We start from the raw sequence: 224,762 nt of genomic DNA, 5'->3' as shown, positions 1-224,762 counted from the left end.
CGGGCCCCCGGAGGTCATGATGAAGGGGAGGTCGAACACCTTGAGGGCGATCACGAGCCGGATGAAGAACACCGCGGCGACCGTCGCGGCGATCGCGGGCCAGGTGATGTGCCCGAACAGTCGGAGCCCGTGGGCTCCGTCGAGTGCAGCGGCCTCGCGCACCGCAGGGTCCTGCGTGAGCAGCGCCGCGTAGACCAGCAGCGCCACGAGCGGGGTCCATTGCCAGACATCGGCGAGGCCGATGGCGGGGAGCGCCCACACGGTCGATGACAGCGGGGCGACGGAGGCGGCGTCGGCGCCGGTCCCCTGCAGCAGGGTGTCGAGCAGCCCACCACCCGGGTTGAACACGAGCTTCCAGAGGGTGCCGACGACGACAGGGGGCGTGATGAGGGGCAGCAGCAGCACCGTCCGCACGACCGAGCCCGCATGCGTCGCCCGCTCGAGTGCCACGGCGACCAGCACCCCCGCCACGACGCTCACGAATGACACCGCGACCGCGTAGGCGACGGTCCGCCAGAACGAGGCGACGACATCCGCGTCGGCGAGGATCGTCTCGAAGTTGCTCGTGCCCACCCACTCGCGGAACGGCTTGCCGAGGCTCGAATCGCTGAATGCCGCCGCGAGGATGAACAGCAGGGGGTAGACGCCGAGCACGACGATCGCGAGCACGATCGGCGACACGAAGAGGCGGTGCGCCCACGCCTCCCGCCGGCGGTGGCCGGACGGTCGGCGCGGGCGCACCAGGGCGGCATCAGCCAAGGATCTTCTCCCACTCGGCCTGCACCCGGTCGAGCGTCTCCTGAGCCGTTCCGCCCTCGCCGGCGAGAAGCTTCGCGAGCTCGTCGGTGAGGATCTGGGCGGCCTGGGACGCGTTCTCGCCGGTCGGCCAGGCGAGCGATCCGGACAGCGTCGCGCGGTTGACCTCCTGCAGCGCCGGGTACTTCTCGCCGTAGGCCGCGCTCTCGAGCGACGACTTCCGGTTGGGATCGATGCCGGTCTGCGGGTCGGCGACCAGGAGCTGCGAGTTGACGTCGCTCGAGGTGGCGAACTCGATGAAGGCCTTCGCGAGATCGGTCTTCTCGGTGTTCGCCGCGATGACCCAGGTGAAGCCGGCGACGAGGGATGCGCGCGAGGTGGTGTTGTCGCCGCCGACCGGCAGCGTCGTCACGCCCCACTGATCCGCGACCGTCGAGTCGGGGTTGGTCTGCGAGCCGACGCCGAGGTCGGTCCAGTTCTCGATGAAGCCGACCTTGCCGTCGTACCAGGCCCCGTTGCCGACCCCGAAGTCCGTCTCGGCCGGGGTCGGGAACGCGTAGTCGTTGACGTCGACGAGCGCCTGCGCGGCGGCGACCGCCTCGGGCGAGTTGATCGTGGGCTTGCCGTCGGCGTCCACGAACTCACCGCCGTAGCCCGCGAGCCGGTTCGCGAACGCGGCCCCCAGGATGAGCGGCGACTTCTGACCGAAGATCGCGGCGCCGTAGACACCGTCGGCCCCCTCGTTCGCCGTGATCGTCTTGACGTCGGCGAGGTACTCCTCCCACGTGGTGGGCGGCTCGGTGATGCCGTTCCGCTCGAGGATGGTCTTGTTGTAGAAGAGCACGTGGGTGTCGCCGTCGAACGGCAGCCCGTAGCGCTTGCCGTCGATCAGCGTGTACGGGTCGTAGATCGACGGGATGAAGTCGTCGGTCTCGAGCGACGGGGTGGAGTCGATCCAGTCGGTGAGGTCCTGGATGGAGCCGCCCGCGGCGAGGTCGCCGAGCGACACGTACCAGGGGGCGGCGACGTCGATCGTGTTCGCCCCGGACTGCTGGTCGAGCGCGAGCGTCGAGCCGATCTCGTCGTAGGGCACGATCGTGAGGTTGACGGTCGCGCCGGTCTCCTCCTCGAAGTGCTCCTTGAGCCAGTTGGCGGCCCCCTCGTGCGAGCTGATGAGGAGGGCGTTGAGCGTCTGCCCGGAGAAGTCGCCGTCTGCGGAGGCGGGCGCGGCGTCGTCGCTCGGCGCGCACGCTGCCAGCGTGAGGGTGGCAGCGGCGATGCCTGCGGTGGCGGTGAGGATCCGCCGGCGGTTCGGGCCGCGGGTCGGGATCGAGGTCATGAGGTGCTCCTGTTCGTAGCAGCTGTGGTGCGGGACGCCGTCATGGTAGGGACGCTCGACCGGTGCGGCGCCAATCGCGCGTAACGCTCTTACGGAGTGCGACAGTCCGTAACAGACGGCGACGCACGGTTACGGAGCGCGACGCGGCGGGCCGGGCGTGTCGGTACCGTCGCACGCATCCCACCCGCCGAAGGAGACCTCCGCGTGTCACAGCGCATCATCTTCAACGCGTTCGACATGTCGTGCGTCACCCACCAGGCACCCGGTCTGTGGCGCCATCCCGACAATCAGGCGCATCGCTATCACGAGCTCGACTACTGGGTCGAGCTTGCGGTGCTGCTCGAGCGCGGCACCTTCGACGCCGTGTTCATCGCGGATGTCGTGGGCGTCTACGACGTGTACCGCGACTCGGCGGCCGCCGCACTCACCGACGCCTCCCAGATCCCGCTCGGCGACCCGATCGCCCAGATCTCGGCCATGGCGCACGCGACAGAGCACCTCGGCTTCGGGGTCACCGTCGCCCTCACCTACGAGCTGCCCTACGCGCTCGCCCGACGCTTCTCGACGCTCGACCACTTCACCCGGGGGCGGATCGGCTGGAACGTCGTCACCTCGTACCTCGACTCGGCCGCCCGCAACCTCGGCCTCGACCAGCAGATCGCACACGACGACCGCTACGAGATCGCCGAAGAGTTCCTCGACGTGAGCTACAAGCTGTGGGAGGGGTCCTGGGAGGACGACGCGGTGCGGCGAGACCGTGAGGCGGGCGTGTTCACCGACCCCGCCCGTGTGCACCCCATCGGTCACCGCGGTGAGCACTTCCGCGTGCCCGGCATCCACCTCTCCGAGCCGTCCCCGCAGCGCACGCCGACGATCTTCCAGGCGGGCGCCTCGCCACGAGGACGCGAGTTCGCGGCGAAGCACGGCGAGGCGATCTTCATCAACGGCCTGCGTCCCGAGATCACCCGCCGGATCACGGACGACATCCGCGATCGTGCCGAGCGCCTCGGCCGCCCCCGCGAGTCCGTGAAGATCCTGACCCTCGCGACGGTCATCGTCGCGCCCACCGACCAGGAGGCGCAGGAGAAGTACGCGGGCTACCGCGAGTACGTGAGTCTCGAGGGGGCGCTGGCGCTCTACGGCGGCTGGTCGGGGCTCGACCTCTCCCAGTTCGACCCGGATCTGCCGCTCAAGTACGTGGACACCGACGCGGCCCGTTCGGCGCTGTCGATCTTCACCCTCGCCGATCCCGAGCGGGAGTGGACGCCGCGCGACATCGCCCACTACGTGGGGATCGGCGGCATCGGCCCCGTCATCGTCGGCAGCCCGGAGACGGTCGCCGACGAGCTCGAACGCTGGGTCGAGGTCGGGGGAGTCGACGGATTCAACCTCGCGTACGTGATCACGCCCGGCACCTTCGAGGACTTCATCGAGTTGGCCGTCCCGGAACTGCGCCGACGCGGTCGCATCTGGGACGACTACCCCGAGGGCACCTTGCGTGGACGGCTCCGCGGGGACGGTTCCCCCGTCGTCCCGGAGTGGCATCCCGCGCACGCCTACCGCGGTGCCTTCGTCGGCGGCCCGAGCGCCCTCGACGGGACTCGGCCATCGCCCCTTCAGCACCCCACCCGCGCATCCGACAAGGAGATCGCCTCATGAGCACCACCTCCATCGCCCCCTCCCGGAGCTTCTGGTCGGGCACCGCCGATCCGTCCGAACTCGCCCACTGGCGGGAGGTCGCGGAAGGGGTCGCCGGGCAGCTCGGCCGCGACGCGCTCGAGCGCGACCGCCGCGGAGAGGACCCCACCGTCGAGCTCGAGCTGCTGCGTGACTCGGGGCTCGTGAACCTGCTCGACCCGGTCGAGTTCGGCGGAGGCGGCGGACACTGGGAGTCCGCGTTCCTCGCGGTGCGCATCCTCTCGCGCACCGACGCCTCGGTCGCGCAGGTGCTCGCCTATCACTACATCAACTCCTCGAACATCGGATTCGCGGCCGCCCCCGAGCAGCAGGCCGAGTGGCACCGTCGCACGGTCGAGGGTCGTTGGGTGTGGGGGGACTCGGTGAATCCCGTCGATCCCGAGCTCGTCCTGACCGCCGACGGGGACGGCTACCGTCTCGACGGCCTCAAGCGGTTCTCGACGGGGGCGTCGGCCGGTGACATCGTGCTCGCAGCCGGACTCGTGAAGGGAGGCGACCGCGACGGCCAGGTGCTCTTCGTCGCGCTCGACCACGATCGCGACGGCATCGCCTACCTCGGAGACTGGGATGCGCTGGGCCAGCGGCTCTCGGCGAGCGGCTCGGTGCGCTTCACGGGGGTGGCGGTCGGCGAGGAGGACGTGGTGGGCGCGCTCGGCGAGGAGCCGTTCTCGACCCTCATCACCCCCGGCATCCAGCTCGCCTTCGGCAACCTGTACCTCGGCATCGCCGAGGGCGCGCTGGCTCGCGGGGCCGAGCTCGTGCGTGCCCGCCCTAACGCCTGGTTCCTGAGCGCGGCCGAGCGGTACCGCGACGACCCGTTCGTGCAGCGCGTGATCGGGGAGTTCGCGTCGCGCATCGCGGCGGTCGAGGCCCTCGCCGACCGCATCGGTCGGCGGTTCGACGAGGTCGTGGATCTCGGGGCGACGGTGACCGCGCAGGCTCGCGGGGAGCTGGAGATCGAGATCGCCAAGCTCAAGGTCGTGGCCACCGAGGTGGGTCTCGAGGTAGCGGGGCGCATCTTCGAGGTGACCGGCTCGAGCTCGGCGAAGACCGCGGTCGGGCTCGACCTGTTCTGGAGGAATGTGCGTACGCACTCGCTCCACGATCCGGTGGACTACAAGAAGCTCGAGGTGGGTGCCTGGGTGCTCAACGGCGAGCTCCAGCCGATCTCGCTCTACACCTGATGGTCACCGTGACACAGGCACCCGATCGACTCGCGACGGTGCGCGCGCGACTCGCCCCGGTGCTCGAGGAGGCCGCGGAAGGTGTGGTGGCGCGGGAGCGGGACCGCCGGCTCCCGCACCGTCAGGTGCGGGCCCTCCTGGACGCCGGACTCGGCCGGGCGCGCATCCCCGTCGAGTTCGGCGGGGACGGGCTGGCATGGCCGGAGTTCGCTGCGCTGCTCGTCGAGTTGGCGACGGCGGACTCGAACCTGCCGCAGGTCTTCCGCGGCCACATCGCGTACGTCGAGGATCTCCTCGCGTCACCGCCCACGCCGCGGCGCGACGCGTGGCTGACGCGTCTGGCGGCCGGCGAGTTCGTCGGCAACGCATGGAGCGAGGTGGGATCGGGCGCGCTCGGCAGCACCGGAACCCGACTCAGCCGCGACGATCGGGGCTGGCGCGTGGACGGACGCAAGTTCTATACGACGGGAAGCATCTTCGCCGACTGGATCGACGCCACCGTCGATCGGGACGGCGAGACCGTGACCGCCCTCATCCCCACCGCGCAGGACGGCGTGCGGATCAGCGACGACTGGGACGGGTTCGGCCAGCCCGTGACGGGCACCGGGGCGGCGACCTTCGACGGGGCGCGTGTCGACGACGCCGACGTCGCCGACTTCGGTGCACGCTTCCGATTCCAGACCGCGGTCTACCAGCTCGTGCTGCTCACGGTGCTCGCCGGCATCGCCGCCGCGATCGAACGGGACGCCGGAACACAGTTGCGCGCGCGTTCTCGCGTCTACAGTCACGGCTCCGCCGACCGCGCACAGGATGACCCGCAGGTGCTGCAGATCGTCGGGGAGCTGGGTTCCACGGCTTTCGCCGCCCGCGCCGTCGTGGCGGAGGTGGCGCGTGCGGTCCAACTCGCAGCCGACACGGCCGCCGACCGCGACTCGACGACGCACGCGGAGGCCGTCGTGGCAGCGGAGTTCGCGTCCGCGCAAGGGCAGGTCGTGCTCACCGAGCTCGTGCCCCGCGCCGCGACCCGGATCTTCGACACGCTCGGTGCGTCCGGCGTCAGCGTGACCCGGGCCCTCGATCGCCATTGGCGGAACGCACGCACGGTCTCCTCGCACAACCCGTGGATCTTCAAGGCCCGTCAACTCGGCGACCACAGCGTCAACGGGGTGGTGCCCGACTTCGTCTGGAGTGTCGGAGTCGCACCCCTCGCGGCCCGATCCGTCGAGGGGGCCGACGCATGAGCGACTTCCGGGTGCCCGAGACCGTGGCCCGCTTCGACACGAGCGTGCCCGACATCCACGAGCCGTACCGTGCGGCCGCCGACCGTTACACCCACCTGGGCTACCGGCGCGTGGGACGCTCCGGACTGTTCCTGCCGCCGATCTCCCTCGGGCTCTGGTACAACTTCGGCGACAACCGCCCGTTCCAGACCCAGCGTGACATCCTGCGGCACGCCTTCGACCGCGGCGTCATCCACTTCGACCTCGCCGACAACTACGGGCCGCCGAACGGATCCGCCGAGGAGAACTTCGGGCGCGTGCTCCGGAAGGACCTGCGGCGGTACCGATCGGAACTCGTCGTCTCGACGAAGGCCGGCTGGCCGCATTGGCCAGGTCCGCACGGCGACTTCGGCTCGCGGAACCATCTGCTCTCGGGTCTCGAGGAGTCGCTCACCCGTCTGGAGACCGACTACGTCGACATCTTCTACTCGCACCGGGTCGACCCCGTGACGCCCATCGAGGAGACGGTCGGCGCGCTCGACACGGCCGTACGGCAGGGGAAGGCCCGCTACGTCGGACTCTCCTCCTACTCGGCCGAGCGCACGCGCGAGGCGCTCGCGGTCGCGCGTTCCCTCGGCACGCCGCTCGTCATCCACCAACCCTCGTACTCGCTCGTCAACCGCTGGATCGAGGGGGGCCTGCTGCAGCTGCTGGCCGAGGAAGGGATCGGGTCGATCGCCTTCACCCCGCTCGCGCAGGGGCTGCTCACCGACCGCTTCCTCGCGGATCCGGATGCCGCCCACGCCACGCCCCGACCCTCTTTCCGGGAGGGCACCGTCAACGAGGAGAACCTCGCGCGGCTGCGGGGCCTCGACGCGATCGCGCGGCGCCGCGGGCAGACCCTCGCGCAGCTCGCGATCGCGTGGGTGCTGCGCCCGGGCGGTGCGACGTCGACCGTCGTCGGGGTCTCCTCGATCGCCCAGCTCGACGAGAACCTCGCGGCGCTCGACGGCCCCGACTTCACCTCGGAGGAACTCGCCGAGATCGACTCCGTGACAGGCGAGGCGGACGTCAACATCTGGTCGGTCTCGTCCGAGCTGTGAGCCGTCGGGTGGCACGATGAGGGCATGCGCCACACGCCCCACTACCTGCTGACCGATCCCCGCGAGGTCAAGCGCCTCATCCGCGAGAACCCGTGGACCAGCTACGTCTCGCACACCGCGAACGGGCTCGTGGCATCCCACTACGCCACCCTGCTCGAGGAGACCGACGACGACAGCATCTCGATCGTGTCGCACTTCGGGCGGCCCGACGAGGTGGCGCACGAGCTCGGGCAGCACGAGATGCTCGTGATCGTGCAGGGCCCGCACGGCTACATCTCGCCCGGCTGGTACGCGGAGGGCGACTTCATCCCCACCTGGAACCACGTCACGGCGCACCTGTACGGGGTGCCGGAGATCCTCTCGGCGGAGGAGAACTTCCGCATCCTGCACCGCCTCGTCGACCATTTCGAGGAGCGGATGCCGCATCCGCGCTCGCTGCACATCGACGAGCCGTACGCCGAGCGGGTCGCGAAGGGCACCGTGGGGCTGCGCATCCGGGTCACCCGCTTCGACGCGCGCGCGAAGCTCAGCCAGAACAAGGCGGACGAGGTGCGGGCGACGATCGTGCGCGAACTCGACGGCGACGGCCCGTACGCCGACCCCGCCCTCGCGCGCGAGATGCGGCGCGCCGAGGAGCGCCGCGGGTGAGCCGCTTCGCCGAGCCGCCGTCCGCCCCGGGAGCTCTCCCGTTTCAAGGAGCTCTCCCGTTTCAAGGAGTCGGGCAACCCATCTCACGGAGTCGCCGTGCTCGGGGGGCCTCAGCAACCCCATCCGGCCACATCCGCCACACCGGTTCCTTGAGATGGGATGCCCGACTCCTTGAGATGGGAGCGGGCGTGGAGGGGCTCGGCGGATGACGGGGCTCGGCGGATGACGGGGCTGCTGCTCGCGGGAGCGCGGGTCGTCGGGGCCGAGGGTACGGCGCGCGAACCCGTCGAGGTGCTGCTGGAGGGCGGACGGATCGCGGAGATCGGGCCGCGCGTCGAGGCGCCCGGGGCGGAACGCGTCGAGCTCGACGGGCGCTACCTCATGCCCGGCATGTGGGACGGCCACGTGCACCTGGGGCAGTGGGCCGCCGTCTCGCGGCGGCTCGACCTCTCGGCTGCCCGCTCCGCGGCGGAGGCGGCCGCCCTCGTGCGGGCGCGCGTCGACGCGGGTTGGGACGCGTCCGAGGTGCTGCTCGGCTACGGCTTCCGTGACGCGCTCTGGCCCGACGCCCCGAGCGCGGAGCTGCTCGCGGCGGGCGACGTCGCGGTCGCCCTCGTGTCGGGCGACGTGCACACCGTGTGGTCGAACACGGCGCTGCTCGCGCGGCTCGGCCTGCCGGACGACGCGTGGTGGCTCAACGAGCAGGCGGCCTTCGACCTCAACGTGCGGCTCTCGGCGACCGACGAGGCGACGCTCGACCGCTGGGTCGCGGATGCCGTGCGCGCGGCATCCGCCCGCGGCGTCACCGGCATCGTCGACCTCGAGATGAGCGACGCGGTCGCCGCCTGGGAACGCCGGATCTCCGGCGGCCTGCGCGGGGTGCGCGTGCGCGCGGGCGTCTACCCCGTCGACCTCGCGGCGGTGCGCGCGCGGGGGCTGCGCACGGGCGACGCGATCCCCGGCACCGGCGGCCTCGCGACCGTCGGCTGGTTCAAGCTCTTCACCGACGGGGCGCTCAACTCGCGCACCGCGTGGTGCGTCGACGAGTACCCCGGCGGCGGCCGCGGCCTGCCGAGCTACGCGGATGCCGAGCTCCTCGCCGTCGCGCGCGAGGCGCTCGCGGCGGGACTCGTTCCGACGATCCACGCGATCGGCGACCGGGCGGTGACCCAGGCGCTCGACACCTTCGCGGCGCTCGCCGTGCCGGCATCCGCGGCCCTGCCGCCGCGCATCGAGCACGCGCAGCTGCTGCAGCCGGCGGATGCGCCGCGCTTCGCCGCGCTCGGCGTGCACGCGAGCGTGCAGCCGGAGCACGCGATGGACGACCGCGACGTCGCCGACCACCACTGGGCGGGCCGCACCGGGCGGGCCTTCGCCTACCGGGCGCTGCTCGAGGCGGGCGCGGTGCTCGAGCTCGGCTCCGACGCCCCCGTCGCACCGCTCGACCCGTGGGCGACGCTCGCCGCCGCCGTCACCCGCAGCCGCGACGGGCGACCGCCGTGGCATCCGGAGCAGGCGCTGCCCCTCGCGGATGCGTTGCGCGCCTCGTGGGGCGGCGTCACGGGTGTCGCGGTGGGCGGCCCGGCCGACCTCGCGGTGCTCGACGCCGACCCGCACGCGGCGGAGCTGCGCACCCTGCCGGTGCACGGCACCCTGGTGGCGGGGGAGTGGGTGAGTATCCCGCCGCGCGCGCCCACTCCCGCCGGTTGAGTAGCCCGCGCAGCGGGCGTATCGAAACCCCTGCAGACGTGGATGCAGAGGCCTCACCGAGAAAAGGCGCCCCATCGAGGGGCGCCTTTCCTGGTTTCGATACACCGCCTTCGGCGGCACTCAACCCGCGGGAGGGTGACACCGCCTTCGGCGGCACTCAACCCGCGAGGGGGTGACACCGCCTCCGGCGGCATTCGACCAGCGGGAGGGTGGCGGGGGCGGTGGAGCCGGGCTCAGCTCGCGAGGTGCGAGAAGAGGAACCAGCGGTCCTTGTCGAGCCCGTTCGCGATCTCGATGGCGATGTCCTGCGACGGCAGGTCGATCTCGTCGAGCTCCTCCACGGCGGTGCGCACGAGCTCGAGCGTGGCGTCGATCTGCGCGATGACGGCCGCGATGGTCGCATCCGACTGCTGGAAGCCGTCGGCGAGCGCCGGGGTGGTCGTCTTCGCCGCGATCGTCTGCACGCGCGCGTCGACCGGCAGGCCGAGGGCCACGATCCGCTCGGCGGCGAGGTCGGCCCAGGCGTGCGCGTGGTCGATGAACACGTCGAGGAACTCGTGCACGCCGATGAAGTTGGCGCCGCGCACGTGCCAGTGGGCCTGCTTGCCGTCGACGGCGAGGGCCTGGAGGTTGACGACGAGGGGGCTCAGGAACTGCGCGACGCCCGAGGCGACGTCGGGGTCCAGCGAGCTCGTGGGGATGGTCTTGGTCTTGGCGTCGGTCATCTTCTCGTCTCCTCTCGGCCGGACGCATCCGGCCTTCGTCTGATTCAACGGTACTCAGCTCTCAGCATTCCGCAACGAAGACAAGGCTGCCCTGACCGGGGGTTGACGAGCTAGCGGCGATGCTCCAGCCCGTAGACGACAGCCTGCGTGCGCCGCTCCATGCCGAGTTTGGCGAGCAGCCCCGAGACGTAGTTCTTGACGGTCTTCTCGGCGAGCCCGAGCCGCTCGCCGATCTGCCGGTTGGTGAGCCCCTCGGTGATGTGCTCGAGCACCTGGCGTTCCCGCAGCGTCAGCTCGGGCTCGTCGGCGCGACCGGCGGCGAACGAGGCGGTCACGCTCTCGGTGACCCGCGCCGACAGCAGCGTGCCGCCCGCGGCCACCTTGCGCACGCCGTCGACGAGCCCGCGCGCGCGGATGTCCTTCAGCACGTAGCCGGACGCCCCCGCGAGCACGGCCGAACGGCTCGCCTCGTCGTCGTCGTAGGCGGTCAGGATGAGGCAGCGGATGTCGGGGTGCGCCGAGCGGATGGCGCGGCACAGCTCGATGCCGTCGCCGTCGGGCAGGCGCACGTCGAGCACGACCACGTCGGGCCCCGTCACCTCGATCTTGGCGAGGGTGCCGCGCACGGCGCCCGACTCGCCCACCACCTCGAGGTCGCGTTCGGCGTCGATGAGGTCGGCGATGCCGCGCCGCACGATCTCGTGGTCGTCGACGAGGAAGACGCGGGTCACGGGGTGCTCCTCTCGGCGACGGGCGCGGTCCAGCGGGCGCGGGTGCCGCCGGAGGCGTTGCCGCCCACCTCGAAGCTACCGCCCCGGCGGTGCGCCCGTTCCTCGAGGTTGCGGGTGCCGGATGCGCGGCGCGCCCCGTCGGGCATCCCCACGCCGTCGTCGTCGACCGTCACGACGACCGCGTCGTCGTCGACCGTCACCGCGACCTCGACGCGGGTGGCGCGGGCGTGCCGGGCGGCGTTGGCGAGGCACTCCCGCACGACGGCGACGACGTCGTCGGCGAGCGAGCCGCCGACGAGCAGGTCGACCGGGCCCGCGAAGGTCACGAGCGGGGGGTTCGCGAGGCCGGGGGCGGCATCCGTCGCGACGTCGAGCACACGGTGCCGCAGCGAGCTGCCGGAGCCGGGCCGCGGGGCGAGCGCGAAGATCGCGGTGCGGATCTCGCCGATGGCCGCGTCGATCGCGTCCACCTGCTCACCGATCGCCTCGGCGGCCTCGGGGCTGCGCGCGCCGACCGCCTGCAGGGCGAGACCGGTGCCGAACAGCCGCTGGATGACGTGGTCGTGCAGGTCGCGCGCGATGCGGGCGCGCTCCTCGACGAGGGCGAGGCGCGCACGGTCGGCGCGTCCGCGGGTGAGCTCGATCGCGATGCCCGCCTGCTGGGCGAACTCGGCCGCCATGGCGCGTTCGGCATCCGTGAACCGGGGGGCCTCGGCGCGACGGTAGACGCTGAGGGCGCCGAGCACGAGCTCGCCCGCGCGCACGGGCAGCGCGATCGCGGCGCTCGGGCCGTCGCGCAGCACCGACTCGCCCGGCGAGTCGGTCTCGGTGGAGGCGAGGGCGCCGCTCTCGATGGCGCGGCCCGAGAGGGTGTCGGCGGCGGGGTAGCGGCGGCCGACGAGCTCCTCCGCGCCCGCGCCGCGCGCGGTGTCGACGCGCAGCATGGGCTCGCCGTCGTCGTCGCCGTCCGGCACGATGACGCACACGAGCTCGCTGTCGATGACGGATGCCACGCGCTCGGCGAGCACGGCCAGCACGTCGACGGTGTCCTCCGAGAGCAGGGCCGCCGTCACCTCGGCGAGCGCCGTCGACCAGCGCTCGCGACGCACCTGCTCCTCGAAGAGGCGCGCGTTCTCGATCGCGATGGCGGCGACGGCCGCGAGCGAGCCGACGAGGCGCTGGTCCTCCTCCGAGAACTCGGGGCCGCCGTCGTGGTTGGTGAGGTAGAGGTTGCCGAACACCGTGTCGCGCACCCGGATCGGCACGCCGAGGAAGGCATCCATGTGCGGGTGGTGGGCGGGGAAGCCGACCGAGCGCGGGTCGTCGGCGAGGTGCGGGAGGCGGATGGCCTCGCCCGTGTCGATGACCGCGCCGAGCAGCCCGTGCCCCTCGGGCAGGTGGCCGATCGCGACGACCTCGGGCGGCGCCATGCCGACGTGCACGAAACGCTCGAGCGTGCCGTCGGGCGCGATGACGCCGAGCGCCCCCCAGCGCGCCGACACGAGGTCGACGGCCGCCTCGATGATGCGCTCGAGCACGTGGTCGAGCTCGAGCTCGCCGATCACCTGCGGCACGACGTCGAGCAGGCGGCGCAGGCGCGGTTCGCGCGCGTCGGGGTCGGGCATGCCCCCAGTCTCGCAGGCCCGGCGCCCCGCGGGACCTTGGGCCCGTGCCCCGCCGGCATCCGGGTGCGACTCTCGAGGGATGACCCCGCGCTACATCGTCGGCGTCGACGGTTCGGCACCCGCGGAGGCCGCGCTCGCCTGGGCGGTGCGGCACGCCCGCCGGGATGGCGTGCCCCTGCTGCTCGTGCACGTCGCCGACCCCGAGCAGACGATGCACGGCCTCGCGCTGCTCGACGAGGCGGAGGCGGCCGGCGAGCGGCTGCTCGCGGATGCCGAGCGCGGCATCCGCTCCCGGCATCCGGAGCTCGCGGTGTCGACGCGGCTGCTGAGCGGCGTTCCGGTGTGGACGATCGCCGAGCAGGCCGATGCCGTCGACACGGTCGTCGTGGGCACCGGCAAGACGGGCTACGTGTCGGGGCGCGTGCTCGGGTCGCGCAGCGTGCAGTTCGCGCTCGCGGCGCCCGGGGATGTCGCGGTCGTGCCGGCGATCGACCCGCGCTTCCGCGAGGGCGTCGTGGCCGGCGTCGACCGCGTGGAGACGGCCGCGTTCATCGGGGCGCGCGCGGCGCGCGAGGCGGCGGAGCGCGGGATGCGGCTGACGCTCGTGCAGGCGGTGCCGGCCGAGCTCGCGCAGCTGTCGCGCGCCGACGCGGAGAGCCCGCTCGCCCTCGCGGCGGAGGCGGCGCTCGCGGTGGAGGGGATGCTCGAGCTGCGCTCGCGGCTGTCGACCCGCCCGGCCGCCGACGCCCTGCTCGACGCCTCCCGTGGGAGCGCCCTGCTCGTGGTGGGCCCGGGCGCCGCGACCCGCTCCCCGCTCGGCACGACGCTGCACGCCGTGCTGCTGAACGCGAACTCCCCCGTGCTCGTGGTTCGCCCGGGGCGCTGATCGGTCGGTTTTTGGCCCCAAACCGCCGGTTTGGGGCCAAAAAACCGACCGATCAGCGAGTGGGTGGAGGCGCGGCGGCGCGGGTCTCGCGGGCGATCTCGAGCTCCTCGTTGGTGGGCACGACGAGCACCGCGGTGGTGCATCCCTCGGGGGAGATGAACCGCGGCTCGGGGGAGCGGACGGCGTTGCGCGCCGGGTCGACCGCGAGGCCCAGGAACTCGAGGCCCGCGACCGCCCGGCGGCGCACGACCTCCGAGTTCTCGCCGACCCCGGCCGTGAAGACGAGCGCGTCGATGCCTCCGAGCACGGCCGCGTAGGCGCCGATGTAGTGCCGCAGCCGGTGCACGTACACGTCGAGGGCGTGCGCCGCGGGCAGGTCGCCCGCCTCGGCCGCGGCGACCAGCTCGCGCATGTCGGAGCGCCCCGCGAGCCCCAGCAGCCCCGAGCGCTTGTTGAGCAGTTCGTCGAGCTGGGCGATCGTGAAGCCGTGCTCGCGCGCCAGGTACAGCGGGATGGCGGGGTCGATGTCGCCCGAGCGGGTGCCCATGACAAGCCCCTCGAGCGGCGTCATCCCCATCGAGGTGTCGACCGAGCGCCCGCCCTGGATCGCGGTCGCCGACGCCCCGTTGCCGAGGTGCAGCGCGACGAGCTTGAGCTCGGGGTCGCCGACGCGTCCGAGCGTCTCCGCCGCGATCCGCGAGACGTAGCGGTACGAGGTGCCGTGGAAGCCGAAGCGGCGGATGCGGGTGCGCGCCGCCACCTCGGCGTCGATCGCGTAGTCGCGGGCGGCGGGCGTGATGGTCGCGTGGAAGGCCGTGTCGAACACGGCCACGTGGGTGAGCTCGGGCAGCGCCGCGCGGGCGGCGCGGATGCCGGCGAGGCCGGGCGGGTTGTGCAGCGGTGCGAGGTCGGCGAGCGCCTCGATCTCGCGCTCGACGTCGTCGTCGATGACGGTGGCCTGCACGAACCGGGTGCCTCCGTGCACGATGCGGTGCCCGACGGCGTCGATCCGCACGCCCGCGAGCTCGGCGAGCACGACCGCGAGGGCGGCCTCGTGGTCGGTGACGCCCGAGCCGGGCACCCCGATCCGCTCGACGAGCCCCGCCGCGAACACCTCGCCCGTGTCGACGTCGAGCACCTGGTACTTGATGGAGCTCGAGCCGACGTTGAGCACGAACACGTTGCGGATCACGACTGCGCCTCCGCCTGGATCGCGGTGATGGCGATGGTGTTGACGATGTCGCGCACGAGCGCGCCCCGCGAGAGGTCGTTGATGGGCTTCGCGAGCCCCTGCAGCACGGGGCCGATGGCGACGGCGCCGGCCGAGCGCTGCACGGCCTTGTAGGTGTTGTTGCCCGTGTTGAGGTCGGGGAAGACGAACACCGTCGCACGCCCCGCGACCTCCGAGCCGGGGAGCTTGGAGGCGCCGACGGTCGGGTCGGCGGCGGCGTCGTACTGGATGGGGCCCGCGACCGGCAGCTCCGGCGCCCGCTCCTGCACGAGCACGGTGGCGGCGCGCACCCGGTCGACCTCGGCGCCGGAGCCCGACTCGCCCGTCGAGTACGACAGCATCGCGACGCGCGGGTCGATGCCGAACTGCCGCGCGGTCGCCGCAGACGAGATCGCGATGTCGGCGAGCTGCTCGACGGTGGGCTCCGGGATGACGGCGCAGTCGCCGTAGACGAGCACGCGATCCGCGAGCGCCATGAGGAACACGCTCGAGACGACCGAGACGCCGGGCGCCGTCTTCACGATCTCGAAGGCGGGGCGGATGGTGTGCGCCGTCGTGTGCTTCGCGCCCGAGACCATGCCGTCAGCGAGGCCGAGGTGCACCATCATCGTGCCGAAGTACGAGACGTCGGTCACGGTGTCGGCGGCGAGCTCGGGCGAGACGCCCTTGTGGGCGCGCAACCGCGCGTACTCCTCGGCGAAGCGGGCGTGCAGCTCGGGGTCGGTCGTGGAGACGATGTGCGTGCCGCCCAGGTCGAGCCCGAGCGCCGCCGCCCGCTGGCGCACGGCATCCGGGTCGCCGAGGATGGTGAGCTCGGCGATCCGCCGCGCCACGACGATCGCCGCGGCCTGCAGGATGCGGTCGTCGTCGCCCTCGGGCAGCACGATGCGCCGCCCGGCCGCCCGCGCCCGCTCGACGAGCAGGTGCTCGAAGCGGATGGGCGTCATGACGCCCGTCGAGGGCAGGCTCAGCAGCCGCACGAGCTCGGCCGCGTCGACGTGCTCGGCGAAGAGCGCCACGGCGCGCGCGTGCTTGGCGGGGGAGTCGGCGGCGAGCCGGCTGCGGGCGTTCTGGATGCGCACCGCCGTGTCGTAGGTGCCGTGCTCGGTGCGGGCGATCGGCAGCGGGATGCCGAGGCCGTCGATGAGGCGCTCGACGGCCGGCTCGATGGGGAAGCCGCCGTTGAGGATGATGCCCGTGAGGGCCGGGAAGGTCTGCGAGAGCTGCGCCGCGAGGGTGCCGATGAGCACGTCGGAGCGGTCGCCCGGCACCACGACGATCCCGCCCGGAATGAGGCGCGGCAGCACGTTGGCGAGGCTCATGGCGGCGATCGTGGTGCCCATGACGGGGCGCTCGAGTGCCGCGGCGTCGCCGCGCAGCAGCTCGGCGTCGGCCGCCTCGAGCACGGTGCGCAGCAGCGGGGCGGCGAGCTCGGCGTCCTCGGCGATCGCCCACGCGGGCAGGCCCGTGGCGCCCGAGACCTTGACGGCGATCGGGTCGACGCGGGCCGGGTCGGCGCGGTTCACGATAACGGCGAGCACCTCAGCGTGCTCCTGGCGCAGCTCGCCGAGGGCGATCTGCGCGATCTCGGCGCACTGCTTGGGGGTGCGCGCGTCGTCGGACTCGGGCTGGCGGCCGCCCGTCACGAGCACGACGGGCGCGGCCAGGTTGGCGGCGATCCGGCCGTTCGTCGACAGCTCGGTGGGGGTGCCGACGTCGGTGTAGTCGGAGCCGAGGATGAGCACGGCGTCGCAGCGCTCCTCCACCTCGGCGAAGCGCTCCACGATCGTGGCGAGCGCGGCATCCGGGTCCTCGTGCAGCTCGTCGTAGCCGACGCCCACGCAATCCTGGTAGCTCTGGCCCGCGCTCGCGTGCTCGACGAGCAGCTCGAGGATGAAGTCGCGTTCGGCATCCGCCCGCACGATGGGGCGGAACACGCCCACCCGTTCGACGCTCGCCCGGAGGGTCTCGAGGAGGCCGACGGCGACCGTCGACTTGCCGGTGCGCCCCTCGGCGCTCGTCACGTAGATGCGGGTGGCCACGTGTCAACACGCTACGCGAGCGGCGCGCGCCGCGGGGCGGGTCTTTCGGCCCGCCCCGCATCCGCTCAGGGGATGACGACGGTGCGCTCGCCGGGTGCGTCCTGGTGCGTCCACGCCTCGGCGATGTCGGCGAGGGGGACGGGGCGCGGTCGGATCGCGAACGCTCCCGAGGCGACACCGGCGATGAGCCCCGGCAGGTCGACGGCGCCGAGGTCGACCGAGCCGAGGCCGCTGCCGCTGACGCGGAGCGCGGAGGCGCGCAACAGGGCGCCGTCGAGCGCGATGTCCGGGCCCGCCACGCTGCCGATGTGCACCCAGTCGATGGGGCGCTCGCGGTCGCGACGCGCGGTGACGATCGCGCGCATGGCGAGCTCGGTCGGGGCGCCCCACAGGTAGTCGAGCACGACGTCCACGTCGGCGGCCTCGGCGGCGAACCGGGCGGCGGTGGCGTCGGGGTCGTCGGTGAGGGCGATCGCCGCGTCGGCTCCCGTCGCGAGCAGCTCGTCGAGGCGCGTCCGGTTGCGGCCGGCGACGATGACGCGGCCGGCGCCGAGGTGCCGGGCGACGGGCACGGCGAGCGCGCCGGAGGCGCCGGTCGCGCCGAGCACGAGCACCGACATCCCGGGGCGCAGCGGGGTGCGCGCGTGGAGGGCGACCCACGACGACAGCGCGGGGTTCACCGAGGCGGCGACGGTGGCGGGGTCGGCGCCCACGGGGAGGGGCAGCGTGTCGCGCGGGTCGATGAGGATGCGTTCGGCGAGCGTGTTGTTGTGGGTGCCGCCCACGTAGGCGAGCGTGCCGTCGGCACGGCGGACGACGCCGTCGACGCCCGGCACGAACGGCAGCTCCTTCGGGCTCGCGTAGTGGCGGCCCGAGGCGATGCCGCGCGTGATGTGGTGCAGGCCGACGGCGAGCACCTCGACGACTTCGCGCCCGGGCCGGGGCTCCGGCTCGGGGATGCGGGCGGCGTGGGGCGGTTCGCCGAAGTGCTCGACGAGGGCGGCGGTGATCTGGGCCATGGCGACTCCTTTAGTACGTGGCACGTACCAAGATAGTACGTGACGCGTACTAACGCTAGGATGAACGCGTGAGCGATCAGACGACGACGGCCGTCGAACTCCTGGTGCACCTCTCGTCGACGACCATGACCCGACTCGAGGAGCGCGCCGGCGAGGCCGGACTCTCGGTGCAGCAGCTGCGGCTGCTCGGCATCCTGCGCGACCGCGAGCCGACCGTGAGCGAGCTCACCGTCCACCTCGGGCTCGACAAGTCGAGCGTGAGCGGCCTCGTCATCCGGGCCGAGCGTCGAGGCCTCGTGCGCCGCACGCCCGACGCGGTCGACGGCCGCTCGGTGCGGGTGCAGCTGCAGCCGCACGGCCGCGCCCTCATCGACCAGGTGACCGCCCGACACGGCAACGAGTTCGCGCGCGCCTTCGCCGCCCTCGACCCCGCCGCCCTCGCCCTCTGGATGGACCTCACCCGCCGCCTCATCGCCGCCCAACGCAACCCATGACGCTGAGTGGTCGGTTTCTGGCCTCAAAACCCTGAAATGGGGCCAGAAACCGACCACTCAGCGTCATGGGTTGCGGGACCTTGGGCCCTGATGCGGGGCCGGGCGAGGGCACAGGGTGGATGCGTGGGGCCGCCGGCCCGCGTGAGGAGTACCCGTGGATCCGCTCGAGATCGCCCGCTGGCAGTTCGGCATCACGACCGTCTATCACTTCATGATGGTGCCGCTCACCCTCGGGCTCGGCGCGGTCGTCGTCGTGCTGCACACCATGTGGGTGCGCACCGACGACGAGAAGTGGCTCCGCATGACGAAGTTCTGGGGGAAGCTCTACCTCGTCAACTTCATCATGGGTGTCGCCACAGGCATCGTGCAGGAGTTCCAGTTCGGGATGGCGTGGAGTGAGTACTCGCGCTTCGTCGGCGACGTGTTCGGCGCCCCGCTCGCGATGGAGGGCCTGCTCGCCTTCTTCGTCGAGTCGACCTTCCTCGGCCTCTGGATCTTCGGCTGGCGCCGCCTGCCGAAGAAGCTGCACCTCGCGACCCTCTGGCTCGCGGTGATCGGCTCGTGGATCTCGGCGTTCTTCATCATCGCCGCGAACTCGTGGATGCAGCACCCCGTGGGCATCGAGTTCGTCGACGGCCGTCCCGTCATGAACGACATCTGGGCCGTGCTCGGCAACAACACCGCGTGGGCCGCCTACCCGCACACCCTCGCCGGCGCGGTCGCCGTCGCAGGCGCGTTCCTGCTCGGCATCTCGTGGTACCAGCTCTGGCGGCGCCGCGCGGATGGCATCGACCGCGTCGCCGAGAACGGTCACGTGATCGTCGGTGAGGCCCCCGAGATCCCCGGCCGCGACGCCGCCGACCACCGGGTGTGGCTGCGGTCGCTGCGGTTCGGCGCGGTCATCGCGATCCTCGGCTTCGGCGCGGTCGCCGTGACGGGCGACATCCAGGCGAAGCTCATGTACGAGCAGCAGCCGCTCAAGATGGCCGCCGCGGAGGCCGCCTGCTACTCGGGCAGCGACTTCTCGATCCTCTCGATCGGCCGGCTCGGCTCGGCGAACTGCGACGACGTCACGACGATCATCCGCGTGCCGGGCCTGCTGTCGTTCCTCGCGAAGGGCGACTTCACGACCGTGCTCCCCGGCATCAACGAGCTCGTGCCGCAGTACCAGGAGCAGTTCGGCACCCACCTGCCCGACGACCCGAAGTACGGCGAGCGCGCGGGCTCGGAGATCCAGTACGTGCCGAACCTCGAGGTCACCTACTGGGGCTTCCGCATCATGATCGGCTTCGGTGCGATCGCGGCGCTCGCGGCCGCCGTCGCGCTGTGGCTCACCCGCAAGGGCACCGTGCCGCGGTCGAAGGGGCTCATGCGCCTGGCCGTGTTCGGCATCCTGGCGCCGTTCGGCGCCAACGCCGCGGGCTGGATCTTCACCGAGATGGGCCGGCAGCCGTTCGTCGTCGCGCCCAACCCGACCGGGGTCGACGGGGTGTTCATGTTCACGGCCGCCGCCGTCTCGCCGGGCGTCGACGGACGCGAGATCGTGTTCTCGCTCGTGGCCCTCGGGCTCGTCTACCTCGTGCTCATGATCGTCGAGGTCATGCTCCTCGCCCGCTACGTGCGGGCCGGCGTCGCGGGCGTCATGCCCGAGCGCTTCGCGAGCCACGACGACGAGCCCACCGATCCGGATGCGGGGGGCGGCGCCGAGCGCGACGACGTCCTCGCCTTCGCCTACTGAAAGGGAGCAGACCATGGAACCGCTGCCCATCGTCTGGTTCGTCGCCGTCGCGCTGCTCTGGACCGGCTACCTGCTGCTGGAGGGCTTCGACCTCGGCGTCGGCATGCACATGCTCGTCGGCGCCCGCAGCGAGAGCGACCGCCGCGTCATGCTCAACGCCATCGGTCCCGTGTGGGACGGCAACGAGGTGTGGCTGCTCACGGCGGGCGCGGCGACCTTCGCGGCCTTCCCGCTCTGGTACGCCTCGCTGTTCTCGGCCCTCTACATCCCGCTCGTGCTCGTGCTGCTGGGGCTCATCCTGCGTGCCGTGTCGATCGAGTACCGGGGCAAGATCGTGTCGCGCGTCTGGACGCGCTTCTGGGACTGGTCGATCGGGCTCGGCTCGGCGGTCGCCGCCTTCGGCATCGGCGCGGGTCTCGCCCTCACGACGACGGGTCTGCCGATCGACGCCAACGGGGATCGCGTGGGCGGCCCGTTCGTGTGGCTCACCCCGGTCGCGGTGCTCGGCGGGCTGGCGCTCGTGGGCTTCTGCCTCGTGCACGGCGCGACCTTCCTCGCCCTCAAGACCGACGGTCCCGTGCGCGAGCGGATGCGGCGCCTCGTGCCGCGGCTGGCCCCCGTCGCGCTGCTGCCGATCGCCGGCTGGGCGATCCTCGTGGAGGTGCAGGGCGGCAACGTGTTCAGCTGGATCCTGCTCGGTCTCGCGGTCGTCGCGGGCGTCGTCGGCTGGATCTTCGCGCGGGCGGGGCGCGAGGGCCGTGCCTTCACGGGCTTCGCCGTGTTCGGCGCCCTCGGCGCGGGCTCGATCTTCGCGGCCGTGTTCCCCGTCGTGCTGCCCTCGACGATCGACGCCGCCTACGACCTCACCATCTGGAACGCCGCGAGCGGCCCGTACACGCTCGGCGTCATGACGGTCGTCACGGGCGTCGCCCTGCCGGTCGTGCTCGCCTACCAGGCCTGGACCTACTGGGTGTTCCGCAAGCGCATCGGCCCCGCGCACCTGCCGGCGGCGCACGACGTGACTCCCGCGATCCGGCAGGCGGGCGCGGCCCGCTGATGCCCGCATCCGCCCGACGTCGCCCGCAGCTCGGGCCCGGGGGGCTGCGCGCCCTCTGGCCGGTGGCGCTCGCGAGCCTCGCCGGGGCGTTCGGCATCGTGCTGATCGCCGAGTCGATCGCGCGGCAGCTCGCGGCGCTCGCCGCGGGCGAGGACCCCTCGGCCTGGCTCGCACTCGGCGCGGCGGGGGTGCTGCTGCGCGCCGGCGCCGTGTGGGCGCAGGCGGTGCTCGCCCGGCGGGCCGCCATCCGCGCCAAGGCGCAGCTGCGCCGCGACCTCGTGCGGCGCATCGCGGCGGGGGATGCGAGCGGCGGCGGCACCGCGGTGCTCGCCACGGAGGGGCTCGACGCCCTCGACGACTACTTCGGCGTCGCGATCCCCGCGATGATCTCGGCCGTCGTGGTGCCCGTCGTGGCGGGGCTGCGCGTCCTCGGCGCCGACCTCGTCTCCACGATCGTGCTCGCCTGCACGATCCCGCTCGTGCCGGTCTTCATGGTGCTCATCGGCATGCACACCCGCGATCGCGTCGACCGTGCCTCCGACGCGCTCACCCGGCTCGCCGACCACCTCGTCGAGCTCGCCCGCGGCCTGCCGGTGCTCGTCGGGCTCGGACGACTCGAGGAGCAGCTCGCGGCCCTCGACGCGATACAGACCGACTACCGTCGCCGCACCCAGGCGACGCTGCGCACCGCGTTCCTCTCGGCGCTCGCCCTGGAGCTCATCGCGACGCTCTCGGTGGCGGTCGTCGCGGTCTTCCTCGGCATCCGCCTGCTCTCGGGCGACGTGACGCTCGAGGTGGCGCTCGTCGTGCTGCTGCTCGCGCCCGAGTGCTTCACCGCACTGCGCGACGTGGGCGCCGCCTTCCACTCCTCGCAGGACGGCCTCTCGGCACTCGGGCGCGTGCAGGGGCTGCTCGCCGACGGTCGCGTCGCCGCCGCGCCGCAGCCGGGCACCCCCGCGCTCGCGGCCGTCGGGGTGCGCTACCCGGGGCGCGAGGCGGTGCTGGAGGGCTTCACCCTGCGACCCGTGCCGGGTCGCATCACGGCCGTCACGGGCCCGTCCGGCGCCGGCAAGTCGACCGCGCTCGCGGCGCTCGTCGGCGCCCTCCCCGCGGATGCCGTGCTGAGCGGGCGGGTCACGGGCGACCCCGAGCGCATCGCCTACGCCGCCCAGACGCCGCGCTTCGCGACCGAGACCCTGCTCGCGGAGCTCGCGCTCGCGGGCGCCGACGCGGATGCGGCCCGGGCGCTCGCCGCCGAGCTCGGGCTGGCGGGGCTGCTGCTCGCACCGCTCGCCGAGCTGAGCCCCGGCGAGCAACGCCGCGCCGCCCTCGCCCGCGCGCTCGCCCGCGTCGACGCGGGGGCCGAGCTGCTCGTGCTCGACGAGCCGACCGCCCACCTCGACGAGGCCGCCGCCGCGCGGGTGCGTCACGCGATCCGGGCGCGCGCCGACCGCGTCGCCACGGTGCTCGTGAGCCACGAGCCGGCGACGCTCGCGCTCGCCGACGACGCAGTGCCGGTCGGCGGCGCCGCCCTCGTCGGTCGGATGGCGGCGGAGCCGCGTGTCGAGCCCGCCGCCACCCCCGCGGTGCCGCAGGCGGCGCCAGCGGCCAGTCGAGGAGCGCCCGCGCAGCGGACGCGTCCCGCGACCACCACGCGCGCACTCCGCACCGTGCTCGGCTTCGCCCCCGGCCGCTGGATCGGCGCCTCGCTCATGGGCGCCCTCTCGATCGGCCTGGGTCTCGCGCTCACCGCCGTCTCGGGCTGGCTCATCGTGCGGGCCGCGGAGATGCCCGCGATCATGTACCTGCTCGTCGCGATCGTCGGCGTGCGCTTCTTCGGTCTCGGTCGGCCGGTGGCCCGCTACGTCGAGCGGCTGCTCTCGCACGACGCCGTGTTCCGGGCGACGGATGCGCTGCGGCTGCGGCTGTGGCGCCGGCTCGCCGCGCAGGGTCCCGCGATGCGGGGCCTCCTCGGCGGAGGCGCCGCCCTCGACCTGCTCGTCACGGAGCCCGCGGAGCTGCGCGAGCAGCTGCCCCGCATCCTCCCTCCCCTCGCGGCCGGCACCCTCGCCGTGGCGGGGGTGGGCGTCACGACCTCGCTGCTCGCGCCCGAGCTCGCGCCCGCCGTGTGGGCCGTGCTCGTCGCGACGGTGCTCGTCGCCGCGGGGGGAGCCGTGCTCGGCGCGCGGGCCGCGGGCCGCGACCGCGTGGCGTCGCGTGCGGCGCTCGTGCGGCGGATCGCGGCGCTCGGCGAGGCGGCCGAGGAGCTGCGCGGCACGGGCCTCGCCCCCGCCGCGACGGCGGCGATCGAGCGGCTCGACGCCCGCGCGGCGGCCGCCGAACGGCGCACGGCGGCGGCATCCGGACTCGGCACGGCGCTCGCGGTCGCCGGATGCGCGGGCCTCGCGGTCGCGGTGCCGGTCGTCGCGCCGGCGGGCACCCCCGTCGCGACCGTCGCCGTCGTGAGCCTGCTGGCGCTCGCGCTCGTCGAGGCGGTGAGCGGCATCGCGGCGGCTGCCCGTCGCATCCCCGCGCTCGCGGCCGTGCTCGGACGGCTCGCGCCCGTGCTCGATGCCGCCGAGACGACGGGCGGCACGCGCACCCTCGACGGTCCCGTCGCGAGCCTCGAGCTGCGCGGCGTCGAGCGTCGGCTGCCCGGTCTCGACCGGCCGCTGTTCACCGGGCTCGAGGGGCGGGTCTCGCGCGGTGAGCGGTTGCGCCTCGACGGCCCCTCGGGCTCGGGCAAGTCGACGCTGCTCGCGATGATCATGGGCGCGATCCCGCCCGACGCGGGCGAGGTGCTCGCCGACGGCGTGCCGGTGGCCGAGCTCGACCGCGCGCACTGGAGCGGCCACGTGGCGTGGTGCCCGCAGGAGGCGCACGTGTTCGACTCGAGCATCCGTGGCAACCTGCTGATCGGCCGAGGGCGCGCGGAGCCGGTCGGCGACGCCGAGCTGGCCGCGGTGATGGAGCGCGTCGGCCTCGGCCCGCTCGTGCGCACCCTGCCCGACGGCCTCGCGACGCGCGTCGGGCAGGCGGGCCGGGCGCTGTCGGGCGGCGAGCGGCAGCGCCTCGCGGTCGCCCGCGCGCTGCTCAGCCGCGCCGAGCTGCTGCTGCTCGACGAGCCGACCGCGCACCTCGACGAGCCGACCGCGCGTGCCCTCATGGCCGACCTGCGCGAGGCGGGCGACGACCGGCTCGTGGTGCTCGTCTCGCACCGCGCCGACGACCACGGCGCACGCGACCGCCTCGTGCGGCTCGGCGACGCCGCGTTCGCACCCGTCGCATCCGGGGGCTGACCCCCCGCGGCATCCGGCTGGGAACCGGATGCCGTCCCGCCGGGCCATCCGGGATGCTGGTGTCATGTCCGAAACGCGCCGCGGCTACGGTCGCTACTGGGCGGGCCTGTTCCCCGAGCTGGGGTTCCTGCTGCCCACCCTCCCCATCGTCGTCGTCGCCCTCAGCGTGCTCACCACCCTGTTCTGGACGGGCGTCGGCATGATCCCGATCGTCATCGGTGTGGTCGTCGTCGTGGCGGCGCTGTTCACGGCCCGCGGGTTCGGCGTCCTCGAGACCTGGCGCCTGCGCGCCGCGCAGTTCCCGCCCATCACGGTGCCGCGCTGGGACCGCACCGCCCGCCGGAGCGGTGCGCTCGCGAAGCTCCTCGCCCCCGTCGTCGACGGCCACTACTGGCTCTACCTGCTGCACGGCATGATCGTGAACCCGATCGTCGGCATCGTCACCTGGACCCTCACGATCACCTGGCTCTCGGTCGGGCTGTGGGGGGTCAGCTACCCGCTGCTCGCCCTCATCCCGGGCCTCTACGACACGGGGCTCGAGCGCTGGCTCTTCGACGGCGGGCTGCTGTACCTGCACCCGGTCCTCGCCGGCATCGTGATCGTGGCGATCGGTGCGGTGTTCGTGCTGACGCTGCCGTTCGTGACCCACGGCCTCACCTGGATCCACCACGCGATCGCCCGCGGGATGCTGTCCGCCTTCCGCGCGGACGAGCTGCGCGAGCGGGTGGCCGACCTCTCCGCCTCCCGCACCGCCGCCGTCGCCGCCGAGGGCACGGCGCTGCGTCGGCTCGAGCGTGACATCCACGACGGCCCGCAGCAGCGCCTCGTGCGCCTGCAGATGGACCTCTCGGCCGCCGAGCGGCAGCTCGACAAGGATCCGGATGCGGCGCGCGAGCTCATCTCGGGAGCCATGCAGCAGTCGAAGGAGGCGCTCGAGGAGCTGCGCGCCCTCTCGCGCGGCTTCGCGCCGCCCATCCTGCTCGACCGCGGCCTCGTCGCGGCGCTCGAGTCGCTCGCCGTGCGTTCGCCGCTGCCCACGCACGTCGAGAACCTGCTGCCGGAGGGGCTCGTGCTGCCGGCCGAGCTCGAGCGCAACGCCTACTTCATCGCCGCCGAGGCGCTCACCAACGTCGCCAAGCACGCCGAGGCCCGCAACGCCTGGGTGCGGCTCGAGGTGCGCGGGGTGCCCGGCGAGGAGCCCGGCTGGCTCGACGTGGTCGTCACCGACGACGGGCGCGGGGGAGCGGCCGCGGCGCCCGGGCACGGCCTCTCGGGCATCGCCGAGCGGCTGCGCGGCCTCGGCGGCACCGTCGAGGTGTCGAGCCCGTACGGCGGCCCCACCCACGTGATCGCCCACCTGCCGCTCGCCTCATGATCGGGCCGCGCACCGCATCCGCGACCCCGCTAGCGTGGGGGGCGTGAGCGTGCGGGTGGTGGTGGCCGACGACTCCGTGCTGCTGCGCGAGGGTCTCGTGCGGGTGCTCGAGGAGGCCGGCCACGAGGTGGTCGGGGCCTTCGGCGACGCCGACGAGCTGCTCGCGGCGGTGGGGGAGTTGCGGCCCGAGCTCGCCGTGCTCGACGTGCGGATGCCGCCCAGCTTCCGCGACGAGGGCGTGCGCGCGGCGCTGCGGCTGCGCCGCGAGCTGCCGGAGACCGGCATCCTGCTGCTGTCGCAGTACGTCGAGGTGGCCTACGCGCAGGAGCTGCTGGGGTCGGGCGGCGGAGGCGTGGGCTACCTGCTGAAGGACCGCGTGGCCTCGCTCGCCGAGCTCACCGACGCCATCGACCGCATCGCGGCGGGCGGCACCGTGCTCGACCCGGAGGTCGTGGCGCAGCTGATCGGCCGCCGCAACGACCCGCTCGGCTCGCTCACCCCGCGCGAGCGCGAGGTGCTGCAGCTCATGGCGGAGGGCCGCAGCAACACGGCCATCGCGAAGCAGCTCTTCATCGGCGTGGGCGCCGTGGAGAAGAACGTCACCTCGATCTTCGGCAAGCTCGGCCTCGAGGACTCCGGCACCGACCACCGGCGCGTGCTCGCCGTGGTGGCCTGGCTGCAGCGCTGACTACGTAGACGGCCGGGCCTCGCGCCCGGATTGCGTATGTCGCCGCCCACCGGCGGACGGGAACATGTTCGCGTCGGTCGTCGGAAGAGGGGTGCGAGCGGATGCGCGGCAGGGTCGGGAGTCTTCTCCTCGCGGGTGCGACGCTCGTGGTCGTGCTCTCCGGCTGCGCCCCTGCGGGCACGACCGGAGGTGCCGACTCGTCGGATGCGGGCGACGGCGGAACCGGCGACGCCGCCGCGGCAGGCGGGGCGACGGGCGGCTGGACCGAGGACGAGCTCTGCGCCGCGCTGCTGGCCGTCGACCCCTCCACCCTGGACCGCGCGGCGCTCGACGAACAGACGAGCCTGATCAGGGGGAACTACGGCACGTGCAACCTGGAAGCCGGCGAGGGCGGCGCGGGCGTCTCGCTCAGCGCGGCCTGGGACAACGACGAGCTCTCCGACAACTCCTACGACGTCTTGAGCGGTGGGTTCGACGAGACCGTCGAACTGACCGGGCTCGGCGATCGCGCGCGCTACGTGAGCACCAGCTACATCATGGGCGCGGCTGGCGTGTTCCTCCGCGTGGACGACGACTTCGTCGCCCTTCAGACCATCTCTCCCGACGACCAGGCCATCCCCCAGGACCAACTGCTCGACGCCTTCGGGAAGGCGCTCGACGCACTGGGGGTCGTGCGCTGATGTCCGCGCCCGAGGCGCCCGCGGTTCCGCGACGCCGGCGGCGCTGGGTGCTGGTGGCGGCGATCGCCACGGCATCCGCCCTCGTGCTCGCGGGCGGCGTGGTCGCCTCGGTGCAGCTGCTGGCGGGGCCGTCCGAGGCGCAGATCCGGGAGGCGGAGGACCGCTGGGGCCTCTCGCCCGACCCCGACGCCGAGGTCGACTGGCAGCCCGACGTGGTCGTGCTCGACCACGGCGCGCTCGCCGTGCGCTCGGCGTCGGACGACGGGCTGAGCTGGACGCTCGACGCGGGCTACCCCGGGGTCGGCGAGCTCGCGGAGGGCGACGTGCTCTTCCTCACGAACCGCATCGTCGGACGGATCGGTGCGCTCGGGCACCCCGACGGCGGCGGCGTCGAGGTGACGCTCATCCCCGTCGACCTGCCGGAGATCGTGCGCGAGGCGGATCTCTCCTTCTCGCAGGAGATCTCCGACGCGGAGTTCTCCACGCGCACGCAGGCCGCGTACCCGGGGATGGTGGTCGACAAGCTCGCCGACACGGCGGAGGACGCCGAGGGCGACGAGCTCGACGGGGAGTCCCCGACGCCGACTCCGACGCCGTCATCCTCCGAGACCCCCGACGCGGCGCCCGCCGAGGGCGGGACCTCCGTCGACCCGGCGGCCGCGATCACCCGCCTCGGCGACGACGATGAGGACGACGGCGAGGGCGACGACGGCGACGACCCCGATGAGGGCGACGATGGCGAGGACGGCGAGGATCAGGGGGAGGAGCCCCCGTCGATGTTCACCGACGAGGGCTGGCAGGTCGAGGGTAAGAAGTTCTCGATCTCCCCGTGGGTCGTTGGTTTCACCGCCTCCGACTCGGAGCTGGGCTTCACCGCCTACATCCAGCAGGGCGGGCTCCAGGGCGCGCTCAAGGTCAGGCTCCGCTACCAGAACCTGAAGATCGAGGGCGACGCACGCATCACCGGGGGTGCGTGGAGCGGGTCCCCGACGGCGGTGCTCTCCGGCATCACGGGGTTCGAGCTCGCGTTCGGGGCGGGCATCGGCGACAGCATGGACGACAACGTCAACTTCCTCTTCGAGGTGCCGATCGAGTTCGAGAAGTCCGTCGTCGTCGGGGGTGTCCCGTTGGCCTTCGAGGCCGAGTTCAAGTTCACCTTCGGCACCGGTCTCACGGCGAAGGAGTCGACGTTGCTCGCGCGCGGCGTCTACACGATCGACGGCGAGATCGGCATCCGCGACGGCAAGCCGGTCACACCCACGGTGAGCGTCGAACAGCCCATGATCGACTCGATCTCCACCGCGTCCATCGGCATCGACCAGGCGATCTTCGGCTTCAACGCGAAGGTGGGCCTCGGGCTCGGCGTCGCAGGGATCTCGGTCGGCCCGTTCGGCTCGTTCACGGCGACCGCGGGCGTGCTGCGCGGCACCGCCCTCACGGCGCCGTGGGGCGTGCCGTGTCAGGTCACCCTCGTCATGAACGCCGGCGGCGGGATCGGCGGCAAGGTCGGCGAGCACTATCTGGCGGCGCTCGCGAAGAAGCTCGGACTGGACGAGCCACCCGAGCTCGAGTTCGACGTCGTCAACCAGACGAAGGAGATCGTCAACCGGACGGTCGACATGCCGATCTGCCCCGCGCAGACCTCCTCCACCGAGGCGCCGCGCGAGACGCCGCCCGTCGAGCGGCGGCAGCAGGACAACGACCCCTATACGGCGGCCGGTGCCCGCAAGGTGCCCGGCAAGGGGCAGCAGCACAGCCCCCGTGCGGAGGAGCCCGAGACGGGGGCGGTCGAGAACCCGAGCTCGCCGAACCCCGACCTCACGGGCGACGGCACCCCCGAGGGGCCCGAACCGGATCCCAAGCCGGCGGGCGAGGACGACGACTACTCGCTCGACTCCGACTACTGCGACCTGCAACCCGATCCGCGGCACACGGAGACCGACATCTACGGCGACCCCGTCTACTACTACTGCGCCGACTTCGAACCGCCCCTCCCGCCTCCGGACGACGACACCTCCGACGCGGACGAGCGGTGGTGAGGGGGATGGGTCATCGTGCGCTCCCCGTCGTCGTCGCGTTCCTGGCCGCGGCCGCGCTCATGTTGAGCGGCTGCACGAGCGCCGGGCCCTCCACCACCACGGGCCCGGCGCTCCCCCTCCTCGACGGCCAGCACCTCGCGAAGCCGGCCGCCGCGTTCCAGTACGGGGCCTTCGACGTGACCGTCGGCTACGCCGTCTACGACGACGTGACGCAGTCGCTCTACCTGGGCACGCGCTGGCGGAACCTCTCCGACGACTACGCGACCGCGCCCTCGCAGTTCGGGATCGCGCAGCTCCGGCTCGAGCCCGACGCCGAGCCCGTCACGGGCGACGTCGTGGGTTGGGACCAGTCCTCGGTGCCGCCCGGCGCCTCAGCCGACCTGACGTTCGAGTGGCACTACCTCACGGGGGATCCGCTCGCCGCGGGTGTCGTGGGCTTCGGCGCGGCGGGCGGCCGGATGACGACCGTCGCGCTCGCGGACGGCGGCGGCGAGCAGCACCTGGCCGCGCGCGAGGTCGCGGTCGACCGCTGGGCCAACTTCGGCCCGCACACCGTGCACGTATACGCCGGCCTGCTGAGCGCCGGCCACCTGAGTGACAACACGCAGAGCGACGGCGACCACCGCGTGCTGAGGCTCTCGCTCGACGTGTGGAACAGCACCGCGAGCAAGGTGGGCTGGGTGGCATCCGATTCGCTCGCGCTGCGGCTGCCCGACGGCAGCGTCGTCAAGTCGCGCACCACGCCGAGCGTCCGCGAGGTGGTGTGGAGCGCGAGCGAGGGCTCGTGGGTGGAGTTCGAGGTGCCGGATGACGCGGTCGGCGACTACGAGCTGCTGCTCTTCCGGCGGGCGCCCGGGATCTTCGGGACGCCGATCGTCGGCAACTCGGCCGTGCCTATCCCGGTCGTCGTCGGCGACGACGCGGTCGCCTCCGCGGAACGCCCCGCCGACGACGAGCTGCCCATCCCGATCGTGGCCGCCCGCCCCGACCCGGACGGCGCCGTGGCCCCCGATGCCCCCGCCGCCCGGAACATCGAGGTGGACGCGCCCGCCGTGGAGGTCGCCGGATGCGTCGTCGAGCTGACCGGCGCGACGCTGAGCCCGTTCGGGGTCGGCTCGCAGCTCGACCTCGAGCTGGAGGTGCGCTACGACGCACCCGACGACGCCGAGGAGGGTGTGTTCAGCGTCCCGCCGTCGCTCGCGCTGCCGGCGGCCGTGGAGTTCGGGGGCCGGATGGCGGGCGCCATGTTCCTCGCCAACGGTCTGCAGGACGGCGTCCCGCTCCGGGTGACGCTCAGCTTCCCCGAGATCCCGCCCGACGCCGACCTCTCGACGGCCGTGCTCCACCTCGGCAAAAACGCGTACATCTCCTTCGCGGGCGAGGCATCACCGCAGCCGGACACCGTGCACCCGCTGCGGGTGGATCCGGCATCCGCGGGCGAGTTCACGGTCGACATCAGCGGTTACCGCGCCGGCTCCCTCACGGATGCGGACCTGCCGCCCGGGATGGTCGACCTGCAGTTCCTCTACACGGTCGAGACGTCGTCGGATGCGAACCAGCACACGCTGTTCTTCAACCCGACGAGCCAGGTGTTCCTCGTGCGCGACGACGACTACGTGACCGTCGCCTCCACGCGCGACTACACCTCGATCCTCAACCTCGAGGTCGGGGTGCCGCGCGAGGTGCGCACGACCTTCGTCGTGCCGCGCTCCGCGCTCGACGGCACCGTCTACCTGCTCGTGCGCAGCAGGGACGAGACCGACTTCCCGACCCCCGAGGGCTGGCTGGAGACGACGATCCCCGTCCCGCTCGCAGGCCCCGGCTCCGAGAGCTAGGGCGTCAGCCGACCTCCTCCGTGCCGCCCGCGTGCTCGGCGAGGTGCCGGCCGAGTTCGGCCCGCCCCGAGATCCGCAGCTTGGCGTACACGTGGGTGAGGTGGGTCTGCGCGGTGCGCACCGAGATGCCGAGCCGTTCGGCGACCTCGCGATCCGAGAGCGAGGCGGCGAGCCCCGCCACCTCCCGCTCGCGCGGGGTGAGGGTCGCGTGCAGCTCCCCGGTCACGGACGTCAGGGCGAGGCCCCTCGTCCTCCCGAGGAGCACCACGAGTCGTTCGACGGCCGCCCAGGTGGCCGGCGCATCCCCGGTCGCCCGCAGGCGGCGCACGAGGTCGGCCTGTGCCTCGGCCGCGTCCCACAGCAGTCCGGCATCGGCGAGCGCGCCGACGGCACGCGGGATCGCCCGCAGGTCGCGGTCGCGCACCGCGGCCGCGTGGGATGCGACGGCGGCCGCCGCCGGTCCCTCGCGGCGGCGGTAGCGCCGGTGCACCTCGCCCGCGACGGCCTCGTCGCCGAGGCGCAGGCGACGAAGCCAGAGCTCGTCGCCCCGCAGCCGGTTGCCCCCTTCGTCGGATGCCGCGGTCGCGCCGCGCAGCACCGCCAGCGCGGTGTCCGCATCCCCCTCGGCCTCGTGCACGGCCGCGCGGGCGAGCGCGACGTCGGGGTCGTAGAGGGCGGCGCGCGGCGAGGCCTCGATCTCCTCGAGCAGCTGCCGGGCCTCCGCCGCGGCACCGGTGGCGCTCAGCACGCGGACGAGGCTCGAGCGCAACCAGGGCAGCGTCGTCGGCACCCACACCCCGTGGCCCGCGTGCGCCTCGGTCAGCTCCTCGAGGCTCGCGAGCAGGTCGCCCGAGACGGCCAGCATCCAGCCGTGCAGCATCGCGAACTGGGCGCGCACCCCGTCGTCACCGTTCATCAGCGCCCGCTGGGCGCCCTCCGCCGACAGTCGGAGGCCGGCCGGCAGGTCGGGGATCGGCATCGTGGCGCGGCTCCCACGGACGAGGGCGGCCGACTCGGGCCCCTCGGGGAGCTCGGTGCGCGCGCGGGCGACCAGTTCGTCCATGAGGGTCAGATCCACGCCGAACTCGCCATCCGAGAAGCGCAGGGCGTAGATCTCGGCCGAACACACCGTCAGGGCGGCGCTCGTCCGAGCGACCACCGACGCGGCGGGGTCGCGCGCGACCGCGCGGCCGATCGGGATCGAGTCGACGATGCGCCCCGACCGCCACAGCGCGAGTGCCCGCGCGGATTCGAGCTCGGGGGAGAAGCCGGCCGACGCCGTCACCTCGGCGATGAGGTCGAGGGCGGCGTCGGGTCGCTGACCCGGCATCGCGAGCAGGAACGCCTCCACCGAGGCGATCGCGATGCGCACCTCGGGGGGAACCGGGATCGCGGCGAGCTCGCCGAAGACCGTCTCCGCCTCCTCGAGCCGGTGCTGGTGGGTCAGCAGGCTCGCGAGGGCGAGGAGGGCGGCCGGACCGCCGCCCGCCGCGACGGCGGCGCGCACGAACGCCTCCGCCAGGGTCAGATCGGTGGGGGTGACCCGGTGGGCCGCCTGCAGCCACTCGTCGGGGGAGCGGTCGTCGCCGCGTTCGAGGCGCCACCTCGCCAGCAGGGTCGGGTCGACCTCCGTGCCGAGCCGGTCGACGGAGCGCAGCAGCAGGTCGGCGAGGCGCCTCCGCCGTGACAGGGTCAACTCCGCGGTCACGACGCTGCGGTACAGGGGGTGGCCGAGCCGCACGACGGCGTGCTCGGCGTCGCCGTCGATGCGCAGCAGACCCTCCAGCTCGGCGCGCTCGAGCTCCGCCTCGGTCATGAGGGAGGCCATCAGCTCGAGGCCGATCGGCTCGGTGAGGGCGAGGCAGTGCACCGCGCGGCGGATCCCGGGCGGCTGGGAGCCGAGGTGGTCGCGCAGCGCCGAGGCGAGGCCGCCCCCCGCGGTGAGCTGCCCGCGCAGCACCCACACCCCCCGGTGGTGCCGGATCGCGCCGCTGTCCAGCCCGCCACGCAGCAGCTCGCGCGCATAGAGCGGCACCCCGCCGGAGGCGTGCCGGAGGGCGCGGACGAGGCCGGCATCCACCGGTCCGCCGAGCCGCGAGGCCGTGTAGGCCTCGATCGCCTCGGCGTCGAGCGGCGTCACCTCGTGCGAGGTCAGCAGGCCGCGGGTCCACAGCGACTCGATCGCCGGCGGCAGCTGTTCGCCCGCGCGCACCGCGACCAGCAGGGTGACGCCCTCGTCCGCCAGCCGGTGCACGAGTCCCGCGGAGGCCGCGTCGAGCCGGTGGGCGTCGTCGACGACGAGCAGGGTGGTGCCCTCGAGCGCGTCCCGGACGGCTGCCGCGCGGTCGATCGGTTCGGGCCCGGCCCCGGGATCCCGGCCGGTGAGCACCTGGGCGAAGGGGCCGAAGGGGACGGCGCCCGAGGCCTCGTTCCCCTCGATGCCGACGACGCGACCGGACTCGGCACGGTCCCGTGCGATCCGCCGGAGGATGGCGCTCTTGCCGATACCCGCCGGGCCGCGCAGCAGCGCGCCACCCGAGGTCAGCAGCGAGGAGATCCGCTCCAGGTCCGCCGCGCGGCCGACGAGCGCGTCCGGCTCGCTCACGGCTGACATGGGCTCAGCATAAGAGCCGGATCGGCGCGCGGAACAGGGCGTGCGCGAAGGTGCCGACGCGCGGGCGGATCCGGGGATCGACGCCCGCGCGTCGACTGACAGGCGGTACGCCCACCCGTCAGGCGTACCGGCTGTCGGCTCGGGGGTTGTGGTGCCTTCGGATCAGGCGACGGAGGAGTGCGTTCCGGCGCCGAAGTCGGCGGTCCAGGCCTGCAGTTCGGGACGGTTCTCCTGGATGTGGTTCGTCCAGGCGATCCCGTTCCACCAGCGCAGCTGGGGGATGCCGAGGGGGTCGCGGTACCAGCCGGCGGGGGCGGCTGAGGTGGAGGGCATGACGGTCATGGGTTCGCTCCTGGGGGGACGGGTTCAGCCGCGGGGGCAGGGGGAGAGCGATTGCGGCTGAGGGCATGGTACTGCCCCCCGAACGCGGGGGGCAATGCCCAGTTTTCGCGGGTGTCAGATCGTCACGCGGGCGAGTTCTCGCCGGCCCGCCGCGACGCTCGCGGTCACCCCGGCGGCGGCGGCCAGCAGGATGCCGCCCGCGGCGACGAGGGTGGCCGCATCCGGGGCCGTGACCGGCTGCCCGCGCAGCGCCTGCCAGGTGACGAGCGCACCCTCTCCGGCCTGTCCGGGATTCGTGCGAGATGGTCGATTCCGGCCCTGTATTCCGACCGATCGGCACGAATCTCGGGGCTGTCGGCGCGCTCGCGCGGGGTGGTGGACACAGCGTCTCCTCGGGTGGGGGCGGCGCGAGCGGGGCGCGTCAGGCGCGCCGGTACGACGCCACGAGCGGGCAGGTGAACGGGTCGACCGCCGCGCGGCCCACCTCGTGCATGTGCCGCACCACGGCCGCGTGGGCGCGGGCGAGGCTCATCTCCGTGTAGGGGATCTCGTGGGTGGCGCAGTACTCCCGCACGATCTCGCGGGCACGGGCCAGGTGCGGGCGAGCCATGTTGGGGAACAGGTGGTGCTCGACCTGGTAGTTGAGCCCGCCGAGCAGGGCGGATGCCCACCATCCGCCCGCGATGTTGCGGGAGGTGCGCACCTGCTTCGTGAAGAAGTCGAGCTTCGCGTCCGCCGGGATGATCGGCATCCCGGTGTGGTTCACGGCGAACGAGCTGCCCATGTAGAAGCCGAACACCGCGAGCTGCACGCCGAGGAAGGCGAACGCCATCCCGAGCGGTAGCACCCAGAACAGGGCGCCGAGGTAGACGGTCCAGCGCAGCGCCAGCATCCCGAGCTCGAACCAGCGGCCTTCGACCCGGCCGCGCCGCACGAGCGAGCGCAGCGAGTGGGCGTGCAGGTTGAGGCCCTCGAGCAGCAGCAGCGGGTAGAACAGACACCCCTGGCGGCGGGTGATCCAGGCGAGCAGGCCGCGCTGGGTGGCGGCGGACTCCGCGGTGAACGCGACCGTGTCGATCTCGATGTCGGGGTCACGGCCCACGCGGTTGGGGTTCGCGTGGTGGCGGGTGTGCTTCGTCATCCACCACTGGTAGCTCATGCCCACGCCGAGGGTCACGATGAGGCGGCCGAGGCGGTCGTTGGCGGGCCCGGATGCCAGCACCTGCCGGTGCGAGGCCTCGTGCCCGAGGAACGCGGCCTGGGTGAGCACGATGCCGAGCCCGCCCGCGATGAGCAGCTGGTACCAGCTGGCGCCGAACAGCACGAAGCCGGTGATGGCGCCGCCGAGCGCGAGCGCGAGTGCGATGCCGAGCGTGAGGTAGAAGCCGTGGCTGCGACGCAGCAGCCCGGTCTCCTTCACGGTGCGCGACACGGCGGTGAAGGTGCGGATGGGGTCGATCGCGTTCGCGGTGCGCGGGGTCGTCTGACGCAGACGCCCCGGCACGAACGCCGGAGTGGAGGAGGAGATGACGGGGTCCGTCCGCTGGGCAGCCCGAGAGCCGGATGAAAGCCAAGGGCGGGTCGCCGGTCGACTTGATCGAGCCTAACCACGGGCACATGCCGCGAGCCTGATGCGTGCCTGGCAGTCGGCTGTCAGTGTGCGGGCTCGAGCTCGGCGAGCAGCGCCTCGACGCGGGCGCGGATCGCGTCGCGGATGGGGCGTACGCGCTCGAGCGGCAGCCCGGCGGGGTCGTCGAGCGCCCAGTCCTCGTAGCGGATGCCGGGGAACACCGGGCAGGCGTCGCCGCAGCCCATCGTGATGACCACGTCGGAGGCGCGCACCGCATCCGGATCGAGCAGCTCGGGCTCGGCGCTCGCGATGTCGATGCCCTCCTCGGCCATCGCGGCGACGGCGATGCGGTTCACGGCATCCGCCGGCTCCGAGCCGGCCGAGAGCACGCGGATGCGGTCGCCCGCGAGGGCGCGCAGGTAGCCCGCCGCCATCTGGGAGCGGCCGGCGTTGTGCACGCAGACGAAGAGGACCGTGGGCGCGGTCACGCGGGCACGGGCTCCGCGAGGGGGCGGGTGATCGCGTCGAGCGAGCCCGGCACGAGGCGGAACCACGCCCAGGTGCCGCGCTTCTCGCGCTCGAGGAAGCCCGCCTCGACGAGCACCTTGAGGTGGTGCGAGACGGTGGGCTGGCTGAGGCCGAGCGGCGCGGGCAGCTCGCAGACGCACAGCTCGCCGCCCGCCGACGCGGCGACGAGCGACAGGATGCGCAGCCGCGCGGGGTCGGCGAGGGCCTTGAGTGAGCGGGCGAGCGCTTCGGCGTCGTCGGCGCTGAGCGGCGCCTCGGCGAGCGGCGCGCAGCATGCCTCGCCCTGGATGGTCGCGACGGGGATCACGCGTCCAGCATACATCGACATCCATAAATATTGACAAGCATCGATGTTTAACGAGACCCTCGACGGCATCCCCGCCCGCCGAACGAGGAAGGAGGCAGCCATGGACGGATGCTGCGAGTCGCCGCTGTGCGACCCGACCGTGCTTGGCTCGTGCGACTCCGGTTGCTGCTGAGCAGGCGAGAGAACCCCGGCGGCGCGGCTGCAGACGTGCCGCCGGCCCGGAACAGGGTGCCGGCGTGGATGCCCTCTCGAGACTCGGAACCGTGCGAGCTCGGTACGAGGGTGTCGAAGTCACGCGTCGCCTGTTTCGCACGCGGGAGGCGACCAGACGCCGGTCACGGTGACGTTCGATCGCGCCGGGTATGAGGCGACGATCCGCGACATCCTCGGTCGCGCGGAATAGTCCGGGAGCCTCAGCACAGGCGCCAGTACTCACCCCCGTCGGGGTCGCCCAGCGTGCGCACGAGGCATCCGTCTTCGCCGAACGGGTGCAGCCACTGGAGCTGCAGGTCATCGCCGACCGCGTCGGTCGTCACCACCTGGAGCTCCCAGGCGCCGCTGTAAAGCAGCTCCCCGAGTTCCCACGTGCACGACCCGTCGATGAGTTCCGTCCCGAACACGGGCTCACCGTCGGGCCCGACATCGACGGATGCGGGGAAGCCGCTCACCTCGCAGCTGCCGTCGGCGTCCATCACGACCGTCGCCCCGGCGGCGGAGTAGCTGCCGGCGATGTCATCCTCCGAGGGCGGCAGCAGCGCGCCGCACGCGGTCAGCGTCGACGCTGCGAGTGCGATCGCCACGATCACCGACGCGCGCAGGATCTGCATACGGCGATCCTGGCAGGTGTCGGGTGCTCGCCTCGCCGGGTCGTGCATGACCTCGCGCAGCTCCGGGGAGCAGCGGCACGCGGCGGCGAGGCGCTGCGCGGGGCGGAGCAAGGGGGTGCGGGCCGCGGGGTGCCGATCGGACCGCGCGGCCGGGGCGCTGCGCGGGCGAGGCTGGGCCGATGGAGATCCTGCGCTTGCGTGCCTTCACGATCGGCGACGACCCGGCATCCGGCAACCCGGCGGGCGTCGTGCTCGATGCCGAGAGCCTCGACGAGGCGGGGATGCTCGCGATCGCCGCGGAGCTCGGCTACAGCGAGACCGCGTTCCTGACGGCGATCACGCCGGATGCGGCGACCATCCGCTACTTCAGCCCGCGTGCCGAGATCGGCTTCTGCGGGCACGCGACGATCGCCTCCGCGGTCGCGCTCGCGCGGCGGGGCGCCGCCCCGGTCGTGCGGCTCGCGACGCCGGTGGGCGAGGTGCCGGTGGAGGCGACGGCCGAGCGGGCCACCCTCATCGCGGTCGACGAGCGGGTCGCGGCGCTCGCCGAGCCGCTGCTCGACGAACTGCTCGCCGCCCTGCGCCTCGACCACGCCGACCTCGACCCGGAGCTGGCGCCCGCGTTCGTGACGGGCGCCAACCCGCATCCGGTCGTGTTCGTGCTCCCCGGGGTGCTCGACCGGCTCGACCACGACGCGGATGCCGTGCTCGCCCTGCAGGACCGCGAGGGCTGGGACGGCACGGTGCCGGTCGTGCACCGCCTCGCGCCGACCGCCTTCGTCTCCCGCAACCCGTTCCCGCGCGGCGGCATCCGCGAGGATCCGGCCACCGGCTCGGCTGCCGCGGGTCTCGGCTCGGTGCTGCGCGCACGCAGCGACCTCGCCGTCCCCGCCACGATCACGATCGATCAGGGCGCCGAGACGGGCCACCCCTCGAGGCTCATCGTCGACATCCCCACCGAGGGCCGCATCCGCGTCACCGGTACGGCCGGCTGACGATCAGGCCTTCGCCCACACGGTCAGCCACCGACCCATCCCTCGGTGCCCCACTCCTCGACCGCCGCCTGGCAGGCGGCGCTGATGGCCGCGTTGCCGTCGACCCAGGTGTCGCTGTCGAGCTCCGGATCCTGCCCCATCTGACCGCCGCGGGAGTCGGGGATCTCATCCTGGAGGGCGGCGATCGCCTTCCCGACGTCGGTCGACGCATCCACCGGGATGTAGTCCAGTTCGCGCATCGCGAGACGCACGATCCCATCCCACTCGTTGCCGACCAGTCGGCCCTCATCGTTCGCGAGCTGCATGTTCCAGATGAGCGTCTGGGTGTCGGCGTACTGCCAGCACATCTGCTCGTCGCTGGGGGCTGACGCCTGCGCCGCCTCGTCGTCGGTGGTCGCGGGAGCCGATGTGCAGCCCGCGAGCGTCACCGCGGCCGCCGCGACGGCGATCCCCGACATCACGCGGATGAAGGTCATGGGTCGACTCCCCTCGGTCTGGCGCGAGCCTAGTGGAGGGGATTGGTTCGATCGAGCAAATCTCGGAAGAGGGGATGACGGGAATCGAACCCGCGTAATCAGTTTGGAAGACCTTCCAGTGGGCCGCGCTGAGTGAATCCGACTGCTACCGGCGTCAGCCGTGATGCGCCGATTTTATGGGTGAGTCCGGCCAACGTGTGAGTGGCGGGTGGTGCGAATCGGAGCGTCGTAGAACCAGGCGGTGCGACCGGGTGGACCGGTTCCCGCCCGGTTGCCGCGACTCGGCGCTGCCAGTTTCTTGCCTGAGCGCGACCGGCTCGCGAGAGCGCTCAGAACAGTTCGCGTGCCGAGACACCGAGCGCGGCTGCGAGCCGGTGGATGTTGTCGAGGGTGACGTTGCGCTGGCCGCTCTCGATCTGCTGCCGGAGGTCATGGTCATTGTGCTCTGCGGTGACTACGCGCGACGCGGGTGGCGCAGGTACACATCAGGGCTGATCGACGGCCCCGGCCCCGTCGTGGTCGAGACCCATCACCCATCGGCACAGGGGCTGGTGCGTGATGGTCGGCGCGCGCAGTTCTCCACCGCGATCCGTCACGCGGCAGCCCTCGCCAACGCCTGACGGGCACCAATTTCTACCAGTTCCCGCCACAACGTGGACGTGCAGTCGCGGCTTGTGCTCTCATGGAGTCTTCCGCGGAAGGAGGTGAACAGCCATGAAGATCATCCGGTACGGCGTCCGGGCGAAGGAACACATGCCCGGTGATGACATGCGGGCGAGCGTGGCGTTCACCCGGACGCGACGGGCTCGCAAGTTGAACGCGCTCCGCGAGGCCGCGCTCGTAGCCGTCGATCGCCTCGGGCGTGAGCGCGCGGTGGTGGCGATGCTGACAGTCGTCGCTGATTCCGCTGACGTCATCCCGCGCGACGAACCTTCGTTGCTTCTCCTTTCGGCATCTCCCAACTCGCCGAACCTCCCCGCTGCGCTCTCCGCGGTCGGGGTCGCTGCCTAGCGCCAGCGTTCGAGTAACTCCTGCCGCTTCCCATGGAAGTAGCAAACAAAGGAGACTCACTCGTGCCCAAGCACACGCAGCAGCCCGTCGACCCGGCGGAGATCACCTACGGTTTTTCGACCATCACCCAGCACCCGCTGGTCGAGAAGTTAGCCCAGATCGTCCGTTCCGAGGCTGCCGACGAGGAACGGCGGGCGAGCTGCCGCATGCGACTCCGCGGGGTCGTCGGGCCGGAGTGGATCAGCCGCAGCTACATCGCCCGGAAGCTCTCATCCGCGCAGCGCGACGTCCTGGACGATGTGCTCGGCGAGATGGTGGCGAGCGGTGAGTTGGAGTCGAAGGCCGCCCGCAGCGGCGACACCGACGGCACCGCCTATCGGAAGGCGTCACGCTTGTGAGCGGCGGGCGGCGCGGGGCGGTCGTCGTGCAGGCCAAGCGCGGAGGAGGGCGGCGGGGGAGGTCGGGGCGGCGCACCTGGGTGCCCGTGTGCGAGTGCGGGCATCGCCGTCCCCGCCGCCCTCACCGCCCCCTGACAGTGCTGGGCTCTCGGGTCGCCGTCCCGCCCGGAGGTGCGCCTCCCCGGCAGGTGCTCGTGGAGGTATTTCCCGGACTAGTCGATTCAATCCTCGGCCTTTACGAGTCGCCGTTCGTGTCGTCTGAGCGGGATTGGGGCTATTCGGCCCATAGCGTGGCGAACGGCGGCCTTCTGGTGGCCGTGCCCATCCCCGGCCCTTTCGATGGCCCTACGTCGGATTCTCGGAGACGAGTAGCGAAACTCGGATTAGGCAGGGTTCGATTCCTCTCGATCTTCGAAGGGAAGGACTGCTGATGGCGCACATCACCGAGGTCGGACGCAAGAAGGGAACCGCCTTCGAGGTCCACTGGCGTGACGCGGACGTCAAGAAGATGCGTACCTTCCGGTTGCGGAAGGAGGCCGAGAAGTTCGCTGCCCGTGTTGAGCTCGAGAAAGCCGAAGGCCGTTCGACGGAACCGCTCATCAGCAGGGGCCAGACCGTCGCGCAGGTCATCGAGGCGTCCCTCGCCGCGAGCGCACAGCGGTTGAAGCCGGGCACGCTCGCGGGCTACCGGACGCTCTACGCTGCCCAGATCGCACCGCGGTTCGGCGCCAAGCGCATCGCCGGAGTCGGCTCTCAGGAGATCGAGAAGTGGATCGCCGACCTGGTGAAGGCCGGGCTCGCCCCGAACACCGTCCACAACTACTACGTGGCGCTGAACAAGCTGTTCCGCTACGCCCTCCGCCACCGGCTCATCGCCCACAACCCCTGCGAGGCTGTCGAGCTCCCGAAGGTCACCGTCCGTGAGGACTTCGCGCCGGTGTTCCTCACTGCGGCTCAGGTCGAGACGATCGCCGCAGAGCTGGATAAGACCAAGCCGCTCGGCACTCTCATCCGCTTCGCCGCCTACACCGGCCTCCGCGCCGCAGAGATCGCCGGGCTGAGGGTACGGGACGTGAACCTCGCTGCTGGTCACATCGAGGTTCGTCAGACCGTCAAGCGCCTCGGCAGGGAATGGGTAGTCGGCACACCGAAGTCCGCTCGGAGCACACGGCAGGTGCCGCTCCTGAACCGAGCTCTCGTGACAGAGCTGCGGACGGTCCTCCTCTCAAACCCGAACAGCGGCGACCCCGACGCCCTGTTCTGGCCGGGGCGGGCGAACGGCTCACGCCGCCTCGACTGGACCCGTCCAATAGACGTCGGCGGAGTGCGGCAGTACTACCTCGTCCCGGCAGCGCAGCGGCTCAAGATCGTCGGCCATATGCGCATGCACGACCTCCGGCATACCTACGCGAGCCTCATGCTCGCCGCGGGTTTCAAACCGTATGAGGTCAGCCGCTGGATGGGCCACGCGAACGTCAGCACGACCGACGGCATCTACGGGCATCTGTACCCGAGCGACTACACCGACCAGATCGCCCGCTTCGAGGCGTTCGTCGCCGACGGATGATAAGGGGATCGAGGGCTGCCGACCCTCACCTCCTAACCAGCGCGCCTATAGCCGCCGTTGTCCACAGCCGTCAAAACGAGATTCCTGACCGTCTCAATGAGGGTGAGAACTTGGGAATTCAGGCTCTCGTAGTCGTCGATACGTACGGATGCCCACCGTCCGTGCGCAATATCATTTCTCGCTCGGAGAAGGTTGTAGTCGATGAGCGCTGTCTTTGTGACGAAGGGCTCGAAGTCCAGTCCAAACGTTTCTAGTAGTTCGCGACAGAGGTCGCTGTTGAGGTTCCCCTGCGTGTTCACCTCCTTGCTCGGAATCGAGAGCCGTGAATCGGAATCGTCCATGAGAAGCTGCACTAGCGCGGTCCGGTGGCGCTGGTTACTCAGCTTCTGGCGTCGTCGCACCTCGCTATCGGCTGCCATGCCTGCGAATCCCGGGGTCAGTTCGTTGAGTTTGAGGCGTCGTCTGGAGACGAACTTTACGTACAGGCTCAGGGCGTTCTTCGTGTAGCCCTCCCAATGGGCATATAGCAGTGCTACTCCCGCGCGCGTCAATGCCTCTTGTCTCGGTCCCCGCGCGCTCCTCGCATCGTCCAAGATCGTGTGCATCTCAACCCGACGCCAGGCGAGGTCGGAATCCAGGGCGTCCTGTACGTCTTGCGGTGTGTGCACTTAGGGCCTACTGAATATGCGTTCGCCGATCTCGACCATCCAAGGAATTCGTCGTTCGGCAGCCTTACCGCCGCCAGCCCGCTGGATGAAGGTCGGGTCCTGCCAAACCGTCGGGACAAGGCGTTGAAGTTCGTGAGAACGCTCAGTTGCATCGAGCGCCCGCCATCCATCCCAGTGGCGTGCGAGACCGCTCGCGACCGTCTCGAAGGCGGACACGCTGAACCTTCCGCTGTACCGATCCCGCTGCGGGTCATGGCGCCGGAATGCGTCTGAACCAAGCGCGTCATCAAGAGCAGCGAAGATTTCGCGGAATCGTGCTTCTTGGAAGCTTCGATCGAAGTCTGGGTCTGCGATGAACTTGCGCAGAGATTGGGTCAGGAACTCACCGACGTCACCCATACGTTGCCGCTCTTCCCCTGAGGCCTCGGTGATAGCGAGGAATCTCAGTACGCTCTCGGCGTCGTAGGCCTCATCGTGCTGCCGGTCGCTGATGTTCATCACGTTGGAGAAGTGTTCGTCTGCCGCGAGGCTGTCGATCCATCTCGAGAAGGTCGCGTCAAGCATCACCGCGAGGCAGTTCCGCGCCTCTTGCTCGGAGAGACGAGTCCCGCTGTTCAGACGTTGGAACAGGTCGTACTTGGCTTGTTCGTCACTCTCCTTCTGAACGATTTGGAAGTCGAGTCGAGCGCGCTTGAAGAGACGGCGCTGCGCATCATCCAGCTCGAAACTGTTTGCGGGAAGTGCGTCGTCAAACGGCTCGGCTGAGTAGACGGTTCCTTGGAGAGCGTCGAGGTACTCCCCAGCCTTCAGCGGGGCAGGTATGTCTATGGCCCCCGATTCATCTGTAAGGACGCCCATGAAGCGGAAGATGGTGGACAGACGCTGCACGCCGTCGACCACGTCCCACACGCCATCCTTGCGTGTCGCCACGAAGATCGGTGGGATCGGGATCCCCAGAAAAATGCTCTCGATCAGCTTGCTCTGTTGTTCCAGAGTCCACCGGAAGATGCGCTGAAATTCGGGGTGGACGTCGAGATCGCCCTCTGTGTACATCGCCACGGCCTCGTTGATCGACATGCTGTAGGCGTCAGTGTGGATCTCTTGAGCGCGCTGCTCGATCTCTTCCTGAAGGCTCATTGCTATTGCCCCATCCTTGACGTGCCGCTCGGGTGTTCAGCACCGAGCGTAGAGGGAAGGGCCGACATTGCGCGCCCGCACAGGGGGCCAGGCTGGAGGGGCGGACGGGAATCGAACCCGCGTAATTAGTTTGGAAGACTAAGGCTCTACCATTGAGCTACCGCCCCGTGCTGTGTTCAGTTTTTGGTGATCTGGCCCGGTTCTCGCCCGGATTTGTCGTCCGGCCTGGCGAGCCCTGCTCGGCCTTCTCACCGTTTCCGGGCCACTAACCGCTGGTGCGACCTCAGCCCGTCCGGTTTGGAAGACTGAGGCTCTACCATTGAGCTACATCCCCGAAGCCCCGCCGTGAACGGCCGCAGGCAACCCCGCGAGTCTAACGCAGGGCCGGGTGGTCTCCGCTCAGGCGCTGATGAGCTCCGGGGCCTCGGAGTCGATGCGGGCGGCGACGCACACGTGCGCCTCCTCCCACGCCATCGCCCAGAAGGCGCTCGACTCGATGGGGCCGGTCTCGCCGCAGTCGAGGCAGCGCGGCTCGAACGCCCGCACCTCGAGGATCTCGATGTTCGCCATGCCGCCCATGGTGCGCCCCGCCTCCGACATCGGAGCGTAGGCGCGCGCGGCACCGGCTAGACTATGCGAGGCCGTTTTCGGGCCGGAGATCGCTTCCGTCACCCCGCCCGACAGCCGGCGGCTACGGAAGACCGGACATCCGGGGCGTAGCTCAGCTTGGCTAGAGCGCCCGCTTTGGGAGCGGGAGGTCGCAGGTTCAAATCCTGTCGCCCCGACGGAACATCAGCGAAACGAAACCCAGGAGATACATCCCCCATGGTCACCACGACCGTCGAGAAGCTCTCGCCGACCCGCGTCAAGCTCAACATCACCGTGACGCCGGAGGAGCTCAAGCCCTCCATCGAGCACGCCTACAAGCACATCGCCGAGCAGGTTAACATCCCCGGCTTCCGCAAGGGCAAGGTGCCGCCGCCCATCATCGACCAGCGCGTCGGCCGGGCCGAGGTGCTCAACCACGCCGTGTCGGAGGGCCTCGAGCGCTACTACCGCGAGGCCGCTGCGGCCGAGCAGCTGAAGCCCCTCGGCCGCCCCGAGGCCGACGTCACCACGTGGCCCAGCGAGAAGGACTTCACGGGCGACCTCGAGTTCACCGTCGAGGTGGACGTGCGCCCCGAGTTCGAGGTGCCCAAGTACGACGGCCTCAAGGTCGAGGTCGAGACGGCCAAGGTCGGCCCGGATGAGGTGGAGGCCGAGCTCGAGAACCTGCGCAGCCGCTTCGGCACCCTGGTGACCGTCGACCGCCCCGCCAAGAAGGGCGACTTCGCGCAGCTCGACCTGGTCGCCACCATCGGCGGCGAGGAGATCGACACGGCATCCAACATCTCCTACGAGATCGGCTCGGGCGAGCTCATCGAGGGCATCGACGAGGCGCTCGACACGCTCACCGCGGGCGAGTCGACGACCTTCGAGTCGGAGCTCGTGGGCGGCGACCACCAGGGCGAGAAGGCGCAGATCGCCGTCACCCTGCAGTCGGTGAAGGAGCGCGAGCTTCCCGAGGCCGACGACGACTTCGCCCAGATCGCCTCCCAGTTCGACACCATCGGCGAGCTCCGCAAGGACATCAAGGAGCAGCTCGAGAAGTCGGCCGAGTTCGGCCAGGCGGCCGCCGCACGCGACAAGCTCGTCGAGCTGCTCGTCGAGAAGGCCGACATCCCCGTGCCGCAGGGCCTCATCGACGCCGAGGTGCACCGTCACCTTGAGAACGAGAACCGCCTCGAGGACGACGTGCACCGCGCCGAGGTGGCGGAGGAGTCGGAGAAGGTGTTCCGCCGCCAGCTGCTGCTCGACGCGATCGTCGAGGCCGAGGAGGTGAAGGTGAGCCAGAACGAGCTCACCGGCTACCTCGTGCAGGCATCCGCCCAGTACGGCATGGAGCCGGCCGAGTTCATCCAGGCGCTCAGCCAGTCGGGCCAGATCCCGTCGATGGTGGGCGAGGTCGCCCGCTCGAAGGCGATCGCGGTCGCGCTGTCGAAGGCGAAGGTCGTCGACGAGAAGGGCAAGGCGGTCGACGTCTCGGCCCTCACCACCGCGGTGCTCGGCGACGGCTCGGACGACTCCGAGATCATCGAGGAGACCGACCTCACGGGCGTCGAGCACGAGCACGACGACCACGAGGGCCACTCGCACTGAGCTCCGAACCACGCCGTGGGGCGCTCCGGGATCATCCCGGGGCGCCCCACGCGTCTTCCTGGCGCGGTTTCGGCCGGATGGCACCGGCGTAGGCGCACCATCTGGCCGAAACCGCGCCAGGGTGCTCGCAGGGGCGCGGCGTAGGGTGACCGGATGCGGTACGTGATCCTCCTGCGCGGCGTCAACGTGGGCGGCGTGACCGTCAAGATGGCCGAGCTGCGCGAGGTGCTCGAGGGGCTCGGCTACGACGAGGTGAAGACGGTGCTCGCGAGCGGCAACGCGCTCGTCAGCACCGCCGCATCCGCCGCCACCGTGAAGACGGATGTCGAGGCCGCCCTGCGGGAGCGCTTCGGCTACGACGCCTGGGTGCACGTGCTGACCACCGCCGGGCTGCGGGCCGTCGTCGACGGCTACCCCTTCGGCCGCGGGCGCGAGGGCTGGCACGACTACGTGCTGTTCGTGCTCGACCCGGAGGTGCACGACAAGCTGCTCGCGCTCGAACTCGACCCCGCACACGAGCGCGCCGCATCCGGTGACGGCGTCGTCTACTGGACGGTGCCGAAGGGCGACACCCTCGACTCGAAGCTCGGCACCGCGATCGGCAAGGCCGCCTACAAGCCGCACCTCACGAGCCGCAACGTCAACACCCTCGACAAGCTGCTCGCCTGAGGCGGCGTCACACTCCGCGCGGGGTCATAGCGTGGAGGGGTGAGCGCGCGACCCGACAGGCACCAGGAATCGACCCTCGGCGAGAACAGCCTCGCCGTGCACGGCGGCAACGACGCGGGGGAGCCGGGCGGCCCCATCCGCACGCCCATCACGATGGCGAACTCGTACGCCCTGCCCGACGACCCCTCCGGCATCAGCTGGTCGGGCACCGACGTCCCGCTCTACACCCGCAACTCGGGCGTCAACCAGCTCGGGCTGCAGCGCAAGCTCGCCGCGCTCGAGCACGCCGAGGATGCCGTCGTGCTCGCGAGCGGGGTCGCGGCCCTGCACGCCGTGTTCTTCACCCTGCTCCGCACGGGCGACCACGTCGTCGTCGCCGACCAGGGCTACGAGGCCGTCTACAAGCTGTTCGCCGAGCTGCTGCCGCAGAAGTACGGCATCGAGGCCACCTTCGTCGACACCTCCGACCTCGACGCGGTGCGCGCCGCCATCCGCCCGGAGACCCGCCTCATCCACACCGAGGTGGTCGCGAACCCCACCACCCGGGTGGCCGACGTCGCCGCCCTCGCGACGATCGCCCACGAGGCGGGCGCCCTGCTCTCGGTCGACTCGACCTTCACCCCGCCGCCGCTCGCCCGCCCGCTCGATCACGGCGCCGACCTCGTGGTGCACTCGCTCACCAAGTACATCAACGGCCACGGGGATGCCATGGGCGGCTCGGTCGCCGGCTCGCGCGAGCTCATCCAGCGCATCAAGGCGGAGGCGATGGTCGACGTGGGCGGCGTCATCAGCCCCTTCAACGCGTGGCTCATCCTGCGCGGCTCCGTCACCCTGCCGCTGCGCATCCGGCAGCACGTCGCGACGGCGGCCGAGGTGGCGCGGTTCCTCGAGGCCGACCCGCGCGTCGCGTTCGTCGCCTACCCGGGGCTCTCCTCGCATCCGCAGCACGCGGACGCCGCGCGCCTGCTGCCGGAGGGTGCCGGCGCGATGATCGCCTTCGCGGTCGACGGCGACCCCGACACGCAGAACCGCTTCGTGGCGGCGCTGCGGCTCATCACCTCGGCGGTGTCGCTCGGGCACGACGAGTCGCTCATCGTGCACGTCGGCACGGGAGGCCCGCGCGTCGCCTTCTACCCGGAGCCGTTCCGCCGACTCGGCCACCTGCGCTTCTCGGTCGGCCTCGAGGACGCCGCCGACCTCATCGCCGACCTCGCCCAGGCCCTCGACGCGACCTTCGGGCCCCGCTGAGCCCCGCCATCCACCTCAGAAAATGCAGGACGCCGCCGGGCGGAGGTGCCTGTTCTGGCGGCCACTGCCTCCGCGGCTGCAGTTTCTCCTGCATTTCTGGCATTGCCGCGGGGGAGGCGGCTGGGGGAGGCGGCGGTCCGGGGGATGCGGCGGCCGGGGAAGGCGGCCGGGGGATGCGGCGGCCGGGCGCGGGACGCGACGCCGCGTCAGCGCTCGAGCAGCGCGTCCGCGTAGGCGGGCACCGAGCGGTGGTAGCGCGGCAGGTGCGGGGTGAGCGCGTGCAGCAGCGCGGCGACGGCTTCGACGGGGCGGCCGAGGTCGACGAGGGCGAGCGCCGCGAACGCGACCCCGGCATCCGCGTAGGGGGAGTCGGGGCGGCCCTCGAACTCCTCGCGCAGCAGTTCGAGCGACTCCTCGGGGCGGCCGAGGTTGCGCACCGTGCTGGCGAGCTGGATGACGCACTGCGCCCGCTCGTCCGCCGGGAGCCCCGCGGCGAGGGCGGCGCGGTAGAACCGCTCGGCCCCCGCCTCGTCGCCCGTGGAGTCGCGGGAGCCGCCCTGCTCGAACAGCGCGAGCGGGTCATCCGGCCGCTCGGCGGCCAACTCATCCACCCGGCGCACGAACTCGGCACCCTCCAACCGGTCCGCCTCGGCCCACACCGCCGCCATCCGCACGCGCCACTCCATCCCTTCACCGTAGCCGCGCGCGGCGCGCGGTCTGCCCACGGCGAACACGGCCGAGCGGCCGAGGGCGCGCCGGTAGATTCGTGAGCGGAAACAGAGACAAGGAGCTCCTCCCATGGCAGAACCGGCCTTCACGCCGAGTGTGTTCGACCGCCTCCTCAAGGACCGCATCATCTGGCTCGGCTCGGAGGTGCGCGACGAGAACGCCAACGAGATCGCGGCGAAGCTGCTGCTGCTCGCCGCGGAGGACCCCGAGAGGGACATCTACCTCTACATCAACAGCCCCGGCGGCTCGATCACCGCGGGCATGGCCATCTACGACACGATGCAGTTCATCCCGAACGACGTCGTCACCGTCGGCATCGGCATGGCCGCCTCGATGGGCCAGCTGCTGCTGACCGCCGGCACCAAGGGCAAGCGCTACATCACCCCGAACGCGCGCGTGCTGCTGCACCAGCCGCACGGCGGATTCGGCGGCACCAGCTCCGACATCCAGACCCAGGCCGCGCTCATCATCGACATGAAGAACCGCCTCGCGGCGATCACCGCCGAGCAGACCGGCAAGACGATCGAGCAGGTCAACGCCGACGGCGACCGCGACCGCTGGTTCACCGCGGAGGAGGCGCTCGCCTACGGTTTCGTCGACCACATCCGGGCCTCGGCGGCGGATGTCGTGGGCGGCGCCGGCACGGACGCCAAGTCGGCAGGCAAGAACTGAGCGCGAGAGAGACAAGGACGAATCACATGGAGACCCCCACGTTCATGGCGGGCGGAGACCTCGCCTCGCGCATGCCCCAGTCGCGCTACATCCTGCCGAGCTTCGAGGAGCGCACGGCCTACGGCTTCAAGCGTCAGGACCCGTACGCGAAGCTCTTCGAGGACCGCATCATCTTCCTCGGCGTGCAGGTGGACGACGCGTCGGCCGACGACATCATGGCGCAGCTGCTCGTGCTCGAGTCGATGGACCCCGACCGCGACATCATGATGTACATCAACTCGCCGGGCGGCTCGTTCACGGCCATGACGGCGATCTACGACACGATGCAGTACATCCGTCCGCACATCATGACGGTCGTACTCGGCCAGGCCGCCTCGGCCGCCGCCGTGATCGCCGCCGCGGGCACCCCCGGCAAGCGCCTCGCGCTGCCGAACGCGCGCATCCTCATCCACCAGCCGGCGGTCGGCGAGGCCGGGCGCGGGCAGGCGTCCGACATCGAGATCCAGGCGAAGGAGATCCTGCGCCTGCGCACCTGGCTCGAGGAGACCCTGTCGCGCCACTCGAACCGCAGCCAGGAGGAGGTCAACGCCGACATCGAGCGCGACCGCATCCTGTCGGCCGACGAGGCGCTCGACTACGGCCTCATCGACCAGGTGCTCACGAGCCGCAAGAACGTGCAGGCGGCCCTCACCAAGGCCTGAGCGCCGACCCGTTCGGCGGGAGCAACCGCGCCATCGGCGGGGGTTGTGCGCCCAGCGGGCGGACATGCAGCGAGGCGGCGGGAGCAACTGCTCCCGCCGCCTCGGCGTTTCCCCGTCCGCTACGCGCGGGGCCGGCGGCGGGTGGCGACGAGGGCGATCGTGACCGCCACGGCCACGACGAGCACGGCGACCACGATCCACACCACGTCGCCGAGGGGGATGTCGGACCCTGCGGCGTCGTCATGATGGCCGGATGCGTCGTCCGGGTCGCCGGTCGCGGCCGCCTCGTGGCACACGGCGGGCGCGCTCGTGCCGTCGGCGGTCGCCTCGCCCGTCCAGCTGAACGGGATCTCGCCGCTCACCGGATGCCCGTCCGCCGACACGACCTGCCACTCGAGGGTGTAGTCGCCCGCGGGCCCGATCGCGGCGGCCGTCGACATCGTGTCGTCGACGAGGGTGAGGCAGCCGTCGCCGTAGTAGCGGCCGTCGCCGTCGACGACGCGCAGGGCGAAGGCGGCGTCGCCCGCGCCGGAGAGCAGCGTCTCGTTCATGGTGACCGAGAACTCGGCCGGGAGCTCCGAGATCGTCGAACCCGCCGCGGGCGTCGAGGAGACGAGCACGCTGTGGGCCTCCGCCGCGGGGGCGGCGACGAGGGCGAGCGCGAGGCCCGCCGCGGCGACCGAAGCCGCCGCGGCGAGGGCGCGCATCGTGCGCGTCACGCGTCGCCGCCGTCCTGCGGATGCCGCGGGCCGGCCCCGGCATCCGCGGCGCGCCGCCGCCAGACGACGGCGAGCACGACCCCGACCGCCCCGACCGCGAGGCCGGCGATGCCGAGCACGCGGGCGAGCGCGTCGACCTGCGTCGCGGTGCCGGGTGCGGTCGCGTCGGGCTCGCTCGTCACCTCGGGCGTCGCGTGGTCGCCGTCGGCGTCGGAGCCGCCGTGGTGGTCGGCCGCGGGCGCGTCGTTGACGTACAGCACGGGGGCGGGGTGTTCGGCCCCGTCGCCGGTTCCGCTCCACGAGACCGTGGTCCCGTCGCTGTAGCCCTGGTCGACGGGCAGCACGACCGAGCCGGTGTCGGGCACGGGCCCGAGCGAGACGGGGAACAGACCGAGCTCGCCGTCGCCGAGCCCGGCGTCGGCATCCGCCGTCCACACGATGCGGGTGACCGCCTCGGTGATCTCCGTGTCGCCGACCGTCACGGGCTCGGGCAGCGTCTCGCGCACGAGCTCGGCCGTCCAGCCGGGGACGGGCACCGTGCGCACACTCGTGAAGGGCGTGTCGGCGGGCAGGGTGAGGGTGAGCGAGACGGTCTCGGCGGTCTCGGATTCGTTCGGCACCTTGAAGGTCAGCAGCGCGTAGCTGCCGGGCTCGGCGGTGTTCTCCTCGAGCGAGACGTGGGCGCTCGCGGACAGCGGTGCGGCGAGCGCGAGGGCGCTCGCGGCGGCGACGGCGACGAGCGCGCCGACGCCGCGCCGGGTGGTGCGGGACATGGTTCTCCTGGGGTCGATGCGGGTGGGTTCGCGGCGCGCGTCACGGCGGCCGCGAACGGGCCGCCTCAGACGCGGGAGGGTGCCGGGGGTCCGCGCCGCGCGATCGCGTGACGCAGCGGGTCGAGCGCGGGTCGACCCGTCGCGGGGATGCGCGTGACGACCGCGCGGGCCGCGGCAGGCATCCGGATGCCGGGGACGCGCACGAGGTAGGCCCCGACGCGCGCGAGCAGCGCCCAGACCCGGCGCTCGAGGTGGCGCAGGTACAGCACGGTGAGCGCCCCGGCGCCGAGGTGCGCGAGCCACATGCTCGCGCCGCCCTGCGCGACGGCGCCCTGCGGGTCGGCGAGGAGGGTGAGGACCTCGTGGTGGTGGCCGCCGCCCCGGGCGACCGTCGCGCCCGAGCCGAGCAGCGAGAAGACGAGGTGGAAGGCCAGCTGCGCGATGACGACGGCGACGACGGTGCGCGCGAGGCCGATCGGTCGGGCGGCCGCGGCGCGCCCGACCGCGGCGGTGCCGACGGCGACCGCGAACACCGCGCCGAGCACGAGCGCGAGCGTGGTGGGGGCGGGCCCGCCCGCCGCGAGGTGCGACACGGCGGCGAGCGCGGTCGCGACGAGGCCGAGCACGCTGCCGCGCAGCAGGCGGGCGGCTCTCGGCGTCATGACTCCAGGGTAGCCGCGGGCGCGGCATCCGGCCCCCGACATCCGCGGCCGGTGCCCCGCGAACGCGTGCCACGCGAACCGGGGGCGGCGCGCCGACACGGGATTTCCTCAGACGTCCACCTCCGTCACCGGGACGGGTTAGGCTGCCGGTACCGCTTCGGAGGGAGACCGGGATGGCACGCATCGGTGAGAGCGCCGACCTGCTCAAGTGCTCCTTCTGTGGCAAGAGCCAGAAGCAGGTGCAGCAGCTCATCGCGGGCCCCGGCGTCTACATCTGCGACGAGTGCGTCGAGCTCTGCAACGAGATCATCGAGGAGCGTCTGGCCGAGGCCGGCGAGGAGACCTCGAGCGAGTTCGACCTCCCGAAGCCGAAGGAGATCTTCGCCTTCCTCGAGGAGTACGTGATCGGCCAGGAGGCCGCCAAGCGCGCGCTCTCGGTCGCGGTCTACAACCACTACAAGCGCATCCGCGCCCGCCAGACCCTCACGGCCGCCGACTCGATGCTCGACGACGTCGAGATCGCGAAGTCCAACATCCTGCTCATCGGCCCCACCGGCTGCGGCAAGACGTACCTCGCCCAGACCCTCGCGAAGCGGCTCAACGTGCCGTTCGCGGTCGCGGATGCCACGGCGCTCACCGAGGCGGGCTACGTCGGCGAAGACGTCGAGAACATCCTGCTGAAGCTCATCCAGGCCGCCGACTACGACGTCAAGCGGGCCGAGAACGGCATCATCTACATCGACGAGGTCGACAAGATCGCCCGCAAGGCCGAGAACCCGTCGATCACGCGCGACGTCTCGGGCGAGGGCGTGCAGCAGGCGCTGCTGAAGATCCTCGAGGGCACGGTCGCCTCGGTGCCGCCGCAGGGCGGGCGCAAGCACCCGCACCAGGAGTTCATCCAGATCGACACGACGAACGTGCTGTTCATCGTGGCGGGCGCGTTCGCGGGCCTCGAGGACATCATCTCGGCGCGCGTCGGCCGCCGCGGCATCGGCTTCGGCGCCCCGCTGCACAGCAAGCGCGACGAGGCCACGCTGTTCTCCGAGGTGCTTCCGGAAGACCTGCACAAGTTCGGCCTAATCCCCGAGTTCATCGGCCGGCTCCCGGTCGTGACGACCGTGTCGCCGCTCGACCAGTCGGCGCTCATGGAGATCCTCACCGAGCCGAAGAACGCGCTCGTGCGGCAGTACCAGCGCATGTTCCAGATCGACGGCGTCGAGCTCGAGTTCGAGCCCGAGGCGCTCGAGGCGATCGCCGACCTCGCGGTGCTCCGCCAGACGGGTGCCCGCGGCCTCCGCGCCATCATGGAGGAGGTGCTCGGGCCGATCATGTTCGAGGTGCCGTCGAGCGACGAGGTGGCCCGCGTGGTGGTCACCAAGGAGGCCGTCATCGACAACGCGGCCCCCACGATCGTGCCGCGTCCGGCGCGTCGCGCCGAGAAGTCCGCGTAACCCGTCCCGGATCGCGGGTGCGGAGCTCAGCCACCGCCTCCGGCGGTGTGGTTAGGCTCGGGGCATGACCGACACCGCCGTCGCACCCGCCCTGTCCGTGCTGCGCGGTGTGCGCCGCGTCGCCGTGATCGCGATCATCGTCTCGCTCGTCGTCGCGGCGGCGCTCGGCATCTTCGCCCTGCTGAGCGGCGACTTCGGGCAACTGCAGGGCCAGATCCTGCTGACGACGCTCACCGTGGCGGCCTTCGGCACCACGGCGCTGTGCCATCTGGCGGTCGTGCGCCGCGCCGTGCGCGCGGTCGGCTACGTCGGCATCGCCGTGAGCGTGGGGGCGGCGGCGAGCGCGCTCGTGCTCATCTGGTACTACATCGGCTCCCAGTGGGACGACGGGGCGACCTTCTGGTGGAAGGCGCTCGCCGTGCTCTCCATCGCCGCGCTGAGCCTCGCCCAGGCGAACCTGCTGCTGCTGCTCGCCGACCGACCGCAGCTCGCGATCCGGATCGCCCTCGGGATCACGCTGGTCGCGATCGCGGTGGTCGCCGTGATGCTCGCCGTGCCGACGCTGAGCGACGGGGAGATCCCGGGCTACGAGAACGGGGAGACCTACTGGCGCATCTTCGGCGTCATCGCGATCCTCGACGTGCTCGGCACGATCGCGCTGCCCGTGCTCGGCCTCGTGCTGCGGCGGGAGGGCGCCGGCCACGCGCCGCACGAGGCGGTGCCGCCGGCTCCCGACATGCTCGCGCTCGACCCCGAGCTCGCGGCGCGGCTCGACGCCGCGGCGCAGACGGCCGGCGTGCCGCGCGAGCAGTTCGCCCGCGAACTGCTCGCCCGCGCCCTCGATACCGCCCCGTAGCCCCCGGCCACGGGTGCGCAGGCGGCCCGCCGTCACACGGCGGAGCGGCCCCTAGGCTCGTTCCCCATGAGCGCATCGGATGTCGCCCAGCCGATCGGCGCGGGGATCGTGGGGGCCGTCACGGGCTTCGCGAGCTCTTTCGCGATCGTCGTGGCGGGCCTGCACGCCGTCGGAGCCTCGGACGCCGAGGCCGCATCCGGTCTGCTCGCCCTGTGCGTCATGCAGGGCGTGGTCGCGATCGTGCTGGGGCTCCGGTATCGGATGCCGCTGAGCTTCGCGTGGTCGACGCCGGGTGCCGCCGTGCTCGTCGCGGCGGAGGCGACGACGGGCGACTACCGGGCGGCGGTGGGCGCCTTCCTGCTGTGCGGCGTGCTGCTGCTCGTGACGGGGCTGTGGCCCGCGCTCGCCCGGACGATGACGCGCATCCCGAAGCCGATCGCGAGCGCCATGCTCGCCGGCATCCTGTTCCCGATCTGCGTGGCGCCCGTGCTCGCCTCGGTGCAGCTGCCGGCGCTCGCGCTGCCGGTCGTCGGCGTCTGGCTGCTGCTGGCCCGCCTCGCGCCGCGGTGGGCGGTGCCGGCCGCGGTCGTCATGACGGTCGTCGTCGTGATCGTCTCGGGCGAGGGCGCCGACCTCGCGGGCGCGCAGCTGCTGCCGACGGTGACGGTGACCTGGCCGGTGTTCGACCCGGCCGTGCTCGTGGGGCTCGGGATCCCGCTCTACGTCGTCACGATGGCGGGGCAGAACGTGCCCGGCTTCGCGGTGCTCACGACGTTCGGCTACCCGCACCCGCCCGCCCGCGCGATCCTCGCGAGCACGGGTGCGGCGACCGCCGCGGGCGCCGTCTTCGGCGGCTACACGATCAACCTCGCGGCGCTGACGGCCGCGCTCATGGCGGGCCCCGACGCGCATCCGGATCGCGGACGGCGCTGGATCGCGTCGGTCACCGCGGGCGCCGCCTATCTCGTGCTCGGCGTCGGGGCGGGTGCCGCGACCGTGCTCGTGGCGGTGAGCCCGCCGCTGCTCATCACGGCCGTCGCGGGGCTCGCGCTCTTCGGCGCGTTCGCGAGCGCGGCGACGACGGCGTTCGAGGAGCCGGCGACGCGGCTCGTGGCCGTCATCACCTTCCTCGTCGTGGCATCCGGGATCGCCGTCGCGGGCGTCGGCTCGGCGTTCTGGGGCCTCGTGGCGGGCGGGGTCGCGATGCTGGGGCTCAACGGGCGGCGGCCCCGCCGCGTCACCGCCTAGACGTCGGTCGCGGGCGCGACGGGCGCTGCCGCCTTGCGCGGCGACGGGACCACCGCGCGCAGCGAGAGCCCGAACAGGATGAACAGCACCCCGACGCCGGCGGCGAGCAGGGCGACGCCGAACGAGACGACCGAGGTGAACAGCGAGGTGCGCAGGAACGAGGCGTTCATGACCGTCGCGCGCAGCGGGTCCTCGCGGTCGAGCTCCGCATAGGTCTTGCCGTCGCTCGCGTCGAGCGCGTGCTCGCGGATGATCTCCGCCTGGATGAGGGCGTCGATGGGGCCGTCGACGACCTTGCCCTGGAAGGCGATCGCGTCGTCGGGGATGACGATGTTCTCGGCGCGCAGCTCGGTCGAGACGGTGATCCAGACGGCGGCGGCCGTGATGATCAGCAGGATGCCGCCCAGGATCCCGGCGAGCCCGGTGAGCCGGGCGAGCCCGGCGGCGCGGGCCGGCAGGACGACGGTGGTGGACTGCGCAGACATGAGGTTCCCTTCCCCGAACGGTCGTTGCCGTCACCCTAACGGGAGGCGTCGGCGCCTGTCGAGGTCTCGGCGCGGGCCCGGTGGCGGCCGCGTTCCAGGGGGATCTCGGTGAGGTGCCCGTCGTGCATCTCGAGCAGCCGGTCGGCCGCCGCGACCATGCGCGGGTCGTGCGTCGTGAGGATCGCGGCGACCCCCTGCTCGTGCACGAGGGCGGCGATGAGGGTCATCATCGCCTCGGCGGTGCGCGAGTCGAGCTGGCCGGTCGGCTCGTCGGCGATGAGCAGCTCGGGACGGTTGGCGAGTGCACGGGCGAGGGCGACCCGCTGCTGCTGACCGCCCGAGAGCTCGGCGGGCCGCTGCTCGGCGTGACCCGCGAGGCCCACGAGCTCGAGCAGCTCGCGCACCCGCGCGTCGCGTTCGGCGGCGGGGACGGCGAGCAGCCGCAGCGGGATCTCGACGTTCTCGGCCGCCGAGAGCGCCGGCAGCAGGGCGAACGACTGGAACACATAGGAGATCCGCCGCCGCCGCACCTCGACGAGCTCCGCCTCCGACGCGGTCGTGAGCTCGGTGTCTCCGAGGCGCACGCGCCCGGCATCCGCCGTGTCGAGCCCGCCGAGCAGGTTCAGCAGGGTCGTCTTGCCGGAGCCCGAGGCGCCGCGCACGATCACGAGCTCACCCGAGCCGAGGGTGAGGGATGCGTCGACGAGCGCGTGCACGGCCGTCTCGCCCGCGCCGTAGCTGCGGCTGAGCCCGTCCGCGCGTAGCACGACCTCGCCCGTCCCGACCTCGCTCATCGCCCGTCCTCCTCGTCGCCCGTCGGGTGCACCTGCACGTGGTCGCGTTCGAGCTCGAGGCGCACGCGGTCGCGCATCCGGAGGCGCTCGAGGTACTCGTGCGGCAGCTGGAGCCTCCCCACCCGGTCGAGCACCGCGTACTCTCGCTCGACGTGGTGCTCGGCGCCCGTCTCGTCGGTGCGCGTGTGGCGGAGCACCTCGGTCGAGGTGCGGCCGTCGCGGATCTGCACGGTCCGGCGCACGTGGCCCGAGACCGTGTCGTCGTGGGTCACGATGAGCACCGTCACCCCGAGCCGCTCGTTGACGTCGCGCAGCGTCTCGAGCACGAGCACCGAGTTCGCCTCGTCGAGCTCGCCCGTCGGCTCGTCGGCGAGCAGTACCTCGGGGGAGTTCGCGAGGGCCACCGCGATCGCCACGCGCTGCTGCTGGCCCCCCGACATCTGCGCGGGCATCCGGTCGCGCACCCCCTCGATGCCGAGCAGCCCCAGCAGCTCGTCGACGCGCGGCGCGCGTTCGGCGCGCGGACGGTGGGCGAGCGCGAGGGCGAGGGCGATGTTCTGGGCCGCCGTGTAGTACGGCAGCAGGTTGCGCGCGGTCTGCTGGAAGACGAAGCCCACGGTCTCGCGCCGGTACCGGGTGCGCTCGCGGGCCGTCATCGTGAGCAGGTCGTGCCCGGCGACCTCGGCGCGGCCGGCCGTCGGGGTGTCGAGCCCGGAGAGGATGCCGAGCAGGGTCGACTTGCCGGAGCCGGAGGCGCCGACGATCGCGGTGAGCTCGCCCCGCTCGACCTCGAGGGTCAGACCCTGCAGGGCCTGCACCTCCACCCCGACGGCGGTGTAGATGCGCACCAGGTCGGTGCACCGGATCTGCGCGGTCATTCCGCTCCCATCTTGATGCTGCTCACGGGGCTTACCCGGCGGGCGATCGACGCGGTCGCGAGGCCGGCCGCGAGCACGACGGCCGCGAACACCGCGACCACGAGCCCGACCTGCACCGGGTCGAGGACGGGGAGCACGGCATCCGTGGTCCCGAGGAAGGGGCGCAGGTCGAACGCCGCGACGACGAGCAGCAGCTCGCCCGCGCCCACCGCCGTGCCGACGACGAGCGCGACGATCGCGAGCGGCGCGAGCTCCCAGCCGACGAGCGCTCCGAGCTGGCGCCGCGAGAAGCCCAGCACGCGCGCGACGCCCAGCAGACGGTTGCGCGGACCGGATGCGGCGACCGAGCCGAGCACGACGGCGAGCGCCCCGAGCAGGATCGCCGCGACCGCCCCCAGCAGCAGCGTCAGCCGCAGCCCCGCGAGCACCGGCTCGTCGGGCGAGATCGCGCCCGCGGCGGGGTCGGCGGTGTCGAGCGCCGACTGGATGGTTGAGGCGACGCCGACCGAGAACACCGAGATCGACATGCCGACGAGCAGGGCGAACCCGGTCGCGAAGCCGAGCGCGGGCGTGCGCACGGCACGTGCCGCGCCGAGCAGCGGGACGGCGCCCGGCCGGGCCCGCGCCGTGCGGTGCACGAGCAGCAGGAGGGCGGGGTAGAGGCGCAGCGTGAGCACGCAGCCCGAGACCGCGAGCAGCAGGGGCACCGCGGTGAGCAGGGGGTCGACCCCCACCTGTGCGGCCGAGGCGGCGAGACCGCGACGGAAGACGAGGAACACCGCGAGTGCGGTGACCCCGAGCACCGCCGCTTCGGCGACCCAGCGTGCCCCGCTCCGGGAGCGCACGGCGAGGTCGGCCCGCTCGCCCGCGCCCGCCCGCACCGGGCTGAGCACCGCGAGCAGCACCGCGGGGGCGAGCCCGAAGAGGATCGCGAAGCCCGCGCCCGTCCACGAGAACTCGCCCGGGAAGGCGAGCCGCGTCGCGAGGTAGCCGAGGGCCGCCGCGGGTACGCCGATGAGCAGACCCTCGACGGCCATCGCGCCGCGCAGCTGCCGGGCGGAGGCGCCTCGCGCGGCGGAGAGGGCGAGCGCGGCGCGGCGTCGGGCGACGACGGCGTGCGCCGCCTGCCCGTCGACCGCGAGCACGACGCCGAGCGGTCCCGTGGCGAGGAGCGCGAACAGGGCGACGACGAATCCGGTCCGCGCCGTCGCGGTGTCGAGGGCGTCCGGCAGCTCGCTCGCGAAGCGCAGCTCGGTGCCCGAGATCACGTAGCGGCCGAGCGCGGGGGTCTCGCGGAGCGAGGCGAGCAGCGCCGGCGTCCCCGCCGCGGTGAGCTGGTCGGTCAGCACCGGCCACCACGTGGTCACGGTGGCGCTCCCGAGCCGCGGGGCGAGCAGGCGGGCGCTCTCCGGTGCGACGTACGTCGCGGCGGAGATGGATGCCCCCGGCGGTGCCGCGGTGAGCGGTTCGAGCAGCAGCGGCATGTGCTGCCAGTAGGGGTCGGCGGGGTCGCTGGCCTCGTAGATCGCGGCGACCTCGAGCACCTCGGTGCTGTCGATCAGCTCGCCCACCTCGAGCTGGAGCTGCCGGGCGAGACCCGCCGAGATCGCGATGGGCAGCGGATCGTCCGCGTCGTCCCACGTCGCGGGCGGCGATCCGGCGACGAGTCGCACCCGGGAGTCCCAGCCGGGATCGAGGGCGAGCTGCAGGGTGAGCGGCGGCGCGGAGACGGCGGGTTCGCGCGGCGAGGCCGCGTCGGGCCGCGCCGTGGCGACCCACAAACCGTCGCCGAGCGCGCTGTCGAGCGGCTCGCCGTACCAGGCGGGGAAGCCGTCGACGCTGCGGTCGAGGTGGTCGAGCCGGGCGGCGGGGTCGGTCGTCTCGCCGAACTGCGCGCCGAGCGGCCCGGTCGCGGTGAGGTCGCGGCGCGCCGCGGTGAGCTCGGATGCCGCGTACCGCAGCTGCGCGGTGGTGAGCGCCGCGAGCGCGCTCGGCACCGCGGCCGCCGCGAACACCGTGATCGCCACGAGCACGGCGATGAGCGCATCCGCCCCGATGCCGGAGCGCAGGTGGGTGCCGAGCAGGCCCGGCGTCGACAGTCTGCTCATCGGGAGTCCTCCGGAACCCGGGCGCCGAGGGCCTGACGCTCGACGATCGCGCCGTAGCCGGCGATGAGGATCGCCACGGCGAGCCCGAACGCGCCCGCGCCGATCGCGAGCCCGAGGAGGTCGACGCGCACCTCCGTCGCGACCGAGTCGTACACGTCGGGGATCGCGGCCCGCACGAAGGTCGAGATCGGCACGGCCACGACGACTGCTCCCGCGACGAGTCCGACGAGCGCGCCGTAGCCGACGACCGCCCCGAGCTCGCGGCGCCGCTGGGCGCCCTGCTGCCGCGCCGAGAAGCCGAGCGCGCGCAGCACGGCGGTCTCGTCGCGGCGGGATCCGAGCTGGGCCCCCGCGACCGCCCCGAGGGCGACGAGCGCGAGCGCCGCGGACCCGGCGGCCGTCGCCCAGAACACGACGCGCGAGGCGGCGAGCATGCGGGCGACCGGGTCGTCGCTCGCGAGCACGACGCGCACACCGCCGCCGAGGGCGTCCCGCAGCGCCTCGGCCGTCCCGGCCGGCTGCGCGGATCCCACCCAGACCACCTCCGGGTCGGGTGGCTCAGGCAGACTGCGGAGCGCGGCGAGTTCGAGCGTCCCGGCGTCGACGAGGATCGCGGCGCTGCGGTCGGATCCCGGCACGCCGTCGACGATCGCCGCGACGCTCACGCGCAGGTCGCCGCCCGTGAGCGGCAGGGCGAACTCGGTGCCGACGGTCGAACCCATGAGCCGGGCCACGGTGCGCGACACCGCGATCGGTACCGCCCGGTCCGGGCCGGCCTGCATGAACCGGGCGCCCCCGCCGGGCAGCACGACGGCGCCGTTCGTCCCGGTCGCCTCGAGCGCCGAGCCGTCGAACAGGCTCGTGCCGCGCCAGCCGGCGCCCACGGCGAGTGCGGCGCCGTCCACCCGCAGCGAGTCGAGCTCGACCGGGATGCCGTCGAAGGCATCCATCGAGAACGGCAGCTCGACGTCGAGGGCCACGAGCCGCCACTCGGTGTCGGGTCGCGAGGGGACCGGCACCGTGTAGCCGTCCGGGCCGGGGGTGGCGTCGGCGCGCAGCAGCAGGCCGTCGGCCGTCTGCAGCCAGAGCGTCACCCGCACCGGCGCGAGTCCTTCGGGGGTGCTCAGCACGGCGGCGACGCGTGCGGCGCCCACCGGGAGGGCGGTGCCGGCGGGGGCGACGCGGATGCCGTCGGCGAGCGCCGCGAGGTCGAGCGTGCCGCCGTCGAGTCCGAGCTCGCGCAGCGCGTCGGCGCCGATGCCGACGACGCGCACGTCCTCGTCGGCGAGTTCGACGAGGTCGCGCGGGGAGGGGGCGACCCGGTCGACGCCGGGGGTGGCCGCGAGCGTCGCGAGCGCGGTGCCGTCGAGGCCCACGGGGCCGGCGTCGACGCGCAGCTCGGCGCCGGCGCGGAGGGCGTGGGTCTGGGCGTGGGAGCGCTCCCACGAACCGGCGTAGCCGGCCGCGACGAGCAGTTGCGAGCCCGCGAGCGCGACGAGCGCGATGGGGGTCGCGGCGAGTGCGAGACGCCGCGCGAGGCTGCGCGCCACGAGAGCGCGCATGGCCCGCGGATCGCGTGACGCGCGTCGCTCGGCGGCCCGTGCGATCCGGGGGAAGAGCAGGAGGCCGCCCAGCGCGAGCGCCGCGACGAGCAGCGCGGGGGCGCTCACCGCGATCGCGTCCACGGAGCTGCCCCCCTCGGCATCGCGGGTCACGGGCGAGCCGTAGAGGCGCAGTTGCCACGTCGCGAGCCCCGCGGCGAGGGCGACCAGCACCACGAGGCCGCCGCCGGCGATGCGCTGGCCGCGCCCCGTCCGCGCGGGGTCGTCGGGACGGGCGGCGCGTCGTGTCGCGAGCAGGCCGTGCGCGGCGACGGCGAGCACGGCGGCCGCGACGACGCCCGCCGGGATCGCACCCCAGCTCGCGCCGAGCCGGGCGAGGCCGCCCGGGTCGCCCGCCGCGACGAGCGTCGCGGCGAGGCCGGCGCCGAGCGCCGCACCGGCACCGGCGGCGATGGCCGCCTCGGCCGCGGTCGCGGCGGCGACCTCGCCGGGCGTCGCGCCGCGCGCCCACAGCAGGCCGAGCTCGCGCAGGCGCACCTCGGAGAGCAGCCGGCCGAGTTCGACGAAGGTCACGAGCGCGATCATGGCGACGAGCAGCAGCGACGCGGGGCCGGTCGCGTCGAGCGCGCGCACGCGGCGGTCGAGGTCGCGTGCGGTGATGGCGAGCAGGCCGTCCTGGTCGACGAGCGCACCGAGGTCGAGGGCATCGGCCGTGTCGGGGAAAGCGCCCCACGCGATCGCGATGGCGGCGAGGTCGTGCGGCTCGAGCTCGGCGACGCGGGGGACGATCGTCCAGGAGTCGAGGCGGTCGGCGCCGACGGCGGCCCCCACCGACTCGTCGACGACGAGCGGCCCGAGGTTGCCGCGGCCCGTGCCGTCGTCGCCCGAGACGAGCAGGGGATCCGCCACCCAGCGCGGGTCGAGCGCGTCCGAGACCCGCCACAGGCCCGAGATCTCGAGCACCCGGCCGGCGAGCTCGATCCGGTCGCCGGCGTCGAGACCGAGCGCGGTCGCCGCATCCGCCTGCAGCGCGGCCTCGGCGGCCGATGCGGGCCACCGGCCGGCCGTGAGCTCCGCGGCGTCGGCGAGGTCGGGGATGCCCGCGAGCGCGAGAGTCGCAGCCGGAGCATCGGATGCCGCGGCATCGCCCGGGTCGACGCGGGTGAACGGCACGGCGCGGCCCGAGCGCAGCTCGTGGCGCACGGTCACCGGCACCTCGCGGTCGCCGTCGCGGAAGGTGTCGGCGATCGCCGCCCGCATCCGCGTATCGGAGGAGACGGGATCGCCCGTCAGCCGCAGCGTCGCCCGCAGCGCACCCTCCTCGCCCGTGCGGTCGGCGAGCTCCGCGCGCACCCCGGTCGCCGAGGCGCGGTCGATGATGCCGAGCACCCCGAGGGCGAGGCCCGTGACGATCGCCGCGACGGCCAGCAGGCTGCCGAAGACGCCCGCGTGCCGTCGCAACCGGGTGAGAGAGAACAGGGCGGCCTCCGGGGCGGGCGGAACGTGCGGTCGGGTCAGGCTATCGCGCGCGAACCGCCGCGGGTGCGTCGGCGGGTCACGCGCCGCCCGCGGCGAGCAGCGCCGAGCCGAGCTCCGAGCGCAGGTAGAGCACGCTGCGGCCGTAGCGCACGGCCGTCAGCAGGCCGGCGTCGCGCAGCACGCGCAGGTGCTGGTTGACGGCCGAGGGGGTCACGTCGAAGCGCACCGCCAGCTCCGTCGACGATGCCGGCTGGCCGAGCGCCGCGAGCAGGCGCGTGCGCGAGGCGCCGAGCAGCGCGGCGACGGCGTCGACGTCCGGCACCGCCTCGGTCTCCCACAGGGCGCCCTGGCCCCGGGCCGGGTACATGAGCATGGGCGGGCCGTCACCGACGGGGGCCGAGGCGCGGCGGGTGAACATCGTCGGCACGAGGGTGAGGCCCGCGCCCGCGTACTCGCGGTCGGTGGGATCGCGCAGCGCGATCGACACGACGGTGCCGTCGAACGACACCGTCGACGACAGCCCGCCGAACATGTCGGCCAGGCCGTGCCGCGAGATGCGGCGCCCGCGGTACACGACATCCGCCTCGAGCACGGCGCGCATGCGCGGCCAGTGCGGGGCGAACGCCTCGTCCCAGAGCTGGCGGAGGGCGCGGACGGTGCGCCGGATGGCGGCCGGCCGGTCGCCGCGCAGCGGGGCCGGCACCCGGCCGTGCACGGCCTCGAGGTCGTGGGTGAAGACGTCGGGGTCGAGTGCCTCGAGCGCCGCGAACTCCTCGTCGATGCGGGTGAGGGGGGATGCGGGGCGCGGGTTCAGGAAGTCGGGCGTCCACAGCCGGTCGTCGATGAGCGCCATGAGGGTCGTCATGTCGATGCGGCTGCGCGCCGCCTCGGTGCGGCGCAGCCAGCCGAGCTGCAACGGGAAGGCGCCGGGGTCGCGGATGGCGCGCAGTGACAGCCCCAGCTCGCACAGCGGCGAGATGCCGAACCGGATGCCGCCGATGTCGGCGTCCACGAGCCGGTACCTCAGCACCATGCGCCCACCATGTAGCGCAACGCTACATCGTTACCGCAGCCACGGCGACTGTGCGAGAACTGACCGGTGACCCGCACCACCCCCGCCCGGCCTCCGCTCCTCGAACGGATCCGGGCGACGCTCGCCGAGCCCGTGCTGCGCGCCCTCACCGTCGCGACGCTCATCAGCACGGTGGGACGCGGGATCACGCTGACCCTCGTCGTGCTGTACCTCACGATCATCGTGGGGCTGCCGGCGGACCAGGTGGCGCTCGTCTTCACGGTGGGCGCCGCGGTGTCGGTGCTGTTCTCCTACCTCGGCGGGCATCTCGCCGACCGGGTCTCCGCCCGGCGCCTGCTCATCGGCTGCGTCGTGCTCACGGGTCTCGCGCTCGCGAGCTTCGTGCTCGTGACGGAGCTCTGGCAGGCGATCCTCGCGGAGGTCGCGGCCTCGATCGGCATGTCCGCCAACGGGGCCGTGCGCGCCGCGATCATCGCGCACGCCTTCGTCGGGCAGGGCCGGGTGACGAGCCGCGCCGTGCTGCGCACCGTGACGAACATCGGCATCACGATCGGCAGCGGCGTCGCGGCGATCGCCCTCGCGCTCGGCACCCCCGAGGCGTACCGGGCGATCCTGCTCGTCGGCGGCACCGCCTACGCGCTGTGCGCGCTCGCGCTGCTGCGTCTGCCGGCGCGCGTCGACGGACCCGCCGAAGGGGAGGCGGATGCGGCGGAGCCTGCCCCCGTGGGCGCCGGCCGGTCGCCGTGGCGCGACCGCCGCTACCTGCTGTTCTCGGCGTTCGCCGCCGTCTTCGCGATCCAGTTCGCCGTGACGAACGTCGGCATCCCGCTCTGGCTCGTGCACGACACGGTCGCGCCCGAGTGGCTGCTGTCGATCATGCTCATCGCCAACACGGTGCTCGTGATCGCGCTGCAGGTGCCGCTCTCGCGCGGCACGCACGATCTGCGGCGCGCGGGCACGGTGACGGCCGTCTCGGGTGTGCTCATGGCGCTCGCCTGCGCCGCCTACGGCGGTGCGGGAGGTGCGGGGCTCGCGCTCGCCGTGGTGCTGCTGCTCGCCGGCACCGTGTTGCACGCCCTCGCCGAGATCCTCTCCCAGGCGGGGGCGTGGGGGCTCAGCTTCGAGCTCGCCGACCCGGCATCCGCGGGCGCCTACCAGGGCGTCTACGCGATGGGCTTCTCGCTCGCGGGGCTCGCGGCGCCCCTCGTGATCGCCGTCACCGCGCTCGAGCACGGTCTCGCGGGCTGGCTGCTGCTCGGCGCGATGTTCCTCGTCTCGGCGGTCGGCGTGACGGGGGTCGCCTACCGCTCCGCGGCGCAGCTCAGTTCTCGGCGCGACCCTGCCGCCAGTACCCCATGAACGCGACGGCGCGGCGGTCGATGCCGAGCTCCTTCACGAGGTGACGCCGGATCGCGGTGATGGTGCCCGCCTCGCCCGCGAGCCACGCGTACAGCGGTGCGCTCTTGAGCGCCGCCCCGCCGCGCGCGTTGCGCGGCACCTCCCAGAGCAGGCCCTCGTCGATGTCGACCTCCTCCGGTTCGGCACCCGGATGCGCCTCGAGGTGCTCCGCGGCGACGGCCGCGACCCGCTCGACGAGCGCCTCGCCGTGCGGACGCCCGCCGCGCGCGAGGGCGTGCACCGTGAACCCCGGATGCGCGGGCAGGTAGGCGGCATCCGCCTCCTCCGGGAGCTCCACGACGACGGTGCCGCGCGCATCCGCCGGCAGCTGCTCGAGGATGCGGGCGATCGCGGGCGCGGCCGTCTCGTCGCCCGCGAGGAGGTGGTGGTCGCTCCTCGCGGGCGGCACGAAGTCGATGCCGCCGTGGGGGCCGGGGTGCACGGCCCGCGGGCCGAGCACGAGCAGCTCGTCGCCGAGCGCCGCGTCGATCGCCCAGCGGGCGGCGGGGCCGTCGGGTCCGTGCAGCGCGAAGTCGACGAGCAGCCCCTCGCCCTCGAAGCCGCGGATCGTGTATGTGCGGAACGGCGGGCGCTGCTCGGCGGGCAGGGCGCGCCAGGCCGCGTACCACTCCGGGTCGGTCGGCATCGCGTCGATGCCCTGCGGGCTCGGCGGCACGACCTTGATGCGCTGGTCGAAGCCGGGGTCGGCGAGGCGCTCCTCGCCGACCGGCCGCAGCAGGAAGCGGCGGAAGGTGGGCGTCAGCTCGTCGATGCGCACCACCTCGACGCGGAAGAACCCCCACGGTTCGGTCACGGGGCGGGCGAGGGTTTCAGCGGACATGGTGCCTTCCGATGGGGACGATGAGCGGGGTCTCGGAGACCGGGTCGGGGATGACGTGGCTGCGGATGCCGAACACCTGCTCCACGAGCTCGGGTGTCAGCACGTCCGAGGGTGCGCCGTTCGCGACGATGCGTCCCTCGTGCATGGCGACGAGCTGGTCGGCGTAGCGGGCGGCGAGGTTCAGGTCGTGCAGCACCATGACGATCGTGGTGCCGCGGTCGCGGCCGAGCTCGGCGAGCAGGTCGAGCACCTCGATCTGGTGGGCGACGTCGAGGAAGGTCGTCGGCTCGTCGAGCAGCAGGATGTCGGTCTCCTGGGCGAGCGCGAGCGCGATCCACACCCGCTGCCGCTGGCCGCCCGAGAGCTCGTCGACGCTGCGGTCGGCCAGCTCGGTCGTGCCGGTCGCGGCGAGCGCGGCGGCGACGGCCTCGTAGTCGTGGGCGTTCCAGCGGGCGAGCAGGCGCTGGTGTGGATGCCGCCCGCGGCCCACGAGGTCGGCGACCGTGATGCCCTCGGGTGCGACGGGGCTCTGCGGCAGCAGCCCCAGCACGCGGGCGAGCTGCTTGGAGGGCCGCGCGGACAGCGGGGCATCGTCGAGCAGCACCTCGCCGCTCGCGGGGGAGAGCAGGCGGGCGAGGGCGCGCAGCAGCGTCGACTTGCCGCAGCCGTTCGCCCCGACGATCGCGGTGATGCGCCCGGGTGCGACGTCGAGGCTCAGCCGCTCGACGACCGTGCGGTCGCCGTAGGCGAGCGTGACCTCGCGCGCTTCGAGGCGGTGGTCGAGGGTCATAGCGTGCCTCCGCGGCGGCTCGTGCGGGCGAGCAGGTAGATGAGGAACGGCGCCCCGAGGGCGCCGGTGACGACGCCGACCGGGTAGCGGGCGTCGAAGGCGAACTGGCCGACCAGGTCGGCGACGAGCACGAGCAGCGCGCCCACGAGGCCAGCCGGCAGCAGCAGCGGGGCGCCGGGGCCGAGCAGGCGGCCCGCGATGGGGCCGGCCATGAAGGCGACGAAGGAGATGGGGCCGGCGGCCGCGGTCGCGAAGGCGAGCAGCGCGACGGCGCCCAGGATGAGCGCGAGCCGCACGAACTGCACGCGCACGCCGAGGGCGGCGGCCGAGTCGTCGCCGAGGCGCAGCGGCCCGAGCTCGCGCGAGAGCACGAACATGACGGGCACGAGCACGAGCGAGGCCCACGCGAGCGGGGCGATGCCGTCCCAGTCGGCGCCGTTGAGGCTGCCCGCGAGCCACTGCATCGCGGCGGGCATGTCCCATTCGGAGGCGCGCGAGAGCACCCACGACACGACGCTCTCGAGCATCGCCGCCACCCCGATGCCGATGAGGATGAGCCGCGCCCCCGAGAACCCGCGCCGGTAGGCGAGCAGGTACACGGCGAGGGCGGTGACGAGCGCGCCCGCGAGCGCGAGCACCGAGACGCCCGTGTCGCCGAGCGACAGCACGACGATGCCGACGACGGCCGCGGCGCTCGCGCCCCAGGTGATGCCGATGATGTCGGGGGAGGCGAGCGGGTTGCGCAGCATGGTCTGGAAGGTGACGCCCGCGACGCCGAACGCGAAGCCCGCGAGCACGCCGAGGCTCGCTCGCGGCAGGCGCAGCTCGCCGACCGTGAACGAGGCGCCGGGAACCTGCTGCCCGAGGATCACCCGGATGACGGCATCCGGTCCGTAGAAGGTGTTGCCGACCATGAGGGTCGTCGCGAACGCCGCGACGACGAGCGCGGCGAGCGCGACGGTGCGCCAGAGGCGGCGGCGACCGCGCGCGCGACGCCCGGCGACGACGGTCGCGAGGGCGTCGGGGGCGACCGGTGCGGGGCGGGCGGGGGATGCCGTGGCGGCGCTCACAGTTCACGCACCTTCCGGCGCCGGGCGAGCGCGATGAAGACGGGGGCGCCGATGAGCGCCGTGACGATGCCCACCTCGACCTCGTCGGGGCGCGCGATGACGCGGCCCACGACATCCGCCGCGGTCAGCAGCACGGCGCCCGTGACGGCCGTGAACGGCAGCAGCCAGCGATGGTCGGTGCCGACGACGAGCCGGCACAGGTGCGGCACGATGAGGCCGACGAAGCCGATGGGGCCCGCGATCGCGGTGGCCGCGCCGCACAGGATGAAGGCGCCGAGCGCCGAGATGAGGCGAGTGCGGCCGACGTGCTCGCCGAGGCCCGTGGCGACGTCGTCGCCGAGCGCGAGCGAGTTCATGCCGCGCGCCATGACGAGCACGAGCACGGCGCCGACCACGAGGGCGGGCAGCACGAGGAGGATGCGGTCCCAGACGGCGCCGCCGACGCCGCCGATCTGCCAGAACCGGAACGAGTTCATGACCTCGATGCGCGGCAGCAGGATCGCGCTCACGAGCGAGCCGAGCGCCGCGGTCGTCGCGGCGCCCGCGAGGGCGAGCTTGAGGGGTGTCGCGCCCTCCCGGCCGAGCGAGCCGATCGCGTAGACGAAGACGCCGGCGGCGGCCGAGCCGACGATCGCCACGACGAGCACGGCGACGGGGTTCGACAGCCCGAAGAACGCCATCCCGGTGACGACCGCGAGCGAGGCGCCCGCCGAGAGGCCGAGGATGCCGGGGTCGGCGAGCGGGTTGCGGGTGACGCCCTGCAGGGTGGTGCCCGAGAGCGCGAGGGCCGCGCCGACGAGGATCGCGAGCACGGTGCGCGGGATGCGCACGGCGACCGCGGCCGCGCCGATCGTGCTCGTGTCGCCGCCGAGCCCCGCGAGCACCTCGTCGAGCGAGACGACGCGCGTGCCGATCGCGAGCGAGAGCACCGAGGCGACGGCCAGCAGGGCGAGCGCGGCGAGGAACCAGGCGACGCGGACGACCGCCGGACGCCGCAGCGAGGCGGCGTCCGGCGGCGTCAGGGAGCCGAGTGCGGTCGTCACCCGGCCTGGGCGGCGAACAGGGCGAAGTAGTCGCCGATGGTGGCCCCGATCGAGAGCGGCGAGGGGTTGGCGGATGCGGCGAGCGGCGTCGCGTCCGGCAGGATCACGACGTGGCCCGCGGCGATCGCCGGGATCTTGGACAGCAGCGGGTCGGCCTGCATCTGGGCGACGATGTCGCTGCCCGGATCGCCGTAGGTCACGAAGATGTCGACGTCGGCGAAGCGGTCGGCCTCCTCGGCGCTCACGCTCGTGTAGAACGAGTCGGTGCCGGCCGACTCCTGCTCGACGACCTCCGGAACCGGCAGGCCGAGGTCCTTGAGGAAGCCGGGGCGGGTGTCGAGGGTCGTGTAGAAGCCGATCTGGCTGAAGTCGCTCGGGTCGATCCAGCTGAAGACGATCTTCTTGTCCTTGATGACCGCGTTCGCCTCGAGCGCCGCGTCGATCTCGCCGTGCAACTCGTCGATGAGGGCCTCCGCCTCATCGGAGAGGCCGAGCGCCTTCGCGTCGATGCGGATCATGTCCTCGAGCGAGGTGCCCCAGGCGACCTCGGGGTAGGCGACGACGGGCGCGATCTTCGAGAGGGTCTCGTACTCCTCCTCGGTGAGGCCCGAGTAGCCCGCGAGGATCACGTCGGGGTTCGTGTCGGCGATGGCCTCGTAGTCGAGACCGTCGTCCTCGTTGAAGAGCACCGGGGTCTCGGCGCCGAGCTCCTCGAGCTTGTCCTCCACCCACGGCAGCACGCCGTCGCCGTCGTCGTCGCCCCAGGTGACCTCGGGCATCCCGACGGGCACGACGCCGAGCGCGAGCGGCACCTCCTGGTTCGACCAGGCGACCGTCGCCACGCGCTCCGGCTTGCTCGCGATGGTGGTCTCGCCGAAGGCGTGCTGGATGGTGACCGGGAAGGCGTCGCCTCCGGATGCCGCGTCCAGCTGGGTCTCGGGGGAGGGGGTGCCGGCGCAGGCCGACAGCACGAGGGCTGCGGCGGCGACGACCGGAAGGGTGCGGAGGACGCGCACGAGGATCCTTTCGGTGGAGGGGGATGAGGTGAGGCTCACCTAAATCGGGAGCACTTAGGTAAGCCTAAACTCACCGGACCCCACCGTGTCAAACCCGCATCCGCGCCCGCGCGTGGCGCGTCAGGACAGCCCGCGGCGCTCCAGGAGCGGCTCGATGCGGGCGTCGCGCCCGCGGAAGTCGCGGAACGCCGCGAGCGGATCGCGGGTGCCCGCCGTCTGCAGCAGCCGGCGCCGGAAACGCTCGCCGTTCTCGCGGTTCAGGCCGCCGTTCTCGCGGAACCACTCCACCGTGTCGGCGTCGAGCACCTCGCTCCAGATGTACGAGTAGTAGCCCGCGTCGTAGCCGCCCGAGAACACGTGTGCGAAGTAGGTGGTGGCGTAGCGCGGGGGGATCGCGTCGTCGGCGAGCCCCGCGCGCGCGAGCGCCGCCGCCTCGAAGGAGGCGACATCCGTCACCGCGGCGGCCTCCTCGACGTCGAGGCCGTGCCAGGCCTGGTCGAGCAGCGCCGCCTGCAGGTACTCGCTCGTGCGGAAGCCCTGGCCGAAGCGCTCGGCGTCGCGCAGGCGCTGCGCGACGCCCGCGTCGAGCGCCTCGCCCGTCTCGTGGTGCCGCGCGTAGTTCGCGAGCACCTCGGGCCACATCGCCCACATCTCGTTGACCTGGCTCGGGAACTCCACGAAGTCGCGGAACACCCGGGTGCCCGCGAGGCTCGGGTAGCGCGCGTGCGCGAACAGGCCGTGCAGCGCGTGCCCGAACTCGTGGAACAGCGTCTCCACCTCGTCGAGGGTCAGCAGGGTCGGCTCGCCGGCCGCGGGCCGCGGCACGTTGAGGTTGTTGGTGACGATCGAGGGATGCCCGAGCAGCTCGTTGCGGGCCACGAGCGAGTTCATCCAGGCCCCGCCGCGCTTCGAGTCGCGCGTGTAGAGGTCGAGCAGGAACAGGCCCACGGCGCCGTCGTCGTCGCTCACCTCGAACACCCGCACCTCGTCGTTCCAGCCGCGCAGGTCCGTGCGCTCGAAGAAGCTCAGGCCGAAGAGCCGCGAGGCGGCGAAGAACACGCCGTCCTGCAGCACGCGCTCGGCCTCGAACCAGGGGCGCAGCGCCGCGGTGTCGAGGTCGTAGCGCTCCCGGCGCACGGCGGAGGCCGCGAAGGCCCAGTCGGAGGCGGTGATCGAGGAGCCCGTCACCTCGGCGAGCTCGGCGCGTTCGGCGTCCGCATTGCGGGCGGCGGGCGGCGCGAGCCGGGTGAGCAGCGCGGCGACGGCCGCGGGGGAGCCGGCGGTCTCATCCGCCGTCACGACGGAGGCGTGGTCGCGGAAGCCGAGCAGTCGGGCGCGCTCGGCCCGGGCCCGCACGAGCTCGAGCACGAGGTCCGTGTTGTCGTGGTCGCCGCCGCGGATGCCGCGCGCCCGCGAGGCGGCCATGATGCGCGCCCGGGTGGTGGGGTTCTCGAGCGTGCCGAGCCACGGGTGGCCGGTCGGCAGCACGAGGGTGACGAGCCAGCCGTCGAGGCCGCGCGAGGCGGCCGCCTCGTGGGCCGCCGACAGCTCGCCCGGCGCGAGGCCCGCGAGCTCCGACTCGTCGGTGAGGTGCACCGCGAGCTCGTTCGTGTCGTCGAGCAGGTGCTTCTCGAAGCGCGTCGTGAGCGTCGAGATGCGCTGGTTCAGCTCGCGCAGGCGCTCCTTGTCGGCATCCCCCAGGGCCGCGCCCGCGAGCACCATCTCGGTGTGCCGGCGGTGCACGAGGTAGCGCTGTTCGTCGTCGAGGCGTTCCGCGTCCTCCTGGGCGGCGCGGTGGATGGCGTCGATGCGCGCGAAGAGGGCGGCATCCAGCACGATCGCGTCGTGGTGGGCGGCGAGCCGCGGGGCGAGCTCCTCCTCGAGCTCCTGGATGTACTCGGTCGTGTCGGCCGAGCTGAGCGTGTAGAACACGGTCGCCACGCGGTCGAGGATCGCGCCCGAGCGCTCGAGGGGCACGATCGTGTTCTCGAAGTCGGGCGGCGCCGCATCGGCCGTGATCGCCGCGACCTCGACGAGCTGATCCGCCATCCCGCGGTCGAAGGCCTCGCGGTAGTGCTCGTCGCGCACGGCCGCGAAATCGGGAAGCAGGTAGGGCAGCGCGCTGTCCGCGAAGAACGGATTGGTCATCCATCCAGCCTAGGGAGATCCCGCTAGATTGGCGCGATGACCACCCCCGACGAGCGCTACACCCACGGCCACCACGAGACCGTGCTGCGCTCCCACATCTGGCGCACCGCCCACAACTCGGCCGCCTACCTGCTGCCGGAGCTGCGACCCGGGATGTCGCTTCTCGACGTCGGTGCCGGCCCCGGCACCATCACGGTCGACCTCGCCGAGCTCGTCGCGCCGGGGCGCGTCGTCGGCGTCGACGCCTCCGAGGAGGTCGTCGCGCAGGCGCGCGCCCACGCCGCCGAGCGCGGCGTGACGAACGTCGAGTTCCACGTCGCCGACGCCTACGCGCTGCCCTACGCCGACGGAGAGTTCGACGTCGTGCACGCCCACCAGGTGCTGCAGCACCTCGGGCGCCCCGTCGAGGCGCTCGTCGAGTTCCGCCGGGTGGTCGCCGACGGCGGCGTCGTCGCGGTGCGCGAGTGCGACTACGCGGGCGTCGTGCTGCACCCGCAGACCCTCGGCCTCGACGCCTGGGCGACCCTCTACCAGCGCGTGCACCGCAGCAACGGGGGCGAGCCGGATGCCGGCCGCCGGCTCAAGCAGTGGGCGCACGAGGCGGGCTTCACCGCGGTCGCCTCCACGGCATCCGTCTGGTGCTTCTCGGACGAGGAGGAGCGCAGCTGGTGGGGCGGCATGTGGCGCGACCGCGTGCTCGCCTCGGCGTTCGCGGGCGACGCGCTCGGCAAGGAGCTCGCGACGCGCGCCGACCTCGAGGCGATCAGCTCGGCCTGGGCGCACTGGGCCGAGGACCCCGACGGCTGGATGGTGTTCCCGCACGGCGAGATCCTCGCCCGGAAGTAGCGCGCGAGCTGTCACACGCCGGCCGCGGCCGGTGTCTGCATGTCGAAGGAAACCATCCGACGACAGGAGCACGACATGTCCACCGACACCCGCATCCCCCCGACCGAGGTCACCGGCCTGTACGGCGCGCTCGTGAAGTTCGCCGCGCGCCGGATGGTGGGCAGGGTCCCCGACTCGGTCGGGGTGCTCTGGCACCACCGGCCGATCATGAAGGACGCGATGGGCTTCGGCGGCAAGGTCGAGCGCTGGAACGAGCTCGACCCCGACCTCGCGTCCTACGCGACGATGGCGGCGGCGGCGTTCATCGGGTGCAGCTTCTGCCTCGACTTCAACTACTACCTGGCCCACAACCACGGTCTCGACGAGGCGAAGGTGCGCGAGGTGCCGGTCTGGCGCGAGTCGCAGGTCTTCAGCCCGCTCGAACGGCGGGTCATGGAGTACGCGGAGGCCGCCAGCCAGACGCCGCCCGCGGTCACCGACGAGCTGTCGGATGCCCTGCTCGCGGAGCTCGGACCCGCGGCGCTCGTCGAGCTGGCGGCGCGCGTCGGGTTCATCAACATGTCCTCGCGCATGAACGTCGCCCTCGGCATCCGCTCGGAGGGGTTCGCCGACGCCTGCGAGCTGCCGCCGCTCGCCCTCCGGGGCGCCGCGCAGGGTGCGGCGTAGGCTCGCGCTCATGTCCGACGACGACGGCGACGACCCGTTCATCGTGCACCGCCGGCTGCTCTTCACGGTCGCCTACGAGATGCTCGGCTCCGCGGCCGACGCCGAGGACGTGCTGCAGGAGTCGTGGCTGCGGTGGGCGACCGTGGACCGCGCCGAGATCCGCGAGCCGCGCGCCTACCTCGTGCGCATCGTCACGCGGCAGGCGCTCAACCAGCTGCGCACCCTCTCGCGCCGCCGGGAGGACTACGTGGGGGAGTGGCTTCCCGAGCCGCTCCTCACCTCCCGCGACGTCGCCGACGACGTCGAGTTCGCCGAGAACGTGTCGATCGCGATGCTCACCGTGCTCGAGACCCTCGGGCCCGCCGAGCGGGCCGTCTTCGTGCTCCGCGAGGTGTTCGACCTGTCGTACGAGGAGATCGCGGATGCGGTCGGCAAGTCGTCGGCGGCCGTGCGTCAGATCGCGCACCGGGCGAAGGAGCACGTCGCCGCCCGCCGTCCGCGGATGAGCGTGGACCGGACGGAGCAGGAGGAGGTGATGGGGCGGCTCGTCGTCGCCCTCAACACGGGCGACCTGCAGGGGCTCATGGACGTGCTCGCGCCCGACGTCGTCTCGGTGGCGGACGGCGGCGGCAAGGTGCGGGGCGCGGCGCGGCGGCCGGTCATCGGCGCCGATCGGCTCGCGCGGCTGCTCGTCGGCGGCATGGCGAAGGCGGGGGGCCTCGTGGTGGCGACGGCCGCCTGGGTCAACGGCCAGCCGGCCCTCCGGCTGGAGCTCGACGGGCGGCTCGTGGGCGTCGCGAGCCTCACGATCGCGGGCGGGCGCGTCGCCATGGTGCACTCGATCGCCAACCCCGACAAGCTCGGCAACCTCGACGCGGAGGCGGAGCTCGCCTCGCGCTAGTCGAGCCGGTCGCGGAGCACGGCCCCGTCCGCGGTGAGCCGCAGCCGGGTGCCGTCGTCGAGCTCGGCGATCGGGCGCCCCTCGAGCCAGGTGAGCGTCCAGCGCCACTGGGCCGTGTCGAGCCCGGCCACCTCCGCCTCGACCTCGCGGATCGCGGCGACCATCGCATCCGGAACCCGCGGCGGCACCTCGCCGCCGACCGCCCACCGCGTGCCGAGCTGCATCAGCGGCGCACCTCGTAGGTGACCCAGCGGGTGCGGGTGGCGACCCTGTCGTAGAGCGCCTGCGCGGTCTCGTTGGTGTCGGCGGTGATCCAGCGCAGCGACCCGCCGGTGCCCTCCGTCTTCGCGGCGATCGCCTCGATGAGGGCGCGCCCGGCACCCGTACCGCGCACCTCGGGCGTCACGAACAGGTCGTCGAGATACCAGTCGCGCCCGCCCGAGAAGGTGTCGGGGTGCGAGCGGTAGTGGGCGAAGCCGACGACCGCGCCGTCCCGCTCGGCGACGAGCGCGTCGATGCCGGAGCCTGGCTCGAGCAGCAGCGCCCCCACGCGGTCGAGCAGCTCCTCGGAGAACTCCGTCTCGTAGAAGACGCCGTAGGCGCGGAACAGCTCGCGCCAGACCGGCAGGTCGCCGGCGCGCAGCTCGCGCACGGTCACGGTCACTCCGCGGCCTCAGCGAGCACGACATCCGTCACGGCGACCTCGTCGGCCGTCACGAGGTCGAGACGCTCGATGCGGCCCACCGCGCGCAGGTCGTCGGCGGCCTCGGCGAGCAGCGCCGGGCCGGCGAGCGTCGCCGAGCGCACCTCGGTCTTCTGCGAGGCCTTGGCATCCGTCTTCGCGCGGCGGATGCCGATGAGCGCCGCCGAGACCGCCGGCAGCAGCCCGCGGGGCTCGCCGTGCGCACCGAGCTCGAGGGTCGACGGCCACGCGGCGGTGTGCACCGAGCCCTCGTGGGTCCAGCGCCACACCTCCTCGGTCGCGAAGGGGATGACGGGGGCGAGCAGCCGCAGCATGACGTCGATCGCGGTGCGCAGCGCCGCCACGGCGGAGGCCTGCGCGGCGCCCTCGCCCGTGTAGGCGCGCTCCTTGACGAGCTCGAGGTAGTCGTCGCAGAAGGTCCAGAAGAACTGCTCCGTCACCTCGAGGGCGCGCGCGTGGTCGAAGGCCTCGTAGGCACGGGTCGCCTCCTCGACGACGCGGCCGAGCTCGGCGAGCAGCTCGACGTCGAGCGGCTCGGTGACGGTCGCCCCGCCCCCCGCTGGTTGAGTAGCCGGCGCGGCCGGCGTATCGAAACCACTCGGGAACCCGTACACGAACTTCGCGGCGTTCAGCACCTTGATCGCGAGCCGGCGACCGATCTTGATTGTCTTCGGGTTCTGCGGGTCGAAGGCCGCGTCCGTGCCGAGCTTCGACGACGCCGCCCAGTAGCGCACCGCATCCGAGCCGTGCTCGTCGAGCAGGCCCTGCGGGGTCACCACGTTGCCCTTCGATTTCGACATCTTCTTGCGGTCGGGGTCGACGATGAAGCCCGAGATGCCGGCGTGCCGCCACGGCGTCTCACCGTGCTCGAGGCGGGCGCGCAGCACGGTCGAGAACAGCCAGGTGCGGATGATGTCCTGGCCCTGCGAGCGGAGCGCATACGGGAACACGAGCTCGAAGAGCTCCGGGTCGTCGACCCAGCCGCCCGCGATCTGCGGGGTGAGGCTCGAGGTGGCCCAGGTGTCCATGATGTCGAGCTCGCCGACGAAGCCGCCGGGCACGCCGCGCTGCGACTCGTCGTAGCCGGGGGCGGCATCCGAGGAGGGGTCGACGGGCAGGGATGCCTCGTCGGGCACGATCGGCTGCTCGCGCAGCGCCTCGCCGTGCTCGTCGAGCGGGTACCAGACGGGGATCGGCACGCCGAAGAAGCGCTGACGCGAGATGAGCCAGTCGCCGGTCAGGCCGCCCACCCAGTTCTCGTAGCGCACGCGCATGAAGTCGGGGTGGAACTGCAGCTCCCGGCCCGCCGCGAGCAGCTCCTCGCGCAGCGCCTCGTCGCGCGCGCCGTTGGCGATGTACCACTGACGGGTCGAGACGATCTCGAGCGGCTTGTCGCCCTTCTCGAAGAACTTCACGGGGTGGGTGATCTTGCGGGGCTCGCCGATCAGGTCGCCCGACTCGGCGAGCAGCTCGACGATGCGGGCCTTCGCGCTGAACACGGTCTTGCCGGCGAGCTCGGCGTAGGCGGCGCGGCCGGCCTCCGTGAAGAGCTCCTCGGCGGGGGACTGGGCGAGGATGCGGCCGTCGAAGCCGATGATGGCGCGGTTCGGCAGGTCGAGCTCGCGCCACCACACCACGTCGGTCACGTCGCCGAAGGTGCAGATCATGGCGATGCCGGACCCCTTGTCCTTCTGGGCGAGGTGGTGTGCGAGCACGGGCACCTCGACGCCGAAGATCGGGGTGGTGACGGTCGTGCCGAAGAGGCCCTGGTAGCGCTCGTCGTCCGGATGCGCCACGAGCGCCACACAGGCGGGCAGCAGTTCGGGGCGGGTCGTCTCGATCTCGATCGTGCCGCCGCCCGGCTGGTGGAAGCTCACCCGGTGGTAGGCGGCGGGCTGCTCCTTGTCCTCCAGCTCGGCCTGGGCGACCGCGGTGCGGAAGGTCACATCCCACAGGGTGGGGGCATCCGCCTGGTAGGCCTCGCCGCGGGCCAGGTTGCGCAGGAAGGCGCGCTGCGCGACCCGCTGCGACTCCGCGCCGATCGTGCGGTAGGTGAGCGACCAGTCGACCGAGAGGCCGAGGGTGCGCCACAGCTCCTCGAACTGCACCTCGTCCTCGGCGGTGAGCTTCTCGCAGAGCTCCACGAAGTTGCGGCGCGAGATGGGCTGCTGGTCGGCGGCCTTGCCGGAGCTGTTCTCGCCGCCGGTCTGCGGGGGCACGAAATCGTGCACGTAGGGCAGGGTCGGGTCGCAGCGCACGCCGTAGTAGTTCTGCACGCGGCGCTCGGTGGGCAGGCCGTTGTCGTCCCAACCCATCGGGAAGAAGAGGTGCTTGCCGCGCATGCGCTGGTAGCGGGCCATGAGGTCCATGTGCGTGTAGCTGAACACGTGACCGATGTGCAGGCTGCCGGATGCGGTGGGCGGCGGGGTGTCGACGCTGAAGACGGCGTCCTTGCCGGCGGCGAGCGCGGCATCCCGGTCGAACCGGAAGGTGCCCTCCCGCTCCCACACCTCTCGGTAGGTGGCCTCGAGCCCTTCGAGGGCGGGCTTCTCGGGGATGGCGACACTCATCGAGGTACTCCGGTTCGCTATGTGCGGCACCGCGTCCAGGGGTGCCTGAGTGTGGGTTGCCCCGATTCTACCGGTCAGCTCTCGCGGATGATGATCGTCTCCGACTGGGTGCTGCCGTCGGCGCGCAGCACGGTGATGGTGTAGCGCTGCTGGGCGCCGGGCTGCCCGCACTGGTAGTCGATGTCGGTCGTGTAGTTGAGCGGGAACTCGCCGTACGGGTCGCTGCGCGCGTCGTCGGTGCCGATGCCGAACCACAGGGTCTCGCCGGTCGTCGCCCAGCTGAAGGTGACGGGCACGGGGTCGCCGCCGGATGCCGTGCAGTCGACGGTGGCGCTCGAGGAGGTGAAGCTCGTGATGACGTCCTCCGGCTCGGGCGGCGGCGGCGGGGGCGCCTCCGTCTCGGTGGGCGTGGGCGTCGGGGTGGGGGATTCGGTCTCGGTCGGCGTGGGGGTCGGCGTGGGGGAGGGGGTGGGCGTGTCGGTGGGGGCCGGCGTCGCGCCGCGCCCGCCGAGCGCGATCCACAGCAGCAGCCCGACGATCGTGAGCAGCAGCACGCCGCCGATCACGGCGAGGGTGATGATGAGGCCCTTCTGGCTCTTCTGCGGCTCCGGCCCACCGGTCGCCGTCGGGGCGGGCGCCGTCGCGCCGGTCTCGGGCGGCAGGCTCGCCGCGGGCGTGAAGCGCTCGGTGGGGAGGTCGGAGCCGCCGCCGGGTGGAGGGAAGCCCTCGGGGTAGCGCTGCGTGGGGGTGTCGTCGCTCACACCCGTGAGAGTACGGACTTTTGGGGTGATCGGGCCAGGAATCGACCCAAAAGTGCGTACTTTCGCGGAGTTAGTTGTGATAGTAGAACTAGAACAATAGGATGTGGGTGTGCTCATCCGCGTCGACCCCGCCTCCGGTGTCGCGATCTACGACCAGATCGCGGCATCCGTGCGCTCCGACGCGAGCCGCGGCGTGCTGCACCCCGGCGACCGACTGCCCGCGGCCCGCGAGCTCGCCGACGCGCTCGACGTCAACATCCACACCGTGCTGCGCGCCTACCAGCAGCTGCGCGACGAGGGGCTCGTCGACCTCCGTCGCGGCCGCGGCGCCGTGCTCACCGACGCCGCCACCCGCGGGGGAGCGCTCGCGGATGCCGTGCGCGAGCTCGTCGCCGCCGCGCGTCGCGAAGGCGTCGCGCTCCCGACCCTCGTCTCCCTGATCCGTGAGGAGTACCCCGCATGACGACCGCCGCCCCCACCCGTACCCGCCAACCGCTCGCGGTCTGGATGGTGGCCGTCGTGCTGCCGCTCATCGTCTCGGCCGCCTTCGTGGCCGTGCAGTTCGCCTGGCTGCCCTCGCTGCCCGACCCGATCGCCGTCCACTGGGGTGCCGACGGGCCGGACGGCTTCGGCCCCGCCTGGTCGACGATCGCGCTCACCGCGGGCCTGGCGCTCGGCCTCACGGCCATGTTCGCGGCCTTCCTCGCGCTCGGCCGCGGACCCGCGCCCACCGCGACCCACAAGCTGCTCGCGGTGCTGTCGCTGTCCGTCGCGGTCTTCATCGGCATCGCCGTGACCGCCTCGCTCGGCGTGCAGCGCGGCCTCGACGACGCCCGCGACGCGCCGCAGCTCGGCGGCTGGCTCGGCGTCGCACTCGGCGGTGCGCTGCTCGTCGCGGTCGCCGCCTGGTTCGCGCTGCCGAAGGCGGTGCGCCGGGATGCCGACGCCACGCCCGCGGAGCCGCTGCCGCTCGTGCCGGGCGAGCGCAGCGTCTGGATCGCGACGACCCGGCTCTCGACCGGTGCGACCGTCACGATCGCGGCCGCGATCGGCTTCACGATCGCCGTGACGGTCTTCGCGATCGTGCTCTCCGACGGTCTCGTCTGGCCGCTCGTCGCCGTGCCCGTGCTGCTCCTCGCGATGTGCGCGATCGGCACGGTGTGGCGCGCGCGTGTCGACGCCGGCGGGCTCACGGTGCGGTCGGCGCCGTTCGGCTGGCCGCGCGTCCGCATCCCGGTCGACGAGGTCGCCGCCGTCACGACGGGACACGTCGAGCCGCTCTCCGACTTCGGCGGATGGGGCTGGCGCTGGGCGCCCGGCGGCGGCTTCGGCGTGGTCTCGCGATCCGGCGAGGCGATCCAGGTCACCCGGCGCGACGGCCGGCGGTTCGTCGTGACCGTCGACGACGCCGAGACCGGGGCCGCCCTGCTCGCGGCGTACGCCGGCATCGCGCGCTAGAATCGCCGTACAGACTGCGATCCGGCCATCACCGGGGAGTCCTCGGAAGAACCCGTCCCCGGACGGCACTAGAACCGAGCGGGTGCGCCCGTCATCGCGTGCAACGAGCGGTCGACCCCCGGGTCGGCAAGCGAGGTGGTACCGCGGCATCCGTCGTCCTCGTGAGAGCAGCAGCCCACGACATACGGACGGACCGGATGAGCTACCCCCGCCACAGCGACGCAGACGGCGTCCCCGCGTCGCCGCGCTTCCCCGAGATCGAGGGCGGCATCCTCGCCTTCTGGAAGGCCGACGGCACCTTCCAGGCGTCCATCGACGAGCGCGAGGGCGCCCCCGAGTGGGTGTTCTACGACGGCCCGCCGTTCGCCAACGGCCTGCCGCACTACGGCCACCTGCTCACCGGGTACGCGAAGGACGTCTTCCCGCGCTACCAGACGATGCGCGGCAAGCAGGTGCACCGCCGCTTCGGCTGGGACACCCACGGCCTGCCCGCCGAGCTCGAGGCGATGCGCCAGCTCGGCATCACGACCAAGGCCGAGATCGAGCAGATGGGGATCGGCGCCTTCAACGCGAAGGCGCGCGCCTCGGTGCTGCACTACACGCAGGAGTGGGAGGACTACGTCACCCGGCAGGCGCGCTGGGTCGACTTCGACCACGCCTACAAGACCCTCGACGTGAGCTTCATGGAGTCGGTCATCTGGGCCTTCTCCGAGCTCCACGCGAAGGGCCTCGCCTACGAGGGCTTCCGCGTGCTGCCGTACTGCTGGAACGACGAGACGCCGCTCAGCAACCACGAGCTGCGCATGGACGACGACGTCTACAAGATGCGCCAGGACCAGTCGGTCACGGTGACCTTCCCGCTCGTCGGCGAGAAGGCGGAGGCGCTCGGCCTTACCGCCGTGAACGCCCTGGCCTGGACGACGACCCCGTGGACGCTGCCGACGAACGCCGCGCTCGCCGTGGGCCCCGCGATCGAGTACGCCGTCGTGCGCACCGGTGACGGCACGAAATACCTGCTCGCCGCCGACACGATCGGCGCCTACGCGAAGGAGCTCGGCGAGCACGAGGTCGAGCGCACCCTCACGGGCGCCGAGCTCGAGGGCGTGCAGTACGACCGGCTGTGGGACCACTACGCGGACGCCTACGGCCCGGATGCGTTCCGCATCCTCGTCGCCGACTACGTCGCCACGGGCGAGGGCACGGGCATCGTGCACCAGGCGCCCGCCTACGGCGAGGACGACCAGCTCACCTGCGCCGCGGCCGGCATCCCCGTCGTGCTGTCGCTCGACGACGGCGGGCGCTTCCTGCCCGAGGTCGCCGAGGTCGCGGGGCTGCGCTGGGACGAGGCGAACAAGCCGCTCGTGCAGCTGCTGCGCGAGAACGGCCGGCTCCTCCAGCTCAAGAGCTACGAGCACAGCTACCCGCACTGCTGGCGCTGCCGCAATCCGCTCATCTACAAGGCCGTCTCGAGCTGGTTCGTGCGGGTGCCCGAGTTCCGCGACCGGATGGGCGAGCTCAACCAGCGCATCAACTGGGTGCCCGAGAACGTCAAGGACGGCCAGTTCGGCAAGTGGCTCGCGAACGCGCGCGACTGGTCGATCAGCCGCAACCGCTACTTCGGCAGCCCCATCCCGGTGTGGAAGTCGGACGACCCCGCCTACCCGCGCGTCGACGTCTACGGTTCGCTCGCGGAGCTCGAGCGCGACTTCGGCCGGCTGCCGCTCGACGAGAACGGCGAGCCCAACCTGCACCGCCCCTACATCGACGAGCTCACCCGCGCGAACCCCGACGACCCGACCGGCCGCAGCGTCATGCGCCGCATCGAGGACGTGCTCGACGTGTGGTTCGACTCCGGGTCGATGCCGTTCGCGCAGGTGCACTACCCGTTCGAGAACCGCGAGTGGTTCGACACCCACAACCCGGCCGACTTCATCGTCGAGTACATCGGGCAGACGCGCGGCTGGTTCTACATGATGCACGTGCTGTCGACGGCCCTGTTCGACCGCCCGGCCTACAAGAACGTGCTGAGCCACGGCATCGTGCTCGGCTCCGACGGGCAGAAGATGTCGAAGTCGCTGCGCAACTACCCCGACGTCTCAGAGGTCTTCGACCGCGACGGTGCGGATGCCATGCGCTGGTTCCTGCTGGCGAGCTCCGTCATCCGCGGCGGCAACCTCATCGTCACCGAGGAGGGCATCCGCCAGGGCGTGCGCGAGCTCATGCTGCCGCTGTGGTCGAGCTACTACTTCTTCACCCTCTACGCGAACACGGCCGGTTACGAGGCCGGGTGGCGCACCGACTCCGCGCATCCGCTCGACCGCTACCTGCTCGCCAAGACGCGCGAGCTCGTGCAGACGGTGACTGCGCAGCTCGACGACTTCGACACCCCGCTCGCGAGCGCGGCGCTGCGCGACTTCGCCGACGTGCTCACCAACTGGTACGTGCGGCGCAGCCGCGAGCGCTTCTGGGTGGGCGACGACCGCGACGCCTTCGACACGCTCTACACGGTGCTCGAGACGGTCACCCGCCTCGCCGCGCCCCTGCTGCCGCTCGTCTCGGAGGAGATCTGGCGCGGGCTCACCGGCGGCCGGAGCGTGCACCTGACGGACTGGCCGAGCGCCGCCGAGTTCCCGGTCGACACCGAGCTCGTGCGCTCGATGGACCGCGTGCGCGAGATCGCCTCCTCGGGACTCGCGCTGCGCAAGGCGCGCGGGCTGCGCGTGCGCCTGCCGCTCGCGGGGCTCACGTTCGTCGCGACGGATGCCGCGGGCCTCGACGGCTTCGCCGACATCCTGCGCGAGGAGCTCAACGTGAAGGCCGTGGCGCTCGCGCCGCTCGTCGAGTCGAGCCTCGCCGACTTCGGCATCGAGCGGCGGCTCTCCGTCAACGCGCGCGCCCTCGGGCCGCGCCTCGGCAAGGAGGTGCAGCGCGTCATCCAGGCCGCGAAGTCGGGCGACTGGTCGGTCGACGGCGAGCGGGTCACCGCGGGCGGGGTCGACCTGCTCGCCGGCGAGTACGAGCTCGAACTGACCGTGGCCGACCCGGAGAGCGCGATCGCGTTCCTGCCCGCGGGCGGCTTCGTCGTGCTCGACACGCACGTCACCGCCGAGCTCGCCGCCGAGGGCCTCGCGCGCGACGTCGTGCGCGCCGTGCAGCAGGCCCGCAAGGACGCCGGCTTCGAGGTGAGCGACCGCATCCTGCTGACCCTCGCGGGCGACGCGGATGCGGTGGCCGCGGTCGAGGCGCACCGCGGGCTCATCGCGGGCGAGACCCTTGCCACGAGCGTCGTGACCCGTGAGGCTGAGGGGGGAGCGACGCCGGTCGGCGACGCCTCCGCCGTGACGATCGAGGTGGTGCGCGCATGAGCGCAGACGATCCGGACGCCTACGACGAGCTCGAGGCCGCCGAGTTCCGGGCCGCGGCGGATGCCGCCTACGCCGAACTGCTCGGACGCGTGGGCGAGGTGGCGCCGCAGCCGCGCCTCGAGCCGACGCGCCGCGCCGTCGAGCTGCTCGGCGACGTGCACCGGGCGGCGCCCGTCGTGCACGTCACGGGCACCAACGGCAAGACCTCCACGAGCCGCATGATCGAGTCGCTGCTGCGCGCCACGGGTCTGCGCACGGGCCTGCTCACGAGCCCGCACCTCGAGCGCGTCACCGAGCGCATCATGATCGACGGCGTGCCGATCTCGGACGAGGCCTTCGCGCGCAACTGGGACGACATCCGCCCGTACCTGCTCATGGTCGACGCCGAGCTCGCCGCGGACGGCGAGGAGACGCTGACCTTCTTCGAGGCGCTCACGGTGCTCGCCTTCGCGAGCTTCGCCGACGCGCCCGTCGACGTCGTCGTGCTCGAGGTCGGAATGGGCGGCGAGTGGGACTCGACGAACGTCGCCGACGGGCAGGTGGCCGTGTTCACGCCCATCGCGCTCGACCACACCCAGCGACTCGGCTCGACCGTCGCCGAGATCGCGCGCACCAAGGCGGGCATCATCAAGCCCGCCGCGACCGTCGTCACCGCGATCCAGCCGATCGAGGCGCTCGACGAGCTGCGCGCCGCCGCCGCGATCGACGAGGCGACGCTCGAGATCGAGCGCGTCGACTTCGCCCTCGAGTCCACGACGGTCGCCGTCGGCGGGCAGCTCGTCGACATCCGCGGTCGCGCGGGCCGCTACACGAGCGTCTTCCTGCCGCTCTACGGCGACCACCAGGCGCAGAACGCGGCCGTCGCGGTCGCCGCCGTCGAGTCGTTCCTCGGCGACGGCACCGTCGCACTCGATCCGGATGTCGTGGCCGAGGGCTTCGGGCAGGTCGCCTCGCCCGGGCGCCTGCAGCTCGTCGGCGTCGAGCCGACCGTGCTCGTGGACGCCGCGCACAACCCGCACGGCGCGGCCGCGCTCGCGGCGGCCCTGCAGGAGTACTTCGACTTCGACGAGTTCGGCTTCGTGCTCGGCGTGCTCGCCGACAAGGACGCCCACGGGATCGTCGCCGAGCTCGCCGCCACGGCGAGCCGCGTCGACGTCACGCAGTCGAGCTCCGACCGGGCGGTCGACGCCGAGGAGCTCGCCGAGCTCGTGCGCGACGACGTCGAACCGGATGCCGTGTTCGTGCACCACGAGCTCGCGGACGCCGTCGAGGCCGCCCGGGTGTGGGCGTCGGAGTCGCCCCGCCGCGCCGTCGTCGTGACCGGCTCGATCACCCTCGTCGGCGACGTCATCGCGCTCGCCCGCGACGGGGGCTGGAAGTGACCGCCGCCCCGCGTGCGCCCCGCACGCGGGTGCGTCGCGAGCGCTCGCTCGTCGAGACGCTGCTGTCGATCGTGCTCGTGCTCGAGGCGATCATGCTGTTCTTCGCCTCGCTCGTGGTGTTCGGCCTCGACCGCCTCGACCCCGACTGGTCGGCGCTCGTCTACGGCGGCATCCTCATGCTCGTGCTCGCGATCGTCGCGGGCCTGCAGCGCTGGAGCTGGGGGGTCTGGACGGGCGGGGCCCTGCAGCTCGTCATCATCGCGACGGGCGTCGTCGAGCCCGCCATGTTCCTCGTCGGCTCCGGCTTCGCCGCCATGTGGGTGTACTGCTACGTGCGCGGCCGCCAGATCGACACCCGCAAGGCGGCCTGGCTGGCCGCCCACGCCGAAGCGGAGGCCGAGGCCGCCGCACACACCGAAGGAGACGCATCGTGACCGCCGTGGAAGAGACCCTCGTCATCGTCAAGCCCGACGGGGTGGCCCGCAACCTCACGGGCGAGATCCTGCGCCGCATCGAGGCGAAGGGCTACCAGCTCGTCGACATCCGCCTGCTGCAGGCCGACCGTGAGCTGCTCGCCGCCCACTACGCCGAGCACGAGGGCAAGCCGTTCTACGAGCCGCTCGTCGAGTTCATGGAGTCGGGCCCCGTCGTCGCGATGCGCGTCGCCGGGAACCGGGTCATCGAGGGCTTCCGCGCCCTCGCCGGCACGACCGACCCGACGAGCGCGGCCCCCGGCACCATCCGCGGCGACCTCGCGCGCGACTGGGGTCTCAAGGTGCAGCAGAACCTCGTGCACGGCTCCGACGCGCCCGAGTCGGCCGCGCGCGAGCTCGCGCTCTGGTTCCCGGCGCGCGGATGACGGCGGCACCCGGCGCACACATCGCGCTCGCGACGCTGCCGAACCTCCGCGACGCGGGCGGCTGGGTCGCCGCCGGCGGCCGCCGGGTGCGCACGGGCCTGCTGTTCCGCTCGACGGCGCTCGACCGGCTGGACGACGCGGATGCCGCGACGCTCGCCGGCTACGGCATCCGCTGCGTCGTCGACTTCCGCACCGAGACCGAGCGCGTGAACCAGCCCGACCGCGCCCTCGCGGGCGTGCGCGCGATGGTCGAGGACGTGCTCGCCGACTCCCAGGTCGCGGCGCCCGCCCAGATGCAGGCGTTCTTCCGCGACCCCGCGCAGGCGATCGCCTTCCTCGCGAGCGGTCGAGCCGACGACGCGATGCGCTCCGCGTACCGCGAGTTCATCACGCTGCCGAGCGCCCGCGCGGGGCTCGGGGCCTTCTACCGGCTGCTGCTCGACGGGGTCGACGTGCCCGTGCTCTACCACTGCACGACCGGCAAGGACCGCACCGGCTGGGCGACCGCCGCGCTGCTCACCCTGCTCGGCGTCTCGGAGGACGACGTCTACCGGGAGTACCTGCTCACCAACGAGCAGCTGCTGCCCGCGCTCGAGCCGCTGTTCCAGCGGTTCGCCGCGCACGGCGCCCCGCGCGAACTGCTGATCCCGGTGCTCGGCGTCGACCGCAGCTACCTCGACGAGGCGTTCCGCGTCATGCGGGCCGAGTTCGGCGGCATCGAGGCCTACTTCGCGGAGGGACTCGGCATCCGCGAGACGGAGCAGGCGGCCCTCGCGGACCGCCTGCTCATCGACGCGTGACCGGGGCCGCTCAGGCGGCCTGCGAGATCGCGTAGACGAACGCCTGGAACTCCTCGGCGCTGTCCCACGAGGTGGTCGGCGTGTACTGCTGGCCGTCGATGAGGATCGTCGGCGTGCCGCTCACGTTGGCGAGCTCGGTGTTCGGCAGCGGCCCGGCGAGGGCGCGGTCGGTCGCCGCGCTCACCCAGGGCTCGAAGCTCACGCCGCGGATGCAGCTGTTGACGTCCTCGTCGTCGAGGCCCGCGCTCTTCACCACATCGACGATCGCCGAGTTGCCGAGACCCGGTCCGCCCTCGGACGGCTGCTGCTCGTACATGGCGGCCATGACGTCGAGGAACGACTCGGGCGCGTAGTTCGCGACGCACGCGCCCGCGTTGTTGGCGCGGGTCGCGAAGTCGGTCGTGTAGCCGCGGTAGTCGAGGATCGAGATCGGGTGCACCTCGAGGGTGGCCGAGCCGTCGGCGACGAGCGACTGGATGTAGTCGGCGTTGGCGCCCTCGAAGGCCTTGCAGACCGGGCAGGAGAAGTCGACGTACATGACGATGTTGAGCGCGTCGTCGCGCGGCGTCGTCGCGATCGGGTCGGTGCCCTTCGCGATCGCCTTCGTCTCGACGTGCTGCACGCCGCCCGCGCCATCCGTCTCGAAGAGGATGCCGTCGCTGATCATGTTGAGCGGGCCGGCCTCCTGCTTGGGCGCCGGCTGGAAGGCGATGACGGCCCAGACGACCCCGGCGACGACGGCGAGGATCGCGACGGACGCCACCGTCGGGATGAGCCACTTGAGCGTCTTCTGACGCTTGAGCTGCTTCTCGCGGGCCGCGCGGGCTGCCTCGCGGGCCTCCTCGCGGCGCTGGTTCTTGGTCGGCTTGGGCGCGTTGGTCACGGGTGAAATCCTGCTTCGGTGGGGATCGGAGAACGCTGGGAACGGGTGCCTGGAGTCTACCGGGGGCTCAGGAGAAGATCTGGATGATGCTCTGCACGACGGGCAGCTGGGTCTGCGCGATGCCGAAGATCACGAGCATGATGACGATGCTGATCGGGGCGACCCAGGGCAGCAGCGCGCGGCCGACCGTCACGCCCCGGGCCCCGAAGACGCCCGCCGCGAGGTTGCGGAACGTCACCGCGAGGAAGGTCGGGTAGGTGACCGACCAGGTGAGCACGCAGTAGGGGCAGAGGGTGCGCAGGTTCGAGGCGAAGATCGACTGCGCGGCGAGCCAGATCACGAAGACGACCGCGCCGAGCACGCCGATGTTGAACACGGTCCAGTACCAGCGCGGGAACCGGGCGCCCGCGAGCACCGAGACGCCGACGACGATGGGCGCCATCCAGCAGATGAGGCCGATGATCGGGTTCGGGAAGCCGAACACGCTGCCCTGCCAGGAGTCGAGATTCTTCGTGCACTGCACGAAGGCGTTGAAGTCGCAGCTCGCGACCGAGCCGGGGGTCTGCAGCGCGTGGATCTTCTCGATCGTGAGCGCGGCCGCCGCGATCTCGCCGACGATGCCCGCCAGGATGAGCCAGATGGCGAACACCCACGGCGTGCGGTCCGAGGTGCGGGGCTCCGGAACCTCGAGCTCGTCGAACTCCTCGTCGTCGAGCTCGTCGTCGTAGTCGGTGTCGGGGTGGGCGACGTCGGTCATGGCGCGATCCTCCCACGCCGAGGGTGAGGAAATGCCGCGAACGGCATCCTCGTGCGATAATCGTGACAGTCGCCCCCACGGGCGGCCCACAACAAGCTTGACCGGGCTTCACCGGGCCGAGAGGTGCTCCTCCCGCCGCGTCGGGAAACGCATCCAGACGGATAGCCAGTTCCGCGGGTCCGCCGGACCCGGGCTGTGACAGAGCCCACGCCGTGAGAGGGCGAACGCGACCGACCGCCTTGCGAGGTCGCGGACCATGAACAGGATTGGCGTTCCGCATCACGCGGGACCGCAGGAGAGTACCCGGAGGCCGGCGCGGCCGCCCCGGGCGAGGAGTGCACCAGAGATGGTGGAGAACGACGTACCCGAGACCGACCCGGTGAACGCCCCGGACGCCGAGCAGCAGCCCGCGGCCGAGGCGCCGAAGGCGAAGAAGCCGGCCCGCAGCCGCGCGAAGAAGAAGGCGGAGCCCGCGGCGGATGCCGAGCTCGCGCCCGAAGCGGACGCCGAGCCCGCCGCCGAGGAGCCCGCCTCGCCGTTCGCGCTGCTGTTCCAGGCGCCCCCGCCTCCGCCCCCCGGCGCCGCCGCGCCGACGAGCGCCCCCGAGGACGAGCCCGCCGCCGCCGGCACGAGCTCCTCGCGCCGTCGCAGCCGCCGTCGTGCGGGCGACGCGCCCCGCGAGGGCGAGGACGCCCCCGGCACGACCGTCCGGGTGCGCCAGCCCCGCCAGGCGCCCGCCCCCATCACCGAGCCGCAGCGTGTCAAGGGCTCCACGCGCCTCGAGGCCAAGAAGCAGCGCCGCCGCGACGGCCGCGACGCCGGCCGCCGCCGCCCCGTCATCACCGAGGCCGAGTTCCTCGCCCGCCGCGAGTCGGTCGACCGCGTCATGGTGGTGCGCTCGAAGTTCGGCCGCATCCAGATCGGCGTGCTCGAGGACGGCGTGCTCGTCGAGCACTACGTCGCCCGTGCCGCCGACGCGAGCCTCATCGGCAACGTCTACCTGGGGCGCGTGCAGAACGTGCTGCCCTCGATGGAGGCCGCCTTCGTCGACATCGGCCGCGGCCGCAACGCCGTGCTCTACTCGGGCGAGGTCGACTGGGAGGCCGCCGCGGCCGCCGCCGAGGAGGCGGGCCGCGAGAAGAACCAGGCGCGCAAGATCGAGCTCGCCCTCAAGCCCGGCGACCGTGTGCTCGTGCAGGTCACCAAGGACCCGGTCGGCCACAAGGGCGCCCGCCTCACGAGCCAGGTGAGCCTCCCCGGCCGCTACCTCGTGTACGTGCCCGGCGGATCCATGAACGGCATCAGCCGCAAGCTCCCCGACACCGAGCGCGCGCGCCTCAAGAAGATCCTCAAGGAGGTGCTGCCGGATGACGCGGGCGTCATCGTGCGCACCGCCGCCGAGGGCGCCACCGAGGAGCAGCTGACGCTCGACGTGCAGCGGCTGACCTCGCAGTGGGCCGAGATCGAGCGTGCCGTGGAGACCCAGCAGGCGCCCGCGCTGCTGCACTCCGAGCCCGACCTGCTGCTCAAGATCGTGCGCGACGTCTTCAACGAGGACTTCCAGAAGCTCATCATCGCGGGCGACGACGCGCAGGGCACGATCGAGAAGTACCTCGCCGCCGTCGCACCCGATCTGCTCGACCGCGTCGAGCGCTACGAGGACGAGGTCGACAGCTTCGACAAGCACCGCATCACCGAGCAGATCGAGAAGGCGCTCGAGCGCAAGGTCTGGCTGCCCTCGGGCGGCTCGCTCGTCATCGACCGCACCGAGGCGATGACGGTCGTCGACGTCAACACGGGCAAGTTCGTGGGGTCCGGCGGCAACCTCGAGGAGACCGTCACCAAGAACAACCTCGAGGCGGCGGAGGAGATCGTGCGCCAGCTGCGGCTGCGCGACATCGGCGGCATCATCGTCGTCGACTTCATCGACATGGTGCTCGAGTCCAACCGCGACCTCGTGCTGCGCCGGCTCGTCGAGTGCCTGTCGCGCGACCGCACCAAGCACCAGGTGGCCGAGGTCACCTCCCTCGGTCTCGTGCAGATGACCCGCAAGAAGCTGGGCCTGGGCCTGCTCGAGTCGTTCTCGGAGACCTGCGAGGTGTGCGCGGGCCGCGGCCTCATCGTGCACCACGACCCGGTCTTCAAGCACCGCGGCGCCCAGCCCGAGCCGAGCGCCGGTTCCTCGCGCAGCCGTCGCGGTCGCGGGGGCAACGGCGGCGGAGGCGGCAACGGGAACGGCAACGGGGGCACCCCGGCGGCGAAGCCCGCGGGCGGCGGCACCCACGAGATCACCGACGACGTGCGCAACGCGCTCGCCAAGATCGCGGCGAAGACCGTGCACCACGACGAGCACGCCGAGCCGGCCGCCGAGCAGGTGGCGGAGGCGGTCGCGGCCGCCCCCGTCGAGATCCTCGACATCCCGATCGAGCCGGTGCGCGTCGAGCGCCCCGCGGTTGACCCGGATGCCGTGCTCGGCCCCGTGCTCGCCTCGCTGCCCGAGCCCGCGGCCCCCGGCCGCGGCCGCTCGCGTCGCTCGCGCCGCGCCTCCTCCTCCGCCGGTTCCCCCGACACCACCGCCGGCTGAGCAGGCTCAGCCGCGCCTCCGCACCCCGCACTCCGCACCCCACCTCAGCCTTCCCATCTCAAGGAGTCCGGCCTCCCATAGGCCACATCCGCCACGGGAGGCGACAGGAGTCACACCACCTCCTTGAAACGGGTTCCCGAACTCCTTGAGATGGGAACGCCCGGACGCCCGCGCGCTCCGGATGCGGCGCGCGGCTCAGCCGCGCTTGTCGCGCTGGCGCACGCGCAGGCCGGAGGCCTGCAGGCGGCGCAGCAGTTCGCGCCCCGTGACGGGCTCCGCGCCGAGCGCGATGAGCTCGTCACGGCGTGCGGCGGGGTAGTCGTAGTGGTCGTGGTCGAAGCCGCGCTCCGGGATGCCGGCGCGGCGCGCGAAGGCGTGCAGCTCCTCGAGCGAGGTGTCGGAGACCAGGTGCCCCCACACGGTGCCGTGGTTGGGCCAGATCGCCTCGTCGATGAGGACAGGCATGCCGCGATCCTAGGCGGCCACGGCATCCGCTCGTAGGCTCGCAGCCATGACGCACCACGACTCCGCGCGCCCGACGACCCTCGTACCGCGCCGGGATCCGCGTCCGGCGCTGCTCGCGGCGGCGATCGTCGCGGGGGTGGCCCTGCTGCAGCGTCTCGCGTCGCTCGCGCAGTCGCTCGTCTGGCTCGGCGACCAGGACTACCTCGTGGGCGTCGTGTTGCCGTTCGTGAACGGCGTGCTCGTCGACGTGGTCGCCTTCTCGGCGGGCGTGTTCCTGCTGCTGTGGTTGCTGCCCGCCCGCCAGGGGGATCGCGTGCTCGTCGTGCTCGGCAAGGGGCTCGCCGCCGCGGCCGCCGGGGTGCTGCTGTCGACCGTCGTGAGCTTCGTGGTGGCGCTCGTCTCGACCGGCATCTGGAGCCTCGGCGACGTGCGGTACTACGGCGGTTTCAACCCCTTCGCGTCCCTCGTTCCCGAGCTGCTGGCGAGCGCGCCGCTCGTCATGCTCGTGGTGCTCGCGCTGTGGGTCGTGCGCCGCGTGCCGCGCTCCTGAGCGCGTTTGCCGGATGCGCCCGCGTCGGCTATTCTTGATCCTTGGTGTCTGCAGGGCTTCGCCCGCATTCTGACGCCCTGCGGAGCGGGCCCCGGCCCGTCGCCGCAACAGACTTCCATCCATACGTAAGGAACTCACGTGGTTTACGCAGTTGTGCGCGCCGGTGGTCGGCAGGAGAAGGTCGAGGTGGGCACGGTCGTCGTGCTCGACCGCCTTCAGGCCGAGGCCGGTGGCAAGGTCGAGCTCACCCCCGTTCTCTTCGTCGACGGTGACACGATCACGCACGACGAGAAGGCCCTCGCCAAGGTCAAGGTGACCGCCGAGGTCATCGGCCACGAGCGCGGCCCGAAGATCGTCATCCAGAAGTTCAAGAACAAGACCGGGTACAAGAAGCGCCAGGGCCACCGCTCGGAGCTCACCCGCGTCAAGATCACCGGCATCAAGTAAGCAGGGGCTGAAGACATGGCACACAAGAAGGGCGCATCGTCCACCCGCAACGGTCGTGACTCGAACGCGCAGTACCTCGGCGTGAAGCGGTTCGGCGGCCAGGTCGTGAAGGCCGGCGAGATCCTCGTCCGCCAGCGCGGCACCCACTTCCACCCCGGCGTGAACGTCGGCCGCGGTGGCGACGACACACTGTTCGCCCTCGAGGCGGGCGCCGTCGAGTTCGGCACCAAGGGCGGCCGCAAGGTCGTCAACATCGTCACCCCGGCGTAGTCGCCCGGGCGACATCATCTTCGCGAAGGGCGGGCTGCGGCTCGCCCTTCGTCGTTTGTCCCGGGCTCCGGCCCGCATCGAGAACTGAAGGAGCAGCGGATGGCGAGCTTCGTCGACCGGGTGACGCTGCACCTGCGCTCCGGGCACGGCGGCAACGGCTGCGTGTCGGTGCGCCGCGAGAAGTTCAAGCCGCTGGCCGGCCCCGACGGCGGCAACGGCGGCAACGGCGGCGACATCGTGCTCGTCGCCGACCCGCAGGTCACCACCCTGCTGAACTACCACCGCGCCCCGCACCGCTCGAGCGGCAACGGCGGGCCCGGCATGGGCGACCACCGCTCGGGCTACCAGGGCGAGGAGCTCGTGCTGCCGGTGCCGGTCGGCACGGTCGTCACCTCCGCCGACGGCGAGCAGCTCGCCGACCTCGTCGACGCCGGGATGCGGGTGGTCGTCGCCGAGGGCGGTCGCGGCGGTCTCGGCAACGCGGCGCTCGCCACCACGAAGCGCAAGGCGCCCGGTTTCGCGCTGCTCGGCACCACCGGTTTCGAGGGCGACGTGCTGCTCGAGCTCAAGACGGTCGCGGATGTCGCGCTCGTCGGCTACCCGAGCGCCGGCAAGTCGAGCCTCATCGCCGCGCTCTCGGCCGCGAAGCCGAAGATCGCCGACTACCCGTTCACGACCCTGCACCCGAACCTCGGCGTCGTCGAGGCGGGCGAGGTGCGGTACACGATCGCGGACGTGCCGGGCCTCATCGAGGGCGCGAGCGAGGGCAAGGGCCTCGGCCTCGAGTTCCTGCGCCACGTCGAGCGCTGCTCGGCGCTGCTGCACGTGCTCGACTGCGCGACCCTTGAGCCCGGGCGCGACCCGATCAGCGACCTCGACGTGATCCTCGGCGAGCTCGCCGCGTATCCGGTGCCCGAGGGGCAGACGCCGCTGCTCGAGCGTCCGCAGCTCGTCGCGCTCAACAAGGTCGACGTGCCCGACGGCAAGGAGCTCGCCGACTTCGTGCGCCCCGAGCTCGAGCAGCGCGGCTACCGCGTGTTCGAGGTGTCGGCGGTGAGCCATGAGGGCCTGCGGCAGCTGTCGTACGCGCTCGCCGAGCTCGTCGAGGCCGACCGGAAGGACAAGGCGGCCGCCCCGCCGCCGCAGCGCATCGTCATCCGCCCGCGCGCGGTCGACGCGGTCGACTTCACGGTCACCCTGCACGGCGGCACCGAGCCCGAGTACCACGTGACGGGCGCGAAGCCCGAGCGCTGGGTGCAGCAGACCGACTTCGCCAACGACGAGGCGGTGGGCTTCCTCGCCGACCGGCTCGCGAAGCTGGGCGTCGAGGAGGAGCTCTTCGCGCAGGGCGCGGTGCCCGGCTCGACGGTCGTCATCGGCGACATGGTGTTCGACTGGGAGCCGACCCTCACCTCCGCCGCCGAGCTCATCACGAGCCCGCGCGGTACCGACGCGCGCCTCGACGACAACCAGCGCGCCACGCGCGCGGAGCGCCGCGAGCGCTACCACGAGCGGATGGATGCCAAGGCCGCCGCGCGCGCGGAGCTCGACGCCGAGCGCGAGGCGGGCCTGTGGTCGGACGACGAGGGCTTCGGGACCGGGGAAGAGGACGAGGGATGAGCCTGCGCGCGGCGGTCACCGAGGCGAAGCGCATCGTGGTGAAGGTGGGCTCCTCGTCGATCTCGGGGCCCAACGTGGGCCAGATCGAGCCCCTCGTCGACGCCCTCTCGGCGGCGCACGCGCGCGGCGCCGAGGTGATCCTCGTGTCGTCGGGCGCCATCGCCACGGGCATGCCCTACCTGCAGCTCGACGCGCGCCCCACCGACCTCGCCACCCAGCAGGCCGCCGCCGCGGTCGGGCAGAACGTGCTCATCTACCGCTACCAGGAGTCGCTGCGCCGCTACGCGATCGTCGCCGCGCAGGTGCTGCTGACGGCGGGCGACCTCGAGAACCCGACGCACCGCGGCAACGCGCAGCGTGCCATGGAGCGCCTCATCGACCTGCGCATCCTGCCGATCGTCAACGAGAACGACACGGTCGCCACCCACGAGATCCGCTTCGGCGACAACGACCGCCTCGCGGCCCTCGTCTCGGAGCTGATCGGCGCCGAGCTGCTCGTGCTGCTCTCGGACGTCGACGCGCTCTACACGCGCCCGCCGCACGAGCCGGGCGCGCGCGCCATCGAGCTCGTGCCGTTCGACGACGACCTCGCGGGTGTCGAGATCGGCGACATCGGCGCGGCCGGCGTCGGAACCGGGGGAGCGGGCACCAAGATCGCGGCCGCGAAGCTCGCCGCCGCCTCCGGCACCGCCGTGCTGCTCGCCTCCACCGCGAATGTCGCCGCCGCCCTCGCGGGCGAGCCCACCGGCACCTGGTTCGCCCCCCGCCCCTGACGGCCCCTGTGTCAAACGCTGCAGCGTTTGGCCTCCCGCGCAGGTGATTTCTGGCGCCCCGGGCACATTCCTGTAGCGCGTCGGCAGCGGCCGCGGTGCGGACCTCGATGTGGGCATGTCGGTCAAACGCTGCAGCGTTCACCCATCCGTCCCGTCGTCGCGGCGCGAGCGGCGCCGACGGGACCGGATGCGCTGCAGGTTTCGGCGGTGCGCTGCAGGGATGCCTGGCGCGGCAGGCCAGGCGCTGCAGCGTTTGACAGAACTAGACTCGCGGCATGTCGGAATTGCTCACCGCGCCCACGCTCGACGAGAAGCTGACGGCCGCGCGCACGGCCTCGATCGCGCTCGCGCAGGCGTCGACCGCGCAGAAGAACGCGGGGCTCGAGGCGATCGCGAAGGCCGTGGAGGCGGGGGCCGAGCGCATCCTGCCCGCCAACGAACTCGACCTCGCGAACGGCCGCGAGAACGGGATGACGCAGGGCCTGCAGGACCGGCTGCGGCTCGACGAGTCGCGCCTCGCCGGGCTCGCCGCCGCCACCCGCGACATCGTCGCGCTGCCCGACCCGATCGGCACCGTGCTCCGCGGCTCCACCCTGCCGAACGGCCTGCAGCTCACCCAGGTGCGCGTGCCGTTCGGCGTCGTCGGCGCCATCTACGAGGCCCGCCCCAACGTCACGATCGACATCGCCGCGCTCGCCCTCAAGTCGGGCAACGCCGTCGTGCTGCGCGGCGGCAGCGCCGCCGAGAACACCAACCGGGTGCTCGTCGAGCTCATCCAGGGCGCACTCGCCTCCGTCGGTCTCCCGGCGGATGCCGTGCAGACGATCGACGAGTTCGGTCGCGAGGGCGCGACTCAGCTCATGCAGGCGCGCGGCCAGGTCGACGTGCTCATCCCGCGCGGCTCGGCTCAGCTCATCGACACGGTCGTGCGCGAATCCAAGGTGCCCGTCATCGAGACGGGCGCGGGCGTCGTGCACCTGTTCCTCGACCGCACCGCGGATGCGGACATGGCCTCCGAGATCGCCGTCAACTCGAAGGTGCAGCGCCCGAGCGTCTGCAACGCGCTCGAGACGCTCCTCGTCGACACCGACGCCGCCGAGCGCCTGCTGCCGCCCGTGCTCGCGGCGCTCCGCGACAACGGCGTCACCATCCACGGCGACGCGCGCACGCGCGAACTCTTCCCGGATGCCGTGCCGGTGACCGACGACGACTGGGCGACCGAGCACATGAGCCTCGACCTCTCGGTCAAGGTCGTCGACGGCCTCGACGAGGCGATCGACCACATCCGCCACTACTCGACGCACCACACGGAGTCGATCGTCACCAACGACATGGCCACCGCGAACCGCTTCCTCGCCGAGGTGGACTCGGCGGTCGTCATGGTGAACGCGTCGACGCGTTTCACCGACGGCGGCGAGTTCGGCTTCGGCGCGGAGGTCGGCATCTCGACGCAGAAGCTGCACGCGCGCGGCCCGATGGGTCTGCCCGAGCTCACCAGCACGAAGTGGATCGTGCGGGGCGAGGGCCAGGTTCGAGGCTGACGGGCGCGCGCGGCTAGACTGGCTGCGACCCGCATCCGAAAGAGGACAGCATGCTCAGCACCCTGCTCGCCGAGATCCACGAGGAGCCCGCGCCGCTCATCGCCGAGCCCTGGGTGTTCGCCGCGATCGCGGCAGCGATCTTCATCGTGCTCGCGTTCGTCACGTGGAGCTACCGCGATGTCGCGAACCGCCACAGCGAGAAGACCGCCGGTCAGAACCCGCACGACCACGGCCACCAGAGCCACAGCCCGAGCGGCGCCAACCACTAGGCTCGCCCACGTGAGCGAGGGAGCCGCGCGCCGGCCGAGGGTCGGCGTCATGGGCGGCACCTTCGACCCCATCCACCACGGCCACCTGGTGGCCGCGAGCGAGGTGCAGCAGACCTTCAACCTCGACGAGGTCGTGTTCGTGCCGACCGGCCAACCCTGGATGAAGTCGGGGGTGAGCCCCGCCGAGCACCGCTACCTCATGTCGGTGGTCGCCACGGCATCCAACCCCCGTTTCACGGTGAGCCGGGTCGACATCGACCGCGACGGCCCCACCTACACGATCGACACGCTGCGCGACCTGCGGGAGCAGCGTCCGGATGCGGAACTCTTCTTCATCACGGGTGCCGACGCGGTCGCGCAGATCGTGCAGTGGAAGGACGTCGACGAGCTGTGGGAGCTCGCGCACTTCGTCGCGGTGTCGCGCCCGGGGCACGCCCTCGACATTCGCGGATTGCCGGAGGCTGGCGTAAGCTCGCTGGAAGTGCCCGCTCTGGCCATCTCCTCGACGGAGTGCCGTGAGCGAGTCGGCCGGGGCTTCCCGGTGTGGTACTTGGTTCCCGATGGTGTTGTGCAGTACATCTCCAAGCACCACCTCTATCGGAGTGCGACATGACGACTTTCCAGGATCAGCCGCTCTCCCGGCGTGCGATCCGGGAGCGCGAGGCCGAGGCCGCGCGCGCCGCGGCGAACGCCGAGGGTGCCGCCGAGGCGGCGGCGACCGGTTCGGCCGGCCCGCAGTATCCGGGTACGACGCCCGAGCCGCTCAGCTACGTGACGCAGGGGCGGGCCCCGCTGCCGCAGTACGACGCTCCGCTCGGCGCGTCCGCGGGTGAGGCGCCCGAGGAGCCGCGGGGGGCGGATGCGGCGGATGCCGAGCAGGGCTTCCGGTACCGCGACTTCAGCCCCGAGGGGCGGCGTGCCGCCCGTGCCACGTGGCAGCAGCCTCCGACCGAGAGCGCCGACCTGGACTACCGCACGCAGGGCCGCGCCGAGGTGCCCGTGACGGCTTCGCAGCCGCTGCCGGTGCAGGAGCCGCCCGCGTACGAGGGGTTCGCCTCGCAGGCGCCCGTGTCGGAGGTGCCGAGCTCCGAGGCGCCGCGCGTCGAGGGTGCGCTGAGCCGTCGCGAGCTGCGCGCCCTGCGCGAGGCCCAGGAGCGCGAGGCGGGCGTGGTGTCCGCGGCGCCCGTCGAGTCGGCGCCCCCGGTGCTCTCGGCCCCGCCGGTCGCTTCGGCCCCGCCGGTCGCTTCGGCCCCGCCGGTCGCGTCGGCCCCGCCGGTCGCGTCGGCCCCGCCCGTGGCTTCGGCGCCCCCGGTCGCCTCCGCGCCCCCGGTCGCGTCGGTGCCGCCCGCGGCGGCCCCCGAGTGGCTCGCGGCGTTCACGCCGGCCGCCTCGCAGACCTCCGTGCCGCCGAGCTTTGACGACATCCTGGTCGGCGAGACGGTCGACGACGACGCCCCCTCCGGTCCCGTGGTGGTCGCCGAGCAGGTCGAGTACGTGCCGCCGCCGCTCATCGAGCCCGCCGACCCGCACACGGATGCGCTCGCCGACTTCGAGGCCTTGTTCCGCAGCGAGACCGGCGTCTCGCCCGTCGTGCCCGCGCCGCAGCCGTCCGCGCCGCCCGTGCAGCACACGGCCCCTCCCGCCCCGGCCGCGCAGCCCGCGCCCGTCTTCCCGACGCCCGAGCCGGTCGCCCCGCTCACCTCCGCGTCGCCGCTCGGGGCGCCGCCCGCCGCGCCGTTCACGCCCGCGTTCCCGCCGACCTCCTCGGTGCCGATCGCCGCACCGAGCTTCGCGCAGTACGCCGCCGGGCTCGAGCCGCCGACCCCCTTCGCCCAGGCGACCGTGCCGCCGCCGAGCTTCGGCGTTCCGGCGCCCACGCCCGTCGAGACCTCGAGCGCCCCGCCGCTCGGCTCCGCGTCGCCCGTGTCGCTGCCGTCCGCGCCGCCCGTGCAGTCCACCCCCGAGACGACCACCACCTCGCAGCCGCCGCTCGCGGGGGAGCGTCCCCGCAACCACTGGTCGCGGCAGGCGGAGCTCGACGACGAGTCGCAGCCGGCCACCGGCTCGCTCGCGCGCAGCGTCGGAGCCGGACCCGCGACCGCCAACGCCCTCGTGCTCGACGAGATCCCGAACCCCGACATCATCGTGAGCCCCGTCGCCAGCACGGGCGACGTGCTCGTCACCGGCTCCATCTCGCTGCCCGCGAGCCTGTCGTCGACGGGCGCCCTGCCGACGCAGCTCGACGAGTCCGACCTGGACCACCTGCTCGACCCGGGCGACGTTCAGGTGGCGGCGACCGACTCGCAGCCGGTGCGTGCCATCCGCGCCGTCAGCACCCACACCTCCTCGCGCGAGCTCATCGGCACCATCAAGCCCAAGCGCGGCAACCGTGCGCTCACCGCGCTCATCATCTCGGCCGTCGGCATGGCGGTGGTCGTCGTGACCCTGCTCGTCGTGGCGCTCACCTCGGGCGTGCTCGGCTGACCGTGACCCGGAAGAAGAACCCTCCTCTGTGACTGCCTCCGATCGCGCGCGCGAACTCGTGCGCCTCGCCGCCCGCGCCGCCGACTCCAAGAAGGCCGAGGACCTCGTCGCACTCGACGTCTCGGGTCCGCTGCCGCTGACCGACGCCTTCCTGCTCGCCTCCGGCGACAACGAGCGCAACGTGCTCGCCATCGCCTCCGAGGTCGAGGATGTGCTGAACGACGCGGGCGTGAAGACGCTGCGTCGCGAGGGACGCACCGAGGGCCGCTGGGTGCTGCTCGACTTCGGCGACCTCGTGGTGCACGTGTTCCACGAGGAGGATCGCCTGTTCTACTCGCTCGAGCGCCTCTGGAAGGACTGCCCCGTCATCCCGCTCGAGCTCGAGGAGCCCTCCGTCACCGCCGAGTGAGCCACGGGCGCAGCGCCCGCGTCACGAGCGGCAGCGCCGCGTAGGTCATCACCGGCGTCACCACGAGCACCGCGACGAGCACCCGCAGCCACAGCGGCCAACCCGGGATGAGCCACCCGAACAGCGCGTTCGCGGCGAGACTCAGCGGGTAGAAGGCGATGAAGATCGCCACCATCTGCTTCCAGCGCGGGGGAGCGGGCGGCGCGATCGGCAGCACCTCGACGGATGCGGGCTCGTCGAACCAGCCCTCGATGCCGGTGCGACGCTCGTGGCGGGCGTCCTCCACGAGCCCCTGCGCCGAGCCCACCCACCACGCGCGCTCGGGCGAGGCCTCCCACGCGGCGAGGCTCGCGGCATCCGCGAACCGGAACAGCATGTGCCACTCGGGGCTGGCCGGGTCGGGGCGGATCCAGCCCGAGCCGAGGTAGCCGGGCCGCGCGCTCAGCAGGTCCTGCCCCGCGCGGGCCCACGCCGCGACCTCCGCCGCCCGCTCCGGGTCGACGCGGCGCGTGACGGCGATCGTGATGGGTTCGCTCATGCCTCCATCGTCGCACCCGGTCCAACCCCGCTGGTCGAGTAGCCCGCGCAGCGGGCGTATCGTGACCCCCTCCGTCATGTTGTAAGCTAGGTGAGTTGTCTCCGGAGACGGAGGTCAGCCCGGGTCTGTGGCGCAGCTGGTAGCGCACCTGCATGGCATGCAGGGGGTCAGGGGTTCGAGTCCCCTCAGATCCACCGATAGGTGACTTACCGCGTGCGCTCGAGCAGCTCGGCAGCCCGCGAGGCTCCGCCCAGCGAGCCGAGTTCCGCTCCGACCCGTGATGCGGCCTCGCGGAACGCGGATTCGTGCAGTACCCGGTCGACGGCGGCGCGGATGGCGGCGGACGTCGGCGTGCCGGTGCGCAGGTTGATACCCGCGCCCGACCAGGCGACCCGGGCGGCGATCTCGGGTTTGTCGAGGTCGCCGCCGGCCACGATCAGTGGGATGCCGTGGCCGAGCATGGCGATCGTGCCGCCCCATCCGCCGTTCGTGATCGCGAGTTCCACGCGGGGCAGCAGATCGGCGAACGGCACGAAGCCTGCGACCCGGGCGTTCGGCGGCACGGGGAACGGGAAGGAGTCCTGCCCGGGAACGCCCGTCGTCGCGACGACGATGACGTCGCGGTCGGCGAGCGCGTCCAGCGCGGGACGGATGAGGTCGCCCGGATCGATGTTCTGCGTGCCCTGCGTCACGAGCACGACGCGGCGCCCGTCCAGGTCACCCCACCACGGCGGAAGCGTGTGCGATGCGGGCGGCGAGGCGAGCTCTCCGACGAAGTGCAGGTGGGCGGGACGGTCGGCGCGGCGGTAGTCGAGGAGGGGGGAGCCGCTGGCCGCGATGAGCGAGCGGGAGAAGACCATGCGATCCATCGTGAGACCGCTCGGTTCGAGTCCCACGGCGCGCTGCGCGTCGGCGAGGGGGCCGGCCAGCGGCCGTGACACGAGGGGCACGAGTCCGCGCAGTGCCGCGTCGCGCGTCCTCGTGAGCGGGTTCGTGCCCGGGCTGAGGCCCATGCCGCTCGGTGGTCCGCCCGGTCCCGGGAGGTTCAACGGGATGACGGCGACCGTGGCCCACGGCGTCCCCCGGGTCAGGCTGAACAGGACGGCGCCGACCGACGTCTCGTCGGCGGCCAGCGCATCCCAGGGCTCGCGCTGCCACTCGGCGGCGAGGTCGGCGACCTGGGCGGGGGCGGTCTGGATGAAGCAGTCGACCATGTTGACCAGCAACTGCTGCAGGCCCTTCTTTCCGACGAGGCGCGGGAAGGTCGCGGGGAGGTCGTTCTCGTCGAAGTCGGGTGCCTCGCGCCACGGGACGAGTCGGGCGCCGGTCGCCTCGACCCGTGCCCGGAACCGTGAACCGGTGTAGAACCGCACGTTGTGCCCGCGGTCGACGAGTTGGCGTGCGATGGCCGCCATGGGCGCGACATGACCGGTGAACGGCATCGTGGTCAGCAGGAACCGGCTCATGCGCGCCATCCTCCCGCGGTCCGCGGCTCCGCCGCGAGTCTGGCGCACCCCCTCGTCGTCACCCGAAGGTGAACGAGTACGCGTCGAGCCCCGGCGACAGCTCGACCGTGAGCTCGCCGTCGGCGGGCTCGGCGCGGGAGACGAGGGTCGCGAGGTTCGGCGGGCCCGACACCTCGATCGTCTCGGTGCGGCTGCCCTGGTGGACGGTGAGCGTCCCCTCGCCGCCGACGTCGAGGTAGACCTTCGCGGCGCGGTAGTCCAGGCGGATGCTCGCCCCCGCGCCCGAGGTGAGGGACTCGGGGCCGACCGTCCAGGTGCCCTCGAGCTGGAATCCGCCGTCGGGCAGGCCGACGGCGTCGGCGAAGTCGTGCTCGCCGACGCCGTAGTCGCCGCCGCCCGCGTAGTAGGCGACCCGGTCGGCGCCGAGGTAGGTCTCCCGGCTCTGCCGGGGGTCGGTGGGCGTCGTGTCGGGGAGCTGCACGGCGGCGGGCAGCGCCGCGTCCGGCTCGGCCTCGACGAGCAGTTCGCGGATGAGCTGCTCCTCGTAGGTGGAGGAGCCCTCGCCGTAGAACACGTAGCGCACCTCGCCGGTCGCGTCGACGAGGTAGCTCGCCGGCCACACGTCGTTGTCGTAGGCGTTCCAGGTGCCGTAGTCGTTGTCGATCGCGATCGGGAAGGTCACGCCGATCCGTTCGGCGCCCGCGCGCACGTTGTCGACGACGTGCTCGAAGGCGTACTCGGGGGTGTGCACGCCGATGGCCGTGAACCCCGCGTTGGCGTACGCCTCTGCCCACGCCTGCACGTGCGGCAGTTCGCGCTGGCAGTTGATGCACGAGTAGGCCCAGAAGTCGACGAGCACCACCCGGCCGGCGAGCCCGGCGATCGTGAGCGGCTCGCCGCCCGGGGTGTTGAGCCACTCCTGGATGCCGGCGAACTCGGGCGCCGGCCCGCAGTCGTCGCCCTCGATGACGTCGTACGTGGCGTGCAGCTGGCACTGGAACAGCGCATCGTCGGCCCGGCTCTCGCCGAGCGCCTCGGAGACCCCGCTGCCGGCGGCCGCGGCGAGCGCCTCGGTGTAGTTCGGGATGAGGCGCTGGATGACGTCGGACACGTTGAAGGTGAGGGCCACCGCGAGCGCGATCATGACGGCGCCGCTCGCCACCTGCACGAGCCGCTGCCGCGTACGGAACGCGGCGATCCGCGTCGCGAGCTGGCGCCCGGCGAGCGCGAACACGAGCAGCGGGATGGCGCAGCCGACCGCGAAGGCGAGGGTCAGCGCGATCGTGCCGGGGCCGAGCTCGCCCGTCGCGCCGGCGACCGTGATGGCCGCGAGCACGGGCCCCGCGCACGGCACGAACACGGCGCCGAGGGCGAGTCCGAGCACGAAGCCGCCGCGGTCGGGCGAGACGTAGCGCTGCGGGATCCGGGCGAAGGGCTTCTCGACCCAGTGGCCGATCGCGGGCACGATCATCGCGAGCCCGAGCAGCACGAGCACGATGAGGCCCAGCCAGCGGATGAGGTCGGCGGGCAGCTGCAGGAGGCTCAGGATCGCGGTGCCGAGCAGGGTGAAGAGCGCGAAGCTCACGGTGAGGCCGAGCACGATGAGCAGCGGGCGTGCGCGACTCGGCACGGCATCCGGGCCGGTCGGCGCGGCGACACCGCGGGACGCCCCGCCGAGGAACACGACGGGCAGCACGGGCAGGATGCACGGCGAGATCCCGGTGAGCAGCCCGCCCACGAGCCCGATGAACACCAGCGTCACGGGGACACGCTAACCCCGCCCGCAGCTCGCGCGCCGGGCTCGCGGCGGATCGTCAGTCGGCGGGCAGGATGCGGAACACGGGGAAGCCGGAGGCGACCGCGGCGACCTCCTTGTCGCTCGAGTCCGCCGACAGTCCCTCGAAGAAGGCGCCCACCTCCCACGCCCACTCCTTCAGGTAGGCGCGGATGACGGGCAGCTTCTCGGCGTCCGGCACCTCGACGACCGCGAACTCGGTGCGTCCGCGTCGGGTGATGAGCGCAGCCCGGCCCGCGACGCGGATGTTGCGCACCCACTCGGTCTCGCCGCGCGGCGCGAGCAGGTAGCGCTCGCCGTCGAGGGGCAGCGGGTTGACGGGTGTCGTGCGCGGCTCGCCGGACTTCCGGCCCCGCACCTCGAGGATGGCGGCGCCCTTGAGCCCCACGCCGCGGCGCACGAGCCAGGCGACGAAGGGGTTGAACACGCGGTTGGTGAAGCCGCCGGGCTTCAGGTAGCGGCGGGGGGCGTCGGTCACGCGTCCAGTATCCCGGCCCCGGGGGATTGCGACGACGAATATAATGAGTACACTCAGAAATGAGTCGGATCAGTAAGGAGGTCGGGATGGCCACCACGACCGCAGCCCTCGGGCGTCGCGACCGGAACATGCTCGAGAAGCGCGAGCGCATCTTCGCCGCCGCCGCCGAACTGTTCCAGGAGCGCGGCTTCGCCGCCGTCACCACCCAGGAGATCTCCGAGCGCGCCGACGTCGCCGCCGGCACCCTGTTCCGCTACGCCGCCACCAAGGGCGAGCTGCTGCTCATGGTCTACAACGAACTGCTGCGCGCCTCCGTCGAGGAGGGGCGGCGCGCCGCCGCCGAACGGGGCGACACCGCCGACGCGGTCTACGCCATGGTCGCCCCCATCGTCACGGATGCCGCGCGCGCCCCCGAGAACGCCACCGCCTATCAGCGCGAGCTGCTCTTCGGGCCGCCCACCGAGCAGTATCGCGGCGCGGGCCTCGAGCTCATCGCCGAGATCGAGCGGTCCATCGCCGCGCGGTTGCTCGCCGACCACCCCGCGACCGGCGCCGACGCCGCGCGGCTCGCCGCGGCATCCGTGTTCGCGGTCACCCATCTCGCGATCGCCCGCAACTCCACGGGCGCCCACGCACACCACGACACCCTCGACGACCTGCGCACCCAGATCGCGCAACTCGTCGCGGGCGCGCGCACCGGCACACCGGCGCGCTGACACCCCACAAGGGACCCCGCAGGGGAAGACAGGAAGGACACCATCCCATGAGCGCCATCCGCAACGTCACGGTTCTCGGAACCGGCGTGCTCGGCTCGCAGATCGCCTACCAGACCGCCTACAGCGGCTTCCAGGTGACCGCCTACGACATCAGCGACGAGATCCTCGAGAAGGCGAAGGACCGCTTCGAGGGCCTCGCCACCACCTACCGCGTCGACCACGTGCCCGGCGCGACCGAGGGCAAGGCCGAGGAGGCGCTCACCCGCATCCGCTACTCCTCCGACCTCGCCGACGCCGTGAAGGACGCCGACCTCGTCATCGAGGCCGTGCCGGAGGTGCTCGAGCTCAAGCGCGACACCTACGAGAAGCTCGGCAAGGTCGCCCCCGAGAAGACGATCTTCGCCACCAACTCCTCCACGCTGCTGCCGAGCGACCTGAAGGATGCCACGGGCCGCCCCGCGAAGTTCCTCGCGCTGCACTTCGCCAACCAGGTGTGGAAGTACAACACCGCGGAGGTCATGGGAACCGCCGACACCGACCCGGTCGTCTTCGACGAGCTCGTCGCGTTCGCCGGCGAGATCGGCATGGTGCCGATCCCGATCCACAAGGAGAAGGCCGGCTACGTGCTCAACTCGCTGCTCGTGCCGTTCCTGAACGCGGGACTCGCGCTCGCGGCGGGGAAGTACGCGGAGCCAGCCGACATCGACAAGGTGTGGCGCATCGCGACCGGTGCACCGCTCGGGCCGTTCCAGATCATCGACGTCATCGGACTGACCACGCCCTACAACATCCTCGCCCACAGCGGTGAGCAGGGGCAGCCGCTCGCCGAGTGGCTGAAGAGCGAGTACATCGACAAGGGCAAGCTCGGCGTCTCGACGGGCGTCGGCTTCTACGAGTACAGCTGAGCGACGGGCCCCGAGCTCAGCGCCAGCCGAGCTCGGGGGCCACGTGCGTGAGGATCGCCTCGAGCGCGTGGGCGTTGTAGTCGACGCCGAGCTGGTTGGGGATCGTGAGCAGCAGGGTGTCGGCGGCGGCGATCGCCTCGTCCTCGCGCAGCTGCTCGACGAGCCGGTCGGGCTCGGCGGCGTAGCTGCGGCCGAAGACGGCGCGGTAGTCGTCGAGCCGGCCGAACTGGTCGTCCTCGTCGCGCTGTCCGCCGCCGAAGTACATGCGGTCGCGGTCGTCGACGAGGGCGAAGATCGAGCGGCTCACCGAGGTGCGCGGCTCGCGCTCGTGGCCGGCCTCCTTCCACGCGGCGTGGAACTTCTCGATCTGCTTGCGCTGCTGCACGTGGAAGGGCTCGCCCGACTCGTCCTCCTTGAGCGTCGAGCTCATGAGGTTCATGCCCTGCTCGGCCGCCCAGACGGCCGTGGCATCCGATCCGGCGCCCCACCAGATGCGGTCGCGCAGGCCCGGCGACTGCGGCTGGATGCCGAGGGGCCCCGGATGCGGGTTCGCGAACATGGGCCGCGGGTTGGGGTCGGCGAAGCGGGCGCCGTCGATGACCTTGAGGAACACCTCGGTGTTGCTGCGGGCGACATCCGCCATCGTCTGCCCCTCGGGGGCGTCGTAGCCGAAGTAGCGCCAGCCGTCGATGACCTGCTCGGGTGAGCCGCGCGAGACGCCGAGCTGCAGGCGGCCGCCCGCGATGAGGTCGGCCGCGCCGGCATCCTCGGCCATGTAGAGCGGGTTCTCGTAGCGCATGTCGATGACGCCCGTGCCGAGCTCGATGCGGCTCGTCTTGGCACCCGCGGCGGCGAGCAGCGGGAAGGGGCTGCCGAGCTGGTGGGCGTAGTGGTGCACGCGGAAGTACGCGCCGTCGGCGCCGAGCTCCTCGGCGGCGACCGCGAGGTCGATCGACTGCAGCAGCACGTCGGAGGCGCTGCGGGTCTGCGAACCGGGGGAGGCGGACCAGTGTCCGAAGGAGAGGAAGCCGATCTTCTTCATGTCCGTCCCAACGTATGCGGATGCATGGATCATTCCCCGCGTCAGCGGGAGAACGCCGAGAGCACGTTCGTGAGCACCACCACGACGATCGTCACGGCGCCGGCGAGCACCACCACGCCGATGCCGACCCCCAGCCACAGGGCCCGCGGCATCCGCCCGCGCAGGCGCGCACCGCCCGCGTCGACGGTGCCCGCCGCGTCGTATTGCAGCTCGGGCGCGGCACGCTCGTCGGCGTAGAGGTCGGTGCGGTTCCAGGTCTTGGCGCCCACCGTGGCGCGGATGCGTTCGAACCGCTCCCAGACGGTCGGATCGGTGAGGTCGAAACCGCCCGGCTTGTAGACGATGAGGCGGTCGTCGCGGAGCTCCACGTCGAGGTCGCCCGTCTCGTCGATGAGCAGCGCCATGAGGTCGGGCGTGAACACGTAGAGCGCGTCGCGCTCGTAGCCGGTGGGCACGTAGAGGCGGAAGCGGGTGTCGAAGTCGCCCTCGAGGGAGAGGTGCTGGCCGGCCGCGGGGCGGCGGATGAGGCTCGAGAACGGGCCGCGGTCGTTGCTGCGGGCGTCGAGCACCATGTTGGGCACCCGGCGCGGCAGGGTGATCGCGAGGTAGCCGACCCGCAGGCTGCGTTCGGGCGTCGAGACGTTGACCGTCGTCGTGACCGTCCAGCCGCCGCGCTGCTCGACGTTCGACGCCGAGCGGCTGCCGCCCGTGATGAGCCCGGCCTCCCAGCCCTCGCCCGCGATGCGGTCGCGCACGGTGCCCGCCGCGACCTGCTCCCACAGGCCCACGGAGGCGGGCGGCGCGGCGGTCTCGTCGTAGCGCCACCCGTGGGCGGCGGCGAAGCCGGGCAGGTCGCCCGCGGTCAGGAACTCGGATGCGGTCGGCACCACTTCACGCTAGCGCGGCTCGGGCGTCACGGCACCCGCAGCAGCGCGCCCGGCTCGGCGATCGTCGCGGCCGCGATGCCCATCGCGCGGCCGAGCGCGTCGTACCACTCGATCTCGCCGATGCCCGTGCGCGCGACGTCGGCGAGCACCGAGGCGAAGACCGAGTCGCCCGCCCCCATCGTGTCGACCACGGCATCCGGGGTGACGAGCGTCGGATGCCGCCAGCGGCCGTCCCCGATGCGCACGCTCGCGCCGTCGCGGCCCTCGGTGGCGAGCACATAGGGGTAGTGGCGCAGCAGTCGCGGCGCGACCTGGGCGACCGGCTCGTCGTAGAGCAGGCGGGCGTCGTCGTCGCCGAGCTTGAGCAGCTGGGCGGTGCCGCCGAAGGCCTCGAGGCCGTCGCGGAAGGCGTCGGCGTCGTGCAGCAGGCCGGTGCGCGGGTTGGGGTCGACGGCGACCGTCGTGCCGGGGGCGGTGGCCGCGATCGCCTCGGTGAGCAGCGCCAGCTGCCCGGCCACGTCGAAGGGGAAGCCGCTCACCGCGACGACCCCGGCATCCGCGATCGCGGCGCGCTGCGCCTCGTCGAAGTCGAGGCTGCGGGCGACCATCGAGTCGCTGAAGCTGTAGTGCGGCTCGCCGTCGACGCGCTCGGAGCGCGCCACCCCCGTGCCGGCCGGCGTGATCGTGGGCAGCAGCTCGACGCCGTGGTCGGCGAGGTGGGCCCGGATGAGCGCCCCGTCGACGTCGTCGCCGATCATCGCGACGAGGCTCGCCCCCACCCCGAGGATGCTGAGCCCGACGGCGACGTTGAGGGCGGAACCGCCGACGATGTGGGTCGTGCCCGTCTCGTCGACGAGCTCGTCGATCAGGGCGTCGCCGATGACGACCACGTGCTGGGGCATGAGGCGAGACTAGGACGCATCCGCCGGTGCGGAGATCGAGGCGCGCGAGATGACCGGCATCGGCACGAGCAGTTCGCCCTCGGCCTCGCCGCTCGCCAGCAGCAGTTCGACCGCCGTGCGGCCCATCTCCTCGTGCGGCAGGGCGATCGTGGTGAGGCCGGGGCGCAGGTACGCCGCGAGCTCGTCGTTGTCGAAGGACGCGATCGACACGTCGTCGGGGACGCGGAACCCGCGCTCTCCGAGGGCCTGGTACGCGCCGAACGCGATCCGGTCGTTCATGCACAGGAGGGCGCGCGGCCTCGCCCCGCCGTCGAGCAGGGCGGCGACCGCCTGGTAGCCGTTGTCGGGCTCCCACTCCCAGATCGACTGCTCGCTCTCGAAGGCGAGTCCGTGCTCGGCCATCGCGTCGCGGATGCCGGCGACGCGTCGCGCGACGGTCGCGGAGCGGAACACGTCGCGCTCGACCTCGTCGCTCTGGCCGACGAGGTGGATGCCGTGCCGATGGCCGGCGGCCACGAGCAGTTCGACGGCCGCCCGCCCGCCCGCGCTCTCGTCGGGCAGCACGGAGCGCTGGTGGCGCGGGTTGGTGGCGTTGAGCATGACCGCCTCGGTGCCGTCGGGCAGCTCGGGGAGGAACAGCTCGCGTGCCCGCATCGTGGCGAAGATGAAGCCGTCGACCTGCCGGTCGAGCAACGCCTCGATCGCCTCCTGTTCGCGCGCCGGCTCGCCGCCGGTCTCCGCGACGAACACGACGTGTCCCGCCTTCTCGGCGGCGGAGAGGGCGCCGCGGATGAGGCCGCTCGCGAAACGGGTGGTCGCGACGGTGTCGGAGACGAAGCCGATGGTGTGGGTCTTGGCGGTGCGGAGCCCTCGCGCGGCGACGTTCGGCCGGTAGCCGAGCTCCCGCGCGGCGGCGTGCACGCGGTCGTGCGCGTCCTGGGAGAGGCGCGTGTCGGGGCGCCCGTTGAGGATCATCGACGCCGCGGCGAGCGACAGCCCCGAGCGGGCCGCCACATCGGCGAGGGTCACTCGCTTGCGCGCCATCGCGTCTCCTTTCGCGTGCCGATGGTAGCGGGGCGGCGGACGCGACCCGCCGATCCGGACTTGACACCTCGGCGTCCGGATGCGAGTTTATCCCTGCTGAACCCATTTAGCACCACCCAGAGGCCACGCGATCCCATGATCGAATGGAGTTCGGTTCAGCGCGTCACCCCCACGACGAAGGAGTCGACATGGCAATCACGAAGCGACGTCCGCGCGGTACGCGCGGCGCGAGCTTCACGGCCGCGGCATTGGTCGCGACCGCGGCGGTCGCGCTGGCCGGGTGCGCACCCGGCGGGAGCGCACCGACCGACACGAGCTCCACCCCGGTCAGCACCGAGCTCACCACGGAGGACGTGAAGCTCGTCATCGCCGATGAGACGGGCTTCCCGCTCACCGACGAGCTGACGGCGGAGTTCACCAAGCAGCACCCGAACATCACCTTCGAGGTCACCCGCGACACGTTCCAGAACCTCACCGCCAACGCGCCGAAGCTGCTCGCCAGCTCGACGCCGCCCGACCTCATCCGCCTGCCCACGATCGGCGACACCGTCAAGGACGGCCTGCTCGCGAACCTCGACCCGTACTTCGACGCCTACGGGTGGGACGCCTGGCCCGCCTCGCAGCTCGCGCCGCTGCGCATGAGCGAGGACGGCATCCGCGGATCCGGCTCGCTGTACCAGCTCGGGCTCGGCTACTCGGTCACCGGCATCTTCATGAACACGAAGCTCGCCGACCAGCTCGGCATCGACGAACCGCCGACGACCCTCGCCGAACTCGAGGAGGACCTCGCGACCGCGAAGGCGGCCGGCGTGCTCCCGATCATGGCGGGCGACAAGGACGGCGTCGTCAACTTCGTCGTGCAGGCCGCCATGAACCAGTACGTCGACAAGGGCGAGTTCATGAAGTGGATGTTCAACGAGCCGGGCGCGCGGTACGACCAGGACGGCACCACCGAGGGCGCCGAGCTCGTACGGAAGTGGGCGGATGCCGGCTACTTCCCGTCGGACATCAACGCCATCGACTACGCCACCTTCGTGAGCCGCTTCGCGGAGGGTGAGGGGCTCTTCACCTTCAACGGCAACTGGGCCGCCCAGAGCTACCAGGACGCGCTCGGCGACGACGTGACCTTCTTCCTCGCGCCGCCCGCCACGGAGGGTGCCGGACACGTCGCGATGGGTGCGGCGAACTCGTTCTCGGTCGCCGCGAAGTCGGCGCACCTCAACGAGATCGTGTACTTCCTGAACTGGATCCACACCGACGAGAAGGCGCGCCAGATCGTCGTCGACGTCACGGGCGCGGCGCCGGGCGGCGACCCGTCGCTTCCCCAGCCGACGGTCGCCCCGGGCTCGCTCATCGAGCAGGCGCTCGCGATGAGCGCGACGATCGGTGCCGAGAACGGGCAGGTCGACTTCATGGCGAACACGACCGCGGGCATCTACTCCGGCTCGATCATCCCCGAGTCGCAGCTGCTCGTGACGAGCCAGATCACCGGCAAGGAGTTCGTCGACCGCGTGCAGAAGTTCTACGAGAGCGAGATCGGCGGCTGATGTCCCACCCCGTCGCCCGTCGGGCCACCGCACGCGCGGTGGCCCGACGGGTCACCCTCATCGGCTGGCTGCTGCTGGTCCCGGCGCTCGCGGCGTACATCGCGTTCGTCGTGTGGCCGCTCATCCTCGGTGTGCAGTACTCGTTCTACGACTGGAACGGCGTCGGCGCCGCCACCTGGGTCGGCTTCGACAACTACCTCAAGGTGTTCGCCGACCAGGCGCTGCTCGGCTCGATCCTCAACGCCTTCGTGCTCATCGCCTTCTTCACGATCATCCCGGTCGGCGTCGGGCTCGCGCTCGCCACCCTCATCCGCTCGCTGCGATCCGGCTGGTTCTCGAGCCTCTCGCAGACCGTGCTGTTCCTGCCGCAGATCATCCCGCTCGCCGCCGCCGGCATCGCCTGGGCGTGGATGTACGCGCAGACCGGCACCGTCAACCAGGTGCTCGGCTGGATCGGCCTGGGCTTCCTCGCCCGCCCCTGGCTCGCCGACTACGGCACCGCGCTGGCCGCCGTGGGGCTCATCGGATCCTGGGTGCTCACGGGCCTCTGCACGGTGCTGCTGCTCACCGGCATCGGCAAGATCGACACCTCCCTCTACGAGGCGATCCGCCTCGACGGCGCCGGATGGTGGCGCGAGTTCTTCACCATCACCCTTCCCGGACTCCGCCAGGAGATCGCCGTGCTCGTCACCATCACGGTCATCGCCGCGCTGTCCAGCTTCGACATCATCTACACCTCCACGCAGGGCGGGCCCGGGCGCGCGACGATGGTGCCGGGCCTGCTGATCTACCGCATCGGCTTCACGCAGAGCGACGTCGGCCAGGCATCCGCCTTCGGCATCGTGCTCATGCTGCTCGTGCTCGCCGTGGTGCTGCCCATCCAGCGACTGTCGAGGGCGGCCGACCGATGAGAACCAGCCGCACCGAACTCCTGCTCGGCCGCACCCTGCTCGTGGTGGCGCTCGTGCTCACCGTGCTGCCGCTGCTCAGCATGCTCTCCGCGGCGCTGCAGCCCGCCGACCGGAACCCGACCGGGCTCAGCTGGCCGAGCGATCCGCAGTGGATCAACTTCGTCACGGCCTTCCAGGTGGGGCACGTCTGGCAGCTCATGGGCTCGAGCGCGCTCATCGTGCTCGGCGTCGTGCCCGCGAGCCTGCTCTTCGCGACCCTCGCGGGCTACGCCCTCGGCGGCCTGCGGGTGCGGGGCGGGCGTGCCGTGCTCGTGTTCCTGGTGCTCGGGCTCACGATCCCCTTCGAGGCGCTCATCATCCCGCTCTACTACCAGGCGCAGGCGATGGGCACCCTCAACACCCAGTGGGCGATCGTCTTCCCGCTCATCGGCTTGTTCATGCCGTTCAGCGTGTTCTGGATGCGCGCCCACTTCGTGAACGTGCCGGTCGAGCTCTCCGAGGCGGCGCGGGTCGACGGGGCGAGCATCTGGCAGGAGTTCCGGCGGATCCAGCTGCCGCTCGCGACCCCGGCGCTGTCGGCGCTCGCGATCCTGCTGTTCCTGTGGACCTGGAACCAGTTCCTGCTGCCCGTCGTGCTCGTCGCGAACCCGCTCGACCGCACCGTCGCGGGCGCGCTGACCTTCTTCCAGGGGCAGTACTACTCGAGCATCCCGCTGCTCAACGCGGGGGCGCTCATCATCATCACGCCCGCGATCGTCGTGTTCCTGATCTTCCAGCGGCAGTTCATCAAGGCGCTGCTGCAGGGGGCGGTCAAGGGATGACGGATCGGTCGCCGGCGCTCGACGGGTTCGTCGCGCCGGGCTTCGAGCGTGTCGCCGAGGCGTTCGCGGAGGCCTTCGAGACGCCGGAGACGGGGGCGGCGCTCTGCGTGCTGCAGCACGGGTGGGTGGTCGTCGACCTGTGGGGCGGCTACGCGGACGCGCGGACCGGGCGTCGCTGGGAGCGGGACACCGCATCCGCCGTCTTCTCGTGCACCAAGGGGCTCATGTCGATCCTCGCGGCGCGGGCCGTGGCCGACGGGGTGCTCGACTACGGGCGACCGGTCGCCGAGTACTGGCCGGAGTTCGCGCAGGCGGGCAAGGGCGGCGTGCTCGTGAGCGAGGTGCTCGCCCACCGCTCGGGGCTGTCGGCGCCGCGGGAACCCGCCAGCCGCGCGCAGGCGCTCGACTGGGATGCCATGACGGCGCTGCTGGCGGCGCAGGCGCCCCTGTGGGAGCCGGGCACCGGGCACGCCTATCACGCGCTCACCCACGGCTGGCTCGTGGGCGAGCTGCTGCGGCGCGTGCGCGGGACGGGGCCCGCCGAGCTCGTCGCGACCGAGCTCGCCGAGCCGCTCGGCGCCTCGGTGCACCTCGGCGTGCCGGCCGACTCCGCCCTCGACATCGCGCAGATGGTGGTCGGGGAGGAGCTGGCGCGTCTCACGCACGAGCAGCGGCAGGCGGCCCGGCCGGACCGCGTGGACTGGGGCGAGCGCGCCCTGACCCTCGGCGGCGCCTTCCCGCTCGAGCTGGTCGCCCCCGACGAGGGCTTCAACGCCCCCGCGGTGCGCGCGGCCGTGATCCCGGGTGCGGGCGGCATCGCGACGGCCCGCGGGCTGGCGACGGTGTGGTCGGCGACCGTCGTGGAGACCGACGGGGTGCGTCTGCTCGACGCCGCGACGCTCGCGGCGGCGGTCCGACCGCAGTCGGAGGGCCCGATGCTGCTCGCGGGCGAGCCGCCCTGGGCGCGGTGGGGGATGGGCTTCCAGCTCGACTCGGAGGCCCGCCGCTACCTCGGGCCCACCGGCTTCGGGCACGACGGCGCCGGCGGCCAGGTGGGCTTCGCCGACCCGACGCACGGCATCGGCTTCGCGTTCCTCACGGATGTGATGGAGGCGAGCCGGGATGCGCGTGCGACCCGCATCATCGACGCGTTGCGATCTGTGGTGGGCTGAGCGGATCGGCTACCGGGGCGCCTCCGTCTCCTGACGGATCGCGGCGACGAGGGTCGCGAAGGCCTCCTCGACGAGGTGCGCGGGCGGGGCGCCGTAGCCGACGACGAGGGCGGGGCCGCGGCGCGAGGGGCGGCCCTCGGGCAGGTAGGAGGCGAGGCCCTGCAGCACGAGCCCGTCGCGCGCGGCGAGGGCGGTGATCCGCTCCTCGTCGGCGCCGGGCGGCAGCTCGAGCGTGCACTGCAGGCCGGCGGCGAGGCCGCTCAGGCGCACGTCCGGGATGCCGGCCACGGCATCCGCGAGTCGCTCGCGGCGGGTGCGGTAGGCGGCGCGCTGCCGACGCAGGTGCCGGTCGTAGTGGTGGCCGGAGATGAAGTCGGTCAGGGCGCGCTGGGTGAGGGGGTCGGCGCCGCGACCGGTGAGGCGTCGGGCGCGGTCGAGGCTCTCGAGCACGCGGTCGGGCACCACCGCCCAGGCGACGCCGATCGCGGGGGCGAGCGACTTGCTCGCCGTGCCGAGGTAGACGACGTGCTCGGGCGCGAGGGCCTGCAGGGCGCCGATCGCGCGGAAGTCGTAGCGGAACTCGCCGTCGTAGTCGTCTTCGATGACGGTGCCGCCCGTGCCGAGCGCCCACTCGACGAGGCTCGCGCGGCGCGCGGCCGAGAGCGGCACGCCGGTGGGGAACTGGTGCGCCGGGGTCAGCAGCACGGCATCCGCGTGAAGCCGGTCGACCTCCGCCCCGTCGGCGTCGACGGCCAGCGGCACGACACGCAGTCCCGCGGCCGCGAGGATGTCGCGGTGGGTCTGGTGGCCGTACTCCTCGACGGCGATCGTGCGGGCGCCCTGCGCGTGCAGCGCCCGCGCGACGAGGGCGAGCAGCTCGCCGAAGCCGCGGCCGACGGCGACACGGGCGGCGTCGACGTGCACGCCGCGGGCCCGCGCGAGGTAGTCGGCGAGCGTCTCGCGCAGCACCGGGAGGCCGAACGGCGGCGGGTAGCCGAGTTCGGCCGCCGATGCGGACTGGGTCGCGCGCCGCACCGCCGCGGCCCACTCGCCGCGCGGGAAGGAGCTCGCGTCGGGGATGCCGCCGCGCAGGTCGAGCCGCGGCACGACCCACGGGTCGACGCGGCGCGGGGGAGTGGCGGCGTCGGGCCGCGGCCCGACCCAGGTGCCGGCACCTGTGCGGGCGGTCAGCCAGCCCTCGGCCGTGAGCAGACCGTAGACGTCGGCGATCGTGTTGCGGGCCGCCCCGAGGTCGCGGGCGAGGGCGCGGGATGCCGGCAGTCGCGTCCCCGGGGCGAGGCGCCCCTCGCGGATGGCGGCGCGGATCGCCGCGGCGAGCGCGTCGGCCTTGCCGCCGCGCGGCAGCTCGAGGTGCAGGTCGAGCCCGCCCGCCGGAGAATTGGCCCAGTCATCCGCCATGGAATCGCACCATAGCACCGTGCCAATCCGGGCATAGCGTCGAGCCATGACCGACACCCTGGAACTCGTGACCATCCCGCAGCGCCTCGACTTCGACGCGCTCGCCCCCGTCTTCTCGCGCGCCGTGAGCGCGCTGCACGACGCGGCCGGCGGCGAGGCCGACCGCGCGGGCATCGACGCGGGCCTGCGCGACCTCCTGAAGCTGCGCGCCTCGCAGCTCAACGGCTGCGCGTACTGCGTAGACCTGCACTCCCGCGACGCCGTCGAGAACGGTGTGGCGCTGCAGCGCGTGCACGCCGTGGCGATCTGGGAGGACTCGCCGTTCTTCACCGCGGCGGAGCGCGCCGCCCTCCGGCTCACCGAGTCGATCACCCGGCTCTCGGAGACCCACGTTCCGGATGCCGTGATCGACGAGGCGCGCGAGTGGTTCGACGAGCCGCAGCTCGCGGCGCTCATCGCGCTCATCGTGACGATCAACGTGTGGAACGGCATCGGCGTCGCGACGCGCTGCTGGAGCCCGCGCCTCACGCACTGACGACCTCGGGGACACGACCTGGCGTCGTGATCCCTACCGACCGCACCCGCATCCGCGAGATGATGGCGCATGCCCTGGCGGATGCCCGCGGAGACCGAGCCGCACGAGCGCACCTGGATGGCGTTCCCCGCCGCCGGCACGACGCTCGGCGACACCGCGGCCGAACGCGAGGAGTGCTACGCCGCCTGGAGCGCCGTCGCCCGCGCGATCGCCGAGTTCGAGCCGGTCGCGATGCTCGTCGACCCGGCCGAGGCGGCGAACGCGCGGAACCGGCTCGGCGCATCCGTCGCGTACCTCGAGGCGGGCGTCGACGAGTTCTGGCTGCGCGACCACGGTCCCACCTTCGTGCTCGACGACGCACGGCCGGGCGTGCTCGGCGCGGTCGACTGGGTGTTCAACGGCTGGGGCGACCGCGGCTGGTCGGAGTTCGCGCTCGCCACCCGGCACGCGCGGCTCGTGGCGGATGCCGTGGGGGCCGAGCTCGTCGCCTCCGGGCTCGTGAACGAGGGCGGCGGCATCCACGTGGACGGGGTGGGCACCGTGCTCGTGACCGACACCGTGCAGCGCGACGAGCGCCGCAACCCCGGCATCACGCGGGAGGCGGTGGAGGCCGAGCTCGCCCGCACGATCGGCGCCACGCACGCCGTCTGGCTGTCGCGCGGGCTCACCCGCGACTACGACGACTTCGGCACCAACGGGCACGTCGACATCGTCGCCACCATCCCGAGCCCCGGCCGCCTGCTGCTGCACACCCAGCGCGACCCGGCGCATCCGGACCACCCGGTCACCCGCGCCCTGCGCGCCGAGCTCGAGGCGCAGACGGATGCCGCGGGTCGCGCCTTCGAGGTCGTCGAACTGCCCGCGCCCGCGACGCTCCGCGACCACGAGGGCTTCGTCGACTGGAGCTACGTGAACCACCTCGTCGTGAACGGCGGCGTCATCGCCTGCGGCTTCGGCGAGGAGCGGGCGGATGCCGACGCCCGCGCGATCCTCGCCGAGGCCTACCCCGGCCGCCGCGTCGTGACGGTCGACGCCCGCCCGATCTTCGCCCGCGGCGGCGGCATCCACTGCATCACGCAGCAGCAGCCGGCGGCCGTGCGTTGAGCGGCTTCCTGCCAAACGCTGCAGCGTCTGACCTTCGGCGCCAGGGATGTCGGCCGCCGGTTGCCGAAAGGTGGCGCGCGACGCGGATGCGGGACCAGCCCGTCCGGGGGATGCCGTGATCGACGTCGTCGAGACCCCGATCGCCCGCCTGCGTGCCGCCCTCGAGGAGGGCGAGACGACCGCGGTCGAGCTCGTCGCGGCCTACCTCGCCCGCATCGACGCCCTCGACGGCGAGCTGAACGCCGTCGTGGTGCGCAACGCTGCAGCGTTCGACGAGGCCCGCGCCTCCGACGAGCGCCGCGCGGCGGGCGAGACCCTCGGGCCGCTCGACGGCATCCCCTACACCGCGAAGGACTCCTACCTCGTGCGCGGCCTCACCGCCGCGGCCGGCAGCCCCGCCTTCGCCGAGCTCATGGCGCAGCGCGACGCGTTCACGATCGAGCGGCTGCGCGAATCCGGGGCCATCTGCCTCGGCCTCACCAACATGCCCCCGATGGCGAACGGCGGCATGCAGCGCGGGCTGTACGGCCGCGCCGAGAGCCCGTACAACCGCGAGTTCCTGACGGCGCCGTTCGCCTCCGGCAGCTCGAACGGCTCGGGCACCGCGACCGCCGCGAGCTTCGCCGCCTTCGGCCTCGGCGAGGAGACCTGGTCGAGCGGTCGCGGCCCCGCGAGCAGCAACGGCCTGTGCGCCTACACTCCCTCGCGCGGCGTCATCTCGGTGCGCGGCAACTGGCCGCTCGTGCCCCCCATGGACGTCGTCGTGCCGCACACCCGCACCATGGCAGAGCTGCTCGAGGTGCTCGACGTGATCGTCGCCGACGACGCAGACACCCGCGGCGACTTCTGGCGCACCCAGCCGTGGGTGCCGATCCCGAAACCCTCCGAGGTGCGGCCGGTGTCGTATCCCGCACTGCTGCCCGACGAACCCTCGGATGCCGTCCTCGAGCTCGCGGGACGTCGCTTCGGGGTGCCGCGCATGTACATCAACGCGGACGCCGAGGCCGGTGTCGGCTCGACCGGCATCGGCGGGCCGACCGGCGAGCGCATCGTGACGCGCGAGTCGGTCATGGAGCGATGGGAGGCGGCGCGCGCGGTGCTCGAGGGGGCGGGCGCGATCGTCGTCGAGGTCGACTTCCCGGCGGTGTCGAACTACGAGGGCGACCGGGCGGGCGCCCCCACGGTCGCCACCCGCGGGCTCGTCGGCCCCGAGTACCTGCGTCGCGAGCTGCTCGACCTCGCGGCGTGGGCGTGGGACGACTTCCTGCGGGCGAACGGCGACCCCGCCATCCCGGGGCTCGCGGGGGTCGACGGGGCGCGCATCTTCCCGCACCCGCCGGGCGCGCTGCCCGACCGGTACACGGGCTTCGACGACGACATCGCGGGCTACCCCGCGTGGGTGCGCACGCACCCGCACGCCGGGCTGCGCGATATCCCCGAGCTCGAGGGCGGCATCCGCGGGCTCGAGGAGACCCGCCGCCTCGACCTCGAGGAGTGGCTGGAGGCCGAGCGCCTCGACGCGGTCGTGTTCCCCGCGGTGGCGGATGTGGGCGCCGCCGACATGGACGTGGACCCGGACGCGGCGGATGCCGGCTGGCGCAACGGCGTGTGGGTGGCGAACGGCAACCTCGCGATCCGGCACCTCGGCATCCCGACGGTGACGGTGCCGATGGGGCTCATGCGCGACATCGGGATGCCGGTGGGGCTCACCTTCGCCGGTCGCGCCTGGGACGACACGGCGCTGCTGCGCTACGCGGCCGCCTTCGAGGCGCTCGCCCCGGGGCGCGTGCCGCCGCCCCTGCCGCGGGTGTGAGGGGCCTACAGCGCCAGGTGCAGCCGCAGGGCCGCGTCGAGCTCGTCCATGAGCTCGCTCGTCGCCCATCCCGCGGCCGACCGGACGCGCGCCACCGCCACGCTGCGGACCTGCTCGGCCTGCGCCTTCGAGTCGCGGGCGAGCCCTGTGGTGCTCGCGGGCAGCAGCACCTGGAAGGGGTAGACGCGGGAGATGTTGCTCGTGACGGGCACGACGGTGATGACCCCGTTCGCGCGCATCGCCGCGGCGTTCGCCGTGTTGTTGCTCACGATCACGGCGGGTCGTGAGCGGGCGGCTTCCGAGCCGATCACCGGGTCGAGGTCGACGAGCACGATCGCACCTCGGCGCAGCAGCACCCCGCTCACGCGCCGAGCCCGTCGGCGGCCGTGTTCTCCCACTCGTCGTCCTGCCACTCGCCGTACGCCTCCGCGTAGGCGTCGGCCAGCTCGCTCTCGCGCAGCATCCGGATCGCGTCGTGCAGCGCCGCGGAGCGGCTCGCGTACCGCCCGGAGAGGGTCTGCGTGTCGAGGTAGGCGAGGTCGTCGTGGGGGATGCTGACGCTGACCTTGACACTGCTCATGCCCGGCATGCTACCCGAGTAGTACCATGCATGCTACCCGTTGCCCTCCGCCGGCTCCGCTACACTCGACGAGTCGCGCACGCCGCGGCACGGCCGTGGGGCTGGCCGTTCCCAACCTCGGAACTCCGACAACAGTCCCTACCGCTCAGCGCGAGCATGCCCTCGCGCCGGTAGGGAAGGAGAGACATGGCCGACGAGTTCGCCGAGCTGCCGCTCGATCCGGATGTCGAGGTCGTCGAGGCGCCGCCCGGGCCGCCGACCCCCGTGCACCTGCGCCCCGCGTACCTCGCGGTGGTGTTCGCGGGTGGGGCCGCCGGAACGGCCGCGCGCGAGGGGCTGGGGCTCCTGATCCCGGCCACCGGCGGGGTGCCGTGGGCGATCCTCGCCGCGAACCTCGCGGGAGCGTTCGCGCTCGGGGTGCTGCTGGAGGCGCTCGTGCGCCGCGGGGCGGACCACGGCATCCGCCGTACCCTGCGGCTGCTGCTCGGCACCGGCTTCATGGGCGGCTTCACCACCTACAGCGCCCTCGCCACCGACACGGCGGCGCTCGTGGGGGCGGGCGACGGCTGGCTCGCGACCGCGTACGCGGTCGGCACGGTCGTCGTGGGGGCGATCGCCACGATCGCGGGCATCATGCTCGCCGCCGCGGCCCACCGCGCCCGCTTCGGCGCCACCGAGGGGGCGGTCGGATGACGCCCGTGCTGTTCCTGGTGGTCGCGCTCGCGGGCGGCCTGGGTGCCGTCGCGCGCTTCATGCTCGACGGCGCGATCCGTTCGCGCGTCGGCACGCGGATGCCGTGGGGCACCCTCACGATCAACCTCTCGGGCTCGTTCGCCCTGGGGCTCATCGTGGGGCTCGTCGGCGCGGGCGCGTTCGGCGGCGAGTGGCAGTGGGCGCTCGGTACCGGGTTCCTCGGCGGCTACACGACGTTCTCGACGGCGAGCTTCGAGACGGTGCGCCTGCTGCAGGAGCGTCGTCTCGGGGCGGGGCTCGTGAACGCCCTCGCGCAGCTCGTGGCGGCGACGGCGCTCGCGGGGCTCGGGCTCTGGCTCGGCGGGCTCGCCTGACGCGCGGCGGCACCTGACGCGCGGTCGCGGATGTCGCCGGACGTCATCCGGCGTCGCACCCCGACCCACTTCGCAACACCGGGCCCGCGGCCCGCATCCGGCGCCTACTGTCGCCCCATGACACTCACTCTCGATGACGACTCGGTGCGCATCGCCGAGCTGCGTCTGTTCGCCGCCCGTTCGGAGTTCCGGGAATCGCGGGAGGTGCACGAGCGCGCCCGCGAGCAGCTGTTCGAGGCCGACCGCGTGTACCGCCGCGTGGTGGATGCCGTGCGCCCGCCGCTGCAGCACCATCCGGAACCGCTCGGCTGGAACGACTGATCCGGCGCCCGCGCCCCACCGCGGTGGGGGAGCGCTGCCCGTGTTCCCGGGCGGCGGCTGCCCCTATGCTGCGGGGGTGAGCATCCCGCCCGAGCCCCGCAGCATCCCCGAGATCCTGGCCGCCGAGGCCACGAAGCCGAAGACGACGGGGCTCGTCGTCGGCATCGTGCTCGCGGGGGTCGGCGCGCTCGTGTTCCTGCTGGTAGCGCTGTTCGGGGTGCTCGTGGCGGCGGTGGAGCCCGACCCGACCGGCGGCATCGTGACGATCGTCGTGGGGGCGGTGCTGTTCCTCGCCTGCTACGTGCTGGGCCCGGTGCTCGCGGCGCGGCGACGCCGCATCCTGCAGGCGTGGCGCGAGGCGCAGCCGGGGTACGTGGCGCCGAAGCTGACGCCGATCTCGCGGCGCGGGACGATCATGGTGGCCGCCTTCTTCGCGTTCGGCACGCTGCTGGCGCTCGCGTTCACGGGCTTCGGTCTGTGGGCGACGGCGCAGCAGGGTTCGGGCGGCGAGGTCGCCCTGATCCTCGGGCCCGCGCTGTTCCTGCTGAACGCGACGGTGCTGCTCTCGGCGGTGCACTCGCTCGGCCGCCTCCGGGGGCGCGAGGAGTCGGCGGGCTGAGGGGGGCCGGGCTCGGGCCCGTCGCCCGTGTGGGGGCGGTCCCGCGGAGGCGATAAAGTTAGGGCACCCTAACCCGACCCGAGGAGCGCTGTGAGCGACGCCAGCACCACCACACCCGAGGCCCGACCCGAGCAGGCGCCCGCATCCGGATTCCGGCGCATCGGCATCCTGCGCCTCAGCTGGCCGCTGCTCGTCGTCACCCTCGTGACGCTGCTCGCGGTGATCGCCGACACGGTCATCCTCAGCGTGGGCTCGCCCGAGCTGAACGCCGCCGTGTCGACCGCGAACCAGCTGCTCGGCATTCCGTACGACCTGTCGGTGCTGTTCTCGATCGGCGCACTCGTCGTGATCGCGCAGCTGCTCGGGGCGGGGCGGCTCGCATCCGCCCGCCGCGCCACCATCATCGCCCTGCGCGCCAACACCGCCCTCGGGCTCGCGATCGTCGTCGCGCTCGCGGTGCTCGGGCCGTGGCTCGTGTCGGTCGTCAACACGCCCGACGAGCTCGTGGGGGAGAGCCTCGTGTACCTCTACGCGGTGCTCGGCGGGGTGCTGTTCAACGCGTACCTCGTGGTGGCGACCGCCATCCTGCGCGCCTACGGGCGCACCGTCGTGATCCTCGTGCTGGGCCTCGCGCTCAACCTCAGCTACCTCGTGATGCAGTACGTGTTCATCCTGGTGCTCGACATGGGGGCGGCCGGCGCCGCGCTCTCGACGACCCTCGCCCGCGGCGGCACCGCCGTGATCGTGGCGTGGGTGGTCTACCGGCGCACCGGCGCGCACCTGTTCTCGAAGCTGCCGCCGCGCGAGGCCGAGACCGGGGCGGTGCGGATGGCGAAGCTGTCGGTGCCGACCGTCGTCGAGAACGCCGCCTACAACGTCGGCATCCTGGTGCTCGTGTCGTTCGTGAACCTGCTCGGCACCGACGCCATCAACGCGCGCTCCTACGCGCTCACCCTCACGGCGCTCGTCACGGGCATCGTGCTCGCGCTCGCGCAGGCGAACGAGACGATCGTCGGCTGGGACACCGGCGGGCGCACCCCGGCGCACGCCCGCCGCCTGACGCTGCGGGTGGCCGCCTGGGCGGCCGGCGCCTCGGTGGTGCTCGCGCTCGTGCTCTGGTACTTCGCCGATGCCGTGCTCTCGATCTTCGGCGCCAACGCCGACGTCGTGGCGGGCGCCCGCGAGGTGCTGCTGCTGAGCGTCGTGCTGCTGCCGCTCGCCGCGGTGACCGCCGTCGTCTACGGCGCGCTGCGCTCCACCGGCGACGTCGTGGTGCCGATGGTGTACTCGATCGCCTCGAGCGTCGTCGTGCTCGTGCCGCTCGCCTGGATCTTCGTGGGGGTGCTCGGCTGGGGCCTCTCGGGGGCGTGGTGGGCGCTCATCGCCGCGGAGGCCGTGAAGGCGACCCTGCTGCTCGCGCGCTGGCTGCGCGGGCGGTGGGCTGCACGCGCACCCATCACCTCGTGACCGCGGCCCGCTCCCACCCGCCCGTGACGGCATCCGCCGCGCTCGCGAGCTACCCGCGGGCGGCGCTGCGGCCGCTGTTCTTCCGCACCCGCTGGCCGCGCGCCACCGCGCACGACCGCGCGCTGCTCGACTACCAGCTCGCGCTGCCGCGCATCCTGCGTCGTCGGCCCGTCCGGTTCGTGGTGCGGGAGGTGCGCGTCGTGTCGGCGCACGGCGAGGGCGGCATCCGCGAGCTGACCCTCGAGGCCGAGGCCCGCGCCGTTCCGGGTGACATGCTCTACCTCGGCTGGCGGAACGCGCCGGATGCCGTGGCCGCGGTGCTGCCCGCGGGCGCGGCGGATGCGGTGCTGCCGTACTGGACGACCCCCGCGCCGGGCGTGCCGTCGCGGCGCGCCCGTGCGACGTCGGCGGAGCTCGCGGCGACCGTGCTCGACCTCGCGGATGCGCTGGCTGCGCAGTTCCCCGAGCTGCCGCGCGCGGCCCCGCGGATGGTGCCGCGCGTCTTCACGCTCTCGGGCGTGCGCTCCCTGGGGGGCGGTCGCCAGGAGCTGCGGGTCCTCGTGAGCCACCACGCGGCGTGGCCGTCGCGCGCCGCCGCCCACCTGCACCGGGTGGTGCCGGGGGAGGCGCTCGCGGGGTGGGTGCTGCCGCATCCGCACCGCCTGCCGCCGCTGCACGGGGCGCTGGGCGACGGCGTCGCGGTGGTGACCGGCTCGGGTATCGCGGGCGTGCTCGCGGCCCTGCGCTCCGGCGTGGCGGGGCGCCCGTGGCTCGTGTGGGGCCTGCGCGGCGAGCCGGCACCGTGGTTGCGCGCGGAGCTGGATGGCTATGCGGCGGCGGGCGCCATCCGCCGTCTCGACGTCGTCGACTCGCGTGCCGCATCCGGCCTGCGCCGCGTGACGGATGTGCTGGCCAGCGCATCCGACGCGGTCGCCGCCGACCTCGCCTCGGGCGCCTGGCTCTACGTCTCGGGCCACGCCGCGATGGCCGACCCGGTGCGCGCCGCGGTCACCGCGGCCGCGGGCCCCGACACCGTCGAGCGTCTGCAGGCGACCCTGCGCTACGTCGAGTCCACCTAGCGGGCCGGTCGCGTCCTCGCCTCAGCCGCCGAGCGCCGCCCCGATCGCGGCGAACGCCGCATCGACGTGCGCGGTCAGTTCGCCGCCCTCCTCGAGCCACTGCTCGATGCCCCGCGCGAAGGCCGAGACCGCGGCGTCGCCGAGCAGCCCCGCCGGGAGCGCCGCCGTGCCGCGCTCGCGCAGGGCGGCGGCGGCGGCGGTCGAGAGGCTGGCGAGCTTCAGCAGCTCGCGCTCGCGGAGGGCGTCGTCGGATGCGACGACGCGGGCCCGCAGGCGCGAATGCTCGACGTCGGTGAGCTGGGCCGCCATCGCCCGCGCACCGGCGGCGGCGGCCGCGACCGGGGGCAGCGCGGCATCCGCCTGGACGATCGCCTGCCGGAGCTGCTCGATGAGGGTGTCGGAGCCGCCGAAGAAGGCCTCGCGCTTGTCGGCGAAGTGGCGGTAGTAGGTGCGTTCGGTGACGCCGGCGCGGGCGGCGATGTCGGCGACGGTCGTCTGGTCGTAGCCGCGCTCGGTGGCGAGCTCGAGGGCGGCCGCGGCGAGGCGGCCGCGTGCCCCGGGTAGCCATCGTGCCATGCGCACAGTCTAGTGATGACAGTGTCTGACATCGAGTGCTAGCCTGATGACAGTATCTGACATCAGGAGGTTGTTGTGAAGGTTTTCGTGACGGGTGCGAGCGGCTGGATCGGTTCCGCAGCGGTCGCCGAACTGTTGGAGCGCGGACACGAGGTGGCGGCACTGGCGCGCAGCGATGCGTCGGCCGCCGCCGTCGAGGCCGCGGGCGCCCGTGCGGTGCGCGGCGAGCTGACGGACGTCGAGGTGATCCGCCGTGCCGCGGGCGACGCGGACGGGGTGGTGCACCTCGGGTTCGTGCACGACTTCACGAACTACGAGGCATCGGGGCGCATCGAGCGCGCCGTCGTCGAGGCGTACGGCGAGGCGCTGGCAGGCAGCGACCGCCCGCTCGTGATCGCCTCCGGGCTCGCGGGCTTCGGTGTGCTCGGTCGCCCGATCGTCGAGTCGGATGTGTCGGGCTGGATCGGCCCGGACGCCCCGCGCGGCGGCAGCGAGCAGCTCGCGCTGTCGTTCGCCGAGCGCGGCATCCGCTCGGTGTCGGTGCGGTTCGCACCGACCGTGCACGGGGTGGGCGGCGACCACGGGTTCATGGCGCGGCTCGCCGACATCGCCCGCAGCACCGGTGTGGCCGGCTATCCGGGTGACGGCACGAATCGCTGGCCGGCCGTCAACCGGCTCGACGCGGGCCGCCTCGTGGCGCTCGCTCTCGAGTCGGCACCGGCCGGGTCGGTGGTACACGCGGTGGCCGAGGAGGGCATCCCGATGCGCCGCATCGCCGAGCTGCTCGGCGCCGCGCTCGCGCTGCCGGTCGGGCCCATCGACGAGGCGCAGCTGGCCGAGCGCTTCGGCTGGCTCGCCCGCTTCGTCGCGGCCGACCTCCCCGCGTCGAGCGCCCGCACACGCGAGCTGCTCGGCTGGGAGCCCACGCATCCGACCCTCGCGGAGGACATCGCGGCGGGCGGCTACGGCACGGCGGCGCGGCTCGCGGGCTGACCCGGCCGCGCGCCACAATGGAGGCATGGCCGCCCCCGACGTCGCCGCCCTGGCGCTGAACGTGCCGGTTCCGCCCGAGCTCCAGTGGACCGACACCCGCCGCGGCGAGGAGTTCGTGCTGCAGTCGATCACCGTGCGCCTGCTGCCCGACGGCTCCCTCGCCGCGAAGGCCTACGGCCGTCCGGTGGCGGGCGGCCGCGGCGGCTACGTCTCGTTCGCGGTGCCCGACCGGACGGAGCTGCACGCGCTCATCGAGGCGGCGGCGGATGCGGCGGCCGAGCGCTGGGCGGCGCACACGGGTCTCGGCTGAACATTCACCGATACACGTCGCCACAGTGTCCGACGGCGACGAGCCGAACGCGTTGCTGTGGGTGCACTCGGGGGTGGCGCCAGAACGGGGAGGTACCCGCCGTCTGCGGGGTTCCGTACGCTCGGCGTCGACCCGAGGAGGACGGATGCCCGGACCCGGCTTCGCCGTGATCGACCTGGAGACGACGGGGCTGTTCCCCGGCGGCCACGACCGCATCGTCGAGCTCGCCGTGGTGCACGTCGACGACCATGGCCTCATCACCGGCAGGTGGGAGACGCTGCTCAACCCGGGGCGCGACCTCGGGCCGCAGCAGATCCACGGCATCCGGTCCGCCGACATCCTGGACGCGCCGAGCTTCGCGGAGGTTGTACCGCAGCTCGTGGAGCTGCTCGCGGGGCGGGTGCCGGTGTCCCACAACGCGCGGTTCGACTCGGGGTTCCTGTTCGCCGAGCTGGAGGCGGCGGGAGTGGAGCTGTGGCAGCGTCCGGAGTTCCTCTGCACGATGTTGCTCGCGCGCGACTACCTGCCGGGTTCGGGCCGCGCGCTCGCCGACTGCTGCGACGCGTTCGACATCCCGCTCGAGGGAGCGCACCGCGCGAGCGTCGACGCGCTCGCGACGGCGAGCCTGCTGTCGGCGTACATGGCAGCGGACCCGAATACCTCGCTCTGGTTCGAGGCACTCGAGCGTGCGTCGGCGTTCGGGTGGCCGCCGGTTCCGGATGTCGTGGTGACGCACGCGTGGTGCGCGCGACCCGAGGCGGTCGCCGAGATCACGGCGGCGACCTTCCTGGAGCGCATCACCCGCAAGCTGCCGGAGTTCGCGGGGCCCGCCGAGCAGTCGGAGTACCTGGCGATGCTCGACCGCGCCCTCATCGATCGCCACATCTCGGCGACGGAGGCGCATGCGCTTGTGGCGCTCGCGGAGGAGCTCGGCATTGACCGCAGCACCGTGGTGGGGTTGCATCGCCGCTACTTCGACGATCTCACCGCCGTCGCGTGGGCCGACGGCGAGCTGACCGAGGCGGAGCTCGCCGACCTCGTGGCGGTCGCCGACCTGCTCGACATCCCGACGGGGGCGATCGGTACGGCGACGGATGCGTCGCGCTGGGTCGCGGCGTCCGCATCCGCTGATTCCTCGGCGCACCGTTTCGCGCTCGCGCCGGGTGACCTGGTGGTGCTGACGGGCGAGATGAGCCTGCCGCGCTCGGCGATCGAACTCGAACTCGTCTCGCGCGGCTACACGCCCTGGCCCGCCGTGACGAAGAAGGTGGCGCTCGTCGTGGCCGCCGACCCGGACTCCTTGTCGGGCAAGGCGCGCAAGGCACGCGACTACGGGATCCCGGTGGTGGGGGAGAGCGCGTTGTGGGGGCTGCTGGGGACGTGAGCGGACGGATCAATGTCCCCGTCCACGAATACAGAGGCCCACGGCCGCTTGGGCCATTCTCTGCCACTACGGTGGTGACGCACCGCCCTCGACAAGCAAGGACGCCAACGTGAAGACCGACGTGACGACTCCGCAGGGCATCTTCGGAATGCCGCAGCACCTGACCGTCCCCATCTACCAGCGCCCGTACGTGTGGACCGAAGACGAGCAGTGGGGGCCGCTCTGGGCCGACATCCGCCGCGTCGCCGATCACCGACTCGGCACCGTCGGGTCGGATGCGACTCACTTCCTGGGCGCCGTCGTCACTCAGCAGGCAGAGGCTGCACCGGTGGGTGTGCAGGAGTTCCTGATCGTCGACGGGCAGCAGCGGCTCACCACCTTGCAGCTCGTGATCGACGCGACGGCGGCAGCGTTCGCCGCCCGCGGGCTCGACTCGCTGACTGGGCAGCTGGAGTTCCTCACCCACAATGGGGCGATGTTCGTCGGCGCGAACGACACGGGCCTCAAGTTCCGCCACACGAATCGCGACCGAGAGGCCTTCGACGAGGTCATGCAGGCCGAGCCGCCCGTGGATCATGCGAACCTGAAGAACTACGGATCGCTCATCGTGCAGGCGCACGAGTACTTCGCTTCGCGGGTCGGGCAGTGGCTCGACGAGGGGCCGCACCCCGTTCCCGTCCGGGCCGACGCCTTGAGCGTGGCTCTCCAGAACGCGCTTCAACTGGTGGTTATCCGCCTGGAGGCGAGCGAGGATTCGCAGGAGATCTTCGAAACCCTCAACGCCCGGGGCACCCCGCTAACAGCCGCAGACCTCATCAAGAACTTCGTGTTCCAGCGACTCAAGCTCGAAGGGCAGGATCAGGCGAAGGTCTACCAGGAGGCGTGGCCGTTCGAGTCGCGGTTCTGGGAGGAGGAGCTCAGTGTCGGCCGCTACACGACGACTCGTAGCGCGCTGTTCCTCGGTCAGTGGCTGGTGTCGCGCGTAGGGCAAGAAGTGAGCCCACGGTCGACGTTCACCCGCTTCAAGTTCTACGTGGAACAGGAGAGCACCGCGTCGATGGTCGAGTTGCTCGGCGTGATCGCGCAGCAGGCCGACTTCTATCGTTCGGTCACGGAGCGAAGTGCCGACCGATTCGCGAACCTCGACCGAATCGCACTCCATGTTTCGAGGATGTCGGTGGCCCAGACCGAGATAACCAAGCCCATCCTGCTCTGGCTCACCCAGCCCGGCAGCCTGTACTCGGACGCGACGGTCGGGCGCGTTCTCGCGACGGTCGAGAGCTGGATCGTGCGCCGTCGACTGCTGCGGCTGCAGAGCAGCGATCAGGGCCGCATCGCCGCACTGTTGATCGAGAGCGCGCGCAAGGCGTCTGACTCCGAGGTGGTTGGCGTCGTGGAGCAATTCCTCGCCGGGCAGCAGTTCGCGAGCACGTACTGGCCCGGCGACGAGGAGATCACGACCGCTCTCGCCACCGAAGCGTTCTATCGCCGGTACTCCCAGCCGATGCAGCGGATGTTCCTGCAGGCTGTCGAGGACTGGTATCGCGGGTACACCGGGCCGTCCCCGTCGAAGACCGGCGTGCGGGCGCCGCGCGACAAGCAGCAGGTGGAGCACATCCTTCCGCGGGCCTGGAAAGCACACTGGCCGGTCGGTGATCTCGCCGCGCAGGCCGATCGCGACGACCATGTCAACCGCCTGGGCAACCTGACGCTCATCACGGGCTCGCTCAACGCATCTGTGTCGAACGGTGAGTGGCTGGGAACGAAGGGGAAGCGCGCGGCGCTCAACACCCATGACACATTCCTGATGAACCGGCGACTGTACGAAATGTCGGAAGGTGGCTGGGACGAGCATCTGATCGACGCGCGCACAGTGGAGCTCACGCGTGCGCTGTTGGACACCTGGCCGGTTCCGGCGGGTCACGAGGGCAAGGTGACGGATCGCACGTCGCGGCTCAGCAAAGCGACGGCCAGCTACGCCCACTTGATCAATGCCGGGCTGCTCGAGGTGGGGACCGTTCTCGTCTGCGTCGACCCGCGCTGGCCGGAGGCACGGTGTGAAGTGCTGCCCGGCGGGCAGGTGCTGTGCGAGGGCGAGGTATTCGGCTCGCCCGCGGCCGCGGCACGCAAGGTCAGGGGAGGGTCCGGCAACGCGTGGTGGTTCTGGCGCGTGGAGGATGGACCGCTCCTCAACGAGCTGCGCGAGCAGTTGCTGGATGGGGCGGACTGAAGCGCGAGCGCGGGCGACTCAAGGGGTCGCGAATACCGCCCGCAGATGTTCCCGCAGCGCCTCATCCACGACGTACACATACGTCCCCCGGATGCCGCGCGTCAGCAGCACCGCGTACACGTTGACGATGTACCGCAGCAGCTGCGGGCGAACAGCCCCTCGTCTCTCAACTGCTCGAAAACGTCGCGGAACGACTGGCGGTACACCTCGCGGTCGTAGTAGGCGGCGTCCGTGATGCCCTCGTTGCCGTTGAGCACCGTGTAGCGCCCGTCGCCGGCAAACCAGCGGATGAGGTGCGACTCGAGGTCGAGGCAGGCCGACTTGTTGAAGGTGTCGTCGATGACGACGCGCACGGATGCGAGCCCCTGCTTGAGATACTTGCATCGGCCTTGGTGAGGGTTCAATCCTCGCCACAAGTTAGGCCAGCGAGTCGATCGTGTGTTCGCTGCGGAAAGGGAAGCGTGTGGGGCTGAATCTCAAGTCCGTTGAGGAGCGCGTCCGCCCGCTGGGTGGGCGTACCAGCTACGACCGCGAGTTCATCTTTGAACTGATGGCTGCCTACGGACGCTCGTCGAGCAACATCACGCGCCTGCGTAACGGCTCGCTCAACGTTGCCGTCGAGCCATCGACCGAGGTCGCCCAGAAGAACGTCATCTATTTCAAGGAGACGACAGACGACCTCCTGGCGGTGATCGATGAGCTTCGCAGCGCTCCGACTGTGGTTCGCTATAACACCCGCTTCGTTGTCGTCACCGACTACGAAGAGCTGCTGGCCGTCGACACGAAGACGAACGACTCTCTCGCCATTCCGATCTCGGACATCGACAAGCACTTCACGTTCTTCCTGCCGTGGGCAGGCATGGAGAAGGCCCAGTACGTGGCGGAGGCTCACGCGGATGTCAAGGCCGCTGAGCGCATGGCGAAGCTGTTCGATGAGCTGCTGGCGCTCAACCCCAAGCTCAACACCACGACGCTCGGGCGTCACGCCCTGAACGTCTTCTTCGCACGGTTGCTCTTCTGCTTCTTCGCCGAGGACACCGGCATCTTTGAGGAGGGGCAGTTCACTGAGGCGGTCGGCACGCTCACGCAGCCTGATGGCTCGGATGTCAGCCAGTTCCTGACGGATCTGTTCACCGCGCTGGACACGGCCGACCCTGCCGACAAGCCCACTCACCTTGCGGGCTTCCCCTATGTCAACGGGCGCCTGTTCACGGTCGAGGAACACCACACCGTGCCAGCCTTCAACAAGAAGGCTCGCGACCTGCTGCTGGAGAGCGGCCGGCTGCTCTGGAACGAGATCAACCCCGACATCTTCGGCTCGATGTTCCAGGCGGTCGTCACGCCCGGTCAGCGCTCCGATCTCGGGCAGCACTACACGTCCGTGCCGAACATCCTCAAGACCATCGAGCCCCTGTTCCTCGATGGACTCAAGGAGCAGTTCGATGTTGCTTTCGATAGCGCGTCCAAGCTCGAAGCGCTGCTGCGGCGCATCGCGCAGATCAAGGTTTTTGACCCCGCCTGCGGCTCTGGCAATTTCCTCGTCATTGCTTACAAGGAACTACGTAAGCTCGAGCACGTCATCCTGGAACGGCTCGCGCAGATCGATACTCGTCACCAGACGCTATACGCCGAGTCGAAGATCAACATCGAGAACTTCTACGGGCTGGAACTGGACGACTTCGCGGTGGAGATCGCGATCCTGTCGCTTTGGATCGCGAAGCACCAGATGAACCGTGAGTTTTTCGAGAAGTTTAGGCTCAACATCCCCCTCATCCCGCTCAAGGAGACGGGCCAGGTCAAGCAGGGCAACGCGACGCGAACTGACTGGAACACGGTCTGTCCGAATAACGGTGATGAGGAGATCTACCTCATCGGGAACCCGCCCTACGTGGGGACCCGAGATCAGACTTCCGAGCAGAAGGCGGACTACGTCCCGGTATTCGGGCGCAGGCCCTTCTCGAAGAACCTCGACTACATTTCGCTCTGGTTCGTTAAGGGTGCTGAATACATCTCTGGCTCGCGAGCGGAGCTCGCATTCGTCACCACGAATTCGGTGTCGCGCGGAGAGCACGTCGGCCTGTTGTTTCCGATGCTCTTCTCCATAGGGGTGGAGATCGGGTTCGCCTACACAGGATTCAGGTGGGAGAACAACGCCAAGCGGAATGCGGGCGTCACGGTTGCGGTCATCAGCCTTCGTAGCGTGCGACCGGGCTCGAAGTGCATCTATACGGATGGCCTGCGTGTCGAGGCGGAGAACATAAATGGGTACCTTGCGGACGGCGAGGACATCTATATCTCGCGACGATCCAGGCCTCTTCGCGGTGCGATGCCGGAGATGTACTTCGGCAATATGGCGCTGGATGGGGGTGGATTGATTCTCTCGAGTGCCGAACGGGCGCAACTAGAGCGGTCAGATCCAGATGCGCTTCGCTTCGTGCGACGACTTTACGGCAGCAAGGAGTACATTCACGACCTCGAGCGATTCTGCCTGTGGATTACCGCGCCGGAGGTGGACGAGGCTCTTCGCCATTCGTTCATTGCCGACAGAGTTGAACGCACTGGCGAGTTCAGAGCATCGCGTTCCGATGTTGGGACGAGGAAGAAGGCGGCAACGCCGTGGAGCTTTCGAGAGCAACGAAGTTCGCGGCGGGCATCGATTCTCGTCCCCAAAACGTCATCGGAGCGTCGCGATTATGTTCCAGTCGGATTCGTGGATAGCTCCGATGTCGTGTCGGACCTTGCTTTCGCGATTTTCGATCCTGAACTATGGGTGTTCAGCGTTATCACGTCTCGAATGCATATGACGTGGGTGAAGGCAGTGGCGGGCCGAAAAGACAATCGATTGCGCTACTCGAACCTCATCGTCTACAACAACTTTCCGGTGCCACCGCTCTCTGTTCCAGCCAAAGAGCAGCTCACTGAAGCCGCCCTCCGCGTGCTCGACGTGCGCGAGTATCACTCCGAGAAGACGCTGGCCGAGCTGTACGACCCTGACCTGATGCCCGACGACCTTCGCCTGGCTCACCAGGAGCTGGACGAGCTCGTGGATGCGGTCTACCGTAAGCGCGGCTTCGACAGTGACGAAGAGCGCCTGTCATACCTCTTCGGTATGTATGAACAGATGACTGCGGGAGAGAAGCGCAAGTGACCGAAATCAAGAAGCCCACGAACATCGTCAACGTGACGTATTCGCAGACCGGCAACAGCGTTCACACCAACGACCTCGGCATGCGGGAGATGCAGCAGCGTGTCTGGGAGCAGCGCGGTGCACAATACCTGCTCGTAAAGGCACCGCCGGCCTCGGGCAAGTCCCGAGCCCTGATGTTCGTCGCGCTCGACAAGCTCTACAACCAGGGACGCAAGAAGGTCATCGTCGCCGTGCCCGAGCGCTCCATCGGCGGATCGTTCTCGACGACGAACCTGAGCCGGTTCGGCTTCTTCGCGGACTGGGAGATCAAGGATGAGAACAACCTCTGCACGCCCGGCTCATCGTCGGGCAAGGTGCGGCAGTTCAGCGACTTCCTGGATGGGCCGGACGCTGCCCTCGTCTGCACCCACGCCACGCTGCGTTTCGCCTACGAGAAGCTGCCCGCTTCAGCGTTCGATGGCACGGTACTCGCCATTGACGAGTTCCACCACGTCTCGGCGGATACCTCGAGCAACCGCCTGGGCGACCTGCTCAAGGGCATTATGGCGGGATCGGACGCGCACATCGTCGCGATGACTGGCTCGTACTTCCGGGGCGACTCGGTACCGGTGCTGCTGCCGGAGGACGAGGCGAAGTTCACGCCCGTCACGTTCAACTACTACGACCAGCTCAACGGATACGAGTACCTCAAGTCGCTCGGCATCGGCCATAACTTCTACCAGGGCCGCTACACGAGCGCGATCCACGAGATCCTCGATCTCGACAAGAAGACGATCATCCACATCCCGAACGTCAACAGTGGCGAGTCCACCAAGGACAAGATCGAGGAAGTCGGGTCCATTCTCGACGCCATCGGCGAGGTCGCTACCCAGGAGGAGAATGGCATCCTCCGCGTACGCCGACGCGACACGGGAGAGCTTGTGCGCGTGGCCGATCTGGTTGATGACACCGATCCGGTGGAGCGTGCCGAACTACTTCACTACCTGACCTCGGTCGCCTCGAAAGAGCGCGACGCGGTGGACATCATCATCGCGCTCGGCATGGCGAAGGAGGGCTTCGACTGGCCCTTCGCAGAGCACGCCCTGACGGTCGGCTACCGGGCATCGCTGACCGAGGTCATCCAGATCATCGGTCGAGTTACCCGCGACAGCCCCGGTAAGGAGCACGCACAGTTCACCAACCTCATCGCCCAACCCGACGCGACCACTGATGAGGTGAAGCTGTCGGTCAACAATATGCTCAAGGCGATCACCGCTTCACTACTCATGGAGCAGGTTCTCGCACCGAACTTCAGCTTCAAGACCAAGACCGGCAACGACGATGCCCCGCAGCCGGGGGAGTTGCGGATCAAGGGGTTCAAGGAGCCGTCGACCGATCGCGTGAAACAGATCGTCGCAACCGACCTGAACGACCTCAAGGCGACGATCCTGCAGGATGACACTTTCGTCAGGGCGGCGGCAGGCAACCTCGACGCAGAGATCACGAACAAGGTGCTGATCCCGAAGATCATCCGGGAACGGTATCCCGACCTGAATGAGACGCAGGTCGAGGAACTGCGTCAGCAGGTCGTCGTGGACTCCGTGATCAAGAACGGCGAAGTCAAGGACGTCGGGGACAAGCGCTTCATCAAGATGTCGGACAAGTTCGTCAACATCGACGACATCGACATCAACCTGATCGACAAGGTCAACCCGTTCCAGCGTGCCTTCGAGGTGCTCTCGAAGTCGGTAACGCCACAGGTGCTGCGCATCATTCAGGACACGATCACGGCTACCCGTATCGAAATCACCGAGGAAGAGGCGCGGCTTCTCTGGCCGAAGATCCAGCAGTTCGCCAAGGTCAACCGGCGCCAGCCTGACGTGCGCAGCGATGACCCGACCGAGAAGCGCTACGCCGAGGCGCTGCTATTCCTACGTAGGAAGAAGCGCGAGCACGAAGCCCAACAGAGGCTGCAAGGGTCATGAGCGACACTGACTTCCAGAGCATCTTCGACTCGGACGAAGACGGCCTCCTCGACGCGCCGGAGAAGGCTCCCAAGCTCACCAGCTCCGACCGGCTCCAGAGGTCGTTCCTCGAGATCGTCGACTTCTACCGCGAGCATGAGCGGCTACCGCGCTCGGACACCAGAGAGATCGCGGAGCGCAAGCTCGGGGCGCGACTCGACGGCATCCTGGCGAACGACACCAAGCTTTCTGCACTCAAGCACCTCGATGAGTTCGGCTTGCTTGCCGAGCCGGAAGCGCCAGCCTCCCTCGATGATCTACTGGAAGATGACAATCTCGGGTTGCTCGATGACGACAGCGGGCTTCTCGGCACCTCCGACCTGCCGCAACGTAAGCGCCCGGAAACGCCGGCCGACGCAGCCCAGCGTGTGCGCGCAGAGGATTTCGCGCAGTTCGAACCGCTCTTCCAGCAAAAGCACGTAGAGCTCGCGAACGGCACATCGAAGCTAGTGACTTTTCCGGGGATGCAGTACATCGTCGAGGGGGCGTTCTTCGTCCTCAACGGTGTGATGCTGTTCATCGCTGATGTTGGCGAGGCCGAGTACAAGACCACCACTGTTCGCGTGAATCGCCGGGAGCGGCTGCGCGTCATCTTCGAGAACGGCACCGAGTCCTCGATGTATCGCCAGTCGCTCGGTATCCGCATGGGCGAGGGTCACGGCCAGGCGGTCGTCGCCGCCGAGTTCGAGACGATTTTGGCCGATGACGTCGCAACCGGCTACGTCTACGTCCTGCGCTCGCTCAGCGACGACCCGCAGATCCGAGACGTTCCCGACCTGTACAAGATCGGCTTCTCACGCGGCCCAGTCGAGAAGCGCGTCGCCCACGCCGAGAGCCAGCCGACTTACCTAATGGCCCCGGTCGAGATCGTCGCGAGCTATCGCACCTACAACCTCAAGACCTCTGCCCTCGAGCATCTTTTGCATCGCGTGTTTAGCGACAAGCGCCTCAGCGTGAGCCAGGTTGGGAAGGACGGCCGCGTCTACGAACCCGCCGAGTGGTATTCCGTTCCAATCGGCGCGATCGATCAAGCGATCGAGCTGATCGCATCCGGCGACATCATTGACTACGAGTACGACCCTGAGGCGCGACGACTCAGATTGCGTGGATCAGCGTCCGACTTGCGAGCGCAGAGTCAGTGACAGGTCCGACCTGCAGCACGGTTTATGCGCGTTAACTGCAGTGCCGAGGGCGTACGGGCACGAGCGTGCGCTTGCACATATTCCCGCCGATCGCGTCCTGAGAGCCTCCCTCGTCGCGGCTGCGTCCCGACCAAGCTTCGGTTACTCAGACGCTCACACGGCGCGTGATGGACTAGCGACCTTGTGCAGAGGTGGCCTCTCTGCCACCCACCAAGAGCAGAGTAGCCCCCGGTATGACGCCCAGCGTTCCGTTTCGATCAAACCCGGACGCCGATGGTCGTCCAGCTGCGCAGGTCGTTAAGTGCGACGTTGAGGTCGATGAGCGAGGCTCGCATCTCGTCGTAGATCGGAGCGACGCCTTTGGGATCTTCAACGGTCAGGACAGCAGCGAAGCGTACGCCGTCGTCAGGGATTTTCGTTGCGGCTCGTGTCAGGTATTCGATCTCCAGAATCCAGTCCGATGATTTTCCGCGCCCCCGCATCGTGGTTTCAAAGGACTTCACGGGGAACCATTTCCCGAGCTCGGTGATCAGCGTGCGCTCGTTCGCGTGAGTGACGCCAGTGAAGAGTTCGTGCGTCGGCTGCAGGCGACCCTCAAAATGTCCCTTGTCGGGGTCGAGCTGTTTGATCGCACCCTCGAGGTTGACCCGGACGGCCTCGACGCCGTGAGCGTGATCTAGGGTCGGCTCGGCGACCAAGGTGAATTTCACTCGACCGCGGCAACTTCCGGTGGGGCTTGTGAGCGAGTCTGGCCACCGAAAAGGAAACACGACCTTCTTCTTCGGCTGAATGACGTCGCTGAGCACGATCGTCATTTGGTGTGTGGTGCCGTCGAGCGTCTCCGCCACCGAGGGCAGAAGTCCCCTTCCGATGAATTCCCGCGACAATCCCGCGACTCGCTTCGACCGACTGAGTATGCGCGGAGCCTTCGCGTGATGGGTCGCTAGGGCGAGCAGCACCTCCCGGGGAACGTCGCCCGCGATCGCTGCGTCCAGCGACGCGAGATAGCGCGCCACGACCGGTGCTGCGAAGCTGGTCCCCTCCACCTCAACGATCTCGCCGACTGAGGTCATCGCGACCATCCCCGTGGTGTCCAGGGGCGTCGTCCGAGTTCCACCGCCCGGGGCTCCGAAGTCTGGTTTCACTACCGAGGGGATGCGCAGCGAGCGACGGGTATAGCGAGTCGGCGCTCCCTCGATGCCGACGTTTAGACCCGGCGGGTTGAGTGCGCCGACGCTCACGTTGGCAATGCTCTCCGCCGGCGCGCCAAGGCCATCCGGCGCACCTGCCCTGGCGAGCACCGCGAGTAGGTCGGCTTCCGCCGCAGGCCACTCATCGCGCTGGTCTGCCTCCGCGAGGTTGCCACTGGAGATGACGAAGATGACGTCGAGGTCTATAGCGATAGCGTCGAGCGTCTGCGCGATCAGAGAAAACGGTCTAGGCCCCGGCGCGCGGCGGAAGTTGTAGGAAAGGTTGAATACTCGGACGCCGTAGTCCTGTTTGGCGCGTTCGACGCTTTCTCGGAGCACTTCAAAGAAGTCGTCTTCGGCCGGGTAGTAGTCCTTCTTATACTCGTCGGCGGAGAAGAGGTCCAGGTCGTAGACCCGGCAGTCCTCATCAGCGTTGAGGAAGCCTGGATTGAGTTCACTACCCAGCACGATGATCGATGCGATCTCGGTGCCATGGATCTCTCGACGGATAGAGCGATGCACCGGCGCCACATACCCGGTGTGGCCCACCACCCACGACGACGTGCCGCCGTCCTGCCAGTCAATGCCGCCGTCAATTACACCGACAACGGGGCGGCGGTCGGCGCTGCGAGTATTGGACGCGACCCATCTCCCAACAACGGATTGCTCGGCATCCGGAGTGTCGTCAACTGAGACATCTCCCAGCCCCACTCGCTTGACGACCGAGCTCGATTCAAGCCGAGCGAGCTCTCGTCGAAAGGCCGCCGAGTCAATATGGCGCGAGTATCGGGCTTCGACCTGCGCCGCGGCCCTGTGGTCTATTCCGATTGCTCGCTGACTCGCGGCAAGGACGTCCGCAGCACCAGTTAGCGCGAACAACTCGAGAAATGCCGGCGATTGAGTTCGTAGTGCTCGTACTTCCTGGATAGTAGCCTCCCGCAGCGCGGAGCCCACGTGTGGAAGAGCGAGCAACTCGACCTCCGCGCGAGTCGATGGATTCGCCGCAAGCCAGTTCTCGGCCTCGTCGAGTGTGAATCCCCGAGCCTCGGCGGGCAACCATTCTCGGATTGAAGCGATTGCGCTGGATTCGGATCGTGATCCGGTGGGGCTGTATTGGAGCTCTCCGCTCGCATCAGGTCGCCAGGTGACTGTCGCCTCGGCACTTTCCACGACCTCGGCGATTGCGATGAGATTTGCCGGGGTCGTGGCGATAATGAGCTCCCCATAGTTGACCGTGCCGACGTGCGAGGCGCGACGCGCCGAGAACAGTGCACTCAACGGCCGGTGGGACTTCGCGAGGGCGTCGTCGCGCATCTGCACGACGACATTGACCCGATGGTCCGAGGCGCGCCGAGCTCCGAGCGAGCGCAACGTACGGGCGAGTTCGTCGCGGTGTAGGACGAACGCGTCGTCCCTGTCGCGGAAGAAGTCTTTCCCGGCGCCTCCACCTCTTGCAGGTTCTCGAGCCGTCCGATAGCTCTCCGGGCGCAACACAACTTGAATCGGGCCGTCGGCCATGTCACGTCCTCGCCTCAGTTAGCCAGCGCCCGATGGTCTTCCGATCGCGATTGGCAAGTACCGCAAGATCGCCCTGATTCAGTGAGGTCGGTGGATCGGTCAGGAGAAGCACGAGCTCGGGGTCGGTCTCATCCGCCCCACGCACACCGCGCATGCCGGTGGCGTGAATGGCGTCGCGCAGGAGGGCGAGCCGAGAACGGTTCGCCGACTGCTGGAGGACGGACATCTTCAGGAAGGCAACGGTGAGAGTTTTCACGTCAGCGCCCGACCTTCCTTCGGTGAGGGCGGCAATAGCCTTCGCAAGCGGCTCGGCATCATCGAGGGCGGCAAGGCTGAGGTGAGCGATCTCGACACGACCATCGAAACTCGGGAGGCCGAGTTCGATCTGGTGTTCGAATCGCCGCCAGACCGCCGAGTCGAGCAGACGCTCGTGGTTGGTGACGGCGATGGTTAGTCCAAATCGTGCGCGCTTGTCCAGGTTCTGAAGCAGCGCGTTGACGACTCGTTTGATCTCGCCGACCTCGTTCGAGTCGTCGCGGATCTTCGCCACCGCATCAAACTCATCGAGGATGAGGATGCAGTCGTAGCGGTTGCAGAAGTCGAAAAGCGCTCCCAGATTGCGCGCGGTGTTGCCGAGTAGGGAGGAGATCAGCCCGTCTAGGCGTGCGATCACAGCCGGACGCTGAAGCCGCGACGCGATGGCCAGCGCCAGCGTCGTCTTGCCCGTCCCCGGAGGACCATAGATGAGCAGCGACTGGCTGACCAGCAGCCCGAGGCGGCTCAGCTCCTGCTCATGGTTCCACTCTCCGACAAGAGAGTCGTAGGCGGCCTGGGCTTGAGGAGGCAAAACCGGTAGCAGGCCAGGCCGATGTGACAACACGATCTCGCATAGGGGCGCACCTGATTCGCGGTCTACGGGTAACGCAGCCTTCGGCGTGAGTCGCTGGCCGACGGATGTGGCCATCATGGCGGAGGGCTGGAGACTTAACGGCTCGACCGCCTGACGGCTCTTGTTTCGTGTCACGAGTGCGCGGATTTTTCGGGCGTCGGCCTCGTCGCCTGTCTCGCTCAGGCGCTCGGCGAGGCGCTCGACCTGGTGGGCGATGGCCTCTGGGTTGCCAGTGAGTGCGGTGCGAGCAAGCGCCTGTACGACATCAAAATTCTCCACGTATCCCACTCTACGGGCGACATGGGACACACGCCGCCATGCCTGGGGCATATGTCGGCCCGGTTGGGCGATAGTCTGCACGCGCGTGATCGCGACGGGCGCTGGTTGTTGGCTCATCGTCGGCCGCATGGCGACTAGCACAAGACCGACCCCACCCACAGCCCGTCCCGCGCGCGCGTCATCCCCACGTACAGCACCCGCCGCTCGCGCTCGGCCTTCTCGTCACGCGACGCCGCATCCGCATCACGCGAGGCACGCGGGGCGAGCAGCGCCGCATCCGTCCACGGCAGCAGCACCTGCTTGAACTCGAGGCCCTTCGCGCGCTGGATGGTGCCGACCTTCACCCGGTCGGTGGGGCGTCCGTCGTAGTCGGTCAGCTCGACCGTCGGGATGCCGGCGTTCTCAAGCAGGCGCATCGCCCGCTTCACGTGACCGTTGTTGGTGCACAGCACCCCCACGTCGCCGAGGCTCGTGTCGATCGACGCCGCCACCGCGCGCACGCGGTCGACGAGCGCGGCATCGTGTTGCGCCGTGTTCGGGTAGCTCGCGCGGATGGGGCGGCGCCCGTGGCGTGCCACCGGGCGGGCCGCCTCGAAGCGCAGCTCGGCCGCATCCTCGATGTCGGTGTAGCCGTCGCTCGCGACGACGGTGGCCGCCGCCTCCAGGATCTCGGCCGTGTTGCGGTAGTTCACATCGAGGATCACCCCGCGCCCCGCCACCGACAGCCCCGCCTCGGCGAGCGTGTAGCCGCCGGGGTAGATGGTCTGCTGGCCGTCGCCGATCAGGGTGAATGCATCCGCACCGTCGCCGCCGATCGACCACAGCATCCGCACCATCGCGCACGACAGGTCCTGCGCCTCGTCGACTACCACCGCGCTATAGCCCTCGAGCGGTTCGCGGGCCAGCTCCTGCTCGGCCAGCAGCACCAGGTCGGCGAAGTCGTGGATGCGGGATGCGCGCAGTCGCGTCTCGTAGTCGCGGAACAGCTCCCACACGGCACGCCGCTGGTCGACCCCGAGCTTGCGGCGGCGGCCCACGCGGGCGCAGTCGGCGTACTGCTCGAAGCGGGTGAAGCCGCGGCCCTTGATGACGCTCTCCACCTCCTCCTGCCAGTAGGCCTTGCTGGGCTCGATCGCGGTGAGCGTCGGAGCGGCGGATGCCCAGGCGGCCGTGAACGCGTCGCCCGCCTTGCGGCTGTCCACACGCGTCGTCACCCCGCGCTCGTCGAGGATGCGTTTCGCCAACTGGTGCACACCCACGAACTCCACGCGATCCGCCACCTCCGGCGCCATCCGCTCGATGAGGCCGTGCAGCACCGTCGGGAGCGTGCGCACGTACGTGGTCACGAGCACCTTTCCGGGCCGCGACCGCGCCAGGTACGCGGCGCGGTGCAGGCCGACCACCGTCTTGCCGGTGCCGGCGGCACCCCGGATGCGGGCGGGGCCGTTGAAGCTGCGGCGCACCAGCTTCGCCTGGTCGGGGTGGAGGAACGCCATCCACTCCTCGATCGGCGGGGCGAGCATCGCATCCAGCAGCTGCGCCTGGATCTCGTCGGCGCTCGGCAGTTCGGCGATGTCGAGCTCCACCGGCGTGGACTCGAGCACCGGCTCGGGAATGGTCAGAGATATCGGCGCGGGTGCGCTCACGTGCGGGAAGAAGTCGAGCACCGCCTTCAGCACGGTCTCGACCATTGCCGGGGAGAGGCGCCCGATGCGGCGAGCAATGTGACGCGCGATATCAGCGTCACCGACCAGCTCGACGGTGTTGACCGCGCCACTTACGCCCTTCTTGCCGGTGAACACGGCCACCGCGTGCACCTCGCCCGGCGCGAGGCCCACCTCGGCGAGCACCGCCTCCGTCTTCCACGCCAGCTCGGCCAGCCCGTCGAACTCGTCCGTCACGTCCGCGTCGCCCCGGAAGATGTGGCCCGCAGCGATCGTCACCTCGCGCCAGAACTTCGAGTCGACGATGTAGACGCCCGACGGTCCGACCACGACGAGGTCGACCTGCGCGGTGCGGCTGCCCGGCCACTGACGGTCGGCCAGCAGGTGGTAGCCATGCGCGACGAGCGGCGCGAGCGCCTCGGCGGTGCGCTTCTCGCTCACGGATGCGGCCATGAAGTTCTCGGCGCGCTCGCGGGCGGCGAGGGCCTCTGCTTCGAGCGCGGCGGCGCGCGCGAGTTGCCGCTCGGCCTCGAGCCCTGCTGATCCGCCCGCGGTCATATATGAAGTCTCCCCAGATCCTGCTGGTTCGAGTTTCATGGTGCTCGTTGCATCGCGGTATGCCGAGTCTGGGGGACAAGCTCAGCTTGCGCCCGCAGACACGTTGGGACTCCGATCTGGACGCAGGCGATAGCCGTGTATGCCGTCCTTCGCGACTGGCCCGCAAACGAGGAAGAGGAAGCCAAACTCGAGGCTCGCATGCGTGCGGCAATGGACTCTTCTCCGGGACTTCCCTAAGCGACCAATAGTCGCCGAAGCGGGCGGGCTCCGAAGAACCCGCCCGCCCCGTCACTCGACCACGACCGGCCCGGCATCGCCGACGCGGACGATGAAGTGCCCGCCCGCAGCCGCCGCCTCGAGGGTGCGCAGCTGCAGCAGCGACGGGTGCGCCTCGAGCACCTGCGCGACGTTCGCGAGCGAACGCAGCGCGGCCGCATCCGCTCGAGCACGCTCGAGCTTGGCGCGGCCCTGCTCGCGGGCGAGGGCCGTCTCGGCGAAGGCGTGACGCAGCTCGGCCGACAGGGTCACGTCGCGCACGTCGAAGTCGAGCACCTCGGCGCCGAGCGCGGCGACCGCGACCGTCAGCCGCTCGCGGACGCCCGCCAGCACATCCGCCCGCGAGGCGAGCACCTCGTCGAGCGTGCGGCCGGCGACCGCCTCGCGCACGGCCAGCTGGGCCAGCACGTACACGGCATCCGCGGGGATGTCGGCCTGCGTCAGCCAGGCGACCGGCTCGACGACGCGGTAGCGCACCACCGGGGTGAGGCGCACCTGCATGCCGTCGGAGGTCAGCACGTCCTGCGTGGCGAGCGGCAGCCAGCGGGCGCGGGTGTCGAGCATGCGCCACGTCTCGCGGCGGCGCCTGCGGTGGCGGCCCGGCCCGACGGTGCGGGCGATGACGCCCTCGCGGTCGACGACGGCGAGCTCCCACGGCTTCACCGTCACGCGGAGGCCGGTATCGACGAGGCGGATGGTGGTCATGGTCATTTCCTTTCTGTGCGGTGTTGCGGGGTGGGATGCGCGGGGTCTGTGAGCCCCCGCCTCGCGCGGCGGCGGGTCGCGGGCGATGCGGGTTGCCCCGATCGCGCAAGGCGACCCGTCGCCTCCTGCGCGGGGCGGGGCCCGTGCCGAGTCGAACGGCGTATGCCAACTAGCGGGATCACAGTCCTGCGCTGGATCGTGCCCGGAGACGCGGAACCGGGTGGGCGATAGCCTCCGGCCGCTCGGGCCCGACCTCTGTTCGGCGGCCGCGGGGGGCCGCCAGGTCTCAGCGGATGTGCGCGGGATTCTGAAGGAGCGCGAGGGCGCGCGAGATCCCGCGGGTGCCCGCGTGGATGTCGTGTTCGCCGTGCATGTGCGTCTCCTGGGTGTGGTGTGGCCCGAGTGGGCAGAACAGCGACAGTAGCGACACGCCCGGGATGCGCGCAAGTCTCGGTTCGGTCACGAGGGCCGCTTCGCGCGGCCCGCCCCGTTCAGCGAGCGAGCGTGGCGTTGATGAGGAACGAGACGATCAGGCCGATGGCGCCCAAGACCACGGGGAACAATGCGAGGCCGAGACCAGCCGATGCCCCACTCATCCAGGTTGTCGTAGGGGAGGATGCGGCCACGGGTCGGCCGCGCACCGGGGCCGATCGAACCGCCAGGTCGAGCGGCGGCCCGATCGCCGCGTGGAGCTCGTCGAACTCGCGAGCGAGCAGGGGCCCGGGTGTCGACGGGCGATGGGTCTGCAGCCATGTGGCGAGCTTGCGCGCGGCGGCCAGCATGTTCGCTCGTCGGGGTTCGCTGTGGAGAAGTACTAGTATATATAGACGACTGATGGTAGGCTTACCGCATGTTTACCATCGAACATCTGATCGACCTCCCGGGGTTGCGGTTCGATGACGTCGACACCCAGGATGCCGGGGTCCCCGAACCGTGGGAGGGGGAGTATGTGCCGGCTGGGGATGAACTCCCCCCGATCTCGGCGGTGGAGGAGCAGGTGGTGGCCCTCGCCTACCTCACCAGCGCGCCCGGCGGTGCCGAGCTGTACCGCTCCGTCTCGGATGCCGAACTGCTCGAACTCGCCGAGATCCACGCCGCGCAGGCCCGTCACATCGGTGCGCAGCAGGCGCTCATCGCGGGGGAGGTCGCCCGCCGTTCCCGCCACGAGCTCGGCTTCACGGGCATGGCGCAGTCGCTCGGGCACCGCACCCCCGAAGAGCTGATCCGCGTCACGACCGGCTCCACGATGGGGGAGGCGAAGCGGGCGGTCGCCGTGGGCACCCTCATGGTGCAGACCGCCGACGCCGAGAACGCACCCGCACCGGCCGCCGACCCTGCCACCGGTGAAGTGCTCGAGCAGACTCCGCCCGCCCCCGCCCAGCCGTGGATGGTGCCCGCCGTCGCCGCGCTGCGCGACGGCTCGATCTCGGTCGAGAAGGTCGACGCGATCCGCCGCGGCCTCGGCGAGCCCGACCCGCTCACGGGAGACGCCTCACGCGACGCCGACCGCATCACCGCCGAGGCGCTCCGCGGCGCGGTCGAACTGCTGCTCGACGAGGCGCGCGCCCTCGACGTCGACCGACTGCTCAAACGCGCCCGCGAACTCCGCGACGAACTCGACGAGGCAGGCGTCGCCACCCGCGAACGCCGTCGCTACGAGGCGCGATCGTTCCGGGTGTACCGCCAGCCCGACGGCATGACGCGCGCCACCTGGGTGATGGACCCGGAGACGGCGGCGATCGTCACCGACATGTACGACCGCACCGTCTCGCCCAAACTCGGCGGGCCCCGCTTCGTCGACGCCGACGCAGCCTCCCGCGCGGCCGCCATCGTGAACGACCCCCGCACCGCCGAACAGCTCGCCTCGGATGCGATGCTCGCGCTCCTGCGGGCGGGCGCCTCCGCCGACCCCATGCTGCTCCCCGGACACGCCGCACCCGCGGTGCGTGTGCTCATCACCCGGCAGAACCTCACCGACGGTCGCGGCGTCGCCCACCTCGACGGACAGACCGCGCCCGTCTCCGTCGCCACGGCCGAGCGCGCCGTGTGCACCGCTGGCACCCAGGAGGCCGTCTTCGATCAGCGCGGCCGACCGCTCGACCTCGGCCGCACCGTGCGACTCTTCACCACCAAGCAGAAGACCATGCTCGCCATCCGAGACGGCGGATGCATGTTCCCCGGCTGCGAACGGCCGCCCTCGTGGACCGAGGCGCACCACATCAAGCACTACGTGCGCGACCGAGGCGACACCAACATCGACGACGGAATCCTCCTCTGCCGACACCATCACCTGCTCGTCCACGCCGCCGGGTGGGAGATCGAACACGAGCACGGCACGAACTACCGGCTCATCCCGCCACCTGGCATCGACCGCACGCAGACACCGATCCCGCTCGCCACGAAATCCGCCGCCCACCGTCGACTCACCGCAGCCGCCACGGCCCGCAGCGACGCGCGCTGACGCCGCACTGCGCCGCGACCCCGGCAGCAGACCCCGACCTCGACCTCGACCTCGACCCCGACCCCGGCTCCGGCAGCCTCAGGACTGCAGACGGTCGGGAAGGCGCCCCTCGAGACGGCGCGCCGTGGCGCGGGCGGCGTGCCACCAGCGCACACGTCGGGCGCCGTGGAGGAACAGCCACGTCGCGGCGGCGATCAACAGCACACCCAGCACCGGCACGACGATCGTGAACGGCAGCTCCACCCGCGTGAGGCCCACGACGATCGTCCACACGCCGACCCCGGCCACGACCGCCCCGAAGACGAGCATCAGCCACGGGTTGCGAGAGCCGAAACCACCGCGCGGCAGGTGCATGTCCTCATTGCGGAACGGGGTCATCTCGCCCACCTCCGCCTCGACCCGCTCCATGAGCAGCGCATCCGCCGCCCGCTCGAGCGCGCCGGGGGAGAACCCCACCAGCTCGAGCCACCCCGAACCCCGCTGCGGGTCACGGTAGGTGTAGACACCCGGGCGGTCCGTCGGGCGCGGGTCGAGCGGCGCGAGGAACTCGGCCACCGAGACCTCGAGCGAGACGGTGTCGGCGAGCGGCTGCAGGAACTCGGCCGGCGCGACGCGCCCCAGAGCGTCGTGGGTCTGCACGATGCGCACCGAACCGATGACCGCCATGACTCGAGTATCGCGGAGAACCCGACCGACGAGCGGAACGCAGGGCGGGCGCTACGCCGACGCGCGGCGCACGAGATGCGACTCGACGACCGTCGAGATGGGCACGTCCTCGCCGGCGAGGATGCGGAGGAGGAGGTCGGCCATCTGCTCGCCCGTGTGCTCCGACGGCTGGCTCATCGTCGTCAACGGCACGCGCGCCGACAAGGCCGCGGAGGAGTCGTCGAAGCCGACCACCGCCACATCCGACGGCACCGAACGCCCCGCATCCAGCAGCACCGAGACGGCGGCTGCCGCCATCACGTCGTTGGCCGCGAAGACGCCGTCGATGTCCGGATGCGCCTCCAGCAGCGCGCGCATGGCCGCGGCTCCGCCGAGCGCGGTCCAGTCGCCGACGCCCACGAGGTCCGCGGGCAGTCCCGCGGCGACCAGCGCGGCACGCCAACCGTCGGTGCGGTCGCCCGCCGCCGCCATGTCCTCCGGCCCGGTGATGGTCGCGATGCGCCGCCGCCCGAGCGACAGCAGGTGGTTCGCCGCGACGGATGCCGCCCGCGCGTTGTCGACGTCGATGAAGTAGTTCGGCGGGTCCGTCACCTCGGTGGGGCGACCCGAGAACACGACCGGCACGAGGTCGTGCAGGTGCAGCAGCGCGTCGTGGCGCGAGTGCTGCGACGCCACGAGCACTCCGTCGACGACACCGCTCGTCAGGTAGCGCATGATCTTCGCGTTCTCGGAGTCGCCCGCGACCATGAGGTTCAGCAGGTAGTCGGAGTCCTCGATGCGCCGCGACACCCCCGCCATCACCGCGACGAGGTGCGGGTCGGCGAGGGCGAGCACCCCGGGCTCTGGGATGACGAGTGCGATCGCCATCGAACGGGCGGAGGCGAGCGACTTCGCCGCCCGGTTCGGCACGTACCCCATCCGCGCCGCCACCTCGCGCACATGCGCGATCGTCGCGGCCGACACGTCGCGCTCCGCGTTGAGGGCGCGCGACACCGTCGAGCGTGTCACCCCCGCCTCGGCAGCCACCATCTCGAGGGTGGGACGACGTGGGGGAGTCGTCGGTCTGGCCACCGGTTCAGCGTAGCGACGCGGCTCAGATGCCGGCGCGCGCCGCGGCGATCGCGTCACGATAGGCGAGGGCCGAGTCCTTGAGGGTGCGCTGCTGCGTGTCGTAGTCGACCCGGACGAGCCCGAACCGCTTCTCGTACCCCCACGCCCACTCGAAGTTGTCGAGCAGCGACCAGTAGAAGTAGCCGCGCACGTCCACCCCTCGCCACCGCGCCTCCGACACCGCATCCAGGTGCGCCTGCAGGAACGCGACGCGGTCCGCATCCGGCACCGAGCCGTCCTCCGCGACGACGTCGTCGAACGCGGCGCCGTTCTCGGTCACGTACACCGGGATGCCGGCGGGGCCGGTGTAGTCGCGCGACACCCGCTCCAGCAGCTCGGTGAGCCCGTGCGGCTCCACCTCCCAGCCCATCGCGGTCACCGGCGCGCCCGTCGGATGCCAGTGGATGCCGTCGGATGCCGGGAACGGCGATCCGGTCTCCCGCGAGGTGGGCGCGTCCTGCCGCAGCCGGGTCTCCGGCGGCAGCACCGACACGGTCTCGCCGTGGTAGTAGTTCACCCCGAGGAAGTCGAGCGAGTCGCGGATCGCCGCGAGGTCGCCCTCCCGCACCACATCGTCGATGCCGTACGGCGCGAGGTCGGCGCGCAGGTCGTCGGCGTAGTGCCCGCGGAACAGCGGGTCGAGGAAGAAGCGGTTGAACTGTCCGTCGATCCGGCGCGCCGCATCCCGGTCGCCGGCGTCGTCGGGTCGCAGCGCCCGCACGGGGGCGAGGTTGAGCGTGATGCCCACCTCGGAGGCGCCGGCCGACTTCAGCGCGGCGGCGGCCATCCCGTGCGCGAGCAGCAGGTGGTGCCCCGCAGCCACGCCGTCGGGGGCCGAACGCCGCCCCGGCGCGTGCGCGCCCGCGGTGTAGGAGAGGAACGACGAGCACCACGGTTCGTTGAACGTCGTCCAGGTGCCGAGCCGGTCGCCGAGCGCGCCGTGCACGGCGAGCGCGTACTCCACGAACCGCTCCGCGGTCTCGCGCGCCGGCCAGCCGCCGAGCTCCTCCCGCGCCTGCGGCAGGTCCCAGTGGTACAGGGTCGGCCAGGGGCGGATGCCGGCCTCGAGCAGCGTGTCGACGAGCCGGTCGTAGAAGGCGAGCCCGGCCGGGTTCACGGCCGCGTCATCCGGCACCACCCGCGCCCACGAGATCGAGAAACGGTAGGCGTCGAGCCCGAGCGAGGCCATGAGCGCCACATCCTCCGGGTACCGGTGGTAGTGGTCGCACGCGACCGAGCCGTCGTCGCCGTCGACCACGGCACCCGGCACGCGGCAGAACGCATCCCAGATGGAGTCGCGACGGCCGTCCATCCAGGCGGCCCCCTCGATCTGGAACGCGGCCGTCGCCGCGCCGAAGACGAACCCGTCCGGCAGTGTCACTTGATGGCTCCCTGCATGATGCCCGACACGAGCTGCTTGCCCGCCACCACGAACAGCACCAGCAGCGGCACCGTCGCGAGCAGCGTGCCCGCGAGCACGACCGAGTAGTCGACGAAGTAGTTGGCCTGCAGCAGCGACAGCGCCACCGGCAGCGTCGGGTTCTGCGGCGTGAGCACGATGAACGGCCAGAAGAAGTTGGTCCAGCTGGCCACGAAGGTGAAGAGGGCGAGCATCGTCGCGGCGGGCCGCGCGATCGGCAGCACGATCGAGCGGAACGAGCGGAACGAGCTCGCGCCGTCCACGCGCGCCGCCTCGATGATCTCGTCGGGCAGCGCCTGGGCGATGTACTGCGTCATCCAGAACACCCCGAAGGCGTTCACGAGCGCCGGCACGATGATCGCCTGCATGGTGTCGATCCAGCCGTACTGCGCCATGAGCAGGTACAGCGGCACGACGCCGAGCTGGGTGGGCACCGCCATCGTCGCGATGATGAAGACGAGCAGCGGCCCGCGGCCGCGGAACTTGAGCTTCGCGAAGGCGTAGCCGGCGAGCGTCGAGAAGAACACGACGGATGCCGACACGGTCACCGAGACGAGGATCGAGTTGCCGAGCGCCTTCCAGAAGTTGACGGCCGGGTTCGAGATCGCGTTGATCGCGTTCTCGATGAAGTGCCCGCCCGGGAACCACGACAGGTTGGGGTCGCGCGCCGACTGGGCGTCGCCCGAGGCGACCAGGAACGACCAGTACAGCGGCAGGATGCTGAGCAGCAGCACGAGGCCGAGGAACGCGTAGCCGAGCCAGCCGGGCCGGCGCTGCGCGAGCGCGAGGTTCCGCATCCGACGCCGCTTGTTGCGGGCCAGCTGCGCCGAGCTGTAGGTGGCGGCGGACATCACTTGGTCCCTTCCGTCGAGATGCGGCGAGACGCCAGCAGGTTGATGAGGCCGAAGATCGCGATCACGAGGAACAGCAGCCACGCGACCGCCGAGGCCTTGCCGAAGTCGAAGCGGTCCCAGCCGAGGTTGTAGAGGTAGAGGGTGAGCGTCAGCCACTGCGAGTCGGCGCCGCCCAGGCCGAACTGGTCGTAGAGGCGCGGCTCGTCGAATATCTGCAGTCCGCCGATCGTCGAGGTGATGATCACGAAGATGAGGGTGGGGCGGATGCCGGGGATCGTCACCGACAGGAACTGCCGGATGCGCCCCGCGCCGTCGATGACGGCCGCCTCGTAGTAGTCGCGCGGGATCGCCTGCATCGCGGCGAGCAGCACGAGCGAGTTGTAGCCGGTCCAGCGGAAGTTGACCATCGTCGCGATCGCCACGTGGCTCGCGAGCGGGTCGACGTGCCAGCCGACCGGGCCGATCCCGAACACCGACAGCAGGTTGTTGATGGCGCCGAACTGGTCGGCGAACAGCTGGCCGAAGATGAGCGCCACTGCGACCGGGGCCACGACGTAGGGCAGCAGTACGCCCATCCGCCAGAAGGTCTTGCCCCGCAGGTTGGTGTCGAGGGCGGATGCGATGAGCAGCGCGAAGATCAGCTGCGGCACCGAGGAGAGCAGGAAGATCGACAGCGAGTTGCGCAGCGCGATCCAGAACTTGCGGTCGCCGAGCACCGCGGCGTAGTTGTCGAGGCCGACCCAGCCGCCGTCGCCGCCGATGAGGCTCCACTCGTGCAGCGACACCCAGGCGGTGTAGACGAGCGGGAACAGGCCCACCACCGCGAAGAGGATGAAGAACGGCGAGATGTAGACGTAGGGCGTCGCGCGATAGCTGACGTTGGCGAGGCGTTGCCGGCCGGTGAGTGTGGTCATCGTGGATCCTCGGGTGCAGGGTCGGTTCGTCGGGTGGTTCGGTGGTGCGCGTTCTCGGGTGGTGCGGGGGCGGGCGTCCCATCCATGAGCCCGCCCCCGCAGGGGTGACGGCTCAGCCGAGCGCGTTCACCTCGCTGACGAACTGGGCCCACGAGTCGTCGATCGACTGCTGGCCCGTCTCGACCCGGGTGAGCGCCTGCTGTGCGGCGTCGTTGATCTGGAAGTACTTCGGTCCCTTGAACGGCGGCTCCGGGTTCACCGCGTTGGCGCGGTTGATCAGGATCTCGCCGACGGGGGCGTTGTTGAAGTACTCGTTGACGGCGCCGGTGAGGGCCTCATCCGTGTACGCCTCCAGCTGGCTGGGGAAGGTGCCGGCGTTCTGGAACGCCTTGATCTGCTGCTCGGGCGCGGTCAGCCACGCGGCGAACTTCTTGGCCGCCTCGGTGTTCTTGCCCTGGGCGGGGACGGTCAGGTACGAGCCGCCCCAGTTGCCGCCGCCGCCGGGGAAGACGTCCGCGATGTCCCAGCCGGTGGTGTCGGCCGCGTTGCCGGAGATGACGCCGAGCATCCAGCCGGGGCAGAGCATGGTCGCGTAGTCGCCCGAGGAGAGGGCGCCGAACCAGTCGTCCGACCACTGGCCGAGCTTCGCCGAGAGGTCGGCCGACTCCTCGAGCACCGTGCGGAAGGTGTTCTCCACATCCGGATTCTCGGTCGCGATGACGGTGCCGTCGTTCTTCTCGTAGAAGTTGGTGAACTGGTTGCTCATGCCCTGGTAGGTGGCGCCGGCCGAGTCGAACCAGGCCTTGCCGGTCTTCGCGACGTAGTCGTGGCCGACCGAGAAGTAAGTGTCCCAGTCGCCTTCGAGCAGCTTCGCGACCTCGGCGCGGTCGGTCGGCAGGCCGGCCTCCGCGAACAGGTCGGAGCGGTAGCAGACGCCCATCGGGCCGATGTCGGTGCCGTAGCCGACGAGGCGGCCGTCGGCGTCGGTCGCGGCGGCGGCCTTCCAGTCGAGCCAGCGGCCCTCGACGGATGCGTCGCTCAGGTCGTAGAGCTTGTCCGAGTACTGCATGAGCTCGGGCAGCCAGTCGACCTCGATGGCCTCGACGTCGGCGAGTCCGGATCCGGCGCCCAGCTTCTGGAAGAAGTTGCTGCGGGCGTCGTTGCTGGTGGCGGCACGGTTGTGCACGATCGTGACGCCCGGGTTCTCGTCCATGTACTCCTGGAGGAGCTCGTCGGTGTAGCCGAAGTCGTTGAAGGTCGCGATGGTGAGCGTCACGTCGCCGCCTTCACCGCCTCCGTTGTCGTCGCCGGATGCGCAGCCGCTCGCGATGAGCGCGACGCCCGTGATGGTGGCGATGCCGAGCGCGGTGCGTGCGCGCAGGGTCGTCCTCATGGTCACTCCTTTGTGTCGGTGAAGGGGATACCGGGAGCGCTCCCGAAGCGAGCGCCGGGAGCGCTCCCGGTATTGAGTCGAGACGGTATCCCGGGAGCGCTCCCGGTGTCAACCACCTCGTGCGGGGGTGGTCGCGGGGTAGCCTCGGATCCGTGAGCGACGGGTTCATCCGCATCCCGGAGCCGGTGGGCGACGCGGCCTGCTGGCTGGGCCGCGTGTGCCCCGAGTGCGGCGGTCTCGACGAGACGCCGGCGCCCGCCGCGACGTGCCCGCGCTGCGGCGCCGAGCTGCCCGAGGCCGCGCGGTGACGGCCGCGCTCGAGGCCCTGCTCGGCATCCGGCACCCGATCGTGCTCGGCGCCTTCGGCGGCCTCTCGAACGTCGAGCTGACGGCCGCGGTGAGCGAGCAGGGAGGCCTCGGCCAGTACGGGCTCTACGGCTACCCGGCAGAGCGCATCCGGCAGACCGCCGACGCCCTGCGGGCCGCGACCGATGCGCCCATCGGGCTCAACCTGTGGCTGCCGACGGGGGACGAGGTGACGCCCGACCGGATCGACATCGCGGCCCTCACGACGCGCCTCGCGCCCTTCTATGCCGAACTCGGCATACAGCCGCCCGTGGCTCCCGACGCTTTCCTGCCGGGTTTCGCCGAGCAGTTCGAGGCGGTGCTCGACGCCCGCCCCGCGGTCGTGAGCTTCGTCTACGGCGTGCCGCCCGCGGATGCCGTGGCGGCCGCGCACGAACGCGGCATCCGGGTGCTCGGCACCGCCACGACCGTCGCCGAGGCGCGGGCGCTCGCGGCCGGGGGAGTCGACGCGATCGTCGCGAGCGGCGCCGAGGCCGGCGGCCACCGCGTCTCGTTCCTGCGCGCGGCCGAGGACTCGCTCGTCGGCACCCTGGCGCTCGTGCCCCAGGTGGTCGACGCCGTCGACGTGCCCGTCATCGCGGCCGGCGGCATCGCCGACCGGCGCGGTGTGGCCGCCGCCCGCGCGCTCGGGGCGCACGGCGTGCTCGTCGGCACGGCCTTCCTCGCCACCCGCGAATCGGCGGCGACCTCCGCCCACCGCGACGCCATCCGCGCGGTCGCCGACGACGGCACCGCCCTCACCCGGGCGCTCAGCGGTCGACTCGCCCGCGGCATCCCGAACCGCGCGATGCGCGAGCTCGAGGGCGCCCCGATCGCGCCGTTCCCCGCCCAGAACTGGGCCACCGGCGCCTTCCGCGCGGAGGCCGCCCGCCGTGACCAGGGCGAGCTGCTGTCGCTCTGGGCGGGCCAGGCGGCACCGCTCGCGCGCCTCGACGGCGCGGCCGAACTGTTCGCGGAGCTGCGCGCCGGACTCTGAAGATGCATGCACACGCATAGAAGGTGCGTACGCGCGCATCCGGGGGTAGACAAAGGAGTACGAAAACACCCGGTGAACCGGTAACATCCTCAGTTAAAGGGGTGGAACATGGATCGTCCGTCCGATTCGTATTCGCAGACACTGCTCAAGGGGCGCTATCGCCCCGGCAGCGTCATCGGTCGTGGAGGCATGGCGACCGTCTATCGCGCGCGCGACGAGCAGCTCGGCCGCGACGTCGCCATCAAGCTCTTCGGAGCGGTGCCCGTCGGCGCCGAGTCGACCCCCGTCTTCGCCGCCGAGCTGCGGATGCTCGCCGCCCTCAGCCACCACGGCATCGTCACCCTGCTCGACGCCGGCATCGACGACTCGGTGCCCGCCGAGCCGCACCCGTACCTCATCATGGAGCTCGTCACGGGCCCCAACCTCGAGGAGGCCATCAAGGCGGGGGTGCTGTCGTCCCGCGCGATCGCCGAGATCGGCTACGACCTCGCCGAGGCGCTCGACTACGTGCACGCGCGCGGCGTCGTGCACCGCGACCTCAAGCCCTCCAACGTCATGCTCGTCGAGTACGGCACGAGCGACACCCGCTCGCGTGCCCGGCTCACCGACTTCGGCATCGCCTTCGACGCGGCCGCCGCGCTCGGCCCCGAGGAGACCAACACGACCGGCACGGCCGCGTACCTCAGCCCCGAGCAGGTGCTGCGCGACCTCGTCGGGCCCGCCTCCGACGTCTACGCGCTCGGGCTCGTGCTGCTCGAGTGCTTCACGCGGCACATCGAGTACCCGGGCGACCCCTCCGCCTCCGCGGTGTCGCGGCTCAAGACCGACCCGATCCTGCCCGCCGAGCTGAGCACCTCGTGGCGCAGCCTCCTCACGGCGATGCTGCAGCGCGACCCCGCCCAGCGTCCGCCGACCCACGACATCCTGCTCGCGCTGCGGCAGATCATCATCGAGGAGTCGGGCCGGCGGCGGAACCGCCCCGCGCCCATCCCCATCGACGAGACCGCCCGCATGAACGCCATGCGCCGCTACGAGCCCTACGCCCGCCCCGGCGACGAGGTGTTCGAGCGGGTCGCGAACCTCGCGCGACGGGTCGCGGATGCGCCGGTCGCGATCGTGAGCATGATCGACCACGACGACATCCGCTTCCTCGCGCACCCCGGCACCGACATCCAGGGGCTCGCGCGCGACGACGGGCTGTGCTCGGGCGTCATCGCCGACGAGCAGCCGTGGGTGGTCGAGAACTGCGTGCTCGACCCGCGCTCCTCCGAACACGGGCTCGTGACGGGCGGGTTCGCGATGCGGTTCTACGCGGGGGTGCCGATCAAGTCGCCCGAGGGCTACAACGTGGGCGTCATCTCGGTGGCCGACTTCACGCCGCGCACCATCAGCGAGGGGCAGTTGGAGTCGCTCGTCGACCTCGCCGCGCTCGTCACCGACGAGCTCGAGCTGAAGCTCGCCTCGCAGCAGCTGCGCAGCGAGCTGCGGCAGACGACGGGCGACGTGCCCACACCCGCGGTGCGGTACCCGCACGCGGTCTAGCGGGGGAATGGGCGCCGGATCCATGCGGTTGCATGAATCATGACCCCACTGCAGTTCGGACTCGACACCTTCGGCGACGTGAGCGTCGACCTCGACGGCACCCGCCTGCCCGCCGCGCAGGTGATCCGGAACACCGTCGAGCAGGGGGTGCTCGCCGACTCGCTCGGCGTCGACGCCTTCGGCATCGGCGAGCACCACCGCGACGACTTCTCGGTCAGCTCGCCCGAGATCCTGCTCGCCGCGATCGCCGCCCGCACCGAGCGCATCACCCTCGGCACCGCGGTGACCGTGCTGTCCTCCGACGACCCGGTGCGCGTGTTCGAGCGCTTCTCCACGCTGCACGCCGTCTCGAACGGACGCGCCGAAATCACCATCGGGCGCGGCTCCTTCACCGAGTCGTTCCCGCTGTTCGGCTACGACCTGCACGACTACGAGGTGCTCTTCGAGGAGAAGATCGACCTGCTCGCGGCGCTGCTCACCGAGCAGCCCGTCACGTGGCAGGGCACCATCCGCGCGCCGCTGGAGAACGTCGACGTGTACCCGAAGACCGAGGGCGGCCCCATCCGCACCTGGGTCGGGGTGGGCGGATCGCCGGAGTCGGTCGTGCGCGCCGCGCGCTACGGCTTCCCCCTCGCGCTCGCCATCATCGGCGGCGACCCCGCGCGTTTCGCGCCCTACGTCGACCTCTACCACCGGGCGCTCGCCCAGCTCGGCCGCGACGAGCTGCCCGTCGCCGTGCACTCGCCCGGCTTCCTCGCCGACACCGACGAGGAGGCGCGCGACATCGCTTGGCCCCACTACGAGGTGATGGCGAACCGCATCGGGAAGGAGCGCGGCTGGCCGCCCGCCACGCGCGACTCCTTCGAGCTCGAGGTGGCGCACGGCTCGCAGTACGTGGGCGCGCCCGAGACGGTCGCCCAGCGGATCGCCGAGACGGTGCGCACCCTCGGCATCCAGCGCTTCGACTTCAAGTACGCCTCCGGAACGGTGCCGCACGAGCACCTCATGCACGCGATCGAGCTCTACGGCGGGGTCGTCATCCCGCGCGTGCGTGAGCTGCTCGACTGACGCGCGGCCGTCGCGCACCCCCTGATCGGTCGGTTTCTGGCCCCAAACCGTCGGTTTGGGGCCAGAAACCGACCGATCAGCGACGGGGGCTCGGGCGAGCGTAGCCTCGAGGCGGGAGGTGGCATGGACGAGCAGCGGCCCTCGCTCGGTCGGCACGCCGCGGCGATCGTGGGCGACTTCCCGAACGCGATGCGCTTCCGGGTGCGCGCCGCCCGAGACTGGCCGGTGCCCGCGCGCTACGCACGCGGCGACGGGCGCCCCGTGCTGATCGTCCCCGGCGTGTACGAGACCTGGCACTACCTGCGGGCCGTCGCCGACGCGCTCCACGACGCCGGGCATCCGGTCATCACCGTTCCGCGGCTCGGGCTCAACCACCGCCCCATCCCCGCGTCCGCCGAGATCGTGTGGCGACGCATCCGCGAACTCGACCTCACGGACCTCGCCATCGTCGCCCACTCGAAGGGCGGGCTCATCGGCAAGCACGTGCTCGCCCACGACGACGTCGAGCACCGGGTCGACCGCGTCGTCGCGATCGCGACACCGTTCGGCGGATCCCGGATGGCGTACTACGCGATCCCGCGCGCCATGCGCGAGTTCCGCCCCGACAGCCCGGTGATCTCGCGGCTCGTCACCGAGCAGACCGTCAACGCGCGGATCGTGTCGATCGCCCCGCGGTGGGACCCGCACATCCCCGACGGCTCCACGCTCGAAGGCGCGCGCAACGTGACCCTGCCGGTGATCGGGCACTTCCGCATCCTGCTGCGACCGGAGCTGCCCCGGCTCGTGGTCGCCGAGGTCGAGCGGGAGCTCGGATGACCCGCGAGCAGCGTCTCGTGCTGACGATCGCGGTGCTCGCCACGGTCGCCTCCTTCCTCGACTCGACGATCGTCAACGTCGCCCTCCCCGCGATCGAGCGCGAACTCGGCGGCGGGCTCGCGGCGCAGCAGTGGATCGTCGACGCCTACCTGCTGACGCTCGGCTCGCTCATCCTCGTGGCGGGGGCCGTGAGCGACGTCTACGGCCGCATCCGCGTGCTGCGGGCGGGACTCGTGATCTTCGGGGTCGCCTCGCTCGTCATCGCGCTCGCCCCCGACCCGCTCGTGCTCATCCTCGCCCGCGGGCTGCAGGGGGTGGGCGGGGCGCTGCTCGTGCCGAGCTCGCTCGCCCTCATCACCTCGACCTTCTCGGGCGCCGCCCAGGCGAAGGCGATCGGCACCTGGACGGCGCTCACCTCGGCGTCGCTGCTCGCCGGCCCGCTCGTCGGCGGCCTGTTCGTCGACCTGCTGTCGTGGCGCTGGGCGTTCGTCGTCAACGTCGTGCCGATCGGGCTCGTGTTCTGGCTGCTCGCGCTGCTCGGACGCCGCGACGTGCACGCGCCCGGCGTGCGCATCGACGTGCTCGGCGCGGTGCTGTGCGCGGTGGGGCTCGGGGGCATCGTCTACGCCCTCATCGAGCAGCCCCGGCTCGGCTGGAACGCCTCGGTGCTCGCCGCGGGGCTCGGCGGCGTGGCCGCCTTCGCGGGCTTCCTCGTGCACCAGCACCGGAGCGCGCGCCCCATGATGCCGCTCGGGCTGTTCCGCATCCGCGACTTCGGCTGGGGCAACCTCGCGACCTTCTTCGTCTACGGCGCGCTCGGGCTCAACTCCTTCGTGATCTCGGTGTACCTGCAGCAGGGCGCCGGGCTGCCGGCGACCCTCGCGGGGCTCGCGAGCCTGCCCATCTCGATCCTCATGGCGGTCGGCTCCGGCTGGGCGGGCTCGCTCGCGGGCCGCTGGGGGCCGCGCGTCTTCATGACCGCGGGGCCGCTCGTCATGGCGGCGGCGTCGCTGCTCATGCTGCGCATCGGCGACCCCTTCGACTACGTGAGCCAGCTGCTGCCGGGCATCCTGCTGTTCGGTGTGGGCCTCACCCTCACGGTGTCGCCGCTCACCGCGGCCATCCTCGGTGCGATCGAGCCGGCCCGCTCGGGCATCGCATCCGCCGTCAACAACGCGGTCGCGCGGATCGCGGGCCTGCTCGCGGTGGCGATGCTCGGCGTCATCACGGGCGGCGCGCTCGACCTCGCGGGACTGCACCGCTCGCTGTGGGTGATCGCAGCCCTCCTCGCCCTCGGCGGCGTCGTCTCGTTCATCGGCATCCGCACGTCGGTGTCGAAAATGCAGGAGAACCCGAGCTGAGCCGCGGCGGCTCCCCGAGAATCCGGGCCGCATCCGTGGAATCTCCTGCATTTCTCATGCTGTTCGGCGGCGGAAGGTAACGATCTGGTCGCGGTCTGGGGCGGATGCGGGGCGTCGGCCGGGTCCGGGAAGGGCGGATCGGGGGCGGGGCTGCAAAGAATTGCGCGGATTGCGTAGAGTTTCGAACATGTCGAGTCGTCTTGCCGAGGTCGCCAAGAAGGTCGGGGTCAGCGAAGCCACCGTGAGCCGCGTGCTCAACGGCAAGCCCGGCGTGGGGGAGTCGACGCGGCAGGCCGTGCTCGCCGCCCTCGACGTGCTCGGCTACGAGCGCCCCAGCAAGCTGCGCGGCGAACGGGCGCGCCTCGTGGGGCTCTTCCTGCCCGAGCTCACCAACCCGATCTTCCCCGCCTTCGGCGAGCTCGTCGGCGGCGGGCTCGTGCAGCAGGGCTACACGCCCGTGCTCTGCACGCAGACCGCGGGCGGCATCAGCGAGGCCGACTACATCGAGCTGCTGCTCGAGCAGCGCGTCTCCGGCGTCGTCTTCGTGGGCGGCCAGTACACCCAGGCGGATGCGCCGCACGAGCACTACGCGCGCCTCGCCGAGCTCGGCATCCCCACCGTGCTCGTCAACGCGCGGGTCGCCGAACTCGCCTTCCCCACCGTGTCGACCGACGACCACGTCGCCGTCGAGCTCGGCTGGAACCACCTGCGCCAGCTCGGCCACGAGCGCATCGGACTCGTGCTCGGGCCCGCCGACCACGTGCCCTCGCAGCGCAAGCTCGAGGCGGCAGAACGCCTCGCGGCGGCCGACGGCGGCGCGCTCGACCCCGCCCTCGTCGCCCACTCGCACTACACGCTCGAGGCCGGCCAGGCGGCGGCGGCACGCCTCATCCAGGCCGGCGCGACCGGGCTGCTGTGCGCATCCGACCCGCTCGCCCTCGGCGCCATCCGCGCCGTGCGTCGTGCCGGACGCCGGGTGCCCGCCGACGTGTCGGTGGTCGGCTTCGACGACTCGGCGCTCATGAACGCGATCGACCCGCCGCTCACGACCGTGCGGCAGCCCATCGAGCCGATGGGGCGGCTCGTCATCGAGCTGCTCGTCGCGCAGCTGCAGGGCGGGGCGCCGGGCACCGAGGAGTACCTGTTCGAGCCGGAGCTGGTGGTGCGGGGCTCGACGGGCCCGGCGCCGCGCTGACGCCGTCTCGCGAGGGCGCGTGCCCGCATCCGGTCCAGCCGACTTCGCAACTCAGGAGATGCGGCGCGGTACGCCCATCCGCCGCCCACTTTCGTTGTTCTTCCTGAGTTGCGAAACCCCGCGGGTTCGCAACTCAGGACGGATGGCGGATGCGGCCCTCCGTAGGGGCGTCGGGGCGCGTTCTTCCTGAGTTGCGAAAACGGCAGGGGGCGCAAGGATGGGCGAGTTTCTTGCGCGTTGTTTAGTTCTTGCGTCATTCTGTCGGGTTTCATACATTCGGCTCGTCGGCGCCGACTGGGGCGTCGCGAACGAGCTCCGAAGGAACCCGCGTGGACGCAGACGTCCTGCCCGGCACGGTCACCCCGCTGCCCGCGCCGCCCGACGACGACCCCGAGTGGTGGCGCTCCGCCGTCATCTACCAGGTCTATCCGCGCAGCTTCGCGGACGGCAACGGCGACGGCACGGGCGACCTCGCGGGCGTGCGCAGCCGGCTCGGCTACCTGCGCGAGCTGGGCGTCGACGCGATCTGGTTCACCCCGTGGTACGCGAGCCCGCTCGCCGACGGCGGCTACGACGTGAGCGACTACCGCGCCATCCACCCCGACTTCGGCACCCTCGCCGAGGCCGAGCTGCTCATCCGCGAGGCGCTCGCCCTCGGCATCCGCACCATCGTCGACGTCGTCCCCAACCACGTCTCCGACCGGCACCCGTGGTTCCAGGCGGCGCTCGCCGCCGGCCCCGGCAGCCCCGAGCGCGAGCGCTTCTGGTTCGTGGATGCCGAGGAGCTCCCCACGCGCTGGGTCTCGCCGTTCGCGGGCGACACCTGGACCCGCACCACGAACCCCGACGGCACGCCCGGCCAGTGGTACCTGCACCTCTTCGACGCCGCCCAGCCCGACCTCAACTGGAACCACCCGGACGTGCGGCGCGAGCACGAGGACATCCTGCGGTTCTGGTTCGACCGCGGCGTCGCGGGCGTGCGCATCGACTCCGCCGCCCTGCTCATCAAGGACCCGGAGCTCGGCGAGGTGCCTGACCACCCCGGCCCCGGCGAGCACCCCACCCAGGACCGCGACGAACTGCACGAGGTCTACCGCGGATGGCGCGCGCTCGCCGACTCCTACCCCGGCACGCGCGTGCTCGTCGGCGAGATCTGGCTGCCCGAACTCGACCGCTTCGTGAAGTACCTGCGCCCCGACGAGATGCACACGGCGTTCAACTTCGACTTCCTCGCCCGCCCGTGGGATGCCGCCGAGCTGCGCAGCTCGATCGACCTCACCCTCGACGCGCACGCGCCCGTCGGCGCCCCCTCCACCTGGGTGCTCTCCAACCACGACGTCACCCGCCCCGTCACCCGCTACGGCCGCGCCGACAGCTCCTTCGCGTTCCTCGCCAAGCGCTTCGGCATCCCGAGCGACCTCGCGCTCGGCACCCGCCGCGCCCGCGCCGCGGCGCTGCTCACGGCGGCGCTGCCGGGCTCGCTGTACATCTACCAGGGCGACGAGCTCGGCCTGCCCGAGGCGGAGGACATCCCGCGCGAGCTCATCCAGGACCCGATGCACCACCGCTCCGGCGGCGTCGACCCGGGCCGCGACGGATGCCGGGTGCCGCTGCCCTGGTCGGGCACCCGGGCGCCGTTCGGCTTCAGCTCGCCGCACGCCACCGGCACCCCGTGGCTGCCGCAGCCGCGCAGCTGGGCGCTCTACACGGTGGAGGCGCAGGAGCACGACCCGGCGTCCATGCTCTCCCTCTACCGGGCGGCCCTGCGCATCCGCCGCGGCGAGCCCGGCCTCGGCGACGGCGCCTTCGCCTGGCTGGAGCTCGGGCCGGACGCGCTCGCCTTCCGCCGCGGCGACGACTTCGTGAGCGTCACGAGCTTCGACGCGCCCGTCGCGCTGCCGCCCCACCGCGAGGTGCTCCTCGCCTCCACGGAGGTCGCCGACGGCGTCCTCCCCCCGAACTCCACGGCGTGGCTACGACCACAGCACGAGCCCGGAGAAACCCACCCCATCACCCAACGATGAAAGGCAAGACAATGAAGTCACCCACCAAGGTGATCGCGATCGCCGCGGCGTTCGCGACTGTCGCGTCGCTCGCCGCCTGCAGCAGCGGAGGATCCTCCGACGGCAAGGTCGAACTGCGCGTCGCCACCTTCCCGCCCGGCGCCGACCAGGCCGCGTACGACGCGTTCGCGACCCAGGAGGCGCAGTTCGAGAAGAAGTACCCGAACATCGACATCATCGGCGTCGAGTACGAGTGGGAGGGCCCGACCTTCACCGCCCAGCTCGCCGCCGGCAGCCTGCCGGACGTGTTCACGGTGCCGTTCACGGATGCCAAGACGCTGCTCGAGAACGGCCAGCTCGCCGACGTCACGGAGGAGATCGACGAGCTCGGCTACGCCGACAAGTTCAACCCCATCATCCTCGACGCCGTGAAGGACGCCGACGGCCACCTGTTCGGCTTCCCGCGCCAGGCCTACGCTCTCGGCCTGCAGTACAACCGCGAGCTGTTCGAGCAGGCGGGGCTCGACCCCGACTCGCCGCCCACCACCTGGGATGAGGTGCGCGAGTACGCGAAGCAGATCTCCGAGGCCACCGGCAAGGCGGGCTACGCCACCATGACCCAGAACAACACGGGCGGATGGCAGCTCACCGCGCAGTCGGCGTCGCGTGGCGGCTTCCTGCAGTCGGACGACGGCGCGACCTCCACGATCGCGAACGACGGCGTGAAGGCGACCCTCGAGTACTTCCACGAGCTGCGCTGGGAGGACGACTCGATGGGCGACAACTTCCTGCTCGACTGGGGTTCGATCAACCAGGAGTTCGCCGCCGGCAACATCGGCATGTACACCTCCGGCTCCGACCTCTACACGGCCCTCGTGCGCGACTTCTCGCTCGACCCGTCCGTCTACGGCCTCACCACCATCCCGATGGAGGACGGCGGCAAGGTGCTCGGCGGCGGCGACATCGCGGTGCTCCCGCCGACCCTCGACGACGCGACGAAGGCCGCGGCCGTCAAGTGGGTCGACTGGTACTACATGCAGAAGCTGCTGAACGAGGATGCCGCGGTCGCCGACGCGAAGGCGCTGTCGGATGCCGGCCAGGCCGTCGGCACCCCGGTGCTGCCGGTGCTCGACCAGGCCACCTACGAGGAGTCGCTCACCTGGATCGAGCCGTACGTCAACGTGCCGCGCGACCAGATGACGGGCTTCATCGACGGCATCTTCGCGCAGACCCCGGTGGGCGAGCCGAAGAGCCACACCCAGGAGGTCTACGCCCTCCTCGACCCGGTCGTCCAGGCCGTGCTGACGGACGAGAACGCCGACATCGACGCGCTCCTCGCCCAGGCCGACAAGGACGCCCAGGCCCTCATCGACGGCTGACCCGTCCCGCCGGGTGGTCGGGAGGCGCACGCCTCCCGACCACCCGGCACCCGACCCGAAGGAAGACCCATGACCGTCATCGACGAACGGCGCGCCGTGGAGCAGCGCCTGCGTCCGCGGACCGTGACCCCGCGCCGACGCGACCGCAGCATCCGCGGCTGGGTGCGCCGCGGCGGGCTCGTCACCCTGCTGTTCGCGCTGCCGATGATCCTCGTGTTCACCGTGTACAGCTGGTGGCCGATCCTGCAGTCGATCTGGATGAGCTTCCAGAAGACGAACCTCATCACCTACCGCTTCGTCGGCCTCGACAACTTCGCGAACGTGCTCGCCGACCCGCTGCTCGGGCGCGCCGTGCTCAACACCGCCTACTTCGCGCTGCTCGCCCTCGTGTTCGGCTTCCCGCTGCCGATCCTCATGGCGGTGCTCATGAGCGAGGTGCGGCGCCTGAAGGGCCTGTACTCGGCCCTCGCCTACCTGCCCGTCATCGTGCCGCCGGTGGTCGCGGTGCTGCTGTGGAAGTTCTTCTACTCCGCCTCGCCCACGGGCGTCTTCAACACGATCCTCGGCTGGGTCGGCATCCCACCCCAACCGTGGATCCAGGATGCGACGCAGGCGATGCCCTCGCTCGTGCTGGAGGCCACCTGGGCCGCCGCGGGCGGCTCGATCATCATCTACCTCGCGGCGCTGCTCTCCGTGCCGCCCGAGCTCTACGACGCCGCGGAGGTGGACGGCGCCACCATCTGGCACAAGATCTGGCACGTGACGCTGCCGCAGCTGCGCGGCGTGATCTTCGTCATGCTCATCCTGCAGATCATCGCGACCGCGCAGGTGTTCCTCGAGCCGTACCTGTTCACGGGCGGCGGGCCGAACAACGCGACCGTCACCGTGCTGCTGCTCATCTACCGCTACGCGTTCGAGAACAGCCTCGGCGGCAAGTACGGCGAGGCGACCGCGCTCTCGGTCATGCTCGCGCTGTTCCTCGCCGCGGCATCCTTCCTGTACTTCAAGGCCACCCAGAAGTGGAGCACCGACTGATGAGCACGACGCTCAAGCTGCCGACCCTGCGACGTCGACGCGCATCCGAGAACGCCGAGCCCGACGCCCCGCGCGGCGTGCTCTCGGTGCACGACCGACGCCGCGGCCCCGTGCGCGCGGGGCAGGCCGCCTCGCACGTCTTCCTGTTCGTGGGGCTCGTCGTGGTGGGCCTCGGGCCGCTGCTGTGGCTCGCGAAGGCGGCCGTGTCGACGACGCAGGACATCATCCAGCAGCCGCTCGCCCTCTGGCCGAGCGGCATCGACTGGGGCAACCTGCAGCAGGCCTGGGTCGAGGTGGAGGTCGGCAGGTACTTCTTCAACACGATCGCGCTCGCCGCCGGCCAGTGGGTCGTGGGGCTCGTGATCGCCACGACGGGCGCCTACGTGCTGTCGATCCTCCGGCCCGCCTACGCGCGCGTGCTGCAGGCGGCGGTGCTCGCGACGCTCTTCGTGCCCTCGGTCGTGCTGCTCGTGCCGCTGTTCATCACGGTCGCGCGTCCCGCGTTCGGGCCGAGCCTGCTCAACAGCTACCTGGGGGTGTGGCTGCCGACGGCGGCGAACGCCTTCAACATCCTCGTCGTGAAGCGCTTCTTCGACAGCCTGCCGTTCGAGGTGTTCGAGGCGGCGCGCACCGACGGGGCGGGGCCGTTCCGGATGTTCTGGTCGATCGTGCTGCCGATGTCGCGGCCCATCGTGGGGGTCGTCTCGGTGTTCATCATCATCGCCTCGCTCAAGGACTACCTGTGGCCGAAGCTCGTGCTGCCGGATGCGGCGGTGCAGCCGCTCGGTGTGCGGTTGCCGAACATCCAGTCGCAGACCGAGCTCGACGTGACGCTCGCGGCGCTCGCGATCTCGACGATCATCCCCGTCGTGCTGTTCCTGGTCTTCCAGCGGGTGTTCCTGCGGGGCGCGGGGCTGGGGGGCGCGGTCAAGGGGTAGCTACGCTCGAGGGATGCGGAGACCGGCGGCGGTGCTCGCGGCGGCGCTCGCCGTGGCGGCGCTCGCCGGGTGCGCGCCGCAGGCGACGCCCGTGTCGGCCGCGCCGCCGCGCGCCTGGGCGCCCGCGGTCGCCCCGCAGCCGGTCGACCCCGGGGCCGCATACCTCACGGCGCGCCTCGCCGACATGACGACGCTGCAGCTCGCCGAGAGCGTCATCATGCCGCGCATCCCGAGCACCGACCCGGCCGCCGCGCGGGCCGCCGTGGCGGCATCCGGGGTGGGCGGGGTGATCCTCATGGGCGGCGACACGCAGTACTCCGTCGACGTCGCACGGGCGCTCACGACGGCGCTCACGACCGATCCGGGGTTGCCGCCGCTCACCGCGGTCGACCAGGAGGGCGGCACGGTCGCCCGGCTCGACGACCCGGGCCCGAGCGCCCGGGCGCTCGGACGGATGCCGCCCGAGGCCACCCGCCAGGCGTTCGCCGACCGCGCGCGGCTCGTGGCATCCGCGGGGTTCGACCTCAACTTCGGTATCGTCGCCGACGTGACCGGCGACCCGGGTTCGTTCCTCGCCCCGCGCGTCTTCGGCGGCGACCCGGCGGCCGTCGCGGACCGTGTCGCGGCGGCGGTGGCGGGGGAGTCGGGCATCGTGCTCTCCACGCTCAAGCACTTCCCGGGGCACGGCGGCGCCCCGGGCGACTCGCACCACCTCATCCCCGAGACGGCGATGAGTCTCGACGAGTGGCGCGCCACGCAGGCGCCGCCGTTCCGGGCGGGCATCGACGCGGGGGCGGAGCTCGTCATGGTGGGGCACCTGCGCTACACCGCCGTCGATGCCGCTCCGGCCTCGCTCTCGCCGACCTGGTACCGCATCCTGCGCGACGAGCTCGGCTTCGACGGGGTGATCGTGACCGACTCGCTCAGCATGCTGCAGGACTCGGGCGACCCCGCCTACGCCGACCCGGCCGCGAACGGGCTCGCGGCGCTCGCGGCGGGCGCCGACCTGCTGCTGTACGCGGGGCCGGTCGACACGACCGCGGTCGCGCAGCGGATCGCCGACGCGGTCGCCGACGGCACGCTGCCTCCCGAGCGGCTGCGGGATGCGGCCGAGCGTGTCATGCAGCTGCGCCGCTCGGTCGCGAGCTCGGATGCGCCGTACGTGCGCTGCCGCGCGGCCTGCGCGGCGGCCGTCGGCTAGTCGCCCAGCTCGACCGGGCGCCCGAGGAAGCGGCCGTAGCGGCGCGCCTCCGCCTCCGCGGACGCCCGCACGGTGGCGGGCAGCGGCGCGAAGGGTGCGAGCTCGACGCGGACGGTCCGGCGGCCGAGGTCGCGTCGCCAGAGCCCCACGATCTCGCCGCGCGAGACGATCGTCGGCAGGAACAGCCCGTTGCCGCCCGGCACGACCGCGCCCGCGTACTCCGGGGCGAGCACGGCGGAGCGGTCGGCGTAGCCGAGCAGGTACTCGTCGAAGCCCGGCAGCAGCCGCACGCCGCCGGCGGCGGGCTCGAGGCCCGGGCGCATGAGGTGCACGACCCCGTCGACCTCGAGCTCGGCGAGCCGCCCGCGCACGCGCTCGGTCGCCGCGCGCACGAGCGTGAGCGGCAGGCCCGACCACCAGGCGAGGTCGCGCACGGTCGCGGGCCCGTGACCTGCGTAGTAGCGCAGCGCGAGTTCGTCGGCGGCCGCATCCGGGTCGAGTCGGCGGGGTTCGGCCACGTGCTCCTCGAGCAGGGCGTACTCGGTGCGGCCGGAGAGCACGACGAGGCCCGTGTGGGCGAGGTTGCCGAGCAGATGGATGCCGCGGTCGCCCTCGGTCGGCACGCCGCCCGCGCGGAAGGCGGCGAGCAGCTCGCTGCGGTCGGCGCGCCCACCGCCCGCGAGCCGCGCGCGGGCGATCGCGGCGACGCGCTCCAGCTCGGCCTCGGTGATGCCGAGCTGCCGCACGCGGCCCGCCGCGGAACGCGCGATGCGCTCGCCCGTGAGCGACAGCATCCATCCGAGGTCCTCGGCGGCGACGAGGTGCAGCGTGCCGCGGAACGGCCACGAGCGCACGATCGCGCCCGAGGTGTGCGCGGCCTCGACCTGCGCCTCGGTCGCGCCGCTGCGCAGTCCCACGGCCCACAGCGCGCCCGGGTAGTCCTGCGCCTGCACGGCGAGCAGCCCGCGCACCACCTCGGCGGGCCCCGCCGTCGGCGTGCGCGCGATGTGCTGCGCGGCGAGCCGCAATCCGGCCACCGTGCGCCGACCGCGCGGGGAGAGCATGCCGTCAGTCTGCCGCGCACCCCCGACTCGCGGGCGACGGATGCGGGGCGTCAGCCGTCGAGGGCGAGGGTGGGCAGCTGCACGTCGACGGGGGCGGGCGCCGGCGCGTCGGCGACCGTCACGGCCGAGACCGGCTGCACGGCCGGGAGGGGTGCCGGCTGCAGCGCCGCGACGCCGACGACCGCGGCGGCGCAGGTGACGGCGGCGAGGGATCCGGCCGCGATGCCGCGGCGCACGTCGAGCCGACCCTGGCGGCGCAGCAGCACGACGGCGAGCACGAGCGCCGTCGCGGCGGAGGCCGCGAGGGCCACGATGAGCAGGGCGAGCACGCCGGACATGCCGGATCCTTCGGGTGGGGGCGGATCGGGGGGACGATCCCGGGGGTGGCCCCACGGTAGCAGCGCCCCCGTCCGGGGGGCAACGGTTACGCGCGCGGTTCGCCGAGCAGCCCGAGCGCCGTCAGCTGCTCGGCGAGCTCGGCGCCGTCGGCCCCGTACACCCACGGCACCGCCGCCCCGTGCGCCTCCTGCTGCGAACGGCCACCCGCGAGCACCGCCTCGCCACGGGTCAACTGGCGGATGGCGACCGCGGCCACGCGGTCCGGGTACGCCGCCTGGAACTCGGCGTAGCGCTCCTCGTCGTGCTGGCCGTCGTCGCCGACGAGCAGCCAGCGCACCCTCGGGAACTCGAGCGCGAGCCGCGCGAGCGACTCCGTCTTGTGCACCTGGCCGCTGCGGAACCAGCGGTCCGGCGTCGGCCCCCAATCGGTCAGCAGGAAGGTGCCACGGGGGTAGAGGTGGCGGGAGAGGAAGCGGTTGAGCGCCGGCACGACGTTCCAGGCGCCCGTGGAGAGGTAGACGACCGGCCCGCCCGGGTGCGCGCTCACGAGCCGGTCGAACAGCACCGAGATCCCGGGCACCGGGCGGCGGGCGTGCTCGTTGACGACGAAGGTGTTCCACGCGGCGAGGAAGGGTCGCGGCAGGGCCGTCACGAGCACGGTGTCGTCGATGTCGGAGACGATCCCGAAGTCGACCGCGGGGTCGACGACGAAGACGGGCGCCTCGATCGCATCCGCCCCCTCGAGGGTCAGCAGCACCGCGTCCCAGCCGGGGGAGAGCGCCGCCTCGACGCGGGCGTCGATGACGCCGCCGCGGTCGGTGCGGATGACGTGTTCGGCGCCCGCGACGTGCACGACGAGCTCGGTGTCCTTCACGGGGATGCTGAGGAACGCGCGCCAGCCGCGGATGCTCGTGAAGCGGTCGGGGGCGCGACGGCCGGGCTTCACGAGGATCACCCGGCCGAGCACGCGCAGCCAGCCGTCGCCCCCGTAGCCGGGGAACGGGACGATCGTCGGCACGAGTCCGCGGCGGCGTCCGCGACGTTCGCGGATGCGGTGGATCGCGTCCTCGATGCGGGCCGCGAGATGCAGCCGACGCGGCTGCTCCGAACCGTCGGCGGGCGTCGGCTCGGCGGACTCCATCCGACCAGTGTGTCACGGGGATCTTCAGCCCGCGCCAAGGCGTCTGCGGGCTACAATCGCCGCAAGACCGAGGAGAACCCGTGCCCGACATTCTCACCGAGCCCCGTGACCACCCCACGATGCTCATCCGCAACGAGCCGATGCAGGCCCGCAGCACCGCCCGCCTCGCCGCGCTCCTCGACGCGGCCGCCGCGGTCGTCGCCGAGATCGGCTACGAGCGCCTGACGACGGCGATGGTCGCCGAGGGGGCGGGGGCCTCCATCGGCACCGTCTACCGCTACTTCCCCGACCGGATCGCCGTGCTGCAGAGCCTCGCCGCGCGCAACGAGGAGCGCGCCACCGACCGCGTGCTCGCCGCCGTCGACGACCCCGCCCACGCCGACTGGCTGGCCGCGCTGTCCGCCTCGTTCGACGTCTTCGTCGGGCTGTTCCGCACCGAGCCGGGCTTCGCCTCGCTCCGGCTCGGCGACGTGCTCGACCTGCGCCCGGCGGAGGGCACCCCGCGCAACTCGGTCATGGCATCCGCGATCTTCGACGCGCTCGCCTCCCGCTTCGGCCTGCCCGAGGAGTCCGAGCTGCGCGCCGCGTTCGAGGTCGCGATCGAGGCGACCGACGCGCTCGTCGCGCGGGCCTTCGCGCGTGACGCCCACGGCGACGCCGCACGGCTCGACGCGGCCCGTCGCGCGGTCGCGGCGATCATCGCCGAGAGCCTGCCGCTGCCGCCCCGCTGAGCGGCGGATGAGGCACGGCGCCCGCCGCGGGCGTCGTCACGTTTCGCAAACACCCGGCGTCGGAGGCCCTCCGTACGGTTGAGTGGTGGTGGGTCGGTCACCCCCAACCGACCCGGCGAGGGGCCTCCATGATCGAATTCCGCTCCGTGACGAAGCGATTCCCCGACGGCACGCTGGCCGTCGAGGAGTTCAGCCTCGTGATCCCCGCGCGCAAGACCACCGTCTTCGTGGGCTCGTCGGGCAGCGGCAAGACCACCCTGCTGCGCATGATCAACCGCATGGTCGAGCCGAGCTCCGGCACGATCGAGATCGACGGGGAGGACGTCCAGGCTCGGGATGCGGTGCAGCTGCGGCGCAGCATCGGCTACGTCATGCAGAACGGCGGCCTGCTGCCGCACCACAAGGTGATCGACAACGTCGCGACCGTGCCGGTGCTGAACGGCGTGCCGAGGCGTCGCGCGCGCGAGCAGGCGCTCGAACTGCTCGACACGGTCGGCCTCGACCGCTCGCTCGCCGACCGGTACCCGAGCCAGCTCTCCGGCGGGCAGCAGCAGCGCGTCGGCGTGGCGCGGGGCCTCGCCGCCGACCCCAACATCCTGCTCATGGACGAGCCGTTCGGCGCCGTCGACCCCATCGTGCGCGCGGAGCTCCAGCAGGAGACCATCCGCCTGCAGCGCGACCTCGACAAGACGGTCGTGTTCGTCACGCACGACATCGACGAGGCGTTCCTGCTCGGCGACCAGGTGGTCATCCTCGAGACGGGCGCGCGGATCGCCCAGGTCGGCAGCCCCTCCGAGATCCTGGAGGCGCCGGCGAGCGAGTTCGTCGCCTCCTTCGTGGGGGTCGACCGCGGATCGCGCGCGCTGCACACCAAGACGACGGCCTCGGGCACGGTGCTCGTCGACGCGAGCGGGCGCACCCAGGGCGTGCTCGTGGACGGGCCCGCATGAACTGGGTGCTCGACAACCTCGACCTGATCGGGCGCCTGACGGTCGAACACCTGCGCCAGAGCGCGCTGCCGATCGTGCTCGGCTTCCTCATCGCCATCCCGCTCGGCTGGCTGGCGTTCCGGTTCAGGCTCACCCGCGGGCTCGTGCTCACCATCACGGGGCTGCTGTACACGATCCCCTCGCTCGCGCTGTTCATCCTGCTGCCGACGGTGCTGGGGATCAGCGTGCTGTCGGAGGCGAACCTCATCATCGCCCTCACCATCTACGCGGTCGCGATCATGGCGCGCTCGATCGCCGACGCCCTCGCCTCGGTCGACCCGGCCGTGCGGCAGTCGGCGACCGCCGTCGGCTACGGGGCGTGGCGGCGCTTCTGGGCGGTCGAGTTCCCGCTCGCGGGCCCCGTCGTGCTGGCGGGCCTGCGCGTGACCGCGGTCTCGACCATCGCGCTCACGACGGTCGGCATCCTCATCGGCGTCGACAACCTCGGCTACCTGTTCACGAACGGCTACCAGCGGCGCATCATCCCCGAGATCCTCGCGGGCGTCGTCGCGACGATGGTCATCGCCCTGCTCGTGGATGCGCTGCTCGTGCTCGCCGGGCGGTGGCTCATGCCGTGGGCGCCGCGGCGCGGGGCGCGTCCGCCCCTCGAGCGGGCCGTCGCGGCGACCGCGCCGGGAGGGGCGGCATGAACCTCTTCGCCGAGGCCCTCGCGTGGCTCTTCTCGCCCGATCGGCTGACGGGCAGCCTGCCGCTGCCGCTCGCGTTCGGGCAGCACCTGCTGTTCACCTTCGTGTCGGTGCTCATCGCCGCGGCGATCGCGATCCCGCTCGGCTGGTACATCGGGCACACGGGGCGCGGCCGGCAGCTCGCGATCGGCCTCTCGGGCGCGGCGCGCGCGATCCCCTCGTTCGGGCTCATCCTGCTGCTCGTGCTGGTCTTGGGCGTGCTGCACAAGCCGGAGGCGGCGATCACGGCGTTCGTGCTGCTCGCCGTCCCCTCGATCCTGGCGGGCGCCTACGCGGGGCTCGAGGCGGTGGACCGACGGGTCGTGGACGCCGCGCGCGCGGTGGGCATGACCGAGTGGCAGATCCTGTGGCGGGTCGAGGTGCCGCTCGGGCTGCCGCTGCTCATCGGCGGGCTGCGCTCGGCCGCCCTGCAGGTCGTCGCGACCGTCGCGATCGCCGCGTACATCGGCCTCGGCGGGCTCGGCTACTACATCATCCAGGGCGTCGCCCTGCGCCGCTTCGACCAGGTGCTCGGCGGCGCGCTCGCGATCGTGGCGCTCGCCCTCATCCTCGACGGACTGTTCGCGCTCGTGCAGCGCGTCGTCGTCCCGCGCGGCGTCACCGCCGGCCGGGTCAAGGACGTCCGGGACGGCTCGTCCCGGCGCCGACGGGTGGCAGGTGCTGTCACCGAATGAAGAGAAGAGAGAACGTGATGTTCACAGCACGGAACAAGGGCCGGCTCGCACTCGGTGCGGCCGTGGTTGGGGCGGCATTGGCCCTTTCAGGGTGTGCCGCCGGCGATCCGCTCGACTCGGGCGATTCGGATTCGGGCAGCACCGACACGATCGTCGTCGGCTCCCAGGCGTACTACTCGAACGAGATCATCGCCGAGATCTACGCCCAGGCGCTCGAGAACGCCGGCTTCGAGGTGAAGCGGGACTTCCAGATCGGCCAGCGCGACGCCTACCTCCCGGCGCTCGAGAGCGGCGAGGTCGACCTGTTCCCGGAGTACACCGGCAACCTGCTGCAGTTCTACGACCCCGACACGACCGCGACGACCTCCGACGACGTGTATGCGGCCCTCAAGGACGCCCTGCCCGACGGCCTGACGGTGCTCGACCAGTCGCCCGCCACGGACCAGGACTCCTACAACGTGACGGCGGCGTTCGCGGACCAATACGAGCTCTCGAGCCTCGCCGACCTCGCCTCGGTCGACGTGCCGCTCACCCTCGGCGGCGCGCCGGAGCTCGAGGAGCGCCCCTACGGTCCGAAGGGTCTGCTCGAGAAGTACGGCGTGACGGTGGGGTTCTCGGCGACCGGTGACACGACGGTCGAGGACCTCGTCGCCGGCACCATCGACATCGCCAACGTCTACAGCGCCGACCCCCGCATCCAGACCGAGGATCTGGTCACCCTCGCCGACCCCGAGGGCCTCTTCCTCGCGTCGAACGTGGTGCCGCTCGTGAACGCCGACATCGCCGACGAGATCGCCGACGTCATCAACGCCGTGTCGGCGGCGCTCACGCCGCAGGGCCTCGTCGCCCTCAACGTGCAGTCGACGGTCGACGAGACCTCGTCGGCCGACATCGCGACGGCCTGGCTCACCGAGCAGGGGCTCATCTAGCAGCTGAGGGCACCGGTCTCGACGGGCTCGACCCCAGGGTTGAGCCCGTCGAGACCAGCACCCCGCAGGTTAGAACGCCTGCAGGTTGGCACGCAGCCCGCCCGGCGCGAACTCGGTGCGCAGGATGCCGCGGCGGCGCAGGATCGGCGCGAGCTCGTCGAGCATCCGGTGCACGGTCACGGGGTGCAGATCGCCCCAGAACAGCACGCCGTCGTTGTCCGCCTCGTCGCCGAGGCGTTCGATGAGGTCGGCGAGCTCGCCCGCGGTGCCGACGAACCCGGATCCATCGGAGAGCCGACCGAGCCGGGCGAGCGCGGCGAGATGCTCCCGCAGCGGCGTGGTGGCCGCATCCCGCCCGCCGATCAGCCGCGCGATGCTGCCGTGCGAGACGTGATCGCCGAAGTACCCGGCCGGGATCGGCGCGTCGAGCTCGAGCGCGGTGAGGTCGGTCTCGAGGTCGCTCGACTGCTTCTCGGCGATCGTGCGCAGCGCCCTGTCGTCGGGGTTCGCGGAGGCGGAGACCAGCCGGTCGGCTTCCTCGGCCGAGCCGACGAGCACCGGCTGGATCGCGAACAGCACCTTGACGTCGCCGGGCCTGCGCCCGCGGGCGACGGCGGCCTCGTGGATGCGGGCCCGGTAGGCGCGGATGCTCTCCGGGTCGAGCGGCGCGAGCGCGAGCTGCACCTCGGAGTTGGCGCCCGCGAAGGCGAGCCCGCGCCCCGATCCGCCGGGTGAGACGATCGCCGGTTCGCCGTCGGTGAAGGGGATGGCGTTGAGCGGGCCGTCGAACGAGAAGTACTCGCCGCGGTGCTGCACGGCCTCGAGGCGGGTGCCGTCGGCGTAGCGGCCGTGCGCCGGGTCGGCGATGAGGGCGTCGTCGGGCCACGACCGCCACAGCGCGCGCAGGGCGCCGAGCCACTCCTCGGCGCGGTCGTAGGCGGCGTCGTGGCCGAGCGGCGGCGCCGCACCGAAGTGGCGCGCGCTGCCGGTGTCGGTGACGACGTTGAGCCCCAGGCGGTGGCCGCTCAGGTGCTGCAGGGTGGCGAACTGCCGGGCCGCCGTGTACGGCAGGAAGGCGGCCGGGTTGACCGTCGGGGCGACGCCGAGGTTCGTGGTCGCGGCGAACAGGTACGGCGCGAGCAGCAGCGGGTCGTGCTTGGGGCCGCCGAACGCCTGCCGCACCCGCAGGTCGATCGTCGCGGGGCTGCCGAGCGAGGGGGCGTCCTCGATGATCAGCAGCTCGATGCCGGCCTGCTCGAGCTCGCGCACCGACTGCTGGTAGAGGGCTGGCTCGGTCCAGCGCCAGTTCCAGTCGAGAAACGGGTGCCCCCAGCCCTGCGGACCGAAGCCGCGGGCCAGGAACCAGCCGAAGTGCTGCAGCCTGCTCACGCGGCCGCCGCCTCCCGGGCCGCGGCGATGCCGCGCTCGAGGTCGCGCAGCAGGTCGGGCAGGTGCTCGATGCCGATCGAGACGCGCAGCGTGCCCTCGGAGATGCCCGCGGCGGCGAGCTCCTCGGGGGTGCGCAGCGTGTGGCTCGTGGAGCGCGGGTGCAGGATGAGCGAGCGCACGTCGCCGAGGTGCGTCATGGGCGTGAAGAGCTCGAGCGCGTTCACGAAGCGCCGGGCCGCCTCCCGCCCGCCGTGCAGCGTGAAGGCGAACACCGAGCCCTGACCGCGGGGCAGGTAGCGCTCGGCGAGCGCGTGCGCGGCATTGCCGGGGAGCCCGGAGTAGTCGACCGAGGCGACCTCGGGCTGCGCGGCGAGCCACTCCGCGACGCCGAGGGCGTTCGCCGACTGCCGTTCGACCCGCAACGACAGGGTCTCGACGCCCTGCGCGAGGAGGAAGGCGTTGAGCGGCGACAGCGTCGGCCCGAACCGCACGGCGACGTTCTCGCGCAGGTAGGCGATGCGCGCCCGGCCGCCGAAGCGGTCCCACCAGCTCGGCCCGCCGAGTCGGTCGGGTGCGGTCAGGTGGGGGAACAGGGCGCCCGAGCGCAGCGCGTCGAAGCGGCCGTCGTCGACGATGACGCCGCCGAGCACCGAGCCGTGCCCGGCCAGGAACTTGCTCGTCGAGTGCACGACGATGTCGGCGCCGTGCTCGAGCGGTCGCAGCAGATACGGCGTCGCGAGGGTGTTGTCGACGACGAGCGGGATGCCGTGGGCGTGGGCGACGTCGGCGACGAGGGCGATGTCGACCAGGTCGTTGCGCGGATTCGGGATCGACTCGACGACGAGCGCGCGCGTCTCGGGGCGGATGAGCGCCTCCCAGGCGACGGCGTCGTTCGCATCCGCGACGAAGTCGGTCGTGATGCCGAGCCGCACGAGGTTGTCGCCCAGGAGACCCCGGGTGCCCTCGTAGAGGCTCGCGCCCGCGACGATGTGACCGCCCGCGTCGACGAGCCCGAGGAGCGCGATCGCGATCGCCGCCTGCCCGCTGCCGACCAGCACGGCCTCCGCGCCGCCCTCGAGCCCGGCGATGAGCCGTTCGGCGCTCGCCGTGGTGGGGTTCGCGACGCGCGTGTAGGAGAAGCCCTCGCCCGTGCCGAAGTGCTCGGCCGCCTGGTCGAAGTCGTCGAAGGGGAAGCCCGCCGACAGGTAGATCGGGGTCGTGCGGGAGCGCACCTCGTCGCGCGGCCGCGCCGCGTGCAGCTGGCGGGTCGCGAAGTCGAGGGTGGCCTCGACGGGACGGCTCGTGCTCATGGTGGCTTCAGGGTGCCACGCACGCGCGGGGGACGGTCGCTGCGCTACGTCGTGTGACGGTCGGGCTGCGCCCGGTCGCTCGGGTCGTCGGGCTCCTCGAGGGTGTTCGCGTCGCCGTCGCCCGGGCGGCTCCAGTGGCGTGCCTCCGAGCGCTCGAGCAGCTTCTTGATCACGACCACCGCGACGAGGAAGACCACGATGATCGCGACGAAGACGTAACCCGCGCCGTGCAGCTGCTGGGAGAGCTGACGGTAGGAGCCGGCCGCGAACGCCCCCACGCTCACGTACGCGAACGCCCAGATGACGCTCGCGGGCGCGGTCCAGGCGATGAAACGCCGGTAGCGCATCGTGCTCATGCCGACCGTGACGGGCACGAGCGAGTGCAGCACCGGCAGGAACCGCGAGATGAACACGGCGATGCCGCCGCGTCGGTCGATGTAGTTCTCCGCGCGCACCCAGTTGCGTTCGCCGATGCGCCGCCCGAGGCGCGAGTGCCGGATCTTCGGGCCGAAGAAGCGGCCGAGCGCGAAGCCGACGCTCTCGCCGCCGAGCGCGCCCGCGATCACCGCGGTGACGAGCGCGAGGTACTCGACGGGGCCGTCGACGGCGGTCGCCGCGACGATGACGATCGTGTCGCCCGGAACGATGAGCCCGACGAGCACCGAGGTCTCGAGGAAGATCCCGACGCCCGCGAGCAGGGTGCGCAGCACCGGATCGACCGACTGCACGGCATCCAGGATCGCCGTCAGCACGTCGTTGAACCAGTTCACGCGGCATCCTCGGGCAGCGGACGGCGCAGCGCGTCGAGCCGCAGACGCCAGCGCGACAGGCGGCCCGGCTCCTCCGCCGTCGACGGCGGGCCGCCCTGCCAGGCGGTGGCGATGCGGATGCCGTGCAGCGCGTTGAGCGCCCACACCTCGCTGCCGTCGAGCTCCTCGGGCCGCACCCGCAACTCCGCCACCTCCACGCCGAGGGCGGTCGCGAGCGTCACGACGGTGCGCTCGGTGACGGAGGCGATGCGCGCGAGCGAGCGCTCGGGGATGCACAGCGTCCCGCCCGCCCACCAGCAGATGCTCGTCGTGGAGCCCTCGACGATCCAGCCCTCCGGGCTCACGATGACGGCCTCGTCGGCGCCGCGGGTCTGGGCCTCGGTGCGCAGCCGGATCATCGCCGGGAGGTCGGGACCCTTGACGGTCGGGTGCGTTCGGGGGTCGCGGCCGGCGTGCGTCGTGAGGATGAGGGAGCGCTGCTGCACGGGCGCCTCCCGCAGCCGGAACAGCAGCTGCGGCGACTGCAGCTGGGTGCGCAGCTCGACCCGGGGGAACCAGGATCCGGTGCGGGGCAGCGCGGCGATCGCCGCATCCCAGAACACCAGCGCCTCGGGCAGCTGCGCATCCGGCACCGCCCCGAGGAAGCGTTCGCGGTGCAGCTCGAGGCCGCGCACGGTGCCGTCCTCGACGAGCCACGAGTCGGCCGCCTGGATGGTGGCGGGCACCACGTCGCAGTCCTCGCGCGGCACGAGCCGACCGCCCTGCCACAGCGAGGTGGTCGCCACGGGGGCGGCGGACGGTGCGCTCATAGGATCAGGCTATGCGTCTGGGGCTGCTGCGGCATCCGCTCGGCGGCGGATTCGACGCCCGGGCGCTGTTCGCGGCGCTGCATCCGAGCGGCGACGCGTTCTGGCTCGACTCGGGACCCGGCGGGCGCGCGTTCCTCGGCACGGGGGAGCGGGTGGCGCTTCCGGCGGGCGGGGTGCTGCCGCGGCTGCGCGCCGAGCTCGCGGCGCTCGCCGTGGAGGGCGAGCTCGGGCGGGTGCCGCTCGGGCTCGTCGGCTGGCTCGGCTACGAGCTGCGGGGCGAGACGACGGGCATGCCGGTGCGCGCACGCGGTCCGCATCCGGATGCCGCCTTCCTGCGGGTGGACCGCCTCGTGGCGGTCGCGGGCGACGGCACGGCGGAGCTGCTCGCCCTCGGCACCGCGTGGGAGGGCGGACTCGCCGCCTGGCGGGACGAAGTGCTCGCCCAGCTCGCCGCACCCTCCTGCGGGTTGAGTAGCCCTCCGCAGGGGGCGCCCTCCCGTTGGTTGAGTAGCCCTCCGCAGGAGGGCGTATCGAAACCCCCCGCGGCGCCACCCCCCACCTGGCACGACACCTCCGAGCGCTACCTCGCGAACGTGCGCGCCTGCCAGCACGCCATCCACGAGGGCGAGGCCTACCAGCTGTGCCTCACGAGCGAGGTGCGGGTTCCGGGCGCCTTCGACGCGCTCGCCGTGTTCGACGCCCTGCGTGCGACGAGCGCCACGCACCACGGCGCCCTGCTGCGCATCGGCGGCACGGCGCTCGTCTCGGCATCCCCCGAGCGCTTCCTCGAGGCGGGTCCCGACGGCCTCGTGCGCACGAGCCCCATCAAGGGCACCCGGCCCCGCGATCCGCGCCCCGACGAGGATGCGCGCCTCCGCGGCGAGCTCGTCGCCTCCGACAAGGAGCGCGCCGAGAACCTCATGATCGTCGACCTCATGCGCAACGACCTCTCGCGCGTGTGCGCGCTCGGCACGGTGGCGGTCACCTCGCTGCTCGAGGTGGAGTCGTACCCGCACGTGCACCAGCTCGTCTCGAGCATCGAGGGGCGCCTGCTGCCGGGGCTCGGGGCGGTGGATGCCGTGGCCGCGTGCTTCCCGGCCGGCTCGATGACGGGGGCGCCGAAGCTGCGCGCGATCGAGCTGCTCGACGCCCTCGAGGATCGCCCGCGCGGCCCCTACGCGGGTGCCTTCGGCTACCTCGCGGCCGACGGCGCCGCCGACCTCGCCATGACGATCCGCACCATCGTGATCGACGCCGCGGGCGCGACCGTCGGCACCGGCGGCGGCATCACCGCCCTCTCCGACCCCGCCGCCGAGCTCGCCGAGGCCCGCCTCAAGTCCGCCGCCCCCCTCGCCGCCCTCGCCGCCTCCCACCCTCTCCCTTCTGGTCAAACGCTGTAGCGCTTGGCCTCATGCGCCAGAGAATGCCGGCGCCCGTCGCCAAACGGTGTCGCGCGTGGCGCGCGCCCCGCTACACGCGTGTCGGGCGCGACAACCAGACGCGCGATCCACGAAGTCGGGTCGGCATTCGCAGTTGCGCGCCAGTTCTCGACGCCGCGCGCCAGCAGTTCCTGCCGCGGCAGGCCAAGAGCTGCAGCGTTTGACACCTTTCGGTGGGGAGTGCGGGGTGGTGGGGCCCGTAGGCTCGCAGGCATGGCCGCGGGCGCGACGATCCACACCTTCACCGTGCAGTTGGCGGATGTCGACCGCGGCGTCTACGAGGAGCTCGCGCTGCGGGTTGCGCAGCATCCCTCCGAGACGACCGCCTACCTGCTCACGCGCGTGCTCGCCTACTGCCTCGCGTACGAGGAGGGCATCGCCTTCGGCGAGGGCATCTCGGCCGCCGACGAGCCGGCCGTGCTCGTGCGCGACCTCACGGGGCAGGTGACGGCCTGGATCGAGGTGGGCGCCCCGGATGCCGAGCGCCTGCACCACGGCAGCAAGCTCGCGGGCCGCGTCGCCGTGTACACGCACCGCGACCCCGCGAGGCTGCTGCCGCAGTGGGCGGGTAAGAAAATCCACCGGGCGGATGCCATCCCCGTGTTCAGCTTCGACCCCGGCTTCATCGACGACGCGGCCGCCGCCCTCGAGCGCCGCAACACCGCGAGCCTGTCGGTCACCGAACGCCAGCTCTACCTCGAGCTGAACGGCACCACCCTCACGAGCGCCCTCCACGAGCACGCCCTCGAGTGAGCCGCGCGCCCGAGGCGTCGATTCCCGTCGCGTGTCGTGCGATCGGGGCGACACAAAATGACGCCTCGCAACGTTGACTACTCTGTAAAGGTTGCATTCCCGAGAGATAGAGACGCAGGCGTGACGCAGCACGAGCACAGCGAGACCGAGCAGGGATACGACTTCCGTCGCATCCAGGACCACTGGCTGCCGGTGTGGGACGAGCGCAAGCCCTTCTCCACGAGCGACCCCGACGACAAGCGGCCGCGCAAGTACGTGCTCGACATGTTCCCCTACCCCTCGGGCGACCTGCACATGGGTCACGCCGAGGCGTACGCCCTCGGCGACGTCATCGCGCGCTACTGGCGCCTGCAGGGCTTCAACGTGCTGCACCCCATCGGCTGGGACTCCTTCGGTCTGCCCGCCGAGGGTGCCGCCATCAAGCGCGGCATCGACCCGCGCGAGTGGACCTACGACAACATCGCCCAGCAGCGCGCCTCCATGCGCCGCTACGCGACCAGCTTCGACTGGGACCGCGTCATCCACACCTCCGACCCCGAGTACTACACGTGGAACCAGTGGCTGTTCCTCAAGCTCTACGAGAAGGGCCTCGCCTACCGCAAGGCCAGCTGGGTCAACTGGTGCCCCTTCGACCAGACCGTGCTCGCCAACGAGCAGGTCATCGACGGGCGCTGCGAGCGCTGCGACAACCTCGTCGTCAAGAAGAAGCTCACCCAGTGGTACTTCAAGATCACCGACTACGCCGACCGGCTGCTGGACGACCTGAACCAGCTCGAGGGCAAGTGGCCTTCGAAGGTCATCGCCATGCAGCGCAACTGGATCGGGCGCTCCGTCGGTGCGGATGTCGACTTCGTCATCGAGGGGCACGACGAGAAGGTCACGGTGTTCACGACGCGGCCCGACACCCTGTTCGGTGCGACGTTCATGGTCGTCGCGCCCGACTCGGAGCTCGCCGCCCAGCTCGCGGCCGGCTCGACCCCCGAGGTGCAGTCGGCGTTCGGCGAGTACCTCGCCCAGGTGCAGAAGTCGACCGAGATCGAGCGCCAGGACACCACGCGCGCGAAGACCGGCATCCCGCTCGGGCGCTACGCGATCAACCCCGTCAACGGCGAGCGCATCCCCGTCTGGACGGCCGACTACGTGCTCGCCGACTACGGGCACGGTGCCGTCATGGCGGTGCCCGCCCACGACCAGCGCGACCTCGACTTCGCGCGCACCTTCGGCCTGCCGATCCGCGTCGTCGTCGACGTCACGGCGCCCATCACGGGCGCGATCCCCGTCATCACCCCCGAGATGATCGAGAACCCGGACGAGGTGCGCGACCTGGCGTCGATGGACCCGGCGGTCACGGGCGAGGCGCTCGCGGGCGACGGTCGGATGATCAACTCGGGTCCGCTCGACGGCCTCAGCAAGCAGAACGCCATCCGCCGCGTCATCGAGCTGCTCGAGGAGGCGGGCACCGGCCGCGCCGCGAAGACCTTCCGCCTGCGCGACTGGCTCATCTCGCGTCAGCGCTACTGGGGCACGCCCATCCCGATCCTGCACACCGAGGACGGCCGCGAGATCCCCGTCGCGGAGTCGGCGCTGCCGGTGGCGCTGCCGCCGTCGCAGGGCCTCGACCTGCAGCCGAAGGGCACCTCGCCGCTCGGCGCCGCCGAGGACTGGGTGAACGTGACGCTGCCCGACGGCACGCCCGCGCGCCGCGACCCCGACACGATGGACACCTTCGTCGACAGCTCGTGGTACTTCCTGCGCTTCCTCTCGCCGAACGACGCCACCCAGGCGTTCGACGTGCGCGAGGCCGAGAAGTGGGCGCCCGTCGACCAGTACGTGGGCGGCGTGACGCACGCCATCCTGCACCTGCTGTACGCGCGCTTCATCACCAAGGTGCTGTTCGACCTCGGCTACGTGACCTTCACCGAGCCGTTCACGGCGCTGCTCAACCAGGGCATGGTGCTCATGGACGGCTCGGCCATGTCGAAGAGCCGCGGCAACCTGGTGCGGCTCTCGGAGCAGCTCGACGAGTTCGGCGTCGACGCGGTGCGGCTCACGATGGCGTTCGCGGGTCCGCCCGAGGACGACATCGACTGGGCGGATGTGTCTCCCGCGGGTTCCGCGAAGTTCCTCGCGCGGGCCTGGCGCCTGGCCGACGACGTGGCATCCGAGCCGGGTATCGCCTTCGGCAACGGGGATGCGGCGCTGCGCCGCCAGACGCACCGCCTGCTCGCGGATGCGCCGGGGCTCGTCGAGTCGTTCAAGTTCAACGTCGTCGTCGCGCGGCTCATGGAGCTCGTGAACGTCGTGCGCAAGACGATCGACTCGGGTGCGGGCGCCGCCGACCCGGCGGTCCGCGAGGCGAGCGAGACGGTCGCGGTGCTGCTGTCGCTGTTCGCGCCGTACACGGCCGAGGACATGTGGGCGAAGCTCGGCCACGACTCGCTCGTGGCCCTGCAGTCGCTGCCGAAGCCGGATGCGCGCCTGCTCGTCGAGGAGTCGGTCACGGCGATCGTGCAGGTCGACGGCAAGGTGCGCGACCGGCTCGAGGTGTCGCCGACGATCGACTCGGACGAGCTCGAGGCGCTCGCCCGTGCCTCCGAGGCGGTGGCGCGCTCGGTGGGCGACCGCGAGATCGTGAACGTCATCGTGCGCGCGCCGAAGGTCGTCAACATCGCGACGAAGCCCGCGGGCTGAGCGTCCCGGCCGCGCCCACCGCTCCTCCCCAGCCCGCCCGCCCGGTCGGCTCTCCCCGGAGTCCGCTGCCGAGCCCCCACGCGCCCCGGCGCCCCGCCTAGCCTCCGAGGGTGAGCGACCGCCCCGACCCCGGCATCCTCCGCGCCCGGATGCGTCGCGGGGCCGGGGCGGCGCTCGTCGTGCTGCTCGCGGGGGCGGCGATCGCCGTGTTCGCGACGGCGGTGACGCCGCGCGGCGGGGAGCGCGAGCTCGCCTCGGGCCCGGGTGAGGTGGCGAGCGCCGCGCCCGGGGTGACCCTCGCCGCGAGCCCGATCTTCGTGCACGTGCTCGGGCAGGTGGCGCGGCCCGGCCTCTACGAGTTGCGGGAGGGTGACCGCGTCGTCGACGCCATCGCCGCGGCGGGCGGGCTCACCGAGGCGGCCGACCCCGCGGGGGTGAACCTCGCGCGCACCCTGAACGACGGCGAGCAGCTCGCCGTGCCGGCCGTCGGCGAGGCGCCCGCGGCATCCGCCCCCGGCGTCGCGGCCGACGGGCGCGTCGACCTCAACACGGCCGACGTCGCCGCGCTCGACACCCTGCCGCGCATCGGCCCCGCGATGGCGCAGCGCATCATCGACTGGCGCGAGGCGAACGGGCCGTTCTCCTCCGTCGACGATCTGCTCGCCGTGAGCGGCATCGGCGCGAAGACGGTCGAGGCGCTGCGGCCCCTCGTGGTGCCGTGAGCGCCGACGGGGCGCGTCCGCGGGCGCGGACGCCCGAGTTGCGGCTCGTGCCGGCGGTGCTCGGCGCGTGGGCGGCGGGCGGCGTGCTCGTGGGCGTCGAACCGGGCGCGGGTGTCGGCGTCGCGGCGGGGATGCTGTGGACCGCCGCCGCGCTCACGGCGCTCGCCGCGTGGCGCGTGCGGCTGCTCGGGGTGCTGTCGCTCGCCCTCACCGCGGCCGCGGTCGTCGCGACCGTCGTCGCCCTGCAGGGGCCGGCGCGGGTGCCCGCCGCTCTCGCCGCGGTGGCGGGGCACGCCGCCGTCGACCTCGAGGTGGTCACGACGGGCGCGGTCGACGAGGGGCGGGTGCCCGGCCGTGCCGTGCTGCGCGACGACCCGGATGCGGGGGAGGCCGCCGTGCTCGTCTTCCTCGCGGACCCTGTCGACGGGGCGGGGCTCCGCATCGGCGACCGCTGGGCGGTGCAGGCCCGGCTGCGCGCCGTCGAACCCGGCGACGACGTCGCCTTCCTCGCCTTCGCGGAGCGCGCGCCCGAGCCGCTCGCCGAACCGCCCCCGCTGCTGGAGGCGGCATCCGCCTTGCGCGAGGGCCTCACGGCGCTCTCGCGCGCGCTGCCGGGGCCGGGTGGCAGGCTGCTGCCGGGGCTCGCGGTCGGCGACACCTCGCGCGTCGACGAGACCCTCGACGGTCAGATGATCACGAGCTCGCTCAGCCACCTGACGGCGGTCTCGGGGTCGAACTGCGCGATCGTGGTGGGGGCGGTGTTCGCCCTGTGCGCGCTGCTCGGGTTGCCGCGCGGCGTGCGCGTCGCGGTGGCGCTCGTGGCGCTCGCGGGTTTCGTGCTGCTCGTCACGCCGCAGCCGAGCGTGCTGCGGGCGGCCGCGATGAGCGCGGTCGTGCTGCTCGCCCTCGCGACGGGACGCCCCGCGCGCGGCATGCCGGCGCTGTGCCTCGCCGTCGTGCTGCTGCTCGCGGGCGACCCGTGGCTCGCGCGCTCCTACGGCTTCGCCCTCTCGGCGCTCGCCACGGCCGGGCTGCTGCTGCTCGCGGCGCCGCTCGCCGACGCCCTCGCGCGCTGGATGCCGCGCCCCCTCGCACTCGTGATCGCCGTGCCGCTCGCCGCCCAGCTCGCCTGCCAGCCCGTGCTCCTGCTGCTGAGCCCGACGCTGCCGCTGTGGGGCGTTCCGGCGAACCTGCTCGCCGCCCCGGCCGCCCCGCTCGCGACGGTGCTGGGGCTCGTCGCATGCCTGCTCGCGCCGTTCGCGCCCCCGCTCGCGGCGGGTCTCGCGGCCATCGCCTGGCTGCCCGCCTCCTGGATCGCCGCGGTCGCCGCCTTCTTCGCGGGCCTGCCGGGTGCGCGGATGCCGTGGCCGGCGGGCGCCGCGGGAGTCGCGGCGCTCGTCGCGCTGACCTCGCTCGGGCTGCTCGCGGCGCTCGGTCCGCCGGGCGCCCGCTGGCGGCGGCCCGCGGCCGCGCTCGCCCTCGTCGGGGTGCTCGGCTACGCGGGTGCCGTGGCGGGTATCCGCGTCGCGCAGACGATCACGCGCCCCGCCGACTGGCAGTTCGCGATGTGCGACGTGGGGCAGGGTGATGCCACCGTCCTCCGCGCGGGCGGGCGGGTGGCGCTCGTCGACACCGGGCCCGAGCCCGCGGCCCTCGCCGCCTGCCTCGACGATCTCGGCGTCGGCGCGATCGACCTGCTCGTGCTCACCCACTACGACCACGACCACGTGGGCGGCACGGATGCCGTGCTCGGCCGGGTGGGCACGGCGCTCGTCGGTCCGGTCGGCGATCCGGGCGACGAGCGGCTGCGCGAGGAACTGCTCGCGGGCGGCGCCCGCGTCGTGGAGGCGGGGGAGGGGATGACGGGCGAGCTCGGCGGCCTCGACTGGCGGGTGCTGTGGCCGCCGCCGTCGGGCGTCGAGCCCGGCAACGCGGCGAGCGTCACCCTGCTCGTCGAGCCGGGTGCGGGATGCGGGGCGTGCCTCAGCGGGCTGCTGCTCGGCGATCTGGGGGAGGAGTCGCAACTGCGCGTGCTCGGCGCGGAGAGCATCCCGGCGGTCGACGTGCTCAAGGTCGCCCACCACGGCTCGGCCGACTTCGCCGCCCGCCTCTACGCGACCGCCGCCGCGCGGGTGGGCCTCGTCGGCGTCGGCGCCGGCAACGACTACGGCCACCCCACGCAGGCCGCGCTCGACGCGCTCGCCGCATCCGGAACCGCCGTCTTCCGCACCGACCTCGACGGCCTCATCCTCGTCGCCCCGCCCGCCACCCCCGACGCCCCACCTCGCGTCTGGACCTCCCACCTCGCGTCCCCCGAGAGTCCCTGAAAGTACGTACTTTGGGGCCCGAATCGGCCCCGCCGGACCCCAAAGCACGTACTTTCGCGGAGGCGGCAGGCGGGGTCGGCGGCGCTCGTTAGGCTGGAGACATGGCGGCACGCGGATCGGGCACGAAGGCCCCCGCGGCGTCGATCCCGCAGCTCTCGTGGCACTCCGTCACCCCGGCGCCCGTCGTGCTCGTCACGGGGCCCGAGGCGCTGCTCGCCGAGCGCGCCATCCGCTCCGTGCGCGAGCAGCTGCGCGCCGCCGACCCGGCGCTCGAGGTCTCCGACATCGACGCGGGCGCCTACGCGCCGGGCGAGCTGCTCACCCTCGCGAGCCCGTCGCTGTTCGCCGAGCCGCGCCTCATCCGCGTCGACCAGGTCGAGAAGTGCACCGACGCGTTCCTCGAGGAGGCGCTCGCCTACCTCTCCTCGCCCGCCGACGACACGGTCGTCGTGCTGCGGCACGCGGGCGGTGTGCGCGGCAAGAAGCTGCTGGATGCGATCCGCGCGGGCACCGGTGGCGGCGTCGAGGTGGTGTGCGCCGAGCTGAAGCGCGACAGCGACCGCTCCGACTTCGTGACGGCCGAGTTCCGCACGGCCAAGCGCAAGGCGACCCCCGGTGCGATCCGGGCACTCGTCTCGGCCTTCACCGACGACCTCGCCGAGCTGGCCGCCGCCTGCCGGCAGCTCCTCTCCGACACCGACGGCGACATCACCGAGGCGGTCGTCGACCGCTACTACGCGGGGCGCACCGAGGTCACGGCCTTCGCCGTGGCGGATGCGGCGATCGCCGGGCGCACGGGCGAGGCGCTCGGCCTGCTGCGGCACGCGCTCGCGTCCGGATCGGACCCGGTGCCCATGGTGGCGGCCTTCGCCATGAAGGTGCGCACGATGGCGAAGCTCGCGGGCGCCCGCGGCTCCTCGAACGACCTCGCTCGCCAGTTCGGCCTGCAGGCCTGGCAGGTCGACCGCGCCCGCCGCGACCTGCAGGGCTGGACGGACGAGGGCCTCGCCCGTGCCATCCAGGCCCTCGCCACCGCCGACGCGCAGGTGAAGGGCGCCGGCCGCGACCCGGTCTTCGCCCTCGAGCGCATGATCGGCGTCATCGCCTCCCGCGGCGCCGCCTGACCGCCTCCGTCCCTCCCGGTTCCGCCCCCGCCCGCTGCTGCCGCCGCCCGGTTCCGCCACCTCCCATCTCAAGGAGTCCCGCAACCCATCTCAAGGACCGAGGGCCGCAGGCAAGCAGCATCCGCCACACTGGGCTACTCCTGTCACGCCGACTCCTTGAGATGGGATGCCCGGCTCCTTGAGATGGGAAAGCAGGTGCGGGAGAAACGGAAACGGGCCCCGCACCCGGAGGTGCGAGGCCCGTGACGGCTGTGGCGCGATTACAGCGCGGAGACCTGCTTGGCGAGGGCCGACTTGCGGTTCGCCGCCTGGTTCTTGTGGATGACGCCCTTGCTCGCGGCCTTGTCGAGCTTCTTGCCGGCCTTGACGAGCGAGGCCTCGGCCTTCGCCTTGTCGCCGGCGACGACGGCCTCGCGGGTGGCGCGGACGGCGGTCTTGAGCTCGCTCTTGACGGCCTTGTTGCGCTCCTGGGCCTTCTTGTTGGTGCCGATGCGCTTGATCTGCGACTTGATGTTCGCCATGGATGTCTTTCGTTCGTGTCGGAAGGGATCTGCCGGGGAAACGGTAGAGGGGCGCTTCCGGCGATCTCGCGTGGGAGGAATTCACGCGCAAACCAAGGGTCCACGTTACCAGGTCGGCCGAGCCCGCGGCAACGCGGATGCGGTCCGCCGCGTGGCGGGGCGGCACACCGCCCGCGGCATCCGGGGGTTCACCGGATACCGTGCCACCCGCGCCGCGGCGAGGCTGGGGGCATGAACGACACGATCACCGTCCCCGCCCCCGACGAGGCCCCCGCCCAACCGGCCGCCGAGGCCCCCGCGAACCCCTACGCGGTGCCCGCCCAGCCCGCCGCCGCATCCGCCGCATCCGCCGGCACCGGCCTCAGCATCTCGAGCCTCGTGCTCGGCATCGTCTCCATCCCCACCGGTCTCGCGGTCGCCGCCATCGTCGCGATCGTGCTCGGCTTCATCGCCCGCGGTCGCGAGCCGCAGGGCCGCACGACCGCCAACTGGGGCATCGTGCTCGGCTTCGTGGGCCTGTTCGGCTGGGTGCTGTTCGCGGTGCTCGGCTTCGCCGCCGCGCTGCCGTTCCTCGTGCTCGCGCCGTTCTGGTACTGACGCGCGGACGCGCTCAACGGCCCGACGACTCCCGCAGGAACACGGCGGGGCCGTCGGGCACGAGTGCGTGTCGGATGCGCTCCACGAACTCGGGGCGCATGGGCGGCAGCTCGGCGACCGGGAACCAGGCCACCTCGAGCGCCTCGCCGTCGAGCGGCCGCGGCTCGCCCGAGAGGTAGCGGCACCGGAAGCTCAGGTCGAGGTACTGCGCCCGGTCGCCGTTCTCGTAGACGACCGCCTCGGTCACCCAGGTCGACGACAGCCGCTCGACGAGGATCTCGACCCCGGCCTCCTCGGCCGCCTCGCGCGCGGCGGCGATCGCGGGCTCCTCGGCGGGGTCGACGATGCCCGTGATGGGCGCCCACTCCCGCGTGTCGGAGCGCCGGATCAGCAGGATGCGGTCGCCGTCGAGCACGACGGCGGTCGCACCCGAGAGCCACAGCGGCGCGGTGCCGATCCGGCTGCGCAGTTCGCGGACGAAGTCGGGGATGGCCACCTGGCGATCCTAGGCGTCGTCGCCTCCGTGCCCGGTCTTCCGGCGGCGCTGGAGCACGATGATGGTGACCGCGACGACGACGGTCGCGACGACGACGAGGCACATGAGACCGAGTCCGAGCGGGTCGACTCCCATCCCGGCTCCTCTCCGCACCTCTCGTCGTCGGGGTACAGATCCCAGATTATCGGGGGACAAGCGCGAACGGTAGTCCGGCGCGCGGATCGGCCCCGCGCTCATGGGAGAATCGTCCGGAGATGTCACCCCGCGCCCTGAAGCCCCTGCCGCCCGCCGCCACCGACCCGGCGCGCATCCGCAATTTCTGCATCATCGCGCACATCGACCACGGCAAGTCGACGCTCGCCGACCGCATGCTGCAGATCACCGGCGTCGTCTCCGACCGCGACATGCGCGCCCAGTACCTCGACCGCATGGACATCGAGCGCGAGCGCGGCATCACGATCAAGAGCCAGGCGGTGCGGATGCCGTGGCAGCTCGGCGCCGACACCTACGCCCTCAACATGATCGACACGCCCGGCCACGTCGACTTCACCTACGAGGTGAGCCGCAGCCTCGCCGCCTGCGAGGGCGCCATCCTGCTCGTGGACGCGGCGCAGGGCATCGAGGCCCAGACGCTCGCGAACCTCTACCTCGCGCTCGAGAACGACCTCGAGATCATCCCCGTGCTCAACAAGATCGACCTGCCGGCGGCCGACCCCGACAAGTACGCGCGCGAGCTCGCGCAGCTGATCGGCGGCGACCCGGACGAGGTGCTGCGCGTCTCGGGCAAGACCGGCATGGGCGTCGAGGAGCTGCTCGACCGGGTCGTCGAGCGCATCCCGGCGCCGGTCGGCGTGAAGGACGCCCCCGCCCGCGCCATGATCTTCGACTCGGTCTACGACTCCTACCGCGGCGTCGTCACCTACGTGCGCATGGTCGACGGGCAGCTGAATCCGCGCGAGCGCATCCAGATGATGTCGACGAAGGCCACCCACGAGATCCTCGAGATCGGCGTGAGCTCGCCGGAGCCCTCCCCGTCGAAGGGTCTCGGCGTCGGCGAGGTGGGCTACCTCATCACGGGCGTGAAGGACGTGCGCCAGTCGAAGGTGGGCGACACGGTCACGAGCGCCGCGAAGGCCGCGTCCACGGCGCTGCCGGGCTACACCGACCCGCTGCCGATGGTGTTCTCGGGCATCTACCCGATCGACGGCAGCGACTACCCGGACCTGCGCGAGGCGCTCGACAAGCTCAAGCTCTCGGATGCCGCCCTCCAGTACGAGCCCGAGACCTCGGTCGCGCTCGGCTTCGGCTTCCGTTGCGGGTTCCTCGGCCTGCTGCACCTCGAGATCATCACGGAGCGTCTGCGCCGCGAGTTCGACCTCGACCTCATCACGACCGCGCCCTCCGTGCCGTACCAGGTGACGACGGAGGATCGGAAGACGGTCACCGTCACGAACCCCTCCGAGTACCCGACGGGGGCGAAGATCGCCGAGGTGCTCGAGCCGATCGTCAACGCGTCGATCCTCGCCCCGAAGGACTACGTGGGCGCCATCATGGAGCTCTGCCAGTCCCGCCGCGGCACCATGAAGTCGATGGACTACCTCGGCGAGGACCGCGTCGAGCTCAAGTACACCCTCCCGCTCGGCGAGATCGTGTTCGACTTCTTCGACCAGCTGAAGTCGAAGACGCAGGGCTACGCCTCCCTCGACTACGAGCCGGCGGGCGAGGCGCCCGGCGACCTCGTGAAGGTCGACATCCTGCTGCAGGGCGAGACGGTCGACGCGTTCAGCGCGATCGTCCACAAGGACAAGGCCTACGCCTACGGCACCATGATGGCGACGCGCCTGCGCGAGCTGATCCCGCGCCAGCAGTTCGAGGTGCCCATCCAGGCGGCGATCGGCGCCCGCATCATCGCGCGCGAGAACATCCGCGCGATGCGCAAGGACGTGCTGGCCAAGTGCTACGGCGGCGACATCACCCGCAAGCGCAAGCTGCTCGAGAAGCAGAAGGAGGGCAAGAAGCGGATGAAGATGGTCGGCCGCGTCGAGGTGCCCCAGGAGGCGTTCATCGCCGCGCTCTCGGGCGACACCGAGGCGAAGAAGGACAAGAAGTAGCGGCTCAGCTCTGGCTCAACCCCGGCGCAGCAGCGGCCGCGGCCACACGCCGAGCACGAGCAGCACGAACACGCACTGGGCGAGGCCGGTGGTGAAGTAGCCGAGCTGCAGAGCCGACTGGCCGCCGATGATGCCCGTCTCGATGAAGATCCAGGTCATCATCCCGAAGCCGGCGATCGCGAAGAGCCCCCACGCGGCGTCGAGCCGCATCCGGTACGCGACGAGCGGCGCGAGCTGGGTGCCGCCCACGACGAGCATGAGGATGATCCCCGGCCACAGGTAGTCGCGGAACGGCGAGCCGTCGAGGAGTCCGAGTGGGAGGCCGAGCGCCGGCATCACGCCCGAGGCGAGGGCGGCGCCGCCGATGAGCGCGGTGACGAGGTTGAACCAGGTGACGCCGAGCAGCGTCCTGCGCTGCCAGTCCGGGGCGGCGTATCCCGTGCGCGGGGTCATGCGTCCAGGATGCGGCGCGCGCGTCGCATCGGGCAGGGCCGCAGGTCCCGTGCCGGGGGATGTGGCCCGCACGGGGGCTTGGGGCGCGGCGGGCCCGCGCCCTAGCGTGTCGCCATGAGCCTCGACGAGCTCCGCGACGTGCTGACCGCCTGGGAGGAGCGCTTCGCGTTGCTGATCACGCCGGTCATCGCCCCGATCGGGATCGTGGTCGGGGTCATCCTGCTCTCGATGGGGAACAGCAGCGGGTGGTTCCTGGTGCTCGTCGGGCTCGGCATGCTCGGCTACTGGGTCTACCGGCGGGTGCTCCGCCGCGACTGACGCCGCTCAGGCGAGCGTCGTGCGCGAGTCCGCCGCGTCGATGAGGTGCGCGTCGTGCGAGGCGACGAGCACGGCGTGACCGTTCGCGGCGAGGGTGCGCAGCATCCGGATGAGGGCGTCGGCGCTCGCCCGGTCGAGGCTCGCGGTGGGCTCGTCGGCCATCACGACGGCGGGGTTCAGCAGCAGCGCGCGGGCGAAGGCGACCCGCTGGCGTTCGCCGCCGGAGAGACGGTCGGGGTAGTGGCCGGAGCGGCCCGCGACGCCGAGCTGCTCGAGCAGGTCGCGCGCGCGCCGGGCCAACTGGCGGGTCTGGCGGTCGGGCAGCGCCGGCAGCAGCACGTTCTCGAGGGCGGTGAGCCCGGGCAGCAGGTTGCCGCGCTGGTCGAGGTAGCCGATGTGCTTGCGGCGCTTCGCGGTGATGACGTCGTCGGCGAGGCCGGTGATCTCGAGCCCCTCCCAGCCCACCGTGCCCGCGGTGGGCGGCACGAGCCCCGCGGCGACGCGCAGGATGCTCGTCTTGCCCGAGCCGCTGCGGCCGGCGAGGCAGTGCAGCCCGCCGCGGCGGAGGTCGAGGTCGTAGCCCGCGACGATCGCGAGCGGCTCCTGGCCGGGACGCTCGTACTGGATGGTGATGTCGCGCAGCTCGATCGCGGGGCCGCCGGCGGCGGACGCGCCGTGCGGGGCGGCGACGGGGGCGGTGGTCTGCGTCATGCGCGGGATCCCTTCGAACGGATGGAGAGCGTGGTGAGGGCGGTGGCGAGCGCGGCGGCGCCGGCGACCGAGCTGAGCAGCCACGGCTGGGGCAGGTCGAGCAGCAGCACACCCGCGACGACGAGGCCGAGGGCGACGGCGAGCGAGGGCAGCACGATCGCGGCGCTCTCGGTCCACTGCGCGCGCGAGATCTGGGGGCGGGTCCAGCCGGTCGCCCGCAGGGTGGACCACTGCAGCTGCCGCCGTCGCAGCTCCATGCCGCGGGCGACACCCGCGAGCACCGCCCCGGCGAGCACGGCCGTCACGCCGAGCGCGAGCTGCGGCAGGAACTGCTGGTCGCTCAGGTAGCCGGCGAGGAGGCTCTGGCCGACGGCCGCCCTGCCGCGCAGGAAGACCGACACGAGCCCGGCGGACGAGGCGGCCACGATCGCGATCGCGAGCAGCTGCGTGGTGGAGGTGAGCGGATGCTTCCACGCCTGCCGCGTGCCGAACGCGGTGATGCTGCGCGGGCCGAGGCGTCGGCTCGTGCGGCGACGCTGTCGCGGTGCCGACGCCGGTCGCGAGCCCGCGGCGACGGCGGCGGCCGAGACGAGGAGCACGAGGCCGAACACGCCCACGAGCAGCAGGTCGACGAATCCGGAGGCCGACAGCAGCACGGCCGCACCGATGACGACGCCGATCACGAGGATGCCGGGCACCTCCTCCGCGCCGAACCAGCGGGCGATGCGCGGGCGGGTGAAGCCGAGCTCCCGCATGCCGGCGGCCTGCTCGCGCCGGCGCGGGATGCCGGTGAGCTGCAGCGCCGCGAACAGCAGGATCGAGGAGGCGAGGCCGATCGCGACGATCGCGACCGTCGCATCCGAGATGGCGAACTCCGCGCGGGCGGCGGCCCCCAGCTCCGACCAGCGCTGCACGATCTCGCCGAGCGAGCCGACGCGCTGGGGCGTGTCGAAGTCGGCCGCGCCGAAGGCGTAGCCGTCGACGGTGAGCGAGACGTCGGAGGGCGAGGAGCCGGCCACGACGGTCGCCGCGAAGCCGAGGTCGCGGATGTGCTGGGCCACCTCGAGCACGCGCTGCTGCGCCTCGGGGGTGTAGGCGTCGATGCCTCCCACGCGCACCCGGATGGCGTTGATGGGCGTGTCGAGTCCGAGCTGCTGGGCCGCGGTGATCGAGCCGATCGCGACGGTGCGGGGGCTCACCAGGCCGAGGCCGGTGACGGAGGGCAGCATCTCGGTGCCCGCGTTCGGGCCGTCTGAGATGGTCGATCCGATCGCGGCGTATGCCCCGAGCGGCACGTAGTTGAGCGCGTCGACCGAGGTGATGTCGTCGGAGGAGAACGTCCCCACGGGGACGCCGCCGGCGACCGTCTGTGCGTTGGTGACCTCGTCGGTCCAGTCGACGTAGGCGGTCTCGGTGCCGGGCGCGGTCGCGTCGGCATGCAGGTCGAAGATGTCGGCGTAGAGGTTCGCGCCCGTCGTGTCGTAGGCCTGGAGGGGGGCGCGGAAGCCGCTGCTGTCGGTCGTGAGGGTTCCCCCGCCCGACGCGAAGGAGCCGGAGACGGCGCGCGCGAAGGAGGTGATCGAGACGCCGTGGAACTCGGGGAGGGCGTCGGCCGCCTCGAGGGCGGCGCCGGGCCACGTGGCGCGGATGTTCTCGTCGACGAAGGGGTTGAGGGCGCCCGAGATGTCGATCGAGGTCGCACCGAGATCGGTACCCGGCTCGCCGTCGAGGAGCGCCGCGGGGAGTTGGTAGGGACTCGGGAAGAGCTCGGACGAGGGGGTGACCTGGCCGAAGCCCTCCACCGAGAGCTTGAGGGTCAGCTGGGCGGGCTTCGCATCCGAGACCAGGAGCGGCATGAAGGATCGGGAGAGGGTGCCCTGGAGTTGCTCGTCGTCCCAGTCGAGGCCGTTCTGCGCGTACAGGCGGCGGATGTCGGCGAGCACCTCGTCGCTGAACGGGGTCCCGCCGTCATCGGTGACGAGGTCGATGAAGGCCTTCCCGAAGCCCTTGGTGTCGCCGTCCGCCCACGCCTTCATCTCGGCCCCCGGGACGAGTCCGTCGGTGAGCGCCGTGAGCGGCGCGAGGAAGTCGCCGCGATCGCCGAGGAGGGCGTGCTCCGCGACGGGGTCGACGAGGGTGATCGTGGTGGTGCCCATCGGGGTCTCCTGGAGGCCCAGGGTGTAGGCGTCGGGTGCGTCGGCGCCGATCGACCCGACGCCGAGGCTGCCGTCCCCGATGTTGTAGATGCTCGGCTCGGGATCCCGATCGCACGCGACGTAGGCGGCGAGGGCCGGGAACGCGGCGGCATCGAACGTGAGGTTGTCGAGGGTGAGCGGGGCGTTCGGATCGCAGTCGCCGAGGGTGGGCCGGGCCTGGGTGGTGCCGTCGATGACGACGTTCAGGTGCTCACGGGAGACGACCCGTTCGCCGAGGCCGTCGTCGGTCGTGTACTCGGCGGTCACCCGGTAGGCCTGCGCACCGGTCGCGGTGTCGGGCACCACGCTGCGGGGGACGATGACGAGCGGGAGGAGGCTCTTGAAGCCCGGCACGAGCAGCTGCCCGATCGGCGCGGCGACCTCGACCCCGTCGACGCCGCGCACGGCGTCCAGGTCGGCGGCGGTCATGCCCGACTCTCCGCTCGTGAGCGAGTTCGGGGGCAGCATCCCGTCGATCGGGGCGGTGGCGTCTGCGGCGGTCACGAGGATGTCGTAGGCCCCCCGCCAGTTCGCGTCGAGGGTCGTGCGCATGGCGGTCGCGGCACCCACCTGGATGCCGGCGGTCGCGAGGGCCGACACCGCCACGAGCACGATCGCGGCCGCGCGGCCCCGCTCGCGGAGCAGACGTCGGACAGGGCCGGGGACGCCCCGGCGGCGGCGTGCAGAGCTCATCGTTCGCTTTCTCCCCGTGAGCACAGGGCGCTCGTGCCGATGTCGAACAGGACGGTGCGACTGTCTCCCGCGCCGCAGACGGCGAGGGTGGGCGGCGTGAAGCTCGGGTCGGCGAGGGCGCCGAAGCTCGCCGAGAGCGCCCGGGCGTCGATCTCGGTCTCCGGCTCGTCGGCGAGCGGTCGACTCGTCGCGGCGAGCAGCTGCTCCGAGAGCGCGAGCAGCCGTGCGGGGGTCGCCGAGGCGAGCTCCGGGGATGCGGCGAGTCGGTCGCGGGCCGCGCGGCACAGCTCCTCGGCGCGGATGCGGCCGCGGTCGTCGTCGAGCAGCTCGAAGCGCACGGCGAAGTAGGAGGCGCCGGTGTCGTCCGCCCCCTCGACGCAGCGCACGGACTCGAGGTGGTAGCTCGGCGGCGGGGGGTCGCCCGCGCCGATCGTCAGTGCGGCGGCGGTGACGCCGCCTCCGAGCAGGGTCGTGCCGGCGAGCGTCGCGACGAGGGCGCGCGTGCGGTGGCGGCGGCGGTCGACGAGGCGGTCGATGCGCTCCTCGACGCGCTCGGCGACGGCCGAGAGCGCGGCGTCGAGGTAGACGCCCTCCTTGGGCCCGTCTCCCCGCCCGCTCACGACTCGCCTCGCACGGCCTGGCGCAGCGCGACCCGCAGGCGCTCGACGCGCTTGGCGACGGCCGAGCGGCTGAGGCCCAGGTGCGCGGCGGCCTCCTCGTAGCCGTAGCCCTCGACGAGGCACAGGTGCACGATGCGCTGGTCGACGCCGCCGAGCCGGCCGATCTCGACGCGCGCCCAGCTGAGCTCCTCGACCCGGTCCTGGCGGATGCGGTCGCCCGGCAGCAGGGTCTCGTCGAGCACGACGGACTCGCGTCGGGTGCGCAGCTGGTTGCGCGACACGTTCCGGCAGCACACGAGCAGCCACGGCAGCGCCGAGCTGTCGACGATCCGCAGGCCGCCGAGCTTGCGCCAGGCGAGCACGAACACCTCCTGGGTGACGTCCTCCGCGTCGCGGTCGTCGCGCACCATGCCCCAGGCGTAGGAGTACACGGCCTTCGCGTGCCGGTCGAAGAGGGCTCGGAAGGCGCCTCGGTCGCCGCGGAGCGCGCGCGAGACGAGTTCCTCGTCGCTCGCCGTGGCGTACATCCTGTGCTCCTTCGCCGGTGCCCTCATTCCTATCGTGTCGTCAGCGTCCCGGATCGTGACATCCCGTGTCGGCGGCCTGCGATGATCGGGGGGTGGATGCCGTGTCGACCGAGTCGCTGACGTACGACACCCTCGGCATGGCGCGGCCCGGCGCCGCGGTGCCGCGCGGCTTCCGGGGACGCACCCAGCGCATCCGGCTCGGCGAGGGGCCGGCGCTCTGGGAGCGTGCCGTGGCCGTCGTCTCCGGGTGGCGCATCAAGACAGCGATCGGCTTCACGGTCGAGCCCGACGACGCGGTGGCGACGCTCGGACGCGACTACGACACCGAGTACCGCTCGGGCCGCATCCGTCAGTTCGAGCCGGTGCGCGTCGTGTGGATCGCCGACGGGGCCGATCGGCGCGGCTTCGGCTACGGCACGCGCCTCGGGCACCCGGTGACGGGGGAGGAGTGCTTCCTCGTCGAGCGCGACGCCGACGGCGCCGTGTGGCTCGTCGTGCGCACGGTGTCGCGGGTCTCGGGCGGGCGCTGGCGTTGGCTGTGGCTCGGCGTCCGCGTCGGCATCGGCGTGTTCCAGCGGCGCTACGCGGAGAGCGCGGTGCGGCTGATCACGGGCGGCGAGGAGCTCCCCGGGATGCGGCGGATGCGGCGGCAGCTGGTCGGCGACGGGGCCTCCGACGTCGAGGGCATCGCGAGGCTCGGCTACGGGATGAACCCCGAGCGCGGACCGTTCGACGCCCCACCCGCCGAGCCGGTCGAGCTCGACGACGCGAGCCTTCCGTGGGAGCTGCGCGACCCGGAAGACGACACAAACTCAGCCCGATAGGGCTTTCGGGCCCGGTTCTGGGAGAATCGGGGGGTGACCACCGCGTCCGCGCCCCCCGGCGACGCTCCCCGACGGTCGACGGCCCCCGCCGCGACCGCCGCAGGCGACCCCGCCGAGCTGTGGCGGATCCCCGTCACCTACGGGGCGGTCGGCGCGACCCAGGCGCCCGACCTGCTGCAGTATCCGCCCCACGGCTACCGGCCGATCGAGCGCACCGTGCGCATCGGGCACGGCCCCGACCGCTGGGAGTACGCGTGGATGCGCGTCATGAGCTGGGGTGTGCAGCGCGGCGCGGGCTTCCACGTGACACCGGTCGAGTCGCCGCCCGCCGCGACCGACGCGAGCTACACCCCCGTCGCCTTCGACGCCGCGGGCAACCCGGTCGCCCCCGCGACGGTGGGCGCGGGCGGCGAGACGCTCTACACGCCGGAGGGCGACGCGATCGTGCGTGCCGGCGACACGGGGATGCTGCGCGCGCCGTTCTGGCCGAAGGAGTTCCCCGTGCGGGTCGTCTACGTCGTCGACGAGCCCACCCGCCGCGGTGCGGCCTTCGGCACGCTGCCCGGGCATCCGCTCGCCGGCGAGGAGCTGTTCGTGGTGGAGCGCCGCGACGACGAGTCGGTGTGGTTCACCGTGCGCATCTTCTCGCGCCCGGCGAGCGGCTTCTGGAGGGCGGTGCTGCCGGCCCTGCGCCTCGTGCAGGCCATGCTCGTGCGGCGCTACCTGCACGAGCTGGCCGGCCCCCTGCCCACCCCCTGACGGCCGGCGGCGACGCGGCCGGTGCCGGGGGAGAATGGGGGGATGCCGTCCGCCCTCCCGATCGCCGACCCGGCGCCCGCCGACGGGGCGCTGCCGGCATCCGCCGCCGAGGGCTCGGCGGGGCGCGACCTCGGCGTGTACCTGCACGTGCCGTTCTGCCGCGTGCGCTGCGGCTACTGCGACTTCAACACCTACACGGCCTCCGAGATCCGCGGCGTGAAGCAGTCCGACTACGCCGGTCAGGCGGTCGCCGAGCTCGACCTCGCGCGCGGGGTGCTCGCGGATGCCGGGGTCGCCGCGCGCCCCGTGTCGACCGTGTTCTTCGGCGGCGGCACCCCGACCCTGCTGCCGCCCGGCGACCTCATCCGGATGCTCGACGGCGTGCGCGGGGCCTGGGGGCTCGCCGACGGGGCCGAGGTCACGACCGAGGCGAACCCCGACTCGGTCACCGAGGCGGGCCTCGCCGAGCTCGCCGCCGCGGGCTTCACCCGGGTGAGCTTCGGCATGCAGTCGGCCGTGCCGCACGTGCTGCGCACCCTCGAGCGCACCCACGACCCGGCGCGCATCCCGCTCGTCGTGCGCTGGGCGCGCGAGGCGGGGCTCGACGTGAGCCTCGACCTCATCTACGGCGCCCCCGGCGAGAGCCTCGACGACTGGCGGCGCTCGCTCGAGCTCGCCGTCGCCCAGCAGCCCGACCACCTCTCGGCCTACGCGCTCATCGTCGAGCCCGGCACCAAGCTCGCCCGGCAGATCTCGCGCGGCGAGGTCGCCCAGCCGGACGACGAGCTGCAGGCCGAGCAGTACGAGCTCGCCGACGATCTGCTCGCGGATGCCGGCTACGCCTGGTACGAGGTCAGCAACTGGGCACGCGGCGACGCCCACCGCTCACGGCACAACCTCGCCTACTGGACCGGCCAGGACTGGTGGGGCGTCGGTCCGGGCGCCCACAGCCACGTCGGCGGCGTGCGCTGGTGGAACGTCAAGCACCCCGCCGCCTACGCGCAGCGCCTCGCCGAGGGGGTCTCGCCCGCGGCCGGACGCGAGACGCTCGACGCCGAGACGCGGCGCGTCGAGGACGTGCTGCTGCGCAGCCGCATCGTCGACGGCCTGCCGACCGAGCTGCTCACGGCATCCGGGCGCGCCGGGATCCCGGGGCTCATCGCCGACGGCCTGCTCGACGGACGGGCGGCGATCGCCGGTCGCGTCGTGCTCACCCGCCGCGGCAGGCTGCTCGCGGATGCCGTGGTGCGGGCCCTGCTCAGCTGACGAAGCGGATCGCCACCGGGTAGAGGTAGTACTCGCCCTTGTTGGCCTTGACCGCCGCGATGATGCCGAGCACGATCGCGAGCACGGCCGCCGCGATGACGATCACGAAGCCGATGCCGGCGATGAGCGTGAGCACGCCCGCGGCGTAGGCGATGAGCAGCGTCAGCTGGAAGTTCAGCTCGGTGGCGGTGTGCGAGCGCACGAAGGGGCCGCGGTCGCGGAGCACGAGGTAGGCGATGAGCGCGAGGAGCCACCCGACGCCGCTGCCGCTCAGCACGAGCGCGCCCACGTGGGTGAGCGTCGACCAGAGCCTCTCGTCGGCGGGGCTCATCGGCTGGGGAGCCTGCTGGTACGCGTCTGCGGGAGGGGGAGGTGTCGCGGTCATGTCGCCATTAAAGCAAGTGCGCCGGACCCGAGGGTCCGGCGCACCGTGCGCGTGCGGTCGACTACTTGATGAGTCGCAGTGCGAAGGGGTAGCGGTAGCTGCCGCCGCCGTTGACCTTCACGAAGCCGAGGATCGAGAAGACGATGTTGACGACCCAGAGCAGGAACGGGAGCCAGCTGAAGAGGCCCGCGATCGCCCAGGCGCCCGAGAAGGCGAGCGCCGCGGAGATGATCGTCGACAGGATGATCAGCACGACCCAGCCGATCACGAAGGTGATCTGCCAGTTCAGAGCCTCCTTGCCCTCGACGCTGGTCTTCGGGCCGCGCTCCTTGAAGACGAGCCAGATGATGAGGGCGGGCAGTGGGCCGAGGATGCCGCCGAGGTGGGCGAACGACGCCCACTGCTTGTCCTCCGCCTCGGTGAGCGGCGCCGCAGGCTGAGGCTGCGGAGCGGGCTGAGCGGGATCGGTCATGGTGGTGGTGCCTTTCTGTCGGTGAGCACGCTGAGGGGAGCACCCACACGCTACTGCGCCCGGTTCCGCGCGTGCAACGACCCGCCGAGGCGCCCGCGCGGTAGTATTGGCAGTCACGTACCCGGAGTGCCAGAGTCCGCACCGGCGCAGGGGATGGGTCCGATTCCTGCGGAAGGGTGGTGCTCATGGTCTCGGAGCGCAGTCTCGCCGTCCTGCGGGTCATCGTGCAGGACTACGTCTCCACGAGCGAACCCGTCGGGTCGAAGTCGATCGTCGACCGCCACTCCTTCGGCGTGTCGTCGGCCACCATCCGCAACGACATGGCGCAGCTCGAGGAGGACGGCCTCATCGCCGCGCCGCACACCTCGTCCGGACGCGTGCCGACCGACAAGGGCTACCGCGTGTTCGTCGACCAGCTCACCGAGCTGCGCCCGCTCAGCACCGCCCAGCGCACCGCGATCGAGAAGTTCCTCGGCGAGACGGGCGACCTCGACGAGGTGCTCGGCCGCACGGTCCGCCTGCTCTCCCAGCTCACGAGCACGGTCGCGCTCGCGCAGTACCCCTCCTTCGGCACCGCCCGCGTGCGGCACATCGAGCTCGTCGCCCTCGCGCCGAACCGCGTCATGACGGTGCTCATCACCGACACGGGGCGCGTCGAGCAGCACACCTCGGAGTCCGCCGCGGGCGGCGACCCCGAGCTGCTCGGGCGCCTGCGCGAGCTCGTCAACGCCCAGCTCGACGGCAAGGCGCTCGCGGATGCCGCCGCCGCGCTCCGCGGCATCCCGGAGCTCGTCGACCCCGCCGACCGCCCCGCCGCCGCCCCGCTCATCGCGGCGCTCTCCGAACAGGTGGCCGCCACCCGCCACGACCGGCTCGTGATGGCCGGAGCTGCGAACCTGGCCCGCACCGAACGCGACTTCACGGGATCCATCTACCCCGTGCTCGAGGCGATCGAGGAGCAGGTGACGATCCTGCGGCTGTTCGGCGAGATGACCCCGGACGACACGGGCGTCTCGGCGCGCATCGGCCGCGAGAACGACGACTTCGGGCTCGGCCAGACGAGCGTGCTCTCGAGCGGCTACGCGGCGCCCGGCGGTGCGGTCGCGCGTCTCGGCGTGCTCGGCCCCACCCGCATGGACTACTCGGGCAACATGGCGGCGGTCCGCGCGGTCGCCCGGTACCTGTCGCGCCTGCTCGGCGACGACGAGCAATGAAGAGGAAACGGTGACAGATCACTACGAGGTCCTGGGGGTGGAGCGCACCGCGTCGCCCGAGGAGATCAAGAAGGCCTACCGCAAGCTCGCGCGCGAGCTGCACCCGGACGTGAACCCGTCCGACGAGGCCGCCGAGCGCTTCAAGCTCGTCACCCACGCCTACGACGTGCTGAGCGATCCGGAGCAGCGCGAACGCTACGACCTGGGCGGCGCGGGCGGCATGGGCGGCGGCTTCGGCTTCGGCGACATCTTCGACAGCTTCTTCGGCGCGGCGCAGGGCCGCACGGCCGGACCCCGCTCGCGCACCGAACGCGGTCAGGATGCGCTGCTGCGCATCGAGATCGACCTCGACGAGGTGATCTTCGGCACCAAGCACGAGATCGAGATCGACACGGCTGTGCTGTGCGAGGCGTGCAAGGGCTCGTGCTGCTCGCCCGGCACCTCGATGGCCACGTGCGACATCTGCCGCGGCACGGGCCAGATCCAGCGCTCGGTGCGCTCGCTGCTCGGCAACGTCATGACCTCGAGCCCCTGCGGCACCTGCCGCGGCTACGGCACCATCATCCCGAGCCCGTGCACGACGTGCGCCGGCCAGGGCCGGGTGCGCGCCAAGCGCAAGGTCGCGGTCGACGTGCCGGCCGGTGTCGACACCGGGATGCGCCTGCACCTGCCCGCCGAGGGCGAGGCGGGCCCCGCGGGCGGCCCCAACGGCGACCTCTACCTCGAGGTCAAGGTGCGCCACCACGACATCTTCAGCCGCTCGGGCGACGACCTGCTCGCGACCCTCGAGGTGCAGATGACGGATGCCGTGCTCGGAGCCGAGGTCACGCTCGCCGCGCTCGACGGCGACGTGAAGATCGAGATCAAGCCGGGCACGCAGTCCGCCGACATCGTCACCGTCAAGGAGCGCGGCATCACGCGCCTGCGCGGCGGCGGTCGCGGCGACCTCAAGGTGGGCGTGCACGTGCAGACCCCCGTGCGCCTCAACTCGAGCGAGCTCGACCTCATCAAGCAGTTCGCCTCGAAGCGGCCGCCCGCGAAGCCGCAGTTCTCGAAGTTCCAGCAGGGCCTGTTCGCGAAGCTGCGCGACCGCTTCCTCGGCTGAGCGCCGCGTCCCGTCTCGAGGAGTCGGACTCCCGTTTCAAGGAGTCGGCCCACCCATCTCAAGGAGTTCGCGCGGCGAGGGCGCCTCATCCGCCACATCGGGCAACACCTGTCCCACCGGATCCTTGAGATGGGACGCTCGAGTCCTTGGAACGGGATGACCGCACCCGTGCGAGAGTGGAGCCCGTGGCGCACCTGTACCTGACCCCGGAGCTCGCGGATGCGCGCGTCGGCGCGCGCGTCGAGGTGACGGGGGAGGAGGCGCGCCACGCCCTGCAGGTGTCGCGCATCCGTCCGGGTGAGCGGATCGCGGTGGGCGACGGGCGCGGCACGATCGTGCACGGGGTGGTCGCCGAGGCGGAGGCCGGGGTGCTCGCGGTCGTCGTGGACGAGGTGACGCACGAGCCCGCCCCGCGCCCCGCCCTGTGGCTCGCGCAGGCGCTCGCGAAGGGCGACCGCGACGAGCTCGCCGTCCAGGCGGCGACGGAGCTCGGCGTCGCGGGCGTCATCCCCTGGGCGGCCGAGCGCTCGGTGACCCGGTGGGAGGGCGCCAAGGTCGCGCGGAACCAGGAACGCTGGGCCACGATCGTGCGCGAGGCGAGCAAGCAGGCCATCCGCCCGTGGGTTCCGGAGGTCGCGCCGCTCGCGACGACCGCGCAGCTCGCCCGGCTGCCGGGGCTCGTGGTCGTGCTCGAGCCGACCGCCGACGCGCCGCTCACGGGACTCGACCTCGGCGGCGCCGACCGCGTCACCCTCGTCGTCGGGCCCGAGGGTGGCGTCGCCCCGCGCGAGCTCGACCGCCTCGCCGATGCCGGCGCCGTGCTCGCACGCCTCGGCACCGAGGTGCTGCGCACCTCGACCGCCGGCCCCGCCGCCCTCGCGGTGCTCAACGCGCACCTCGGCCGCTGGTGAGGTCGCTCGTCGCGGACGCCACCCGAGGTGTACCACCGCGCGATCGGGGTGGTACACTCTCGGTATGCCGACCTCCCTCCCGCGCATCCAGGTGACCCGGACCCCGCGTGTGGATCAGGCTCTCGAACTCGCGGCGGCGGAGTGGCCCGGGGTTCCGCGCGCCGAGCTCGTCACGCGGCTGCTCGAGGAGGGGGCGGCGTCGCTGAGTGCGACCGGCACGGCGCGCCGGGCCCAGCGTCGCGCCGCGCTCGAGCAGACGCGGGGCTCGCTCGCGGCCGTGTTCCCGCCCGGATACCTCGAGGAGCTCCGCGAGGACTGGCCGGCGTGATCGTCCTCGACGCGAGCGTGCTCATCGCGCATCTCGCGGGCGACGACGCCCACGCCGACGCCGCCTTCGCGATCCTCGACACCGAGGAGGAGCTCGCCATCCATCCGATGACCCTCGCGGAGTGCCTCGTGGGCCCCGTCGCGGCGGGGCGCGAGAAGGAGGCACTCGCGGCACTGGGCCGCCTCGGCATCGAGCGACACCACCCGAGCGCCGACGAGCCGCTGACGCTCGCGCGGCTGCGCGCCGCACACCGCCTCCGTCTTCCCGACTGCTGCGTGCTCGCTGCCGCCGAGGCGAGCGGCGCGACCCTCGCCACCTTCGACACGCGGCTCGGCGAAGTCGCCCGGGCGCGCGGGGTCCCGGTGGCGGGCGTCTAGGACGACCGGGCGGGCGATGCGCCGCCCACGCGCACCCGCATCCCGGAGGCGAGGCCCGCGAGGCCGCGGTGGCCGTCCGTGCGCCACGCGAGGACGAGCGTGACGACCGCGAACGCCGCGGCGAGGATGCCGCCCACAACCGGGATCGCCCCGAGCAGCACGAAGCCGCCGATGCCGGCGAGGTAGCGCACCGCGCGCCAGAGGGCGACGGGGCGGCGACCGTCGACGCCTTCGAGGCGCACGGCGGACTCGCCGGGCGTCGTGCCGGTCGCGACGACGAGCAGCGCCACGGCGAGGAAGGCGACCGCGGTGCCCACGGCGTCCGAGATCGCCGGGTCGAACGACTCCCGCGGCCGGTTCAGCCCGTACAACTGCAGCGCGTTCACGCCGATCGTCACGACGAACTCGACGCCGAGCACGACGAGCGCGTCGCACAGCATCCCGAGCAGCCGGCGCGGCAGTGTGATGCGGTCGCCGTGCGCGGGCATCGGCGCCGTGCGGCCGCGGAAGAACAGCAGCCCGAGCAGTGAGCCGAGGATCGCGCCGCTCGTGTTGGTGACGAGGTCGCCCGTGTCGAAGAAGCGATAGGCGCAGGGATAGAGGCCCCACACGCCCGTCAGCTGGGTCAGCTCGATGCCGAGCGAGAAGGCGAACCCCGTGACGCCCGCGACGATCCAGCCCCGCCGCCACAGCGCGCGCACGAGCACGCCCCACGGCACGAAGAGCGCCACGTTGAGCAGCAGCTGCTGGGCCGCGCCCGCCCCGCCCGCACCGAACACGTCGCGGAATCCCTCGAGCGGGTCGAGGATCACGCCGACGCAGTTCACGGCGCCCGGGTCCGGCAGCGGCAGCAGCGTGTAGGCCCAGAGTCCCAGCACCCACACGAGCAGGGCGGTCCAGGCGAGCGTGCGGCCGGCGGTGAGCCCGCCGCGACGCCGGTAGCTGATCGCCACGAACGGCACGATGAGCACGACGGCGAGCGCGGCACCCGCGACGAGGGCGATGATGCCCGGCAGCACCCGGTCCATTCCCCCATCCAAGCAGCCCGGCGCGTCGCATCCGTAGAATGGGGGCATGCCGGATGCCCCCACGATCTTCGAGCGGATCATCGCGCGCGAGATCCCCGCCGACATCCTCTACGAGGACGACACGGTGATCGCGGTGCGCGACATCGCCCCGCAGGCGCCCGTGCACCTGCTCGTGGTGCCGAAGACGGCCGCCTACCCGGACGTCGCCTCGCTCGCGGATGCCGACCCGGCGCTGCTCGCGCACGTCGTCGAGGTGGCGAAGCGGCTCGCCGCGGAGCACTCGGACGGCGACTACCGCCTCGTGTTCAACACCGGCGCGGGCGCCGGGCAGACGATCTTCCACGTGCACGCGCACGTGCTCGCAGGCGGACTCGCGGAAGGCACCCTTGGCTGACGGCATCCCGACCGGCGCCGAGCGCGGCACAGCCTCGCTCGACGTCGACGGCGTCGCCATGGTGCGCCTCCTCGGCCCCCAGGACCGCCTGCTGACGACCCTCGAGCACCAGTACCCCGAGGTGCAGGTTCTCGTGCGCGGCAACCAGGTGACCCTCGAGGGCCCGGCCGCGCAGGTGGATGCCGCCCGTCGCCTCGTCGAGGAGCTGGTCGAGCTCGTGCGCAAGGGCGTCGATCTCGGCCCCGGCGAGGTCACCACCTCGCGCCGCATCCTCGACTCGGGCGGGGCGCCCGCGGAGGTGCTCAGCCAGGCGATCCTCACGGCGCGCGGCAAGGCCATCCGTCCGAAGACCCTCGGCCAGAAGGCCTACGTCGACGCGATCGACGAGAACACCATCACCTTCGGCATCGGCCCCGCCGGAACCGGCAAGACCTACCTCGCCATGGCGAAGGCCGTGCAGGCGCTGCAGCGCAAGGAGGTCGACCGCATCATCCTGAGCCGGCCGGCGATCGAGGCGGGGGAGCGACTCGGCTTCCTGCCGGGCACCCTGACCGACAAGATCGACCCGTACCTGCGCCCGCTCTACGACGCGCTCAACGAGATGATGGATCCGGAGCTCGTGCCGAAGCTGCTCGCGGCCGGCACCGTCGAGGTCGCCCCGCTCGCCTACATGCGCGGGCGCACCCTCAACAACGCCTTCGTCGTGCTCGACGAGGCGCAGAACACGAGCCCCGAGCAGATGAAGATGTTCCTCACGCGTCTCGGCTTCGGTACCAAGATGGTCGTCACGGGCGACATCACCCAGGTCGACCTGCCGACGGGAGCCTCGGGCCTGCGGCTCGTGACGCGCGTGCTCGGCGGCATCGACGACATCCACTTCGCGACCCTCACGAGCGAGGACGTCGTGCGGCACTCGCTCGTGGGCCGCATCGTCGACGCCTACACGGAGTACGACGCCAAGAAGCAGGCACGCGACCACGAGCGTCGCGAGGCCGCCGAGTTCGCCAACCGCGCCGAGCGGCGCAAGGGCATGAGGAAGAGCTGACGATGTCGATCGAGATCAACAACGAGTCGGGTGTCGCCGTCGACGAGGCCGCCCTCGTGCGGCTGTCGGCGTTCGCGCTCGACTTCCTGCACGTGCACCCGGATGCCGACCTCGCGATCGTGCTCGTCGACGAGGCCGCGATGGAGCAGCTGCACGTGCAGTGGATGGACGAGCCGGGCCCGACCGACGTGCTGAGCTTCCCGATGGACGAACTGCGCCCCGGCTCCGAGGACGAGCTGACCCCGGCCGGCCTGCTCGGCGACATCGTGCTGTGCCCGCAGGTCGCCATCGAGCAGGCGAAGACCGCCGGCCACTCCACCCAGGACGAGCTCCAGCTGCTCACGGCCCACGGCATCCTGCACCTGCTGGGCTTCGACCACGCCGAGCCCGACGAGGAGAAGGAGATGTTCGGCCTGCAGCGCGACATCCTCGTCGGCTACGCCCACGCCCAGCGACGACGGTAGGCGCGGATGATCGGCGTGTTCATCGCGGCGGCGGTCGTCGCCGTCGCCTTCGGCGGTCTGCTGGCCGCGGTGGATGCCGCGCTCTCGGTGCTCTCGCGCACCGACCTCGTCGACCTCGCCGCCCACCACCGGGCCCGGCGCTCGCTGCTGGCGATCTCGGCAGACATCGGCGCGCACGTCAACGCCGTCAACTTCATGCGCGTCGTGTCGGAGTCGTTCGCCGCGGTGCTCGTGACGCTCGTCTTCGCCGAGGTGTTCGTCGAGTGGTGGTGGGTGCTGCTCGCCGCCGCCCTCGTCATGACCGGCACCTCCTTCGTGCTCGTGGGTTCGAGCCCGCGCAGTGTCGGTCGCGCGCACGCGAAGGGCATCGTCGCCTTCTCGGCGCTCATCGTGCGGGCCGTGCGGGTGCTGCTCGGGCCGATCGCCGACGGGCTCGTGGCCCTCGGCAACCGGGTGACGCCCGGCCGCCCGAAGACGGCCGTCACCTTCTCGAGCGAGGAGCAGCTGCTCTCGATGGTCGACGAGGCGACCGAGCTCGAGGTGCTCGAGGAGGACGACCGCGAGCTCATCCACTCGATCTTCGCGTGGGGCGACACGGTCGTGCGCGAGGTCATGGTGCCGCGCACCGACATGGTCACGGTCGACGCGGATGCCACGATCGGCGCCGCGCTCGGCCAGTTCTTCCGCACGGGCGTCTCGCGCATCCCCGTCGTCGGCAAGGACTCCGACGAGGTGCTCGGGGTGCTGTACCTGCGCGACGTGGCGCGGATCAGCCACGAGCAGCCGCTGGACGCATCGTCCATCTCGGCCAAGGAGCTCGCGCGCCCCGCCGCGTTCGTCCCGGAGTCGAAGAAGGCCGACGACACGCTGCGGCAGATGCAGCTCGATTCGACGCATCTCGCGATGGTGGTCGACGAGTACGGCGGCATCGCCGGGCTCGTGACCCTGGAGGATCTCATCGAGGAGCTCGTCGGCGACATCTCCGACGAATACGACCGCGACACCGACGACGTCGTCGAACTGTCGGAGGGCCTGTACCGGGTGAGCGCGAAGCTCCCGACCGACGAGCTCGGCGACCTGTTCGGGATCGAGCTCGAGGACGACGACGTCGACTCGGTCGGCGGTCTGCTCACCAAGACGCTGGGGCGTCTGCCGGTGCCGGGGTCGACCGCGACCGTGTCGGGGCTCGTGTTGACGGCCGAGCGCACCGAGGGGCGCCGCAAGCACCTCTCGACCGTGCTCGTGGAGCGGGATGCGAGCCTCATCGACGCGCAGGAGGCGTTCGCGGGCACGGAGGAGGACCGATGACCGAGCAGGAGTTCCGAGCCGGGTTCGCGACCTTCGTGGGGCGCCCGAACGTCGGCAAGTCGACGCTCACCAACGCGCTCGTCGGCGAGAAGGTGGCGATCACCTCGCCGAAGCCGCAGACGACGCGTTCCGCGATCCGCGGCATCGTGCACACGCGCGACGGCCAGCTCGTGATCGTCGACACCCCCGGCATCCACCGGCCCCGCACGCTGCTGGGGGAGCGGCTGAACGCCGTCGTCACCTCGATCCTCGGCGACGTCGACGTCATCGGCTTCTGCCTGCCCGCCGACGAGAAGATCGGGCCGGGCGACCGCTTCATCAACGAGCAGCTCGACCACTTCCCGCGGGCGAAGAAGGTCGCCATCGTCACCAAGATCGACGCCGTGTCGCGGCCCGCGGTCGCCGAGCAGCTGCTCGCGATCAGCGAGCTGCGCGACTGGGAGGCGATCGTGCCCGTCTCGGCGACGAGCCGCATCCAGCTCGACACCCTGCTCACCCAGCTGATGGGGCTGCTGCCGGAGTCGCCGGCGCTCTACCCCGACGACGCGATCACCGACGAGACGCTCGAGCACCGCATCGCCGAGCTCATCCGCGAGGCGGCCCTCGACGGAGTCTCGGACGAGCTGCCGCACTCGCTCGCGGTGACGATCGACGACATCGTCGAGCGCGACGACAAGGAGCTCGTCGAGGTGTACGCGAACCTGTGGGTCGAGCGCGACAGCCAGAAGGGCATCGTCATCGGCAAGGGCGGCGCCCGGCTGCAGGAGGTGGGCGCCCGCGCCCGCGCCGGCATCGAGCCGCTCGTCGGCAGCCAGGTGTACCTCAACCTGCGCGTCAAGGTGGCACCCAACTGGCAGCGCGACCCCAAGCACCTCTCCCGTCTCGGCTTCTGACCGCGCCTACATCGCGCGGATGATTTCGTCCGCCGGATGCGGTGGCCGGCCGGGGTGCCGCGTACCGTGAGGGGCATGTTCCGGAGGCTCACGACGACGCAGCTCGTCGTCGACCTGCTCATCGCGGTGGGCTTCCTGGGGCTGTGCGCGCTGTTCTCCTGGCTGTACTACCCGTACCAGGTGGGCCTCGGCGAGCTGTTCGTGCCGACCGGCCTCGCGGGCGCGCTCGCCCTGCGCCGCAAGTCGCCCGGCCTCGCCCTCGGCCTCGCGTGGACGATCGCGACCCTGCAGATGGTCGCGGGCATCGACCCCGGCGTGGCCGACGTCGCCGTGTTCCCCATCGTGTACTCGGCGGCCGCCTACGGCAGCTCGCTCGTGCGCTGGCTGTCGCTCGTCTCGGCGCTCGTCGCGCCCGTCACGATCACCCTCTACGTGCTGCTCACGCAGGGCTTCAGCGAGCTGAGCATGTGCCTGCGGTTCCAGTACGAGTACTGCGCGAGCTACGTGCCCGAGCTGGCGCAGCGCGGCGCGGGCTGGTTCATCGCCTTCGCCTTCGCGTTCCTGCTCGCCTGGTCCATCGGGCAGCTCGTCCGCACCCGCATCCGGGCCGGGGAGAGCCGGGCGGCGGCGATCGCCGCCGAGCAGGAGGTGGCCGCCGAGCAGGAGCGCACGCGCATCGCACGCGACATGCACGACGTGGTGGCGCATTCGCTCGCTGTCGTCGTGGCCCAGGCCGACGGTGCACGCTACGCGGCGCGCGCGGATCCGGCCGCCGCCGAGGAGGCGCTGCGCACGATCGCCTCGACCGCGCGGGAGGCGCTCGGCGAGGTGCGCGTGCTGCTCGCCCAGCTGCGCTACCAGCAGGAGGACGGACCGCAGCCCACCCTCGGCGACCTCGATCGGCTGATCGAGCAGCTGCGCGCATCCGGACTGCAGATCGCCCGCGAGGACACCGGCACGCCGCTCGTGCTCGGGGCCAACCAGCAGCTCGCCGTCTACCGCATCGTGCAGGAGTCGCTCACGAACGCCCTGCGGCACGCCGACGTCGGTCACGAGGTCGCGGTGCGCTTCGGCTGGACTTCGCACGGGCTCGAGGTCGCGGTGGTCAGCCGGATGCCGGAGGTGAAGCCGCGCACGGGCATGATCCCCGTCGGTGCGGCGGCCGTCGGTCACGGCATCGCCGGCATGACCGAGCGCGCCGCCCTCACGGGCGGCTGGCTGCGCGCCGGCATCGACGGCGACCGCTTCGTCGTCACCGCGTGGCTGCCGTACGCGCCGACCGCCCCGCAGCCGCCCGTCGCACCCACCACCCCCGTCTCCCTGGAGGACCTGCCCCGATGACCATCCGTGTCGCCCTCGTCGACGACCAGGCGCTGTTCCGCACCGGCATCCGGATGCTCGTGGGCTCCCAGCCGGACCTCGAGTTCGCGGGGGAGGCCGGCGACGGGCTCGAGGGGGTCGCGCTCGTCGCGCGCAGTCAGCCGGACGTCGTGCTCATGGACATCCGGATGCCCGTCATGGACGGCATCGAGGCGACCGAGCGGATCATCTCCGCCTCGACCGCCGCGGGGCGCGAGACCCCGCGCGTCATCGTGCTCACGACCTTCGACCTCGACGAGGCGGCGACCCGCGCCATCCGGGCGGGGGCGAGCGGCTTCCTCCTGAAGGACGCCGACCCCGAGTTCCTGCTCGCCGCCATCCGCACCGTGCACGCGGGCACCGCGGTGCTCGCCCCCTCGGCGACGCGCGAGCTGTTCGAGCACTTCGACTCGCGCGGGGCCACCGTCGCGGTTCCGGAAGAGTTCGAGCAGCTGACCGCCCGCGAGCGCGACATCTTCCTGCTCGCCGGCCGCGGCCTCAGCAACTCCGAGATCGCCACGACCGAGTACGTCTCGGAGGCGACCGTGAAGACCCACATCTCGCGCATCCTCGCGAAGCTGGGCCTCCGCGACCGCGTGCAGCTCGTCGTCTACGCCTTCGAGCACCGCCTCGTCGACTGACCCCTTCTGGTCAAACGCTGCAGCGCTGGGCGTCGCGCGGCAGTCAACACGGTCGCGCACCGGCAGGCGCTACAGCGTTTGACATCATCCTCACGGGGGATGGGGAATGATCCGTGGTGGGGACGCGGGGGCGCGGACCGCTCCGTAGCGTCGGAGGCATGGACGACCTCACCACGCGCATCCCCGTTCCCCTCGTCGACCCGGAGCGGCCCGCGGGCCTCGTCGCCCGGGTCGAGAGCCTGACGAAGAGCTACGGCGCGCACGGCGCACGGGTCGACGCCCTGCGGGAGGTGACCCTCGGCATCCGCCGGGGCGAGTTCACCGCCGTGATGGGCCCGTCGGGCTCGGGCAAGTCGACCCTCATGCACATCATGGCGGGGCTCGACTCGCCGAGCTCGGGTCGCGTGTGGCTCGGTGACACCGAGATCGGTTCGCTCGGCGACGAGCAGCTCACGCTGCTGCGGCGCCGACGGGTGGGCTTTGTGTTCCAGGCCTACAACCTCGTGCCCACCCTCGACGTCGAGGGCAACCTCATGCTGCCGTTCGAGCTCGACGGTCGCACGCCGAGCGTGCGCGAACGCGAGTGGATCGACGAGCTCGAGACGGTGCTGGGGCTGGATGCGCGCCTCGGCCACCGCCCGCACGAGCTCTCGGGCGGGCAGCAGCAGCGGGTCGCGATCGCCCGCGCGCTCGTGACGCGCCCCGAGCTCGTGTTCGCCGACGAGCCGACCGGCAACCTCGACTCCCGCACGGGCCGCGAGGTCCTGCAGGTGCTGCAGTCGGCCACCCGCGGCTACGGGCAGTCGATCGCGATGGTCACCCACGACCCGGTCGCCGCGAGCTACGCCGACCGCGTGCTGTTCCTCGCCGACGGACGGCTCGTCGACGACCGCACCGGGATGACCGCAGCCGAGATCGCGAACTACATGCTCACCATGGAGCAGGTGTCCTGATGGCGGTCTCGACCTCGAGCGGACTGCGCGAGCACACCTCCTCGATCCTCGTCGCGGGGCTCTCGAGCGCCTTCGGCGTCGCCCTGCTGCAGGTCACCAACGTGCTCGCCGATGCGGTGCGCGCCGACGGCGTCACCGGGGCGAGCGGCACGGTGGCGTTCATGCTGCCGATCGTCGCCCTGGTGTTCCTCGTGATCGCGGTGTACGTCGGCGCCGTCGTGACCGTCAACACCTTCGCGACCATCGTCGCGGGGCGCGCGCGGCTCATCGCGCTGCTGCGCCTCGTGGGGTCGAGCGCGCGCGCCCAGCGGCGGGCGGTCGCGCGGGAGGGCCTCGTCGTCGGCGTGGTCGGCGCCGTCGCGGGCGCGGCGGTCGGCACGCTCCTCGCGCTCGCCCTCGAGCGCGCGGCGGTCGCCCTCGGCTGGCTCCCCGAGCTCGCGCACGACTGGGCGCATCCGATGCTCGTCGTCCCGATCGTGGGCGTCGTGCTCACCACCTGGCTGGCGTCGTGGATCGGCTCGCGCCGGGTGCTCTCGGTCACGCCGCTGCAGGCGATCGGGGGTGCGCAGCCGCTCTCCCACGAGGAGCTGCGTGCGCGTCCGGGGCGCAACGGCGTCTCGATCACCCTCCTCGTGCTGGGCGGCGCCCTGCTCGTGGGCGCCCTCCTGATCGGGCTCGTGAGCCCGCTCGGGGTGCTCGTGGGGCTCGTCGGCGGGGTGATCTCGTTCACCGGCTTCGTGCTCGGGGCCCACCTGTTCATGCCGCCCGCGCTGCGGCTCGTCGGGCGGATGCTCGGCCGCACGCCGTCCGTCCGCCTCGCCGCCGCCAACGCGGTGCGCTATCCGGAGCGGGCCACCCGCACGACGATCGGCGTCGTCATCGGCGTGACGCTCGTGACGATGTTCGGCGTCGCGACGGCGAGCTTCCGGCTGCTGATCGAGGAGGCCCGCGCCGCGAGCCCGGAGACCTACGCGGGCACCGAGCAGATGCTCGACACCGTCACGATCGTGTTCTCGGTGCTCGTCGGGGTGAGCGCGCTCATCGCGGCCGTCGGCCTCGTCAACTCGCTCTCGCTCAGCGTGCTGCAGCGCACCCGCGAGCTCGGGCTGCTGCGCGCGCTCGGCTTCTCGCGCGGGCAGCTGCGGCGCATGATCCTCGCCGAGAGCGTGCAGCTGACGGCCGCCGCGGTGCTCGTGGGGCTCGTGCTCGGCACCTTCTACGGCTGGGTCGGCGCCCAGTCGCTGCTCGGCTCGGCGAACGGCATGCCCGGCATCGTGCTGCCCGGGATGCCGTGGGCCGTGATCGCGGTCGTCGTGGCATCCGCGGCGGCCCTCACCATCGTCGCGACGATCGCCCCCACTCGTCGCGCGACCCGGGTCTCACCGATCACGGCACTCGCCGTCGACTGAGCCCGGTCGCCGCCCGGTGCCGGATCCTGGTCCCGGCACCGGGCGGTCCTCGGCCGGGTGCGGCCCTAGGGTGGAGCGGTGCGGATTCGGATGCTCGGCGGATGGCACGTCGACCACGAGGGGCACCCCGTCGAGGTCACGGGTGATCGCCAGCGCGCGCTGCTGTTCCGCCTCGCCCTCGAACCGCAGACCCACCTCGGCTACCGGGCGATCGCGGAGGACGTCTGGCCCGACGATCCGCCCGAGAACCCGCGTGCCTCGCTGCAGTCGCTCGTCTCACGGCTGCGTCCGCAGCTGCCCGTCGACGTCATCGCCTCCACGCCCGGGGGCTACCGCCTCGAGCTCCCGCGCGACGCCGTCGACGCCGTGCGCTTCCAGGACCTCGTGGCCGCCTCGTCCGCGACCGAGGACGCGGAGGAGACCGCCCGTCTCGCGGAGGAGGCGCTCGGGCTCTGGGCCGGGGCGCCGTGGACGCCCGACGCCGGCTACGACTGGTTCGAGCGCGACCTCGCGCGCGACCATGCCGCGGCCGTCGCCCGTGCCGCGCGGCGCGCATCCGCCGCCGAGGTGCCGCACGTTCCGGCGCCGCTCACCGAGCTCATCGGACGCGACGCCGAGCTCGCGGGCGTCGCCGACCAGCTCGCCCTCTCACGGCTCGTGACGATCCTCGGGCCGGGTGGCGCGGGGAAGACGCGACTGTCGCTCGAGGCGGGCCGCGCGCATCCGCCCGCCGTCTTCGTCGAGCTCGCACCCGCCGGCGCCGACGAGCTGCGCCAGGCGGTGCTCGGCGCGCTCGGACGCGACGTGCGGGCGCCGAGCGAGGCCGCGTCCGAGCGCGTGTCCACGCGGGAGCGCATCCTCGACGCGATTCGGGGGCGCGAACTGCTCATCGTGCTCGACAACTGCGAGCACGTCATCGACGCGGCCGCGCGGCTCGCCGCCGAGCTGCTCGCCGCCGAGCCGCGGCTGCGCATCCTCGCGACGAGCCGGGAACCGCTGGGCGTGCCCGGTGAGGCGTTCGTGCCGCTCGGTCCGCTCGACGCCGCCGACGCCGAGCGGCTCTTCGACGACCGCGTGCGGGCGGCGCGTGGCCACGCGCTCACGACGGACGAGCAGGATGCGGCGCGCCGCATCCGCGAGCGGCTCGACGGCCTGCCGCTCGCGCTCGAGCTCGCCGCCGCGAAGAGCCGCACGCTCACCCTCGACGAGCTCGCCGCGGGCCTCGACGACCGCTTCGCGCTGCTGTCCGGGGGTGTGCGCACGGCGCTGCCCCGGCACCGCACGCTGCGCGCCCTCATCGACTGGAGCTGGACCCTGCTCGACGCCGACGAGCGGGCGTTGCTGCAGGCGAGCGCCCTCTACCCCGCGGGGGTCGCGGTCGGCGACGCGCGCGAGGTGGAGGCCGCCCACGGCGTGCGGGCCGCGACCTTCGACGCGCTCGTGGACAAGTCGCTCCTGCAGCGCACGGCGGGCCGCTACCGCGCGCTCGAGACGATCCGCGAGTACGGGCTCGAGCGTCTCGCCGAGGACGACGCCCTCGCCGCACGCCGCGCGGAGCAGGCGGAGCGGCTGGCGGACGCCGTCGACCGGTACGACCGGCTGCTGCGCGGCCCCGGCGTGCACGGGGCGCTGCGCTGGTTCGACGAGGAGGGCGACAACATCGCCGACGTGCTGCGGTACGCGATGGGCGGCTCGCTCGACGACGCGGCGGTGCGCATCGTGGCCTCGACGGCCTGGTACTGGATCATCCGCGACCGCAACGAGGACGCCATCGGCTGGCTCACCCAGGTGGGCCCCATCGCCCAGCGGCTCGAGACCGATCAGGCGCTCATCGTGCGCGCCGTGACCCTCATGGTGCGCGGCTTCTCCGGCATGGAGGAGGAGGCGCAGCGGTCACCGCTCGGGCAGTTCGACGTCGACGCCGAGCTCGCGCGGCTCGGCGAGCTGGCCTCCGCGAGCGACAACGACATCCTGCAGGTCATGCCGCCGCTCATGCGCGCCTTCGCGGCCGCCCACATCACGGGTGCGGACGTCGCGGCACCCGCGGACGACCCGTCGCTCGGGGCGTGGCCGCGCGCCATGCTGTCGGCGCTGCGGGCCGCGATCGCGCACAACAGCGGTCGGCTCGACGAGCTCGAGGAGGCGAGCGACCTCGCGCTCGAGCTGTTCGAGGGGGTCGGCGACCTGTGGGGCCTCGCGCTCGCCCGGCAGATGCGCTCGCAGTGGTTGGCCTTCACCGGTCGGCTCGAGGAGGCGCTCGCCGTCGCCGACCAGTCCACCGCCGACCTGCGGGCCATCACCTCGTCGTGGGACCTCCAGCAGCAGCAGGGGCTCGCGATCCAGGTGCTCGTGCGGCTCGGGCGCCTCGACGAGGCCTGCGCGCGCGTCGACCGGATGCTCGGCGAGGCGACCGCGAGCGGATCGGCGCGGGCGACCGCGTTCGCGCACCTCAGTGCGGCGCACCTCGACTTCATGACCGGCGATGCCGCCTCCGCGGCGCAGCATCTCGCGGCGGCCGGCACGGCATCCGAGGCGTGGCCGTCGATCCCCGCCCAGCTCGTGTCGATGACGGCCGTGCTCGCGGCGCGGCTCGCGGTCGCCGAGGGGCGCCTGGACGACGCCTGGCCGGCGTTGACGGAGGCCGCGGAGGCCGCCGTCTCGAGCCACGACCACCCCGTGATCGCGGCGGCCGCGCTCGGGCTCGCCGAGGCCGAGCTCGCCCTCGGCGATCCGGACGGCGCCCGCGCCTCGCTGCGTGTCGCCGAGGAGCTGCGCGGCGGGCCGGACCGGTCCGACCCGCTCGAGCACGCCATCCGGACGGCGCTCGAGGCGGTGCCGTCCGGCTCCGGGGAGCAGCTCGGCACCGCCTCGGAGGCGGAGCGGATCCGTCAGATCTTGCGGCGGTAGGCCCACGTCGCGAGCGGGAAGAACACCCCGACGAGCACGACGCAGCTCGCCAGCACCCAGAGGATCTGGCCGCCGAGCGTGATGTCTCCCGCCATGTGGTCGGCGCCGACGAGCAGGCCGCGCATGGCCTCGATGACGTGGTTGACGGGGTTGATCGACACCCAGGCCTGCAGCCAGTCGGGCAGCGTGTCGGCCGGCACGAACGCCGAGGAGCCGAACGTCAGCGGGAACACCACGAGGAACGAGATGCCCTGCACGGCGCCCGAACTGCGCACGATCATCCCCACGAACACCGAGATCCAGCACAGGCTCACGGCGAACACGATCATGAGCACGATCGCCGACAGCACCTCCAGCGGGGAGGTGTGGAAGCGGAAGCCGATGAGCGCGCCGAAGGCGAGGCTCACGCCCACCGCGATCGTGTGCCGCACGATGTCGCCGAGCACGGCGCCGACGAGCGGCGCGGAGCGGCCGATCGGCAGCGAGCGGAAGCGGTCGAACACGCCGTTCTTGAGGTCGGTGTTGAGGTTCACGCCGATCGTCATGGAGGTGAACATGATCGTCTGCACGACGATCGCGGGCAGCGTGAGCAGCAGGTACTGCTCGGTGCCGCCGGAGACCGCGCCGCCGAAGATGAACACGAAGATCACCGTCATGAGCACGGGCTGCAGCGTCACGTCGATGAACTGCTCGGGGTTGCGCACCATCTTGGTGACGGTGCGGCGGGCGAGGATGAGGGCGTCCATCAGGCGTTCGCTCCTTCGGTCTCGAGTGCGGATGCGTCGGCGTCCGCCTGCTGGGTGCGCCCGGTGAGCGCGTAGAAGACCTCGTCGAGGCTCGGCAGGCGCAGCGACAGCTCGGTCACCGCGATGCCCTCCTCGGCGAGCCGGGCGACGGTGCGCACGAGCGCGTCGTCGCCCGTGACGGGCACCGACACCTCCTCCTCGGAGGGGTGCTCCGGCGCCCGGGTGCCCACCTCCGCGAGCAGGCCGGCCACGCGCGGCAGCTGGGCGGCATCCGCGGGGCGCACGACGAGCGTCTGCCCGCCGAGCTGCGACTTGAGGCCGAGCGGGGTGTCGTGGGCGATCACCCGCCCGTGGTCGATGACGGTGATGTCGTGCGCGAGCGCGTCGGCCTCCTCGAGGTACTGCGTCGTCAGCAGCACGGTCGTGCCGTCGGCGACGAGCGCGCGCACCATGTTCCACACGTCGTCGCGCTTGGCGGGGTCGAGGCCGGTCGTCGGCTCGTCGAGGTAGACGACGCTCGGGTGCCCGACGAGGCTCGCGGCGAGGTCGAGACGGCGGCGCATGCCGCCCGAGTAGGTCTTGGCGAGGCGACGTCCGGCATCCGTGAGGTCGAAACGGTCGAGCAGCTCGGCCGCGCGCGCCTTCGCCTGGGAGGCCGGCAGGTGCAGCAGGCGGCCGATCATGACGAGGTTCTCGACGCCTGTCAGGTCCTCGTCGACGCTCGCGTACTGGCCGGTGAGGCCGATCGAGCGGCGCACCGCGTCGGGCTCGGCGAGCACGTCGTGGCCGGCGACGCGCGCCGTGCCGGAGTCGGGTCGCAGCAGGGTCGCGAGGATGCGCACCGCGGTGGTCTTGCCGGCCCCGTTCGGGCCGAGCACGCCGAGCACGCGGCCCTCGGGCACCTCGAGGTCGATCCCGGCGAGAGCCCGGGTCGACCCGAAGCTCTTGGTGAGGCCGTGGGCCTCGATCGCGAAATTGGTCATACCCCCGAGGGTGCGCCTCGGCCGCTGTCACGCCGCTGTCGCGCACTGTCGTGCCCTGGCGCCCGCATCCGGTGCTACCCTTTTCGGGTGCGCTTCGGCCTGCTTCTTCTTAGCTGCCGCGACGGGTCCTAGTTCCAGGCCTTCCCCGTCGCGGAGTTCGTCGTTGGCTGACCATCCCGACCGGAAGACCCAGAGACCATGAAGAACACCCAGCAGCCCTCCGCGATGCCGATCCATCGCTATCGCCCGTACCACGAGCAGTTCCGCGTCGAACTGCCCGACCGCACCTGGCCCGACAGGCACATCGAGAAGGCGCCCCTCTGGTGCGCGGTCGACCTGCGCGACGGCAACCAGGCCCTCATCGACCCGATGAGCCCCGAACGCAAGCGCATCATGTTCGACCTGCTCGTGCGGATGGGCTACAAGCAGATCGAGGTGGGCTTCCCCTCGGCGAGCCAGACCGACTTCGACTTCGTGCGGCAGCTCATCGAGGAGGGCCTCATCCCGGATGACGTCACCATCCAGGTGCTGACCCAGGCGCGCGACCACCTCATCGAGCGCACCTACGAGTCGATCCGGGGCGCGAAGAACGTCATCGTGCACCTGTACAACTCGACGAGCGTGCTGCAGCGCGAGGTCGTGTTCCGGAGCGACAAGCAGGGCATCGTCGACATCGCCCTGCACGGCGCCCGCAAGTGCCGCGAGCTGGAGGCGACCGTGCCCGGCACGAACGTCTTCTACGAGTACTCGCCCGAGAGCTACACGGGCACCGAGCTCGAGTACGCGGTCGACGTGTGCAACCAGGTGCTCGAGATCTTCGAGCCGACCCCCGAGCGCAAGGTCATCATCAACCTGCCCTCGACGGTCGAGATGGCGACGCCGAACGTCTACGCCGACTCGATCGAGTGGATGAGCCGGCACCTGAACCACCGCGAGAACGTCATCCTGAGCCTGCACCCGCACAACGACCGCGGCACCGCGATCGCGGCGGCCGAGCTCGGCTACCAGGCCGGCGCCGACCGCATCGAGGGCTGCCTCTTCGGCAACGGCGAGCGCACCGGCAACGTCGACCTCGTCGCGCTCGGCATCAACCTGTTCACGCAGGGCATCGACCCGCAGATCGACTTCTCCGACCTCGACGCGATCCGCGTGACGGCCGAGTACTGCAACCAGCTCAAGGTGCACGAGCGGAGCCCCTGGGCGGGCGACCTCGTCTACACGGCCTTCTCGGGATCCCACCAGGACGCCATCAAGAAGGGCTTCGAGGCGATGGATGCGCGCGCCGCCGAGGCGGGCGTGGCGGTCACCGAGCTCGAGTGGGCGGTTCCGTACCTGCCGGTCGACCCGAAGGACCTCGGCCGCGGCTACGAGGCCGTCGTGCGCGTCAACTCGCAGTCCGGCAAGGGTGGCGTCGCCTACCTGCTGAAGACCGACCACGCGCTCGACCTGCCGCGCAAGCTCCAGATCGAGTTCTCGGGCGTCGTGCAGGCCAAGACGGATGCCGAGGGCGGCGAGGTCACGAGCGAGCAGATCTGGGAGATCTTCCAGGACGAGTACCTGCCGGCCGCGCACGCCGACGACAAGTGGGGCCGCTACGAGCTGCTCTCGACCCGGACGGCGAGCGAGCTGACGGGGGTCGTGAGCCTCGACATCCGCTGGCGCATCGGTGAGGAGGTGACCGAGGCGCACGGCGAGGGCAACGGCCCGATCGCGGCGTTCCTCGGGATCATGTCGGCCGCCGGCCACGAGATCAAGCTCTACGACTACGTCGAGCATGCGCTCAGCGCCTCCGGCGACGCGCAGGCCGCGGCCTACGTGGAGCTGCAGGTGGGCGAGAAGCGCCTGTGGGGCGTCGGGATCGACGCCGACATCTCCACCGCATCCCTCAAGGCCGTCGTCTCGGCCGTGAACCGCGCCGTGCGGTTCGAGTCGGGCGACCGCGAGCTCGCCGCCGTCTGATTTCGTTCGGGAGGACGACGCGCCGGCCGGGCCACCGCATCCGGCGCGGGTGCGGCGTGTCGTCCTCCCGAACGCAGACCTCCGCGAGAGTACGTACTTTTGCGCGCTTTCGGCCCCACAAGGGCCCCAAAGTGCGTACTCTCGCGGAACCTCAGGCGCGGGCGGGCGTGAGCGCGCGCACGAGCTCGGCGAGGCCGTCGACACCGGGCGAGGCCTGGATGTCGGCGCCGATGCGGGCGGCGGCGCGGGCGTAGCGGCCGTCGGCGAGCACCTCGTGCACGGCGCTGCCGATGGCGGATGCCGTGGGCGTGCCGGTGCGCAGGTTCACCCCGACACCCGACCAGGCGACGCGCGCCGCCGTCTCGGGCTTGTCCTCCGTGTCGCCGGCGACGACCATCGGCACGCCGCTCTCGAGGGCGTAGTGCAGCCCGCCGTAGCCGCCGTTCGTGACGAAGACGTCGACGCGCGGCATGAGCTCCGCGTACGGCAGCATCTCCGCGGCGCGGGCGTTGGCCGGCAGCTCACCGAGCGCCGACACCGGCCGCCCGCCGGTGCTCACGACAACGAGCACGTCGTCGCCCGCGAGGGCGTCGAGGGTGGGGCGGATGAGCTCGCCGAGGTCGTCGTTGGCGAGCGTGCCCTGGGTGACGTGCACGATCGGACGCGTGCCGTCGAGTTCCGACCACCAGTCGGGCGTCGCGACGGTGGAGGGCTCGAGTCGCGACACGGGGCCGAAGAAGCGCAGGTTCGCGGGGGCGTCGCTGCGCGGGTACTCGAACGAGGGCACCGTGAACTGCGCGATGGCGTCGGCCTCACGCGACCAGTCGAGGAAGAACCCGTGCATGTCCTCGCCGGTCAGCTCCCGCATGAGCGCGTCGGCGGCCTCCTGGTTCTCGCGGAACATGACCCGGCGCATGAACCAGGCGAGCGCACGGTTCCGGATGCGGCCGAGCGGGCTCGCGTCGGGGGAGAGCCCGAGGCCGAAGGGTGCCGTGTCGCGGCTCGTGACCCCGAGCGGGATGATGCCGCACACGACGACGGGCGGGTGGCCGGGGGTGCGCAGCAGTCCCGCGGCGCCGCTGAAGCCGGTCTCGGTGAGCACGGCGTCGACGGGCCCGGCCGCGATGGCCTCGAGCAGCGCGCGGTACTGGCCGGCGGCCGGCTCGATGAAGACGCGCGTGAGGTTGTCGCGGAGCGCTGCGGCACCGCTCAGCCGCCTGCCGTCCGTCTCGCGCACGACGTCGGCATCCACGCGGTCGGCGTCCGCCGGGAGGGGCAGGAACTCGGCGCCCGTGGCGCGGACGCGCTCGGCGTAGGCGGCGCCCGTGAGGAAGCGCACGCGGATGCCGAGCTCGACGAAGCGGCGGGCGACGCCGAGCATGGGCGCGACGTGGCCGTCGAAGGGGATCGCGCCGAGGATGACGGAGGTCATGGGGTGTCTCTTTCGTAGGTGGATGGTATGATGAACCGGTGAATACGGTTGATGAGTATTCACTACTGTTAGACCCAAGTCAATACCTCAGGAGAGGCATGCCGACCGACACCCGTCGTTACAGCTCGGAGTTGCGCGAGCAGCAGGCCGCGCAGACGCGCCGGCGCATCGTCGAGGCGGCCGTCGTGCGTTTCGCCGAGAACGGCTACGAGCGCACGACGCTCGCCGAGATCGCGAGCGAGGCGAAGGTGTCGGTGGAGACCGTCCGCGCGCACGGGCCGAAGGCGGCGCTCGTGGTCGCTGCCGTCGAGTGCGTGACCTACAACCACGAGCTCCAGCCCTTCATCGAGAGCGAGCTCGGCCAGGGCTACGTGGCGCAGCCCGACCCCGAGTCGTTCCTCGACCACGCCGTCGGCGTCAGTCTCGAGATCAACAAGCTCAGTTACGGGGCCTTCGCGGCGCTCGCGAGTGCGGCCGCGGGGGATCCCGAACTCGACCGGGCGCTCACCGAGCGTCTCGCGCTCGCGCGCGAGGAGATCGACCAGCTCGTCGGCATCTGCCTCGACCGCGGCTGGGCGCGCACCGACCTGTCACGCGACGAGCTCGTGACGACCGTCTGGGTGCTCGTGATGCCCGAGACCTACGAGCGCCTCGTCGTGCGCGCGGGCTTCAGCGAGACCCGCTACCTGGCCTGGCTGCGTCGCACCCTCGCCGAGGCGGTGCTGCCGAGGTCCTGAGGTGAGGCGTCCATCTCGGTCGCCCCGGCGCGGCCTCAGGCGACGGACTCGACGCCTCAGCGATCCGCGTCGGGCTTCGGGCGTCGCACGATGCGGATGGCGCCGGTCGGCAGGTGGCGTTGCTCCGGGAGCGACCAGTGGAAGGCGAGCGCGAGCACCCGCACCCCGAAGGTCACCGCGACGCACACGATCCCGGCGAGCAGCACATCCGCCCCGAGCGCGTCGAGCACCACGAGGGTCGCCGAGCCGACGATCGCGGCGACCGCGTAGAGCGAGCCCACCTGCATGATCGCGATCGGCAGGTTCAGCAGCAGGTCGCGCAGGATCGAGCCGCCGACCGCGGCCACCGCCCCCACGAACACCGCGGGCACCGCCGGAAGCCCGAGCGCGAGCGCCTTCGTCGTGCCGAGCGCCCCGAACATGCCGATCGTCACGGCATCCAGGATGTTGAGCGTCACGCCGAGCCGGTGCACGAGCCGCTGCAGCAGCATGCCGACGAGCGCCGCGACGGTCGCGACCGGCAGATACCAGTTGCTCTGCAGCGCGAGCGGCACCTGCCCGAGCAGGATGTCGCGCAGCAGACCGCCGCCGAAGCCCGTCGCGATGCCGACGATCGCCACCCCGAGGAGGTCGAGACGACGGTCACGGAACTGGGCCGCGAACGCCGCCCCCTGCACGCTGCCGATGCCGACGGCCAGCAGGTCCATCCACAGCGGGAGCGCGAAGACGTCGTCGGTCACGCCCCATTCGTAGCACGGTTGCCGAGTTCCTCGGCGAGGTACTCGCGGAAGGTGACGCGCCCGCCGCCCGGCAGTCCGCTCGTGAGGCCGCCCTCGCGTGCGGCGCGGGCGAAGCGACCGGGAAGCCGCAGCGACCAGATCGGGCGACGGATGCCGTGCGCCTGCTGCCACTGCACGGCGTGCTCGCGCAGGGTGAGCAGCTCGGGGCCGCCGAGATCGGCGACTCGCCCCGCAGGTCGGGCGTCGACGAGCTCGGCGAGCCGGGCGGCCACCTCGGGCATGTGGATGGTCTGCACGGTCGCGGGCACGACGACGGTCACCGGCAGCCGTCGCTGCGCGTCGAGGAACTCGGAGACGAAACCGTGGAACTGGGTGACGCGGATGATCGTGTGCGGCACCCCCGACGCCGCGATGGCCTCCTCGCTCGCCACCTTGTCGCGGTAGTACGCGTACGGCGCCCGATCGACGCCGACGATCGAGATGAACACGAGGTGCGCGCCCGTGCCCGCCATCGCATCCAGCAGCATCCGCGTCTGCCCGATGTCCTTCGAACGCGTGGTGGCGAGGTGCAGCACGGTGTCGACGCCGTCGAGCGCCGCGGCGAGGCCCTCGCCCGTGCCGAGGTCGGCGACGATGTGGTCGGCGCCGGGCCGGCGGCTCAGGATGCGGGGCTCGTGTCCGCGGGCGCGGAGGGCGTCGACGGCGTGCCGGCCGAGGCGGCCGGTGCCGCCGGTGACGAGGATGGTCATGGGGGTCCTTTCTCGGGGGTCACCCGCTCTGACCGGACGGCATCGCGATTCGTGACAGCCGTTCGGTAGTATGCGATGCATGATAGCGACGGACCATGCGACGCAACTGCGGCGCGGTGTCGTCGAAGCATGCATCCTCGGCCTGCTCGCCCGCGAGTCGATGTACGGCTGGCAACTCGCCGAACGGCTCATCGCCGACGGCGCCATCATCGGCAGCATCGGCACGCTCTACCCGGTGCTCTCCCGGCTGCGCGAGCGCGGCCTCGTCACGAGTTACGAGGTGGCTTCCGAGTCCGGCCCGCCGCGTCGCTACTACGAACTCACCACGGCGGGCGCCGCCGCACTGCACCGTTTCCGCGACGACTGGACCAGTTTCGCGGCATCCGTCACCCAGATCATCGCCCCCGAGGAGACACCATGACCCAGACAGACAGCTACCTCGCGGCCCTCCAGCGCGAGCTGGCCGACGTCGACCGCGCGACCCGTGATGAGCTCGTGCGCGGCATCCGCGAGGAGCTCGACGGGCTCGGCGACGCCGAGGCCGCCGAGCGGCTGCGCGAGCTCGGGGACCCCGCCTTCGTCGCCGCGAGCGCGCGCTCGGAGGCGCGGCAGGTGGTGGCAGAGCCGCAAAAGCAGGATGCCGCCTGGTACAGCGTCGTCACCGTGCTGCTCGGCTCGATCGGCGGCTTCGTGGTGCCGGTGATCGGCTGGCTCGTCGGGCTCGTCATGCTCTGGATGTCGTCGACCTGGCAGCTACGACACAAGGTCGTCGGCACCCTGCTGACCCTGGCGGGACCCGGCGGGCTCCTGCTGTTCACCCTCCCGGCCTACACCGTGACGGAGGTGACGGTCTCCGATGCGTCCGGCTTCGGGAAGGTCCCCGGGGCGAACCCGCTTGTGCCCGCCGGGGCGACGACGCCGTGGGGGGCGATCGTGGCGGCCGCCGTGCTCGCCCTCGCCTGGGTCGTCGGCTGGATCTGGCTGCTCGTGGTCGCGGATCGCGCGCGCCGCCGCTGAGATCCCCGCGGATGTCGGCGGGTGGGGGGACAATGGACCGTGCCCACCTACCGTGACGAAGCCGTCGTGCTGCGCACCCACAAGCTGGGTGAAGCCGACCGCATCGTCACGATGCTGAGCAGGCAGCACGGCAAGGTGCGGGCCGTCGCGAAGGGGGTGCGCCGCACCGGCTCGCGTTTCGGCGCGCGGCTCGAGCCCTTCATGGTGGTCGACGTGCAGTGCTACATCGGCCGCAGCCTCGACATCGTGCAGCAGGCCGAGATGCTCGGCTCCTACGGCGGCGACATCGCGGGCGACTACGCACGCTTCACCGCGGCGACCGCCATGGTCGAGACCGCCGACCGCCTCACCGAGCACGAGGCGGGCCTGCAGCACTACCTGCTGCTCGTGGGGGCGCTGCGCTCGCTCAGCCGCGCCGAGCACACCCCGGGCCTCACCCTCGACTCCTACCTGCTGCGGGCGCTCTCGATCGCCGGCTGGGCGCCGAGCTTCGTCGACTGCGCCGTCACGGGCGAGCCCGGCCCGCACTCGGCCTTCGTCGTGCAGCTCGGGGGAGTGGTGTCGGATGCCGCGGCCCCTCCCGGCTCCCCGCGCCTCGACCCCGCCACCCTGCAGCTGCTCGCGGCGCTCCTCGCGGGCGACTGGGATGCCGCGGAGGCCGCCGACGAGCGCACCCGCGCCCAGGCATCCGGGGTCGCCGCCGCCTACACCCAGTTCCACCTCGAGCGGGGTCTGCGCTCCCTCGAGCACGTCGATCGGACCATCGCCTAGTGCCCGTCAAGAAGACCCACCGCGACGCGGTCGACTTCGTGCCGCTCGACTGGACGGGGAAGTACCCGCCCGCGATCCCGGCGTCCGCGGTACCGGAGCACGTCGCGATCGTGATGGACGGCAACGGCCGCTGGGCGAACCGTCAGGGCCTCACCCGCATCGAGGGGCACAAGGCGGGCGAGGCGGCCCTGCTCGACGTCGTCGCGGGCGCGATCCAGCTGGGGGTGAAGCACCTCTCCGTCTACGCGTTCTCGACCGAGAACTGGAAGCGCAGCCCCGACGAGGTGCGCTTCCTCATGGGCTTCAACCGCGACGTGCTGCACCGCCGTCGCGACCAGCTCAACGAGTGGGGCGTGCGGGTGCGCTGGGCCGGCCGGCGACCGCGGCTGTGGCGCTCCGTCATCGACGAGCTGCAGTTCGCCGAACGCCTCACCGCGCACAACGACACCCTCACCCTCACGATGTGCGTCAACTACGGCGGTCGCACCGAGTTGCAGGATGCCGTGCGCGGCATCGCGCGCGAGGTCGCCGCGGGGCGGCTGCACCCCGACCGCATCGGCGAGAAGACGATCGCGCGCCACCTCTACATCCCCGACATGCCCGACGTCGACCTGTTCGTGCGCAGCTCCGGCGAGCAGCGCACGAGCAACTTCCTGCTGTGGCAGTCGGCCTACGCCGAGATGGTGTTCCTCGACACCCTGTGGCCCGACTTCAGCCGCGAGAACCTGTGGGAGGCGGTCGAGCTCTACGCCGCCCGCACCCGCCGCTTCGGGGGCGCCGTCGACACGCCCACCGCCTGAGCGGCATACGTTCTCGGTTAGGGTCGGAGCGTGGATCTCGTTCCGCTGCTCGTCGTCGCGCTGCTGCTGCAGACCGCCATCCTCGCCCTCCAGGTGGGGGATGCCATCACCGGCTTCATCGACGCCCGTCGCGTGCGCGACAGCGACGACCCCGAGGTCATCACGCGCAACAGCGTCCGCGAGCTCACCTGGACGATCGCGGTCACCGCGATCTCGGCCGTGCTCATCGCCTTCGGCGTCGACGCCGCCGCCCGCGCCCTGTTCGACCTGTCCCAGCCGTTCGTGGCGCTGCTCGTCATCCTGGCCGTGGCGCTCGTCGCCTTCGGCATCGGCACGATCGCCGTGCTC

General features: G+C 72.1%; 214 protein-coding genes and 3 tRNA genes (2 of these 217 cut by a window edge). 127 read left to right on the top strand and 90 right to left on the bottom strand.

Going from position 1 to position 224,762, the window contains the following annotated elements; genetic code table 11:
* Positions 1-759, bottom strand: the 5' portion of a protein-coding gene (locus D7I47_RS01370) for a carbohydrate ABC transporter permease (protein WP_227000766.1). The gene continues 159 nt to the left of window position 1, outside the view; 759 of the gene's 918 nt are visible here — the first part of the coding sequence; its start codon is at positions 757-759; its stop codon lies off the left edge, out of view.
* Positions 752-2,095: an ABC transporter substrate-binding protein gene (locus D7I47_RS01365; protein ID WP_120761382.1), complete on the bottom strand. Its 1,344-nt coding sequence runs from the start codon at positions 2,093-2,095 to the stop codon at positions 752-754. The genes D7I47_RS01370 and D7I47_RS01365 overlap by 8 nt, the downstream gene beginning before the upstream one ends.
* Positions 2,096-2,299: 204 nt before the next feature.
* Here D7I47_RS01365 and D7I47_RS01360 point away from each other — a divergent pair, with 204 nt between their 5' ends.
* The 6 genes from D7I47_RS01360 (at position 2,300) to D7I47_RS01335 (ending at position 9,658) form a co-directional block, all read left to right on the top strand.
* Positions 2,300-3,754: an LLM class flavin-dependent oxidoreductase gene (locus tag D7I47_RS01360; RefSeq protein WP_120761381.1), complete on the top strand. Its 1,455-nt coding sequence runs from the start codon at positions 2,300-2,302 to the stop codon at positions 3,752-3,754.
* A complete protein-coding gene (locus D7I47_RS01355; protein WP_120761380.1) occupies positions 3,751-4,977 on the top strand; it encodes an acyl-CoA dehydrogenase family protein in 1,227 nt (408 codons plus the stop codon). The genes D7I47_RS01360 and D7I47_RS01355 overlap by 4 nt, the downstream gene beginning before the upstream one ends.
* A 38-nt stretch (positions 4,978-5,015) precedes the next feature.
* The gene (locus tag D7I47_RS01350; RefSeq protein ID WP_227000764.1) at positions 5,016-6,218 is read left to right on the top strand and encodes an acyl-CoA dehydrogenase family protein; all 1,203 of its coding nucleotides are present in this window, start codon (positions 5,016-5,018) and stop codon (positions 6,216-6,218) included.
* Positions 6,215-7,300: an aldo/keto reductase gene (locus tag D7I47_RS01345; RefSeq protein ID WP_120761378.1), complete on the top strand. Its 1,086-nt coding sequence runs from the start codon at positions 6,215-6,217 to the stop codon at positions 7,298-7,300. The genes D7I47_RS01350 and D7I47_RS01345 overlap by 4 nt, the downstream gene beginning before the upstream one ends.
* Before the next feature lie 24 nt (positions 7,301-7,324).
* On the top strand, positions 7,325-7,948 hold the full coding sequence (locus D7I47_RS01340) for an FMN-binding negative transcriptional regulator (protein WP_120761377.1): 624 nt from the start codon (positions 7,325-7,327) through the stop codon (positions 7,946-7,948).
* Positions 7,949-8,170: 222 nt separating this feature from the next.
* Positions 8,171-9,658 (top strand): amidohydrolase, encoded by a 1,488-nt coding sequence (locus D7I47_RS01335; RefSeq protein ID WP_120761376.1) that lies wholly within the window; start codon positions 8,171-8,173, stop codon positions 9,656-9,658.
* A gap of 233 nt (positions 9,659-9,891) precedes the next feature.
* Here the strand turns inward: D7I47_RS01335 and D7I47_RS01330 are convergent, their stop codons facing one another.
* From D7I47_RS01330 to D7I47_RS01320, 3 genes are all read right to left on the bottom strand, one after another.
* Complete coding sequence (locus tag D7I47_RS01330) at positions 9,892-10,383, bottom strand: Dps family protein (RefSeq protein WP_120761375.1); 492 nt, start codon at positions 10,381-10,383, stop codon at positions 9,892-9,894.
* Positions 10,384-10,493: 110 nt separating this feature from the next.
* Positions 10,494-11,114, bottom strand: coding sequence for a response regulator (locus tag D7I47_RS01325; RefSeq protein ID WP_120761374.1), 621 nt, complete (start codon positions 11,112-11,114; stop codon positions 10,494-10,496).
* A complete protein-coding gene (locus D7I47_RS01320) occupies positions 11,111-12,739 on the bottom strand; it encodes a sensor histidine kinase (RefSeq protein ID WP_120761373.1) in 1,629 nt (542 codons plus the stop codon). Before D7I47_RS01320 ends, D7I47_RS01325 begins: the two co-directional genes overlap by 4 nt.
* Positions 12,740-12,818: 79 nt before the next feature.
* On the opposite strand from D7I47_RS01320, the gene D7I47_RS01315 reads away from it, so the two are divergent.
* Positions 12,819-13,625 (top strand): universal stress protein, encoded by an 807-nt coding sequence (locus D7I47_RS01315; RefSeq protein ID WP_157981561.1) that lies wholly within the window; start codon positions 12,819-12,821, stop codon positions 13,623-13,625.
* A gap of 52 nt (positions 13,626-13,677) precedes the next feature.
* On the opposite strand, the gene D7I47_RS01310 is transcribed toward D7I47_RS01315, so the two are convergent.
* The 3 genes from D7I47_RS01310 to D7I47_RS01300 form a co-directional block, all read right to left on the bottom strand.
* Positions 13,678-14,814, bottom strand: a complete 1,137-nt coding sequence (locus D7I47_RS01310; RefSeq protein ID WP_120763755.1) for an acetate/propionate family kinase — start codon at positions 14,812-14,814, stop codon at positions 13,678-13,680.
* Positions 14,814-16,898, bottom strand: coding sequence for a phosphate acetyltransferase (pta, locus tag D7I47_RS01305; protein ID WP_120761372.1), 2,085 nt, complete (start codon positions 16,896-16,898; stop codon positions 14,814-14,816). The genes D7I47_RS01310 and pta overlap by 1 nt, the downstream gene beginning before the upstream one ends.
* A gap of 65 nt (positions 16,899-16,963) precedes the next feature.
* Positions 16,964-17,917 carry a quinone oxidoreductase family protein gene (locus D7I47_RS01300; protein ID WP_120761371.1) on the bottom strand — a complete coding sequence of 318 codons (954 nt, stop codon included), beginning with the start codon at positions 17,915-17,917 and terminating at the stop codon, positions 16,964-16,966.
* Positions 17,918-17,985: 68 nt separating this feature from the next.
* Here D7I47_RS01300 and D7I47_RS01295 point away from each other — a divergent pair, with 68 nt between their 5' ends.
* From D7I47_RS01295 to D7I47_RS01255, 9 genes are all read left to right on the top strand, one after another.
* Positions 17,986-18,411: a MarR family winged helix-turn-helix transcriptional regulator gene (locus tag D7I47_RS01295; RefSeq protein WP_227000761.1), complete on the top strand. Its 426-nt coding sequence runs from the start codon at positions 17,986-17,988 to the stop codon at positions 18,409-18,411.
* A 154-nt stretch (positions 18,412-18,565) separates the two neighbouring features.
* Complete coding sequence (locus tag D7I47_RS01290; protein ID WP_120761370.1) at positions 18,566-20,149, top strand: cytochrome ubiquinol oxidase subunit I; 1,584 nt, start codon at positions 18,566-18,568, stop codon at positions 20,147-20,149.
* Between the two features lie 13 nt (positions 20,150-20,162).
* Positions 20,163-21,206: a cytochrome d ubiquinol oxidase subunit II gene (gene cydB / locus D7I47_RS01285; protein ID WP_120761369.1), complete on the top strand. Its 1,044-nt coding sequence runs from the start codon at positions 20,163-20,165 to the stop codon at positions 21,204-21,206.
* Positions 21,206-24,505 (top strand): thiol reductant ABC exporter subunit CydC, encoded by a 3,300-nt coding sequence (gene cydC, locus D7I47_RS01280; RefSeq protein ID WP_120761368.1) that lies wholly within the window; start codon positions 21,206-21,208, stop codon positions 24,503-24,505. Before cydB ends, cydC begins: the two co-directional genes overlap by 1 nt.
* 64 nt (positions 24,506-24,569) lie before the next feature.
* A complete protein-coding gene (locus tag D7I47_RS01275; RefSeq protein WP_120761367.1) occupies positions 24,570-25,880 on the top strand; it encodes a sensor histidine kinase in 1,311 nt (436 codons plus the stop codon).
* A 43-nt stretch (positions 25,881-25,923) separates the two neighbouring features.
* A complete protein-coding gene (locus D7I47_RS01270; protein WP_227000759.1) occupies positions 25,924-26,568 on the top strand; it encodes a response regulator transcription factor in 645 nt (214 codons plus the stop codon).
* Between the two features lie 101 nt (positions 26,569-26,669).
* Complete coding sequence (locus D7I47_RS01265) at positions 26,670-27,248, top strand: hypothetical protein (protein WP_157981559.1); 579 nt, start codon at positions 26,670-26,672, stop codon at positions 27,246-27,248.
* The gene (locus D7I47_RS14665; protein ID WP_157981557.1) at positions 27,248-29,287 is read left to right on the top strand and encodes a hypothetical protein; all 2,040 of its coding nucleotides are present in this window, start codon (positions 27,248-27,250) and stop codon (positions 29,285-29,287) included. The genes D7I47_RS01265 and D7I47_RS14665 overlap by 1 nt, the downstream gene beginning before the upstream one ends.
* A 5-nt stretch (positions 29,288-29,292) precedes the next feature.
* Positions 29,293-31,122 carry a hypothetical protein gene (locus tag D7I47_RS01255; protein ID WP_120761365.1) on the top strand — a complete coding sequence of 610 codons (1,830 nt, stop codon included), beginning with the start codon at positions 29,293-29,295 and terminating at the stop codon, positions 31,120-31,122.
* 4 nt (positions 31,123-31,126) lie between these two features.
* On the opposite strand, the gene D7I47_RS01250 is transcribed toward D7I47_RS01255, so the two are convergent.
* The 6 genes from D7I47_RS01250 to D7I47_RS01225 form a co-directional block, all read right to left on the bottom strand.
* Positions 31,127-33,736, bottom strand: coding sequence for a helix-turn-helix transcriptional regulator (locus D7I47_RS01250; RefSeq protein ID WP_120761364.1), 2,610 nt, complete (start codon positions 33,734-33,736; stop codon positions 31,127-31,129).
* A gap of 162 nt (positions 33,737-33,898) precedes the next feature.
* Positions 33,899-34,078, bottom strand: a complete 180-nt coding sequence (locus tag D7I47_RS01245) for a DUF2510 domain-containing protein (RefSeq protein ID WP_120761363.1) — start codon at positions 34,076-34,078, stop codon at positions 33,899-33,901.
* A gap of 421 nt (positions 34,079-34,499) precedes the next feature.
* Positions 34,500-35,582: a fatty acid desaturase family protein gene (locus D7I47_RS01240; RefSeq protein ID WP_227000757.1), complete on the bottom strand. Its 1,083-nt coding sequence runs from the start codon at positions 35,580-35,582 to the stop codon at positions 34,500-34,502.
* A gap of 149 nt (positions 35,583-35,731) precedes the next feature.
* Entirely contained in the window at positions 35,732-36,082 is a 351-nt protein-coding gene (locus D7I47_RS01235; RefSeq protein WP_264371307.1) for an arsenate reductase ArsC, read from the bottom strand.
* A gap of 50 nt (positions 36,083-36,132) precedes the next feature.
* A complete protein-coding gene (locus tag D7I47_RS01230) occupies positions 36,133-36,483 on the bottom strand; it encodes an ArsR/SmtB family transcription factor (protein ID WP_227000755.1) in 351 nt (116 codons plus the stop codon).
* A 413-nt stretch (positions 36,484-36,896) separates the two neighbouring features.
* Complete coding sequence (locus D7I47_RS01225; protein WP_120761360.1) at positions 36,897-37,310, bottom strand: hypothetical protein; 414 nt, start codon at positions 37,308-37,310, stop codon at positions 36,897-36,899.
* Positions 37,311-37,489: 179 nt separating this feature from the next.
* Between D7I47_RS01225 and D7I47_RS01220 the strand changes: the two genes are divergently transcribed.
* A complete protein-coding gene (locus tag D7I47_RS01220) occupies positions 37,490-38,305 on the top strand; it encodes a PhzF family phenazine biosynthesis protein (RefSeq protein WP_120761359.1) in 816 nt (271 codons plus the stop codon).
* Positions 38,306-38,328: 23 nt separating this feature from the next.
* Here the strand turns inward: D7I47_RS01220 and D7I47_RS01215 are convergent, their stop codons facing one another.
* Entirely contained in the window at positions 38,329-38,781 is a 453-nt protein-coding gene (locus tag D7I47_RS01215; RefSeq protein WP_120761358.1) for a hypothetical protein, read from the bottom strand.
* Positions 38,782-39,032: 251 nt separating this feature from the next.
* On the opposite strand from D7I47_RS01215, the gene D7I47_RS15285 reads away from it, so the two are divergent.
* The 4 genes from D7I47_RS15285 (at position 39,033) to D7I47_RS01190 (ending at position 41,757) form a co-directional block, all read left to right on the top strand.
* Complete coding sequence (locus tag D7I47_RS15285) at positions 39,033-39,401, top strand: uracil-DNA glycosylase family protein (protein ID WP_264371276.1); 369 nt, start codon at positions 39,033-39,035, stop codon at positions 39,399-39,401.
* A gap of 94 nt (positions 39,402-39,495) precedes the next feature.
* Positions 39,496-39,792: a hypothetical protein gene (locus tag D7I47_RS01200; RefSeq protein WP_120761356.1), complete on the top strand. Its 297-nt coding sequence runs from the start codon at positions 39,496-39,498 to the stop codon at positions 39,790-39,792.
* A 62-nt stretch (positions 39,793-39,854) separates the two neighbouring features.
* Positions 39,855-40,190: a hypothetical protein gene (locus D7I47_RS01195; RefSeq protein ID WP_120761355.1), complete on the top strand. Its 336-nt coding sequence runs from the start codon at positions 39,855-39,857 to the stop codon at positions 40,188-40,190.
* A 430-nt stretch (positions 40,191-40,620) separates the two neighbouring features.
* Positions 40,621-41,757: a tyrosine-type recombinase/integrase gene (locus D7I47_RS01190; RefSeq protein ID WP_120761354.1), complete on the top strand. Its 1,137-nt coding sequence runs from the start codon at positions 40,621-40,623 to the stop codon at positions 41,755-41,757.
* Between the two features lie 32 nt (positions 41,758-41,789).
* On the opposite strand, the gene D7I47_RS01185 is transcribed toward D7I47_RS01190, so the two are convergent.
* The 4 genes from D7I47_RS01185 to D7I47_RS01170 all read right to left on the bottom strand — a co-directional run bounded on the left by D7I47_RS01185 (position 41,790) and on the right by D7I47_RS01170 (position 44,132).
* Positions 41,790-42,362 carry an MAE_28990/MAE_18760 family HEPN-like nuclease gene (locus D7I47_RS01185; protein WP_157981555.1) on the bottom strand — a complete coding sequence of 191 codons (573 nt, stop codon included), beginning with the start codon at positions 42,360-42,362 and terminating at the stop codon, positions 41,790-41,792.
* A gap of 63 nt (positions 42,363-42,425) precedes the next feature.
* The gene (locus tag D7I47_RS01180; protein ID WP_120761352.1) at positions 42,426-43,562 is read right to left on the bottom strand and encodes a DUF262 domain-containing protein; all 1,137 of its coding nucleotides are present in this window, start codon (positions 43,560-43,562) and stop codon (positions 42,426-42,428) included.
* 93 nt (positions 43,563-43,655) lie between these two features.
* Positions 43,656-43,729: transfer RNA gene (locus tag D7I47_RS01175), tRNA-Gly, on the bottom strand.
* A gap of 232 nt (positions 43,730-43,961) precedes the next feature.
* Complete coding sequence (locus D7I47_RS01170) at positions 43,962-44,132, bottom strand: hypothetical protein (RefSeq protein ID WP_157981553.1); 171 nt, start codon at positions 44,130-44,132, stop codon at positions 43,962-43,964.
* 140 nt (positions 44,133-44,272) lie between these two features.
* Here D7I47_RS01170 and D7I47_RS01165 point away from each other — a divergent pair.
* The 4 genes from D7I47_RS01165 (at position 44,273) to D7I47_RS01150 (ending at position 47,678) form a co-directional block, all read left to right on the top strand.
* Positions 44,273-44,347, top strand: a tRNA-Pro gene (locus tag D7I47_RS01165).
* Positions 44,348-44,387: 40 nt separating this feature from the next.
* Positions 44,388-45,761 (top strand): trigger factor, encoded by a 1,374-nt coding sequence (tig, locus tag D7I47_RS01160; RefSeq protein WP_120761350.1) that lies wholly within the window; start codon positions 44,388-44,390, stop codon positions 45,759-45,761.
* 153 nt (positions 45,762-45,914) lie between these two features.
* Positions 45,915-46,430 carry a DUF1697 domain-containing protein gene (locus D7I47_RS01155; protein ID WP_120761349.1) on the top strand — a complete coding sequence of 172 codons (516 nt, stop codon included), beginning with the start codon at positions 45,915-45,917 and terminating at the stop codon, positions 46,428-46,430.
* Between the two features lie 39 nt (positions 46,431-46,469).
* Positions 46,470-47,678, top strand: a complete 1,209-nt coding sequence (locus D7I47_RS01150; RefSeq protein WP_120761348.1) for a trans-sulfuration enzyme family protein — start codon at positions 46,470-46,472, stop codon at positions 47,676-47,678.
* A 206-nt stretch (positions 47,679-47,884) separates the two neighbouring features.
* On the opposite strand, the gene D7I47_RS01145 is transcribed toward D7I47_RS01150, so the two are convergent.
* The gene (locus D7I47_RS01145; RefSeq protein WP_120761347.1) at positions 47,885-48,364 is read right to left on the bottom strand and encodes a tetratricopeptide repeat protein; all 480 of its coding nucleotides are present in this window, start codon (positions 48,362-48,364) and stop codon (positions 47,885-47,887) included.
* Positions 48,365-48,476: 112 nt separating this feature from the next.
* Here D7I47_RS01145 and D7I47_RS01140 point away from each other — a divergent pair, with 112 nt between their 5' ends.
* Both D7I47_RS01140 and D7I47_RS01135 read left to right on the top strand, forming a co-directional pair.
* Positions 48,477-49,079 (top strand): ATP-dependent Clp protease proteolytic subunit, encoded by a 603-nt coding sequence (locus tag D7I47_RS01140; RefSeq protein WP_120761346.1) that lies wholly within the window; start codon positions 48,477-48,479, stop codon positions 49,077-49,079.
* A gap of 26 nt (positions 49,080-49,105) precedes the next feature.
* Positions 49,106-49,780 (top strand): ATP-dependent Clp protease proteolytic subunit, encoded by a 675-nt coding sequence (locus D7I47_RS01135; RefSeq protein ID WP_120761345.1) that lies wholly within the window; start codon positions 49,106-49,108, stop codon positions 49,778-49,780.
* Between the two features lie 119 nt (positions 49,781-49,899).
* On the opposite strand, the gene D7I47_RS01130 is transcribed toward D7I47_RS01135, so the two are convergent.
* The 3 genes from D7I47_RS01130 to D7I47_RS01120 all read right to left on the bottom strand — a co-directional run bounded on the left by D7I47_RS01130 (position 49,900) and on the right by D7I47_RS01120 (position 51,934).
* On the bottom strand, positions 49,900-50,499 hold the full coding sequence (locus tag D7I47_RS01130) for a copper resistance CopC family protein (protein WP_227000753.1): 600 nt from the start codon (positions 50,497-50,499) through the stop codon (positions 49,900-49,902).
* Entirely contained in the window at positions 50,496-51,272 is a 777-nt protein-coding gene (locus D7I47_RS01125; RefSeq protein ID WP_120761344.1) for a YcnI family copper-binding membrane protein, read from the bottom strand. Before D7I47_RS01125 ends, D7I47_RS01130 begins: the two co-directional genes overlap by 4 nt.
* A 65-nt stretch (positions 51,273-51,337) precedes the next feature.
* Complete coding sequence (locus tag D7I47_RS01120) at positions 51,338-51,934, bottom strand: hypothetical protein (RefSeq protein WP_120761343.1); 597 nt, start codon at positions 51,932-51,934, stop codon at positions 51,338-51,340.
* 173 nt (positions 51,935-52,107) lie between these two features.
* Between D7I47_RS01120 and clpX the strand changes: the two genes are divergently transcribed.
* The 3 genes from clpX (at position 52,108) to D7I47_RS01105 (ending at position 55,489) form a co-directional block, all read left to right on the top strand.
* Entirely contained in the window at positions 52,108-53,385 is a 1,278-nt protein-coding gene (gene clpX, locus D7I47_RS01115) for an ATP-dependent Clp protease ATP-binding subunit ClpX (protein WP_120761342.1), read from the top strand.
* A gap of 64 nt (positions 53,386-53,449) precedes the next feature.
* A complete protein-coding gene (locus tag D7I47_RS01110; RefSeq protein WP_120761341.1) occupies positions 53,450-54,241 on the top strand; it encodes a ribbon-helix-helix domain-containing protein in 792 nt (263 codons plus the stop codon).
* A gap of 66 nt (positions 54,242-54,307) precedes the next feature.
* Positions 54,308-55,489 carry a benzoate/H(+) symporter BenE family transporter gene (locus tag D7I47_RS01105; protein ID WP_120761340.1) on the top strand — a complete coding sequence of 394 codons (1,182 nt, stop codon included), beginning with the start codon at positions 54,308-54,310 and terminating at the stop codon, positions 55,487-55,489.
* On the opposite strand, the gene D7I47_RS01100 is transcribed toward D7I47_RS01105, so the two are convergent.
* The 6 genes from D7I47_RS01100 to D7I47_RS01075 form a co-directional block, all read right to left on the bottom strand.
* Positions 55,486-55,974 carry an aromatic ring-opening dioxygenase LigA gene (locus D7I47_RS01100; RefSeq protein ID WP_120761339.1) on the bottom strand — a complete coding sequence of 163 codons (489 nt, stop codon included), beginning with the start codon at positions 55,972-55,974 and terminating at the stop codon, positions 55,486-55,488. The genes D7I47_RS01105 and D7I47_RS01100 overlap by 4 nt on opposite strands.
* A gap of 35 nt (positions 55,975-56,009) precedes the next feature.
* Positions 56,010-56,768, bottom strand: a complete 759-nt coding sequence (locus tag D7I47_RS01095) for an ABC transporter ATP-binding protein (protein ID WP_120761338.1) — start codon at positions 56,766-56,768, stop codon at positions 56,010-56,012.
* A complete protein-coding gene (locus tag D7I47_RS01090) occupies positions 56,765-57,646 on the bottom strand; it encodes an ABC transporter ATP-binding protein (RefSeq protein ID WP_120761337.1) in 882 nt (293 codons plus the stop codon). The genes D7I47_RS01095 and D7I47_RS01090 overlap by 4 nt, the downstream gene beginning before the upstream one ends.
* Entirely contained in the window at positions 57,643-59,754 is a 2,112-nt protein-coding gene (locus tag D7I47_RS01085) for an FtsX-like permease family protein (RefSeq protein ID WP_120761336.1), read from the bottom strand. The genes D7I47_RS01090 and D7I47_RS01085 overlap by 4 nt, the downstream gene beginning before the upstream one ends.
* The gene (locus D7I47_RS01080) at positions 59,751-62,777 is read right to left on the bottom strand and encodes an FtsX-like permease family protein (protein ID WP_120761335.1); all 3,027 of its coding nucleotides are present in this window, start codon (positions 62,775-62,777) and stop codon (positions 59,751-59,753) included. The genes D7I47_RS01085 and D7I47_RS01080 overlap by 4 nt, the downstream gene beginning before the upstream one ends.
* 94 nt (positions 62,778-62,871) lie before the next feature.
* Complete coding sequence (locus D7I47_RS01075; RefSeq protein WP_227000751.1) at positions 62,872-63,828, bottom strand: ArsR/SmtB family transcription factor; 957 nt, start codon at positions 63,826-63,828, stop codon at positions 62,872-62,874.
* Positions 63,829-63,894: 66 nt separating this feature from the next.
* On the opposite strand from D7I47_RS01075, the gene D7I47_RS01070 reads away from it, so the two are divergent.
* A complete protein-coding gene (locus D7I47_RS01070; protein WP_120761334.1) occupies positions 63,895-65,187 on the top strand; it encodes an MFS transporter in 1,293 nt (430 codons plus the stop codon).
* Here the strand turns inward: D7I47_RS01070 and D7I47_RS01065 are convergent.
* The 6 genes from D7I47_RS01065 to D7I47_RS01040 all read right to left on the bottom strand — a co-directional run bounded on the left by D7I47_RS01065 (position 65,150) and on the right by D7I47_RS01040 (position 72,134).
* A complete protein-coding gene (locus D7I47_RS01065) occupies positions 65,150-66,067 on the bottom strand; it encodes a siderophore-interacting protein (protein ID WP_120761333.1) in 918 nt (305 codons plus the stop codon). The two genes, D7I47_RS01070 and D7I47_RS01065, sit on opposite strands and share 38 nt — an antisense overlap.
* Positions 66,057-66,857 carry an ABC transporter ATP-binding protein gene (locus tag D7I47_RS01060; RefSeq protein WP_120761332.1) on the bottom strand — a complete coding sequence of 267 codons (801 nt, stop codon included), beginning with the start codon at positions 66,855-66,857 and terminating at the stop codon, positions 66,057-66,059. The genes D7I47_RS01065 and D7I47_RS01060 overlap by 11 nt, the downstream gene beginning before the upstream one ends.
* Positions 66,854-67,927, bottom strand: coding sequence for a FecCD family ABC transporter permease (locus D7I47_RS01055; protein WP_120761331.1), 1,074 nt, complete (start codon positions 67,925-67,927; stop codon positions 66,854-66,856). Before D7I47_RS01055 ends, D7I47_RS01060 begins: the two co-directional genes overlap by 4 nt.
* Positions 67,924-68,970 (bottom strand): FecCD family ABC transporter permease, encoded by a 1,047-nt coding sequence (locus tag D7I47_RS01050; protein ID WP_120761330.1) that lies wholly within the window; start codon positions 68,968-68,970, stop codon positions 67,924-67,926. Before D7I47_RS01050 ends, D7I47_RS01055 begins: the two co-directional genes overlap by 4 nt.
* A complete protein-coding gene (locus D7I47_RS01045) occupies positions 68,967-69,986 on the bottom strand; it encodes an iron-siderophore ABC transporter substrate-binding protein (protein WP_120761329.1) in 1,020 nt (339 codons plus the stop codon). Before D7I47_RS01045 ends, D7I47_RS01050 begins: the two co-directional genes overlap by 4 nt.
* Positions 69,987-70,106: 120 nt before the next feature.
* Positions 70,107-72,134, bottom strand: coding sequence for a M3 family metallopeptidase (locus D7I47_RS01040; protein WP_120761328.1), 2,028 nt, complete (start codon positions 72,132-72,134; stop codon positions 70,107-70,109).
* 36 nt (positions 72,135-72,170) lie between these two features.
* Here D7I47_RS01040 and D7I47_RS01035 point away from each other — a divergent pair, with 36 nt between their 5' ends.
* The 3 genes from D7I47_RS01035 (at position 72,171) to D7I47_RS01025 (ending at position 74,547) form a co-directional block, all read left to right on the top strand.
* The gene (locus tag D7I47_RS01035) at positions 72,171-72,980 is read left to right on the top strand and encodes a class I SAM-dependent methyltransferase (RefSeq protein WP_120761327.1); all 810 of its coding nucleotides are present in this window, start codon (positions 72,171-72,173) and stop codon (positions 72,978-72,980) included.
* Positions 72,981-73,055: 75 nt separating this feature from the next.
* A complete protein-coding gene (locus tag D7I47_RS01030; RefSeq protein ID WP_120761326.1) occupies positions 73,056-73,646 on the top strand; it encodes a carboxymuconolactone decarboxylase family protein in 591 nt (196 codons plus the stop codon).
* A 10-nt stretch (positions 73,647-73,656) separates the two neighbouring features.
* Positions 73,657-74,547, top strand: coding sequence for an RNA polymerase sigma-70 factor (locus D7I47_RS01025; protein WP_120761325.1), 891 nt, complete (start codon positions 73,657-73,659; stop codon positions 74,545-74,547).
* On the opposite strand, the gene D7I47_RS01020 is transcribed toward D7I47_RS01025, so the two are convergent.
* The 4 genes from D7I47_RS01020 to D7I47_RS14660 form a co-directional block, all read right to left on the bottom strand.
* A complete protein-coding gene (locus D7I47_RS01020; RefSeq protein ID WP_120761324.1) occupies positions 74,544-74,771 on the bottom strand; it encodes a hypothetical protein in 228 nt (75 codons plus the stop codon). The two genes, D7I47_RS01025 and D7I47_RS01020, sit on opposite strands and share 4 nt — an antisense overlap.
* Positions 74,771-75,205 carry a GNAT family N-acetyltransferase gene (locus D7I47_RS01015; RefSeq protein WP_170154351.1) on the bottom strand — a complete coding sequence of 145 codons (435 nt, stop codon included), beginning with the start codon at positions 75,203-75,205 and terminating at the stop codon, positions 74,771-74,773. Before D7I47_RS01015 ends, D7I47_RS01020 begins: the two co-directional genes overlap by 1 nt.
* 2 nt (positions 75,206-75,207) lie before the next feature.
* A complete protein-coding gene (gene valS / locus D7I47_RS01010) occupies positions 75,208-77,820 on the bottom strand; it encodes a valine--tRNA ligase (RefSeq protein WP_120761322.1) in 2,613 nt (870 codons plus the stop codon).
* Positions 77,821-77,894: 74 nt separating this feature from the next.
* The gene (locus D7I47_RS14660; RefSeq protein ID WP_157981551.1) at positions 77,895-78,581 is read right to left on the bottom strand and encodes a hypothetical protein; all 687 of its coding nucleotides are present in this window, start codon (positions 78,579-78,581) and stop codon (positions 77,895-77,897) included.
* 109 nt (positions 78,582-78,690) lie between these two features.
* Here D7I47_RS14660 and D7I47_RS00995 point away from each other — a divergent pair, with 109 nt between their 5' ends.
* The 7 genes from D7I47_RS00995 (at position 78,691) to D7I47_RS00965 (ending at position 86,445) form a co-directional block, all read left to right on the top strand.
* Positions 78,691-79,044: a GntR family transcriptional regulator gene (locus D7I47_RS00995; protein WP_120761319.1), complete on the top strand. Its 354-nt coding sequence runs from the start codon at positions 78,691-78,693 to the stop codon at positions 79,042-79,044.
* Positions 79,041-80,039 (top strand): DUF1648 domain-containing protein, encoded by a 999-nt coding sequence (locus D7I47_RS00990; RefSeq protein WP_120761318.1) that lies wholly within the window; start codon positions 79,041-79,043, stop codon positions 80,037-80,039. Before D7I47_RS00995 ends, D7I47_RS00990 begins: the two co-directional genes overlap by 4 nt.
* 197 nt (positions 80,040-80,236) lie before the next feature.
* Positions 80,237-83,404: an isoleucine--tRNA ligase gene (gene ileS / locus D7I47_RS00985; protein WP_120761317.1), complete on the top strand. Its 3,168-nt coding sequence runs from the start codon at positions 80,237-80,239 to the stop codon at positions 83,402-83,404.
* The gene (locus tag D7I47_RS00980) at positions 83,401-84,786 is read left to right on the top strand and encodes a bifunctional folylpolyglutamate synthase/dihydrofolate synthase (protein ID WP_120761316.1); all 1,386 of its coding nucleotides are present in this window, start codon (positions 83,401-83,403) and stop codon (positions 84,784-84,786) included. The genes ileS and D7I47_RS00980 overlap by 4 nt, the downstream gene beginning before the upstream one ends.
* Positions 84,783-85,220 (top strand): DUF4233 domain-containing protein, encoded by a 438-nt coding sequence (locus D7I47_RS00975; protein WP_120761315.1) that lies wholly within the window; start codon positions 84,783-84,785, stop codon positions 85,218-85,220. The genes D7I47_RS00980 and D7I47_RS00975 overlap by 4 nt, the downstream gene beginning before the upstream one ends.
* Complete coding sequence (gene ndk, locus D7I47_RS00970; RefSeq protein WP_120763748.1) at positions 85,214-85,645, top strand: nucleoside-diphosphate kinase; 432 nt, start codon at positions 85,214-85,216, stop codon at positions 85,643-85,645. The genes D7I47_RS00975 and ndk overlap by 7 nt, the downstream gene beginning before the upstream one ends.
* A complete protein-coding gene (locus D7I47_RS00965; protein ID WP_120761314.1) occupies positions 85,642-86,445 on the top strand; it encodes a tyrosine-protein phosphatase in 804 nt (267 codons plus the stop codon). The genes ndk and D7I47_RS00965 overlap by 4 nt, the downstream gene beginning before the upstream one ends.
* A gap of 10 nt (positions 86,446-86,455) precedes the next feature.
* Here D7I47_RS00965 and D7I47_RS00960 read toward each other — a convergent pair whose 3' ends face one another.
* Together D7I47_RS00960 and D7I47_RS00955 are read right to left on the bottom strand one after the other, a co-directional pair.
* Positions 86,456-87,328, bottom strand: coding sequence for a DsbA family protein (locus D7I47_RS00960; RefSeq protein WP_120761313.1), 873 nt, complete (start codon positions 87,326-87,328; stop codon positions 86,456-86,458).
* A 67-nt stretch (positions 87,329-87,395) separates the two neighbouring features.
* Positions 87,396-88,085, bottom strand: a complete 690-nt coding sequence (locus D7I47_RS00955; protein ID WP_120761312.1) for a vitamin K epoxide reductase family protein — start codon at positions 88,083-88,085, stop codon at positions 87,396-87,398.
* Between the two features lie 256 nt (positions 88,086-88,341).
* On the opposite strand from D7I47_RS00955, the gene D7I47_RS00950 reads away from it, so the two are divergent.
* Positions 88,342-90,669 carry an Rne/Rng family ribonuclease gene (locus D7I47_RS00950; RefSeq protein ID WP_405083444.1) on the top strand — a complete coding sequence of 776 codons (2,328 nt, stop codon included), beginning with the start codon at positions 88,342-88,344 and terminating at the stop codon, positions 90,667-90,669.
* Positions 90,670-90,864: 195 nt separating this feature from the next.
* On the opposite strand, the gene D7I47_RS00945 is transcribed toward D7I47_RS00950, so the two are convergent.
* A complete protein-coding gene (locus tag D7I47_RS00945; RefSeq protein ID WP_120761311.1) occupies positions 90,865-91,134 on the bottom strand; it encodes a DUF4031 domain-containing protein in 270 nt (89 codons plus the stop codon).
* A gap of 46 nt (positions 91,135-91,180) precedes the next feature.
* On the opposite strand from D7I47_RS00945, the gene D7I47_RS00940 reads away from it, so the two are divergent.
* The 10 genes from D7I47_RS00940 to rsfS all read left to right on the top strand — a co-directional run bounded on the left by D7I47_RS00940 (position 91,181) and on the right by rsfS (position 99,497).
* A complete protein-coding gene (locus tag D7I47_RS00940) occupies positions 91,181-91,684 on the top strand; it encodes a hypothetical protein (RefSeq protein ID WP_120761310.1) in 504 nt (167 codons plus the stop codon).
* Positions 91,685-91,822: 138 nt separating this feature from the next.
* The gene (gene rplU, locus D7I47_RS00935) at positions 91,823-92,131 is read left to right on the top strand and encodes a 50S ribosomal protein L21 (protein WP_120761309.1); all 309 of its coding nucleotides are present in this window, start codon (positions 91,823-91,825) and stop codon (positions 92,129-92,131) included.
* A gap of 15 nt (positions 92,132-92,146) precedes the next feature.
* On the top strand, positions 92,147-92,401 hold the full coding sequence (gene rpmA / locus D7I47_RS00930; RefSeq protein WP_120761308.1) for a 50S ribosomal protein L27: 255 nt from the start codon (positions 92,147-92,149) through the stop codon (positions 92,399-92,401).
* A gap of 99 nt (positions 92,402-92,500) precedes the next feature.
* On the top strand, positions 92,501-94,021 hold the full coding sequence (gene obgE / locus D7I47_RS00925; protein ID WP_120761307.1) for a GTPase ObgE: 1,521 nt from the start codon (positions 92,501-92,503) through the stop codon (positions 94,019-94,021).
* The gene (proB, locus tag D7I47_RS00920; RefSeq protein WP_120761306.1) at positions 94,018-94,794 is read left to right on the top strand and encodes a glutamate 5-kinase; all 777 of its coding nucleotides are present in this window, start codon (positions 94,018-94,020) and stop codon (positions 94,792-94,794) included. Before obgE ends, proB begins: the two co-directional genes overlap by 4 nt.
* 275 nt (positions 94,795-95,069) lie before the next feature.
* Positions 95,070-96,335 carry a glutamate-5-semialdehyde dehydrogenase gene (locus D7I47_RS00915; RefSeq protein WP_120761305.1) on the top strand — a complete coding sequence of 422 codons (1,266 nt, stop codon included), beginning with the start codon at positions 95,070-95,072 and terminating at the stop codon, positions 96,333-96,335.
* Positions 96,336-96,385: 50 nt separating this feature from the next.
* Positions 96,386-96,604 (top strand): hypothetical protein, encoded by a 219-nt coding sequence (locus D7I47_RS00910; RefSeq protein WP_120761304.1) that lies wholly within the window; start codon positions 96,386-96,388, stop codon positions 96,602-96,604.
* 49 nt (positions 96,605-96,653) lie between these two features.
* Positions 96,654-97,217 (top strand): nicotinate-nucleotide adenylyltransferase, encoded by a 564-nt coding sequence (nadD, locus tag D7I47_RS00905; RefSeq protein WP_264371306.1) that lies wholly within the window; start codon positions 96,654-96,656, stop codon positions 97,215-97,217.
* The gene (locus D7I47_RS00900; RefSeq protein ID WP_120761302.1) at positions 97,214-99,088 is read left to right on the top strand and encodes a hypothetical protein; all 1,875 of its coding nucleotides are present in this window, start codon (positions 97,214-97,216) and stop codon (positions 99,086-99,088) included. The genes nadD and D7I47_RS00900 overlap by 4 nt, the downstream gene beginning before the upstream one ends.
* Positions 99,089-99,116: 28 nt before the next feature.
* Positions 99,117-99,497 carry a ribosome silencing factor gene (rsfS, locus tag D7I47_RS00895; RefSeq protein WP_120761301.1) on the top strand — a complete coding sequence of 127 codons (381 nt, stop codon included), beginning with the start codon at positions 99,117-99,119 and terminating at the stop codon, positions 99,495-99,497.
* On the opposite strand, the gene D7I47_RS00890 is transcribed toward rsfS, so the two are convergent.
* A complete protein-coding gene (locus D7I47_RS00890; protein ID WP_120761300.1) occupies positions 99,484-100,035 on the bottom strand; it encodes an antibiotic biosynthesis monooxygenase in 552 nt (183 codons plus the stop codon). The two genes, rsfS and D7I47_RS00890, sit on opposite strands and share 14 nt — an antisense overlap.
* A gap of 121 nt (positions 100,036-100,156) precedes the next feature.
* Here D7I47_RS00890 and D7I47_RS00885 point away from each other — a divergent pair.
* Positions 100,157-100,229: transfer RNA gene (locus tag D7I47_RS00885), tRNA-Ala, on the top strand.
* 12 nt (positions 100,230-100,241) lie between these two features.
* Here D7I47_RS00885 and D7I47_RS00880 read toward each other — a convergent pair.
* The 3 genes from D7I47_RS00880 to D7I47_RS00870 are packed head-to-tail and all read right to left on the bottom strand — an operon-like array spanning position 100,242 to position 103,774.
* The gene (locus D7I47_RS00880) at positions 100,242-101,501 is read right to left on the bottom strand and encodes a glycosyltransferase (RefSeq protein ID WP_157981549.1); all 1,260 of its coding nucleotides are present in this window, start codon (positions 101,499-101,501) and stop codon (positions 100,242-100,244) included.
* A 58-nt stretch (positions 101,502-101,559) separates the two neighbouring features.
* Positions 101,560-103,263, bottom strand: coding sequence for a cytochrome c biogenesis protein CcdA (locus D7I47_RS00875; protein WP_227000745.1), 1,704 nt, complete (start codon positions 103,261-103,263; stop codon positions 101,560-101,562).
* 52 nt (positions 103,264-103,315) lie between these two features.
* Positions 103,316-103,774, bottom strand: a complete 459-nt coding sequence (locus tag D7I47_RS00870) for a nitroreductase family deazaflavin-dependent oxidoreductase (RefSeq protein WP_120761298.1) — start codon at positions 103,772-103,774, stop codon at positions 103,316-103,318.
* 86 nt (positions 103,775-103,860) lie between these two features.
* Between D7I47_RS00870 and D7I47_RS00865 the strand changes: the two genes are divergently transcribed.
* Both D7I47_RS00865 and D7I47_RS00860 read left to right on the top strand, forming a co-directional pair.
* Positions 103,861-104,490, top strand: coding sequence for a TetR/AcrR family transcriptional regulator (locus D7I47_RS00865; protein WP_227000743.1), 630 nt, complete (start codon positions 103,861-103,863; stop codon positions 104,488-104,490).
* Positions 104,491-104,537: 47 nt separating this feature from the next.
* Positions 104,538-105,395 carry a 3-hydroxyacyl-CoA dehydrogenase gene (locus tag D7I47_RS00860; RefSeq protein WP_120761297.1) on the top strand — a complete coding sequence of 286 codons (858 nt, stop codon included), beginning with the start codon at positions 104,538-104,540 and terminating at the stop codon, positions 105,393-105,395.
* 16 nt (positions 105,396-105,411) lie between these two features.
* On the opposite strand, the gene D7I47_RS00855 is transcribed toward D7I47_RS00860, so the two are convergent.
* The 4 genes from D7I47_RS00855 to D7I47_RS00840 are packed head-to-tail and all read right to left on the bottom strand — an operon-like array spanning position 105,412 to position 109,270.
* A complete protein-coding gene (locus D7I47_RS00855) occupies positions 105,412-106,437 on the bottom strand; it encodes an LLM class flavin-dependent oxidoreductase (RefSeq protein ID WP_120761296.1) in 1,026 nt (341 codons plus the stop codon).
* Positions 106,438-106,478: 41 nt separating this feature from the next.
* Positions 106,479-107,324 carry a hypothetical protein gene (locus D7I47_RS00850; protein ID WP_120761295.1) on the bottom strand — a complete coding sequence of 282 codons (846 nt, stop codon included), beginning with the start codon at positions 107,322-107,324 and terminating at the stop codon, positions 106,479-106,481.
* A 26-nt stretch (positions 107,325-107,350) separates the two neighbouring features.
* The gene (locus D7I47_RS00845; RefSeq protein WP_120761294.1) at positions 107,351-108,226 is read right to left on the bottom strand and encodes a carbohydrate kinase family protein; all 876 of its coding nucleotides are present in this window, start codon (positions 108,224-108,226) and stop codon (positions 107,351-107,353) included.
* 9 nt (positions 108,227-108,235) lie between these two features.
* Positions 108,236-109,270 (bottom strand): LacI family DNA-binding transcriptional regulator, encoded by a 1,035-nt coding sequence (locus D7I47_RS00840; protein WP_120761293.1) that lies wholly within the window; start codon positions 109,268-109,270, stop codon positions 108,236-108,238.
* A 188-nt stretch (positions 109,271-109,458) separates the two neighbouring features.
* On the opposite strand from D7I47_RS00840, the gene D7I47_RS00835 reads away from it, so the two are divergent.
* The 4 genes from D7I47_RS00835 to D7I47_RS00820 are packed head-to-tail and all read left to right on the top strand — an operon-like array spanning position 109,459 to position 113,721.
* Complete coding sequence (locus tag D7I47_RS00835) at positions 109,459-110,817, top strand: ABC transporter substrate-binding protein (RefSeq protein WP_120761292.1); 1,359 nt, start codon at positions 109,459-109,461, stop codon at positions 110,815-110,817.
* Entirely contained in the window at positions 110,817-111,728 is a 912-nt protein-coding gene (locus D7I47_RS00830) for a carbohydrate ABC transporter permease (RefSeq protein WP_120761291.1), read from the top strand. Before D7I47_RS00835 ends, D7I47_RS00830 begins: the two co-directional genes overlap by 1 nt.
* Positions 111,725-112,549, top strand: a complete 825-nt coding sequence (locus D7I47_RS00825) for a carbohydrate ABC transporter permease (RefSeq protein WP_120761290.1) — start codon at positions 111,725-111,727, stop codon at positions 112,547-112,549. Before D7I47_RS00830 ends, D7I47_RS00825 begins: the two co-directional genes overlap by 4 nt.
* A complete protein-coding gene (locus tag D7I47_RS00820) occupies positions 112,546-113,721 on the top strand; it encodes a serine hydrolase domain-containing protein (protein ID WP_120761289.1) in 1,176 nt (391 codons plus the stop codon). The genes D7I47_RS00825 and D7I47_RS00820 overlap by 4 nt, the downstream gene beginning before the upstream one ends.
* Before the next feature lie 9 nt (positions 113,722-113,730).
* Here D7I47_RS00820 and pdxR read toward each other — a convergent pair whose 3' ends face one another.
* Positions 113,731-115,140, bottom strand: a complete 1,410-nt coding sequence (pdxR, locus tag D7I47_RS00815; protein ID WP_120761288.1) for a MocR-like pyridoxine biosynthesis transcription factor PdxR — start codon at positions 115,138-115,140, stop codon at positions 113,731-113,733.
* Positions 115,141-115,186: 46 nt separating this feature from the next.
* On the opposite strand from pdxR, the gene D7I47_RS00810 reads away from it, so the two are divergent.
* The 3 genes from D7I47_RS00810 to D7I47_RS00800 all read left to right on the top strand — a co-directional run bounded on the left by D7I47_RS00810 (position 115,187) and on the right by D7I47_RS00800 (position 118,592).
* Positions 115,187-115,675, top strand: coding sequence for a carboxymuconolactone decarboxylase family protein (locus D7I47_RS00810; RefSeq protein ID WP_120761287.1), 489 nt, complete (start codon positions 115,187-115,189; stop codon positions 115,673-115,675).
* A gap of 69 nt (positions 115,676-115,744) precedes the next feature.
* Entirely contained in the window at positions 115,745-116,779 is a 1,035-nt protein-coding gene (locus D7I47_RS00805; RefSeq protein ID WP_120761286.1) for an agmatine deiminase family protein, read from the top strand.
* A gap of 115 nt (positions 116,780-116,894) precedes the next feature.
* Positions 116,895-118,592, top strand: a complete 1,698-nt coding sequence (locus D7I47_RS00800; protein WP_120761285.1) for an amidase — start codon at positions 116,895-116,897, stop codon at positions 118,590-118,592.
* 5 nt (positions 118,593-118,597) lie between these two features.
* Here the strand turns inward: D7I47_RS00800 and D7I47_RS00795 are convergent, their stop codons facing one another.
* Both D7I47_RS00795 and D7I47_RS00790 read right to left on the bottom strand, forming a co-directional pair.
* Positions 118,598-118,957: a type II toxin-antitoxin system PemK/MazF family toxin gene (locus D7I47_RS00795; protein ID WP_319592671.1), complete on the bottom strand. Its 360-nt coding sequence runs from the start codon at positions 118,955-118,957 to the stop codon at positions 118,598-118,600.
* Positions 118,954-119,172, bottom strand: a complete 219-nt coding sequence (locus D7I47_RS00790; RefSeq protein WP_120761284.1) for a ribbon-helix-helix domain-containing protein — start codon at positions 119,170-119,172, stop codon at positions 118,954-118,956. Before D7I47_RS00790 ends, D7I47_RS00795 begins: the two co-directional genes overlap by 4 nt.
* A gap of 186 nt (positions 119,173-119,358) precedes the next feature.
* Here D7I47_RS00790 and D7I47_RS00785 point away from each other — a divergent pair, with 186 nt between their 5' ends.
* The 6 genes from D7I47_RS00785 (at position 119,359) to D7I47_RS00760 (ending at position 123,725) form a co-directional block, all read left to right on the top strand.
* Positions 119,359-119,865: a fluoride efflux transporter FluC gene (locus D7I47_RS00785; RefSeq protein ID WP_120761283.1), complete on the top strand. Its 507-nt coding sequence runs from the start codon at positions 119,359-119,361 to the stop codon at positions 119,863-119,865.
* A complete protein-coding gene (gene crcB / locus D7I47_RS00780) occupies positions 119,862-120,239 on the top strand; it encodes a fluoride efflux transporter CrcB (RefSeq protein ID WP_120761282.1) in 378 nt (125 codons plus the stop codon). Before D7I47_RS00785 ends, crcB begins: the two co-directional genes overlap by 4 nt.
* A gap of 117 nt (positions 120,240-120,356) precedes the next feature.
* A complete protein-coding gene (locus D7I47_RS00775) occupies positions 120,357-120,560 on the top strand; it encodes a hypothetical protein (RefSeq protein WP_120761281.1) in 204 nt (67 codons plus the stop codon).
* A 76-nt stretch (positions 120,561-120,636) separates the two neighbouring features.
* On the top strand, positions 120,637-121,179 hold the full coding sequence (locus tag D7I47_RS00770) for a hypothetical protein (RefSeq protein ID WP_120761280.1): 543 nt from the start codon (positions 120,637-120,639) through the stop codon (positions 121,177-121,179).
* Positions 121,180-121,269: 90 nt separating this feature from the next.
* Positions 121,270-122,646, top strand: coding sequence for an MATE family efflux transporter (locus D7I47_RS00765; protein ID WP_120761279.1), 1,377 nt, complete (start codon positions 121,270-121,272; stop codon positions 122,644-122,646).
* Positions 122,643-123,725: a ferredoxin reductase domain-containing protein gene (locus tag D7I47_RS00760; RefSeq protein WP_120761278.1), complete on the top strand. Its 1,083-nt coding sequence runs from the start codon at positions 122,643-122,645 to the stop codon at positions 123,723-123,725. The genes D7I47_RS00765 and D7I47_RS00760 overlap by 4 nt, the downstream gene beginning before the upstream one ends.
* A gap of 21 nt (positions 123,726-123,746) precedes the next feature.
* On the opposite strand, the gene D7I47_RS00755 is transcribed toward D7I47_RS00760, so the two are convergent.
* On the bottom strand, positions 123,747-124,301 hold the full coding sequence (locus D7I47_RS00755; protein ID WP_120761277.1) for a helix-turn-helix domain-containing protein: 555 nt from the start codon (positions 124,299-124,301) through the stop codon (positions 123,747-123,749).
* Positions 124,302-124,376: 75 nt separating this feature from the next.
* Between D7I47_RS00755 and D7I47_RS00750 the strand changes: the two genes are divergently transcribed.
* The 4 genes from D7I47_RS00750 to D7I47_RS00735 all read left to right on the top strand — a co-directional run bounded on the left by D7I47_RS00750 (position 124,377) and on the right by D7I47_RS00735 (position 129,218).
* Positions 124,377-125,294, top strand: coding sequence for an SDR family oxidoreductase (locus D7I47_RS00750; RefSeq protein WP_120761276.1), 918 nt, complete (start codon positions 124,377-124,379; stop codon positions 125,292-125,294).
* Between the two features lie 25 nt (positions 125,295-125,319).
* Positions 125,320-125,604: a hypothetical protein gene (locus D7I47_RS00745; protein ID WP_120761275.1), complete on the top strand. Its 285-nt coding sequence runs from the start codon at positions 125,320-125,322 to the stop codon at positions 125,602-125,604.
* A gap of 145 nt (positions 125,605-125,749) precedes the next feature.
* The gene (locus D7I47_RS00740; protein ID WP_120761274.1) at positions 125,750-126,988 is read left to right on the top strand and encodes an exonuclease domain-containing protein; all 1,239 of its coding nucleotides are present in this window, start codon (positions 125,750-125,752) and stop codon (positions 126,986-126,988) included.
* Between the two features lie 109 nt (positions 126,989-127,097).
* Positions 127,098-129,218 carry a GmrSD restriction endonuclease domain-containing protein gene (locus tag D7I47_RS00735; RefSeq protein WP_120761273.1) on the top strand — a complete coding sequence of 707 codons (2,121 nt, stop codon included), beginning with the start codon at positions 127,098-127,100 and terminating at the stop codon, positions 129,216-129,218.
* An 18-nt stretch (positions 129,219-129,236) separates the two neighbouring features.
* Here the strand turns inward: D7I47_RS00735 and D7I47_RS15245 are convergent, their stop codons facing one another.
* Together D7I47_RS15245 and D7I47_RS14945 are read right to left on the bottom strand one after the other, a co-directional pair.
* The gene (locus D7I47_RS15245) at positions 129,237-129,329 is read right to left on the bottom strand and encodes a hypothetical protein (RefSeq protein ID WP_227001008.1); all 93 of its coding nucleotides are present in this window, start codon (positions 129,327-129,329) and stop codon (positions 129,237-129,239) included.
* Positions 129,320-129,571, bottom strand: coding sequence for a GIY-YIG nuclease family protein (locus tag D7I47_RS14945; RefSeq protein WP_319592670.1), 252 nt, complete (start codon positions 129,569-129,571; stop codon positions 129,320-129,322). Before D7I47_RS14945 ends, D7I47_RS15245 begins: the two co-directional genes overlap by 10 nt.
* Before the next feature lie 110 nt (positions 129,572-129,681).
* Between D7I47_RS14945 and D7I47_RS00725 the strand changes: the two genes are divergently transcribed.
* The 3 genes from D7I47_RS00725 to D7I47_RS00715 are packed head-to-tail and all read left to right on the top strand — an operon-like array spanning position 129,682 to position 135,511.
* Positions 129,682-132,366, top strand: coding sequence for a class I SAM-dependent DNA methyltransferase (locus tag D7I47_RS00725; protein WP_120761271.1), 2,685 nt, complete (start codon positions 129,682-129,684; stop codon positions 132,364-132,366).
* Positions 132,363-134,330, top strand: coding sequence for a DEAD/DEAH box helicase (locus tag D7I47_RS00720; protein WP_120761270.1), 1,968 nt, complete (start codon positions 132,363-132,365; stop codon positions 134,328-134,330). Before D7I47_RS00725 ends, D7I47_RS00720 begins: the two co-directional genes overlap by 4 nt.
* A complete protein-coding gene (locus D7I47_RS00715) occupies positions 134,327-135,511 on the top strand; it encodes a GIY-YIG nuclease family protein (RefSeq protein ID WP_120761269.1) in 1,185 nt (394 codons plus the stop codon). Before D7I47_RS00720 ends, D7I47_RS00715 begins: the two co-directional genes overlap by 4 nt.
* Before the next feature lie 257 nt (positions 135,512-135,768).
* Here the strand turns inward: D7I47_RS00715 and D7I47_RS00710 are convergent, their stop codons facing one another.
* From D7I47_RS00710 to D7I47_RS00690, 5 genes are all read right to left on the bottom strand, one after another.
* Entirely contained in the window at positions 135,769-138,219 is a 2,451-nt protein-coding gene (locus D7I47_RS00710) for a S8 family serine peptidase (RefSeq protein ID WP_120761268.1), read from the bottom strand.
* Between the two features lies 1 nt (position 138,220).
* A complete protein-coding gene (locus tag D7I47_RS00705; protein ID WP_157981547.1) occupies positions 138,221-139,387 on the bottom strand; it encodes an AAA family ATPase in 1,167 nt (388 codons plus the stop codon).
* A 134-nt stretch (positions 139,388-139,521) separates the two neighbouring features.
* Complete coding sequence (locus D7I47_RS00700) at positions 139,522-141,609, bottom strand: nuclease-related domain-containing DEAD/DEAH box helicase (protein WP_120761266.1); 2,088 nt, start codon at positions 141,607-141,609, stop codon at positions 139,522-139,524.
* 288 nt (positions 141,610-141,897) lie between these two features.
* Positions 141,898-142,590: an SPFH domain-containing protein gene (locus tag D7I47_RS00695; protein WP_157981546.1), complete on the bottom strand. Its 693-nt coding sequence runs from the start codon at positions 142,588-142,590 to the stop codon at positions 141,898-141,900.
* A 491-nt stretch (positions 142,591-143,081) separates the two neighbouring features.
* Entirely contained in the window at positions 143,082-143,372 is a 291-nt protein-coding gene (locus D7I47_RS00690; protein ID WP_120761264.1) for a hypothetical protein, read from the bottom strand.
* A gap of 68 nt (positions 143,373-143,440) precedes the next feature.
* Here D7I47_RS00690 and D7I47_RS00685 point away from each other — a divergent pair, with 68 nt between their 5' ends.
* Positions 143,441-145,051: an HNH endonuclease signature motif containing protein gene (locus tag D7I47_RS00685; RefSeq protein WP_120761263.1), complete on the top strand. Its 1,611-nt coding sequence runs from the start codon at positions 143,441-143,443 to the stop codon at positions 145,049-145,051.
* A gap of 78 nt (positions 145,052-145,129) precedes the next feature.
* On the opposite strand, the gene D7I47_RS00680 is transcribed toward D7I47_RS00685, so the two are convergent.
* The 6 genes from D7I47_RS00680 to D7I47_RS00655 all read right to left on the bottom strand — a co-directional run bounded on the left by D7I47_RS00680 (position 145,130) and on the right by D7I47_RS00655 (position 151,408).
* Positions 145,130-145,717 carry a hypothetical protein gene (locus tag D7I47_RS00680; RefSeq protein WP_120761262.1) on the bottom strand — a complete coding sequence of 196 codons (588 nt, stop codon included), beginning with the start codon at positions 145,715-145,717 and terminating at the stop codon, positions 145,130-145,132.
* A gap of 51 nt (positions 145,718-145,768) precedes the next feature.
* Entirely contained in the window at positions 145,769-146,788 is a 1,020-nt protein-coding gene (locus tag D7I47_RS00675) for a LacI family DNA-binding transcriptional regulator (protein ID WP_227000741.1), read from the bottom strand.
* Positions 146,789-146,810: 22 nt separating this feature from the next.
* The gene (locus D7I47_RS00670; protein WP_120761260.1) at positions 146,811-148,208 is read right to left on the bottom strand and encodes a GH1 family beta-glucosidase; all 1,398 of its coding nucleotides are present in this window, start codon (positions 148,206-148,208) and stop codon (positions 146,811-146,813) included.
* On the bottom strand, positions 148,205-149,044 hold the full coding sequence (locus D7I47_RS00665) for a carbohydrate ABC transporter permease (protein WP_227001006.1): 840 nt from the start codon (positions 149,042-149,044) through the stop codon (positions 148,205-148,207). Before D7I47_RS00665 ends, D7I47_RS00670 begins: the two co-directional genes overlap by 4 nt.
* A gap of 53 nt (positions 149,045-149,097) precedes the next feature.
* The gene (locus tag D7I47_RS00660) at positions 149,098-150,015 is read right to left on the bottom strand and encodes a carbohydrate ABC transporter permease (protein ID WP_120761258.1); all 918 of its coding nucleotides are present in this window, start codon (positions 150,013-150,015) and stop codon (positions 149,098-149,100) included.
* Positions 150,016-150,127: 112 nt separating this feature from the next.
* Complete coding sequence (locus tag D7I47_RS00655; protein WP_120761257.1) at positions 150,128-151,408, bottom strand: ABC transporter substrate-binding protein; 1,281 nt, start codon at positions 151,406-151,408, stop codon at positions 150,128-150,130.
* Between the two features lie 152 nt (positions 151,409-151,560).
* Between D7I47_RS00655 and D7I47_RS14655 the strand changes: the two genes are divergently transcribed.
* The 12 genes from D7I47_RS14655 (at position 151,561) to D7I47_RS00600 (ending at position 165,288) form a co-directional block, all read left to right on the top strand.
* Positions 151,561-151,716, top strand: a complete 156-nt coding sequence (locus tag D7I47_RS14655) for a hypothetical protein (protein ID WP_157981544.1) — start codon at positions 151,561-151,563, stop codon at positions 151,714-151,716.
* Complete coding sequence (locus D7I47_RS00650) at positions 151,713-152,750, top strand: NAD(P)H-dependent flavin oxidoreductase (RefSeq protein ID WP_120761256.1); 1,038 nt, start codon at positions 151,713-151,715, stop codon at positions 152,748-152,750. The genes D7I47_RS14655 and D7I47_RS00650 overlap by 4 nt, the downstream gene beginning before the upstream one ends.
* Before the next feature lie 108 nt (positions 152,751-152,858).
* Positions 152,859-154,292, top strand: a complete 1,434-nt coding sequence (locus D7I47_RS00645) for a GAF domain-containing serine/threonine-protein kinase (RefSeq protein WP_120761255.1) — start codon at positions 152,859-152,861, stop codon at positions 154,290-154,292.
* Between the two features lie 39 nt (positions 154,293-154,331).
* A complete protein-coding gene (locus tag D7I47_RS00640; protein ID WP_120761254.1) occupies positions 154,332-155,360 on the top strand; it encodes an LLM class flavin-dependent oxidoreductase in 1,029 nt (342 codons plus the stop codon).
* Positions 155,361-155,483: 123 nt separating this feature from the next.
* Complete coding sequence (locus D7I47_RS00635; RefSeq protein WP_120761253.1) at positions 155,484-156,176, top strand: esterase/lipase family protein; 693 nt, start codon at positions 155,484-155,486, stop codon at positions 156,174-156,176.
* The gene (locus tag D7I47_RS00630) at positions 156,173-157,537 is read left to right on the top strand and encodes an MFS transporter (RefSeq protein ID WP_120761252.1); all 1,365 of its coding nucleotides are present in this window, start codon (positions 156,173-156,175) and stop codon (positions 157,535-157,537) included. Before D7I47_RS00635 ends, D7I47_RS00630 begins: the two co-directional genes overlap by 4 nt.
* A gap of 187 nt (positions 157,538-157,724) precedes the next feature.
* The gene (locus D7I47_RS00625) at positions 157,725-158,732 is read left to right on the top strand and encodes a LacI family DNA-binding transcriptional regulator (RefSeq protein ID WP_120761251.1); all 1,008 of its coding nucleotides are present in this window, start codon (positions 157,725-157,727) and stop codon (positions 158,730-158,732) included.
* A gap of 329 nt (positions 158,733-159,061) precedes the next feature.
* On the top strand, positions 159,062-160,756 hold the full coding sequence (locus D7I47_RS00620) for a glycoside hydrolase family 13 protein (RefSeq protein WP_120761250.1): 1,695 nt from the start codon (positions 159,062-159,064) through the stop codon (positions 160,754-160,756).
* Positions 160,757-160,767: 11 nt separating this feature from the next.
* Positions 160,768-162,114 (top strand): ABC transporter substrate-binding protein, encoded by a 1,347-nt coding sequence (locus tag D7I47_RS00615; RefSeq protein ID WP_120761249.1) that lies wholly within the window; start codon positions 160,768-160,770, stop codon positions 162,112-162,114.
* 69 nt (positions 162,115-162,183) lie between these two features.
* Positions 162,184-163,149: a carbohydrate ABC transporter permease gene (locus D7I47_RS00610; RefSeq protein WP_193726444.1), complete on the top strand. Its 966-nt coding sequence runs from the start codon at positions 162,184-162,186 to the stop codon at positions 163,147-163,149.
* Entirely contained in the window at positions 163,149-164,087 is a 939-nt protein-coding gene (locus D7I47_RS00605) for a carbohydrate ABC transporter permease (protein ID WP_120761248.1), read from the top strand. Before D7I47_RS00610 ends, D7I47_RS00605 begins: the two co-directional genes overlap by 1 nt.
* A 13-nt stretch (positions 164,088-164,100) precedes the next feature.
* Entirely contained in the window at positions 164,101-165,288 is a 1,188-nt protein-coding gene (locus tag D7I47_RS00600; RefSeq protein WP_120761247.1) for a glycoside hydrolase family 3 N-terminal domain-containing protein, read from the top strand.
* Here the strand turns inward: D7I47_RS00600 and D7I47_RS00595 are convergent.
* The 3 genes from D7I47_RS00595 to D7I47_RS00585 all read right to left on the bottom strand — a co-directional run bounded on the left by D7I47_RS00595 (position 165,285) and on the right by D7I47_RS00585 (position 167,832).
* A complete protein-coding gene (locus tag D7I47_RS00595; protein WP_120761246.1) occupies positions 165,285-166,352 on the bottom strand; it encodes a winged helix DNA-binding domain-containing protein in 1,068 nt (355 codons plus the stop codon). The two genes, D7I47_RS00600 and D7I47_RS00595, sit on opposite strands and share 4 nt — an antisense overlap.
* 50 nt (positions 166,353-166,402) lie before the next feature.
* The gene (locus tag D7I47_RS00590) at positions 166,403-166,690 is read right to left on the bottom strand and encodes a hypothetical protein (RefSeq protein ID WP_120761245.1); all 288 of its coding nucleotides are present in this window, start codon (positions 166,688-166,690) and stop codon (positions 166,403-166,405) included.
* A gap of 86 nt (positions 166,691-166,776) precedes the next feature.
* Positions 166,777-167,832, bottom strand: coding sequence for an App1 family protein (locus tag D7I47_RS00585; protein WP_120761244.1), 1,056 nt, complete (start codon positions 167,830-167,832; stop codon positions 166,777-166,779).
* Positions 167,833-167,912: 80 nt separating this feature from the next.
* Between D7I47_RS00585 and D7I47_RS00580 the strand changes: the two genes are divergently transcribed.
* The 5 genes from D7I47_RS00580 to D7I47_RS00560 all read left to right on the top strand — a co-directional run bounded on the left by D7I47_RS00580 (position 167,913) and on the right by D7I47_RS00560 (position 171,862).
* On the top strand, positions 167,913-168,563 hold the full coding sequence (locus D7I47_RS00580; RefSeq protein WP_120761243.1) for a TetR/AcrR family transcriptional regulator: 651 nt from the start codon (positions 167,913-167,915) through the stop codon (positions 168,561-168,563).
* A gap of 128 nt (positions 168,564-168,691) precedes the next feature.
* Positions 168,692-169,513: an ABC transporter ATP-binding protein gene (locus D7I47_RS00575; protein ID WP_120761242.1), complete on the top strand. Its 822-nt coding sequence runs from the start codon at positions 168,692-168,694 to the stop codon at positions 169,511-169,513.
* Positions 169,510-170,202, top strand: a complete 693-nt coding sequence (locus D7I47_RS00570; RefSeq protein ID WP_120761241.1) for an ABC transporter permease — start codon at positions 169,510-169,512, stop codon at positions 170,200-170,202. Before D7I47_RS00575 ends, D7I47_RS00570 begins: the two co-directional genes overlap by 4 nt.
* On the top strand, positions 170,199-170,933 hold the full coding sequence (locus D7I47_RS00565; protein WP_120763743.1) for an ABC transporter permease: 735 nt from the start codon (positions 170,199-170,201) through the stop codon (positions 170,931-170,933). The genes D7I47_RS00570 and D7I47_RS00565 overlap by 4 nt, the downstream gene beginning before the upstream one ends.
* A gap of 17 nt (positions 170,934-170,950) precedes the next feature.
* Complete coding sequence (locus D7I47_RS00560) at positions 170,951-171,862, top strand: ABC transporter substrate-binding protein (RefSeq protein ID WP_120763742.1); 912 nt, start codon at positions 170,951-170,953, stop codon at positions 171,860-171,862.
* 69 nt (positions 171,863-171,931) lie between these two features.
* On the opposite strand, the gene D7I47_RS00555 is transcribed toward D7I47_RS00560, so the two are convergent.
* The 4 genes from D7I47_RS00555 to D7I47_RS00540 are packed head-to-tail and all read right to left on the bottom strand — an operon-like array spanning position 171,932 to position 176,140.
* Positions 171,932-173,251 (bottom strand): LLM class flavin-dependent oxidoreductase, encoded by a 1,320-nt coding sequence (locus D7I47_RS00555; protein WP_120761240.1) that lies wholly within the window; start codon positions 173,249-173,251, stop codon positions 171,932-171,934.
* The gene (locus D7I47_RS00550) at positions 173,248-174,561 is read right to left on the bottom strand and encodes an O-acetylhomoserine aminocarboxypropyltransferase/cysteine synthase family protein (protein ID WP_120761239.1); all 1,314 of its coding nucleotides are present in this window, start codon (positions 174,559-174,561) and stop codon (positions 173,248-173,250) included. The genes D7I47_RS00555 and D7I47_RS00550 overlap by 4 nt, the downstream gene beginning before the upstream one ends.
* 44 nt (positions 174,562-174,605) lie before the next feature.
* Positions 174,606-175,331, bottom strand: a complete 726-nt coding sequence (locus tag D7I47_RS00545) for a DedA family protein (protein ID WP_120761238.1) — start codon at positions 175,329-175,331, stop codon at positions 174,606-174,608.
* Positions 175,328-176,140 carry an aminotransferase class IV gene (locus tag D7I47_RS00540; RefSeq protein WP_120761237.1) on the bottom strand — a complete coding sequence of 271 codons (813 nt, stop codon included), beginning with the start codon at positions 176,138-176,140 and terminating at the stop codon, positions 175,328-175,330. The genes D7I47_RS00545 and D7I47_RS00540 overlap by 4 nt, the downstream gene beginning before the upstream one ends.
* 11 nt (positions 176,141-176,151) lie before the next feature.
* Between D7I47_RS00540 and D7I47_RS00535 the strand changes: the two genes are divergently transcribed.
* The 6 genes from D7I47_RS00535 (at position 176,152) to holA (ending at position 185,196) form a co-directional block, all read left to right on the top strand.
* Positions 176,152-177,540, top strand: a complete 1,389-nt coding sequence (locus D7I47_RS00535; protein WP_120761236.1) for an anthranilate synthase component I family protein — start codon at positions 176,152-176,154, stop codon at positions 177,538-177,540.
* Positions 177,541-177,792: 252 nt separating this feature from the next.
* Entirely contained in the window at positions 177,793-178,332 is a 540-nt protein-coding gene (locus D7I47_RS00530) for a YaeQ family protein (protein WP_120761235.1), read from the top strand.
* A gap of 57 nt (positions 178,333-178,389) precedes the next feature.
* A complete protein-coding gene (leuS, locus tag D7I47_RS00525; protein ID WP_120761234.1) occupies positions 178,390-181,023 on the top strand; it encodes a leucine--tRNA ligase in 2,634 nt (877 codons plus the stop codon).
* A 110-nt stretch (positions 181,024-181,133) separates the two neighbouring features.
* A complete protein-coding gene (locus D7I47_RS00520; protein WP_405083443.1) occupies positions 181,134-181,745 on the top strand; it encodes a helix-hairpin-helix domain-containing protein in 612 nt (203 codons plus the stop codon).
* The gene (locus D7I47_RS00515) at positions 181,742-184,072 is read left to right on the top strand and encodes a ComEC/Rec2 family competence protein (protein WP_120761233.1); all 2,331 of its coding nucleotides are present in this window, start codon (positions 181,742-181,744) and stop codon (positions 184,070-184,072) included. The genes D7I47_RS00520 and D7I47_RS00515 overlap by 4 nt, the downstream gene beginning before the upstream one ends.
* Positions 184,073-184,173: 101 nt before the next feature.
* Positions 184,174-185,196: a DNA polymerase III subunit delta gene (gene holA, locus D7I47_RS00510; protein WP_120761232.1), complete on the top strand. Its 1,023-nt coding sequence runs from the start codon at positions 184,174-184,176 to the stop codon at positions 185,194-185,196.
* Between the two features lie 260 nt (positions 185,197-185,456).
* On the opposite strand, the gene rpsT is transcribed toward holA, so the two are convergent.
* Entirely contained in the window at positions 185,457-185,717 is a 261-nt protein-coding gene (gene rpsT, locus D7I47_RS00505) for a 30S ribosomal protein S20 (RefSeq protein ID WP_120761231.1), read from the bottom strand.
* A gap of 231 nt (positions 185,718-185,948) precedes the next feature.
* On the opposite strand from rpsT, the gene D7I47_RS00500 reads away from it, so the two are divergent.
* Positions 185,949-186,314 carry a DUF4190 domain-containing protein gene (locus D7I47_RS00500; protein WP_120761230.1) on the top strand — a complete coding sequence of 122 codons (366 nt, stop codon included), beginning with the start codon at positions 185,949-185,951 and terminating at the stop codon, positions 186,312-186,314.
* A 13-nt stretch (positions 186,315-186,327) separates the two neighbouring features.
* Here the strand turns inward: D7I47_RS00500 and D7I47_RS00495 are convergent, their stop codons facing one another.
* Both D7I47_RS00495 and D7I47_RS15145 read right to left on the bottom strand, forming a co-directional pair.
* A complete protein-coding gene (locus D7I47_RS00495; RefSeq protein ID WP_120761229.1) occupies positions 186,328-186,810 on the bottom strand; it encodes an NUDIX domain-containing protein in 483 nt (160 codons plus the stop codon).
* Positions 186,811-186,819: 9 nt separating this feature from the next.
* Positions 186,820-186,945, bottom strand: a complete 126-nt coding sequence (locus D7I47_RS15145; RefSeq protein ID WP_264371275.1) for a hypothetical protein — start codon at positions 186,943-186,945, stop codon at positions 186,820-186,822.
* A gap of 119 nt (positions 186,946-187,064) precedes the next feature.
* Between D7I47_RS15145 and lepA the strand changes: the two genes are divergently transcribed.
* Positions 187,065-188,921, top strand: a complete 1,857-nt coding sequence (gene lepA / locus D7I47_RS00490; protein WP_120761228.1) for a translation elongation factor 4 — start codon at positions 187,065-187,067, stop codon at positions 188,919-188,921.
* A gap of 15 nt (positions 188,922-188,936) precedes the next feature.
* Here lepA and D7I47_RS00485 read toward each other — a convergent pair whose 3' ends face one another.
* Positions 188,937-189,374: a hypothetical protein gene (locus tag D7I47_RS00485; protein WP_120761227.1), complete on the bottom strand. Its 438-nt coding sequence runs from the start codon at positions 189,372-189,374 to the stop codon at positions 188,937-188,939.
* A 114-nt stretch (positions 189,375-189,488) separates the two neighbouring features.
* Here D7I47_RS00485 and D7I47_RS00480 point away from each other — a divergent pair, with 114 nt between their 5' ends.
* The gene (locus D7I47_RS00480) at positions 189,489-189,692 is read left to right on the top strand and encodes a hypothetical protein (RefSeq protein WP_120761226.1); all 204 of its coding nucleotides are present in this window, start codon (positions 189,489-189,491) and stop codon (positions 189,690-189,692) included.
* Positions 189,693-189,698: 6 nt separating this feature from the next.
* Here D7I47_RS00480 and D7I47_RS00475 read toward each other — a convergent pair whose 3' ends face one another.
* Genes D7I47_RS00475 through D7I47_RS00460 form a run of 4 tightly spaced genes read right to left on the bottom strand, consistent with a single transcriptional unit; the run spans position 189,699 to position 194,438 of the window.
* Positions 189,699-190,403 (bottom strand): ABC transporter ATP-binding protein, encoded by a 705-nt coding sequence (locus D7I47_RS00475; RefSeq protein ID WP_120761225.1) that lies wholly within the window; start codon positions 190,401-190,403, stop codon positions 189,699-189,701.
* Positions 190,400-193,291 carry a hypothetical protein gene (locus D7I47_RS00470; RefSeq protein ID WP_120761224.1) on the bottom strand — a complete coding sequence of 964 codons (2,892 nt, stop codon included), beginning with the start codon at positions 193,289-193,291 and terminating at the stop codon, positions 190,400-190,402. The genes D7I47_RS00475 and D7I47_RS00470 overlap by 4 nt, the downstream gene beginning before the upstream one ends.
* On the bottom strand, positions 193,288-193,911 hold the full coding sequence (locus tag D7I47_RS00465; RefSeq protein WP_120761223.1) for a hypothetical protein: 624 nt from the start codon (positions 193,909-193,911) through the stop codon (positions 193,288-193,290). The genes D7I47_RS00470 and D7I47_RS00465 overlap by 4 nt, the downstream gene beginning before the upstream one ends.
* The gene (locus D7I47_RS00460; protein ID WP_120761222.1) at positions 193,908-194,438 is read right to left on the bottom strand and encodes an RNA polymerase sigma factor; all 531 of its coding nucleotides are present in this window, start codon (positions 194,436-194,438) and stop codon (positions 193,908-193,910) included. The genes D7I47_RS00465 and D7I47_RS00460 overlap by 4 nt, the downstream gene beginning before the upstream one ends.
* Before the next feature lie 92 nt (positions 194,439-194,530).
* On the opposite strand from D7I47_RS00460, the gene D7I47_RS00455 reads away from it, so the two are divergent.
* Genes D7I47_RS00455 through hemW form a run of 3 tightly spaced genes read left to right on the top strand, consistent with a single transcriptional unit; the run spans position 194,531 to position 197,287 of the window.
* Positions 194,531-195,262, top strand: a complete 732-nt coding sequence (locus D7I47_RS00455; protein WP_120761221.1) for a DUF1990 family protein — start codon at positions 194,531-194,533, stop codon at positions 195,260-195,262.
* 33 nt (positions 195,263-195,295) lie between these two features.
* Positions 195,296-196,021 carry a DUF1990 family protein gene (locus D7I47_RS00450; protein WP_227000736.1) on the top strand — a complete coding sequence of 242 codons (726 nt, stop codon included), beginning with the start codon at positions 195,296-195,298 and terminating at the stop codon, positions 196,019-196,021.
* A 42-nt stretch (positions 196,022-196,063) separates the two neighbouring features.
* Positions 196,064-197,287, top strand: coding sequence for a radical SAM family heme chaperone HemW (gene hemW, locus D7I47_RS00445; protein WP_120761220.1), 1,224 nt, complete (start codon positions 196,064-196,066; stop codon positions 197,285-197,287).
* On the opposite strand, the gene D7I47_RS00440 is transcribed toward hemW, so the two are convergent.
* Complete coding sequence (locus tag D7I47_RS00440) at positions 197,280-197,672, bottom strand: DUF4870 domain-containing protein (protein ID WP_120761219.1); 393 nt, start codon at positions 197,670-197,672, stop codon at positions 197,280-197,282. The genes hemW and D7I47_RS00440 overlap by 8 nt on opposite strands.
* 61 nt (positions 197,673-197,733) lie before the next feature.
* Positions 197,734-198,144, bottom strand: coding sequence for a DUF4870 domain-containing protein (locus tag D7I47_RS00435; RefSeq protein ID WP_120761218.1), 411 nt, complete (start codon positions 198,142-198,144; stop codon positions 197,734-197,736).
* A gap of 185 nt (positions 198,145-198,329) precedes the next feature.
* Between D7I47_RS00435 and hrcA the strand changes: the two genes are divergently transcribed.
* The 5 genes from hrcA (at position 198,330) to D7I47_RS14645 (ending at position 202,079) form a co-directional block, all read left to right on the top strand.
* Positions 198,330-199,358 carry a heat-inducible transcriptional repressor HrcA gene (gene hrcA / locus D7I47_RS00430; protein ID WP_120761217.1) on the top strand — a complete coding sequence of 343 codons (1,029 nt, stop codon included), beginning with the start codon at positions 198,330-198,332 and terminating at the stop codon, positions 199,356-199,358.
* Between the two features lie 10 nt (positions 199,359-199,368).
* Entirely contained in the window at positions 199,369-200,463 is a 1,095-nt protein-coding gene (gene dnaJ / locus D7I47_RS00425) for a molecular chaperone DnaJ (RefSeq protein ID WP_120761216.1), read from the top strand.
* 185 nt (positions 200,464-200,648) lie between these two features.
* Entirely contained in the window at positions 200,649-201,374 is a 726-nt protein-coding gene (locus D7I47_RS00420; RefSeq protein ID WP_120761215.1) for a 16S rRNA (uracil(1498)-N(3))-methyltransferase, read from the top strand.
* 64 nt (positions 201,375-201,438) lie between these two features.
* Positions 201,439-201,702, top strand: a complete 264-nt coding sequence (locus tag D7I47_RS14650) for a hypothetical protein (RefSeq protein WP_157981542.1) — start codon at positions 201,439-201,441, stop codon at positions 201,700-201,702.
* On the top strand, positions 201,699-202,079 hold the full coding sequence (locus D7I47_RS14645; protein ID WP_157981540.1) for a type II toxin-antitoxin system VapC family toxin: 381 nt from the start codon (positions 201,699-201,701) through the stop codon (positions 202,077-202,079). Before D7I47_RS14650 ends, D7I47_RS14645 begins: the two co-directional genes overlap by 4 nt.
* On the opposite strand, the gene D7I47_RS00410 is transcribed toward D7I47_RS14645, so the two are convergent.
* Positions 202,076-203,107, bottom strand: a complete 1,032-nt coding sequence (locus tag D7I47_RS00410) for a VanZ family protein (protein WP_170154350.1) — start codon at positions 203,105-203,107, stop codon at positions 202,076-202,078. The genes D7I47_RS14645 and D7I47_RS00410 overlap by 4 nt on opposite strands.
* A gap of 46 nt (positions 203,108-203,153) precedes the next feature.
* Here D7I47_RS00410 and D7I47_RS00405 point away from each other — a divergent pair, with 46 nt between their 5' ends.
* The 10 genes from D7I47_RS00405 to D7I47_RS00360 all read left to right on the top strand — a co-directional run bounded on the left by D7I47_RS00405 (position 203,154) and on the right by D7I47_RS00360 (position 214,480).
* Complete coding sequence (locus tag D7I47_RS00405; protein WP_120761212.1) at positions 203,154-203,501, top strand: histidine triad nucleotide-binding protein; 348 nt, start codon at positions 203,154-203,156, stop codon at positions 203,499-203,501.
* Between the two features lie 58 nt (positions 203,502-203,559).
* Entirely contained in the window at positions 203,560-204,546 is a 987-nt protein-coding gene (locus D7I47_RS00400; protein WP_120763739.1) for a PhoH family protein, read from the top strand.
* 2 nt (positions 204,547-204,548) lie between these two features.
* A complete protein-coding gene (gene ybeY, locus D7I47_RS00395) occupies positions 204,549-205,010 on the top strand; it encodes an rRNA maturation RNase YbeY (protein WP_120761211.1) in 462 nt (153 codons plus the stop codon).
* Positions 205,011-205,016: 6 nt separating this feature from the next.
* Entirely contained in the window at positions 205,017-206,318 is a 1,302-nt protein-coding gene (locus D7I47_RS00390; RefSeq protein ID WP_120761210.1) for a hemolysin family protein, read from the top strand.
* Positions 206,315-207,211 (top strand): GTPase Era, encoded by an 897-nt coding sequence (era, locus tag D7I47_RS00385; RefSeq protein WP_120761209.1) that lies wholly within the window; start codon positions 206,315-206,317, stop codon positions 207,209-207,211. The genes D7I47_RS00390 and era overlap by 4 nt, the downstream gene beginning before the upstream one ends.
* A gap of 75 nt (positions 207,212-207,286) precedes the next feature.
* Positions 207,287-208,552: a sensor histidine kinase gene (locus tag D7I47_RS00380; protein WP_120761208.1), complete on the top strand. Its 1,266-nt coding sequence runs from the start codon at positions 207,287-207,289 to the stop codon at positions 208,550-208,552.
* The gene (locus tag D7I47_RS00375) at positions 208,549-209,211 is read left to right on the top strand and encodes a response regulator (protein ID WP_120761207.1); all 663 of its coding nucleotides are present in this window, start codon (positions 208,549-208,551) and stop codon (positions 209,209-209,211) included. The genes D7I47_RS00380 and D7I47_RS00375 overlap by 4 nt, the downstream gene beginning before the upstream one ends.
* A gap of 158 nt (positions 209,212-209,369) precedes the next feature.
* Positions 209,370-210,164: an ABC transporter ATP-binding protein gene (locus tag D7I47_RS00370; RefSeq protein ID WP_120761206.1), complete on the top strand. Its 795-nt coding sequence runs from the start codon at positions 209,370-209,372 to the stop codon at positions 210,162-210,164.
* Positions 210,164-211,573, top strand: coding sequence for an ABC transporter permease (locus D7I47_RS00365; RefSeq protein WP_120761205.1), 1,410 nt, complete (start codon positions 210,164-210,166; stop codon positions 211,571-211,573). Before D7I47_RS00370 ends, D7I47_RS00365 begins: the two co-directional genes overlap by 1 nt.
* Positions 211,574-211,651: 78 nt before the next feature.
* Positions 211,652-214,480, top strand: a complete 2,829-nt coding sequence (locus D7I47_RS00360; RefSeq protein ID WP_157981539.1) for an ATP-binding protein — start codon at positions 211,652-211,654, stop codon at positions 214,478-214,480.
* On the opposite strand, the gene D7I47_RS00355 is transcribed toward D7I47_RS00360, so the two are convergent.
* Both D7I47_RS00355 and D7I47_RS00350 read right to left on the bottom strand, forming a co-directional pair.
* Positions 214,462-215,226, bottom strand: a complete 765-nt coding sequence (locus D7I47_RS00355) for an ABC transporter permease (protein ID WP_120761203.1) — start codon at positions 215,224-215,226, stop codon at positions 214,462-214,464. The two genes, D7I47_RS00360 and D7I47_RS00355, sit on opposite strands and share 19 nt — an antisense overlap.
* Positions 215,226-216,209, bottom strand: coding sequence for an ATP-binding cassette domain-containing protein (locus D7I47_RS00350; RefSeq protein ID WP_120761202.1), 984 nt, complete (start codon positions 216,207-216,209; stop codon positions 215,226-215,228). Before D7I47_RS00350 ends, D7I47_RS00355 begins: the two co-directional genes overlap by 1 nt.
* Before the next feature lie 198 nt (positions 216,210-216,407).
* On the opposite strand from D7I47_RS00350, the gene leuA reads away from it, so the two are divergent.
* On the top strand, positions 216,408-218,168 hold the full coding sequence (leuA, locus tag D7I47_RS00345) for a 2-isopropylmalate synthase (RefSeq protein ID WP_120761201.1): 1,761 nt from the start codon (positions 216,408-216,410) through the stop codon (positions 218,166-218,168).
* 151 nt (positions 218,169-218,319) lie between these two features.
* Here leuA and D7I47_RS00340 read toward each other — a convergent pair whose 3' ends face one another.
* Entirely contained in the window at positions 218,320-219,600 is a 1,281-nt protein-coding gene (locus tag D7I47_RS00340; RefSeq protein ID WP_120761200.1) for a nucleotide disphospho-sugar-binding domain-containing protein, read from the bottom strand.
* A gap of 98 nt (positions 219,601-219,698) precedes the next feature.
* Between D7I47_RS00340 and D7I47_RS00335 the strand changes: the two genes are divergently transcribed.
* Positions 219,699-220,337 carry a TetR/AcrR family transcriptional regulator gene (locus D7I47_RS00335; RefSeq protein ID WP_120761199.1) on the top strand — a complete coding sequence of 213 codons (639 nt, stop codon included), beginning with the start codon at positions 219,699-219,701 and terminating at the stop codon, positions 220,335-220,337.
* A gap of 56 nt (positions 220,338-220,393) precedes the next feature.
* On the opposite strand, the gene D7I47_RS00330 is transcribed toward D7I47_RS00335, so the two are convergent.
* Entirely contained in the window at positions 220,394-221,044 is a 651-nt protein-coding gene (locus tag D7I47_RS00330) for a trimeric intracellular cation channel family protein (RefSeq protein WP_120763738.1), read from the bottom strand.
* A 29-nt stretch (positions 221,045-221,073) separates the two neighbouring features.
* Positions 221,074-221,826, bottom strand: a complete 753-nt coding sequence (locus D7I47_RS00325) for an SDR family oxidoreductase (RefSeq protein WP_120761198.1) — start codon at positions 221,824-221,826, stop codon at positions 221,074-221,076.
* Between the two features lie 79 nt (positions 221,827-221,905).
* Between D7I47_RS00325 and D7I47_RS00320 the strand changes: the two genes are divergently transcribed.
* The 5 genes in view from D7I47_RS00320 to D7I47_RS00300 are tightly spaced (at most 39 nt apart) and all read left to right on the top strand, a layout consistent with a single transcriptional unit that may run on beyond the window.
* A complete protein-coding gene (locus D7I47_RS00320; protein ID WP_120761197.1) occupies positions 221,906-222,247 on the top strand; it encodes a PadR family transcriptional regulator in 342 nt (113 codons plus the stop codon).
* Positions 222,244-222,843: an HAAS signaling domain-containing protein gene (locus D7I47_RS14640; RefSeq protein ID WP_157981537.1), complete on the top strand. Its 600-nt coding sequence runs from the start codon at positions 222,244-222,246 to the stop codon at positions 222,841-222,843. The genes D7I47_RS00320 and D7I47_RS14640 overlap by 4 nt, the downstream gene beginning before the upstream one ends.
* Positions 222,844-222,882: 39 nt before the next feature.
* Complete coding sequence (recO, locus tag D7I47_RS00310; protein ID WP_120761196.1) at positions 222,883-223,614, top strand: DNA repair protein RecO; 732 nt, start codon at positions 222,883-222,885, stop codon at positions 223,612-223,614.
* Positions 223,614-224,414, top strand: a complete 801-nt coding sequence (locus D7I47_RS00305) for an isoprenyl transferase (protein ID WP_120761195.1) — start codon at positions 223,614-223,616, stop codon at positions 224,412-224,414. Before recO ends, D7I47_RS00305 begins: the two co-directional genes overlap by 1 nt.
* 30 nt (positions 224,415-224,444) lie before the next feature.
* Positions 224,445-224,762, top strand: the beginning of a protein-coding gene (locus D7I47_RS00300; RefSeq protein ID WP_120761194.1) for a hypothetical protein. 468 nt of this gene lie beyond the right edge of the window; only the first 318 of its 786 coding nucleotides appear in the window; the start codon lies at positions 224,445-224,447; its stop codon lies beyond the right edge, outside the window.

The sequence above is a fragment of the Protaetiibacter intestinalis genome, assembly GCF_003627075.1.
Taxonomy (GTDB): Bacteria; Actinomycetota; Actinomycetes; order Actinomycetales; family Microbacteriaceae; genus Homoserinibacter; species Homoserinibacter intestinalis.
This window is presented reverse-complemented; position numbering and strand designations above follow the sequence as displayed.

Excerpts from the sequence above, each read along its gene's own strand:
- D7I47_RS01155 (WP_120761349.1), top strand. The coding sequence starts at position 45,915 with ATGCGGTACGTGATCCTCCTGCGCGGCGTCAACGTGGGCGGCGTGACC.
- D7I47_RS00630 (WP_120761252.1), top strand. The coding sequence starts at position 156,173 with ATGACCCGCGAGCAGCGTCTCGTGCTGACGATCGCGGTGCTCGCCACG.
- D7I47_RS14650 (WP_157981542.1), top strand. The coding sequence starts at position 201,439 with ATGCCGACCTCCCTCCCGCGCATCCAGGTGACCCGGACCCCGCGTGTG.
- rpmA (WP_120761308.1), top strand. The coding sequence starts at position 92,147 with ATGGCACACAAGAAGGGCGCATCGTCCACCCGCAACGGTCGTGACTCG.
- D7I47_RS00600 (WP_120761247.1), top strand. The coding sequence starts at position 164,101 with ATGCGGAGACCGGCGGCGGTGCTCGCGGCGGCGCTCGCCGTGGCGGCG.
- D7I47_RS00980 (WP_120761316.1), top strand. The coding sequence starts at position 83,401 with ATGAGCGCAGACGATCCGGACGCCTACGACGAGCTCGAGGCCGCCGAG.
- D7I47_RS00325 (WP_120761198.1), bottom strand. The coding sequence starts at position 221,826 with ATGACCATCCTCGTCACCGGCGGCACCGGCCGCCTCGGCCGGCACGCC.
- D7I47_RS14665 (WP_157981557.1), top strand. The coding sequence starts at position 27,248 with ATGTCCGCGCCCGAGGCGCCCGCGGTTCCGCGACGCCGGCGGCGCTGG.
- era (WP_120761209.1), top strand. The coding sequence starts at position 206,315 with ATGACCGAGCAGGAGTTCCGAGCCGGGTTCGCGACCTTCGTGGGGCGC.
- D7I47_RS00410 (WP_170154350.1), bottom strand. The coding sequence starts at position 203,107 with ATGGACCGGGTGCTGCCGGGCATCATCGCCCTCGTCGCGGGTGCCGCG.
- D7I47_RS01220 (WP_120761359.1), top strand. The coding sequence starts at position 37,490 with ATGGAGATCCTGCGCTTGCGTGCCTTCACGATCGGCGACGACCCGGCA.
- D7I47_RS00375 (WP_120761207.1), top strand. The coding sequence starts at position 208,549 with ATGACCATCCGTGTCGCCCTCGTCGACGACCAGGCGCTGTTCCGCACC.
- D7I47_RS01065 (WP_120761333.1), bottom strand. The coding sequence starts at position 66,067 with ATGTCCGCTGAAACCCTCGCCCGCCCCGTGACCGAACCGTGGGGGTTC.
- D7I47_RS00690 (WP_120761264.1), bottom strand. The coding sequence starts at position 143,372 with ATGCTGGCCGCCGCGCGCAAGCTCGCCACATGGCTGCAGACCCATCGC.
- holA (WP_120761232.1), top strand. The coding sequence starts at position 184,174 with ATGGCGGCACGCGGATCGGGCACGAAGGCCCCCGCGGCGTCGATCCCG.
- D7I47_RS00840 (WP_120761293.1), bottom strand. The coding sequence starts at position 109,270 with ATGGCGCGCAAGCGAGTGACCCTCGCCGATGTGGCGGCCCGCTCGGGG.
- hemW (WP_120761220.1), top strand. The coding sequence starts at position 196,064 with ATGCCGTCCGCCCTCCCGATCGCCGACCCGGCGCCCGCCGACGGGGCG.
- rpsT (WP_120761231.1), bottom strand. The coding sequence starts at position 185,717 with ATGGCGAACATCAAGTCGCAGATCAAGCGCATCGGCACCAACAAGAAG.
- D7I47_RS01355 (WP_120761380.1), top strand. The coding sequence starts at position 3,751 with ATGAGCACCACCTCCATCGCCCCCTCCCGGAGCTTCTGGTCGGGCACC.
- D7I47_RS01190 (WP_120761354.1), top strand. The coding sequence starts at position 40,621 with ATGGCGCACATCACCGAGGTCGGACGCAAGAAGGGAACCGCCTTCGAG.
- obgE (WP_120761307.1), top strand. The coding sequence starts at position 92,501 with ATGGCGAGCTTCGTCGACCGGGTGACGCTGCACCTGCGCTCCGGGCAC.
- D7I47_RS00605 (WP_120761248.1), top strand. The coding sequence starts at position 163,149 with ATGAGCACGACGCTCAAGCTGCCGACCCTGCGACGTCGACGCGCATCC.
- D7I47_RS00460 (WP_120761222.1), bottom strand. The coding sequence starts at position 194,438 with ATGTACGCCACGGCGAGCGACGAGGAACTCGTCTCGCGCGCGCTCCGC.
- D7I47_RS01105 (WP_120761340.1), top strand. The coding sequence starts at position 54,308 with ATGAGCGCATCGGATGTCGCCCAGCCGATCGGCGCGGGGATCGTGGGG.
- D7I47_RS00335 (WP_120761199.1), top strand. The coding sequence starts at position 219,699 with ATGCCGACCGACACCCGTCGTTACAGCTCGGAGTTGCGCGAGCAGCAG.
- D7I47_RS01250 (WP_120761364.1), bottom strand. The coding sequence starts at position 33,736 with ATGTCAGCCGTGAGCGAGCCGGACGCGCTCGTCGGCCGCGCGGCGGAC.
- D7I47_RS00950 (WP_405083444.1), top strand. The coding sequence starts at position 88,342 with ATGAACAGGATTGGCGTTCCGCATCACGCGGGACCGCAGGAGAGTACC.
- D7I47_RS00700 (WP_120761266.1), bottom strand. The coding sequence starts at position 141,609 with ATGACCGCGGGCGGATCAGCAGGGCTCGAGGCCGAGCGGCAACTCGCG.
- D7I47_RS01265 (WP_157981559.1), top strand. The coding sequence starts at position 26,670 with ATGCGCGGCAGGGTCGGGAGTCTTCTCCTCGCGGGTGCGACGCTCGTG.
- D7I47_RS01125 (WP_120761344.1), bottom strand. The coding sequence starts at position 51,272 with ATGTCCCGCACCACCCGGCGCGGCGTCGGCGCGCTCGTCGCCGTCGCC.
- D7I47_RS00740 (WP_120761274.1), top strand. The coding sequence starts at position 125,750 with ATGCCCGGACCCGGCTTCGCCGTGATCGACCTGGAGACGACGGGGCTG.
- D7I47_RS00635 (WP_120761253.1), top strand. The coding sequence starts at position 155,484 with ATGGACGAGCAGCGGCCCTCGCTCGGTCGGCACGCCGCGGCGATCGTG.
- D7I47_RS00400 (WP_120763739.1), top strand. The coding sequence starts at position 203,560 with ATGGTGCGCCTCCTCGGCCCCCAGGACCGCCTGCTGACGACCCTCGAG.
- D7I47_RS01335 (WP_120761376.1), top strand. The coding sequence starts at position 8,171 with ATGACGGGGCTGCTGCTCGCGGGAGCGCGGGTCGTCGGGGCCGAGGGT.
- D7I47_RS00470 (WP_120761224.1), bottom strand. The coding sequence starts at position 193,291 with ATGAGCTCTGCACGCCGCCGCCGGGGCGTCCCCGGCCCTGTCCGACGT.
- D7I47_RS00615 (WP_120761249.1), top strand. The coding sequence starts at position 160,768 with ATGAAGTCACCCACCAAGGTGATCGCGATCGCCGCGGCGTTCGCGACT.
- D7I47_RS01075 (WP_227000751.1), bottom strand. The coding sequence starts at position 63,828 with ATGGTGCTGAGGTACCGGCTCGTGGACGCCGACATCGGCGGCATCCGG.
- ileS (WP_120761317.1), top strand. The coding sequence starts at position 80,237 with ATGAGCTACCCCCGCCACAGCGACGCAGACGGCGTCCCCGCGTCGCCG.
- D7I47_RS01140 (WP_120761346.1), top strand. The coding sequence starts at position 48,477 with ATGGCAGAACCGGCCTTCACGCCGAGTGTGTTCGACCGCCTCCTCAAG.
- D7I47_RS00745 (WP_120761275.1), top strand. The coding sequence starts at position 125,320 with ATGGCCGCCCCCGACGTCGCCGCCCTGGCGCTGAACGTGCCGGTTCCG.
- D7I47_RS00370 (WP_120761206.1), top strand. The coding sequence starts at position 209,370 with ATGGACGACCTCACCACGCGCATCCCCGTTCCCCTCGTCGACCCGGAG.
- D7I47_RS00680 (WP_120761262.1), bottom strand. The coding sequence starts at position 145,717 with ATGGCGGTCATCGGTTCGGTGCGCATCGTGCAGACCCACGACGCTCTG.
- D7I47_RS15145 (WP_264371275.1), bottom strand. The coding sequence starts at position 186,945 with ATGGGAGTCGACCCGCTCGGACTCGGTCTCATGTGCCTCGTCGTCGTC.
- hrcA (WP_120761217.1), top strand. The coding sequence starts at position 198,330 with ATGGTCTCGGAGCGCAGTCTCGCCGTCCTGCGGGTCATCGTGCAGGAC.
- D7I47_RS00955 (WP_120761312.1), bottom strand. The coding sequence starts at position 88,085 with ATGACCGACGTCGCCCACCCCGACACCGACTACGACGACGAGCTCGAC.
- D7I47_RS01200 (WP_120761356.1), top strand. The coding sequence starts at position 39,496 with ATGAAGATCATCCGGTACGGCGTCCGGGCGAAGGAACACATGCCCGGT.
- D7I47_RS01320 (WP_120761373.1), bottom strand. The coding sequence starts at position 12,739 with ATGCCCGACCCCGACGCGCGCGAACCGCGCCTGCGCCGCCTGCTCGAC.
- D7I47_RS00365 (WP_120761205.1), top strand. The coding sequence starts at position 210,164 with ATGGCGGTCTCGACCTCGAGCGGACTGCGCGAGCACACCTCCTCGATC.
- D7I47_RS00710 (WP_120761268.1), bottom strand. The coding sequence starts at position 138,219 with ATGGCCGACGGCCCGATTCAAGTTGTGTTGCGCCCGGAGAGCTATCGG.
- D7I47_RS00390 (WP_120761210.1), top strand. The coding sequence starts at position 205,017 with ATGATCGGCGTGTTCATCGCGGCGGCGGTCGTCGCCGTCGCCTTCGGC.
- D7I47_RS01120 (WP_120761343.1), bottom strand. The coding sequence starts at position 51,934 with ATGACGCCGAGAGCCGCCCGCCTGCTGCGCGGCAGCGTGCTCGGCCTC.
- D7I47_RS00380 (WP_120761208.1), top strand. The coding sequence starts at position 207,287 with ATGTTCCGGAGGCTCACGACGACGCAGCTCGTCGTCGACCTGCTCATC.
- D7I47_RS00775 (WP_120761281.1), top strand. The coding sequence starts at position 120,357 with ATGACACTCACTCTCGATGACGACTCGGTGCGCATCGCCGAGCTGCGT.
- D7I47_RS00340 (WP_120761200.1), bottom strand. The coding sequence starts at position 219,600 with ATGACCTCCGTCATCCTCGGCGCGATCCCCTTCGACGGCCACGTCGCG.
- D7I47_RS00330 (WP_120763738.1), bottom strand. The coding sequence starts at position 221,044 with ATGGACCTGCTGGCCGTCGGCATCGGCAGCGTGCAGGGGGCGGCGTTC.
- D7I47_RS01245 (WP_120761363.1), bottom strand. The coding sequence starts at position 34,078 with ATGACCGTCATGCCCTCCACCTCAGCCGCCCCCGCCGGCTGGTACCGC.
- D7I47_RS01235 (WP_264371307.1), bottom strand. The coding sequence starts at position 36,082 with ATGGCGGCGGGCTACCTGCGCGCCCTCGCGGGCGACCGCATCCGCGTG.
- D7I47_RS00845 (WP_120761294.1), bottom strand. The coding sequence starts at position 108,226 with ATGCCCCAGCACGTGGTCGTCATCGGCGACGCCCTGATCGACGAGCTC.
- D7I47_RS00685 (WP_120761263.1), top strand. The coding sequence starts at position 143,441 with ATGTTTACCATCGAACATCTGATCGACCTCCCGGGGTTGCGGTTCGAT.
- D7I47_RS01180 (WP_120761352.1), bottom strand. The coding sequence starts at position 43,562 with ATGAGCCTTCAGGAAGAGATCGAGCAGCGCGCTCAAGAGATCCACACT.
- D7I47_RS00865 (WP_227000743.1), top strand. The coding sequence starts at position 103,861 with ATGGCCACCACGACCGCAGCCCTCGGGCGTCGCGACCGGAACATGCTC.
- valS (WP_120761322.1), bottom strand. The coding sequence starts at position 77,820 with ATGAGTGTCGCCATCCCCGAGAAGCCCGCCCTCGAAGGGCTCGAGGCC.
- D7I47_RS00530 (WP_120761235.1), top strand. The coding sequence starts at position 177,793 with ATGGCCGCGGGCGCGACGATCCACACCTTCACCGTGCAGTTGGCGGAT.
- D7I47_RS01185 (WP_157981555.1), bottom strand. The coding sequence starts at position 42,362 with ATGCACACGATCTTGGACGATGCGAGGAGCGCGCGGGGACCGAGACAA.
- D7I47_RS00535 (WP_120761236.1), top strand. The coding sequence starts at position 176,152 with ATGCGTCTGGGGCTGCTGCGGCATCCGCTCGGCGGCGGATTCGACGCC.
- D7I47_RS01275 (WP_120761367.1), top strand. The coding sequence starts at position 24,570 with ATGTCCGAAACGCGCCGCGGCTACGGTCGCTACTGGGCGGGCCTGTTC.
- crcB (WP_120761282.1), top strand. The coding sequence starts at position 119,862 with ATGACGCCCGTGCTGTTCCTGGTGGTCGCGCTCGCGGGCGGCCTGGGT.
- D7I47_RS00835 (WP_120761292.1), top strand. The coding sequence starts at position 109,459 with ATGGCAATCACGAAGCGACGTCCGCGCGGTACGCGCGGCGCGAGCTTC.
- D7I47_RS00900 (WP_120761302.1), top strand. The coding sequence starts at position 97,214 with ATGACGACTTTCCAGGATCAGCCGCTCTCCCGGCGTGCGATCCGGGAG.
- cydB (WP_120761369.1), top strand. The coding sequence starts at position 20,163 with ATGGAACCGCTGCCCATCGTCTGGTTCGTCGCCGTCGCGCTGCTCTGG.
- D7I47_RS00665 (WP_227001006.1), bottom strand. The coding sequence starts at position 149,044 with ATGCGGAACCTCGCGCTCGCGCAGCGCCGGCCCGGCTGGCTCGGCTAC.
- D7I47_RS00625 (WP_120761251.1), top strand. The coding sequence starts at position 157,725 with ATGTCGAGTCGTCTTGCCGAGGTCGCCAAGAAGGTCGGGGTCAGCGAA.
- D7I47_RS00485 (WP_120761227.1), bottom strand. The coding sequence starts at position 189,374 with ATGACCCCGCGCACGGGATACGCCGCCCCGGACTGGCAGCGCAGGACG.
- D7I47_RS00940 (WP_120761310.1), top strand. The coding sequence starts at position 91,181 with ATGACGCACCACGACTCCGCGCGCCCGACGACCCTCGTACCGCGCCGG.
- D7I47_RS01345 (WP_120761378.1), top strand. The coding sequence starts at position 6,215 with ATGAGCGACTTCCGGGTGCCCGAGACCGTGGCCCGCTTCGACACGAGC.
- D7I47_RS01225 (WP_120761360.1), bottom strand. The coding sequence starts at position 37,310 with ATGCAGATCCTGCGCGCGTCGGTGATCGTGGCGATCGCACTCGCAGCG.
- D7I47_RS01255 (WP_120761365.1), top strand. The coding sequence starts at position 29,293 with ATGGGTCATCGTGCGCTCCCCGTCGTCGTCGCGTTCCTGGCCGCGGCC.
- D7I47_RS00560 (WP_120763742.1), top strand. The coding sequence starts at position 170,951 with ATGTTCACAGCACGGAACAAGGGCCGGCTCGCACTCGGTGCGGCCGTG.
- D7I47_RS00810 (WP_120761287.1), top strand. The coding sequence starts at position 115,187 with ATGACCGACACCCTGGAACTCGTGACCATCCCGCAGCGCCTCGACTTC.
- D7I47_RS00595 (WP_120761246.1), bottom strand. The coding sequence starts at position 166,352 with ATGCTCTCCCCGCGCGGTCGGCGCACGGTGGCCGGATTGCGGCTCGCC.
- clpX (WP_120761342.1), top strand. The coding sequence starts at position 52,108 with ATGGCACGCATCGGTGAGAGCGCCGACCTGCTCAAGTGCTCCTTCTGT.
- D7I47_RS01085 (WP_120761336.1), bottom strand. The coding sequence starts at position 59,754 with ATGAGCAGACTGTCGACGCCGGGCCTGCTCGGCACCCACCTGCGCTCC.
- D7I47_RS00645 (WP_120761255.1), top strand. The coding sequence starts at position 152,859 with ATGGATCGTCCGTCCGATTCGTATTCGCAGACACTGCTCAAGGGGCGC.
- D7I47_RS01340 (WP_120761377.1), top strand. The coding sequence starts at position 7,325 with ATGCGCCACACGCCCCACTACCTGCTGACCGATCCCCGCGAGGTCAAG.
- D7I47_RS00405 (WP_120761212.1), top strand. The coding sequence starts at position 203,154 with ATGCCGGATGCCCCCACGATCTTCGAGCGGATCATCGCGCGCGAGATC.
- D7I47_RS00695 (WP_157981546.1), bottom strand. The coding sequence starts at position 142,590 with ATGACCACCATCCGCCTCGTCGATACCGGCCTCCGCGTGACGGTGAAG.
- D7I47_RS00565 (WP_120763743.1), top strand. The coding sequence starts at position 170,199 with ATGAACCTCTTCGCCGAGGCCCTCGCGTGGCTCTTCTCGCCCGATCGG.
- D7I47_RS01090 (WP_120761337.1), bottom strand. The coding sequence starts at position 57,646 with ATGACCGCGCAGATCCGGTGCACCGACCTGGTGCGCATCTACACCGCC.
- D7I47_RS00785 (WP_120761283.1), top strand. The coding sequence starts at position 119,359 with ATGGCCGACGAGTTCGCCGAGCTGCCGCTCGATCCGGATGTCGAGGTC.
- D7I47_RS00825 (WP_120761290.1), top strand. The coding sequence starts at position 111,725 with ATGAGAACCAGCCGCACCGAACTCCTGCTCGGCCGCACCCTGCTCGTG.
- D7I47_RS00790 (WP_120761284.1), bottom strand. The coding sequence starts at position 119,172 with ATGAGCAGTGTCAAGGTCAGCGTCAGCATCCCCCACGACGACCTCGCC.
- D7I47_RS00575 (WP_120761242.1), top strand. The coding sequence starts at position 168,692 with ATGATCGAATTCCGCTCCGTGACGAAGCGATTCCCCGACGGCACGCTG.
- leuA (WP_120761201.1), top strand. The coding sequence starts at position 216,408 with ATGAAGAACACCCAGCAGCCCTCCGCGATGCCGATCCATCGCTATCGC.
- D7I47_RS00880 (WP_157981549.1), bottom strand. The coding sequence starts at position 101,501 with ATGAGCCGGTTCCTGCTGACCACGATGCCGTTCACCGGTCATGTCGCG.
- D7I47_RS01035 (WP_120761327.1), top strand. The coding sequence starts at position 72,171 with ATGACCACCCCCGACGAGCGCTACACCCACGGCCACCACGAGACCGTG.
- nadD (WP_264371306.1), top strand. The coding sequence starts at position 96,654 with ATGGGCGGCACCTTCGACCCCATCCACCACGGCCACCTGGTGGCCGCG.
- D7I47_RS01025 (WP_120761325.1), top strand. The coding sequence starts at position 73,657 with ATGTCCGACGACGACGGCGACGACCCGTTCATCGTGCACCGCCGGCTG.
- tig (WP_120761350.1), top strand. The coding sequence starts at position 44,388 with ATGGTCACCACGACCGTCGAGAAGCTCTCGCCGACCCGCGTCAAGCTC.
- D7I47_RS00805 (WP_120761286.1), top strand. The coding sequence starts at position 115,745 with ATGCCCTGGCGGATGCCCGCGGAGACCGAGCCGCACGAGCGCACCTGG.
- ybeY (WP_120761211.1), top strand. The coding sequence starts at position 204,549 with ATGTCGATCGAGATCAACAACGAGTCGGGTGTCGCCGTCGACGAGGCC.
- D7I47_RS00965 (WP_120761314.1), top strand. The coding sequence starts at position 85,642 with ATGACGGCGGCACCCGGCGCACACATCGCGCTCGCGACGCTGCCGAAC.
- D7I47_RS00945 (WP_120761311.1), bottom strand. The coding sequence starts at position 91,134 with ATGCCTGTCCTCATCGACGAGGCGATCTGGCCCAACCACGGCACCGTG.
- D7I47_RS00570 (WP_120761241.1), top strand. The coding sequence starts at position 169,510 with ATGAACTGGGTGCTCGACAACCTCGACCTGATCGGGCGCCTGACGGTC.
- D7I47_RS01040 (WP_120761328.1), bottom strand. The coding sequence starts at position 72,134 with ATGACCAATCCGTTCTTCGCGGACAGCGCGCTGCCCTACCTGCTTCCC.
- proB (WP_120761306.1), top strand. The coding sequence starts at position 94,018 with ATGAGCCTGCGCGCGGCGGTCACCGAGGCGAAGCGCATCGTGGTGAAG.
- D7I47_RS01030 (WP_120761326.1), top strand. The coding sequence starts at position 73,056 with ATGTCCACCGACACCCGCATCCCCCCGACCGAGGTCACCGGCCTGTAC.
- D7I47_RS00540 (WP_120761237.1), bottom strand. The coding sequence starts at position 176,140 with ATGAGCGCACCGTCCGCCGCCCCCGTGGCGACCACCTCGCTGTGGCAG.
- D7I47_RS00890 (WP_120761300.1), bottom strand. The coding sequence starts at position 100,035 with ATGAGCGAACCCATCACGATCGCCGTCACGCGCCGCGTCGACCCGGAG.
- D7I47_RS01095 (WP_120761338.1), bottom strand. The coding sequence starts at position 56,768 with ATGAGCGAGGTCGGGACGGGCGAGGTCGTGCTACGCGCGGACGGGCTC.
- D7I47_RS00660 (WP_120761258.1), bottom strand. The coding sequence starts at position 150,015 with ATGACCACACTCACCGGCCGGCAACGCCTCGCCAACGTCAGCTATCGC.
- D7I47_RS00990 (WP_120761318.1), top strand. The coding sequence starts at position 79,041 with ATGACGACCGCCGCCCCCACCCGTACCCGCCAACCGCTCGCGGTCTGG.
- leuS (WP_120761234.1), top strand. The coding sequence starts at position 178,390 with ATGACGCCTCGCAACGTTGACTACTCTGTAAAGGTTGCATTCCCGAGA.
- cydC (WP_120761368.1), top strand. The coding sequence starts at position 21,206 with ATGCCCGCATCCGCCCGACGTCGCCCGCAGCTCGGGCCCGGGGGGCTG.
- D7I47_RS00655 (WP_120761257.1), bottom strand. The coding sequence starts at position 151,408 with ATGAGGACGACCCTGCGCGCACGCACCGCGCTCGGCATCGCCACCATC.
- D7I47_RS01330 (WP_120761375.1), bottom strand. The coding sequence starts at position 10,383 with ATGACCGACGCCAAGACCAAGACCATCCCCACGAGCTCGCTGGACCCC.
- D7I47_RS01100 (WP_120761339.1), bottom strand. The coding sequence starts at position 55,974 with ATGTCTGCGCAGTCCACCACCGTCGTCCTGCCGGCCCGCGCCGCCGGG.
- D7I47_RS01110 (WP_120761341.1), top strand. The coding sequence starts at position 53,450 with ATGACCGACACCGCCGTCGCACCCGCCCTGTCCGTGCTGCGCGGTGTG.
- D7I47_RS00585 (WP_120761244.1), bottom strand. The coding sequence starts at position 167,832 with ATGGAGTCCGCCGAGCCGACGCCCGCCGACGGTTCGGAGCAGCCGCGT.
- D7I47_RS01060 (WP_120761332.1), bottom strand. The coding sequence starts at position 66,857 with ATGACCCTCGACCACCGCCTCGAAGCGCGCGAGGTCACGCTCGCCTAC.
- D7I47_RS00910 (WP_120761304.1), top strand. The coding sequence starts at position 96,386 with ATGCTCAGCACCCTGCTCGCCGAGATCCACGAGGAGCCCGCGCCGCTC.
- D7I47_RS00715 (WP_120761269.1), top strand. The coding sequence starts at position 134,327 with ATGAGCGACACTGACTTCCAGAGCATCTTCGACTCGGACGAAGACGGC.
- pdxR (WP_120761288.1), bottom strand. The coding sequence starts at position 115,140 with ATGGCGGATGACTGGGCCAATTCTCCGGCGGGCGGGCTCGACCTGCAC.
- D7I47_RS00440 (WP_120761219.1), bottom strand. The coding sequence starts at position 197,672 with ATGACCGCGACACCTCCCCCTCCCGCAGACGCGTACCAGCAGGCTCCC.
- D7I47_RS00480 (WP_120761226.1), top strand. The coding sequence starts at position 189,489 with ATGAGCCTCGACGAGCTCCGCGACGTGCTGACCGCCTGGGAGGAGCGC.
- D7I47_RS01020 (WP_120761324.1), bottom strand. The coding sequence starts at position 74,771 with ATGCAGCTCGGCACGCGGTGGGCGGTCGGCGGCGAGGTGCCGCCGCGG.
- D7I47_RS00830 (WP_120761291.1), top strand. The coding sequence starts at position 110,817 with ATGTCCCACCCCGTCGCCCGTCGGGCCACCGCACGCGCGGTGGCCCGA.
- D7I47_RS00860 (WP_120761297.1), top strand. The coding sequence starts at position 104,538 with ATGAGCGCCATCCGCAACGTCACGGTTCTCGGAACCGGCGTGCTCGGC.
- D7I47_RS01365 (WP_120761382.1), bottom strand. The coding sequence starts at position 2,095 with ATGACCTCGATCCCGACCCGCGGCCCGAACCGCCGGCGGATCCTCACC.
- D7I47_RS00475 (WP_120761225.1), bottom strand. The coding sequence starts at position 190,403 with ATGACGCAGACCACCGCCCCCGTCGCCGCCCCGCACGGCGCGTCCGCC.
- D7I47_RS00350 (WP_120761202.1), bottom strand. The coding sequence starts at position 216,209 with ATGACCAATTTCGCGATCGAGGCCCACGGCCTCACCAAGAGCTTCGGG.
- D7I47_RS00435 (WP_120761218.1), bottom strand. The coding sequence starts at position 198,144 with ATGACCGATCCCGCTCAGCCCGCTCCGCAGCCTCAGCCTGCGGCGCCG.
- D7I47_RS00610 (WP_193726444.1), top strand. The coding sequence starts at position 162,184 with ATGACCGTCATCGACGAACGGCGCGCCGTGGAGCAGCGCCTGCGTCCG.
- D7I47_RS01170 (WP_157981553.1), bottom strand. The coding sequence starts at position 44,132 with ATGGCGAACATCGAGATCCTCGAGGTGCGGGCGTTCGAGCCGCGCTGC.
- D7I47_RS00550 (WP_120761239.1), bottom strand. The coding sequence starts at position 174,561 with ATGAGCACGAGCCGTCCCGTCGAGGCCACCCTCGACTTCGCGACCCGC.
- D7I47_RS00320 (WP_120761197.1), top strand. The coding sequence starts at position 221,906 with ATGATAGCGACGGACCATGCGACGCAACTGCGGCGCGGTGTCGTCGAA.
- D7I47_RS00640 (WP_120761254.1), top strand. The coding sequence starts at position 154,332 with ATGACCCCACTGCAGTTCGGACTCGACACCTTCGGCGACGTGAGCGTC.
- D7I47_RS00500 (WP_120761230.1), top strand. The coding sequence starts at position 185,949 with ATGAACGACACGATCACCGTCCCCGCCCCCGACGAGGCCCCCGCCCAA.
- D7I47_RS01215 (WP_120761358.1), bottom strand. The coding sequence starts at position 38,781 with ATGACCTTCATCCGCGTGATGTCGGGGATCGCCGTCGCGGCGGCCGCG.
- D7I47_RS00755 (WP_120761277.1), bottom strand. The coding sequence starts at position 124,301 with ATGGCACGATGGCTACCCGGGGCACGCGGCCGCCTCGCCGCGGCCGCC.
- D7I47_RS00820 (WP_120761289.1), top strand. The coding sequence starts at position 112,546 with ATGACGGATCGGTCGCCGGCGCTCGACGGGTTCGTCGCGCCGGGCTTC.
- D7I47_RS00590 (WP_120761245.1), bottom strand. The coding sequence starts at position 166,690 with ATGTCCGGCGTGCTCGCCCTGCTCATCGTGGCCCTCGCGGCCTCCGCC.
- D7I47_RS00355 (WP_120761203.1), bottom strand. The coding sequence starts at position 215,226 with ATGGACGCCCTCATCCTCGCCCGCCGCACCGTCACCAAGATGGTGCGC.
- D7I47_RS14640 (WP_157981537.1), top strand. The coding sequence starts at position 222,244 with ATGACCCAGACAGACAGCTACCTCGCGGCCCTCCAGCGCGAGCTGGCC.
- D7I47_RS01300 (WP_120761371.1), bottom strand. The coding sequence starts at position 17,917 with ATGGCCCAGATCACCGCCGCCCTCGTCGAGCACTTCGGCGAACCGCCC.
- D7I47_RS01315 (WP_157981561.1), top strand. The coding sequence starts at position 12,819 with ATGACCCCGCGCTACATCGTCGGCGTCGACGGTTCGGCACCCGCGGAG.
- lepA (WP_120761228.1), top strand. The coding sequence starts at position 187,065 with ATGTCACCCCGCGCCCTGAAGCCCCTGCCGCCCGCCGCCACCGACCCG.
- D7I47_RS01135 (WP_120761345.1), top strand. The coding sequence starts at position 49,106 with ATGGAGACCCCCACGTTCATGGCGGGCGGAGACCTCGCCTCGCGCATG.
- D7I47_RS01145 (WP_120761347.1), bottom strand. The coding sequence starts at position 48,364 with ATGGAGTGGCGCGTGCGGATGGCGGCGGTGTGGGCCGAGGCGGACCGG.
- D7I47_RS00855 (WP_120761296.1), bottom strand. The coding sequence starts at position 106,437 with ATGAAGAAGATCGGCTTCCTCTCCTTCGGACACTGGTCCGCCTCCCCC.
- D7I47_RS00915 (WP_120761305.1), top strand. The coding sequence starts at position 95,070 with ATGTCGGAATTGCTCACCGCGCCCACGCTCGACGAGAAGCTGACGGCC.